The 229,788-nt window shown below is 65.6% G+C and carries 214 protein-coding genes, 1 tRNA gene, 1 other RNA gene and 1 riboswitch (1 of these 217 only partly in view); of the genes, 130 read left to right on the forward strand and 86 right to left on the reverse strand.

Annotation, left to right across the window (positions count from 1 at the left end):
- From ABC977_RS04250 to ABC977_RS04285, 8 genes are all read left to right on the forward strand, one after another.
- Positions 1–745, forward strand: a 745-nt coding sequence (locus tag ABC977_RS04250; RefSeq protein WP_369666000.1) for a lysophospholipid acyltransferase family protein, incomplete at its 5' end; no start/stop codon positions are given.
- Complete coding sequence (locus ABC977_RS04255) at positions 745–1,656, forward strand: NAD-dependent epimerase/dehydratase family protein (RefSeq protein WP_369666001.1); 912 nt, start codon at positions 745–747, stop codon at positions 1,654–1,656. The genes ABC977_RS04250 and ABC977_RS04255, both read left to right, overlap by 1 nt.
- A 127-nt stretch (positions 1,657–1,783) precedes the next feature.
- Positions 1,784–2,164, forward strand: a complete 381-nt coding sequence (locus ABC977_RS04260; protein WP_369666002.1) for a hypothetical protein — start codon at positions 1,784–1,786, stop codon at positions 2,162–2,164.
- A 259-nt stretch (positions 2,165–2,423) separates the two neighbouring features.
- Positions 2,424–3,323: a hypothetical protein gene (locus tag ABC977_RS04265; protein ID WP_369666003.1), complete on the forward strand. Its 900-nt coding sequence runs from the start codon at positions 2,424–2,426 to the stop codon at positions 3,321–3,323.
- Between the two features lie 149 nt (positions 3,324–3,472).
- Complete coding sequence (locus ABC977_RS04270; RefSeq protein ID WP_369666004.1) at positions 3,473–4,588, forward strand: FG-GAP repeat domain-containing protein; 1,116 nt, start codon at positions 3,473–3,475, stop codon at positions 4,586–4,588.
- Positions 4,585–5,517 (forward strand): peptidylprolyl isomerase, encoded by a 933-nt coding sequence (locus ABC977_RS04275; protein WP_369666005.1) that lies wholly within the window; start codon positions 4,585–4,587, stop codon positions 5,515–5,517. The genes ABC977_RS04270 and ABC977_RS04275 overlap by 4 nt, the downstream gene beginning before the upstream one ends.
- Positions 5,518–5,528: 11 nt before the next feature.
- The gene (locus tag ABC977_RS04280; RefSeq protein ID WP_369666006.1) at positions 5,529–6,140 is read left to right on the forward strand and encodes an acyltransferase; all 612 of its coding nucleotides are present in this window, start codon (positions 5,529–5,531) and stop codon (positions 6,138–6,140) included.
- A gap of 14 nt (positions 6,141–6,154) precedes the next feature.
- A complete protein-coding gene (locus ABC977_RS04285) occupies positions 6,155–7,204 on the forward strand; it encodes a methyltransferase domain-containing protein (protein WP_369666007.1) in 1,050 nt (349 codons plus the stop codon).
- 176 nt (positions 7,205–7,380) lie between these two features.
- On the opposite strand, the gene ABC977_RS04290 is transcribed toward ABC977_RS04285, so the two are convergent.
- Together ABC977_RS04290 and ABC977_RS04295 are read right to left on the reverse strand one after the other, a co-directional pair.
- The gene (locus ABC977_RS04290) at positions 7,381–7,764 is read right to left on the reverse strand and encodes a hypothetical protein (protein WP_369666008.1); all 384 of its coding nucleotides are present in this window, start codon (positions 7,762–7,764) and stop codon (positions 7,381–7,383) included.
- A 380-nt stretch (positions 7,765–8,144) separates the two neighbouring features.
- Positions 8,145–11,135, reverse strand: a complete 2,991-nt coding sequence (locus ABC977_RS04295) for a S8 family serine peptidase (RefSeq protein ID WP_369666009.1) — start codon at positions 11,133–11,135, stop codon at positions 8,145–8,147.
- A 727-nt stretch (positions 11,136–11,862) separates the two neighbouring features.
- On the opposite strand from ABC977_RS04295, the gene ubiE reads away from it, so the two are divergent.
- The 3 genes from ubiE to ubiB are packed head-to-tail and all read left to right on the forward strand — an operon-like array spanning position 11,863 to position 14,915.
- Positions 11,863–12,615, forward strand: coding sequence for a bifunctional demethylmenaquinone methyltransferase/2-methoxy-6-polyprenyl-1,4-benzoquinol methylase UbiE (gene ubiE / locus ABC977_RS04300; protein ID WP_369666010.1), 753 nt, complete (start codon positions 11,863–11,865; stop codon positions 12,613–12,615).
- Positions 12,612–13,232 carry a ubiquinone biosynthesis accessory factor UbiJ gene (locus ABC977_RS04305; protein ID WP_369666011.1) on the forward strand — a complete coding sequence of 207 codons (621 nt, stop codon included), beginning with the start codon at positions 12,612–12,614 and terminating at the stop codon, positions 13,230–13,232. Before ubiE ends, ABC977_RS04305 begins: the two co-directional genes overlap by 4 nt.
- A gap of 15 nt (positions 13,233–13,247) precedes the next feature.
- A complete protein-coding gene (ubiB, locus tag ABC977_RS04310; protein ID WP_439849158.1) occupies positions 13,248–14,915 on the forward strand; it encodes a ubiquinone biosynthesis regulatory protein kinase UbiB in 1,668 nt (555 codons plus the stop codon).
- Positions 14,916–14,992: 77 nt separating this feature from the next.
- Here the strand turns inward: ubiB and moaD are convergent, their stop codons facing one another.
- The 8 genes from moaD to gcvT form a co-directional block, all read right to left on the reverse strand.
- Complete coding sequence (gene moaD / locus ABC977_RS04315) at positions 14,993–15,250, reverse strand: molybdopterin converting factor subunit 1 (RefSeq protein WP_369666013.1); 258 nt, start codon at positions 15,248–15,250, stop codon at positions 14,993–14,995.
- Positions 15,247–16,509: a molybdopterin molybdotransferase MoeA gene (locus ABC977_RS04320; protein WP_369666014.1), complete on the reverse strand. Its 1,263-nt coding sequence runs from the start codon at positions 16,507–16,509 to the stop codon at positions 15,247–15,249. The genes moaD and ABC977_RS04320 overlap by 4 nt, the downstream gene beginning before the upstream one ends.
- Entirely contained in the window at positions 16,506–17,036 is a 531-nt protein-coding gene (gene moaB, locus ABC977_RS04325) for a molybdenum cofactor biosynthesis protein B (RefSeq protein WP_369666015.1), read from the reverse strand. Before moaB ends, ABC977_RS04320 begins: the two co-directional genes overlap by 4 nt.
- 81 nt (positions 17,037–17,117) lie before the next feature.
- Positions 17,118–17,489, reverse strand: a complete 372-nt coding sequence (locus ABC977_RS04330) for a diacylglycerol kinase (RefSeq protein WP_369666016.1) — start codon at positions 17,487–17,489, stop codon at positions 17,118–17,120.
- Positions 17,476–18,942 (reverse strand): aminomethyl-transferring glycine dehydrogenase subunit GcvPB, encoded by a 1,467-nt coding sequence (gene gcvPB, locus ABC977_RS04335; protein WP_369666017.1) that lies wholly within the window; start codon positions 18,940–18,942, stop codon positions 17,476–17,478. The genes ABC977_RS04330 and gcvPB overlap by 14 nt, the downstream gene beginning before the upstream one ends.
- 74 nt (positions 18,943–19,016) lie before the next feature.
- Positions 19,017–20,396, reverse strand: a complete 1,380-nt coding sequence (gcvPA, locus tag ABC977_RS04340; protein ID WP_369666018.1) for an aminomethyl-transferring glycine dehydrogenase subunit GcvPA — start codon at positions 20,394–20,396, stop codon at positions 19,017–19,019.
- A gap of 68 nt (positions 20,397–20,464) precedes the next feature.
- Positions 20,465–20,857: a glycine cleavage system protein GcvH gene (gcvH, locus tag ABC977_RS04345; protein WP_369666019.1), complete on the reverse strand. Its 393-nt coding sequence runs from the start codon at positions 20,855–20,857 to the stop codon at positions 20,465–20,467.
- A gap of 34 nt (positions 20,858–20,891) precedes the next feature.
- On the reverse strand, positions 20,892–21,998 hold the full coding sequence (gcvT, locus tag ABC977_RS04350) for a glycine cleavage system aminomethyltransferase GcvT (RefSeq protein WP_369666020.1): 1,107 nt from the start codon (positions 21,996–21,998) through the stop codon (positions 20,892–20,894).
- A 207-nt stretch (positions 21,999–22,205) separates the two neighbouring features.
- Positions 22,206–22,295, reverse strand: a riboswitch (glycine riboswitch).
- A gap of 259 nt (positions 22,296–22,554) precedes the next feature.
- On the opposite strand from gcvT, the gene lpdA reads away from it, so the two are divergent.
- From lpdA to rnhB, 5 genes are all read left to right on the forward strand, one after another.
- Entirely contained in the window at positions 22,555–24,276 is a 1,722-nt protein-coding gene (gene lpdA / locus ABC977_RS04355) for a dihydrolipoyl dehydrogenase (protein WP_369666021.1), read from the forward strand.
- A gap of 103 nt (positions 24,277–24,379) precedes the next feature.
- On the forward strand, positions 24,380–27,043 hold the full coding sequence (leuS, locus tag ABC977_RS04360) for a leucine--tRNA ligase (protein ID WP_369666244.1): 2,664 nt from the start codon (positions 24,380–24,382) through the stop codon (positions 27,041–27,043).
- A gap of 7 nt (positions 27,044–27,050) precedes the next feature.
- Positions 27,051–27,584, forward strand: a complete 534-nt coding sequence (locus ABC977_RS04365) for an LPS-assembly lipoprotein LptE (protein ID WP_369666022.1) — start codon at positions 27,051–27,053, stop codon at positions 27,582–27,584.
- 18 nt (positions 27,585–27,602) lie between these two features.
- Positions 27,603–28,637 carry a DNA polymerase III subunit delta gene (gene holA / locus ABC977_RS04370; RefSeq protein WP_369666023.1) on the forward strand — a complete coding sequence of 345 codons (1,035 nt, stop codon included), beginning with the start codon at positions 27,603–27,605 and terminating at the stop codon, positions 28,635–28,637.
- On the forward strand, positions 28,634–29,242 hold the full coding sequence (gene rnhB, locus ABC977_RS04375) for a ribonuclease HII (RefSeq protein WP_369666024.1): 609 nt from the start codon (positions 28,634–28,636) through the stop codon (positions 29,240–29,242). The genes holA and rnhB overlap by 4 nt, the downstream gene beginning before the upstream one ends.
- Here the strand turns inward: rnhB and lpxB are convergent.
- The 14 genes from lpxB to rpsB all read right to left on the reverse strand — a co-directional run bounded on the left by lpxB (position 29,239) and on the right by rpsB (position 43,137).
- A complete protein-coding gene (gene lpxB, locus ABC977_RS04380; RefSeq protein ID WP_369666025.1) occupies positions 29,239–30,396 on the reverse strand; it encodes a lipid-A-disaccharide synthase in 1,158 nt (385 codons plus the stop codon). The two genes, rnhB and lpxB, sit on opposite strands and share 4 nt — an antisense overlap.
- Positions 30,396–31,166, reverse strand: a complete 771-nt coding sequence (lpxA, locus tag ABC977_RS04385) for an acyl-ACP--UDP-N-acetylglucosamine O-acyltransferase (protein WP_369666026.1) — start codon at positions 31,164–31,166, stop codon at positions 30,396–30,398. Before lpxA ends, lpxB begins: the two co-directional genes overlap by 1 nt.
- A 2-nt stretch (positions 31,167–31,168) precedes the next feature.
- The gene (fabZ, locus tag ABC977_RS04390) at positions 31,169–31,603 is read right to left on the reverse strand and encodes a 3-hydroxyacyl-ACP dehydratase FabZ (RefSeq protein WP_369666245.1); all 435 of its coding nucleotides are present in this window, start codon (positions 31,601–31,603) and stop codon (positions 31,169–31,171) included.
- Positions 31,604–31,667: 64 nt separating this feature from the next.
- The gene (gene lpxD / locus ABC977_RS04395) at positions 31,668–32,690 is read right to left on the reverse strand and encodes a UDP-3-O-(3-hydroxymyristoyl)glucosamine N-acyltransferase (RefSeq protein ID WP_369666027.1); all 1,023 of its coding nucleotides are present in this window, start codon (positions 32,688–32,690) and stop codon (positions 31,668–31,670) included.
- 53 nt (positions 32,691–32,743) lie between these two features.
- Entirely contained in the window at positions 32,744–33,259 is a 516-nt protein-coding gene (locus tag ABC977_RS04400; protein WP_369666028.1) for an OmpH/Skp family outer membrane protein, read from the reverse strand.
- A gap of 18 nt (positions 33,260–33,277) precedes the next feature.
- A complete protein-coding gene (bamA, locus tag ABC977_RS04405) occupies positions 33,278–35,608 on the reverse strand; it encodes an outer membrane protein assembly factor BamA (protein ID WP_369666029.1) in 2,331 nt (776 codons plus the stop codon).
- Between the two features lie 210 nt (positions 35,609–35,818).
- Positions 35,819–37,183 (reverse strand): RIP metalloprotease RseP, encoded by a 1,365-nt coding sequence (rseP, locus tag ABC977_RS04410; protein WP_369666030.1) that lies wholly within the window; start codon positions 37,181–37,183, stop codon positions 35,819–35,821.
- Positions 37,184–37,187: 4 nt separating this feature from the next.
- A complete protein-coding gene (ispC, locus tag ABC977_RS04415; RefSeq protein WP_369666031.1) occupies positions 37,188–38,375 on the reverse strand; it encodes a 1-deoxy-D-xylulose-5-phosphate reductoisomerase in 1,188 nt (395 codons plus the stop codon).
- On the reverse strand, positions 38,372–39,211 hold the full coding sequence (locus ABC977_RS04420; protein ID WP_369666032.1) for a phosphatidate cytidylyltransferase: 840 nt from the start codon (positions 39,209–39,211) through the stop codon (positions 38,372–38,374). The genes ispC and ABC977_RS04420 overlap by 4 nt, the downstream gene beginning before the upstream one ends.
- 3 nt (positions 39,212–39,214) lie before the next feature.
- Positions 39,215–39,922, reverse strand: coding sequence for a polyprenyl diphosphate synthase (uppS, locus tag ABC977_RS04425; protein WP_439849159.1), 708 nt, complete (start codon positions 39,920–39,922; stop codon positions 39,215–39,217).
- A 104-nt stretch (positions 39,923–40,026) separates the two neighbouring features.
- The gene (gene frr, locus ABC977_RS04430) at positions 40,027–40,584 is read right to left on the reverse strand and encodes a ribosome recycling factor (protein WP_369666033.1); all 558 of its coding nucleotides are present in this window, start codon (positions 40,582–40,584) and stop codon (positions 40,027–40,029) included.
- 2 nt (positions 40,585–40,586) lie between these two features.
- Positions 40,587–41,312, reverse strand: a complete 726-nt coding sequence (gene pyrH, locus ABC977_RS04435; protein WP_369666034.1) for a UMP kinase — start codon at positions 41,310–41,312, stop codon at positions 40,587–40,589.
- Positions 41,313–41,448: 136 nt separating this feature from the next.
- On the reverse strand, positions 41,449–42,336 hold the full coding sequence (gene tsf, locus ABC977_RS04440) for a translation elongation factor Ts (protein ID WP_369666035.1): 888 nt from the start codon (positions 42,334–42,336) through the stop codon (positions 41,449–41,451).
- A 54-nt stretch (positions 42,337–42,390) separates the two neighbouring features.
- Complete coding sequence (gene rpsB, locus ABC977_RS04445; protein WP_369666247.1) at positions 42,391–43,137, reverse strand: 30S ribosomal protein S2; 747 nt, start codon at positions 43,135–43,137, stop codon at positions 42,391–42,393.
- Positions 43,138–43,453: 316 nt separating this feature from the next.
- On the opposite strand from rpsB, the gene map reads away from it, so the two are divergent.
- From map to gdhA, 3 genes are all read left to right on the forward strand, one after another.
- The gene (gene map / locus ABC977_RS04450; RefSeq protein ID WP_369666036.1) at positions 43,454–44,257 is read left to right on the forward strand and encodes a type I methionyl aminopeptidase; all 804 of its coding nucleotides are present in this window, start codon (positions 43,454–43,456) and stop codon (positions 44,255–44,257) included.
- Between the two features lie 172 nt (positions 44,258–44,429).
- A complete protein-coding gene (glnD, locus tag ABC977_RS04455) occupies positions 44,430–47,048 on the forward strand; it encodes a [protein-PII] uridylyltransferase (RefSeq protein ID WP_369666037.1) in 2,619 nt (872 codons plus the stop codon).
- Positions 47,049–47,268: 220 nt separating this feature from the next.
- The gene (gene gdhA / locus ABC977_RS04460; protein ID WP_369666038.1) at positions 47,269–48,618 is read left to right on the forward strand and encodes an NADP-specific glutamate dehydrogenase; all 1,350 of its coding nucleotides are present in this window, start codon (positions 47,269–47,271) and stop codon (positions 48,616–48,618) included.
- Between the two features lie 102 nt (positions 48,619–48,720).
- On the opposite strand, the gene ABC977_RS04465 is transcribed toward gdhA, so the two are convergent.
- Positions 48,721–51,360, reverse strand: coding sequence for a PEP/pyruvate-binding domain-containing protein (locus tag ABC977_RS04465; protein WP_369666039.1), 2,640 nt, complete (start codon positions 51,358–51,360; stop codon positions 48,721–48,723).
- Complete coding sequence (locus ABC977_RS04470; protein WP_369666040.1) at positions 51,357–52,496, reverse strand: aminotransferase class V-fold PLP-dependent enzyme; 1,140 nt, start codon at positions 52,494–52,496, stop codon at positions 51,357–51,359. Before ABC977_RS04470 ends, ABC977_RS04465 begins: the two co-directional genes overlap by 4 nt.
- A gap of 369 nt (positions 52,497–52,865) precedes the next feature.
- On the opposite strand from ABC977_RS04470, the gene ABC977_RS04475 reads away from it, so the two are divergent.
- Positions 52,866–53,624, forward strand: coding sequence for a PilZ domain-containing protein (locus tag ABC977_RS04475; protein WP_369666041.1), 759 nt, complete (start codon positions 52,866–52,868; stop codon positions 53,622–53,624).
- A gap of 30 nt (positions 53,625–53,654) precedes the next feature.
- Here ABC977_RS04475 and ABC977_RS04480 read toward each other — a convergent pair whose 3' ends face one another.
- Together ABC977_RS04480 and pta are read right to left on the reverse strand one after the other, a co-directional pair.
- The gene (locus ABC977_RS04480; RefSeq protein ID WP_369666042.1) at positions 53,655–54,854 is read right to left on the reverse strand and encodes an acetate/propionate family kinase; all 1,200 of its coding nucleotides are present in this window, start codon (positions 54,852–54,854) and stop codon (positions 53,655–53,657) included.
- Positions 54,855–54,889: 35 nt separating this feature from the next.
- On the reverse strand, positions 54,890–57,025 hold the full coding sequence (gene pta / locus ABC977_RS04485; RefSeq protein WP_369666043.1) for a phosphate acetyltransferase: 2,136 nt from the start codon (positions 57,023–57,025) through the stop codon (positions 54,890–54,892).
- Between the two features lie 339 nt (positions 57,026–57,364).
- On the opposite strand from pta, the gene ABC977_RS04490 reads away from it, so the two are divergent.
- Together ABC977_RS04490 and ABC977_RS04495 are read left to right on the forward strand one after the other, a co-directional pair.
- Complete coding sequence (locus ABC977_RS04490; RefSeq protein WP_369666044.1) at positions 57,365–59,548, forward strand: YgiQ family radical SAM protein; 2,184 nt, start codon at positions 57,365–57,367, stop codon at positions 59,546–59,548.
- Positions 59,549–59,567: 19 nt separating this feature from the next.
- Entirely contained in the window at positions 59,568–60,389 is an 822-nt protein-coding gene (locus ABC977_RS04495; protein WP_369666045.1) for a tyrosine-protein phosphatase, read from the forward strand.
- 98 nt (positions 60,390–60,487) lie between these two features.
- Here ABC977_RS04495 and rbp read toward each other — a convergent pair whose 3' ends face one another.
- From rbp to hemC, 5 genes are all read right to left on the reverse strand, one after another.
- Positions 60,488–60,754, reverse strand: coding sequence for an RNA-binding regulator (gene rbp, locus ABC977_RS04500; protein ID WP_369666046.1), 267 nt, complete (start codon positions 60,752–60,754; stop codon positions 60,488–60,490).
- A 214-nt stretch (positions 60,755–60,968) separates the two neighbouring features.
- Positions 60,969–61,196 (reverse strand): YMGG-like glycine zipper-containing protein, encoded by a 228-nt coding sequence (locus tag ABC977_RS04505; protein ID WP_369666047.1) that lies wholly within the window; start codon positions 61,194–61,196, stop codon positions 60,969–60,971.
- A gap of 184 nt (positions 61,197–61,380) precedes the next feature.
- Positions 61,381–62,280 (reverse strand): SDR family oxidoreductase, encoded by a 900-nt coding sequence (locus tag ABC977_RS04510; RefSeq protein ID WP_369666048.1) that lies wholly within the window; start codon positions 62,278–62,280, stop codon positions 61,381–61,383.
- A gap of 68 nt (positions 62,281–62,348) precedes the next feature.
- Complete coding sequence (locus ABC977_RS04515; protein WP_369666049.1) at positions 62,349–63,083, reverse strand: uroporphyrinogen-III synthase; 735 nt, start codon at positions 63,081–63,083, stop codon at positions 62,349–62,351.
- Between the two features lie 35 nt (positions 63,084–63,118).
- Positions 63,119–64,045, reverse strand: coding sequence for a hydroxymethylbilane synthase (gene hemC / locus ABC977_RS04520; protein WP_369666050.1), 927 nt, complete (start codon positions 64,043–64,045; stop codon positions 63,119–63,121).
- 403 nt (positions 64,046–64,448) lie between these two features.
- Between hemC and ccmA the strand changes: the two genes are divergently transcribed.
- The 9 genes from ccmA to ccmI are packed head-to-tail and all read left to right on the forward strand — an operon-like array spanning position 64,449 to position 71,462.
- A complete protein-coding gene (gene ccmA / locus ABC977_RS04525) occupies positions 64,449–65,072 on the forward strand; it encodes a cytochrome c biogenesis heme-transporting ATPase CcmA (protein ID WP_369666051.1) in 624 nt (207 codons plus the stop codon).
- A 2-nt stretch (positions 65,073–65,074) separates the two neighbouring features.
- Positions 65,075–65,737, forward strand: a complete 663-nt coding sequence (gene ccmB / locus ABC977_RS04530) for a heme exporter protein CcmB (RefSeq protein ID WP_369666052.1) — start codon at positions 65,075–65,077, stop codon at positions 65,735–65,737.
- A 23-nt stretch (positions 65,738–65,760) separates the two neighbouring features.
- Positions 65,761–66,519 (forward strand): cytochrome c biogenesis protein CcsA, encoded by a 759-nt coding sequence (gene ccsA / locus ABC977_RS04535; protein ID WP_369666053.1) that lies wholly within the window; start codon positions 65,761–65,763, stop codon positions 66,517–66,519.
- Positions 66,516–66,683: a heme exporter protein CcmD gene (gene ccmD, locus ABC977_RS04540; RefSeq protein ID WP_369666054.1), complete on the forward strand. Its 168-nt coding sequence runs from the start codon at positions 66,516–66,518 to the stop codon at positions 66,681–66,683. Before ccsA ends, ccmD begins: the two co-directional genes overlap by 4 nt.
- The gene (ccmE, locus tag ABC977_RS04545; protein ID WP_369666055.1) at positions 66,683–67,144 is read left to right on the forward strand and encodes a cytochrome c maturation protein CcmE; all 462 of its coding nucleotides are present in this window, start codon (positions 66,683–66,685) and stop codon (positions 67,142–67,144) included. The genes ccmD and ccmE overlap by 1 nt, the downstream gene beginning before the upstream one ends.
- Entirely contained in the window at positions 67,141–69,126 is a 1,986-nt protein-coding gene (locus ABC977_RS04550) for a heme lyase CcmF/NrfE family subunit (protein ID WP_369666056.1), read from the forward strand. The genes ccmE and ABC977_RS04550 overlap by 4 nt, the downstream gene beginning before the upstream one ends.
- Before the next feature lies 1 nt (position 69,127).
- Positions 69,128–69,679, forward strand: a complete 552-nt coding sequence (locus ABC977_RS04555; protein ID WP_369666057.1) for a DsbE family thiol:disulfide interchange protein — start codon at positions 69,128–69,130, stop codon at positions 69,677–69,679.
- The gene (locus ABC977_RS04560; RefSeq protein WP_369666058.1) at positions 69,679–70,176 is read left to right on the forward strand and encodes a cytochrome c-type biogenesis protein; all 498 of its coding nucleotides are present in this window, start codon (positions 69,679–69,681) and stop codon (positions 70,174–70,176) included. Before ABC977_RS04555 ends, ABC977_RS04560 begins: the two co-directional genes overlap by 1 nt.
- Entirely contained in the window at positions 70,173–71,462 is a 1,290-nt protein-coding gene (gene ccmI, locus ABC977_RS04565; protein ID WP_369666059.1) for a c-type cytochrome biogenesis protein CcmI, read from the forward strand. The genes ABC977_RS04560 and ccmI overlap by 4 nt, the downstream gene beginning before the upstream one ends.
- 88 nt (positions 71,463–71,550) lie before the next feature.
- On the opposite strand, the gene ABC977_RS04570 is transcribed toward ccmI, so the two are convergent.
- From ABC977_RS04570 to uvrB, 5 genes are all read right to left on the reverse strand, one after another.
- A complete protein-coding gene (locus ABC977_RS04570; RefSeq protein WP_369666060.1) occupies positions 71,551–72,030 on the reverse strand; it encodes a YbhB/YbcL family Raf kinase inhibitor-like protein in 480 nt (159 codons plus the stop codon).
- Between the two features lie 442 nt (positions 72,031–72,472).
- Positions 72,473–74,647 (reverse strand): HAD family hydrolase, encoded by a 2,175-nt coding sequence (locus ABC977_RS04575; RefSeq protein WP_369666061.1) that lies wholly within the window; start codon positions 74,645–74,647, stop codon positions 72,473–72,475.
- A 495-nt stretch (positions 74,648–75,142) separates the two neighbouring features.
- Entirely contained in the window at positions 75,143–75,874 is a 732-nt protein-coding gene (locus ABC977_RS04580) for a type III pantothenate kinase (protein WP_369666062.1), read from the reverse strand.
- An 18-nt stretch (positions 75,875–75,892) separates the two neighbouring features.
- Complete coding sequence (gene lipA, locus ABC977_RS04585) at positions 75,893–76,891, reverse strand: lipoyl synthase (protein ID WP_369666063.1); 999 nt, start codon at positions 76,889–76,891, stop codon at positions 75,893–75,895.
- A gap of 141 nt (positions 76,892–77,032) precedes the next feature.
- Positions 77,033–79,039 (reverse strand): excinuclease ABC subunit UvrB, encoded by a 2,007-nt coding sequence (gene uvrB, locus ABC977_RS04590; RefSeq protein WP_369666064.1) that lies wholly within the window; start codon positions 79,037–79,039, stop codon positions 77,033–77,035.
- Positions 79,040–79,144: 105 nt separating this feature from the next.
- Between uvrB and ABC977_RS04595 the strand changes: the two genes are divergently transcribed.
- The 17 genes from ABC977_RS04595 to ABC977_RS04675 all read left to right on the forward strand — a co-directional run bounded on the left by ABC977_RS04595 (position 79,145) and on the right by ABC977_RS04675 (position 96,027).
- Positions 79,145–80,329, forward strand: a complete 1,185-nt coding sequence (locus tag ABC977_RS04595) for a pyridoxal phosphate-dependent aminotransferase (RefSeq protein ID WP_369666065.1) — start codon at positions 79,145–79,147, stop codon at positions 80,327–80,329.
- Positions 80,330–80,508: 179 nt separating this feature from the next.
- Complete coding sequence (locus ABC977_RS04600) at positions 80,509–81,039, forward strand: GspH/FimT family pseudopilin (RefSeq protein WP_369666066.1); 531 nt, start codon at positions 80,509–80,511, stop codon at positions 81,037–81,039.
- A gap of 147 nt (positions 81,040–81,186) precedes the next feature.
- Positions 81,187–81,262: transfer RNA gene (locus ABC977_RS04605), tRNA-Asn, on the forward strand.
- Positions 81,263–81,657: 395 nt separating this feature from the next.
- The gene (locus ABC977_RS04610; protein ID WP_369666067.1) at positions 81,658–82,728 is read left to right on the forward strand and encodes a tyrosine-type recombinase/integrase; all 1,071 of its coding nucleotides are present in this window, start codon (positions 81,658–81,660) and stop codon (positions 82,726–82,728) included.
- Entirely contained in the window at positions 82,725–83,384 is a 660-nt protein-coding gene (locus ABC977_RS04615; protein WP_369666068.1) for a hypothetical protein, read from the forward strand. The genes ABC977_RS04610 and ABC977_RS04615 overlap by 4 nt, the downstream gene beginning before the upstream one ends.
- A gap of 109 nt (positions 83,385–83,493) precedes the next feature.
- A complete protein-coding gene (locus ABC977_RS04620) occupies positions 83,494–83,733 on the forward strand; it encodes a hypothetical protein (RefSeq protein ID WP_369666069.1) in 240 nt (79 codons plus the stop codon).
- 132 nt (positions 83,734–83,865) lie between these two features.
- Entirely contained in the window at positions 83,866–85,980 is a 2,115-nt protein-coding gene (locus ABC977_RS04625; RefSeq protein ID WP_369666070.1) for an AAA family ATPase, read from the forward strand.
- On the forward strand, positions 85,977–86,270 hold the full coding sequence (locus tag ABC977_RS04630) for a hypothetical protein (RefSeq protein ID WP_369666071.1): 294 nt from the start codon (positions 85,977–85,979) through the stop codon (positions 86,268–86,270). Before ABC977_RS04625 ends, ABC977_RS04630 begins: the two co-directional genes overlap by 4 nt.
- Positions 86,271–86,537: 267 nt before the next feature.
- Complete coding sequence (locus ABC977_RS04635) at positions 86,538–88,727, forward strand: type I restriction-modification system subunit M (RefSeq protein ID WP_369666072.1); 2,190 nt, start codon at positions 86,538–86,540, stop codon at positions 88,725–88,727.
- The gene (locus tag ABC977_RS04640) at positions 88,727–89,851 is read left to right on the forward strand and encodes a restriction endonuclease subunit S (protein WP_369666073.1); all 1,125 of its coding nucleotides are present in this window, start codon (positions 88,727–88,729) and stop codon (positions 89,849–89,851) included. Before ABC977_RS04635 ends, ABC977_RS04640 begins: the two co-directional genes overlap by 1 nt.
- A 180-nt stretch (positions 89,852–90,031) precedes the next feature.
- Positions 90,032–90,241, forward strand: coding sequence for a hypothetical protein (locus ABC977_RS04645; RefSeq protein WP_369666074.1), 210 nt, complete (start codon positions 90,032–90,034; stop codon positions 90,239–90,241).
- Positions 90,228–90,635: a PIN domain-containing protein gene (locus ABC977_RS04650; RefSeq protein ID WP_369666075.1), complete on the forward strand. Its 408-nt coding sequence runs from the start codon at positions 90,228–90,230 to the stop codon at positions 90,633–90,635. The genes ABC977_RS04645 and ABC977_RS04650 overlap by 14 nt, the downstream gene beginning before the upstream one ends.
- Positions 90,636–90,642: 7 nt before the next feature.
- Positions 90,643–93,699, forward strand: a complete 3,057-nt coding sequence (locus tag ABC977_RS04655) for a type I restriction endonuclease subunit R (RefSeq protein WP_369666076.1) — start codon at positions 90,643–90,645, stop codon at positions 93,697–93,699.
- Positions 93,696–94,457 (forward strand): M48 family metallopeptidase, encoded by a 762-nt coding sequence (locus tag ABC977_RS04660; RefSeq protein ID WP_369666077.1) that lies wholly within the window; start codon positions 93,696–93,698, stop codon positions 94,455–94,457. The genes ABC977_RS04655 and ABC977_RS04660 overlap by 4 nt, the downstream gene beginning before the upstream one ends.
- A gap of 203 nt (positions 94,458–94,660) precedes the next feature.
- On the forward strand, positions 94,661–94,960 hold the full coding sequence (locus ABC977_RS04665; RefSeq protein WP_369666078.1) for a ribbon-helix-helix domain-containing protein: 300 nt from the start codon (positions 94,661–94,663) through the stop codon (positions 94,958–94,960).
- Positions 94,961–94,962: 2 nt separating this feature from the next.
- Positions 94,963–95,316, forward strand: coding sequence for an HGGxSTG domain-containing protein (locus ABC977_RS04670; RefSeq protein WP_369666079.1), 354 nt, complete (start codon positions 94,963–94,965; stop codon positions 95,314–95,316).
- A 297-nt stretch (positions 95,317–95,613) separates the two neighbouring features.
- Positions 95,614–96,027 (forward strand): hypothetical protein, encoded by a 414-nt coding sequence (locus ABC977_RS04675; RefSeq protein WP_369666080.1) that lies wholly within the window; start codon positions 95,614–95,616, stop codon positions 96,025–96,027.
- A 706-nt stretch (positions 96,028–96,733) separates the two neighbouring features.
- Here the strand turns inward: ABC977_RS04675 and ABC977_RS04680 are convergent.
- The 5 genes from ABC977_RS04680 to ABC977_RS04700 form a co-directional block, all read right to left on the reverse strand.
- A complete protein-coding gene (locus ABC977_RS04680) occupies positions 96,734–96,865 on the reverse strand; it encodes a hypothetical protein (RefSeq protein ID WP_369666081.1) in 132 nt (43 codons plus the stop codon).
- Positions 96,862–97,122 (reverse strand): helix-turn-helix transcriptional regulator, encoded by a 261-nt coding sequence (locus ABC977_RS04685; protein ID WP_369666082.1) that lies wholly within the window; start codon positions 97,120–97,122, stop codon positions 96,862–96,864. The genes ABC977_RS04680 and ABC977_RS04685 overlap by 4 nt, the downstream gene beginning before the upstream one ends.
- A gap of 13 nt (positions 97,123–97,135) precedes the next feature.
- The gene (locus ABC977_RS04690; RefSeq protein ID WP_439849160.1) at positions 97,136–97,333 is read right to left on the reverse strand and encodes a type II toxin-antitoxin system RelE/ParE family toxin; all 198 of its coding nucleotides are present in this window, start codon (positions 97,331–97,333) and stop codon (positions 97,136–97,138) included.
- Positions 97,334–97,517: 184 nt separating this feature from the next.
- The gene (locus tag ABC977_RS04695; RefSeq protein WP_369666083.1) at positions 97,518–98,036 is read right to left on the reverse strand and encodes a ferritin; all 519 of its coding nucleotides are present in this window, start codon (positions 98,034–98,036) and stop codon (positions 97,518–97,520) included.
- Positions 98,037–98,680: 644 nt separating this feature from the next.
- Positions 98,681–101,047 (reverse strand): DNA internalization-related competence protein ComEC/Rec2, encoded by a 2,367-nt coding sequence (locus ABC977_RS04700; RefSeq protein ID WP_369666084.1) that lies wholly within the window; start codon positions 101,045–101,047, stop codon positions 98,681–98,683.
- Positions 101,048–101,156: 109 nt separating this feature from the next.
- On the opposite strand from ABC977_RS04700, the gene ABC977_RS04705 reads away from it, so the two are divergent.
- A complete protein-coding gene (locus tag ABC977_RS04705; RefSeq protein WP_369666085.1) occupies positions 101,157–101,711 on the forward strand; it encodes a DUF2062 domain-containing protein in 555 nt (184 codons plus the stop codon).
- Here the strand turns inward: ABC977_RS04705 and lolD are convergent.
- Together lolD and ABC977_RS04715 are read right to left on the reverse strand one after the other, a co-directional pair.
- Positions 101,657–102,361: a lipoprotein-releasing ABC transporter ATP-binding protein LolD gene (lolD, locus tag ABC977_RS04710; RefSeq protein ID WP_369666086.1), complete on the reverse strand. Its 705-nt coding sequence runs from the start codon at positions 102,359–102,361 to the stop codon at positions 101,657–101,659. The genes ABC977_RS04705 and lolD overlap by 55 nt on opposite strands.
- Positions 102,354–103,601 carry a lipoprotein-releasing ABC transporter permease subunit gene (locus tag ABC977_RS04715; RefSeq protein ID WP_369666087.1) on the reverse strand — a complete coding sequence of 416 codons (1,248 nt, stop codon included), beginning with the start codon at positions 103,599–103,601 and terminating at the stop codon, positions 102,354–102,356. Before ABC977_RS04715 ends, lolD begins: the two co-directional genes overlap by 8 nt.
- 243 nt (positions 103,602–103,844) lie before the next feature.
- Between ABC977_RS04715 and ABC977_RS04720 the strand changes: the two genes are divergently transcribed.
- Complete coding sequence (locus ABC977_RS04720; RefSeq protein ID WP_369666088.1) at positions 103,845–104,348, forward strand: hypothetical protein; 504 nt, start codon at positions 103,845–103,847, stop codon at positions 104,346–104,348.
- 80 nt (positions 104,349–104,428) lie between these two features.
- On the opposite strand, the gene ABC977_RS04725 is transcribed toward ABC977_RS04720, so the two are convergent.
- Positions 104,429–104,971 (reverse strand): DUF2076 domain-containing protein, encoded by a 543-nt coding sequence (locus ABC977_RS04725; protein WP_369666089.1) that lies wholly within the window; start codon positions 104,969–104,971, stop codon positions 104,429–104,431.
- A 130-nt stretch (positions 104,972–105,101) separates the two neighbouring features.
- Here ABC977_RS04725 and ABC977_RS04730 point away from each other — a divergent pair, with 130 nt between their 5' ends.
- The 19 genes from ABC977_RS04730 to lpxC all read left to right on the forward strand — a co-directional run bounded on the left by ABC977_RS04730 (position 105,102) and on the right by lpxC (position 125,464).
- Entirely contained in the window at positions 105,102–105,812 is a 711-nt protein-coding gene (locus tag ABC977_RS04730; protein WP_369666090.1) for an SDR family oxidoreductase, read from the forward strand.
- Positions 105,813–105,888: 76 nt separating this feature from the next.
- Positions 105,889–106,263: RNase P RNA component class A (gene rnpB / locus ABC977_RS04735), an RNA gene on the forward strand.
- A 273-nt stretch (positions 106,264–106,536) separates the two neighbouring features.
- Positions 106,537–106,992 (forward strand): division/cell wall cluster transcriptional repressor MraZ, encoded by a 456-nt coding sequence (gene mraZ, locus ABC977_RS04740; protein WP_369666091.1) that lies wholly within the window; start codon positions 106,537–106,539, stop codon positions 106,990–106,992.
- Positions 106,993–107,030: 38 nt separating this feature from the next.
- The gene (gene rsmH, locus ABC977_RS04745) at positions 107,031–107,966 is read left to right on the forward strand and encodes a 16S rRNA (cytosine(1402)-N(4))-methyltransferase RsmH (protein WP_369666092.1); all 936 of its coding nucleotides are present in this window, start codon (positions 107,031–107,033) and stop codon (positions 107,964–107,966) included.
- Positions 107,963–108,241 (forward strand): cell division protein FtsL, encoded by a 279-nt coding sequence (gene ftsL, locus ABC977_RS04750; protein ID WP_369666093.1) that lies wholly within the window; start codon positions 107,963–107,965, stop codon positions 108,239–108,241. Before rsmH ends, ftsL begins: the two co-directional genes overlap by 4 nt.
- Entirely contained in the window at positions 108,241–110,010 is a 1,770-nt protein-coding gene (locus tag ABC977_RS04755; protein ID WP_369666094.1) for a peptidoglycan D,D-transpeptidase FtsI family protein, read from the forward strand. The genes ftsL and ABC977_RS04755 overlap by 1 nt, the downstream gene beginning before the upstream one ends.
- Positions 110,007–111,545, forward strand: coding sequence for a UDP-N-acetylmuramoyl-L-alanyl-D-glutamate--2,6-diaminopimelate ligase (locus ABC977_RS04760; protein WP_369666095.1), 1,539 nt, complete (start codon positions 110,007–110,009; stop codon positions 111,543–111,545). The genes ABC977_RS04755 and ABC977_RS04760 overlap by 4 nt, the downstream gene beginning before the upstream one ends.
- Entirely contained in the window at positions 111,545–112,906 is a 1,362-nt protein-coding gene (locus tag ABC977_RS04765; protein WP_369666096.1) for a UDP-N-acetylmuramoyl-tripeptide--D-alanyl-D-alanine ligase, read from the forward strand. Before ABC977_RS04760 ends, ABC977_RS04765 begins: the two co-directional genes overlap by 1 nt.
- Before the next feature lies 1 nt (position 112,907).
- Positions 112,908–113,990 (forward strand): phospho-N-acetylmuramoyl-pentapeptide-transferase, encoded by a 1,083-nt coding sequence (mraY, locus tag ABC977_RS04770; protein WP_369666097.1) that lies wholly within the window; start codon positions 112,908–112,910, stop codon positions 113,988–113,990.
- Positions 113,987–115,351 carry a UDP-N-acetylmuramoyl-L-alanine--D-glutamate ligase gene (gene murD, locus ABC977_RS04775; protein ID WP_369666098.1) on the forward strand — a complete coding sequence of 455 codons (1,365 nt, stop codon included), beginning with the start codon at positions 113,987–113,989 and terminating at the stop codon, positions 115,349–115,351. The genes mraY and murD overlap by 4 nt, the downstream gene beginning before the upstream one ends.
- Entirely contained in the window at positions 115,348–116,538 is a 1,191-nt protein-coding gene (gene ftsW / locus ABC977_RS04780; protein ID WP_369666099.1) for a putative lipid II flippase FtsW, read from the forward strand. The genes murD and ftsW overlap by 4 nt, the downstream gene beginning before the upstream one ends.
- Positions 116,523–117,602 carry an undecaprenyldiphospho-muramoylpentapeptide beta-N-acetylglucosaminyltransferase gene (gene murG / locus ABC977_RS04785; RefSeq protein WP_369666100.1) on the forward strand — a complete coding sequence of 360 codons (1,080 nt, stop codon included), beginning with the start codon at positions 116,523–116,525 and terminating at the stop codon, positions 117,600–117,602. The genes ftsW and murG overlap by 16 nt, the downstream gene beginning before the upstream one ends.
- Complete coding sequence (gene murC, locus ABC977_RS04790) at positions 117,599–119,029, forward strand: UDP-N-acetylmuramate--L-alanine ligase (protein WP_369666101.1); 1,431 nt, start codon at positions 117,599–117,601, stop codon at positions 119,027–119,029. Before murG ends, murC begins: the two co-directional genes overlap by 4 nt.
- 148 nt (positions 119,030–119,177) lie before the next feature.
- A complete protein-coding gene (gene murB, locus ABC977_RS04795; protein ID WP_369666102.1) occupies positions 119,178–120,068 on the forward strand; it encodes a UDP-N-acetylmuramate dehydrogenase in 891 nt (296 codons plus the stop codon).
- On the forward strand, positions 120,065–121,003 hold the full coding sequence (locus ABC977_RS04800; protein WP_369666103.1) for a D-alanine--D-alanine ligase: 939 nt from the start codon (positions 120,065–120,067) through the stop codon (positions 121,001–121,003). The genes murB and ABC977_RS04800 overlap by 4 nt, the downstream gene beginning before the upstream one ends.
- Positions 120,981–121,772, forward strand: a complete 792-nt coding sequence (locus ABC977_RS04805) for a cell division protein FtsQ/DivIB (protein ID WP_369666104.1) — start codon at positions 120,981–120,983, stop codon at positions 121,770–121,772. Before ABC977_RS04800 ends, ABC977_RS04805 begins: the two co-directional genes overlap by 23 nt.
- A 5-nt stretch (positions 121,773–121,777) precedes the next feature.
- The gene (gene ftsA, locus ABC977_RS04810) at positions 121,778–123,013 is read left to right on the forward strand and encodes a cell division protein FtsA (RefSeq protein WP_369666105.1); all 1,236 of its coding nucleotides are present in this window, start codon (positions 121,778–121,780) and stop codon (positions 123,011–123,013) included.
- 126 nt (positions 123,014–123,139) lie between these two features.
- A complete protein-coding gene (gene ftsZ, locus ABC977_RS04815; RefSeq protein WP_369666106.1) occupies positions 123,140–124,318 on the forward strand; it encodes a cell division protein FtsZ in 1,179 nt (392 codons plus the stop codon).
- A 234-nt stretch (positions 124,319–124,552) separates the two neighbouring features.
- Positions 124,553–125,464 (forward strand): UDP-3-O-acyl-N-acetylglucosamine deacetylase, encoded by a 912-nt coding sequence (gene lpxC / locus ABC977_RS04820; protein WP_369666107.1) that lies wholly within the window; start codon positions 124,553–124,555, stop codon positions 125,462–125,464.
- Here lpxC and ABC977_RS04825 read toward each other — a convergent pair.
- The gene (locus ABC977_RS04825; protein ID WP_369666108.1) at positions 125,437–125,958 is read right to left on the reverse strand and encodes a DciA family protein; all 522 of its coding nucleotides are present in this window, start codon (positions 125,956–125,958) and stop codon (positions 125,437–125,439) included. The genes lpxC and ABC977_RS04825 overlap by 28 nt on opposite strands.
- Before the next feature lie 328 nt (positions 125,959–126,286).
- Between ABC977_RS04825 and ABC977_RS04830 the strand changes: the two genes are divergently transcribed.
- The 8 genes from ABC977_RS04830 to ABC977_RS04865 all read left to right on the forward strand — a co-directional run bounded on the left by ABC977_RS04830 (position 126,287) and on the right by ABC977_RS04865 (position 135,945).
- A complete protein-coding gene (locus ABC977_RS04830; RefSeq protein ID WP_369666109.1) occupies positions 126,287–127,222 on the forward strand; it encodes a M23 family metallopeptidase in 936 nt (311 codons plus the stop codon).
- Positions 127,223–127,445: 223 nt separating this feature from the next.
- Complete coding sequence (secA, locus tag ABC977_RS04835; protein ID WP_369666110.1) at positions 127,446–130,286, forward strand: preprotein translocase subunit SecA; 2,841 nt, start codon at positions 127,446–127,448, stop codon at positions 130,284–130,286.
- Positions 130,287–130,329: 43 nt separating this feature from the next.
- On the forward strand, positions 130,330–131,541 hold the full coding sequence (gene argJ, locus ABC977_RS04840; RefSeq protein WP_369666111.1) for a bifunctional glutamate N-acetyltransferase/amino-acid acetyltransferase ArgJ: 1,212 nt from the start codon (positions 130,330–130,332) through the stop codon (positions 131,539–131,541).
- A gap of 28 nt (positions 131,542–131,569) precedes the next feature.
- The gene (locus ABC977_RS04845; RefSeq protein WP_369666112.1) at positions 131,570–132,517 is read left to right on the forward strand and encodes a Nudix family hydrolase; all 948 of its coding nucleotides are present in this window, start codon (positions 131,570–131,572) and stop codon (positions 132,515–132,517) included.
- Between the two features lie 13 nt (positions 132,518–132,530).
- Complete coding sequence (locus ABC977_RS04850; RefSeq protein ID WP_369666113.1) at positions 132,531–133,076, forward strand: hypothetical protein; 546 nt, start codon at positions 132,531–132,533, stop codon at positions 133,074–133,076.
- Between the two features lie 5 nt (positions 133,077–133,081).
- Positions 133,082–134,032 (forward strand): ABC transporter ATP-binding protein, encoded by a 951-nt coding sequence (locus tag ABC977_RS04855; protein WP_369666114.1) that lies wholly within the window; start codon positions 133,082–133,084, stop codon positions 134,030–134,032.
- Positions 134,033–134,701: a hypothetical protein gene (locus ABC977_RS04860; protein WP_369666115.1), complete on the forward strand. Its 669-nt coding sequence runs from the start codon at positions 134,033–134,035 to the stop codon at positions 134,699–134,701.
- On the forward strand, positions 134,698–135,945 hold the full coding sequence (locus ABC977_RS04865) for a DUF4857 domain-containing protein (RefSeq protein ID WP_369666116.1): 1,248 nt from the start codon (positions 134,698–134,700) through the stop codon (positions 135,943–135,945). The genes ABC977_RS04860 and ABC977_RS04865 overlap by 4 nt, the downstream gene beginning before the upstream one ends.
- Positions 135,946–136,009: 64 nt before the next feature.
- On the opposite strand, the gene ABC977_RS04870 is transcribed toward ABC977_RS04865, so the two are convergent.
- Both ABC977_RS04870 and ABC977_RS04875 read right to left on the reverse strand, forming a co-directional pair.
- The gene (locus ABC977_RS04870) at positions 136,010–136,945 is read right to left on the reverse strand and encodes a GGDEF domain-containing protein (protein WP_369666117.1); all 936 of its coding nucleotides are present in this window, start codon (positions 136,943–136,945) and stop codon (positions 136,010–136,012) included.
- Complete coding sequence (locus ABC977_RS04875; RefSeq protein WP_369666118.1) at positions 136,942–137,490, reverse strand: V4R domain-containing protein; 549 nt, start codon at positions 137,488–137,490, stop codon at positions 136,942–136,944. Before ABC977_RS04875 ends, ABC977_RS04870 begins: the two co-directional genes overlap by 4 nt.
- A 135-nt stretch (positions 137,491–137,625) precedes the next feature.
- On the opposite strand from ABC977_RS04875, the gene ABC977_RS04880 reads away from it, so the two are divergent.
- Complete coding sequence (locus ABC977_RS04880; protein WP_369666119.1) at positions 137,626–138,693, forward strand: lipase family alpha/beta hydrolase; 1,068 nt, start codon at positions 137,626–137,628, stop codon at positions 138,691–138,693.
- Positions 138,694–139,078: 385 nt separating this feature from the next.
- Entirely contained in the window at positions 139,079–141,694 is a 2,616-nt protein-coding gene (locus tag ABC977_RS04885; RefSeq protein WP_369666120.1) for a mechanosensitive ion channel domain-containing protein, read from the forward strand.
- Positions 141,695–141,884: 190 nt separating this feature from the next.
- On the opposite strand, the gene phoR is transcribed toward ABC977_RS04885, so the two are convergent.
- Both phoR and phoB read right to left on the reverse strand, forming a co-directional pair.
- Positions 141,885–143,213, reverse strand: coding sequence for a phosphate regulon sensor histidine kinase PhoR (phoR, locus tag ABC977_RS04890; RefSeq protein WP_369666121.1), 1,329 nt, complete (start codon positions 143,211–143,213; stop codon positions 141,885–141,887).
- A gap of 74 nt (positions 143,214–143,287) precedes the next feature.
- Positions 143,288–143,971: a phosphate regulon transcriptional regulator PhoB gene (phoB, locus tag ABC977_RS04895; protein WP_369666122.1), complete on the reverse strand. Its 684-nt coding sequence runs from the start codon at positions 143,969–143,971 to the stop codon at positions 143,288–143,290.
- A 295-nt stretch (positions 143,972–144,266) separates the two neighbouring features.
- On the opposite strand from phoB, the gene ABC977_RS04900 reads away from it, so the two are divergent.
- Positions 144,267–145,070, forward strand: a complete 804-nt coding sequence (locus tag ABC977_RS04900) for an MBL fold metallo-hydrolase (RefSeq protein WP_369666123.1) — start codon at positions 144,267–144,269, stop codon at positions 145,068–145,070.
- 46 nt (positions 145,071–145,116) lie between these two features.
- A complete protein-coding gene (locus ABC977_RS04905; protein ID WP_369666124.1) occupies positions 145,117–145,659 on the forward strand; it encodes an NUDIX hydrolase in 543 nt (180 codons plus the stop codon).
- 47 nt (positions 145,660–145,706) lie between these two features.
- On the opposite strand, the gene ABC977_RS04910 is transcribed toward ABC977_RS04905, so the two are convergent.
- The 5 genes from ABC977_RS04910 to ABC977_RS04930 form a co-directional block, all read right to left on the reverse strand.
- Positions 145,707–146,234: a phosphatase PAP2 family protein gene (locus ABC977_RS04910; protein WP_369666125.1), complete on the reverse strand. Its 528-nt coding sequence runs from the start codon at positions 146,232–146,234 to the stop codon at positions 145,707–145,709.
- The gene (locus tag ABC977_RS04915) at positions 146,206–147,417 is read right to left on the reverse strand and encodes a glycosyltransferase family 4 protein (RefSeq protein WP_369666126.1); all 1,212 of its coding nucleotides are present in this window, start codon (positions 147,415–147,417) and stop codon (positions 146,206–146,208) included. Before ABC977_RS04915 ends, ABC977_RS04910 begins: the two co-directional genes overlap by 29 nt.
- On the reverse strand, positions 147,414–148,262 hold the full coding sequence (locus ABC977_RS04920; RefSeq protein ID WP_369666127.1) for a lysophospholipid acyltransferase family protein: 849 nt from the start codon (positions 148,260–148,262) through the stop codon (positions 147,414–147,416). Before ABC977_RS04920 ends, ABC977_RS04915 begins: the two co-directional genes overlap by 4 nt.
- Positions 148,259–149,026: a GNAT family N-acetyltransferase gene (locus tag ABC977_RS04925; RefSeq protein ID WP_369666128.1), complete on the reverse strand. Its 768-nt coding sequence runs from the start codon at positions 149,024–149,026 to the stop codon at positions 148,259–148,261. The genes ABC977_RS04920 and ABC977_RS04925 overlap by 4 nt, the downstream gene beginning before the upstream one ends.
- Before the next feature lie 180 nt (positions 149,027–149,206).
- A complete protein-coding gene (locus tag ABC977_RS04930) occupies positions 149,207–149,869 on the reverse strand; it encodes a histidinol-phosphatase (RefSeq protein ID WP_369666129.1) in 663 nt (220 codons plus the stop codon).
- 322 nt (positions 149,870–150,191) lie between these two features.
- Between ABC977_RS04930 and ABC977_RS04935 the strand changes: the two genes are divergently transcribed.
- Positions 150,192–150,731, forward strand: a complete 540-nt coding sequence (locus ABC977_RS04935; RefSeq protein ID WP_369666130.1) for an RNA pyrophosphohydrolase — start codon at positions 150,192–150,194, stop codon at positions 150,729–150,731.
- Positions 150,732–150,892: 161 nt separating this feature from the next.
- Complete coding sequence (gene ptsP / locus ABC977_RS04940; RefSeq protein WP_369666131.1) at positions 150,893–153,157, forward strand: phosphoenolpyruvate--protein phosphotransferase; 2,265 nt, start codon at positions 150,893–150,895, stop codon at positions 153,155–153,157.
- Between the two features lie 7 nt (positions 153,158–153,164).
- Here ptsP and ABC977_RS04945 read toward each other — a convergent pair whose 3' ends face one another.
- Positions 153,165–153,818 carry a BON domain-containing protein gene (locus tag ABC977_RS04945; protein WP_439849156.1) on the reverse strand — a complete coding sequence of 218 codons (654 nt, stop codon included), beginning with the start codon at positions 153,816–153,818 and terminating at the stop codon, positions 153,165–153,167.
- Positions 153,799–154,167: a YraN family protein gene (locus tag ABC977_RS04950; protein ID WP_369666133.1), complete on the reverse strand. Its 369-nt coding sequence runs from the start codon at positions 154,165–154,167 to the stop codon at positions 153,799–153,801. Before ABC977_RS04950 ends, ABC977_RS04945 begins: the two co-directional genes overlap by 20 nt.
- A gap of 56 nt (positions 154,168–154,223) precedes the next feature.
- Between ABC977_RS04950 and rsmI the strand changes: the two genes are divergently transcribed.
- The gene (gene rsmI, locus ABC977_RS04955) at positions 154,224–155,084 is read left to right on the forward strand and encodes a 16S rRNA (cytidine(1402)-2'-O)-methyltransferase (protein ID WP_369666134.1); all 861 of its coding nucleotides are present in this window, start codon (positions 154,224–154,226) and stop codon (positions 155,082–155,084) included.
- 50 nt (positions 155,085–155,134) lie between these two features.
- Here rsmI and ABC977_RS04960 read toward each other — a convergent pair whose 3' ends face one another.
- Positions 155,135–155,836: a type 1 glutamine amidotransferase gene (locus ABC977_RS04960; protein WP_369666135.1), complete on the reverse strand. Its 702-nt coding sequence runs from the start codon at positions 155,834–155,836 to the stop codon at positions 155,135–155,137.
- Positions 155,837–156,212: 376 nt separating this feature from the next.
- Here ABC977_RS04960 and ABC977_RS04965 point away from each other — a divergent pair, with 376 nt between their 5' ends.
- Entirely contained in the window at positions 156,213–157,019 is an 807-nt protein-coding gene (locus ABC977_RS04965; protein WP_369666136.1) for a dienelactone hydrolase family protein, read from the forward strand.
- Positions 157,020–157,041: 22 nt separating this feature from the next.
- On the opposite strand, the gene ABC977_RS04970 is transcribed toward ABC977_RS04965, so the two are convergent.
- Complete coding sequence (locus tag ABC977_RS04970) at positions 157,042–157,482, reverse strand: hypothetical protein (protein ID WP_369666137.1); 441 nt, start codon at positions 157,480–157,482, stop codon at positions 157,042–157,044.
- A 776-nt stretch (positions 157,483–158,258) separates the two neighbouring features.
- Here ABC977_RS04970 and ABC977_RS04975 point away from each other — a divergent pair.
- The 7 genes from ABC977_RS04975 to ABC977_RS05005 all read left to right on the forward strand — a co-directional run bounded on the left by ABC977_RS04975 (position 158,259) and on the right by ABC977_RS05005 (position 165,329).
- Positions 158,259–159,455 (forward strand): PP2C family serine/threonine-protein phosphatase, encoded by a 1,197-nt coding sequence (locus tag ABC977_RS04975; protein WP_369666138.1) that lies wholly within the window; start codon positions 158,259–158,261, stop codon positions 159,453–159,455.
- Complete coding sequence (locus ABC977_RS04980; protein ID WP_439849157.1) at positions 159,452–160,960, forward strand: helix-hairpin-helix domain-containing protein; 1,509 nt, start codon at positions 159,452–159,454, stop codon at positions 160,958–160,960. Before ABC977_RS04975 ends, ABC977_RS04980 begins: the two co-directional genes overlap by 4 nt.
- A 189-nt stretch (positions 160,961–161,149) precedes the next feature.
- On the forward strand, positions 161,150–161,728 hold the full coding sequence (locus tag ABC977_RS04985) for a TerD family protein (RefSeq protein WP_369666139.1): 579 nt from the start codon (positions 161,150–161,152) through the stop codon (positions 161,726–161,728).
- A 301-nt stretch (positions 161,729–162,029) separates the two neighbouring features.
- The gene (locus ABC977_RS04990; RefSeq protein WP_369666140.1) at positions 162,030–162,446 is read left to right on the forward strand and encodes a tellurite resistance TerB family protein; all 417 of its coding nucleotides are present in this window, start codon (positions 162,030–162,032) and stop codon (positions 162,444–162,446) included.
- A gap of 167 nt (positions 162,447–162,613) precedes the next feature.
- Positions 162,614–163,189: a TerD family protein gene (locus tag ABC977_RS04995; protein WP_369666141.1), complete on the forward strand. Its 576-nt coding sequence runs from the start codon at positions 162,614–162,616 to the stop codon at positions 163,187–163,189.
- A gap of 119 nt (positions 163,190–163,308) precedes the next feature.
- On the forward strand, positions 163,309–163,881 hold the full coding sequence (locus ABC977_RS05000) for a TerD family protein (protein ID WP_369666142.1): 573 nt from the start codon (positions 163,309–163,311) through the stop codon (positions 163,879–163,881).
- A 158-nt stretch (positions 163,882–164,039) separates the two neighbouring features.
- A complete protein-coding gene (locus tag ABC977_RS05005) occupies positions 164,040–165,329 on the forward strand; it encodes a TerD family protein (RefSeq protein WP_369666143.1) in 1,290 nt (429 codons plus the stop codon).
- Positions 165,330–165,377: 48 nt separating this feature from the next.
- Here ABC977_RS05005 and ABC977_RS05010 read toward each other — a convergent pair whose 3' ends face one another.
- From ABC977_RS05010 to ABC977_RS05040, 7 genes are all read right to left on the reverse strand, one after another.
- Complete coding sequence (locus ABC977_RS05010; RefSeq protein ID WP_369666144.1) at positions 165,378–166,703, reverse strand: hypothetical protein; 1,326 nt, start codon at positions 166,701–166,703, stop codon at positions 165,378–165,380.
- A gap of 347 nt (positions 166,704–167,050) precedes the next feature.
- Positions 167,051–168,556 (reverse strand): tetratricopeptide repeat protein, encoded by a 1,506-nt coding sequence (locus ABC977_RS05015; protein ID WP_369666145.1) that lies wholly within the window; start codon positions 168,554–168,556, stop codon positions 167,051–167,053.
- On the reverse strand, positions 168,553–169,581 hold the full coding sequence (locus tag ABC977_RS05020; RefSeq protein ID WP_369666146.1) for a vWA domain-containing protein: 1,029 nt from the start codon (positions 169,579–169,581) through the stop codon (positions 168,553–168,555). The genes ABC977_RS05015 and ABC977_RS05020 overlap by 4 nt, the downstream gene beginning before the upstream one ends.
- Positions 169,574–170,629, reverse strand: coding sequence for a VWA domain-containing protein (locus ABC977_RS05025; protein ID WP_369666147.1), 1,056 nt, complete (start codon positions 170,627–170,629; stop codon positions 169,574–169,576). Before ABC977_RS05025 ends, ABC977_RS05020 begins: the two co-directional genes overlap by 8 nt.
- Positions 170,622–171,197 (reverse strand): DUF4381 domain-containing protein, encoded by a 576-nt coding sequence (locus ABC977_RS05030; protein WP_369666148.1) that lies wholly within the window; start codon positions 171,195–171,197, stop codon positions 170,622–170,624. The genes ABC977_RS05025 and ABC977_RS05030 overlap by 8 nt, the downstream gene beginning before the upstream one ends.
- Positions 171,198–172,118 (reverse strand): DUF58 domain-containing protein, encoded by a 921-nt coding sequence (locus tag ABC977_RS05035; protein ID WP_369666149.1) that lies wholly within the window; start codon positions 172,116–172,118, stop codon positions 171,198–171,200.
- A gap of 61 nt (positions 172,119–172,179) precedes the next feature.
- Positions 172,180–173,136, reverse strand: a complete 957-nt coding sequence (locus ABC977_RS05040; RefSeq protein ID WP_369666150.1) for an AAA family ATPase — start codon at positions 173,134–173,136, stop codon at positions 172,180–172,182.
- An 892-nt stretch (positions 173,137–174,028) separates the two neighbouring features.
- Between ABC977_RS05040 and hisB the strand changes: the two genes are divergently transcribed.
- The 9 genes from hisB to ABC977_RS05085 all read left to right on the forward strand — a co-directional run bounded on the left by hisB (position 174,029) and on the right by ABC977_RS05085 (position 180,736).
- Complete coding sequence (gene hisB / locus ABC977_RS05045; protein ID WP_369666151.1) at positions 174,029–174,637, forward strand: imidazoleglycerol-phosphate dehydratase HisB; 609 nt, start codon at positions 174,029–174,031, stop codon at positions 174,635–174,637.
- Positions 174,638–174,656: 19 nt separating this feature from the next.
- Positions 174,657–175,403, forward strand: a complete 747-nt coding sequence (hisA, locus tag ABC977_RS05050) for a 1-(5-phosphoribosyl)-5-[(5-phosphoribosylamino)methylideneamino]imidazole-4-carboxamide isomerase (protein WP_369666152.1) — start codon at positions 174,657–174,659, stop codon at positions 175,401–175,403.
- Positions 175,400–175,795, forward strand: coding sequence for a phosphoribosyl-AMP cyclohydrolase (gene hisI / locus ABC977_RS05055; RefSeq protein ID WP_369666153.1), 396 nt, complete (start codon positions 175,400–175,402; stop codon positions 175,793–175,795). Before hisA ends, hisI begins: the two co-directional genes overlap by 4 nt.
- Positions 175,782–176,111, forward strand: coding sequence for a phosphoribosyl-ATP diphosphatase (locus ABC977_RS05060; RefSeq protein ID WP_369666154.1), 330 nt, complete (start codon positions 175,782–175,784; stop codon positions 176,109–176,111). Before hisI ends, ABC977_RS05060 begins: the two co-directional genes overlap by 14 nt.
- 233 nt (positions 176,112–176,344) lie before the next feature.
- Positions 176,345–176,653, forward strand: coding sequence for a Sec-independent protein translocase subunit TatA (tatA, locus tag ABC977_RS05065; RefSeq protein ID WP_369666155.1), 309 nt, complete (start codon positions 176,345–176,347; stop codon positions 176,651–176,653).
- Between the two features lie 28 nt (positions 176,654–176,681).
- Positions 176,682–177,020, forward strand: coding sequence for a Sec-independent protein translocase protein TatB (tatB, locus tag ABC977_RS05070; RefSeq protein ID WP_369666156.1), 339 nt, complete (start codon positions 176,682–176,684; stop codon positions 177,018–177,020).
- 244 nt (positions 177,021–177,264) lie between these two features.
- On the forward strand, positions 177,265–178,371 hold the full coding sequence (gene tatC / locus ABC977_RS05075; RefSeq protein ID WP_369666157.1) for a twin-arginine translocase subunit TatC: 1,107 nt from the start codon (positions 177,265–177,267) through the stop codon (positions 178,369–178,371).
- A gap of 168 nt (positions 178,372–178,539) precedes the next feature.
- Positions 178,540–179,520, forward strand: coding sequence for a LysR family transcriptional regulator (locus tag ABC977_RS05080; RefSeq protein ID WP_369666158.1), 981 nt, complete (start codon positions 178,540–178,542; stop codon positions 179,518–179,520).
- Entirely contained in the window at positions 179,501–180,736 is a 1,236-nt protein-coding gene (locus ABC977_RS05085; protein WP_369666159.1) for an exo-beta-N-acetylmuramidase NamZ family protein, read from the forward strand. Before ABC977_RS05080 ends, ABC977_RS05085 begins: the two co-directional genes overlap by 20 nt.
- A 60-nt stretch (positions 180,737–180,796) precedes the next feature.
- On the opposite strand, the gene ABC977_RS05090 is transcribed toward ABC977_RS05085, so the two are convergent.
- Entirely contained in the window at positions 180,797–181,429 is a 633-nt protein-coding gene (locus tag ABC977_RS05090; protein ID WP_369666160.1) for an MlaC/ttg2D family ABC transporter substrate-binding protein, read from the reverse strand.
- Positions 181,430–181,922: 493 nt separating this feature from the next.
- Between ABC977_RS05090 and ABC977_RS05095 the strand changes: the two genes are divergently transcribed.
- The 5 genes from ABC977_RS05095 to ABC977_RS05115 all read left to right on the forward strand — a co-directional run bounded on the left by ABC977_RS05095 (position 181,923) and on the right by ABC977_RS05115 (position 188,637).
- Positions 181,923–182,948, forward strand: a complete 1,026-nt coding sequence (locus ABC977_RS05095; RefSeq protein ID WP_369666161.1) for a helix-turn-helix domain-containing protein — start codon at positions 181,923–181,925, stop codon at positions 182,946–182,948.
- 374 nt (positions 182,949–183,322) lie between these two features.
- Entirely contained in the window at positions 183,323–184,330 is a 1,008-nt protein-coding gene (locus ABC977_RS05100) for a DmsE family decaheme c-type cytochrome (RefSeq protein WP_369666162.1), read from the forward strand.
- A gap of 68 nt (positions 184,331–184,398) precedes the next feature.
- Positions 184,399–187,080 carry an MtrB/PioB family outer membrane beta-barrel protein gene (locus ABC977_RS05105; RefSeq protein WP_369666163.1) on the forward strand — a complete coding sequence of 894 codons (2,682 nt, stop codon included), beginning with the start codon at positions 184,399–184,401 and terminating at the stop codon, positions 187,078–187,080.
- Between the two features lie 151 nt (positions 187,081–187,231).
- A complete protein-coding gene (locus tag ABC977_RS05110) occupies positions 187,232–187,897 on the forward strand; it encodes a c-type cytochrome (protein ID WP_369666164.1) in 666 nt (221 codons plus the stop codon).
- Between the two features lie 32 nt (positions 187,898–187,929).
- The gene (locus ABC977_RS05115; RefSeq protein WP_369666165.1) at positions 187,930–188,637 is read left to right on the forward strand and encodes a c-type cytochrome; all 708 of its coding nucleotides are present in this window, start codon (positions 187,930–187,932) and stop codon (positions 188,635–188,637) included.
- Between the two features lie 26 nt (positions 188,638–188,663).
- On the opposite strand, the gene ABC977_RS05120 is transcribed toward ABC977_RS05115, so the two are convergent.
- Entirely contained in the window at positions 188,664–189,377 is a 714-nt protein-coding gene (locus ABC977_RS05120) for a 4'-phosphopantetheinyl transferase family protein (protein WP_369666166.1), read from the reverse strand.
- Positions 189,378–189,586: 209 nt separating this feature from the next.
- On the opposite strand from ABC977_RS05120, the gene ABC977_RS05125 reads away from it, so the two are divergent.
- Positions 189,587–191,938: a Tex family protein gene (locus ABC977_RS05125; RefSeq protein ID WP_369666167.1), complete on the forward strand. Its 2,352-nt coding sequence runs from the start codon at positions 189,587–189,589 to the stop codon at positions 191,936–191,938.
- Positions 191,935–192,339 carry a DUF2750 domain-containing protein gene (locus ABC977_RS05130; RefSeq protein WP_369666168.1) on the forward strand — a complete coding sequence of 135 codons (405 nt, stop codon included), beginning with the start codon at positions 191,935–191,937 and terminating at the stop codon, positions 192,337–192,339. Before ABC977_RS05125 ends, ABC977_RS05130 begins: the two co-directional genes overlap by 4 nt.
- 321 nt (positions 192,340–192,660) lie before the next feature.
- Here ABC977_RS05130 and ABC977_RS05135 read toward each other — a convergent pair whose 3' ends face one another.
- The 4 genes from ABC977_RS05135 to ABC977_RS05150 all read right to left on the reverse strand — a co-directional run bounded on the left by ABC977_RS05135 (position 192,661) and on the right by ABC977_RS05150 (position 196,885).
- Positions 192,661–193,560, reverse strand: coding sequence for a metallophosphoesterase family protein (locus ABC977_RS05135; RefSeq protein WP_369666169.1), 900 nt, complete (start codon positions 193,558–193,560; stop codon positions 192,661–192,663).
- Positions 193,561–193,583: 23 nt separating this feature from the next.
- A complete protein-coding gene (locus tag ABC977_RS05140; protein ID WP_369666170.1) occupies positions 193,584–194,216 on the reverse strand; it encodes a YqiA/YcfP family alpha/beta fold hydrolase in 633 nt (210 codons plus the stop codon).
- Positions 194,188–194,694, reverse strand: coding sequence for a L,D-transpeptidase family protein (locus tag ABC977_RS05145; RefSeq protein ID WP_369666171.1), 507 nt, complete (start codon positions 194,692–194,694; stop codon positions 194,188–194,190). Before ABC977_RS05145 ends, ABC977_RS05140 begins: the two co-directional genes overlap by 29 nt.
- A gap of 208 nt (positions 194,695–194,902) precedes the next feature.
- Positions 194,903–196,885: a hydantoinase/oxoprolinase family protein gene (locus ABC977_RS05150; RefSeq protein WP_369666172.1), complete on the reverse strand. Its 1,983-nt coding sequence runs from the start codon at positions 196,883–196,885 to the stop codon at positions 194,903–194,905.
- A gap of 47 nt (positions 196,886–196,932) precedes the next feature.
- On the opposite strand from ABC977_RS05150, the gene ABC977_RS05155 reads away from it, so the two are divergent.
- On the forward strand, positions 196,933–197,862 hold the full coding sequence (locus ABC977_RS05155) for an ABC transporter ATP-binding protein (RefSeq protein WP_369666173.1): 930 nt from the start codon (positions 196,933–196,935) through the stop codon (positions 197,860–197,862).
- A gap of 204 nt (positions 197,863–198,066) precedes the next feature.
- Here ABC977_RS05155 and ABC977_RS05160 read toward each other — a convergent pair whose 3' ends face one another.
- Both ABC977_RS05160 and ABC977_RS05165 read right to left on the reverse strand, forming a co-directional pair.
- Positions 198,067–198,636: a Uma2 family endonuclease gene (locus tag ABC977_RS05160; RefSeq protein WP_369666174.1), complete on the reverse strand. Its 570-nt coding sequence runs from the start codon at positions 198,634–198,636 to the stop codon at positions 198,067–198,069.
- A 195-nt stretch (positions 198,637–198,831) separates the two neighbouring features.
- Positions 198,832–199,071, reverse strand: coding sequence for a hypothetical protein (locus tag ABC977_RS05165; RefSeq protein WP_369666175.1), 240 nt, complete (start codon positions 199,069–199,071; stop codon positions 198,832–198,834).
- A gap of 225 nt (positions 199,072–199,296) precedes the next feature.
- Here ABC977_RS05165 and ABC977_RS05170 point away from each other — a divergent pair, with 225 nt between their 5' ends.
- The 10 genes from ABC977_RS05170 to ABC977_RS05215 all read left to right on the forward strand — a co-directional run bounded on the left by ABC977_RS05170 (position 199,297) and on the right by ABC977_RS05215 (position 208,316).
- Complete coding sequence (locus tag ABC977_RS05170) at positions 199,297–199,566, forward strand: P-loop NTPase family protein (RefSeq protein WP_369666176.1); 270 nt, start codon at positions 199,297–199,299, stop codon at positions 199,564–199,566.
- 111 nt (positions 199,567–199,677) lie between these two features.
- Positions 199,678–200,256, forward strand: a complete 579-nt coding sequence (locus ABC977_RS05175) for a Uma2 family endonuclease (protein WP_369666177.1) — start codon at positions 199,678–199,680, stop codon at positions 200,254–200,256.
- 625 nt (positions 200,257–200,881) lie between these two features.
- Positions 200,882–201,682 carry an ABC transporter permease subunit gene (locus tag ABC977_RS05180; RefSeq protein WP_369666178.1) on the forward strand — a complete coding sequence of 267 codons (801 nt, stop codon included), beginning with the start codon at positions 200,882–200,884 and terminating at the stop codon, positions 201,680–201,682.
- The gene (locus tag ABC977_RS05185) at positions 201,679–203,067 is read left to right on the forward strand and encodes a GldG family protein (protein WP_369666179.1); all 1,389 of its coding nucleotides are present in this window, start codon (positions 201,679–201,681) and stop codon (positions 203,065–203,067) included. The genes ABC977_RS05180 and ABC977_RS05185 overlap by 4 nt, the downstream gene beginning before the upstream one ends.
- A 51-nt stretch (positions 203,068–203,118) precedes the next feature.
- Complete coding sequence (locus ABC977_RS05190; protein WP_369666180.1) at positions 203,119–203,916, forward strand: DUF4340 domain-containing protein; 798 nt, start codon at positions 203,119–203,121, stop codon at positions 203,914–203,916.
- Positions 203,917–204,010: 94 nt separating this feature from the next.
- Positions 204,011–205,132 carry a bifunctional 3,4-dihydroxy-2-butanone-4-phosphate synthase/GTP cyclohydrolase II gene (gene ribBA / locus ABC977_RS05195; RefSeq protein ID WP_369666181.1) on the forward strand — a complete coding sequence of 374 codons (1,122 nt, stop codon included), beginning with the start codon at positions 204,011–204,013 and terminating at the stop codon, positions 205,130–205,132.
- Positions 205,133–205,207: 75 nt separating this feature from the next.
- Complete coding sequence (ribH, locus tag ABC977_RS05200) at positions 205,208–205,678, forward strand: 6,7-dimethyl-8-ribityllumazine synthase (RefSeq protein ID WP_369666182.1); 471 nt, start codon at positions 205,208–205,210, stop codon at positions 205,676–205,678.
- Position 205,679: 1 nt separating this feature from the next.
- A complete protein-coding gene (nusB, locus tag ABC977_RS05205) occupies positions 205,680–206,168 on the forward strand; it encodes a transcription antitermination factor NusB (RefSeq protein ID WP_369666183.1) in 489 nt (162 codons plus the stop codon).
- 32 nt (positions 206,169–206,200) lie between these two features.
- The gene (gene thiL, locus ABC977_RS05210) at positions 206,201–207,160 is read left to right on the forward strand and encodes a thiamine-phosphate kinase (RefSeq protein ID WP_369666184.1); all 960 of its coding nucleotides are present in this window, start codon (positions 206,201–206,203) and stop codon (positions 207,158–207,160) included.
- Between the two features lie 169 nt (positions 207,161–207,329).
- Positions 207,330–208,316: a BatD family protein gene (locus tag ABC977_RS05215; protein ID WP_369666185.1), complete on the forward strand. Its 987-nt coding sequence runs from the start codon at positions 207,330–207,332 to the stop codon at positions 208,314–208,316.
- A 4-nt stretch (positions 208,317–208,320) separates the two neighbouring features.
- Here the strand turns inward: ABC977_RS05215 and ABC977_RS05220 are convergent, their stop codons facing one another.
- Positions 208,321–208,809, reverse strand: a complete 489-nt coding sequence (locus ABC977_RS05220) for an SRPBCC family protein (protein ID WP_369666186.1) — start codon at positions 208,807–208,809, stop codon at positions 208,321–208,323.
- Between the two features lie 119 nt (positions 208,810–208,928).
- Entirely contained in the window at positions 208,929–209,978 is a 1,050-nt protein-coding gene (locus ABC977_RS05225) for an agmatine deiminase family protein (RefSeq protein WP_369666187.1), read from the reverse strand.
- Positions 209,979–210,076: 98 nt separating this feature from the next.
- Here ABC977_RS05225 and ABC977_RS05230 point away from each other — a divergent pair, with 98 nt between their 5' ends.
- The 4 genes from ABC977_RS05230 (at position 210,077) to mutM (ending at position 213,377) form a co-directional block, all read left to right on the forward strand.
- Complete coding sequence (locus ABC977_RS05230) at positions 210,077–210,739, forward strand: sulfotransferase family 2 domain-containing protein (protein ID WP_369666188.1); 663 nt, start codon at positions 210,077–210,079, stop codon at positions 210,737–210,739.
- 53 nt (positions 210,740–210,792) lie between these two features.
- Entirely contained in the window at positions 210,793–211,764 is a 972-nt protein-coding gene (locus tag ABC977_RS05235; RefSeq protein WP_369666189.1) for an MBL fold metallo-hydrolase, read from the forward strand.
- Between the two features lie 86 nt (positions 211,765–211,850).
- Positions 211,851–212,342 (forward strand): methyltransferase family protein, encoded by a 492-nt coding sequence (locus ABC977_RS05240; RefSeq protein WP_369666190.1) that lies wholly within the window; start codon positions 211,851–211,853, stop codon positions 212,340–212,342.
- Between the two features lie 219 nt (positions 212,343–212,561).
- Positions 212,562–213,377 carry a bifunctional DNA-formamidopyrimidine glycosylase/DNA-(apurinic or apyrimidinic site) lyase gene (gene mutM / locus ABC977_RS05245; protein WP_369666191.1) on the forward strand — a complete coding sequence of 272 codons (816 nt, stop codon included), beginning with the start codon at positions 212,562–212,564 and terminating at the stop codon, positions 213,375–213,377.
- 25 nt (positions 213,378–213,402) lie between these two features.
- On the opposite strand, the gene ABC977_RS05250 is transcribed toward mutM, so the two are convergent.
- From ABC977_RS05250 to ABC977_RS05265, 4 genes are all read right to left on the reverse strand, one after another.
- Positions 213,403–213,684, reverse strand: a complete 282-nt coding sequence (locus ABC977_RS05250; RefSeq protein WP_369666192.1) for a BPTI/Kunitz-type proteinase inhibitor domain-containing protein — start codon at positions 213,682–213,684, stop codon at positions 213,403–213,405.
- Between the two features lie 235 nt (positions 213,685–213,919).
- Positions 213,920–215,260 (reverse strand): ATP-binding protein, encoded by a 1,341-nt coding sequence (locus ABC977_RS05255; RefSeq protein WP_369666193.1) that lies wholly within the window; start codon positions 215,258–215,260, stop codon positions 213,920–213,922.
- A gap of 5 nt (positions 215,261–215,265) precedes the next feature.
- Positions 215,266–215,940, reverse strand: a complete 675-nt coding sequence (locus ABC977_RS05260; RefSeq protein ID WP_369666194.1) for a response regulator transcription factor — start codon at positions 215,938–215,940, stop codon at positions 215,266–215,268.
- A gap of 15 nt (positions 215,941–215,955) precedes the next feature.
- The gene (locus tag ABC977_RS05265; RefSeq protein WP_369666195.1) at positions 215,956–216,201 is read right to left on the reverse strand and encodes a PepSY domain-containing protein; all 246 of its coding nucleotides are present in this window, start codon (positions 216,199–216,201) and stop codon (positions 215,956–215,958) included.
- A 293-nt stretch (positions 216,202–216,494) separates the two neighbouring features.
- Here ABC977_RS05265 and ABC977_RS05270 point away from each other — a divergent pair, with 293 nt between their 5' ends.
- The 5 genes from ABC977_RS05270 to ABC977_RS05290 all read left to right on the forward strand — a co-directional run bounded on the left by ABC977_RS05270 (position 216,495) and on the right by ABC977_RS05290 (position 220,594).
- Positions 216,495–217,118 carry a cell wall hydrolase gene (locus tag ABC977_RS05270; RefSeq protein ID WP_369666196.1) on the forward strand — a complete coding sequence of 208 codons (624 nt, stop codon included), beginning with the start codon at positions 216,495–216,497 and terminating at the stop codon, positions 217,116–217,118.
- Between the two features lie 273 nt (positions 217,119–217,391).
- On the forward strand, positions 217,392–217,760 hold the full coding sequence (locus tag ABC977_RS05275; RefSeq protein WP_369666197.1) for a DUF192 domain-containing protein: 369 nt from the start codon (positions 217,392–217,394) through the stop codon (positions 217,758–217,760).
- A 94-nt stretch (positions 217,761–217,854) separates the two neighbouring features.
- Positions 217,855–218,781 (forward strand): cobalamin-binding protein, encoded by a 927-nt coding sequence (locus tag ABC977_RS05280; protein ID WP_369666198.1) that lies wholly within the window; start codon positions 217,855–217,857, stop codon positions 218,779–218,781.
- A 23-nt stretch (positions 218,782–218,804) separates the two neighbouring features.
- Positions 218,805–219,755 (forward strand): FecCD family ABC transporter permease, encoded by a 951-nt coding sequence (locus ABC977_RS05285; protein ID WP_369666250.1) that lies wholly within the window; start codon positions 218,805–218,807, stop codon positions 219,753–219,755.
- A gap of 23 nt (positions 219,756–219,778) precedes the next feature.
- On the forward strand, positions 219,779–220,594 hold the full coding sequence (locus ABC977_RS05290; RefSeq protein WP_369666251.1) for an ABC transporter ATP-binding protein: 816 nt from the start codon (positions 219,779–219,781) through the stop codon (positions 220,592–220,594).
- Between the two features lie 1,006 nt (positions 220,595–221,600).
- On the opposite strand, the gene ABC977_RS05295 is transcribed toward ABC977_RS05290, so the two are convergent.
- A complete protein-coding gene (locus ABC977_RS05295) occupies positions 221,601–221,756 on the reverse strand; it encodes a hypothetical protein (protein ID WP_369666199.1) in 156 nt (51 codons plus the stop codon).
- 52 nt (positions 221,757–221,808) lie between these two features.
- Complete coding sequence (locus ABC977_RS05300; RefSeq protein ID WP_369666200.1) at positions 221,809–223,266, reverse strand: NAD(P)/FAD-dependent oxidoreductase; 1,458 nt, start codon at positions 223,264–223,266, stop codon at positions 221,809–221,811.
- Between the two features lie 361 nt (positions 223,267–223,627).
- On the opposite strand from ABC977_RS05300, the gene ABC977_RS05305 reads away from it, so the two are divergent.
- Positions 223,628–224,533, forward strand: coding sequence for a phosphate-starvation-inducible PsiE family protein (locus ABC977_RS05305; RefSeq protein WP_369666201.1), 906 nt, complete (start codon positions 223,628–223,630; stop codon positions 224,531–224,533).
- Here the strand turns inward: ABC977_RS05305 and ABC977_RS05310 are convergent.
- From ABC977_RS05310 to ABC977_RS05320, 3 genes are all read right to left on the reverse strand, one after another.
- Positions 224,509–225,192: a response regulator gene (locus ABC977_RS05310; RefSeq protein WP_369666252.1), complete on the reverse strand. Its 684-nt coding sequence runs from the start codon at positions 225,190–225,192 to the stop codon at positions 224,509–224,511. The two genes, ABC977_RS05305 and ABC977_RS05310, sit on opposite strands and share 25 nt — an antisense overlap.
- A gap of 16 nt (positions 225,193–225,208) precedes the next feature.
- Positions 225,209–226,681 (reverse strand): ATP-binding protein, encoded by a 1,473-nt coding sequence (locus tag ABC977_RS05315; RefSeq protein WP_369666202.1) that lies wholly within the window; start codon positions 226,679–226,681, stop codon positions 225,209–225,211.
- Positions 226,682–227,538: 857 nt separating this feature from the next.
- Entirely contained in the window at positions 227,539–229,143 is a 1,605-nt protein-coding gene (locus tag ABC977_RS05320) for a SulP family inorganic anion transporter (RefSeq protein WP_369666203.1), read from the reverse strand.
- 365 nt (positions 229,144–229,508) lie between these two features.
- Here ABC977_RS05320 and typA point away from each other — a divergent pair, with 365 nt between their 5' ends.
- Positions 229,509–229,788 carry the beginning of a translational GTPase TypA gene (gene typA / locus ABC977_RS05325; protein ID WP_369666204.1) on the forward strand. Its footprint extends 1,532 nt past the window's final position, so the window shows 280 of its 1,812 coding nt (coding positions 1–280); its start codon is at positions 229,509–229,511; its stop codon lies beyond the right edge, outside the window.

Here is a 229,788-nt window from a genome sequence, read left to right on the forward strand (position 1 = left end):
GTTGCGAGCCTGGCCCGAGTTGGCCGGCGATGCGCCGCGGCTCGCTGACCTCGAGCGCGCCTGGTTGGCGATGATGGCGCGCGAGGCCCTCGACGTCTTCCGTCTGCCGCGGCTGACCGGCGGGCGGATCGCCGACCTGGTCAGGATCGAGGACCCGAGTCCGCTGTTCGACGCCCGCGCAGATGGCCGCGGAGTGATCCTGACGATGGCCCACTATGGTCGGCTGATCATGCTGCTGGCCGCGCTCGGCGCGGCCGGCCTTCGGCTCAATATGCTGACGATACCGATCGATGCGCGCAATCCGGATCTGGCGCCGGCGATGCGCCGCTATCTCGGGACCAAGGTCGCGCGCCTGCGGGCCTTCATCGGCGGAGACTGGGTCGCAGTCGGCGACTCGCTAAAGCGCGTGTACGAGGGGTTGCGGCGCGGTGAGATCTGGATCATCCTGATGGATGCCCACCTCGCGCACCCGGTCACGCGCGAGCGCTACCCGTTCCTCGGCGGCGAGCTGCGGCTGGCGACCGGTATCCCGCGGCTGGCGGCGCGCACCGGCGCTCGGATCGTCTACGGCGCGGTGCACGAGGACGGTTATCGTCTGCGCGGGCGCTTGTGCGCGCTCGATGCCGATCCGTCACGCGCGATGACCGAAGCGGTCGCCGAACTGGAACGCGACGTCGTCGCCCAGCCCGAGCAATGGTGGCAATGGGCGATCTTCGACTACCTGTGGACACCGGAGGCCGTCTGATGAAACGGGCACTGGTCCTCGGCGCGAACGGCTTCATCGGCAGTGCCGTCACACGTGAACTACTTGCGGCGGGCCACGCGGTGACCGCGGCCGATTGCGTCCGGGATTTCTATGCCTTGGCGCCGCACCCACGCCTCGTCTGTCAGACGCTGGATTTCCTCGACGAGGTCGCGGTGCGGCACACACTGGCTGGCATCGACTGGGTGTTCCACCTGGTTGGTACGACCAAGCCGGCCAGCTCGAATGCGAACATGGCCTTCGATGTCCAATCGAACGTCGTGGGCAGCATCCATCTGCTCGAGGCTGCGGTCGCGCAAGGGGTCGAACGGGTCCTGTTCGCGTCGTCCGGCGGCACCGTGTATGGCCCACCGCGGGCGCTGCCGGTGCGCGAAGACCACCCCACCCATCCGATCGTCTCCTACGGCCTGACCAAACTGATGATCGAAGGCTACGCCGACCTCATCGAGCGCCAGCACGGCCTGCCGACGATCGCGCTGCGGATCGGCAACCCCTACGGCCCGCGTCACTATGACCGGGAACAGGGCGCGATCCCGGTCTTCATCCGCCAACTGCGGCGCGACCAGACGATCGAAATCTGGGGCGACGGCGAGATCGTGCGCGACTATGTCCATGTCGACGACGTCGCCCGCGCCTTCGTTGCCGCGGCCGGGTACCTGGGGCCACACCGCGTTTTCAATATCGGCTCCGGCACGGGCCACAGCCTGCGCGAGATCGTCGCGCGGCTCGAGGCGCTCGCCGGGCGCCAAGCGCGGCTTGTGTTTCGGCCGGCGCGCGGCTTCGACATCCCGGCGATCGTGCTCGATATCGAGCGCGCGCGGGCGGCGTTGGACTGGGCGCCGGCGATCGATTTCGACGATGGGCTGTCTTTGACGTGGGAAGATATGAAATAATGTTCCATTTGCCGGGGCTCGGCTGTGCCAAGCCGGTGCTCGCGGCGCGACGAGGATCGAAACTGTGATCGACAGCACACCCGCGGCTTGCGTGCATCGGTGTTTTCCCTTAGCCTGGATGACGTTCTTGCTCGGGGCATTGTCGCTCGGTGCCTGCACGCCGGCGTTGCCACCGGAGCAAGCGGCGCGTGAGCGGGCCGAGGCCTATTGGGCGGCGATGCTGGTCGGCGATTACATCACGGCCTACCGATACGAGGCCCTGTCGACCGAGTCGGCGGCGGATCTTCAGGGGTATCTGACCAGCCGCGGCGGTCTCCAATACAGCCGCGCGGAGGTCCTTGATGTGCGCTTGGTCGCCGAAGATCGGGCCGAGGTGCTGGTTGCGCTGGCCTATCGCCTGCCGATGCTGGGCACGAGGGACCCGATCGAAGCCGAGGCGTGGAGCGATTGGGTGCTGATCGATGGCGCTTGGTATCACCGGCCGCAGCGCGGGTCGTTTTGGCGGTGATCCGCTTCGGTCTCGCGAGAAATGTTGTAATCATGATGCACTGTAGCATTTTTTTTTTCACGTCCCTTGTCAAGAACGTGGAGGCCCGCTATAGTACAAGCAGCCGTGGAAGTTGCTGCTTGCCAATGGCTGAAGCAATCCCAAGTGGGGCTGTGGCGCAACAGGACTTGGTATCAGGCGTCCCCTTGGATTATCCTAGTGACCGACTCTTGATCCTGGGTTAGAACCCGTGATAATTTCGTCAACAAGGAGTTTCCCAATGAAAAAACTTGGCCTGGCAGTGGCTGTGTCCGCCGCACTCGGCGTCGGTGCAGTGCACGCTTATACGGTAGCCGTACCGGACGATGGTGTCTTGGTGCCCAACGTCATCCATAACGGCGGTGCGGACACCACCGCGATCATGCTGACCAATCACGCGCAGAGTCCTGTATGGGTCTATTGGACCTTTTTCGACGAAGACTCGGTCCACTTGGTCGATGGCCAATTCCGGATGACCGAGAACGACATGCAGCGCGTTGTTTGGTCTGAGGTGTCCGGTGTTGGGCTCGAAAACCAGCGCGGCTATCTCGTCTTCATGGTTGGTGCCAGCGCAACGGATCCAACTCCCCGTGAAGGGCAGGATCTGATCTCGGCGGCCGCCTTCCAAGCCGATGCGTTCAATAATGACGCCATCTTCATCCCGACTTTTCCGATCAACGACGCTGACCTTGAGGCAGGTGCCAATCTGACCACGCTTGACGAGGACTCGCTGGTAAGTTTGGCATCTGGCGCGCCGGCTGGCAGTACCGTCGATATGCGCTATGAGATCCCTGGCGACTTCGAGTCTTCCGTCCTTCTTTGGTCGACCGGGGGCCTCGATGACCGGTTCACCGTCAACATGTTCGACGACAACCAGAACCGCCAGTCGGTGAACTTCATCTGCGAGTTCGATGAGCTGTGCTTCGTCGACCCGCAGGACATCCTCGGTCGTCCAGCTAACTTCCTCAGCGGTTACATTCGTTTCGTTACCGCGGGGACGGACGTCGGTGATTTCGTCAGTTACACGGCCATCCGCGGTACGAGCTTCCCAGCCACGCAGACCGTGCTGAACCCGCATTACGGTGCGCAGCAGAACGGTGGGCCGACACCGCCCCCGCCGCCACCACCGCCGGCGCCTTAATCGCGATATGCTGTTCGCCCTTTGAGGGCGGGCGCGGCGTGGGGATAACGCAAAAGCACCCGGTAGGGTGCTTTTGCGCTTTGGCATCCAATGTTTACGCGGACCGAGACACCGCGCCGCGAATACTTCGGCCGTGAGCCCCGTTTTAGATGAGACACTTGATCAAGCCTCTGGCGTGGGTTGCGCCCATCGTCCTGACCCTCGCCGCGGGCTGTACCGCTGAGCGGGTGGACGACAGTGCCGAGGATCCGCCGACCAGCCTGATGTTGGCGCCGGAACTGAGCGTCTGGGGTGGTGCCCTGATCCGACGCGACGATGGCACATGGCTCGGTACCGCGCTGCATGACGTAGACGAGTTCGGAGTCTGGCGCATCGACGGCGATCGAAAAGCCACGCTGATCGGGCGCTTTCCGACCGGCTATCATCCAGATGGCGTCGCCGTTTGGGATAGCGATCGGTTTGTCGTTGCGGTCGAGGGAACCCGCATGTACCAGTTCTGGCGTATCGACGATGGCAGGATGCGCCTGGAGGGCGAGGCCGAAGGTCCGCTTCCGGCACGCGACCTCGTCGTGGCCGATTTCGATGGCGATGGCCTTCCCGACCTCGTGCTCGCACCCTATGGGGGCGAAGAACTCGCGCTGCTGTGGGGGCAAGGCGGGATCGGTCTGTCGGATGCCCAGTCCTTGCCGGCGGGCCGATCGCCGTGGCATCCGCAGATCGTCGACTGGGATGGCGATGGTCGCCCGGATCTATTGTGGGCCGAATTGGATACCGGAGTGGTACGGCTGGCACGCAACCTGGGGGCGAGGCGGTTCGAGGTCGAGGCGGTTCATGGGGTTTCCGGGGTCACGCCTCGCCATCTCGCCGCGCGCGATCTCAGTGGCGACGGGCGCCCCGATCTGGTCGCAATCGCGGTCGAAATCGGCGCGGCGGAACTGTTGACACCACGGTCGGATGGTGGGCTCGAGGTGGCGAAGCTTCCACCGGTAGGTGCCCTTGGTTACGTTGCGGCCGCGATCCTTGCCGATGGCACGATCCTGCTGGCCGAGGAAGGGCGGGTCATATTAGCTCGCGCGGTAGGGGCGGAGTGGGAGAAACGGACCTTGCCGGCCGGTAGCCTGCCCTCGCCGATCGAACTCTTCGATGTCGATGGTGACGGCGAGGAGGATTTGGTCGTCTACGGCTCGGCACGGAGCGGCGTGATCATCCACTTCGGGCCCTTGTGGGAGCGAGCTGAGCCGCTCGGTATAGTCCAGGCGCCATGACGAGCCCCCCGTTCGTTTTGGTTCGACGCGCCGCCTGGCTGATCCTGGTCGGTCTGCTGTTGTTGGCGGCTCCGTCAATCGATGCCGCGGCTGACACAGCGACGGCGGAGGATCCCACGATCGTCACGATTCTTGACGAGCCTTACCGGCTGTCCGATCTACGGGCCTTCGTCGCCGCGCGGCCCCCGTTGCGCGTGCATCTGACCACTGGCGAGGGGCTGCGTCAGTTGGTCGACGAGTTCATCGATGCGATGGTCTTTCGCCGTGAGGGCGAGCGCTTAGCGCTTCCGATGCCATCCGGCGTCGAGGCCGGCCAGGATGCGTTCTACTTCGAGTCGCGCGCGCGACTGGTGCCACGCTGTTCGCCGCCCTCCGAGGAGGAGGCGCGGGCGGCGTTCGAGGCCGATCCAGCGCGCTTCGCCACGCCGCCGTTCGTGCGGGTGTCGCGACTGCTGTGGTCGCGAGCGACACCGATCGAGGGCCGCGCTGCGAACGCGTATCTCGCCGAGGCCGCCGAGCAGATACGGCGCGGCGAGCTGGACTTCGCGATGCTCCTGGACACGCTGGTAGGAGACTCGACCGACGAGCTGCTGAGGCAGGGCGATCTCGGTTTCGTGAAGCTTGCCCCCGTCCGGCAGCGGACCGACCCGTTGGAACAAGCACTGGCCGAGGCCCCGGTCGGTGCCTTGCTCGGCCCGATCGACTCGGACGGCTATCTGTCGCTGCTCCAGGTCACGGACCGCCGAGAGCCTATCCTGCCGAGCTGGCCGGCGGCGCGGTCCGCCATAGAGCGCGAACTGCTCGCCACATGCCGCGCCCGGGCCCTGGCCGAGACCCGCTCTGAGCTGTTCGCCCGTTACCGTGTCGAGGTCAACGAGGAGACGGTCTCGGCGCTGCGGCCCGTGACCGCTCCGCCAGTTCGGCGATGACGGTGCTCGGCGTGCCCGAACCAGTTCGCGTTCACCCCGGCATCGACAAGGTCGGGGAGCGCACACGGATCGCGCCGGATGTGTCCGTGCTTCGTTTTGGGCCTGGTGGGCGCGGGATCGAGATCGGCTCGGATTGCACCTTGTATACGGCCGTGCGCCTAGTCATCGGCGACCCCGGCCAGTACCGACACACAGGCCTGGCGATCGGCGACCGCGTGCATGTCAATGTCGCGGCCTACCTGTCCGGCGAGGGCGGTCTGACGATCGGCGATGACTGCCTGATCGGCCCGCATGCCCGGCTGCTCTCCGCCGGCCATGAGATCGACGATGGCGAGCCGGTTATCGCCCGCGCCCCCTTGACCTACGGCCCGATCGCCATCGGGTGCGGCGCCTGGATCGGCGCCGGGGCGACGCTGCTGCCGGGCGTTTCGATTGGGCGCGGCGCCGTCGTCGGCGCCGGTGCCGTCGTCACCCGGTCGGTGCCCGACTTCGCGGTGTTCGCCGGGGTGCCGGCCCGGGCGATCCGCTACCGTCGCGGTTTCGAGCCGTCCGGCTTGAATGGCTTGGTCGCTTGGCTGCGCAGTCGGCGTCGCGCGGGGCAGCGGTCCGGGCCTAGCGGCTAATCCGGGGCGGGCGCATGGATCCCGACAAGTGTCCGGCTCCCGACGATCTCAATCCGCCGCGCTACAGCTACGCCTTCGACCCGGGGGAGGACACTACCGCGAGCAAGGTGCTCCGGCTGATCGGTCCAGCGCAGCGGATCCTCGAGCTCGGACCGGGTCCGGGGGTGATGACCAGAGTCTTGCACGAACGTGGCGCCGCCGTGACGGCGATCGAGTACGACCCCGGTCTTGCCGAACTGGCGCGGCCTTTCTGCGAGCGGTTGATCCTTGCCGATCTTGACCACCTCGACTTCGACGAATCACTGGGTGGGCAAAGGTTCGAAGCCGTGATCGCCGCCGATGTCCTCGAGCACCTGACGGATCCGTGGGCCTGCTTGCGCCGCGTTCGCCCCCTGATCGACGACGGCGGTGTACTGGTCGTATCGATCCCGAACGTCGCGCATGGCGCCGTCGTCGCCCAGTTGCTGCAGGGACGTTTCCCCTATACCGAGCAAGGCCTGCTGGATCGCACGCACCTGCGGTTCTTCGCGCGCCGCGATGTCGAGGATCTGCTGCTAACGACCGGCTTCGTCCCGCTGATCTGGGAGCGCAACCGGCTATCGGCAGCGGCGAGCGAGTTCGCGCACGCCTGGTATCGGTTGCCGGAGGCGGTCCGCGAGGCCTTGGCGCGGGAGCCAGACGCGCAGACCTACCAATTCATCGTTCAGGCCCAAGTCGCCGACACGGCCGGCTGGTCGAGTCGAATGCGGGCGGACCGAGAGAACCTCGAGCGGGACGTCCAGCGTCTGCGCGCTGAGCTCGACCATGCATCGGGTTACATAGAGGCCTTCCACCAAGCCCGAGACCTGATCGCCGAACGGGACCGAAGTCTCGCCGAACGGGACCGAAGCCTGGCCGATGTTCAGCGGGCGCGTGTCCAGGCCGAAGGGTTGCTCGCCGAGCGGCTTGCCGTGATCGCCGCCCAAGCGGAGATGATCGAGTCGCTCCGGTCGCAGCTCGAGGTCGCCCGGATGCGGCTGCGCGAACGCCTCGCGAGGGCGCTGCGGCGCCTATGGCCGCGTTGACCGGACACATACCGGTGGCGCGGGGTGCTGGAACACGACCGAGAAGTGCCGATGAAGCGAGCGACGATGCTGCACCCGTGACACACTGTCGCCCCGCAGGCGGCAGCTAGAGGGCGCTGTTTCTCATCCGCCGCGCAATTTCCAGCAGAGGCCGATGCCACAAATGTCACGCGCCATCAGGGACGCGAGGGGCCGTCTTCGGTGGGATGCGTTCTCGGGAGTAAAGGACTCACGTCGTCCTCGTGCACCGCGAGTACCTCCGGATAGCAGGAAAGCTCCCGAAGCTCGTCGGCGGTCACCTGGAGGGCCACCCCTGGAACGCTCAGTAGGGGTTTCGTCGCCAACTCGGCGGAGGAACTGTGGCCAAACTCGAGGAGCCTCTCGGTCACTCGCGCTACCACGCCGTCGAACAGCCCCTGTCGATCCATGTCGGTTGCGGAATCCGTCGCGCCGGGAGGCGGGGTGAAGGGTCGCAGTCGCACGATAACGGGCAGACGCCCCGCTTCTATTGCGCGTTCGATCAACTCCGGGGGGACGGTCACCTTCGATTCGCGGCTCATGGTCAAGGAGTCTGATTTGCAGGGCTCATCGGGTGTCCAGGACATAAGACTCGATGGCGCATCGAAGACATCTGGTAGCAGAGACGCAGAGAATGTTGGTGCTGCGCTTGCCCAAGAGACACCGCCAAACAAGAAGCCGGCCAAGAGCCAGGCCGCTGCTTCGTGATGCGAAACCCATCGCGAAAACACCATTCACGCTGCTCCCCGAATGGACCGCCAAAGCACACCAACCCTCGGCGAGTTGCTGCGTCCGAACGCCGCGGGGGGCGGTGTCCGGACGCGTCCTTCTGAACAGGGCTTAGTGCGCCCTCACCGCGCGACGGCGCTTTCGGTACCGGGCAAGGTTGTGCCGGCCGTTGGGCTTGCGGTGTTGTGACCGGTTAGCCGGCGGGGTTTTCGCTCAGGGTCGCCCAGTCGACGAAGAACTCGTCGCCGGTCGACTCCGGGTTTCTCGAGACCCCGACACCGACCCGGCCACTGGTCAATGAATTGTCGGACCCTTCCCAGACCTTGGTGCCATTGATGTAAAAGGCGAGCTGGTCTCCGATCGCCACGACGCGAAGGGTATTGAAGGCCTCTCCCGTGTCGATAGCCGTTGACGCCTGCAACGGGACCACGATTGTGACCTGCCCGTCGACCCGCTTCCGAACGCTGAAATTCCCGCTCCGGGTGTAACTGAAAAGGTACCCTTCGGCCGGAAGGCCGTCGCTCAGGGTGGCACCACTCGCGCGGATGATGAGGGAATTCGAAGACTCGTTGTCAGCCGAAAACCGCCGCACACGAGCCGAATAGTCCAGATCATCATACTCCGCGTTATAGGTGGATACTGCCCATTGGTTGCTAACGCCCGTGGTGTAGTAGTACTCGTTGTCAACAACCGCCCAAGTCCCCGAGTGCTGGGTCCAATTGCTCGCGTTCCCATCGTTGAACTGTTCATCGAACCCGCCCGTCGCCGCCGATACGACGAACGCCATGCCGTCACTCCAGGGTCCGAAACCGGCCGTGTTCCAGCCGAGGACCCACCAGCTCGCATTGCCAGTTGCCAGTGACACCGCCGGTGCGACCGAGCAAGTTCCGGTCCCGTTCGCGCACCCGGCCGCGCTGGCACTGAACCATTGGTTGATTCGGACGCCGGTCGCGTCTTGGACATAGAGGTAATAGTGTGTCGCGCCGCTGGCCGCGTTCCACATATAGGCCGGCTGATTCGAAGTGATCGTGCCGGTCGGGGACACCTGTACTGGCTTGTCTGGAGCAACTTGACCGCTGCTCACGGTGAATGCCATGCCGTCACTCCAGGGTCCGAAACCGGCCGTGTTCCAGCCGAGGACCCACCAGCTAGCATTGCCCGTTGCCAGCGACACCGGCGGTGTGACCGAGCAAGTTCCGGTCCCGTTCGCGCACCCGGCCGCGCTGGCACTGAACCATTGGTTGATTCGGACGCCGGTCGCGTCTTGGACATAGAGGTAGTAGTGTGCCGCGCCGCTGGCCGGGTTCCACATATAGGCCGGCCGATTCGTCGTGATCGTGCCGGTCGGGGACACCTGTACTGGCTTGTCTGGAGCAACTTGACCGCTGCTCACGGTGAAGGCCATGCCGTCACTCCAGGGTCCGAAACCGGCCGTGTTCCAGCCGAGGACCCACCAGCTAGCATTGCCCGTTGCCAGCGACACCGCCGGTGTGACCGAGCAAGTTCCGGTCCCGTTCGCGCACCCGGCCGCGCTGGCACTGAACCATTGGTTGATTCGGACGCCGGTCGCGTCTTGGACATAGAGGTAATAGTGTGTCGCGCCGCTGGCCGGGTTCCACATATAGGCCGGCCGATTCGTCGTGATCGTGCCGGTCGGGGACACCTGCGTCGGTTTGCCCGGAACTCCACCTTCGTCGAGTTGATCCACGGCATCAGCGAGTTGAATGCGTGGTTTGACCCGATTGCCGGCCCCGGAACGGGAATCAGTGATCGACTTGCCCGTTGTCTCGAGGCTGTCGAGTATCTCGGCCACGCCGGCGTCCGGGTTGACTTCCCTGAGCACGGCCCACGCACCGGCCACGTGCGGGGCCGCCATCGATGTCCCTGAAAAGACGCTGTACGTGTCTCCCGGGACTGATGAGTTGATGCTGCTTCCCGGCGCCAAAAGGTCGAGAAAGGACGCGCTATTCGAAAAGGATGACACGACATCGGTTTTGGTCGTGCTGCCGACACTGACGGCCGTCGAGACGCATGCCGGCGCGCTTAGCGCGCCTGTGAAGCCGTTGTTTCCACTCGCCACCACTGTGGCGATTCGTGCATTGCGCAGATTGTCGATGATTGGCTTATAAGGCTCGGCGTCGCACGGCGCGGTGTATTGACCGCCGCCGAGAGTCATATTGGCCGAGGCGATCTGATAGGTGTTGCGCAGCGCATAGACGCGCTCTAAACCCAGGATTATGTCACTTGTAAACGCGAACACGCACGGTGACGTGTAGCCACTATTGATGCAAGCCGAACCGCTGAACTGCGAAAAGACCTGGATGGCAATCAGATTCGCGTCGCTGGCCACGCCGGAGAAGGCCGTTCCCTTTCCGGCGGCGATGCCTGCGACGTGCGTGCCGTGACCACAGCCAGCGACGGTCGTCGGGCAATCCAGCCCGGAATCCGGAGCCGTCGAGGAGGTTGCCCCGCCCGGGCATAGAGAGGTCACGCCTTGAGCGGCCACGTTCGACGAATAACAGGCCTCGGAGACGACCTTGCCGCTCAGGAACGGGTGATTCTTCATGACGCCGGTGTCGAGGATCGCGATGGTCCACCCGGATCCGGTGCGGCCACGAAACGAGTCGTCCGCTTCCCCGCCGATCAATGGCACGCTGTCCGCGAGGGCCGGCGGATAGGCGCGGTCCTCGACGACATCCAATACCTCGGGATCCTCCAGCAGCTCGGCGATGTCCTGCGCCGTGGCCGCCATGGCAAAGGCTGGTGTCACCTCGAAGCGCTTCACGGCCACCTCTTCCGGCTCCGAGAAGGCCATCGAGGACAACCGGCCCAACACCCTATCCTGCGCCGAGGCGAGGCGCTCGCGCTGCGCGCTCACCTCGGCCGCCTCCAGTGCCCCCTCGGGCCGGGTCTCGACCTTCAGCCTGACGATGACTGGGGCGCGGCCGTGTTCGTGGGCCTGATCCAGCAACGCCTGGTGGCGCTGCGCTGCGTCGAAGTCCTCCGCGAACGCACCATCGAGCGACTCTTCGAACCATTCGAATGGCTCGGGCACATCGCCCTGATCCGGAGGGCCATCGACGGCGTGCCCGGCGAACGACATCGACAGCAACGACAACACGGCCGCCGCTGCCAGCACGCCGTGGCGCATGCGCTGCGGCCTGGTGTGGTTATCTACATGCATGGTCTAGGTTCTCCCTGTTCGACCCACGAGTTTTGGAAGTAAAACGCCCCGCTCCAGGCCTTTTTCTCGGCGCATCGAGGACGCTCCCGTCGCGTACCAGACCCGATGTCAACCGCCAAGCTGCAGAGCGTGTTCGACGACCGGAATCCGACGGGTTATCCTTTGTACCGCAAAAGTTTGGCGAAAGACGAGGTAAGGACGGTCGGCTGATCCGACGAGAGTTGCCGTTCGTCGGTAACCATTCTGGAGCGGGTCGGCCGGCGTGGATTCATGGCGAGGGCTGTCGTCGTTGCGCGAGGCAGAGTCCGTCAGAAACGGGAAGGCAGCGTTGGGGCGCCTATGTCAGTGAAGCGCGAGCCGAAGCATCCCCGGAAGGGAGAGCAATCCAGGCGCTCTGATGCCGTCCACGCCGATCGTTCAGCTGTTCGTCGTGCCGGTCGACGGATGGCTGGACAACGATGACCGCATAGGTTCGTTTCTGGATCCGTGTCACCCGGGCTTGGTGATGGCGGCAGGAATCGCCGTCGTAGGGCCGCTGGGACGTGGGCGTCGGCGGAAGGTAGGGTGAACGGAAAGATCCGTCTCGCGACTCGACGAGCGTCAGGGTGGGTTGTTCTATCTCGGACCACTTGGTGCGGGACCAGCGTTCCCCCAGGCACCAAGCCGGGGCGTCTCCTCTGGCGACGCCGATGATGTAGAATAGCGCCCTGGTCACCGGAGACGATGCATGAGCGACGAGAAAACGACGACCCATTTCGGCTATCAGCAGGTACCCGTCCACGAGAAGGCCAGCCGGGTCCGTGCCGTGTTCGACTCGGTCGCCGACCGCTATGATCTGATGAACGATCTGATGTCGCTCGGTATCCATCGGCTGTGGAAACGCCAGGCCGTCGAATTGGCCGGGCTGCGCCGCGGTCAGCGGGTGCTGGATCTGGCGGCCGGGACCGGGGATCTCTGCGAACGTTTTGCCGGGATCGTCGGCGCGGATGGCCAGGTCGTCTTCACCGATATCAATGCCGCGATGCTCGGGCGCGGGCGCGACCGACTGACTGACTCGGGGCTGGTCGGCAACCTGTACTACGCGCTGGCCAACGCCGAGACCTTGCCGTTCGTCTCCGATCACTTCGACTGCGTGACGATCGCGTTCGGGCTGCGCAACGTCACCCATAAGCAGCACGCGCTCGACGAGATGTTCCGGGTGTTGCGCCCGGGCGGGCGGGCCTTGATCCTCGAGTTTTCGCAGCCGGTGGCGGCGCCGTTGCGCCGCGTTTACGACCTGTATTCGTTCACGGTCCTGCCAGCGCTTGGCAAGTTCATCGTCAAGGACGCCGACAGCTATCGCTATCTGGCCGAGTCGATCCGCATGCACCCGGACCAGGAAACGCTGCGCGCGATGATGGAACAGAGCGGTTTCGAGCGCTGCGATTTCTTCAACCTGTCGGGCGGCATCGTCGCCATCCATCGAGGTTACAAGCTGTGACCACCGGTATCCCGATCCCGGACGCCGCGCTGGCCCTGGTCGAGCGCGCATTGAACCAGGTCATCGCGCTCGACCCCGAGGGCGCGCGCCGGCTCGCGGCGCTGCAGGGGCGCGTGATCCTGATCGAATTCAGCGGGTTCGGTACCCGCTTCTATCTGTTGCCGGGTGTCGACCGGCTGCAACTGTTCGGCGCCTACGATGCGGCACCCGATTGCACGCTGCGTGGGACGCCCTTGGCATTGGCGCGGATCGGTCTGACCGAACGACGCACGGATTCCCTTTTCACCGGCGATGTCGAGGTCGACGGCGACACGGCGCTGGCACAGCAATTCGGCCAGTTCATCGCCGAGCTCGACATCGATTGGGAGGAGCAGCTGGCGCATCTGATCGGGGATTCGCTCGCGCACCAGATCGGCGAGACCGCGCGTGCCGCCGGCGATTGGGGGCAGCGCTCCGGCGACACGCTGATCCGGGATCTGCGCGAGTATCTGCAGGAGGAGGCCCGGTTGGTACCGACCGACTACGAGGTGCGCGCCTTCATTGCCGAGGTCGATACGCTGCGTGACGATGTCGAGCGGCTCGCCGCCCGCGTCGAGCGGCTCGGCCGCGACTACTGAGGCCGACGCCCCATGATGACGCCGATCGGCCAGGCGCTGCGTCTGATCCACATCAATCGCATCCTGCTGCGGCACGGGCTCGACGAGGTGGTCCTGACGATTCCCGTCTTCCGGCCGCTGCGGTTCGTACTCTACCTATCGCCATGGTACTGGTTTCGCGGCCCGTTGCCGCCGTACCCGGAGCGGATCCGTCGCGCCCTCGAGGATCTCGGGCCCATCTTCGTCAAGTTCGGCCAGATCCTGTCGACGCGCCGCGATCTGCTGCCCGATGACCTGGCGAACGAACTCGCGCGACTCCAGGATCGGGTGCCGCCGTTCCCGGGCCGCGACGCGCGCGCGATCATCGAGCAGGCCTGGGGGCGGCCGATCGAGACGGTCCTCGACGAATTCGACGAGATCCCGCTGGCGTCGGCCTCGATCGCGCAGGTCCATACCGCCCGGCTCGAGGACGGTCGCCCGGTCGTCGTCAAGGTGCTGCGACCCGGCATCGAACGAACGATCCGCCGCGATGTGAGCCTGCTCTATGTGGTCGCCGGGCTGGCGCAGCGCTATTGGAAGGACGGGCGACGGCTGCGTCCGGTCGATGTGGTCCGCGAGTACGAACGGACCATCTTCGACGAACTGGACATGCAGCGCGAGGCGGCGAATGCGTCACTGCTGCGACGCAATTTCCTCAACAGCGAGCTGCTCTACGTCCCCGAGGTTTTCTGGGATCTGACGCGGGCCAATGTGCTGGTCATCGAACAGATCTTCGGCACCCAGGTCAGCGATGTCGCGGCGCTGAAGGCGCAGGGCGTCAGCATGCGGCTGCTCGGCGAGCGAGGGGTCGAGATCTTCTTCACGCAGGTCTTCCGCGACAACTTCTTCCACGCGGACATGCATCCGGGCAACATCTTCGTCGAGCCGTCCGGGCGCTACATCGCCGTCGACTTCGGCATCGTCGGGACGCTGAGCACCGAGGACCAGCGGTATCTCGCCGAGAACTTGCTGGCCTTCTTTCACCGCGATTACCGACGCGTTGCCGAGCTGCACGTCGAGAGCGGCTGGGTGCCGGCGCACACCCGCATCGAGGAATTCGAGTCGGCAATCCGCACCGTCAGCGAGCCGATCTTCGAGAAGCCGCTGGCCGAGATCTCGTTCGGTCATTTCCTAGTGCGCCTGTTCCAGGTCGCACGCCGCTTCGACATGGAGATCCAGCCGCAACTCGTGCTGCTCGAGAAGACGCTGCTGAACATCGAGGGTCTTGGCCGCATGCTCTATCCGCAGCTCGATCTGTGGACCACGGCCAAGCCCTTCATGGAGCGCTGGATCGAGGAACGGGTCGGCCCGAAGGCGTTCCTCGAACACAGTCGCCGCAACCTCGCGCCGTTGTCCGAGCGCCTGCCCGACGTGCCTTTGCTCGCGTACCAGGTGCTCGATGGCCTCGCCCGCGAGCGCCTCGCGGTGCAATGGCGGTCCGCCGAGATCGACCGGCTGCGCCACGAGGTCCGCGCCGGCCACGCGCGGGCCGCCGCCAATATCGGCGCCGCGAGCCTGCTGCTGTGTGGAACCCTGCTGTTGCTCCTCGGCCCCGGACCGCTGTTATCCGAGACCGTCGCGCAATTGCTCGCCGGCGCCTTTTTCGTAGCCGCGATCCTGCTCTTCGTATGGCGACCGCGCCAACCCTTGCCGAACCCGCGTTGATTGGCCAGCGCGTTGCGCCCGACGACGACAGCCGAGGTCCTTGATTTAGCGGCCGACGTGCCTAACCGGTCTCGCTGTCAGCCGCCGGTGACTGGCGGGAAGAAGGCGACCTCGTCGCCGTCGCTGATCGGGGTCGACGGGCGTGCCATGGCTTGATTGACGGCGCTCAGCGGGCGCGCGTCGGCGGCGAAGGCCTCGGCCCAGGCGCCGCCGCGGGCCGCGAGCCGGTCGGCGAGATCGGCGACCGTGAGGGAGTGGGTCGGCGTCGGGTCGAAGGTCTCGTCGGCGCAGCCGACCCGTTCGCGAAGGCTCGCGAAGTACAGGATCCGGATCATGTCAGTAGCTCGCTGAACGGCAGGTATTGCACGAGATCGCCACGCGCGAGGACGCGCCCCTCGGGGATCACCGCCAGGCCGTTGGCCCAGACCACCGATGAGAGCATCGCCGAAGACCGGTGCGGAAACAAGGTCACACGTGGCAGGCCCTCGTCGGTGTCGATGCGGGCCCGCACATACTCGCGCCGTTTCTTGTCGGGCCGCGGCCAGTCGAAATCGGCGCGACCCCACCATGTCGGCGCCGTGACCTCGCCGAGCATGCCTTGTCGGTGCAGGATGAAGGGGCGAATCAGCAGCACGAAGACGACGAACAGCGCGACCGGGTTGCCGGGGCTGCCGATCACCGGCGTGGTGCCGACCTGGCCGAACAGGAGCGGCTTGCCGGGGCGGATCGCGAGCTTCCAGAGATCGACCCGGCCGAGCCGGGCCACGGCCGGCTTCACATGGTCTTCTTCACCGACCGAGACCCCGCCGCTGGTCAGGATCAGGTCGGCGGATGCGGCCGCTTCGGCGAGCGCGGCCTCGGTCGCGGGCAAGGTGTCACCGACGACGCCGAGATCGAGGATCTCGCAGCCGAGGGTCGTCAGCAGTGCGCGCAGCAGGTGCCGGTTGGAGTTGTAGATCTGACCCGGTGCCAGCGGCTGGCCGGGCGCGGCGAGCTCATCCCCGGTGGCCAGGATCGCAACCGTGAGGCGCCGCCGCACCGCGAGTTCGGCGACGCCGACGGTCGCGGCCAGCCCCAGGTGCTGCGGGCCCAGGCGGGTGCCGGCGGTCAGGGCCGCGGCGCCGCTCTCGATCTCCTCGCCGGCGCGGCGGATGTTGTCACCGGGCTGCGGGCGGGTGTGGATCTCGACCCCATCGCCGTCGGGAACGCAGGCCTCCTGGACCACGACGGCATCGGCACCCGGCGGAACCGGAGCCCCGGTGAAGATCCGCGCGGCCGTGCCCGGTTCGAGCTCCGTGCCGACGCGCCCGGCCGGGATCCGCTGCGAGATGCGCAGGCGCGGGTTCACGTCGGTTAGGTCCGCGGTGCGCAGCGCGTAGCCGTCCATCGCGCTGTTGTCCCAACCCGGTACCCGAATCGCACTGACGACCGCCTCGGCGAGCACGCGGCCGAGCGCGTCATCGATCGGCACCCGCTCGATCTCTTGGATCGGATCGGCGGCCGCGAGCAACCTAGCCAGCGCCGCCTCGATTGGCCAGGGCGCGTCAGGGTGCGTACCGCAATCGTTCGCGTTCGTCGTCGCGCCCCCGGTCATGATTCGTGGAACCGCGGCAAGAGTTGCACGAAGTTACAGGGTCTCGTGCGGTGATCGAGTTGCGCCGCGAGGATCTGGTCCCAGGCGGTGCGGCAGGCCCCGGTCGAACCCGGCAGGCAGAAGATCAGGGTCCCATTGGCGAGGCCGCCGAGTGCGCGCGACTGGATCGTCGAGGTCCCGATCTCGGCGAACGAGACTTGCCGAAAGACCTCGCCGAACCCGTCGATCAGCTTGTCGCACAGCGGCGCGACGGCCTCGGGTGTGCTGTCGCGGCCGGTCAGGCCGGTCCCGCCGGTACTGATCACGACCTGGACACTCGAGTCGGCGATCCATTGCGAGAAGATCGCGCGCAGACGGTAGATGTCATCGGGCAGGATCGCCTTCGCGACGACCTGATGACCGGCGGCCTCGGCGCGTTCTTTGAGCAGATGCCCCGAGGTGTCCTCGGCCTCGCCGCGGCTGTCCGAGACGGTGAGGATCGCGATCTTCAGGGGGACGAAGCCGGTGTCGGCGAAATGCTCGCTCATGGTGGTGCCCTATCTTGTTATCGTCGTTCGCGGTGGCTGCTCAGATGTCGCTCGCGCCGTGGGGACGCGAGCAGCCCCCTGTCACAGCCATTTGGGAACGAGAATCAGGGCCCAGGTGACAAAAGTAAAGACCAGGCTGCTGAGAACCGCCGCGGAGGCGATGTCCTTGGCCCGCGCCGAGAGTTCATGCCGTTCATAGCCGACCCGGTCGACGTTCGCCTCGATCGCCGAGTTGAGCAGCTCGACGATCGGCACGATCAGCAGGCTGCCGACCAAAAGCGCGCGCTCGACCGGCGTCTCGCCGAGCCAGAGCGCGATCGGCACGAGCGGGATCAGCGCGATGACCTCCTGCCGGAAGGCCTCCTCGTGTCGGAAACAAGCCCGAAGCCCCTTGATCGAGAACCCGAAGGCGCGAACGATGCGGCGCCAACCGCGCGCGTTATGATTCGCCATCGTTGCTCGTCGGCCGCCAGGCCAGATCCAGCCGCCGCGCGGCGCGCACGTCGTCGAGGCGGCGCACCGGCAGACTGTGGGGGGCTTCGCGAACCAGCTCGGGCTGGGTGCGTGCCTCGTCGCGGATTTTTATCAGCGCCTCGACGAAGCCGTCGAGCTCCTCCTTGGTCTCGGTCTCGGTCGGCTCGATCAACAGGCACTCGGGGACCAGCAGCGGAAAGTAGGTCGTCGGCGCGTGGAACCCGTAATCGAGCAGCCGCTTGGCGAAATCCATCGCTGTGACACCCAATTCCTTCGCCTCGCGGCGCAGCGTCACGATGAACTCGTGACTCGCGCGCCGCCTCGGATAGGCCGCCTCGAAGCCGGCCTCGGTCAGGCGCTTGAACAGGTAGTTCGCGTTCAGCGTCGCGTACTCGGCGACCCGTGGCATCCCCTCGCGGCCGAGCATCCGGGCGTAGACATAGGCGCGCAGCAGGATCCCGATGTTGCCACCGAATGCGGTCAGCCGGCCGATGCTGGTCGGGCGCTCGCGCTCGGTCAGCCAGCGGTAGCCCTGCTCGGTCCGCTCGACGATCGGCACCGGCAGATAGGGCTCGAGGCGCCGCGACACGCCGACCGGTCCGGCCCCGGGGCCGCCGCCGCCGTGCGGTGTCGAGAAGGTCTTGTGCAGGTTCATGTGGATGACGTCGAAGCCCATGTCGCCCGGGCGGACCTTGCCGAGGATCGCATTGAGGTTCGCGCCATCGTAGTAGAGCAGGCCGCCGGCCTCGTGAACGGTCGCCGCGATCGCGTCTATGCCGCGCTCGAAGACCCCGACCGTACTCGGATTCGTCAGCATGATGCCGGCGGTCTGCGGCCCGACCCGCTCGCGCAGCGCGGCGATGTCGACGTCGCCGTCGGCACCCGTCGGGATCTCCCGGACCTCGAACCCGCACATGACAGCCGAGGCTGGATTCGTGCCATGGGCCGCGTCTGGCACCAGGATCTGGGTGCGGGCCGTGTCGCCACGCGCCTGATGGTAGGCGCGGATCATCGCGACCCCGGCGAATTCGCCTTGGGCGCCGGCGGCCGGGGCGAGCGACACCGCTGGCATCCCGGTCACCTCTTTGAAGATCTCCTGGAGTTCGTACAGGCAGGCGAGCAGGCCCTGGCCGTGCGCGTCGGGCGCGAGCGGGTGGCGCGCGAGGAAACCCGGCAGCATCGCGAGTGCATGGCAGGCGCGCGGGTTGTACTTCATCGTGCACGAGCCCAGCGGATAGAACTGGGTGTCGATCGAGAAGTTCTTCTGCGACAGCCGCGTGTAATGGCGGACCGCCTGCAGCTCGGAGACCTCGGGCAGGGCCGGTGACCGGCGGCGGCGGAACCGCTCCGGCAGGTCTGGTAGGGTGGTCGGCGGTGACGGTGACTGGGCCGCGGCCCGGCGCCCGGGGCGCGAAGCGTCTTGTATCAACATCGGATTTGGCGGTGGTGGCTGTGATCGATCGTGGTAGGGCTGTTCGCATGGCGTCGTCGCGACGCTGTTCGTTATCATGTCGGTGTGCCTCGGGCCTCGATCAGCCGGCGCAGCCGGGCGGCGTACTCGTCGATCTCATCGGCGGTCCGCACCTCGGTCGCGCAGACCAGGATCGCCGAGCCGAGCTCCGGGTACTCCAGGCCCAGGTCGTAACCGCCGAGGATCCCGTCGGCGATCAGGTCCTGCAACAAGGGTGCGGCCGGAACCGGCAGCCGCAGCGCCTGCTCGTGAAAAGTCGGCCCGTTGAACAAGGGCGCGATGCCGGGGATCTCGCCGAGTCGGTCGACGAGCCGCGCGGTGTTCGCGCGGCAGGCGTCGGCGACCCGCGCCAATCCAGCCTGGCCGAGCAAGGCGAGATGGATGGTCGCCGCGGTGACCAGCAAGCCCTGGTTCGTGCAGATGTTCGAGGTCGCCTTCGCGCGGCGGATGTGCTGTTCTCGGGCCTGCAGGGTCAAACTGAATCCGGGCCGGCCGTCGAGGTCCAGCGTGCGCCCGACGAGCCGTCCCGGCATCTGGCGCACCAAATCCTGACGGCAGCACAGGAAACCGGCATAGGGCCCGCCCGACGCGAGTGGTATGCCGAGCGGCTGTACATCGCCGCAGGCGATGTCGGCGCCGCTCGTGCCCCAGTCGCCGGGTGGCGCGAGCCGCGCCAGCGTCACCGGGTTGACGACGCCGACGACTAGCGCGCCCTGGGCCTGCGCCCAGTCGGTCAGCGCGTCGACCTCCTCGAGCACGCCGAAGAAGTTCGGCTGTGGCAGGACCAGGGCCGCGAAGGGTTCGCCGCCGGCCGCCTCCTCGACGGCCGCGAGTGGCGTCTGGCCGGTCGCCGCGTCGAACGCGATCGGGATCAGCTCGATCCCCTGGCTCGCGACCAGCGTGGTCAGGGTCCGACGGTAGGCCGGGTGCAAGGCGCGTGGCACCAGGATCCGCCGAGCGGTCACGCCGCGATTCGCACGCACCGCCATCAGCAGGGCCTCGGCCAGGCCGGATGCGCCGTCGTACAGCGAAGCGTTCGAGACCGCGAGCCCGGTCAGCGCCGTCATCATCGACTGGAATTCGAACAAGAGCTGCAAGGTGCCCTGGCTCGCCTCGGCCTGATAAGGGGTATAGGCGCTGTAGAACTCGCCCCGTGCGGCGATCTGCCAGACCGCGGCCGGGATATGGTGGTCGTAGGCGCCGGCGCCGACGAAGCAGATCGGCTGTCCGTCGGCGCGCGCGCGCGCCTGCATCAGCCGTGCGATGTCCATCTCCGGCAGCCCCGGCGGGATGCCGTCGAGCGCGCCCGCGCGCAAGCCGGCCGGGATCTCGTCGAACAGGTCATCGAGGGTCGCGACGCCTATGGTCGCGAGCATGTCGGCCGTGTCGGCCTCGGTGTGCGGAATGAAGGGCATGGTAATCGTCGGTCGGTGGCGAGTGTTGGCGGCCGCCGGGGTGGGCCGCCGGGTTTGTTCGAGACCTCTCAGGCCTCGTCGGCCAGCGTCTGCGTGTAGGCCGGCGCGTCGAGCAGGGCGTCGAGTGCCGCTCGGTCGGCGATGCGCAGCTTGAAGATCCAGCCCGCGCCGTAGGGATCCTGATTGACGGTCTCCGGGGCATCGCCGAGCACGGCGTTGGCGTCGATGACCTCGCCGGCGAGCGGGCTGTAGATGTCGGAGGCGGCCTTCACCGATTCGACGACCGCGCAGGTCTCGCCGGCCTCGACCCGCTTGCCGGCGCTCGGCAACTCGACATAGACCAGGTCGCCCAGGGCCTCTTGGGCATGATCGGTGATCCCGACGGTCAGGGTACCGTCGCCGTGATCGCGGACCCATTCGTGGCTCTTCGTATAACGAAGGTCGGCCGGCAGTTCGTTCATCGTTGGTTTCCTCGCGTGAATGATGATGGTTCGGTCAAGAATCGGAGAGATCGATCCGGCTTTGCCCGTGGCGCACGAATGGCGGTCGCACGCAGCGTACCGGTATCTGGCGGCCGCGGATCTCGACGGCCAGGCTTGCGTTTCGGCCGGCGTCGCCGGTGACGCGGGCGAGGGCGATCGAGCGCTCGAGCGTCGGCGAGAAACCGCCGGAGGTGACCTCGCCGATCGGTTCGCCGCGATTCAGCACGACCTGGTGCGGGCGCAACACACCCGGGCCGCACAGCAACAGACCGACCTGGCGTCGGCCTGTCGGTGCCGCGCGCTGCGCCTCGAGCGCGCTCCGGCCGATGAAGGCGCGGTTCGCGGGTTCCCAGGCCAGGGTCCAGGCGAGTCCGCTCTCGAGCGGTGTCGTCGTCTCGTCCATGTCCTGCCCATAGAGGTTCATGCCGGCCTCGAGGCGCAGCGTGTCGCGCGCGCCGAGCCCGCACGGCTGCGCGCCGGCGGCGAGCAGCGCGCGCCATAGCGCCACCGCGTCGTCACTCGGGATCATGATCTCGTAGCCGTCCTCGCCGGTATAGCCGGTGCGGGCAACGAACCAGCCCCCGTCCTCGGCCGAACGAAAGGGCGCGAGACCGGCGGCCGCCGCGCGCAGGTCCGCGGGCAGGATCGGACTGGCCAGCTCGCGCCCCGTCGGTCCCTGGATCGCCAGCATGGCCAGGTCGTCGCGCCGGTCGATCGCGACCGCGTGCCCAGCCGCCCGTGCGCGGATCCAGGCCTCGTCCTGATCGGCCGTCGCGGCGTTGACGACGAGCCGGTACCGGTTGGGGCCGCGGCGGTAGACGATCAGGTCATCGAGGACGCCGCCGGCGTCGTTGAGCAGACAGCCGTAGAGCGCCTGGCCAGGATCGCTCAGTCGCGCTATATCGTTGGCGAGGAGCCGGCGCAAGAAGGATTCGGCATCATCGCCGTCGAGATCGAGCGGGCGCATGTGCGACACATCGAAGACGCCGGCGGCGCGCCGCACCGCATGGTGCTCGACGAGTTGCGAGCCGTAGTGCAGCGGCATGTCCCAGCCGCCGAAAGGCACGATGCGCGCGCCAAGGCGCTGGTGTTCGGCGAACAGGGGGGTCTTGGATGCCATCGGAACTCTCCGCCTCGGCTCCCGGAGCCGTCAGCCTGTAGGGGTGCGGTCGCCAACGCACGAACAAAAGGGCGGCGGCGGGAGCGATCCCACCGCCGCCGCCCCTCTGTCCTAAACCTGAGAGTTTGCGACAGTTTGGATCTGTCGCTGCCCCATCGGTGGGCCGGTGTCCGATTCAAAGACACCAGGCCGCTCTCCAGAGTCGGTCTTGGTCCCACGGTCCTTTTGCCTGAGCGATTCCGGGCGGTGTTGCGCCTTCGGCGCCGGTCAAAGACCGGTCTCTCCCACGGGACTGGCTCCGAACCACGACTATAGCCTTACGTCGCGGCGTTGCCAACCTGGCGAACCGCTGTCGAGGGGGCGCCTGGGGCGGATGCGACAGCACGTCCCACGACCGGCACGGCTGGCCCGAGGCGGGGTCGGCGGCTGGCCGGAAGCCTTCAGCGATCACCGCAAGCGTGTAGAATAGCGAGCCATCCCAAGTCGCGCCCGACCCTTTCGGTCGTCCCGAGTGCGGCTTCCATGCTGATTCGAAATCGACGAGACACAAGCCTGCATGAACCAGACCATCGAGGTGAAGGTTCCCGCGATCGGGGACTTCAAGGACGTACCCGTGATCGAGCTGTTGGTCGCCCTCGGCGACCGGGTCGAGGTCGAGTCGTCGCTGATCACGATCGAGAGCGACAAGGCGACACTCGAGATCCCGAGCCCGGCCGCCGGTATCGTCAAATCGATCGCCGTCCAGATCGGTGATCGGGTCTCCGAGGACGACCCGATCCTGACCCTCGAGGTCGCGAACCAACCGGTCGCCGCCGCCGAAGAACCGGTCGAGCCGAAGGCCGGTGCATCGGGTGCGCCCGATGCCGAGACCTCCGAGGAGCTCGTGACCGAGGTCGTCGTGATCGGTGGCGGTCCCGGTGGCTACACCGCGGCCTTCCGGGCCGCGGACCTCGGCAAGCGGGTCATCGTGGTCGAGCGTTTCCCGACGCTCGGCGGCGTCTGCCTGAATGTCGGCTGCATCCCGTCGAAGGCGCTGCTGCATGTCGCCGCGGTCATCGAGGAGACCCGCGACATGTCGGCGATGGGCGTGACCTTCGCGCCGCCCGAGATCGACCTGGCCCAGATGCGCGCCGGCAAGGACAAGGTCGTCGCGCGCCTGACCAAAGGCCTCGCGGGGCTGGCCAAGCAGCGCAAGGTGCGGGTGGTCCAGGGCACCGGTCGCTTCGAGTCGCCGAAACGGCTGCTCGTCGAGACACCGACCGGGCGCGTGCGGATCGCCTTCGATCAGGCGGTCATCGCGTGCGGATCGCGTCCGATCGAGATCCCGGGCTTTCCGCACGGCGATCCGCGGGTCATGGACTCGACCGGTGCGCTGGCGCTCGCCGATATCCCGCGGCGGCTCCTGGTCGTCGGCGGCGGCATCATCGGCCTGGAGATGGCGTCGGTCTATCGGGCGCTCGGCGCCGAGATCGAGATCGTCGAGCTCAAGGGACAACTGATCCCCGGCTGCGATCCGGATCTGGTGCGTGCGCTGACCAAGGTCATCGGCAAGCGCTATCAGCGGATCATGCTGGGCACCAAGGTCGAGCAGATGAAGGCGACCAGTGCCGGGATCCAGGTGACCTTCGCCGGCGAGCATGCCGGCGAGGCGACCTACGACAAGGTCCTGGTCGCGGTCGGCCGGCGGCCGAACGGTGATCGGATCGCGGCCGACGCGGCCGGGGTCCGGATCGACGAGCACGGCTTCATCGCGACCGACGCCCACATGCGCACCAACGTGCCGCATATCTTCGCGATCGGCGACGTCGTCGGTGGCCCGATGCTGGCCCACAAGGCGACCCACGAAGGCAAGGTCGCGGCCGAGGTCATCGCCGGGCTGCCGGCCCTCTTCGACCCGCTGGCGATCCCGTCGGTCGCCTACACGGATCCCGAGGTCGCGTGGATGGGCCTGACCGAGACCGAGGCCAAGGCGCGCGGCATCGCGTACGAGAAGGGCGTCTACCCGTGGGCGGCCAGCGGCCGCGCGCTCGGTCTTCACCGCGACGAGGGCCTGACCAAGCTCCTGTTCGACCCCGAGACCAAGCGGCTGCTCGGCGCCGGCATCGTCGGCCCGAACGCCGGCGAGCTGATCGGCGAGACGGTGCTGGCGCTCGAACTGGGCGCCGACTACGAGGACATCGGCCTGACCGTGCATCCGCATCCGACGCTGAACGAGTCGATCGCGCTGGCCGCCGAGATGGCCCATGGCTCGATCACGGACCTGATGCCGCCACGCTGACCCCGTGCGCCAGCCCGGGGCGATCCGCCCGGGTCAGCCGCCCCAGCCGGTACCACCGATTGCGAAGCCCATGATGAACCCGAACCCTGGCCATCCCGACGCGATGCACGACGAATACGATCCCCAGGCGATCGAGACCGCGGCCCAGCGCTACTGGGACGAGCACGAGAGCTTCAAGGCGGTCGAGGATTCGACTCGCGAAAAATTCTATTGCCTGTCGATGTTTCCGTACCCGTCCGGGCGCCTGCACATGGGTCATGTGCGCAATTACACGATCGGTGATGTCATCGCCCGTTACCAGCGGATGCGCGGCAAGAACGTGTTGCAGCCGATGGGCTGGGATGCGTTCGGTCTGCCGGCCGAGAACGCCGCGATCCAGCACGGGATCCCGCCGTCGCAATGGACGCGCAGCAACATCGCGTACATGAAGGCCCAGTTGCAGCGGCTCGGCTTCGGCTACGACTGGGATCGGGAGCTCGCCACCTGTGACCCGGATTATTACCGCTGGGAGCAATGGCTCTTCACACGGCTGATCGACAAGGGCCTTGCATACCGCGCCAAGGCCGTCGTCAACTGGGACCCGGTCGACCAGACGGTGCTCGCCAACGAGCAGGTCATCGACGGCAAGGGCTGGCGCTCCGGGGCGCCGGTCGAGCGACGCGAGATCGAGCAGTGGTCGGTGCGGATCACCGACTACGCGCAGGAGCTGTTGGACGCGATCGAGACGCTGGAGGGCTGGCCCGAGCAGGTGCGCACGATGCAGCGCAACTGGATCGGGCGTTCCGAGGGCGTCTACATGGAGTTCGGTCTCGCCGGGTCGGACGCGGTGCTCGGCATCTACACGACGCGCCCGGATACACTGATGGGCGTGACCTACATGGCCGTCGCCGCCGATCACCCGCTGGCCCAGGAGGCGGCCCGAACCGACCCGACGCTGGCCGCCTTCCTCGACGAGTGCCGGCTCGGCGGGGCCTCGGAGGCGGCGCTCGAGACCATGGAAAAGAAGGGCCATCCGCTCGGACGCGACGCGCTCCACCCGATCACCGGTAAGCGGGTGCCGATCTATGCCGCGAACTTCGTGCTGATGGGCTACGGCACCGGCGCCGTGATGTCGGTGCCGGCCCACGACGAGCGCGATTTTCACTTTGCCTGCAAGTACGGCCTGCCGATCCGGCCGGTGGTCGTGCCGGCGTCCTGGCAGGGACGGGAGATCTACATCAAGACGATGACCGGCACGTCGGTGGGACATGCTCGGCTTACAGGAGAGTATCCCGTTGCCGGAGTCACGGGAGAACCCGGGTGCGATCCGTTGCAGTGGGAGACCTGGGACGAGCGGTTCGAGCAGCCCGGGATCCTCGTCGATTCCGGGCCCTTCACCGGCCTGACCAGCGCGGCGGCCTTCGACGCGATCGCGGCCTGGCTCGAGGAGCGCGGCCGCGGCCACAAGCGCGTGAACTTCCGACTGCGCGATTGGGGGGTGTCCCGTCAGCGCTACTGGGGCTGTCCGATCCCGGTCGTGCGCACCGCCGACGGGGGCTTGCGCGGCGAGACCGACCTGCCGGTCCGGCTCCCCGAGGATGTCGTCGTCGATGGCTCGGGCTCGCCGCTGAAGCGGATGCCGGCCTTCTCCGAACTGGCCAATGGCGAGACCCGCGAGACCGATACCTTCGATACCTTCTTCGAGTCGAGCTGGTACTACGCGCGCTATTGCTGCCCCGACAACGACAGGGCGATGCTCGATGAGCGGGCCAACTATTGGCTCCCGGTCGATCAGTACGTCGGCGGCATCGAGCATGCGGTGCTGCACCTGCTGTATGCGCGCTTCTTCCACAAGCTGATGCGCGACGAGGGCCTGGTCAGCTGCGACGAGCCCTTCACGCGTCTGCTGACCCAGGGCATGGTCGTCGCCGAGACCTGGTATCGCGAGGACGCCGGCGGCCGCAAGACCTGGTACAACCCGGCCGATGTCGAGGTGACCCGCGATGACAAGGGCAAGCTGATCGCCGCCGTGCTCAGGGCCGATGGGCAACCCGTGACCTTCGGCGGCGTCGAGAAGATGTCGAAGTCGAAGAACAACGGCGTCGACCCGCAGGTCCTTATCGACCGCTACGGGGCGGACACGGTGCGGCTCTACACGATGTTCACGTCGCCACCGGATCAGTCGCTCGAGTGGAGCGACGAGGGCGTCGAGGGCGCCGCGCGTTTCCTGCGCCGTTTGTGGGCGTTGGCGATCACCGAGCGTGGCGAGCGGCCGGCTGCCGCGGTCGCGCCGGGCGATGCCGAACGGGCCGCCCGGCGCGAGATCCATGCGACCTTGCGCAAGGCCCTTTACGACTACGAACGCCATCAGTTCAACACCGTCGTCTCGGGCTGTATGACGATCGTCAACACCCTCTACCGGCTCGAGGACTCACCGGCCGGTCGGTCCGTGCGCCGCGAGGGCCTCGGCCTGATCCTGCGCCTGCTCGGGCCGATCGCGCCGCATGTCGCGCACCACCTGTGGCGGGAGCTTGGTTTCGGCGACGACATCCTCGCTGCGCCCTGGCCGATGGTCGACGAGGAGGCGTTGGTTCAGGACAGCATCGAGTACGTGGTCCAGGTCAACGGCAAGGTTCGGGCCAAGGTCGAGGTGCCGGCCGATGCCGAGCGTGGGGCGATCGAACGGGCGGCGCTCGCGAACGACAATGTCCAGCGTTTCGTCGCCGATGGGACCGTGCGCAAGATCGTGCTGGTCCCGAACAAGCTTGTCAACATCGTCGTCGGTTGAACGGCCAGTGCCGGCGCCCCGACCCGACCAAGACGCCAAGCCCTGCCGTCTTCCGCGCTGGCGCCTGATGTTGGTGATCGCGACTGCGCTCGTCGTCGGCGCCTGCGGCTTTCAACTGCGCGGGACGGACATGCTGCCGCCGGAGCTGAACCCGCTGCTGATCGAGGGCGGTGGCGCGACGGCGCTCGGCCGGGCCTTGATCGCCCGGATCCCGGGCAGTCAGATTCGCTTGACCGAGGACCCGGCCGAGGCCCAGGTACGGATCCGAGTCCTCGATGAAGGCCGCGGTTCGCGCGTCGTCGCCGTCGATCGCCAGGGCAAGGTGCTGGCGTACGAACTGCGCTTTCGCGCGACCTTCGAGGCCCTGGGCGCTGACGGCCAGGTCCTGGTGCCGCCACAGTCGATCGACCTGGTTCGCACCTTCGACGATCCGGACATCGAGGTGCTCGGCAAACAGGAGGAGGCCGAGATGATCTTCGCCGACCTGCACGATGACGCCGCGGACCGCGTCTTGCTGCGGTTGCGGGCTGCGTTGCGCTGACGCGGCTCGCGGGGTCCGATGCGTCTGCGCTTCCCACAGCTGGCGGCCCATCTCGGGCGTGGTCTGGCGCCGGTCTATCTGCTGGCCGGCGACGAACCGCTGCAGCTGCGGGACGGTGCGCAGGCGATTCGTGACGCGGCGAAGGCGGCCGGCGTCAGCGAGCGCTTGGTCCTGGACCAGGACGCCGGATTCGATTGGGGCCGCTTGGCTGCGGTGGCCGAGAACCTGTCGTTGTTCGCGACCCGCCGACTGATCGAGCTGCGGATCGGAACACCGCGACTCGGCCGCGACGGCGCGGCGGCGCTGGTCGATTTCTGCGTGCGTCCGCCGACCGATGACCGGCTCTTGATCCTGGCCCCGCATCTCGAGCGCAAGGAGCAGAAGGCGGCTTGGGTCCAGGCGATCGATCGGGCGGGCGTGGTCCTGATCCTGTGGCCTTTGACTGGCCCGGCGCTCGTCGATTGGCTGGGGCGGCGCCTGCGCGAAGCCGGCTTCCAACCGGCCGCTGGTGTCGCCGAACTGCTGGCCGATCGGGCCGAGGGCAACATGCTGGCCGCTGATCAGGAGATCGCCAAGCTCGCGTTGCTGCACGAGCCGGGCCCACTCGCGGTCGCCGACCTGCTCGCTGCGATCGGCGATAGCGCGCGTTTCGATCCCTTTGCGTTGACCGCGGCGGCCGTCGCCGGCGAGCGCGAGCGGGTCCATCGGATCCTCGCGGTGCTGGCCGCCGACGGCACGGCCGAGGCGCTGATCCTGTGGGCGCTGGCACGCGAGATCCGACTATTGGCCGCGTTGGCCTTTGCGCACGAACAGCGGCGGGAGCTCGCGCCCATCTTCGCCGCGCAACGTGTCTGGGAGGCGCGCCAGGCCGAGCTGCGCCGCGCGTTGGCGCGCCTGCCGCGGGCGCATTTGCACCATCTGTTGACCCGTTGTGCGGACGCCGACGCCTGCATCAAAGGGGTGCGCGTCGGCGACCCCTGGCCGCTGCTCGCCGAGATCGCCGACGAGCTGGCGCGCGGTTTGCCCCGGCGGACCGCCGCGGTCGGACTGTGAGTGGGCCGCCTTTGGTGGCCGGGGTCGACGAGGCCGGGCGCGGGCCGTTGGCCGGGCCGGTCGTCGCGGCCGCGGTGATCCTGGACCCGGCGCGGCTGCCGCAAGGGTTGGCCGACTCCAAGCGGCTGACGGCCGCGCGCCGGGGTGCGCTCGAGCGCGTGATCCAGTCACAAGCACTGGCTTGGGGCCTGGGTCTGGCGACCGTGGCCGAGATCGACGAACACAACATCCTGAACGCGTCGCTGCTGGCGATGCAGCGGGCCGTGGCCGGTCTGTCTACGCGGCCCACCCTGGTCTTGATCGACGGCAATCGCTGTCCCGTGTTGAGCTACCCGGCCGAGGCGGTCGTCGGTGGCGACGCGCTGGTCCCGGCGATCAGTGCCGCCTCGATCCTGGCCAAGGTCGTGCGCGACCGGATCATGGAGCGCCTCGATCGGCAGCACCCCGGATACGGTTTCGCGATCCACAAGGGCTATCCGACCCGTGCCCATCGCGAGGCGTTGGCCCGGCTCGGCCCCTGCGCGATCCATCGCCGCACCTTCGGTCCGGTCCGCGAGGGCCTCGCTCGCGCGGCGTCTTCCGCTGCGACGGCCGTCCCGGGCTAGGCGTCGACCGCGCGTTCGGCGAGCAGTGCGAGCACCGCGTCGGCGGCGGTGGCCGCCGCGTCGCGCCGCAGTTCGTCATGGATCGCGGCGTAGCGCTGCTGGATTGCCGCGACCCGTCGCGGGTCGTCCAGCAGCGACAGCAGCGCCGGGCCGAGCGTCTCCGGACGACACTGGTCCTGGAGGAACTCGGGTGCTAGGGCCTCGCCGGCGAGCAGGTTGGCCATCGCGATGTGCGGCACCTTGATCAAGTGCAGTCGTTTCAGCAGCTGGTAGGTGAGTGGATGGATGCGGTAGGCAACGACCATCGGTCGCTTCAGCAGCAGGGCCTCGAGGGTCGCGGTGCCGGACGCGGTCAAGACCAGATCGCTGGCGGCCATGGCCTCGCGGCCGTGCCCGTCGATCAGCTCGATCGGCAGGTCCGGCGCCACGCGGCCCAATGTGGCCGCGAAGGCGTCGCGCACCCTGGCATTGACCAAGGGTACGACGAAGCGCAGCGTCGGGCGACGGGCCAGGCACCAGCGCGCGGTTGCGATGAAAGGTTCCGCGAGGCGCGCGACCTCGCCGCGGCGGCTGCCCGGCAGGATCGCGATCCAGGGGCCGGCGCCGCCCAAGCCGAGGGCGGTTCGGCAGGCCTCGCGGTCGCTGTGCGCGGGGATCTGGTCGGCCAGCGGATGGCCGACGTAACGCGCCGGGACCCGGTGCCGCTGCAGAAAGGTCTGCTCGAACGGAAACAGGCTCAAGACCAGGTCGGCGGCGCGGCGGATGGTCTCGACCCGCCGCGGGCGCCAGGCCCAGACCGTCGGGCAGACCATGTGCACGGTTGGCAGGCCGGCGTCGCGCAGGCGCCGCTCCAGTCCCAGGTTGAAGTCCGGGGCATCGATGCCGATGAAGAGGGCGGGCCGCTCGGTCAGGAAGTGCCGTACCAGTTCGCGCCGGATTCGCAGCAGCGCCGGCAGATGGCCGAGCACCTCGGTCAGGCCCATGACCGACAGGCGTTCGATATCGACGAGGGTCGCGCAACCGGCCTGCTGCATTCGCGGTCCGGCGACGCCGATGAAGGTCAGGTCGGGACGCCGGTCGCGCAGCGCGCGGATCAGGGCGGCGCCGAGTTGATCGCCGGATGGTTCGTTGGCGACGATCCCGATCGTCGTCATCAGCGGACGATGCTGCGTTCGCTGGCCGCGACGAAGGCCGCGAGCGGGGCCACGGCCGGGGCCTGCTGCGCCAGTGTATCGAGCGCCTCGAGCGCGCGATCGAGGCGCAGGCCCGAGAGATAGAGCAGCCGGTAGGCACGGCGGATCGCCTGGATCGCCGCGTCGTCGAAGTCGCGTCGCCGCAAGCCCTCGGCATTGATCCCACGGGGCTCGGCCGGGTGGCCACCGACGGTGATATAGGTCGGCACGTCCTTGGTGACGACCGAGCCCATCGCGCAGAAGCTGTGGGCGCCGAGCCGGCAGAATTGGTGCACGATCGTGAAACCGCCGAGGATCGCCCAGTCGGCGACCTGGACATGGCCGCCGAGTGATGCCGCATTGGCCAGGATCACATGATCGCCGACGCGGCAATCGTGGGCGACGTGAGTGTAGGCCATGAACAGGTTATCGTTGCCGATGCACGTGATCCCTTGATCCTGGATCGTGCCGCGATGCAGCGTCGCGAACTCGCGCACGACATTGCGATCGCCGAGCTCGAGCCGGGTCGGCTCGCCGCCGTACTTCTTGTCCTGCGGGGCCTCGCCGACCGACGCGAACTGAAAGATCCGATTGTCCCGTCCGATCCGCGTCGGCCCCATGATGACGGCATGAGGGCCGATCCGGGTACCGGCACCGATCTGGACCTGGTCGCCGATCACCGCAAAAGGGCCGACCTCGACGCCGTCGTCGAGGTCGGCTCCCGCATCGATGACGGCCGAGCGGTGAATCACGCTCAGAATTCCTTCGCCGTGCACATGATCTCGGCGCTCGCGACCAGCTTGCCGTCGACCTTGGCCACGCCGTCGAACTTCCAGATCCCGCGCTTGACATTGAGTACGCGAACATCGAGCGACAACTGGTCGCCGGGTTCGACCGGACGCTTGAAGCGGGCCTTGTCGATACCGACGAAATAGTACAGCGCCTTCGCCCCCACGTCCTGCGGCCGCGATTCCATCGCGAGCAGGCCGGTGGCCTGGGCGAGGGCCTCGATGATCAGCACGCCGGGCATGACCGGGCGGATCGGGAAATGACCCGCGAAAAAGGGTTCGTTGAAGGTCACGTTCTTGATGCCGATCAAGTATTCGTCATGCTTGAAATCGATGACCCTGTCGATCAGCAAGAAAGGATAGCGGTGCGGCAAGAGGCTCAGCACCTTGTGAATGTCCATCGTGCTCAAAGACTACCTCCAGGCGCACAGAGCGGGGGGCCGGGCTGGCGCTCGCGGCCGGTCTTCATTCTTCGGATTGTCGTTGATCTTCCAACCGCTTCAGCCGTCGGGCGAGCTCGTCGAGCTGGCGAAAACGGGCAACAGCCCGTCGCCAGTCCGCGCTCGACATCGCCGGGATGCCGCCGCTGTAGCTGCCTGGTTCCGGAAATGACCGCGTGACCATGGCCATGCCGGTAAATTGCACCGCATCACCGATCTCGAGGTGTCCAGCCATGCCGACCGCACCGCCGATCAGGCAGTCGCGACCAATGCGCGTCGAGCCCGAGATGCCCGAGCAGGCCGCCATCGCGGTGTTCTGGCCGATCTCGACGTTATGGGCGATCTGGACCAGGTTGTCGATCTTGACGCCATCGCCGATCAGGGTGTCGCCGAGGGTCCCGCGATCGACCGTGGTGTTGGCCCCGATCTCGACATCATCGCCGATCCGGACGTGGCCGATCTGCGGGATGCGCACCCACTGGTCGCCGTCCTTCGCGAATCCGAACCCATCGCGGCCGATCACGCAGCCGGGGTGGAGCAGCGCGCGTTGCCCGACCGAGGTGCCCGCGCACAAGGTCACACGGGCAACCAGGCGACTGTCGGCGCCGACCCGGCTACCGGCCCCGAGGATGCAACCGGGGCCGATGAAGACACCGCGCTCGACGACGACATCGGCTTCGACGACGGCCAGTGGCCCGACCCAGGCCGATGGATCGATCGCTGCGGAGTCGGCGACGATGGCGCTCGGGTGGCAGCCGCCGGTGACGGGGGGGTCCGGATGCAGCAGCCGAGCCGCCTGGGCGAAGATCAGGTACGGGTTGGTCGTGACCAGCGCCGCCACCGGGCAGGCCGGCGCATCGGCCGGGCCCAGGATGACGCCGCCGGCGCGCGTGTCGGCGAGGGACGCGGCGTAGCGCCGGTCGCCGAGGAAGGTCAGGCAGTCCGCTTCGGCCTGACGCAGATCGGCGACGCGGGCCAGGCGGACAGACCCGTCGCCGCGCAGCTCGACCTTCAGGCGCGTGGCCAGTTCTTGCAGCGTGATTGCCAAGACGTCACCGCAGGGTTATCCGGTCCGTGAAAGAGAGGGCGATACGGGTCTGTTCAGCGCGACCGAAACCGTTCCCTGAGCCGCTCGATCACCTGATCGGATAGATCGATCCGATCGCTGAAATACACGACGCCCTCGCTCAGGATCAGATCGATCTGCTCTTCGTTGGCCAGCTCGACGACCGCCTCCTGGACCTGTTTCACCAGCTTGGTCCGAAGCTCGTTCTGGCGCAGCGAGAAGTCCTCCTGAAACTCGACCTGAGCGTACTTCAGGCGCCGTTGCCGGCTGCGGATGTCATTCTGCAGCCGCTGGAGCTCGTCCTCGCTCATCAGGGGTCCGTCGCGCTCGAGGCGTTGTTGCAGCTTGGTGATCTCGTCCTGTTGGGCGCGCAGCGCGCGCTCGCGTTCGGCGACCTCTTGCTGCAATGCGGCGCCGGCGGCCTCGTACTGTGGCGACTGCTCGACGACGCGATTCGCGTCGATGACGCCGATCCGCATCTCGGCCGCGACGATCGGCGCCGATGTGGCAATCGACACGAGGAGCAGTGGCAACAGCGAGGACCTGATCATGTGCATACCATCCGGAGGCTAGAAGGCCTGGCCGAACGAGAACTGAAAGACCTGCGTCTCGTCACCAGATTTGTCGTTGAGCGGGTAGGCGAGGCTCGCCGACAAGGCGCCGACCGGGGACATCCATGACAGGGAGACGCCGGTCGAGTAGCGCAGGTCGCCGATGTCGAAACCGGTTGGCGCGATCAGGTCGGAGGCCTCGGTCGCCCAGACATTGCCAAAATCGAAGAAGGCGCCAACGCGCAGGGTGCGCTCGAAGGGACCGCCGATCGGCGGGGGCGCGAACAGCTCGAGGCCGCCGGTCAGCCGCAGGTTGCCGCCGACCGGATCCAGGTCGTTCGAGGTCTCGCGCGGGCCCAGTGTCGACTCCTTCCAACCACGGACGGTGCGCGGCCCCCCGGCGTAGAAATTCTCGAAGAACGGGAGCTCGTCGGTGTCCCCGTAACCGGCACCGTAGCCGACGTCGCCGCGCCAGGCCAACACGAAGCGCCTAGTCAAGGGCACGAAGCGGCGGTCACGATAATTGATCCGATAGTACTGCAAATCGCTGCCGGGCAGTGCGAGCTCGCCAGACAGCGATTGCAGTGTGCCGCGTGTCGGGAAGATCGCTTGATCGCGCGAGTCGCGCGTGTAACTCATGGTCAGGATGAAGTCGTGGAACTCATCGCCGTTTTGCGCTACGAAGTCTTGCGCCAGGGCCGAAGCGGGACCGGCCTTGAACTTGGTGTATTGGTAACGTAGCGCGAGCCCGGCGCGGCTGGTATCGGTGATGGGCAGGCCGAAATTGACGCCGGCCGTCCCGACGTCGGTCGCGTAGTCGGCGCCGATCAGCTCATCGAAATCGATCGCCCGGTACGACAACTCGAAGCCGCGGCTGATGCCGTCCACGGTGTAGTAGGGGTTCGTATAGGCGAGTTGATAGAGCTGGTTCGAAGAGCTGGTGTTGAACGCGAAGGACACCCGTTTGCCGGTCCCGAGGAAATTGTTCTGCGTCACGCTCGCGTTGAACAGCACCCCTTGCGACTGCGAATAACCGATGCCGGCCATCAGGTTCCCGGATGGCTTCTCGACGACCGCGACGTTGACGTCGATCTGATCGGCGGAGCCCGGCACCGCGGGGGTTTCGATCGAGACATCGTCGAAGTAGCCGAGCCGCTGCAGTCGCTCGCGGGATTGGCGAACCAGGTCGGCCGAGAACCAGGCGGTCTCGAGTTGGCGCATCTCGCGGCGCAGCACCTCGTCGCGGGTCTTGGTGTTCCCCTGCATGTTGATGCGGCGCACGTAAACACGTCGCCCGGGGTCGACGAAGAAGGTCACCGACACGGTCTGTTCCGCCGAATCGATCTCCGGGATCGTGTTGACGTTCGCGAAGGCGTACCCTTCGTCGGCCAGCAGGCGCGAGATCCGATCCGCGCTCTCGGCCGTGTGGGCGCGCGAAAAGACCTCGCCACGCCGCAGTTGGATCAATGGGAAGATCTGCTCGGATGGCAGGGTCAGGTCGCCGGCGAGGCGGATATCGCCGATCCGAAACTGGGCGCCCTCGTCGAGGACGACGGTGATGTAGATCTCGCTCTTGTCCGGGCTGATCGACACCTGGGTCGACTTGACCTCGAACTCGACATACCCGCGATCCAGGTAGAAGGACCGCAGCGCTTCGAGGTCGCCGGCCAGTTTCTCCTTCGAGTACTGATCGTTCTTCGTGTAAAACGAGTGCCAGCGGCTTGCACCGAGCGAGAATTGCCCCAGAAGTTCGCGCTCGGTGAAGGCCTCCGCGCCGATCAGGTTGATCTGCCGGATTCGTGCCGTGACCCCCTCGACGATCTCGATCCGGATCGCGACCCGATTGCGCTCCAGCGGCGAGACCGTCGATTCGATCCGCACGCCGTATTTGCCGCGGGCGAAATACTGGCGCTTGAGTTCCATCTCGATTCGGTCGAGCATCGGACGGTTGAACACCCGCCCCTCGGCGAGCCCGATGTCACTCAAGCCTTTCTTCAGATCATCGGTCTTGATGTCGCGGTTGCCGACGATGTCGATCTGGGCGATCGCCGGGCGCTCGTTGACCCAGATGACCAGGACATTGCCATCACGCTCGACGCGTATATCATCGAAGAAGCCGGTGCCATAGAGGGCGCGGATGATCGCGGCGGTCGCGCTGTCGGTGACGCGATCGCCGACCGAGACCGGAAGATAGTTGAACAGGGTGCCCGGCGCGATCCGCTGCAGTCCTTCGACGCGGATATCGGCGATCGTGAACTCGCTCGCCGACAGGGGGTGGGAAGCCAGCCACACGATGGCCAGCAAGGCGACCCGCCGAAAAAACAAGCTGCCCTTGACGGAGCCTATCATCCGCAAATCCTTAAAACCCGTGACGAAGAAAATGTGACCGAAAAGGCAATCTTGGCGACACGATTGCTCTCCGGCGGTCCCATGGTGACGACCCGGTGGTCCGCGCAGGCCGCATAGCCCGAGAATCCGAGCGGCCGCCTCGGCACGAGGGTCAGCCCGCGGCCGGCGATGCCCTCATCGTGGTCGCCAAGTATAAGGGAAAGGGGCGGGCTAGCCCAGCAGCCGCGACAGGTCGAGGTAGAAGGCGAGGGTGATCAGCATCGCGAGCAACAGGATGCCGATCTGCTGGCCGCGCAGTTGGGCGGCCTCGGACAGTGGGCTGCCCTTGATCCATTCGATCAGATAGTAGAGCAGGTGGCCGCCGTCGAGGACCGGGATCGGCAGCAGGTTCAGCACAGCCAGGCTGATGCTGACGACCGCCAGGAATTTGACGAACGACAACAAGCCGTGGCTCGCGGTCTTGCCGGCCGTCTCGGCGATCGTGATCGGACCGCTCAGGTTGTCGAGCGATGCTTGACCGGTCAACATGCGGCCGATGATCCGCAACATCAGCACCGTCATATCGGCGGTCTTCTCGACAGCCGCGCCGAGTGCCTCGACCGGGCCGAGCCGGACGACGACGCGGTACCGGTCGAAGTCGATGTCGAAATCGGCGACGACGACGCCGATTCGCCCGATCTCCTCGTTGCCTTCGCGTGCCGTCTCTGGGGTCACGGTCAGCGTGAGCTGCGCGCCATCGCGCTCGATCAGGGTCGGGATCGCGACTTCGGGACGCTCGCGAACCTGCGCGACCCAGTCGCCCCAGGACTCGATCGGCTCGCCGTCCGCGGCCAGGATTCGGTCCCCAGGCCGGAATCCGGCCCGATCCCCGGCGCCATCGGCGACGACCTCGCCGATGACCGGCGGCCAGGTCGGCCGGTCAGGGGTCAGTCCGAGGTTGACGAGGATCGCCGGGCTCTCGGCCAGCTCGGCCATCTCGACGCCGTCCAGCCAGCGCACCGTTTCGTTGCCGACGGCGTCGCGGACGCGGACCGGCAGATCCCGGCGATCCAAGGCCTCGGCCATCAACGCGAAGACCGCTGCCTCCCAGGTCGGTGTCGGCCGGTCGCCGACCTGCATCAGCTCGTCGCCGGGCGCGAAGCCGGCGACCTCGGCGACCGAGTCCGGGGCGACACTCGCGACCAGCGGCCTGGAGCCGATATCGCCGCCCACCATGATGCCCCAGTAGATCGCGATCGCGAGCAGGAAGTTGAACAAGGGCCCAGCGGCGACGATGGCCGTTCGCTTCCACAGCTCCTGGCGGTTGAAGGCGCGGTGGCGCTCGCTGTCGGGAACCTCCTCCTCGCGCTCGTCGAGCATCTTGACGTAACCGCCGAGTGGCAGCATCGCGATGACGAACTCGGTGCCATCGCGTCGCCCCACCCAGCGCACCAGCGGCCGGCCGAAACCGATCGAGAAGCGCAGGACGCGCACGCCGAGCCGGCGCGCGACCCAGAAATGACCGAACTCGTGGACCGCGATCAGGATCGCGAGTGCGACGAGGAACGACAGGATCGTGTAGAGGAGGTCGGGCATGACCTTATGCGACCGGAGAGGCGACGCTTTGTTCCGCGATCGCTCGGGCCTCGCGATCGACGGCGAGCAGGTCTGCGACGCCCTGATCCCGAATCGCCGTGGGCGGGAGCCGATCAAGCGTTCGCTCGACGGTGCGCGCGATGTCGGTGAAGCCGATGCGCCGGTCGAGGAAGGCGGCGACCGCGACCTCGTTGGCCGCGTTCAGCACCGCCGGTGCCGTGCCGCCGGCGGCCGCGGCCTCGTAGGCCAGCCGCAGACACGGGAAGCGGGTCAAGTCCGGCGGCTGGAAATCGAGCCGCCCAACGGCGAAGAGGTCGAGCGGCGCGACACCGGAGACCATGCGCTCGGGCCACGCCAGGGCATGGGCGATTGGTGTGCGCATATCGGGATTGCCGAGCTGCGCGAGCACCGAGCCGTCGATGTACTGGACCAGCGAATGGATGACGCTCTGCGGATGCACGACGACCTGGATGCGCGCCGGCGAGGTATCGAAGAGCCAACAGGCCTCGATCAGCTCGAGTCCCTTGTTCATCATGGTCGCCGAGTCGACCGAGATCTTGCGGCCCATCGACCAGTTCGGGTGAGCGCACGCCTGCTCGGGCGTGACGTCGACCAGCTCGGCGGGGGTGGCGTCGCGGAACGGCCCACCCGAGGCGGTGAGCAAAATCCGCTCGACGCCGACCGCCGCGAGGCCATCCCGATAGCGCGGGGGCAGACACTGAAAGATCGCGTTGTGTTCGCTGTCGATCGGCAGCAGCACCGCGCCATGGTCAGCGACCGCGCGCATCAGCAGGGCCCCGGCAACGACCAGCGCTTCTTTGTTCGCGAGCAGGATCCGCTTGCCGGCCGTCGCGGCCGCGAGCGTCGGCAACAGACCGGCCGCGCCGACCACCGCGGCCATCACGACATCGACGTCCGGCAGCGCCGCGACCTGTTCGAGGGCCGCGGGCCCGGCCAGCACCTCGGGTGGATTCGGCAGGTCGGCCAGGTCGTGACGCAGGCGCACGGCCGCGTCCGGGTCGACCATCACCGCATAGGTCGGACGGAAGCGCCGACACTGTTCGGCGAGGCCCGCCACATCGCGGTTTGCGGTCAACGCCACGACGCGATAGCGGTCCGCGTGACGGGCCACGACATCGAGCGTGCTGGCGCCGATCGAACCGGTGGCGCCGAGGATGGTGATACCGGTCATCGGCCTATTCCTGTCAGGATTACACCAAGCGTGAAGATGGGGGCGGCGGATGTCAGGCTGTCGATCCGGTCGAGCACGCCGCCGTGGCCAGGTAGCAACCGGCCCGAGTCCTTGAGCCCGCGGCGGCGTTTCAGCAGGCTCTCATAGAGATCCCCGACGATCGAGATGGCGACGGTCAGTCCACAGATCAAAATCGCGAGCAGGGTTTCGTGCCAATCGAGTTCGAGTGCCAAGCCCAGCGCGGCACCGCACAGGGCTGCGCCGATCAGTGCGCCGTGTACGCCGGCCCAGGTCTTTCCGGGGCTCAGGGCCGGTGCGAGCTTCGCTTTGCCCCAGCGGCGGCCGCTGAAGTATGCGGCCGAATCGGCGACCCAGATCAGTACCAGCAGGAACAACAGGAGGAGCGGGCCCGCCGGCAGCGCGCCGTGCAGATGCACCATCGCGACCCACGGACCGACGAGCACGATCAGTCCGGTGAGCAGCAGTCGGGCCGAAAGGCCGGCGGTCGGCGTCACGGTCTGGATCCGCGGCAAGGTCAGCGCGAGCCACCACCACCAGAGTGCCGCGCCGGCGAGCAGCCACAGCGACCAAGGGCCGGGCGGAACGAACCACAAGCCAAGCAATGCGGCACCGATCGTGACCAGATAGCCGACGCGGGCCGGGATGCGGGCGAGACCCGCGAGACCGGTCCATTCCCAGGCCCCGAGCAGTACGAAGGCGGCGAAGTAGAGCCCGAAAATCGACGTTGGCGACCAGAGGACGACGGTCACCGTCAACGGGATCAGCAGAGCAGCGGTCGTGGCTCGGCGACGCAGCGCGTTACTGACCGTCAGCAAGGTTCATCCCCCCACGCACCCGGCCAGCGTCGAAATCTGGTCACCGGTCAGGCCGAAGCGTCGTTGGCGTGATGCGAAGTCGGCCAGCGCGAGCCGATAGGCGTCCTCGTCGAAGTCCGGCCAGAACAGGTGCGTAAAATAGAGTTCGGCATACGCCGATTGCCACAACAGGAAATTACTCAGCCGCTTTTCGCCGCCGGTGCGCACGAACAGGTCCGGCTCCGGCAGGTCGGCTCCGGTCAGGCGTGCGCGCACCGCGTTCTCGTCGATCGCATTCGGATCGAGGCAGCCGGCGACGCAGTCGGCGGCCAGGCGCCGCGCCGCCTGCGTGATGTCCCAGCGGCCGCCGTAGTTCGCCGCGATCTGCAACTGGAGGGTCTCGTTGTTCGCGGTCAGGTCTTCGGCTTCGGCGATGCGTCGCTGAAGCACGTCGGGAAAGGCGCTGCGATCTCCGAGAACCCGCAGACGGACCCCGTTCTCGTGCAATTGCCTGACGTCGCTGCGCAGCGTCTGCAGAAAGAGTTCCATCAAGAGGCGGATCTCCGCTTGCGGGCGGCGCCAGTTCTCGCTGCTGAATGCGAACAGCGTCAGCGCCTCGATCCCCTGCCGGACACTTTCTTCGACGACCGCGCGCACGCTTTTGACGCCGGCACGATGGCCGACGGTCCTCGGCAGACGGCGCTGTTGCGCCCAGCGGCCGTTCCCGTCCATGATGATCGCGACGTGACGCGGCACCGTTCGGCCCAGCGGTGTGGCTGGTTCCGCGGCTCGGGGCGCGATCACGGTCGTTGGGATGGTCAAGAACAAGCGTCAGCTCAGATCGACAACAGGTCCGTCTCTTTCTCCGCGAGGACGCCGTCGATCTCCTTGATGTATTGGTCGGTCAGTTTCTGGATCGCCTCCTCGCCGCGCCGCTCGTCGTCCTCGGAGATCATCTTCTCCTTGACCAGTTCCTTGAGCCCGCCGTTGGCGTCCCGTCGGACGTTACGCACCGCGACCCGCGCCTGCTCGGTCTCGTGCCGGGCGACCCGGATCAGATCGCGCCGCCGTTGCTCGGTCAGCGGCGGCATCGGGACTCGGATCACGGTGCCGGCGGTGTTCGGATTGAGCCCCAGGTCGGATTGCATGATCGCCTTTTCGACGGCCTGGACCATGTTCCGCTCCCACGGCGTGACCGCGAGTGTGCGCGCGTCTTCGGCGGTCACGTTGGCCACCTGCTTGATGGGAACATCCGACCCGTAGTAGGACACCATGATGTGATCAAGCAAGGCCGGGTGGGCCCGCCCGGTGCGGATCTTCGCCAACTCGTGGCGCAGTGCCTCGACGCTCTTGGCCATGCGCTCCGCGGCATCTTTCTTCACATCGTCGATCATCGTCAATCACCACTCTCAACCAATGAGCCGATCTCCTCGCCGGCCACCAGGCGCATCAGTGCCCCCGGGGTGTGGATGTTCAGCACCCGCAGCGGCAGGCGGTTGTCGCGACACAGTACGAGCGCGGTCGCATCCATGACCCGAAGGTCCTCACGCAACGCCTGATTGTATGTCAAACGGGGATAGAACACGGCGTTTGGATCCTTGACCGGATCCGAAGAATAGACCCCGTCGACCTTCGTCGCCTTGATCAGCAGATCGGCCTCGATCTCGATCGCACGCAGGCTGGCCGCGGAGTCCGTCGTGAAGAACGGATTGCCTGTCCCCGCAGCGAAGATGGTCACGCGCCCCTTCTCGAGATGGCGGACGGCGCGCCGCCGGATATAGTCCTCGCAGACTTGATGGATGCGCAGTGCCGACATGACGCGGGTCGGGACCTCGAGCTTCTCCAGCGCATCCTGCATCGCGAGCGCGTTCATCAGGGTCGCCAGCATTCCCATCTGGTCGGCCGAGACTCGATCGAGTCCCCGTGCCGCGAGGCCGGCGCCCCGGAAGATGTTACCGCCGCCCAGGACCAGGGCAACCTGCAATCCGGCGGCGAGCAAGTCGCGAACCTCGCCGGCCAAGCGGTTCAGGACGGCCGGGTCGATGCCGTAGTCGACCTGCCCCAGCAGGGCCTCGCCGCTGAGCTTGAGGAGTATCCGTCGGTAGGGCCGATGTGCCGCCATCGTCTTGGGTCCTCGTGGTCATCGTCGCCGAGCGGCGGGGCCGTCGGCCACCGGTTCAGAGCCGGTGTCCAGGAACGGTGCCGGATCGAACAAGAGGCCGCTGGGTTCGGGCAGGCCGCTTGGACCGGCGGCGCGGTCAGGTTCCGCGAACCTGGGCCATCACCTCGTCGGCGAAGTTGTCCTGTCGTTTCTCGATGCCCTCCCCGACCTCGACGCGCAAGAATCCGGCGACCCGGGCGTTGGCCTGGGTCAGGCGCTGTTCGACGGTGGTATCGGTATCCTTGACGAACGGCTGCCAGAGCAGCGTGACCTCTTCGAGATACTTGCGTACCCGACCCTCGACGATCTTGTCGACGATCTTTTCCGGCTTGCCTTCTTCGAGGGCCTGCGCGCGGAAGATCTCGCGTTCCTTCGCGAGCAGTGCCTCATCCACCTCTTCGGCACTGACGCACAGCGGGCGGCTGGCCGCAATATGCATCGCGATGTCCTTGCCCAGCTCCGCGTCGCCGCCGACGAGGTCGACCAGGACCCCGATCCGCGTGCCATGACGGTAGCTGTGCAGCTGTCCCTCGGTCGAGGCGATCCGCGCGAGGCGGCGTACCTGGATGTTCTCGCCGACCTTCGCGATCAGCATCTCGCGGGCCTCGGCGAGGCTCTGCAGCGCGTCGGCGGTGACCGGTTGGCCGAGCAGGTCCTCGACATCGTTCGCATCGCCGTCCAGGGCGCGCGCGGCGACGGCCTCGGCGAATTCGATGAAGCCGCCGTCCTTCGCGACGAAGTCGGTCTCGCAGTTGACCTCGACCATCAGACCGCGGCGGTGGCCCTCGTCGAGCGCGATCATGACGACGCCCTCGGCGGCGGTGCGACCCGCTTTCTTCGCGGCCTTGGCTTGGCCGGTCTTGCGCATCAACTCGATCGCGGCCTCGATGTCGCCACCGGTCTCGACCAACGCCTTCTTGCATTCCATCATGCCGGAGCCCGTGCGTTCACGCAGCTCCTTCACCATTGCGGCGGAAATCGCCATGTCTCATATCCTCAACGAAATTGTGGTCTCGGTCAGCTGGCGCAACGGGTGCGCTCAGGCGAGACGGGCGTCGGACTCGGTAGCCGTCGGCGCGTCTTCGAGCAGATCATCGCGTCCGCCGGCCATCGCGACGCTGGTCTGGCGCCCGTCGAGCACGGCGTCGGCGATCCCCTCGATGTACAGTCGCACGGCGCGAATCGCGTCGTCGTTACCGGGGATCACATAGTCGATATTGCTGGGGTCGTTGTTGGTGTCCACGACACCGATCACCGGGATGCCCAGTTTGTTGGCCTCGGTCACAGCGATCTTTTCGTGGCCGACGTCGACGACGAACAAAGCATCCGGCAGGTTGTCCATGTTCTTGATGCCGCCGAGGCTTCGGTCGAGCTTCTCGCGATCGCGGCTCAGGTCCAGCGCTTCCCTCTTGTTGAAGCGCTCGATCGTGCCGTCCTCGAACATCGCCTCGAGTTCTTTGAGGCGCTTGATCGACTGGCGGATGGTCTTGAAGTTCGTCAGCATGCCGCCGAGCCATCGATGGTCGACGTAAGGCATCCCGCAGCGCTGCGCCTGTTCGCGGATGGCCTCGCGCGCGGCGCGCTTGGTGCCGACGAACAGAACGCGACCCCCGTTGGCGGTCAAGGTGCTGACGAAATTGCCCGCTTCGCGAAACAGCGGCAGCGTTTTTTCGAGGTTGACGATATGAATCTTGTTGCGGTGGCCGAAGATGAAGGTCGCCATCTTCGGGTTCCAATAGCGGGTCTGGTGGCCGAAATGCACACCGGCCTCCAGCATTTGGCGCATGGTAATCTGACTCACGGGTGATCCTCACGAGTTGGGTTGGGCCTCCACGCATCCCATCGAACAACCACCAGGTGGCACCCAGTCCGATGTGACGATACGTGTGCGGGCTGATTTTGCGGCCGAGGCGCTTGACAATCGTCAGCTCGGTCGCGACTTAAAAATAAGGCGAAAAACGGCCGTTTTTCGCCTTATCATCGAAGCGAATCGGCGTCTCGTAAACGGCCGGGTTCCGTTTGCGACAAGCCGAATCCTTTTATACCATACCCAGTTCAACCGGGCCAAGCCGCTCATGTATCGACGAGGAACCAATAGCTCAGTGGACGCCGTCTCGCGCAGCCACAGCGTTCCAATCAAGGGCCCCGAGGAAATCGCCCGGATGCGCGTCGCCGGGCGCCTCGCCGCCGAGGTCCTCGAGATGATCGGCGACCATGTTCGGCCCGGCGTCACGACCGGCGAGCTGGATCGCCTCTGCCACACCTACATCACCGAGGTGCAGGGCGCGATCCCGGCGCCGCTGGACTATCGCGGATTCCCGCGCTCGATCTGCACCTCGGTCAATCATCAGGTCTGTCACGGGATTCCCGGCATTAAAGCGCTGAAGAAAGGGGATATTCTGAACATCGACGTGACCGTGATCAAAGATGGCTACCATGGCGACACGAGCAAGATGTTCGCAGTCGGAGAGGTCTCGGTCTTGGCCCGTCGGCTGATCGAGGTGACCCGGAACGCGATGCTCGAGGGTATCGCTGCGGTCCGGCCCGGTGCGACCTTGGGCGACATCGGGTACGCGATCCAAAGCCACGCCGAAGCGCATCGCTTCTCGATCGTGCGCGAGTATTGCGGTCACGGTATCGGTCGCGAGTTCCACGAGGACCCACAGGTGCTGCATTATGGCGAGCCGAGCACCGGCCTGGTCCTGGAGCCCGGCATGTGCTTCACGATCGAGCCGATGATCAACGCCGGCAAGCGCTTCATCAAGCTGCTGCCGGATGGTTGGACGGTCGTGACCAAGGACCGAAGCCTGTCGGCGCAATGGGAACACACGATTCTCGTGACCGAGACCGGCCATGAGATCCTGACCTTGCGCGTCGAGGAGCAGGACCTGGTCGGCGCCGCGTGACACCGCAGGCCCGAATCGGCGAGGGTCGTCCGCGGCGCGTTTCCGGGCGACCTGCGCGGTCTGCACCGAGGCCTGGTCACGCGGCGCGCCCGTCCCTCGATCCCCGATTCCGGGGTCGAAAGCTCCATCCGAGCCGCCGCCGCGGTGTCCCATCGCCGTGACCGAGGGTTAGATGCGACCGGCTACCCAATCCGTGTCTTCGATCGCGCATCATCGGCAGCGTCTCCGCACCGGTGCCGCGGCCCTGTTCGAGCGTTTCGATCATGGGATCGCGGTCGCGGATCTGGTGCGCGATCACAGCCGGCTCATCGATGCGGTGCTGTGCGAGTTGTGGGACGAGCTCATCGCTGACAGCGAGGGAGCGGCCCTGGTCGCGGTCGGCGGCTACGGCCGCCAGGAGCTGCACCCGGCATCCGATGTGGACATCCTGATTCTGGTCGCGCCCGAGTCGGTCGATACGCTCGCCGACCCGATCGCGGCCTTCATCACCCATTTGTGGGATCTCGGCATCGAACCTGGGCACAGCGTGCGCACAGTTGCCGAGTGCGTCCGTGAGGCGGCCGCGGATGTCACGGTCGTGACCAATCTGATCGAATCGCGGCTGTTGACGGGCAACCCTCGCTTGTTCGCGGCGATGCGCCGGGCCACGGGGCCGGATCGGATCTGGTCGAGCGAGGCCTTCTTCTCGGCGAAGATCGCCGAGCAACAGGCGCGTTGGCACAAGTATGGCGACACGGCCTACAACCTGGAACCGAATATCAAGGAGAACCCCGGTGGCCTGCGCGACATCCAGATGATCGCGTGGGTCGCCAAGCGGCATTTCGCGGCCGAAACCCTGCATGATCTCGTCGATCACGGGTTTTTGACCGAGACCGAGCATCGGGCGCTCGTCGAGGGGCAGGCGTTGTTGTGGCGGATCCGCTTCGCGTTGCACCGGATCAACGGCCGGCGCGAGGATCGCCTGCTGTTCGATCACCAGCGGACACTGGCCCGGCAGTTCGGGTACAGCGACGGCCCGAACAACCTCGCCGTCGAGCAATTCATGCAGCAGTATTATCGTACCGTGATGGAGCTGAATCGGCTCAACGAGATGCTGTTGCAACTGTTCGAGGAGGCGATCCTGCTCCACGACCGGCTTGGGTCGCCGGTCGCGATCAATCGCCGTTTCCAGTCGCGCAGCGGCTATCTCGAGGTCACGCATGATCAGGTCTTCAAGCGTTCGCCGCGCGCGTTGCTCGAGGTCTTCCTGGTCCTGCAGACGCACCCGCACCTGCAGGGCGTGCGTGCGAGCACGATCCGGCTGATCCGCGAGCACCGCCACCTGATCGACGACGGGTTCCGCAACGACCTGCGCGCGCGCAGCCTGTTCATGGAGATCCTCCGGCAACCGGTCGGGATCAACCGGGCCCTGCGGCGAATGAACCGCTACGGGGTCCTCGCCGCCTACATCCCGGCCTTCGCGAACATCGTCGGGCGGATGCAGTACGACCTGTTTCATGTCTACACGGTCGACGAGCATACCTTGATCGTGTTGCGCAATATGCGCCGCTACACGGTCGCCGAGCTCGCCGACGAGCTGCCGTTGTGCACGGCGATCGCGCGCCGGATCCCGAAGCTCGAGCTTCTGTACCTGGCCGGGCTTTTCCACGATATCGCGAAGGGGCGCGGCGGCGATCACTCGCAGCTCGGCGCGGCCGACGCGCGCGAGTTCTGCCGTCTTCACGGACTCGGCGACTTCGACGCGAACCTCGTCGCCTGGCTCGTCGAACGCCATTTGCTGATGTCGATCACCGCGCAGCGCAAAGACATCGGCGACCCGCAGGTCGTGCAGGCCTTCGCTGCCGAGGTCGGAGATCCGACCCGGCTCGATTATCTGTACCTGTTGACGGTTGCCGATGTCCGGGGTACGAACCCGCAGCGCTGGAACGGCTGGCGCGAGGCCCTGCTGCGCGAGCTGTATCTGGCGACGCGGCGCGCCCTGCTGCGCGGCCTCGAGAATCCCCAGGCCCAGGACGAGCTGATCGAGCAGAAGCGTTTCGAGGCGCTGCGCCTGCTCGGCCGTTACGGGTGCGATGCGCCGGCGTCGATGGCCCTGTGGCAGGGCTTCAGTCGCGACTACTTCCTGCACAATGCGCCCGACGACATCGCGTGGCAGACCTGCCAGATGCTGATGACGGACCCGGCGCAGCTGCCACTGATCCGGATCCGGCCCTTGACGGCCCGCGGCGGCACCGAGATCTTCCTGTACGCGCGCGACCGCCAGGATCTCTTCGCGCGGACGACGGCGATGCTCGACCAGCTCGATCTGACGATCATGGATGCGCGGATCCTGACGACCGATGACGGCATGATGCTCAACAGCTACCAGGTGCTCGACCAAGGCGGCACGCCGGTCGAGGATGAGGAGCGGCTCGATGAAATCCGCTTCGGCCTCGGGTCCGCACTGGCCGACGACGGGACCGGCGACATCCGTGTCGCGCGCCGAATGCCGCGCCAGTACCGGCACTTTCCGATCCAGACGCAGGTCAGTTTCTCGTCCGATGAAGGGAACGAGCGAACCGTGATGCGGCTGACGACGCTCGACCGCCCCGGCCTGCTCGCCGCCGTCGGCTCGGTCTTCGAGTATTGCCACATCCGGCTGACGAACGCGAAGATTGCGACGGTCGGCGCCGAGGTCGACGATGTCTTCTTCATCACCTCGACCGACGGCACGCCGATCACCTGCGAGAATGCGCTTGCGTGCTTGCGCCAGGAGATCCATCGCCGGCTCGAGCAGGTGACGGCGCACTGACCTGGGGCGAATGCTGCCTCGACCTGGTGCGCGGAGTGGCCAGGCATGGTCGATTTGGTGCATCATTGCGTCCCGCATCGGGCCGGACGTCGGCCTGATCCGTCCGCCGCGGTGGCGGTGCCCGCTGCCGCGCCCGGGTCTTGAACCCCTTTGCCCCGAACTAACGCGCCACATCGCTTGGTTACGCGTCCCGGCGAGCCGGCGCCGGAGATGCATCGATATGGTTGCAGGTCTCGACGAGAAGCTCGAACCCATCTTTCAGGAGGTCTTGCGCCGCAACGCCGGCGAGACCGAGTTCCATCAAGCCGTCCGCGAGGTCCTCGAGACCCTCGGGCCCGTGCTCGTCAAGTATCCGGAGTTTGCCGAATACAAGGTCATCCAGCGGATCTGCGAGCCCGAGCGGCAGATCATCTTCCGTGTCCCGTGGCAGGACGACCAGGGCCGGGTCCACATCAACCGCGCGTTCCGCGTCGAGTTCAACAGCGCCCTTGGCCCGTACAAGGGCGGTATGCGGTTCCATCCGTCCGTCTATCTCGGGATCATCAAGTTCCTCGGTTTCGAGCAGATCTTCAAGAATGCGCTGACCGGACTGCCGATCGGTGGCGGGAAGGGCGGTAGCGACTTCGACCCCAAGGGCAAGTCGGATTCGGAGATCATGCGTTTCTGCCAGAGTCTGATGACCGAGCTGTACCGGCACATCGGCGAGCACACGGACGTGCCGGCCGGCGACATCGGCGTCGGACAGCGAGAGATCGGCTACCTGTTCGGTCAGTACAAGCGGATCACGAATCGCTACGAATCCGGCGTCTTCACCGGCAAGGGGCTGAACTGGGGCGGCAGCCGGGCCCGTACCGAGGCGACCGGCTATGGCACCGTGTTCTTCCTCGACGAGATGCTCAAGGTCCGTGGCGATGCGCTCGACGGCAAGACCTGCGTCGTTTCCGGCTCCGGCAATGTCGCCATCTATGCGACCGAGAAGGCGACGAGTCTGGGTGCCAAGGTCATCGCGTGCTCGGATTCCAACGGCGTCATCGTCGATCAGGACGGCATCGATCTGGACCTGCTCAAACAGATCAAGGAGATCGAGCGCCGCCGCGTCAGCGCGTACGCGCAGCAGAAGAAGGGCGCGACCTATCTCGAGGACGGCAATATCTGGACCATCCCTTGCCAGGTCGCGCTACCCTGTGCAACCCAGAACGAATTGACCGGCAAGGATGCGCAGCTGCTGGTGCAGCAGGGTTGCATCGCGGTCGCCGAGGGCGCCAACATGCCGACGACGCCCGAGGGGATCCGGGTCTTCCAGGAGGCTGGCATCGCCTATGGTCCGGGAAAGGCGGCGAATGCCGGTGGCGTCGCGACCAGTGCCCTGGAGATGCAGCAGAACGCGAGCCGCGATTCCTGGACCTTCGACTACACCGAGCAGCGGTTGCAGGAGATCATGGTCAACATCCACCGCAATTGCTACGAGACGAGTGCCGAATTCGGCGCCGAAGGCAATTATGTGGTCGGGGCGAACATCGCCGGTTTTCTCAAGGTCAGCCAGGCGATGGTCGCCCTCGGCCTGATCTGACGCGCCTTCGGCTATCCGGGGCGCTCGTGCGGGGCAGGGATGCCCCGCAAGGCGGTTTCGCGACCTCCTCCGAAGCAAGCCGGTCACCGCCGCTTGGGCCGCTCAGGCGACCCTCGAACGGCGGTCCTGGAAACAGAGCAGGCGTTGGCTGACGATGTCGGCGACGACCTTGAGTCCGAGCCCTTCGACAGCGAAGCAGCGCACGGCCGCCGCGACCGCGTCATCGGTCGAATCACCGTCGGTGAAGATCGGACGTCGGCGGCGCGCCGACAGGCCGTCAAGCCAGGCGGGCCGGTAGTCGCTGCCCGGCTGTTGCGGAAACAGGGCGACGTACGCGATCTGCGATTCGACGAGATCCTGGAAGAAATGCGACCCGAAGGACAGGTCCGGGACCAGTCCGTCGCCGAGTTCGGCGACCTCGACGATGACCGCGACCCGGCTGATGTCGCCGAAGCGGATCGGTACCCCCAGTTCCGGGCTGCTGGTGCCCCAACGCCCGGGACCGATCAGCAGTGTCGGACACTGATCGCGCGCCGAGATCCGGCGATTGAGGCGACCGATCAGCCGTGCGACGGCGAATTTCTGGGTCGTCGTCAGCGCGCTGTAGGCCGGCCCATCGACGCAGATGACCTGCGCGATCGGCTGGTCGATGTTGCCGCCCATGAAGTGGCCGTTGCTCGCGAAGAACAGCCGGCGTGGCGGCACCTGATCCGGGAGCGCGACCCGCTGGCTCAGTCCAAGCGTCTGCAGCGGCCGGCATTGAACCAGGTTGAACGACGGCTCGCCAGTGTCGCCCAGATGCACCGTGAACTCGATGTCGACCGGATAGTCGTAGGCCGTCTCGAGCGCCGCGAGCAGCCGCCGCATCAGCGGCACGAACGGCGTCGCGCCGAGCAGCGGCGCGAAGGTCAGGCGCCAGACCGGCTCGGCCTGGCCGTGCGCGCGGGCGCGCTGTGTCGCGTCGCGGTCGAGCTCGGCGCACCAGCGTAACGGCAGATCGGGGTCGTCGCGGACCAACTGGCGCAGCGGCAGCGCGCGCAGCCGGTTCTCGGCGATATCGAGGACATCCACATCGTGCTGCGAGAAGCGCCCGGCGTCGTCCTGGTCGCGAAATGGCCGTTTGTGCGGCTGGTCGAGCGCGACGACGCAGGCGTGATCGCCTTCGATCCGATCGACGGCCCGGGTGCCGAGCCCCATCACCAGGCGCACCATGCCGGCGGCCGGGTCCATCGACTCCTCCCAGACGAAGGTGTTGCGCGAGACCCCGACCCCGGCTGCATCGGGAAAGTAATAACCGCCGTGATAGCGCCCGTTGACCCTCTGCAGCAGCAAGGCCATCGGTTCTTCGAGATCGGCCAAGCCCCGTTGCTGACGGTAGACGAGTGCGTCGTCGCCCATCGTGCTCGCGAAGACGCGACAGATCGCCTCCTCGAGCTGTGCGAGCCGTTGCTCGGGGGGGCCCTGGTTGACCCGGAACAGGCTCTCGTACTTGCCGGCGAACGCGTTGCCGAAGCCGTCCTCGAGCAGGCTGCTCGAGCGAACCAGGATCGGGTACTGGCCGAAATAGTCGAGCATCCGTTCGAGGTCCAGGCGGACCTCCTCGGGCAGGCGGCCCTGGAGCATGTCCTCGCGCAGCGTCTGGGCCTCGCTGAAATAGCCGTCAGCGGTCCGTTGGCGCATGATCCGCGGCCACCAGCCGTTGTGGACCAGGTATGAATAGTAGACGTCGGAGCCGAGATAGAAGGAGTCGTGCGGGTCCAGGTGTCGACCCCACAGATCGGGTTCCTCGCGGATCAGGATTCGCCGGGCGAGCAGCATGCCGACGGCCTTGCCGCCGATGTAGCCGGTACCGATCATCCGCGCCCGGATTGCGATCAGGTCGTCGAGCGTCAGATAGCGCCGCGCCAACGCGACGATCCGCGGGTCGCGGCTGATCACGACTTGATAGAGCTGTTCGAGCACCTGCACGCGGCGTGGAGAGGCGGCCTCGTGGGTCGCCACCTCGGCTGCGTCGAGGAACAGGCGATCCCAATAGTCGAGCTGGCGTTGCGAGGTCTCGCCCTGGCGCCGCTCCAGATCCGCGTGCAGGCGCGTCGCGTCGCTGCTGTCGATCACCGGCCGGAACTGGTCGCCGTCGTGGATGTGCGGCAGGAACATCGTCGGCGACTGACGCTGCCAGACCTTGACCGGCTGGACATAGCGCTCGGCCGCCGCGCGCCGGACGTCGATCAGGACCTGCGTCGTCTCGCGGATCCGCGACATGGTCCGGTGCGAGTGGCTGGTCGGCCGCAACGCGAAATAGGCGACCGTGTCGAGCTCGTACAGATAGGGGCAGATGACCTGGAACAGGTTGCCGACCATCAGATCGGTCGCCCAGGCCGACAGCAGATCCGATAGGCAATCGAAGACGTAGAAGGCGCCGCGGCCGTGGTCGGTGATCAACTGATAGACGTGGCGCGTAAAGGCCTCGAAGCCGCGCAGGGCATCGATGTCGACGATCTGGATGCCGAGTCCGGGGGCGACCAGCGGCGCGTGGCGGCCGTAACGCAGATAGATGATCGAGCGGCCGCGGGCCGCCGCCGTCGCGACGAAGGGTGTCACGAAATGCCGGTAATCGTCGATCGACTCGACGCGCCAGACGACGTTGTCGCCGAGGCGCAGGCCATCGAGTACCGTGTCGAGCCGCGGCAGGCCGGTCGAGACCCTCTCGGGCGCGAGGTGCGGATCCAATGGGCTGATCATGCGTGACCGGCGAGCGGCCGCGCGGCGGTTGCGGCGATCAGGTCCATCGCCCGGTCGAGCATCGCGAGCGGCGTATGGAAGTGGGGCGAAAGCCGGATCCCGCCGCCGCGGTGCGCGCAGATCAGCCGTTGCGCCATCAGGTCGCGGTAGAGGTCCGCGGATGGGACGCCGGGCACGCGGAAGGTCACGATGCCGGCACGTCGTTCGGCTGCCCGCGGGCTCAACAGCTCGAAGCCGAGCCGGTCGACCTGCGCGATCAACCGGGTCGCCCGCTCCTCGATCCGGGCGGCGACCTCCGCGATGCCGACCTCCTCGAGCAGCCCAAGGCTCGCCTCGAGGCCATGGATCCCGAGCAGGTTCGGGCTGCCGCACTCAAAACGCGTCGCGTCCGCGGCCGGGACCCAGTCACGGCGCTCGTAGTCGCCGCGAGCGGCGACCATGTGCCAGCCGAACTGCGTCAGCACCAGCTCATCGCGCAGCGCCGGATCGACATACAGCAGCGCGACGCCCTCGGGGCCGAGCAGCCACTTGTGTCCGTCGGCGACGACGAATTGAGCGCCGCAGCGCCGGACATCGAAGGGCACGGCGCCGAGGCTCTGGATCGCGTCGACGCACAGCCAGATCCCGCGCTCGCGGCAGCGCGCGCCGAGCTCCTCCAGATCGAGGCGCAGACCGCGCGCATACTGGACTGAACTGACGGCGACCAGCCGGGTGCGTTGGTCGCACAGCGCGAGCAGGTCATCCTCCGGATGCGTCGCGGTGGCCAGATCCAGCGGTCGCCAGGTTACGCCGCGATCCGCGAGCGACTCCCAGACGATTCGGTTCGACGGAAACTCCTGCGCGATCCCCACGACATTGTCGCCGGCTTGCCAGGGCACGCCCTGGGCGATGATCGAGAGGGCCTCGGATGTGTTCTTGGCCAGCGCGACAGCGGCTGGCGTGGTCCCGATCAACCGCGCCAGACGCTCGCGCAGCCGGCGCTCGGCCGCGAGCCAGCGCGGGTAGCCCTCGGCGCCGGTGCGGCCGTTCTCGGCCGCGAAGGCGGTGACCGCCGCGACGGCCCGACGCGGCCAAGGTGCCACGCCGGCATGGTTCAGATAGAGGAGACCGGGCTCGAGCGGGAATTCGTCAGTCATCAGGATCGCGGGTCTGAGTTGTTCGCCGCATCCGATGCGGCCGCGGGACGGGTTTGACGCGAATTGTCCAATTGTGCCACCGAAGGGTCGTTCGGGGCACGCCGATTCGCAATCGATCCGCAATTGGACTTCATAAACAATCACATGCAATTGGCACATGTCCTGCTGTACGAAGAGCAAGGCCCCGGCGACCGCGGCGTTCCGAACCAGCACCGAGGACCGGGATGCCCCGCACCACCGTCGACGGTGCGATCAGGTAGAACTCGACTGACGAGGTGGCCCATGAACACGCAACCGGTGTACCGCGAGGCCAAACCATTCTTGCAAACGATGCTGGACCAGTGCAGCAGTCAGGTGAGGACGAGGGTCATGGCGAAAGAACCGAGCGACAAGGAACGGAAACAGGGCTCACGCGCACACCCGCGCCTCGCGATGACGATCCCGGTGCGTGTGGATTTGCCTGGCGGTCGCGAGTCCCATCTGGTTCAGAATCAGGACATCTCTTGGGGCGGCGTGAAGTTCCTGGTGCCGAAGGATGCGATCCACGGCGTCGACTCGGTGACCGTGACCTTCCCGTGGAGTAACGGGAAGAAGATCTCCGCCGACGCCGAGATCGTGCGCACGGAACAGATCGATGACCAGCACGCATTGGTCGCGGCGCGTTTCTCGAGTCTGTCGACGCGAGATCAGCAGCGTCTCGAACGGTTGTTGACGATGCTGCAGACCACGGACCAGGCCCCGGCGGAGTCGACCCCAACCGATCCGATGGTGCCGAGTCTGGAATTACTGTTCGACGACGAGGAGGAAATCCGGTTGAAGCTCGCCGAGATCGCGCGTGGGACCCTGTCGATCACGGTGTTCGAGAGTTATGAGCCGAAACAGAGCATCCGCTTCGTCCTCGGCGGTATCGGCGATATCCCGGCGCTTCGGTTGCGGGCGCGAGTCGAGGATGTCGACATATTGAATACGTCGTCGCTGAGCGGTTGGCCCATGTACCAACTGAGGCTAGGTTTCGAACATCCGCTGTCGGAACTGCGCGCGGCCGCCGAAACTTTGATCGCGGAACTTCCGAAACGGCGGTTCCGGGGGCAGGAGGAATCCGAAGGGGACCTCGAAGAAGAAGTCTAGGCCGCGCTGGCCGCCGTATGGCGCGGTCGGTCAAATCAGCGTCTCGTGGACCTGCCGGGCGATCTCCAGTTCTTCGTTGGTCGGGATCACCAGCAGTTTGACCGGACTGTCCGGGGTGCTGATCACGCGGGTGCCGTCCGCCTCGCTTCGATTCGCGGCGGGATCGATCCGCATCCCGAGATTCTCGAGTCCGGCACACGCGCGGGCTCGCACGTCGGCGTCGTTTTCGCCGATGCCGCCGGTGAAGACCAGAGCGTCGACCCGTCCCAGCAATGCGCAATAGGCGCCGATATACTTGGTGAGCCGGTGGCAGAAGACCCCGATCGCCAATTCCGCACCGTCGTCGCCATGGTCGGCGAGCCGATGGATCTCGCGCATGTCGTTGACTCCGCACAGCCCGAGCAGGCCGCTTCGCCGGTTCAGCAGATCGTCGAGCGCCTCGAGATCGAGGCCGAGTTGCTTGCTCAGATAGAAGAGGATCGCCGGGTCCAGGTCACCGCTGCGGGTGCCCATCACGAGTCCTTCCAACGGCGTCAGGCCCATCGAGGTGTCGACGCTGTGTCCGTTGCGGATGGCCGTCGCACTGGCGCCGTTGCCGAGGTGCAGCGTGATCAGGTTGCACTGCAGCAGCGGTTTTCCCAGCCAGGTCGCCGCCTGCTTCGCAACATAATGATGGGATGTGCCGTGAAAGCCATAGCGGCGGACCCGGTGCTCCTTGTACAGGTATTCGGGCAGTGCGTAGCGGTACGCGGTACGCGGCATCGTCAGGTGGAACGCGGTATCGAACACCGCGACGGAGGGGACGTCCGGACAGAGCGCGCGCGCGACGCGGATCCCCGCCAGATGCGCCGGGTTGTGCAGGGGGGCCAGCGGAACCATCGCCTCGATCACCTCGATGACCTCGTCGTCGATGATCGTCGGGCAGTGGAAGACCTCGCCGCCATGGACCACGCGGTGGCCGATCGCCCCCAGGTCGCCGAGATCGGTCAGGACCCCGCTGTCGTGGAGTGTCGCGAAGATCTGGGTGAGACCGGTGCGGTGATCGGGGATCGCCAGGTCGTCGTCGCGGCGCTGGTGATCGCCGCCGGCATCGGTCCAGCGCGCACTGATCTGTCCGGCCGGTTCGCCGATGCGCATGACCGCGCCGGCCGCGAGACAGGACCAGTCGCGGCTGCTGAACAACTGATACTTGACGGACGAACTGCCGGAGTTCAGTACCAGGATCTTCATCGGTTTGCGCACCTTCGATGGGGTTTGGCTCGGTGTCAGGCCGATATCGTGGACGCGACCCGCGTTGGCTGCTCGGAGTCGACCCGGTGTCCCTGGTGGGCCTGGATCGCCGTGATAGCCACCGTGTTGACGATGTCGGTCACCGTGCAGCCGCGGCTCAGATCGTTGACTGGCTTGTTCAGTCCCTGCAATACCGGGCCGATCGCCACGGCCCCGGCGCTGCGCTGCACGGCCTTGTAGGTGTTGTTGCCGGTATTCAGATCCGGAAAGATCAAGACCGTCGCCTGGCCCGCTACCTCGCTGTCGGGCATCTTGGTTCGTGCGACGTCCGCATCGACCGCGGCGTCGTACTGGATCGGCCCCTCGATCTTCAAGTCCGGACGGCGCTCGCGGGCGATCCGCACCGCGTCGCGGACCCGCTCGACGTCGGCGCCCTTGCCGGAGGCCCCGGTCGAATAAGATAGCATGGCCACGCGCGGCGCAATGCCGAAGTCCGCGGCGGTCGCAGCGGACGTGATCGCGATATCGGCCAGTTGCTCGGCGTTCGGATTGGGGTTCACGGCGCAATCGCCGTAGACCAGGACGCGGTCGGCGAGACACATGAAGAAGACGCTCGAGACCAGCTCGACCCCGGGGCGCGTCTTGATCATCTCGAACGCGGGGCGAATCGTGTGCTGGGTCGTGTGCATCGCGCCCGACACCATCCCGTCGGCGTGGCCGTGGTAGACCATCGCAGTACCGAAGTAACTGACGTCCGCCATCGCGTCGTGGGCCATTTGCTCGGAGATCCCCTTGTGGCGGCGCAATGCGAAATAGGTTGCCGCGTACTGGTCGCGCTCCGGCGCCGTCACGGGATCGATGATACGCACTCCGTTCATCTTGAGCCCCAGTTCGCCGATGCGGCGGGCGATCTTGTCCCGGTCGCCGAGGAGCGTCAGGTCAGCGACGTCGCGCAGCGTCAGGATCTCCGCCGCCCGCAGGATCCGTTCGTCGGTCCCTTCCGGCAGCACGATGCGTCGACGGCTGGCCTTCGCCTGCCGAATCAACTCGTACTCGAACATCAAGGGCGTCACCCGGGCGGAACGGCGTACCGAAACGCGCTCGCGCAGGTCATCGATCTCGACGTTGGCCTCGAAGAGGCCAAGCGCCGCCGCGGTCTTGCGGTCGTCTCCAGCCAGGATCGTCGATTCGAGGTGATGGACATCGAGTGCCGTCATGAAGGTATCGGTCGGTACTCGAAGGATCGCCACCTTCGCGCGACGCAGGCCTTCGATCAGACGTCGCACGGTGTCGGCCAGCGGCAGGTTGCCGGTCAGTAGAAGGCCGGCCACGCGGGGAAAGGCCGTCGAGACGTCCGCGGCCAGCGCCGCCAGGATGATATCGGAACGATCGCCGGGTGTGATGATCAGGCAGCCGTCCTCGACGTAGTTCAGGAAGTCCGGGATCTCCATCGCGGCGACCTTGTAGTTGGTCACGACCTGGATCATCGCATCGGCATCGCCGTAGAGGCACTCGGCACCGAGGACCTTCTGGATCTCGCCCATCGTCGGTGTGCTCAAGGCCGGCTGCTCCGGCAGGACGAAGACCCTTTCGCTCGCTGGCAGCGAATTGCGCGCACGCGTGCGGACCAGATCCAGGTGCTCGCGCGGCACGCCGTTGACGACCGTGGCCAACAGCTCGCCGCGCCGATTCAGCATCGACTCGTGGGCCATCTGCACCGCGTCGAGCGTTTCCTGAGGGTGCCGGTGAAACCCCTTCACGACGACGACGATCAGGCAGCCGAGGTTGTTCGCCAGGTCGGTATTGAAATCGAACTCCAACGAGGGGACGACACCGTCGAAATCGGTGCCGGCGCAGACAACGAGGTCGCACTGCTCCTCGAGCGTCTTGAACTTGTCCAGGATTCGCTTGAGGAGTTCGTCGTACTGGCCGCTGCTGACCAATTGCCGTGCGAGGTCGGCGGTACAGCCGTACAACATCTCGGGGGCGAAGGGCAGATCGTAGCGACTGCGAATCAGCGTCGTCAGATCGTCGTTCTCGACATCGGTCGGCACCACCGGCCGAAAGAAGCCGACCTGCCGACTGACCGACGACAGCATCTCCATGAACCCGAGGACCACCACGGACTTGCCGCTGCCGGCGCCGGCACCGGCGATATAAACACTCTGCATAGATTGAGCCTGTCCTGTTTGCTGGCGGTCGGGTGGTCGGATCGAGATCCCGGCAGAGCCGACCGGTCATCGAATTAGCCAATGATAGCAGAGGTTACGGGCCGTCATATTAAATGCTCGTGACGCGGGGCACACGAATCCCCGAGCCCCGGGACCGGTCTGGCTTACAATAAGGTTTTGGCTCCGCCGCCCTCCTGACGTATCGAGGGTTGCAAAAGTCACCGGAGAAGCCCCGCTGCGACACGCTGCAAGGACGTCCGTGTCAGCTCGACGGCGGGATCCCTCCCGCCGACGGTCGCCATGAGCCGCTTCCGATGACTTTTGGGACGATTGATACCCATGTCCACGTCGATCGCATTGTTCTCCTACCGCCGTCACTGGGCGCACCGCTTCGGTGTCGCACCGGTCTTGCCGATGTCGCCCGATGAGATGGATGCCTTGGGTTGGGACAGTTGCGACATCCTGCTGGTCACTGGTGATGCCTATGTCGATCACCCGTCATTCGGCATGGCCTTGATCGGGCGCCTGCTCGAGGCGCACGGGTTTCGTGTTGGCATCATCAGCCAGCCGGACTGGACGCGGGTCGACGATTTCCGTCGTCTCGGTCGACCAAATCTGTTCTTCGGTATCACCGCCGGGAACATGGATTCGATGGTCAACCGTTACACGGCCGATCGGCGCCTGCGGTCCGACGATGCCTATACGCCGGACGGCGCGGCGGGTCGGCGCCCGGATCGTTCCGTCGTCGTCTATGCGCAGCGTGCCCGCGAGGCCTTCGGCGATGTGCCGATCGTCATCGGCGGCATCGAGGCCAGTCTGCGGCGGGTCGCCCATTACGACTACTGGTCCGATAAGGTGCGACGCTCGGTGCTGGTCGACGCCAAGGCCGATCTGTTGATCTACGGCAACGGCGAGCGGGCCGTCGTCGAGATCGCGCATCGGCTGGCCCGTGGCGAGGCGATCGGTGCCATCCGCGACGTGCGGGGCACCGGATTCTTGGCCCGCGGCCTGCCCGCTGGCTGGGCAGTGATCGATTCGACCGGCCTTGATGCGCCCGGCCGGATCGAGCCGCCGTCGGACCCCTATCATCCGGAACGCGATGCCGTGGGTCCGGGTGGCTGCGGCCCGGTCGCGCGCGATGGGCGGCCCTTGGTCGTCACCGCGCAGGCCGGTGCGCAAGGTGCTCGGGCCCGTCAGCTCGTGCGTTTGCCGGCGTTCGAACAGGTTCGCACCGACCCGGTCCTATATGCCCACGCGTCGCGGGTGCTGCATCAAGAGACCAATCCCGGGAATGCCCGGGTGCTGATCCAGGACCACGGCGACCGGACCCTGTGGCTGAACCCGCCGCCGCGCCCACTGACGACCGCGGAGCTCGATCGGGTCTACGAGCTGCCCTACAGCCGCCGGCCCCATCCCGCTTACGGCGGGGCGCGGCTGCCGTCCTGGGAGATGATCCGCTTCTCGGTGAACATCGTCCGGGGCTGTTTCGGCGGATGTACCTTCTGCTCGATCACGGCCCACGAGGGGCGATTGATCCAGAGCCGGTCGACCGAGTCGGTGCTGCGCGAGGTCGCCGAGATCCGCGACCACACACCAGGCTTCACCGGGATCATCTCCGACCTCGGCGGTCCCACCGCGAACATGTGGCGGCTTGGTTGCCGCGACGCCCGGGCCGAGGCGGCATGCCGCCGCCTGTCGTGTCTGTTCCCGGCGATCTGTGCGAATCTGGACACCGACCACGGTCCGCTGATCGAGCTCTATCGCCGGGTCCGGGCGGTACCCGGGATACGGCGTGTCCTGATCGCGTCGGGTCTACGCTACGACCTGGCGCTGCGGTCGCCGGACTATGTCCGGGAATTGGCGACCCACCATGTCGGCGGCTACCTGAAGGTCGCGCCGGAGCACACGGAGCCAGGGCCGTTGGCCCTGATGATGAAACCTGGAATCGCCGCATACGATCGCTTTCAGGCCCTGTTCGAGCGCTTCTCGCGCGAGGCCGGCAAGGAGCAGTATCTGATCCCCTATTTCATCGCGGCCCACCCTGGCACGACCGATCAGGATATGCTGAAACTGGCCTTGTGGCTCAAGGGGCAGGGGCTGCGGCTCGACCAAGTGCAGGCCTTCCTGCCGGCACCGATGGCGCTGGCGACGACCATGTACCACACTAGTCGCAACCCGTTGCGGCGGATCTCGCGCGACGCCCCGCCGATCCCGATCGTGCGCCAACTCGTGCAACGCCGCTTGCACAAGGCCTTCCTGCGCTACCATGATCCGGACAACTGGCCAGCGCTCCGCGCCGCCCTGTTGGTCATGGCCCGGGCCGACCTGATCGGGCGCGGTCGGCGGCACCTGGTGCCGCCGGGTCAATCGAAGCCGGTCGCGGCGGCCGGCGAGCCGGCGCGCGGTCACCGTTCCTCTCGTCCACGGAACGATCCTGGCGAAAACCTGAGCGGAGGGCACGGACGCCCTGTCGCGACGGGGGCTGGTCGCGCGGGTGCGTTGCGTCCGCGGCGCCGAACCTGACCCATAGAGTGAGGCCCCGATGATCGACCTGCACTGCCACCTGTTGCCCGGGATCGACGATGGTCCAGCGTCGCTCGATCTGTCGCTGGAGATGGCGCGCTTGGCCGTCGCCGATGGGATTAAGATCAGCGCCTGCACGCCGCACATCTATCCAGGCGTCTACGAGAATACGCGCGATGGCATTCGGCGGTGCGTCGACGACCTGAGACGGCGGTTGCAGGACGCCGACATCCCGCTCGTCATCACCGACGGTGCCGATATCCAGATGGTGCCGGAGCTGATCCAGGGACTGCGCGCAGGCCGCTTGGCCACGTTGAGCGGGACGCGTTATTTTCTGTTCGAGCCCCCGCACTTTGCGGTGCCGTTCGGCTTCTCGCGACTGATCTTCGATGTGCTCGCCGCCGGCTATGTGCCGATCATCACGCATCCGGAACGCCTCGGGTGGCTGGATCGCGATCACTACCCGTGGTTCGTCGATGCGGTGTCGGCGGGTGCCTGGATTCAGTTGACCGCGGGGGCCGTGACCGGCCGATTTGGTCGGACCGCCCGGGATTGGTCCGAGCGCTTCCTCGGCGACGGTCTCGTTCACATCCTGGCCACCGATGCGCACGACCCGATACGCCGGCCGCCGTTGCTCGGTGAGGCTCGGGCTGCTGCCGAGAAGTGGCTCGGGCCTGTCGAGGCCGAACGGCTCGTCTCGGACCGCCCCCGCGCCGTGCTCGACGATCTGGATCCGGGATGCGTCACCCCGCCGCCGAGCCTGTCGGGCTTCTCTGACGGGTTGCCCAGAGGCGCCTCAGCTCGACGCCGCCCGGGACTGTTGGCCCGGTTGTTTGGCTGAGTTCGAGTCTTCGGGGTACGGTTGACCAATGGTTCTGTCGCGGCACCGAACCCGAAGGTTCGGCGCCGATGGGGCATGGGTGGCGCGCCCGGCGATCGTCAGAAACGTCGAGGCGGACGATCGGCTCGCGGCCGCGCCTCGTTGACGGTCATCTTCCGCCCTTGCAGTGGGGAATCGTGGAGCTCCTTGATCGCGTTCTCAGCCTCGCTCTGATTCGGCATGTCGACGAAACCAAATCCTTTCGACTGGCCAGAAAACTTGTCCTTGATGACCTCGGCGCTCGACAGCGCGCCGTACTCCGAGAACAAATTCCGCAAGTCGTCATCGGTGACACTGTATGGCAAATTGCCTACGTAGATCCTCATCACTCGCTCTCGCACAGGGGTGCGTTGCTCCGGCAGAGGCCATCGATGCGTCAACGCACCAACCGGATCGATGGCGAACGGCGGGATGACCGACCACGCAGGCAAAGCTAGACGAAGCCCGGGGCCCCGTCAACAAATGAGGAACAAATAGGCGCTGGTCCCAGTGCCGGCGCACTGGGACGGGCAGCGGCGGGTATCTAGACTTGGACGGGGCTCAGTCGATATTGCCCTTGTCGTGCTGATCGAGGAGCAGGCCTCCGAGGGCACCGGCGCCAGCGCCGATCAGGGCGCCCTTGCCGGCGTCGGCACTCAGTGAACCGATCGCGGCGCCCGTCGCGGCACCGACCGCGGCCCCGCTGGCCGTGCGGGAGGTCGTGGTGGTGCCGCATCCAGCGACGGCGATGCCGGCCAGCAGCAGGATGACAAGTGTGTAGGCTCGCATGTTGAGACTCCAGGTCACGAAAACATCAAAAAAACGCTGCGCGCTAATAGGCGGCGCTCGGGTTGCCGCCGGGTTGTCTTAAGTTTGACCCCTACGGCCGTTCGATGATTCCCTCCTGCGTTCTGCTCGACGCCACCGGGACCGAGCCCCGGCACTCCCCGGGTTGTGGTCCGCCCTCGTTGCGCTAGATCGAGGCGGCTAGTCCCTCGCGCAAGGTGGGGTAGGTCAATACGACCCCCAGTTCTTCGCGCAGCCGCCGGTTGCTGAGACGCCGCGACTCGCGCATGTAGGATCGCATTCCAGGCGACAGTTGCCCGTCCATGTCCGCGAGTGGGATCTCGGGGGGGCGCGGCAGTCCGGCCGCATCCGCGATCTGAAAAAAGTAGTCGGTCATCGTGCTCGGATGATCGTCGCAGACGTTGTAGACCCCACCATCGGTGCCGCGCGCCATCGCCGCCAGGCTGGCTTGGACCAGATCCTCGATGTGAATGCGGTTCGAGTACGGGGCCTCGGCTTCGCGCACCAGCGGCAGGCCTTGGCGGATGCGCTCGATCGGCAACCGGCCCGGGCCGTAGATCCCGGCCACGCGGAGGATCACGAGCGAGGTGCCTTGCTCGCGGCTCCAGCGCCGCAAGCTCTGCTCGGCATCCCAGCGGCGTCGGGCCCGGTCGGCCGTTGGGCGCACCGGCCAGGTCTCGTCGACCCAATCGCCAGCGCAATCGCCATAGACGCCGGTCGTGCTGAGATAGACGAGGCGCCGAGGCGGCGTGCCGCGCGAGCAGGCCGCGACCAGGCGGCGGGTGAGCCAGTCCTCGACGCCTTCCCCGGGCGGCGGCGCGAAGTGGAAGATCCAGCAATCGGAGAAGGGCAGCCGGCTCAGGTCGCCGTCGGTCAGGTCCAACGTCAGGGCCGGCACGCCGGCGGCGGTCAGGGCCTGTTGGCTCGCCTCGGTTCGCACGACGCCGAGGACCGAGTGACCTCGATCGAGGTAGTGCCGGGCGACGCGGCGGCCGGTGTCGCCGCAGCCGAGGATCAGGACCCTGGGTCGGGTCGGATCGGGGACGGATCGATGCGCATCGGACATAGCGGTTCACCAGGTGAGCGTCCGGTCATGGCGAGCGCGCCGAACGCGTGTGTCGGCCGATTCCCGGGTCAGGCCGTTTCGGCCGCGACCAGCGCCTCGCAGGCGGCGACCAGCGAGGCCTCGTCCGCGCGCGCGGCCACCGCCACATGCACGAAGCCGAGCGCGAGGGCTAACCCTCGTGTGCGCTCGGCAACGACGACCAGTGGCGTCTGGAACAGGTCATCGCCGACGACCGGGCGGGCCAGCGTGATCAGGTTGCGCAGCACCTCGTCGCTGGTCGCGATCGCGATCGCCACGTCCTGCCGCCAGTCGCTGACGACCCGCTCGACCGAGATCGCCGGGAGGATGCGCCGATAGACCTCGGCAAAGACCACCTCGGCACCTCGGGCGGCGAGCGTCTCGCCGAGCAGTGCGCGGCCGCCGTCGCCGCGCACGATGAGCACCCGCTGCCCGCGCAGGTCCGCCAAGGCCGGAAAGGCGAGCAGGGCCTCGCTGTCGTAGCGTTCGCTCGGCACCAGGTCCGGGGCGCGCCCGGCCGCGACCAAGGCCTGGGCCGTGGCCTGCCCGACGGCCACGAGCCGCGAAGCCGTCGGCAGCCGCTGATCGGGGAACAGCGGCAGCGCCTGCTCGACGGCGTTGCGGCTGACGAAGACCAGCAGATCCCAATCCTCGGCGAGCAGCGGTCGCAGGCTGGTCGGATCGGGGGCGGGCGCGATCGCGAGCACCGGTAGGCGGATCGGTCGGCCGCCAGCCGCTGCGATGCGGTCGCACAGTCCATCGGCCTGGGCGGCGGGTCGCGTCACGAGCACGCCTCGCCCGGCGAGGCCGGCCGCCTCGATCATGGTGACTGGAGCGCGGCCAGGATCTCGCCGGCGCCCTGTTCCAAAAGCCGATCGGCGAGGCCGTGACCGAGCGCCCTGGCGTCGGAACGCGGCGCGCGCGCCTCGGCGCGCAGCAGCCGAGTCCCGTCCGTCGTCCCGACCAGACCGCGGAGATGCAGGACGTCGTCGACCAGTTCCGCGTGCCCGGCGATCGGGACCTGGCAGCCGCCATGCAGGCGCTCGTTCATCGCGCGCTCGGCCCGGACCCGGTCGGCGGTGTCGGCATCGTGCAGCGGCGCGATCAGCGCCATGACCCGCTCGTCGTCGTCGCGGCACTCGATGCCGATCGCCCCTTGCCCGATCGCCGGCAGGCTGTCCTCGGTGCTGATCCGCGCGCGGATGCGGTCGGCGAAGCCCAGGCGCATGAGACCGGCGGCGGCCAGGATGATCGCGTCGTAGTCACCCGCGTCGAGCCGTGCGAGTCGCGTGTTGACATTGCCGCGCAGCGGCTCGATCACGAGATCGGGTCGCCGGCTGACGATCTGACATTGGCGGCGAAGACTGGAAGTCCCGACGCGCGCCCCGTGCGGGAGCTCGTCGAAGCGTGCGAAGCGGTTCGAAACGAAGGCATCCCGTGGATCCTCGCGTTCCAGGATCACCGGCAGGTGAAGGCCGGCGGGAAAGTCGACGGGCACGTCCTTCATCGAGTGCACCGCGATATCGGCGGTCCCGTCGAGCAGGCCCTGTTCGAGTTCCTTGACGAAGAGCCCCTTGCCGCCGACCTTCGCCAGCGGCGCGTCGAGTATCTTGTCGCCTTTCGTGGTCATGCCGATGATCTCGACGCCGAGGCCATCGTGGACCGCCCGGAGCACTGCGGCCACATGCTCGGCCTGCCAGATGGCCAACGGGGATTTGCGGGTTGCGATGCGGATGGTCTCGGGCATGGTCCCCTCCGAAAAACCCATAAAGCTACACCGGCCGGCGCCCGCGGGCAAATGGACGACGGTCGCCGCTGGGTTGGAGTCTGAATCGTAGCAGCCGGGGCGGGGCGTGCCGAGCGCGGAATCCATCTGTCCCGCTACCGGCCTCGGGTCCGGCACCAGGCCGCAGCGATCCGACCAAAGGCGCTGGCCTGCTCCGACACGAGAGGGGGAAATGCCTGACATGCGCCGCGGGCGAACCGCCTCTGGTTGTGCAAAGGGCGCGGAGCGGTTAAGGTTCCGCGATTGCGATCAACGCATCCAGGTGTCGTCGAGCCAGCAACCGGGGCCGGCGATCTTCGTCTCAGATACACTAGGTCCAGCGGTTCGGCCCGGCGGCCGCAATGGCCAGCAGCGGCTCTTCACTATGCTCGAGGTTGTCGATCTTGCGTGCCGGCGCGGTGACCGCCGACTTTTCTCCGCGGTCGGGTTCCGTCTCGAACCCGGTGTCTTGCTCCACGTCCGCGGTCGCAATGGCACCGGCAAGACGACCTTGCTGCGCGCCCTCTGCGGTCTCTTCACCCCCGAACAGGGCCGGATCCACTGGCGCGGCGAGGACATCCGCGAGCTCGGCGACGAGTATCATCGCGAACTGCTGTTCTTCGGCCACCTAAACGGGATCAAGAGTGAACTGACCGGTATCGAGAACCTGCGGATCTCGGCGACGCTGGACGGGGATGGCGTCGAGGACGCGGATTTGTGGCAGGCACTGGCCAGGATGGGTCTCGATGGTTTCGAGGACCTGCCGACCAAGATGCTGTCCCAGGGCCAGAAAAAGCGGGTGGCGCTGGCGCGCTTGGTCGTGAGCGGCGCGCCCTTGTGGGTTCTCGATGAACCTTTTACCGCGCTGGATGTCGATGCGGTTGCGCTGTTGCAGGTCCTGATCGCCGAGCATGTCGAGCGCGGCGGGCTGGCGGTGTTGACGACCCATCAAGAGGTGCCGCTGACGTCCGGGCAGGTCCAGCGCCTCGATCTGGAGTTCGGTTATTGACCATGGGGCGGGCTTTTTTCTGTTTGCTGCGCCGCGATATCACGCTGGCCATGCGCCGACGCACGGATGTGCTGACGACGCTCTTTTTCTTCATCATCGTCGTCAGCCTGTTCCCGCTCGGAGTCGGCAGCGAGCAGGAGATCCTGCGCAAGCTGGGGCCTGGCGTCGTGTGGGTGGCGGCCTTGTTGGCCTCGATGCTGGCTCTCGAACGGTTGTTCGCGGCCGATTACGAGGATGGCACCCTGGAGCAGATGCTGCTCGCCGGTCAGCCTTTGTCATGGTTGGTGTTGGCGAAGGTCTGCGCCCATTGGCTGTTGACCGGTCTGCCGCTGGTCTTGATCGCGCCCCTGATCGGCATGCAATACTACCTGTCCGAGACGGCGATCCTGGTCACGATGCTGGCCCTGCTCGTCGGGACACCGGTGCTCAGCCTGATCGGTGCCATCGGCGCGGCCTTGACGCTCGGCTTGCGCGGGGGCGGAATCCTGCTGTCGCTGCTGATCCTGCCCCTGTATGTGCCGGTTCTGATCTACGGTTCCGGTGCGGTTGCCGTGGAACTTGACGGGGTCCAGCCCTTCTTCTACCTGCTGGGCGCCTTCTTGGTATTGTCCCTGTTGTTTGCGCCCATCGCCTCGGCGGCGGCGCTGCGCATTGCGCTGGAGTAGGCCGTCTGTCCGAGGGTATGGCTATGAAAATCAATTGGTTCAAGTACGCGGCACCAGCCAGCTTCTACCCGTTGGCGGGCCGCCTCATCCCGGTCTTCGCGATCCTCGCCGCGGCGGCGATCCTGCTCGGGCTCTACTGGGGCTTCTTCCAGACCCCGGACCAACTCGGTGGCACGAACCCGCAGAAGGAGTACTACCGGATCATCTTCATCCATGTGCCGGTGGCCTGGATGTCGATGTGGCTCTACGTCGTGTTGGCCGCTTGGTGTGCGATCGGTCTGGCCTTCAATACCCGGCTCTCGTACATGATGGCCAACGCCGTCGCCCCGACCGGCGCCATCCTCACCTTCCTCGCGCTTTGGACCGGTGCCCTGTGGGGCAAGCCGAGCTGGGGCACCTACTGGGACTGGGATCCGCGATTGACGTCGGAGCTGATCCTGTTCTTTCTCTACATCGGTTACATCGCGCTGCACTCGGCGATCGACGATACGCGACGCGCCGATAAGGCGGCGGCCTTGTTGGCCATCGTCGGCCTGGTGTGCGTACCGGTGATCTTCTGGTCAGTGAATTGTCCCGATCCGAATCAGTGCGCGGCCCTGCATCAGCGTTCGTCGCTGACGCAGATGGAGCCCAACATCCTGTTCGCGATGTTGACCGTCACCTTGGGGGTCTGGATGTATTCGTTCGCGACGGCCTTGGCTCGGCTGCGCGGCATCATCCTGCTGCGCGAAGCCGAGTCGGCCTGGGTTCAGGAGCTGGTGGCAAAGGAGGCTCGGTCATGAGGGATTTTCTGTCTCAAGGCGGCTATGCCTTTTTCGTCTGGGGCTCCTACGGGATGACCCTGTTGCTGCTCGGTCTCGAGGTGGTGTTGCTGTCCCGCCAGCGTCGAACCATTTTGACGCGTCTCGGTCGATTAGTTCGGATGCGTGCTCGCGGAGGAAATTGATGAAAGCCAGAAACAAGCGTCTCCTGTTCGTCGGTCTGGCCATCGGCGGCGTCGGCGTCGCCGCGGCGATGGCGATCACCGCCCTTCAGTCCAGTGTCTCCTACTTCTTCAGCCCGTCGCAGGTCATGGCCAACGAGGCCCCGCTGGATCGCGTGTTCCGTCTCGGCGGCCTGGTGGAAGATGGCACCATCCTCCGGCAACCCGATGGTCTGACCGTTCATTTTTCGGTGACCGACCAGGCCCAGCGGGTGCTGGTAAGCTACACCGGCATTCTTCCCGATCTGTTCGGCGAGGGGCAGGGGGTCGTGACCCGCGGGCGCCTCGGCGAGGACGGTGTGTTCTACGCCGAGCAGGTCCTGGCGAAGCATGATGAATCCTATTTGGCCCCCGAGGTCGAGAAGGCGTTGAAGACAGCCCAGGCGCATGGCTATGGCGCCGACTCGATGGTCACCGACCGATGATCCCCGAACTCGGACATTTCGCGCTCATCCTGGCCTTGGTGCTCGCCCTGGTCCAGGCGACCCTGCCCCTGGTCGGCTCGTTCACCGGCAATCGCAATTGGATGAACGCCGGCCGCAGCCTGGCCTATGGCCAGCTGGTGTTCCTGACGCTTGCGATCCTGGCGTTGATTCACGCCTTCCTGGCCGATGACTTCTCGGTGCGTTATGTGGCGGCGAACTCGAACTCGCTGCTGCCCGATGTCTACAAGGTCTCGGCGGTATGGGGTGCCCACGAGGGGTCGCTGTTGCTCTGGGCCCTGATGCTCGGGGCTTGGGGGGCGGCCGTGGCTGCGCTCAGCAAGAGCCTGCCCTTGACGATGGTCGCTCGGGTGCTGGCCGTCATGGGCATGAACAGTATCGGCTTCCTGTTGTTCATGCTCTTGACATCGAACCCGTTCGAGCGGCTTTTCCCGGCCCCGCTCGATGGCCGCGACCTCAATCCCCTATTGCAGGACCCTGGGCTCGTCATCCACCCGCCGATGCTCTACATGGGCTATGTCGGCTTCTCGGTAGCCTTCGCGTTCGCGATCGCCGCGCTGATCGGCGGTAAGCTCGATTCCGCGTGGGCCCGCTGGTCGCGGCCCTGGACCACGGTTGCCTGGGGTTTCCTGACGATCGGCATCGCATTGGGCAGTTGGTGGGCCTACTACGAACTCGGTTGGGGTGGCTGGTGGTTCTGGGATCCGGTCGAGAACGCGTCGCTGTTGCCGTGGATCCTGGGTACGGCGTTGCTGCACTCGCTGGCGGTGACCGAGAAACGCGGCGCCTTCAAGAGCTGGACGGTCCTGCTCGCGCTGAGTACCTACGCGCTGGTTCTGCTCGGGGCCTTCCTGGTTCGCTCCGGCGTCCTGACCTCGGTCCATGCCTTTGCGACCGACCCGGCGCGCGGCACCTATATTCTGATGTTTCTGTGCGTCGTCGTCGGCGGTTCGCTGGCCCTGTACGCATGGCGGGCGCCGGCGGTCTCCGGTGGGGGACGTTTCACGCTGGTTTCGCGCGAGAGCTTCCTGCTCGCGAACAATCTGCTGCTCGTCTTGCTGTGCAGTCTGGTGCTGCTCGGCACGCTCGCTCCGCTGGTCTACGAGGCCTTGTCGCTCGGCAAGATCTCGGTCGGCTTCCCGTGGTTCAACAAGATGTTCGTGGCCGTGACGCCGTTCATCGCGTTGGCGCTCGGCGCCGGCGTCCTGGCCCGCTGGAAGCAGGATGACGCCTGGCGCCTAGTCCAGCAGCTGCGGGTCGCCTTGATCCTGACCGGCCTGGTCTTGGTCGCGACCATGATCCCGTTCTTCTCCCATGGGTACCTGTGGGTGCCGATCGGTATCACCCTGGCCGCTTGGGTCCTCTTCTCGCATCTGGCGAGTCTGGTCGAGCGGTGGCGCAACAAGGTCCGTCTCGGTGGCGGCATCCTCGCGGATTTCGGCAGCCATAGCCGAAGCTATTATGGCATGTGGGTCGCCCATGTCGGTGTCGCCGTCTTCATCGTGGGTATCACGATGGTGTCCCATTTCGAGGTCGAGCGGGATGTGCGCGTTTCGCCCGGCGATTATGTCGAGGTGGCCGGCTACCGCTTCCAGTTCGAGGGTTCGGGAACCGTACCGGGTCCCAATTACAGCGCCCAACAAGGTTTGGTCAACGTCTACTCCGGTGACCGACTGGTGACGGTGCTGCGTCCGGAGAAACGGACCTACTTCGTCAGTTCGCAGGTCATGACCCAGGCCGCGATCAGGCCAGGGTTGTTCCGCGATCTGTACGTCTCGCTAGGCGAGCCGCTCGGCAATGGCGACTGGAGCATGCGCGTCTATTACAAGCCCTATGTGCGCTGGATCTGGCTCGGCAGCATCCTGATGGCGCTCGGTGGCGTGATCGCAATCAGCGACCGACGCTATCGGCTCGCGACCCGGGCATTCAAGGCGCCGAAGGGTGCAGCCAACGCGAGGGCCTGATATGAACCGATTCAAGAATTGGACCTTGTTGCCGCTGGCCCTGTTCGTGGTGCTGGTCGGCTTCCTCGGCTATGGCCTGACGATGGACCCGAGCAAGGTCCCATCGCCGCTGATCGGCAAACCGGTGCCGGAATTCGAGTTGCCGGCGTTGACGAACCCGGATCGTTCGATCACGCACGAGGACCTCAAGGGTGCCATCTCGCTCGTCAATGTCTGGGCCTCCTGGTGCCCCTCGTGTCGCGCCGAGCACAAGACGCTGATGGCCTTGGCGCAGCAGGGGGCGGGCGATGGCTTCCGAGTGGTCGGCCTCAATTGGAAGGACGAGCGCGACGACGCGCTCGAGATGCTGCGGGTCTTCGGCGATCCCTACACCTGGAACGCGTTCGACCCGGACAACCGGGTCGGGCTTCACTTCGGCGTCTATGGTGCCCCAGAGACCTTCGTCATCGATCGGCAGGGCATCATTCGCTACAAGCACATCGGACCCCTGGATCCGAGAGTCTGGGAGCAGACCCTTCGGCCGCTGGTCCAGCAACTTAAGGCAGAGAGCTGATGTCTTGGCGACACACGATGATCCCGGCGGTGTTGCTGGTCGGGCTGATCCTCGGCGGCCCGACCGGAGCCTTCACGCTCGAGCAATACGAGTTCGACGACCCGGCCCGCCAGGCCGAATTCCGCAACCTGATCGGGCAGGTGCGCTGCCTGGTCTGCCAGAACGAGTCGCTGGCCGATTCGCAGGCGGGCTTGGCGGGTGACCTGCGCGACGAGATCTATCGGATGATGCTCGCCGGATCTTCCCGGGACGAGGTCGTCGACTTCCTGTTGGCCAGGTACGGCGATTTCGTGTTGTACGAACCGCCGTTTCGGCTGTCGACCTTGCCGCTCTGGCTCGGTCCGGTGCTTCTTGCCCTCATAGGGGTATTGGTCTTGAGACAGGCGCTCGCCAGCAAGCAATCGGCCCCCGAGCAGGACCTCTCGCCCGAGGATCAGGCCCGTTTACAGCAAATCCTCGCGCCGCGAGCCGAGCAGAATCAGGATCCCCGTCGATGATCGTCTTCTGGATATTTGCCGCCGGCCTCGCCGGCCTCGCCTTGGTGTTCGTGGTCCCCGCGCTCGTCAATCGTCGGCCGATTTCGGCTGGCATCGCCCAGGATGAGTTGAATCTGGCGGTATTCCGCCAGCAGCTCGGCGAACTGGATCGGGATCTTTCCGCCGGCAACCTCAGCCAGGATCAGTACGACTCGGCGCGACGCGACTTGGAGCGTGAGCTGCTGAGCGACCTCGACGCGACCGACGCGCCGGCGGTTGCGTCCTCGAACCAGCGCGGTCGCTGGATTGCCGTGGTCCTGGCGGTCGTGGTCCCGGCCGGTGCCGTCTTGCTCTATCTGCAGATCGGCGCGAACGACATCATCCCGCGTCTCGAAGCGGCGGCGCCGGGCTCCCCGGGGGCCGCATTGGCCCATGGCGGGTCTGGCGAGTCGCTGTCGCTGGAGGTGCTGGTTCAGCGATTACATAAACGCCTGGATCAGAACCCGAAGGATGTCGATGGCTGGCTGCTGTTGGGGCGGACCTATTACACGATCGATAAGCCGAACCGCGCGCTCGGGGCCTTTCAGCGCGCATTCGACTTGGCCCCGGACAACCCGGAGGTCATGCTCGCCTACGCACAGGGGTTGGCGATCGTCGGGGACGGCAACCTCGAGGGGGCTCCCGCCGAGCTGATCCGCAAGGTGCTCGCGATCGAGCCCGACAATGTCGGCGCGCGCTGGATGGAGGGCATGCTGGCCTATGAGCGGCGGCAATACAATGCGGCCGTGCTGGCCTGGGAGTGGGTGTTGGCACGCATGGATCCAGCGAGCGAGGATGCCGATGAGCTGCGCCGTTCGATCGCCGATGCGCGTCATCGGGCCGGTGGTCCCCCAGCGGTCGGACCGAGTGCGGATCAGTCGGCTGCGGCGGACGAGGTGCACAGGGCTCCGGAGGCCGCGGCGGCCGGTGTGACCGTGTCGGTCAATCTCGACGAGTCCCTGTGGTTCCATGCGGCGGCCGATGACGCCCTGTTCATCTACGCCCGGGCCGTCGATGGGCCGCCGATGCCATTGGCCGCGACCCGGGCCCGAGTCATCGACCTGCCGTTGACGATCAGGCTCGATGACAGCATGGCGATGCTGCCGGAGCGGCCGATGTCGCAATTCGACGAGGTCATGGTTGGGGCGCGCATCTCGAAATCGGGCAGCGCGACCGCACAGGCCGGCGATCTCGAGGGGGAGGTCGGGCCGATCAGGATCGGTGACGGCGAGCCGGTGACCCTGATCATCGATCGCGAACGCCGCTGAAGGTTCGCGCGCGGCCGATTCTGGCCGGCTTGGCCAAGAATCGGCATCGTTCGAATACCCCTAGGCGCCGAGGGGGCGGTGGTCGGGATCAGCCGTTCGACCGCTCGTAGGTCCCGACCAGTTCGGTCCGGGCCAGGATGTGGCCTTCGATGGCCAGCAACAACTGGTCCTTGGTCGGCTCCCCAAGTCCAGCGACGCGCATGTCCAGCGCATAGAGGCGGTGGAAGTAGCGGTGTCGCCCGATCGGTGGACAGGGGCCGCCATAGCCCGTGCGACCCCAGCTATTGACCCCTTCACCCGTCCCCGGCGGCAGGGCCGCGCGGGTCACTGCGGCCGGCAGTCCGGCGCAGTCGGGCGGCAGGTTGTACAGAAGCCAATGATCCCAGACCATCCTTGGTGCGGCCGGGTTCGGGGCATCGGGGTCATCGACGATCAAGACCAGGCTCTGCGTCCCCTCCGGGATCCCGCTCCAGGCGAGATCCGGCGATACGTCTTCCCCGTCGCAGGTGAAACGCCGCGGGATCTCTTCGCCCTCGGCAAAGGCTTGTGACGACAACACCAGGGCCATGGCCACCTCCGAACGCGAACGATGTGGACAGCCTTCGCGAGCGGTGGCCGAGGCGCCGAGAAAGCCCCGCCCACCGTCCGCGGGATCTGGGGTCGTGGCGCAGATTAGACCCAGGTCGGCCGCGAAACTCGCGGAAGGCCAAAAAATAGCCTAAAGTTTAACTAGGGTATGAGTCAGGGGGAAGGTGTCACGATGCTCTTCGTGGCCCAGGCGTTTTGGCATTCCCCGATCGAGCTGTGCGTCCTTCGGCGGTCCATGGGGCCGCCTTTTTTTGCGCAAGCCCCCCGTCGGCACGATGCCGACGCGCTCGAATTGCCGTCACGCACAGGTGTCGTCTTTGCGCACGCTGGCCCATTCGATCAAACCGCACGGCACCCTGCCAGCGAACGCTCGGCATGTATGGCGCGAGCGGGCGTCCCCCGGGTGGCCCCACGAGACGAGGTCAGGTTGGCTGACCGATGTCCTCGGCGCTGGCCGGCACGCGACAGGCGCGAAAGAAGTCATAGTGGGCGATCGCTTCGAGGATCCCAGCAGCATAAGGCCGTTCGGCGAAGTAGATGCTGTCGATGTCGGCGAGCTGCGACAACTCTTCGTGATGACGGTTCGCGACGACGACCGCGAGCGTGTTGCCGCGCATCATGTCCTCGTCGGCGCCCGAGCCGCCTGCCGCCAGGATCCGTTCCAACGAGATCCCCCACTGATCGGCGAAATACCGCAAGGCGAGCCCCTTCGATGCGCGCACGGGTACGACGTCGAGGAACTGGCCGAAGGATAAAACCAGGTTGACCGTCAGGTCGGCTTGGTGCAGCAGGCTGGAGATCTCCTCGATCGGCGGGGCCGTATTGGGGTCGATGAAATAGCCGACCTTGAAACGCCCCTGCTCGGTCTTCTGTTGCAGCGTCAGGCCCGGGATTTCGGCCAGCACCTGCTGTACCCGCTTCGGATACCACAGGTAGTCGATGTGCCGGGTCCAGGCACGGTCGAGCGTCAACTGCGGGGCGTACGCGATCTCGGTCCCGAGGCTCGTGATCAGCACGTCTGGCTGCGGGATGCCATAGCGTTTCAACATCGCGAGTGCCGAGTCCAGACGCCGTCCGGTCGCGATTCCGAAGTTCGCGCACTGGCGGTTCTCGCGCATCACGCGGATGAAATCGGCGAGCGATGCCGGGTCGCCGAGCAGATTCTGGTCGAGGTCGGTGAAGATCGCGCGGTCGTGATAGAGCACCTGTCGACGCGCGGGGACCGCACGGGGTGCTGGGGCCGTCTGCTCGATGATCGGTCGGATCGCCCCGAGATATTCCTCGGCATGGGCCTGCCACGAGTACCTGGCCTTGACCCCGGCCAGACCACTGGCGCTCAGCGCCCGCCAGCGTGTCGCGTCACAGAGGATTTGGAGCAGTGCCTTGGTCATCGCGGCCTTGTCGAGCGGGTCGATCAGCAGCCCGTTGCGGCATTGGCCGACGATATCCTGTGGACCGCCGTCCTCGGTCGCGACGATCGGCAGGCCGCTCGCGGCCGCCTCGATCAGCGTCAGACCAAAGGGCTCGGTCAGGGCCGGGTTGATGAAGACCCCGCGCGAGGCCGCCGCCAATCGATAGAGGATCGGTACCTCGTCGGCGCGGTGGTGCTTCGGGTAGGCGACCCGGCCATAAAGGTCGTACAGGTCGACCGCGAGCAGCAGGGTCGTCAGCACCGTCTGGGCGCCGGCGTCGAGGTCGTTGATGTCGTCGCGGTTGCCGGCGACGACGACCAGGTTCGCCTTGTCGCGCAGTTCGTCGGACTCGCCGTACGCCTCGACCAGGGTCGCGATGTTCTTACGCTCGTCGGGCCGCGACAGGGCCAGGATCATCGGTTTGTCCGGCTCGCGCAGGAATCGCCGCAGTTCGCGCGCGATCGGCGCCTGGGCCTCGTCACCATCCGGCGGCCGAAAGCGGGCCAGGTCGGTCCCCGGTGGGATCACGCGCATCCGTTCCGGCTGATAGTGGTCGTAGAGCCCGTATTGCTCTTCGATCTCGTTGCTGGTGCTGGTGATGATCAGGCGGGCGGCGGCGAGGGTATCCTCCTCGGCATTGATGCGCCGCGCCATGTTGTAGCGCTCCTCGATCAGGGCGCGTCCGGTCCCCGAGGCGAGTAACCGACGCCGTTTGACGCGCCCGAGCGAGTGCCCGGTGTGCACCAGCGGCAGGCCGAGTTGATGCGAGAGGCGTGCGCCGACGTAGCCGGCATCGGCGTAGTGGGAGTGAATCAGGTCCGGAAGCCGCTCGGCCGCCCTGAGATATCCGAGCGTGTTGTCGGCGAAGGTGTCCAGGTGATCCCAGAGCTGCTCCTTGCGGATGTATCCGGGCGGTCCGGCCTCGATCCGCACGATTCGCGCCTTGTCGCACAAAGGCTCTTCGAATTCGGCATAGTCCGGGCTGACGCTCGGGTCCTCGACGCGCCGCGTCAACAGATCGACCTGCGCGACGTCGGGCCGCTCCGCCAACGCGCGCGCCAGCTCGACGACATACAGGATCTGCCCGCCGGTGTCGGCATCGCGGCCGAGCTCGAGATCCTTCGCGCGGATCAGGCCGTGCAGACTGATCAGGACCAAATAGAAGGGGCGCTCGGGGTTCGGCATGAGGATCACTCCTGTCGCGACGCGGCCGGCCGAGGGGCAATTGACCCCGCGGCGGGGCTCCTGGATCAACGGACTTGGCCTCCCATCCTAACGTCGATGGCGATCAGCGTCACCCCGTCACATGGCGAACCATCGCGGACGGAGGTTAGACAAGGAAGTTGCATCGCTGTGCGACGGCGGTTGCCTGAGCGACGTTGCTGCGAAACAATCATGTGACTATCGGGTCCGGAGGCTGGGCGTCCCACCGACCAACGCCCTTAGCTCGCCGCAGCGATCCGACGGGTCAACTGGAGCCAACGATGGCAGAGCGTGCGCTGACGCGAAAGAAAGGGCTGGGCGCCTACTATACGAATCCGGCCGTTGGCGATTTCCTCGTCACCTGGGGCATCGACGCGGCGCCGGGTGTCGTCATGGACCCGGCCTGCGGCGATGGCCGTTTTCTCCGCGCCGCGGCCGGTCGGGGTGCGACATTGATGGCCGGGATCGCTCAGCGTCTCACGCGAGCCGCCGTATCCCGCGGAAGACCAGGTCCGGGACCCATCGCGCCGTAGCGGGCAGCAGCGGAAGCAGCGTCTCGGCATCGCCGCCGGTGACCAGCAGTTGCGGCGCCGGGCCGATCTCGTCGGCAAAGGCGCGCAGCAGGTAGATCGCGAGGGCCGCTGGGGCCAGCCGGATGCCGTTGTCGATTGCCGCGCCCGTGTCGGTGGCCCAGGGGCCCGGCGCGCCGGTCGTCGGTGCGCCGCGCGGGATTCGCGTTCCGCGTGACAGGCTGTCGCGCATCAGTTCGCGGCCGGGCAGGATCAGGCCGCCGAGGTGTCGTCCGTCGGCCCGAAGCCGATCGAAGGTCACCGCCGTTCCGGCATCGAGGATCAGCGTGTCCCCGGGAAAATCCGCGTGGGCGCCGATCAGCGCGAGCCAACGGTCGACGCCGAGCCGGCTGGGATCCTCGTAGGCGACCGTGACGCCGAATACCCCGTCGCTGACGCGCACGGACATCGGTGTCAGCCCCCAGCGGCTTTGACAGACGCGAGCGACCGACGCGGTCAGATCCTCGCCGGCGACGCTGGCGAGAATGATCTGATCGGGCGGGTCCAGATCGTCCCAGTCGGCATGCAGGTCGATCGGCACGCCGCCGAAGTGACGGACGGCACGGACCTCGCCGAGGCGACCGTCGCGGAGCTCAACCCAGCGCAGGCTGGTGTTGCCGACGTCCAGCAAGAGCTTCATCGCGGACTCCGGGAACGGTTAACGGCGCGGGCCGGGGGCCGCGTCGTCGAACAGCGCGGCGGCCTGTTGGTCGGCCTGATACGAGGAACGCACCATGGCACCGCTCGCGACCTGCGCGAAGCCGAGCTCCTCGCCGATCGCGCGCAGCTCGTCGAACTCCGTCGGCGTCCAATAACGCCGCACCGGCAGGTGCTCGCGCGTCGGCGCCAGGTACTGACCGAGTGTCAGCATCTCGCAGCCGTGGGCGCGCAGGTCAGTCAGTACGCCGACGACCTCGTCACGGGTCTCGCCGAGCCCGAGCATGAGCCCGGACTTGGTCGGGACCTCCGGATGACGGGCCTTGAAGTCGGCGAGCAGCCGCAGCGACCCCTGGTAATCGGCGCCCGGCCGGGCGGCGGGATACAGGCGTGGGACCGTCTCCAGGTTGTGGTTGAACACGTCCGGGAGCGCATCGTCGCGGAAGGCCGCGAGCGCATTGGCCTCGCGCCCGCGGAAATCCGGGACCAAGACCTCGAGTCGCGTCGTCGGGGTGCGCGCCCGCACCGCGCGCAGGCACGCGGCGAAGTGGCCGGCCCCACCGTCACGCAAGTCATCGCGATCGACCGAGGTGATGACGACATAGCGCAGCCCCATGGTCGCGATCGCCTCGGCCAGATGCGCCGGCTCGTCCGGATCGACCGGCTCCGGGCGCCCGTGCGCGACGTCGCAGAAGGGGCAGCGGCGGGTGCAGATGTCGCCCAGGATCAAGAAGGTCGCGGTACCGTGCTCGAAGCATTCGCCGAGGTTCGGGCACATGGCCTCCTCGCAGACCGTCGTCAGACGGCGCTCGCGCAACAAGCGCTTGATGCGGGCGACCCCGGCCCCGACCGGGGCGCGCGCGCGGATCCAATGCGGTTTGCGCAGCCGGGTGTCGGCCCGCTCGACCTTGACCGGGATCCGCGCGATCTTATCGGCCCCGCGTTGATGGGTGTCGGGATGGGCCCGGGACCGGGCCGTCAAGGGATCGAAGTCGGGCATCGTGGATCTCGGTTGGGATGGTTGGCGGCGGCTGGCTCTGACCAGCAGGCCGTGGCCCTTCGGATCGAATGGTACCATCGCACGCCGACAACGCGCCGGGCGTCGGCCGTGGGTTCCGCATCGGGCCGGCTCCCAGCCCACTCAAGGAACCAGCCCCCGGCCCTGCAAGGTCTTGATCTGGTCGCGGAGCGCGGCGGCTTTCTCGAACTCGAGGTCCTTCGCGGCTCGGTACATCTCCTTCTCGAGCGCCTTCAGACGACGGCTCATCTGCGCCGGCGTCAGGTGTGCGTACTCGATGACCTCCTCGGCGACCTTCGCATAGTCGCGGGCACGCAGCGGGGCGCCGGGGCTGGCGGTCTCCATGATGTCAGCGATCGCTTTGCGGATCGTTTGCGGCGTGATCCCGTGTGCCGCGTTGTGCGCGATCTGCTTCGCGCGGCGGCGGTCGGTCTCGTCGAGCGCGCGCCGCATCGAGCCGGTGATGGTGTCCGCATAGAGGATCGCCTTGCCGTTCGCGTTGCGCGCCGCCCGGCCGATGGTCTGGATCAGCGAGCCCTCGGAACGCAGGAAGCCTTCCTTGTCGGCGTCGAGGATCGCGACCAGCGAGACCTCGGGCATGTCGAGTCCTTCGCGCAGCAGGTTGATGCCGACCAGTACGTCGAACTCGCCCAGGCGCAGGTCGCGAATGATCTCGACGCGCTCGACCGTGTCGATGTCCGAATGCAGGTAACGCACGCGCACGCCATGATCGTTCAGGTATTCGGTGAGGTCCTCGGCCATCCGTTTGGTCAGCGTCGTCACCAGCACGCGCTCGTCGGCGGCGACGCGCAGCCGGATCTCCGAGAGCAGATCGTCGACCTGGGTCAGGGCCGGGCGCACCTCGACCTGTGGATCGACGAGGCCGGTCGGGCGCACGACCTGTTCGACGACGGCCCCCGAATGCTCGATCTCGAACGGGCGCGGCGTTGCCGAGACATAGATGGTCTGCGGTTGGCGCGCCTGGAACTCCTCGAAACGCAGCGGCCGGTTGTCGAGCGCCGACGGCAGGCGAAAACCGTACTCGACGAGATTCTCCTTGCGCGAGCGATCACCGCGATACATGCCGCCGAGTTGCGGCACCGTGACATGGCTTTCATCGATGACCAGCAGCGCCTCGGCCGGCAGGTAGTCGTACAGCGTCGGCGGCGGCTCGCCGGGGTCGCGTCCGGAGAGATAGCGGCTGTAATTCTCGATGCCGCTGCAATAGCCGACCTCGAGCATCATCTCGATATCGAACAGGGTGCGCTGTTCGAGGCGCTGGGCCTCGACCAGCTTGCCGGCCTCGCGCAGCCAGGTCAGTCGCTCCTTCAGGTCGACCTTGATCTGTTCGATCGCGCCCAGGATCGTCTCGCGCGGCGTCGCGTAATGGGTCTTCGGGAAGACCGTGTAGCGCGCGACGCGGCGCTTGATCTCGCCGGTCAGCGGGTCGAACAGCGCGAGCGACTCGATCTCGTCGTCGAACAGCTCGATCCGCAGGCCCTCGTCGTCGGACTCGGCCGGGAAGATGTCGATGACATCGCCGCGGACGCGATAGGTGCCGCGGTGCAGCTCGACCTCGTTGCGTTTGTATTGCAGGTCCGCGAGCCGCCGCAGCAGCGCGCGCTGATCGATGATCTCGCCGCGCGACAGATGCAGCACCATCTTCAGGTAGGCGTCCGGATCGCCGAGACCGTAGATCGACGACACGGTCGCGACGATGATCACGTCCGGACGTTCCAACAGCGCCTTGGTCGCGGACAGCCGCATCTGTTCGATGTGTTCGTTGATCGATGCGTCCTTCTCGATGTAGGTGTCGCTGGCCGGGACATAGGCCTCGGGTTGGTAATAGTCGTAGTAGGACACGAAGTACTCGACCGCGTTGTCCGGGAAGAAGTCGCGCATCTCGCCGTACAGCTGCGCGGCGAGCGTCTTGTTCGGTGCGAGGATCAGCGCCGGGCGTTGCACCTCGGCGATCAGGTTCGCGATCGTGAAGGTCTTGCCGGAGCCGGTCACGCCGAGCAGCGTCATGGCCGCCTCGCCGTCGCGCAAGCCGGCGACCAGCCGCCGGATGGCCTCGGGCTGGTCGCCAGCCGGCGCGAATGTCGACGCGATCCGAAAGGGTCTGTCCATGAAGCGGGGATTCTTATTGCCGAGGGGTTTGGCTATTATTGGGTGTCTTCGCGGGCGAAACCAAACCGCCCGCGCGCTGCCTTCACCACCACGAGATTCCCGACGATGAGCATCAAACTGTCCGCCCGTGTCCAAGCCGTCAAGCCGTCCGCGACCCTCGCGATCACGGCACGTGCCAAGGCGTTGCGGGCCGCGGGTCAGGACGTGATCGGCCTGGGCGCCGGCGAGCCGGATTTCGATACCCCGGACCACATCAAGGACGCGGCGATCGCCGCCATCCAGCGCGGTTTCACGAAGTACACCGCCGTCGACGGCACGCCCGAGCTGAAGCAGGCCGTGGTCGCCAAGTTCGAGCGCGAGAACGGCCTGACCTTCTCGCCGGATCAGATCCTGGTCTCGTGTGGCGGCAAGCAGAGCTTCTACAACCTGGCCCAGGCGATCCTGGACCCCGGTGACGAGGTCGTGATCCCGGCGCCCTACTGGGTCTCCTATCCGGACATGGCATTGCTCGCGGGCGGCATCCCCGTGTACGTCCATGCTGGCGCCGACCAAGGCTTCAAGATCACGCCGGCCCAGCTGCGCGGCGCCTTGACCAGCCAGACCAAGCTCGTCGTGATCAACAGCCCGTCGAACCCGACCGGCATGGCCTACACCGGCGACGAGCTCGCGGCCTTGGGCGAGGTGCTGCGCGAGTACCCGCGCTGCGTGATCGCCACCGACGACATGTACGAGCACATCCGCTGGTCGGACGAGCCCTTCGTCAACATCGTCAACGTCTGCCCGGATCTGGCCCCGCGGACCATGGTCTTGAACGGCGTGTCGAAGGCCTATTCGATGACCGGTTGGCGCATCGGGTACGCCGGTGGTCCGGAAGAGGTGATCCGGGCGATGAAGAAGGTCCAGTCACAGAGCACGTCGAACCCGACCTCGATCGCGCAGGTCGCGGCGCAGGCCGCGCTCGAAGGCCCGCAGGAGTGCATCGGCACCATGCTCACCGCGTTTCGGGAACGCCATGACTTCGTCGTCGAACGGCTCAACCAGATCCCCGGCATCGAGTGCCTGCCGACCGACGGCACCTTCTATGTCTTTCCGCGCGTCCAGGGCCTGATCGACCGGCTAGGCACGGTCAACAATGACCTGGACCTCGCCGAGTACCTGATCGAGCGTGCCGGCGTGGCGCTGGTCCCGGGCTCGGCATTCGGGCTTGCCGGCTATGTACGGATCTCGATCGCGACGAGCCGCGACAACCTGGAAAAGGCCCTCGATCGTCTCGCCGGCGTCGCTGGCTGACGCCGGCGCGGCAACCCGCCTCGCCCATGGGGCGCCGAACGGCCTGAAGCATCGTTCGGCGCCCGAGTGTTTGGCCGTTGCGTCCACCGGGCGTGACGGATGTCACGACTTGACGAACGGATTCCTCGCATCCATGCTTGGCAGACAATCTGGACGGAATCAGCCAGGACGACATGGATATGGTCGCGAAGCCTGCCCGCCGTGCGCTGCAAGGCGTTACGCTTATCGAACTCTTGGTGACGCTGTCGATCGTCGCCGTTCTGTTGACTATCGGTGTGCCGCCGATGGCCGATCTGATCGCACGCAATCGGATGGCCACATCGGTCAACGGCCTCTTGGCCCACCTGCAACTGGCCCGCTCCGAAGCCGTCAAGCGGGGTGTTCGGGTCTTCGTCTGTCCGAGCCATGATGGCCTGACCTGCACCGGTGGATACAGTTGGCACCAGGGTTATCTGGTGACGCTCGACCCCGACGATCCGGATGGGGTCCTGCGCCGGTCCAATGGCACGAACCCCGCGGCGATTCAGGTCACGACCAATCGATTACGCGTGACCTATCAGCCGGACGGTACCTCCGGCGGGTCGAACTTGACCTTCCGCTTTTGCGATCAAAGGGCCCAGGCCGCGGCCAGTGACCACCGTCGGGTCATCGTCTCCAATGTCGGCCGTCCGCGGACGCAGGTGCCAACCGGCACGAACCCGTGCGCGTGAGACCGGGTCGGTCTGCTCGGCCGGTTTCCGGGTGGCGCTCGAGCTCGAGTGATTCGGGATCGGCGCGGTCGTTCCCGGCCCGGGCGCGCGTGTTGGTGGCTCTTGACCGCAAAGGCCCGAATCGTTAAAGTTTCCAGCTCACATTGATCCCCGGTAGCTCAGTCGGTAGAGCGGGTGACTGTTAATCACTAGGTCGGCGGTTCGAGCCCGTCCCGGGGAGCCAAACAAAGCAAGGGCTTAGCTCAAAAGGCTAGGCCCTTTTTCTTTGCGTGGCGCACTGGTGGCGCACTCGCCCACAACAATCCGCCACAAAGCGCACCCTGTTTCGGCGCTGCCCTACCGCCCTTCCGGCACCCGCGCGACCCGCCCCCGATGCCCCGAAAACCACCCTTTCTTCGCCTGGCTGCGCCGTGAGTGCGCCATGTTGGCGTGGAGCACCATGTGTTGTCTTGTGCAACAGTTGCTTGCGATAGGCAAGCATGGGATTGATCATCCTATGTTGCCGTTTTTCGCCGCTTGTTGTAGCCTTCAAGGTGTCCCAGAGACGAACAGGCCCCGAGTCGGCGGCAACCGAATCGAGGCCCTGACCATCCACCGACCTGATGAGGAGGTTCGGCAGTGGCTACGATCACCTTACGCACCGCGAGCGACGGTGCCAAGTCCTACCGCGTCGAGGTCCGGCTGAAAGGCCACCCGCCCCAGCGCGCCACCTTCAACCGCCTGACTGATGCTCGGCGATGGGCGCAAGCGACTGAAGCGGCGATCCGCGAGGGCCGGCACTTCAAGACCAGCGAGGCCAAGCGTCGCACTCTAGCCGAACTGGTTGACCGCTACGTCCGCGAGGTCTGCCCGCACAAGAAGGATGGCGCGCACCAAGCCCGGCAACTGGCATGGTGGAAAGACCAGATCGGCGATTACGCCCTGGCCGACGTGACCCCGGCACTGATCGCCGAGACCCGAGACCATCTAGCCGTGCGGATCACCGCGCGCAAGAACCCCACCAGTCCCGCAACCGTGGTGCGGTATCTCGCCGCCCTGTCCCATGCCTTCAGCGTCGCGACAAAGGAATGGGGATGGATCGAGGATAACCCCTGTCGCAAGGTCACGAAGCCGAAGGAACCTCGCGGCCGGGTCCGCTTCCTCGACGACGGCGAGCGCGAGCGCTTGCTCGAAGCCTGCCAGAAGTCGGCGAGCCCCGACCTGTACCCCGCCGTCGTGCTGGCCCTCAGCACCGGCGCCCGCCAGCAGGAAGTGTTGGGCTTGCGCTGGCCCCAAGTCGACCTGGCCCGCAAGGTGGCCATCCTGCACGAGACCAAGAACGGGGAGCGGCGCGTCTTGCCGCTGGCCGGCCCTGCCCTGGAGCTGCTGAGAGCCCGTGCCAAGGTGCGGCGCCTCGATACCGACCTGGTGTTCCCAGGGCGCACCCGCCCGCCCAAGCCCGTTGATCTGCGCACCCCGTTCGAGACCGCCTTGAAGGTCGCCGCCATCGAGGACTTCCGATGGCATGACCTGCGCCACACGGCCGCCTCGTATCTCGCCATGAATGGCGCGAGCCTGGCCGAGATCGCCGAGATACTTGGCCATAAGACCTTGCAGATGGTTCGGCGATACGCGCACCTGAGCGACGCGCATGTGGCCAGTGTCGTCGAGCGCATGAATACGCGGATCTTCGGGGAGGGCGGAAAATGAGCGACGCCCTAACTCAATGGCTGCCGCTTGCATACCAGGCGGCGGACCCCGCCACGCGCGCGACGTTCGATGCGATACAGGTTCCGCCCGAAACCGTCATGGCCGAATTCGAGCGCGCATACCTTCCGGGGTATATCGCTGCCGCGACAGAACCAAGGCCAGGGAAGAAAACGCCATCGAAGCGAGCGGCGCAAGAGCTTTGCCATGCAGCCGCTTATTGCATCGAAAATGACATTGCGATGCCGCGCCAATTAAAGGAATACATCCTAAACGGCTTGCGTGCTGGCATCAAAGGTGAATCCGTTGATGCTGCGCTACGTCTTAAGCGTGGCGCGGGGCAAGCGAAAGACGATGATCCGCTGTTCGTCATGGCCCGCGAGCGGCGCGTTGCTGTTCGTATCTTCGGCATGATGACACGCGAAGGGCTTTCCGAACCGCAAGCAAAGGAACGCGCCTGTGAAGAGTTCAGCATCGACACGCGCCGCGTTGAGCAGATCTGGCAGCACCACCGCCCGCACCCGCAAGCCGAGGCCGCATGGCAAGCGTGGAATGCGCGGTTCTTCGATCTGCTGAACAGCACACCCAGACCGGCAAGGGGCGAGGCTTACGAGGCGTGGCGTCGAGACATTCAAGCCCATATCCGGCTGATCGAATAGGCGAAATGAAATAGCCGATTTCGTTTCGGGCTTTTCCACCGCGATCGCCCGATGATGGCCGCCACTAGCCGCTGCACCCCGCGACGGCGCACTGTTGGAGGTCATCCCCATGCACGCACACACCGCCGCTGTACCCGCTACTGAGCCCCGCACCGCCCGCCGCTTTATCCCGCTCACTCAGTGGAACAACTATCACCCATGGCCGCCGGCTGGGGGGATGCGTCACCTGCGTTTTCATTGCGACTCGAATGGATTCGCCAGCGCATTCGTCAAGGTCGGCAATCGCGTTCTTGTCGACGAAAACGAGTTCTTTCGCTGCGTCGATCGCGCAAATGGCCGGGCAGCGTGAGGGTAGGCAATGGACGCAACCGCAACCAGACCGCCAGACCCTGGACGCGAAAAAGCCCCGGTCGTAGACAGCGACCGGGGCGCAGGGCAGGCACAACAATCAACTGGCGACTTCGATTCTACCACGACGAGCTTGATCGAATTCACCCTATGGCCGGATTGGTTCGCAAAGGCCAGGGCGGGCATGGCCGCGGACTGGGCTGCGATCTGTGAATTGATCAAGAGCGAGCCCGTACGCCCGTCGAAGGACAAATGCCGATTGATCAAGTTGGCCACCTTCGGCGACGCCCGCACCGACAAAGGCAGCCTGAGGCACGACGCAAACGTTATCGTGGTCACGGGCATTGAAGGCGACCACGACGCCGGGGGGATGGCGCCCGAGGCCGCGATCGAGGTCCTGGAGCGGCACCACCTCCGGGCGATGATCTACACAACCTGGTCCCACACGCCGGGCGTGCCCCGCTGGCGCGTTCTGGTCCCGCTGTCACGGCCCGTCGACCCGGATGAGCGGCTGCCCCTCGCCGAGGCGCTGAACGGCCTGCTCGGTGGCTGCCTGGCGCCGGAGAGCGGCGCCCTGAGTCAGTCGTTCTACATCGGCTGGCCGGCTGGCGCTGAGCGCACGACCCTGGTCACGTTCGACGACCCGGATGAAGGGTACTGCCTCGACGAGCTGGACGTATGGCAGCAGTACCGCCGGCCGTTCGGCGCAAAAAAGCCCGATACCTACGAGCCCACAGCCGAGCGCAAGACCCAGGATGACTATCTCGCCGACCTGCTGGCCGGCGACGACGTGCATGGGGCGGCGCTGCGGGTCGTCGGGCGCATGGTGCGCGATGGACTGACCGACGCGACCATCCGCACCGTGTTCGAGGGCCTGGCGCTCAAGGTCCGCGAAACGCGCGGCGCCGAGCGTGCCGCCGAGCTGACCGGCAGCGAACTAGCCCGGATGATCGCGGGCGCGCGATCGAAAGGGTACGCCCAGCCAAATCAGGCCGAGCCAGCCGCCCGCTGGCCACTGATCTGGCTGCCGGACGCCAAACCGCACGTCAGCGACCCGGCGCTGATCCGCGGCTTCTGCAAGCCCGGGGCGATGCTCATCTGCTACGGCGAGAGCAACAGCGGGAAGAGCTTCCATGTCCTTGACCGCGACCTATGCCTTGCGGCTGGCCGCCCGTGGTATGGACGGGAGACCGCTGGCGGATTCGTGCTTTACGTCGCCGCGGAAGGTACCAGATCGATCGAGACCCGCGTCGCGGCCTATCGCGATACCTACCTTCGCGACGCTGGCGCTATCCCTTTTGCGATCTTGCCGGCGGCAATCGATCTGCGTCAGTCCAAGGCCGACACACGGCCGCTGATCGCTTTTGTCCGCCGCATCGAGGACGAGCGCGGCATCAAATGCGTCAAGGTGACTGTGGACACGCTCGCGAGGGCAATGCAGGGCGGCAATGAAAACGCCAGCGAGGACATGGGCGCGGTCATCGGGCACGCTGACCAGATCCGCGCAGAGATCGACTGCGCCTTCGAATTTGTGCATCACGCCGGCAAGGACACGGCCCGAGGTGCGCGCGGGTGGTCCGGTTTGCGGGCAGCGACGGATACGGAAATCGAGGTTGTCGCGCGTGACGGGCTGCATACCGCGACCGTCACCAAACAACGCGACTACGGTAAGGACGGTGAAATGTTCAGTTACCGACTCCGCGTCATCGAGCTGGGCATCGACCCCTATGGGCACCCTGTCACCACATGCGTACCCGAATGGGCGGACACGCCGGACAGGTCGGACCGCAAGCTGACCCGCGCCGAGTCCGCTGTGTTGGCTGCGATGCATGACGTAATGACCGCTACAAGGCGGACGCCACCGTCGTCGTGCTGGGACGCTGCCAGGCCACCGAAGCCCGGACAGTACGCTTGTCCGCTGCCCGAGTTGCGCGAGCATCTACGGCGCTCTGGAGGGGTGTCCGATTCGGCCAAGCCGGACAGCCAGGACAGAGCGATGCGTCGCGCCATTCAATCGCTGCGAGACCGCGGAATCATTGAGGTTTACGACGATTGGGCATGGCTGGCGGACAAGGCGGACAAAGGCGGACAAAACGGTAATTGTCCGCCCGCCAAACCCGGAAGGGGGGCGGACGGACACGGACACCACCCTATAGGGGTGTCCGGGCTGTCCGCCCACCCGGATGGCCACGCTTTTGGTGGAGGTGAAGAGGGTGCCGAGGACGGCATCCTGGAGGGTGCGTTGTGACTGCCAGCGCCATCCTGACCCGTGCTCGCGCTGCTGGTGTCGAACTGTTCGCCAAACCTGACGGCACGCTCGGCTATCGCGGGCCGACGCCTGCGCTGGCTCCCCTACTGCCCGAGCTGAAGGCCCACAAGCCCGACCTACTGCGCCTGCTGGCCGCCCGCCGCTCGTGGCTCATCACCGATGCCGACGGCGAGTCATGGTCCGCGTCGTACTCACCACCCGCGGCGCTGGCCACCGTCCGCGTGTTGTGGCCCGACGCCCAAGCGATCGAGCCCGAGGGCGAATCCTAGCCCGCTCCAGCGCTGGACCCGGGTGACGAGACACGCGAAACCCGCGCGACGATGCGTCCCTACCGCTATCGCCTCGCCGACAGGCCGACCGACTGGCTGGTGTTGATCGCGGCCGGCTGCGATCTCGACGAGGCACGAGAAACGCTGATTCGGCGCTTTGGCTCGGGCCGGCTCCTTGACGTCAGGCCGCAAGAAGCTGGCTAGGGCTGAGACCGCGGACGGAATATAGTAGCGCCTGGAAGCTGATCGATCGTACACGGACACCAGATGAAACTTGACGAACTACTTGACAAGCTCCAGTCTCCCATCGTCGTGCGCCCCACGCGGCGCATGACCCAGGGCGAGCTTGAGAACTACCTGGACAAAGCCGCCGACATCCTGCGCGGCAACGCCGACCACTCCGAGTTTCGCGGCTATGTCTTCGCCCTGCTGTTTTACAAGCGCATCAACGACTGTTTCGAGGAGGAGGTCCGCACTCATGCGGCGAGATTCCGAGCGGCGGGCATCCCGGCTGACCAGGCGCTGAATCTGGCGCGAGACCCAGCGAATCACCATTTCATCGTCCCCGCGGCGGCGGATTGGCAGACGGTCGCGCGCACCGCCAAGGGGCAGCTCGGCCAGGCGCTCAACGACGCGATGCTCGCTATCGAGCGCGCCAACGCCCACCGCCAAAACAACTTCGACGGCATCCTCACCGGCAAGATTGATTTCAACAAACAGGACGAGCTGCCGCGCGACAAGTTGGTCAACCTCATCAACCATATCGGCAGCCAGACCTTCGACCGCGCCCATGTCTCCGACGACCTGTTCGGCAATGCCTACGAGTACCTGATCCGCAACTTCGCCAGCAAGGCCGGCAAGTCGAGCGGCGAGTTCTACACCCCCGCCGAGGTCGGCTTTCTCATGGCCGAGATGCTGGCGCCCAAGCCCGGCATGAGCATCTGCGACTGGTCGAGCGGCTCGGGCGGCCTGCTGCTGCAATGTATCCGCTACGTGAAGAAGCATGGCGGCGACCTACGCCAGCTCTTTCTGCACGGGCAGGAATCCAACGTCGCCACCTACAACATCTCGCGTATCAATATGATCCTGCACGGTGTCCCCGCCTGGGAGCACAGGCAGGGCGACAGTCTGCGCGATCCGCGCCACCTGACCGCCGCGAACCGCCTCAAGCCGTTCGATCGCATCATCGTGAATCCCCCATTCTCGCTGGAGGACTGGGGGTACGATACCGTCGTCTCTGGCGACAAGTTCGGGCGTCTGAGCTTCGGCTTGCCGCCCGCATCCAATGGCGACTGGGCTTGGTTGCAACAGATCGCCAAGTCGCTCAAGGACTACGATCCGGCGACCAATGAGGCTGGTCAGGGCATGGTCGTCATGTCCCAGGGCGTGCTGTTTCGCGGCCAGCCGGAGCAGACCGAGGAAGAGGATGGGCAGAATCAGAAGGCCGATGCGGAATATTTGATCCGGCGCGGCTTCGTCGAGGCCGACCTGATCGAGTGCATCGTGGTGCTGCCATCCAAGCTGTTTTATGGTAATGGCGTTCCCGCCTGTCTGCTGCTGCTCAACAAGCACAAGGCCGCCGAGCGTCAGGGTAAGACCCTGATGATCTGGGCTTCGCGCCATTTCCAGAAGGCCAATCCGCAGAACCTGCTGCGCCCCTCGGATCTGATGCGCATCCTGGTTCCCTGGCGCGCTTTCGGGGATCTGAGCGCGGCCAAGCGGCTTCTGGACAGCCACGCGGCGCAACTGACCCGCGAGGTCGAGGCGCACCGCGACCAGCGGCTGGCCGACATCGAGGACGCCTACGGCCCGGTGCTTGCCCCGCTGAACGATCTGAAGGACGAACAGAGCCGAATCGATGCGCTGGACCTGAAGGTGAAGGCGGTCAACGAGGCGATCGCCCCCGACCACCCCTGGTTCCATCCGCTCGTGCCGCTCAAGGCCGAGGTCGATCGGATTCAGGCCCGGATCGATGCCGCTGGGCACGGCGAGAAGGCCGCAATGAAGGCCCGGCTCGTCCAACCGAAACGCGCGCTCGACGAAGCCCGCAAGCAACTGGTGGCTGCCATCAAAGAGCGCGGCAAGCAGGTTAGCCGAGCGGTGAAGGAGTTGAAAAAGCTAAAGGAAGAGCGCGACGCGCGCGAGCAGGAAATCCGGCTCGCCGCCGAGCGCGAGATCACCCACTTGATCGAGGCAACCGCCGATCTGCGCCGGATGCTCGATGATCCGGACGAGGCGCGGCGCTATTTCGCGGTGGTGGACAGGGCCGAGATCGAGGAGAACGAGTTCAATCTCAATTTGCCGAGGTATGTAGATACGTTTGAGCCGGAGACTGTGGTGACGCTGGATGTTGCAATGACAAATCTGGTCAATACATCGAAGTTCGCCAGCGAAACGCAACGGGCATTACAGCAAATACTCAAAAAACTGGTGTCAACATCGGTGGAGACCAACTGATGCTGACGCACCGCCATGACACCATTATTGGCGACATCCCCAAGGATTGGCAGCCAAAACCACTGAAATCGCTTCTCGAAAAGCAGTTCTCTGGCGATTGGGGTGCGGATGAAGGAGAACAGGCTGTTTCGGTGCTGCGTTCCACCAACTTTACCGACAGCGGAGCACTCGATTTTAGTGATGTTGCCACTCGTTATTTTTCTCCCGAAAAGGCCGCAACCTTTGGACTGAAAAAGGGCGACCTATTGGTTGAGCGTTCCGGCGGCGGTCCCGAACAACCGGTTGGTCGGATTGGTTTTATCACCGAAGATTTGCCAGACGGAACAGTCTCCAACTTCGTTCAGGTTCTGCGGCCTAATCCTGAAAAAGTCGATCCCGACTTTCTGGGCTGGGTGCTGTACGAGCTTCAACGCACGGGCATCATTGAGCGAGTGCAGCAGCAATCCACCCAGATGCGCAATCTCAACTGGCGTGACTATCAGCGGCTGTTGCTTCCTTGGCCAGATATCGACGAACAACGCCGCATCGCCGCCGCGCTGAAGCTGGCCGACGACGCCATCGCCAAGGCCAAGGCCGAGTTGGAGGCTACACGGGAGTTGAAGCGGTCGCTGATGCAGACGCTTTTTGTCTTCGGCATGCCTGGCAGGCATTCAGATTTTCTCGCAACCAAGATTGGCCCGGTTCCGAAAGATTGGAATATCAAGAAACTGGGTGAAATAATTGTTTCTTGTCAGTACGGTCTATCCGAAAGTATGGCTGAGAGCGGTCGTTTTCCGATCCTAAGAATGAACAATATAGATAACGGAATTGTTAATGCCAACGATGTGAAATATATTGATTTAGACGATGCCACCTTCGAGCTATTCCGATTGAGAGCCGGAGATATCCTTTTTAATCGGACAAACAGCATGGAGTACGTTGGGCGCGTTGGAGTCGTGAACGACGACATGGATGCAGTGTTTGCGTCATACCTCGTTCGCTTGGTCGCCGACACCTCTCAGATCGATCCATGGTTTTTGAACTTCTGTATGAATTCGACTCAGGTAAGAAATCGCTACAGGCGGTATGCAACGCCAGCCGTGCAACAGGCAAATATCAACCCGCGAAGCGTTTCCTTCGCTTAGAGATAGCAATGAGCAGCTTGAGATCATCCACCTATTTCGATCAGTTGACGGTTCAATCATCACTTTGAACAGGAAAGTCGAAGCCCTTCAACAGGTCAAAAAATCCCTCCTGCAAAACCTGCTCACCGGCAAGATCCGCCTTCCGCCTGATACGTCGATCTCAAACCATTGACCCGGAGCATGACCATGCAGCCCATCCGCCAGATTTTCGAAGATGCGCCTGACTTTATCCCTGTGCCCGAGGCGCTGCGACATCGTCGCGTGGAGATCATTCTGTGGCCGCTCGATCCAACGCCGAACGAAGCGGACGAGGGCTTGACCGACTATGAGCGCGTCAAGGTGGACAAGATCGAGATCCCATCAAGAGATGAACTCCATGTCCGGCGCTGAGTTCATCGACACCAACATCTGGGTCTACGCCCATCAGGAAACCCCGGACGATCCCCGTTCGGCGCTCGCTTGGGCATTCATTCATCGCGAGGCGGACATCGTCATCAGCGCCCAAGTCGTGGCCGAGTATTTCAATGTCATGCGGCGCAAAGACGAAGAGGAACGGATTGAACGCAATATCGTGCGCATGCTGAGACGCTGCCGGGTGCAGCCGCTCGACAGTGCTGTCATCCGAGGCACGCTCGCCATCCGCCAGCGTTACGGATTCTCGATCTGGGACAGCCAAATCGTCGCCGCCGCGCTGGAGGCCGGCTGCCGGACGCTCTACACCGAGGACTTGCAGCACGGCCAGGTGATCGAAACCCTTACGATCATCGATCCCTTCCAAGGATGAGCCGGACATGCCCGAAACCACCTGGAACGCGCCCCATCGTGTCGAAAAGCCCTCGACACCCTATGACGTCATCCGGCTCTTCAACGAAGAAACCACCGTCGAGCGGGAGATCATCGAGAACCTATGCGCGCCGGCACTGGGCTGGACCTACCGCTCCCGCGAGCAGTTGACGGCGCTGCGCTCGGACGAGCGCGAGGTGCTGTTGCTGCCCCTGCTGCGGGACAAGCTGATACAGCTCAATCCGACCATCCTGACCGACGCGGCACGGGCCGACGCCATCATGACGAAGCTGCGCGCCTGCCGCGACAATGCGCAATGGCTCGCCTGGCTGAAGAACGGCGTCAACTATCAGTTCGATCCGTCCGAAAAGGCCCAGGACGTGCGGCTGATCGACTTCGACGACCTCGAGGCAAACGACTGGTGCGTAACCAACCAGTTCCCGGTCGAGGGCAACTCGCCCCGCCGGCCGGACTTGGTGCTCTTCATCAACGGCATCCCCATCATCGTCATCGAGGCCAAGACCGCGAGCCGCCAACAGCCCGATTGGCGCGAAGGGGCCAAGCAGCTTGGCCTGTATGCCGACGAGATCGACCAGCTCTTCTACACCAACGCCTATGGGGTCGGCGTGAACGAGACCCGCATGATGTACGGCATCCCAGGCCGGCGCTTGCAATTCTGGCTGCAATGGCGCGATCCCTGGCCGCACGCGATCGACGAATTCGACGAGATGAAGGTCTCGCTCTACGGCTTATTCGACCGCACCAACCTGCTCGATTTCATCCGCCACTTCATCCTCTTCGTCACCAGGGACGGCCAGACCGAGAAGGTCGTGGCGCGCTATCAGCAGTATCTGGCGGCGCGGGACATCCTCGGCCGCGCCATCGCCTTGAGCTTGCCGCCCGAACAACGGCGTGGCCTGGTCTGGCACACCCAAGGGTCCGGCAAGACCTTGACCATGATCTTCGCTGCCCGCTGCCTGTGGGAAGACAAGACGCTCGGCCAGCCGACCGTGATCCTGCTGGTGGATCGCGAGCAGCTCGGCAGTCAGATGGACCGCGAGCTGATGGCCACCGGCACCGAAAACGTGCATGTCGCCGCCAGCAAGCGAGACCTGGAGGCGAAGCTCGCGGGCGACTATCGCGGCGTGATCCTCACCACGGTGCATCTGTTCGAGGGGATGCCGAAACGGATCACCAAAGGACGTCAGAACGTCATCATCATGGCCGACGAGGCGCACCGCACCCAAGAGCGGGATCTGGGCACCTATATGCGCGCCGCCGTGGAAGGCGCCGCGCTGTTCGGCTTCACCGGTACGCCGATCGAAAAGGACGACCACAACACCCCGAGGACGTGGGGCCGGATCAAGGACGACGGGACGATCGAGCGCTACATGGGACGCCCTTATACCGTGACCGACGCATTGCGCGACGAGGTGGTGAGGCCCATCCACTGGCAACCGCGCAAAACCGATTGGCAGCTCTACGGGGCCAAGCTGGATGCGGCGTTCAAGCGCGAGTTCGGCCAGCTGGACGAGGCCGAGCAGAACAAGCTGGTGAGCGGCTCATCCACTCTGGACATCCTGCTGAAACTGCCCAAGCGGATCGCGCAGATCGCCGACGACGCCGTGGAGCATTTCAACGTGCATGTCCGCCCCAACGGCTTCAAGGCCATGCTGGTCTGCAAGGACAAAGAGGCTGTCAGGCTCTATACCGAAGCCTTGCGGGCGCGACTGGGCGACGAGACAGTCATGGCCGTCATCTCCGAGCAGCCCAAAGACGACCCAGACGCGATCAAGGCGCTCTATCTTGGCGAGACCAAGCGCAAGCAGCTACTGAACGAGTTTCTGATCCCCGCCCAGTCCGAGCGACCCGAGCACCAGGATAAGCCGTATCGCCAGGTGGAGGTACTGGTCGTCTGCGACATGCTGCTGACAGGCTTCGACGCCCCCATCTTGCAAGCGCTCTATCTCGACAAGAAGTTGCGCGATCATAGCCTGCTGCAAACCATCGCGCGGGTGAATCGCCCCTATAACGAGCTGAAAGGGCATGGCCTGATCATCGACTACTACGGCATCTTCGACCACCTGAACGAGGCGCTGAACTATCGTCCGGACGAGCTGGCTGACATCGCGTTTCCCTTCGACCGCCTCCGCGAGCACTTCCGCAGCCAGTTCGAGGCCCTCTGGGCGCTCTTTCCAGTGGACAGGGTCTCGCGCGACGGCACGCATGGGGCCTTCATCGCCGCGATGCAGATCCTGCGCGACGAGGAAAGCGCGGAAAAGCAGTTCGACACCGGCTATCGCAACCTGCGCGTGCTCTATGAGGCGCTCCAACCGGACGAGCAGCTCCGGGACTACGTGCGCCCCTATGCCTGGCTGACCAAGCTCTACATGCTGTATCGCAAGAAATTCTATCCCGACCGCGCACTCGCGGTGACAGCAGAAGATGCCGCTCGCACCAGGGAGCTGATTCGCAAGCATCTCGACGTGGAAGAACTGGAACGCGACTTCCCCACCTACGCCCTGGACGAGCATTTCCTGACCAAGCTCAAGGACCAGAAACCGGAGGCCAAGGCCCTCGAGATCGAGGCCATGCTAAGCGCGGAGCTGCGCATCCGGATGGATCAGGACGAGCAATTCCGGCCGCTGTCAGAAGCCTTGCAACGCCTGATCGACCAGAAGCGCGCGGGCACGCTGGCGGGAATTGCCCTGATCGAGGAATTGGAGACCCTCGCAGAGGCCGTTCGGGCCGCCGTGGACGAGGCCAATCGACCGATCGCGCAACAGTTGGCGCTCAAGATCAAGGCCCGCAATGCCGCACTCACCGACATCCAGGCCGCCGAGGTGGCCGCCGCGGTGCTGGGCGTGGCGGACCAGCATTGTTTCGCCGGCTGGTGGAACACAAGCGCTGCCGACCCGGAGCTGTCCCAGGCGCTACTGGTCATGATCGCGCAACGCTTTGCGTCGTTGGGCCTGTTGGCGGACGGTGCGATGGGGTTCATCGGAACACTGGTGCAACTGCTCAAGCGCAAGCACTACAAGCCGGGCACTCAGGCCACCGAATGAGTCAGACCGCCTATCTCGACCTACCCGACGGGCGACGGCTCGATTACGAGATCCGTCCCTCGCCCAGGGCCAAGAACCTACGTCTGAAGATCAGCGCGCGCGATGGGCTGGTGGTGATCGCGCCCAACGGGGCGCAGCCTGAGCGCGTGATGGAGCTGGTGAAGAGCCGGACCGACTGGATCAGCGAGCGCTTGAGCCAGTTCGACAACGTGCGTCATCTGATCCATGAGGCCAAGCCGGTCCGTCCCCAGGCGTTCGACCTGCCTGCGCTCGCCGAGACCTGGCGGGTCGAGTATAAGAAGACGCGCGCCAGGACGGTTGGGGCGCGGACCGAGCGACCCGGTCGCATCCTAGTGCAAGGCGCTGTCGAAGAGACCGAGGCATGTCAGGCTGCATTGCGCCGCTGGCTGGCACGGCATGCGCGGGAAGCGTTCGAACCGTGGATTGCCGATATCGCACAACAGACGAGGCTGCGTTACACCGGCCTATCGGTCAAGAGCCAGCGCACCCGTTGGGGTAGTTGCACTTCAAAGGGTCAAGTCAGCCTGAATTGCAAACTGCTGTTCCTGCCAAGGGATCAGGTGCGCTATGTGATCATCCACGAGCTATGCCATACTCTGGAACGCAATCACTCAATCCGGTTCTGGAACCATCTTCGCCAATTCGAGCCCCAAACCGATGCGCTGCATGGCAAGATGCGGGATGCGTGGAAGCTTATCCCACCATGGGCGCGAAGAGGCGCAATGCAAGAAATCTAAATCGTGCATAACGCTTCATTTGCTGGCGACCAGGCTAAGCCGGTTTCGCCGGGTAATGTCTGTCGCCTGATCATTTCCAACTTGCCGCAATCGAACATAGAGAGACCTGCGCCGTGCGATAGTATTTCATGCAGTACACACCCACTCGATTGTCGACGCACCTGTATGTGCAGATTTTACCCTGTCCCGATGAGCGAATAATCATGACTCGCGCAGCACGACAAGCCCGATGGCGAGCGCGGGATAGCAAGCATCTCGTCCAGGTGCGACTGACGCCAGAAGCCGTTGAACGACTCGACAAGCTCGTCCAGCGCGCTGGGGTCAGCGGCCGAGCTGAGCTGATCGAACGGCTGTTGATGGCCGATGCAGGCCCGAGTCCGGGTTGGGTTCAAAACGAGTCTGTCCGATTGGCGCGAAGCTGGTTTCGCGCAACCGGCGAACGATTCTTCACGATGGGCGACGAATCGTACACCTACGAAGTCGGCGCATACCCGAGACGCTGAGCATGGCAGGACGAAGGCGCACCCGCCCACGTTGCGGCGCACGGACGCGCCGCGGGACACCCTGCCAGTGCGCAGCCCTGCCCAACGGCCGCTGCAAGTTTCACGGTGGGTTGTCCACCGGCCCGCGCACCGAGGAGGGCCGGCGCCAGTCCGCGCGGAACCTCGATCGCGCACGCGAGGCATTGGCCCGGCCCGAGCTCGCCGAGCTTCGATCCGAGGCATCGCGCAAGGGATGGGTGACGCGAAGGATCAACAAGCGGCGCGAGCAGCTGCGGCGCATGGCTGCCGCCAACGTCCCGATGGCCCGCGAACTCCTCGACCACCTCGATGCCGTGATCCCACCCGCTGCGCGTTGAGCCCATGCCGCGCGCACACACGGAACCGTAGGGTTTTCTAGCGTTTCCCAGCGCCGCCGGCGCCGCGCCGAGTGTTACGCGTAACGCGTAACGCGTCACCGAGCACGCCGAGCCTGAACTGATCGAGGCCATGGACCGCGGCGACGTGGCCATCAGCACGGCGCGAGATCCAGCGCCAACACCCGCGACACATAGGCGTATGTCTATGGAGTCGAGCCGACCCATAACCTGAACCCCTTCCCGCACCCCGTCACGTCACGCATAATCGCGGTACCCCAATTACCGTAACGTGACGCCATGACCGAGACCACCGAACCCAAGACCCGCGGGCGACCGCCGACGGGCCGAGCGGTGACCGCCGCCGAGCGACAGGCCCGCTACCGGGACCGTCAACGTGCGAAGCTCGCCCAGGCCCAGGCCCAGGCCACCGGACCCGAGGCCGACGAACTGCGCCGAGCAATTGAACTGGCCCAAGCCGAGATCGCCCGCCTGAACGCCGAGGGCGATCGCCTCGCGCTGAAGGTGGATCAGCTTCAGCGCGCCTTGGCTGCCAAGGAGAACGCCCACGCTCGCACCGCGAAGATCGCCGACAAGGTTGTCACCGAGCGCGACGCCATGCGCGACCGGATCGCCGAGCAGGACAGGCAGATTGCGGCGCTACAGGCCGAGCTGGCGCGCTACCGTCCACAGGTACACGCGACGGGACAATAGGCGAAACCTCTTGGCATGGCCTTGCATGTCGGGCATGGCGCCGATCGAGCGATAGGCGAGTGACGCACCCCGCAGGCCATGCCCGATCGTTCGATCCGATCAATCGACTGGCCCACCACGCGCCTACCCCCAGCGCCGGCGAGTGATCCGGCCGCCACCCCGGTAAGAAATTACCGCCAGCGCTGGTGCGTGATCCGCCCGCCCGCGCACAGATACCCCGAGGCCCAGACACCGCGTCGGCACCCTGCCCGTGACGCGGCCGTGACGTGACGGATCGGCGAGGCACCGGCCGGCACTCGATGACGAGTACCAAGGGCGCCCGTTCGTCGCCTCGATGGATGGGGTACCTGTGTCGCGACGAAGGCCCCCGACGCCCGCTACAGCGCCACCTGGCGGCTGTTCCCGTGGCGCACTGGTGGCGCACTCGCTCGCAAAAAAGGCCGGTTTTCCACAACAGGCCACAACACACGGATATGGCCAAGCGCTTGATTATGCTGCGATCTGGTGTTGTGGGTTGTTGCGGGGTTTTGGTTTCATGGGACTGTTAATCACTAGGTCGGCGGTTCGAGCCCGTCCCGGGGAGCCAAACAAAGCAAGGGCTTAGCTCAAAAGGCTAGGCCCTTTTTCTTTGCTCGAATGGTCGCCGCCCCCGTTTGGCGAGGGCCTACCCCAGATTGCCGCTTGGTCGTTACGGCGTCACGGCGGATCATCGGTCGCGCCGATCAGGCGCGCCCTGCGTGTTGCGGGCTTTACCGATCGCACGATAGGCTTGCCGAATCCCTTCGAGCCGCGCGGCTTGTTCCTCGGGGGTCGGGATCGCGCTCTTCCAATACTTCATGCTGCGTGTTGGGTGAAAGGCGCGATCCGGTCCAGCGCATCGCCCAGGCGCGCCCGCGCCTTTGCCACGTCACAGTCAGCCTGTAACCCGATCCAGAACCCATCGCTCATCCCGAAGAAACGCGATAGGCGCAGTCCGGTATCCGCCGTGATGGACCGTCTACCGGCCAGGATCTCCCCCGGTGGCACAGGCAACAGGTCGCCCTCGGCAACATCGGAAAAGTCGCACGCGTGCAAGGATTCAACGGCAATACTCATGGCGGTTTGCCCCTCAGTGATAGTCAAGGATCTCGACCCCCCAGGCGTGCCCGTCGCGCCATTCAAAGCACACCCGCCACTGATCATTGACGCGGATGCTGTGCTGGCCTTCCCGATCGCCGGCCAACAGCTCTAGTTCGCGCAAATCAACGAGCGGGACGGTTTCTGCGTGGTCGGTAGCCAGCCCGAACCGAACGTCCGGTGCAGCCAGGCGGGATGAGCGACAGGCAGCAGATCAGTCTTTGCGCTTGGGACAATCTTTACAGTGCTTGCCCTCTTTGTACTTCTTGCAACATTTGTCCTTCTTCTTTTTTGCCATCAGGGTGGTTTTCGCGCGGTTGGGCCGGGGTGGGTGTCGTTCATCGTGTCCGTGATGTCATCAGGCGAAGACCCGGTCAGGCGACCGCCTCCTCCTGCCCCATCGTCTTCGCAGCGGCGGCGAGCTCGTTGTCGATCATTAGCAAGGCTTCGCCGCGGTCGCCGAACAGGCGCAGCCGACCGAGGATGTCGTTGACGGTGGCCTCTTCTTCGATCTGCTCGGTGACGAACCATTGCATGACGATGTTGGTGGCATGGTCCTTTTCGCTGAGCGCGTGGTCGACGATGTCGTTGATGGCGGCGGTGACCTCCTGTTCGTGCGCCAGGGTGCGCTCGAACATGGCCAGAACTGAGCCGGCCTGTGATGGTGGTGCGCCGATCGCGCCGTGGGTGACCTTGGCGTTCTGGTCGAGCAGGTAACGCACCATCTTCAGCCCGTGGGCCATCTCCTCGTTGTGCTTCGCCAGGAACCAGGCCGCGGTGCCGCGCAGATTTGCCGCGTCGGCCTCGGTCGAGAGGGCGAGATATAGATAGGCCGAGTAGAACTCGCGGTTGATCTGGTCGCTGATCTTGGCGGCCATCGCAGTGGAAATCATAACGGAGACCTCGGAGTTGTGAAGCAGAAAGGTCTGAAAGCGATCCGGTCGGCAATCCCCGCGCCAAAGTGAGTGCAAACGACCATTGATGCCAAGGTTGAACGTTTCGGGGCCGATTACAACCCCGATCCCGTGACGGGAGCGGTCCGGCGGGTGTCGACGGGCCCCGGGGCAAGGAGCTTGGTCGCGTCGCGGGAGCTTGCCGTTGGGGACTGCAACCGACGCGGGGTGGCTGGTTTGCCTTTCGTGTTCAGTGACCGGTCGGTAGCCGTCACCGGACGTTCTGTCGGATTTGGCCGCGTCAAGTAGTCATAAGACCATTGGGGTCGTGCGGAAATCGGTCGAAAGGCCTGAAGCGTGGCACATGCAGAACCTCCCAAAAAGGCCGTCGATGCGCGAAGTCGTCTCCATCCGTTAAGCCAGTCAGCATCTTTTGCGTTACCTGGAGCGGGTCGAGCGGCCCGCCGCCATGCGCGCCGCGGTCGCGGACCTCGATTGTGGCGAACAAGTCCGTCGGGGGCAGGTCTTTTCCGACGGGGGAAAATACCAACAAAGCACCCGCACCTTACTCGGCCTGATTGATCCAGCGCTCGAGCGCGTGGTCGAGCGGATGGAGCGCTCTTGCCGAGGCTGACGGATCCTCGCTACTGGGATGCGCCCGGTCGATGGGTCCACAGGCGGGCCGAGTCGGATCGGTAGAGCCACGGGCCTTCGACTTCGCCGTTGGCACCCATGCGGAAATGGATTGCCCCGGACCGACTGGTGTCGAGCTCGGCGGCGCCGATGGCGGCGACCCGTTCGCGCACGGCGGTGGCTGGGAAACCATAGCGGTTAGCGAAACCGGTAGCGTAGAGGACATAGCGCGGCGCGACAGCGTCGAGAAAAGGGGCGGTCGAGGAGGTGTCGGAGCCGTGATGACCGGCAATCAACACCGTGCTGCGCAGGGCCTCGCCGTGGTATGCAACGAGCCTTTGCTCGGCGCGCCGCTCGATGTCGCCGGTCAGCAGCATACTGCTGGCGCCGGCCTCGATCCGCAGAACACAAGAGGCGTCGTTGGCGCGGTACTCGGGTCCCTCCGGATGCAGTATTGCAAACTGGACGCCGTCCCAATTCCAGGTCATGCCCGCCTGGCAAAGCTCGGCTGTGAGGTCTGGCAGTCGGTGGGGCTCGCCGCTCTTGACCCAGCCGATCGGCAGCGCGCCGATGAGCCCCGGCAGCCCCCCGGCGTGGTCATTGTCGCCGTGGCTGATGATCAACCCATCGATTTGCTGGACCTCGGCGTGGCGCAGATAGGGTCGAACGACCGCGGAGCCAGTGTTGAAGCCGCTCGGAAAACCGGGTCCGACATCGTAGACCAGGGTGTGCTGGTGAGTCCGCACGACGATCGCCAAGCCTTGCCCGACATCCAATAGGGTCAGCCAGACCGAACCAGGCGCCGGAGCCGGTGGCCGCACCAGCAGCAATGGCAGCAGCCATATGACACCGAGCGCCCGGCCCGGCAGCCCACGCGGGGCTAGGAGCAGGCCGACCCCAGCGCCGGCGGCCAGCCAGACCCACGTCGGGCGATGGCCGGCGGCGGTCGCGGCCCAGCGGTGCTCGGCGGCGTGTTCCAGCCAGGCAAAGCACCACCCCAATAGCTCCGCGACCCAAGTCAGTGGCCACGCCAGCGGCGGGATCAGGCTCAGTAGCGATGCGAGCAGAATCACCGGCAGCAATGCCGTGAAGATTGGCACGGCGACCAGGTTCACGGCGGGCGCGATCAAGGATGCGCGCCCGAAGAACAGCAACAAGAGCGGCAAGAGCCCCAAAGCGACCGCCCATTGTGCTTGCCCCCAGCGCTGCCAGAGTCCCCGTACACCGTGGCGCTGGCCGAGGGCGAAGAGGAGGATGGCTACCGCGACGAAGGACAACCAGAACCCGAACGAGAGTACGGCGCCGGGGTCGAGCAGCAGGACTCCGACCAAGGCCAGCGTCAAGCCGCTGAAAGGGCGCAATGTGCGTCCCAGTACCAGGGCGCCGAGCACGACGGCGAGCATGATCAGCGCCCGCTGTGTCGAGACGGCAAAGCCTGCCAGCGCGCTGTAGCCGATCCCGGCCAGCAGGGCGAAGCCGGCCGCGGCGCGAGGCGCGGCGAGCCGTTGAACAAGATAGCTGCTGCGCGACCACAGCCCGCGCCCGACGACAAAGACGAATCCGGCGACCAAGCCCACATGTAACCCGGAGATCGCGATCAGATGATTGGTTCCGGTCAGGGTCAGAACTTCCCACTGGTCATTGGTCAGTCCGCCGCGCTCGCCGATCACCAATGCCTGCACGAGGGCGCGTGTGGCGGTGTCAGGCAGTTGGCGCTCCAAGTGGTCGCGCAGTGCCTGGCGAAAGCGCGTCATCGCGAACCGCGCGCCGGCGGGGCCGAGGCGTTCGTTGGTGGCGCCGTCGCGGACGTAGCCGGTGGCCTTGATTCGCTGACTGAACAGCCAGCGTTCATAATCGAAGCCGCCGGGGTTGGCGTAGCCATGGGGTGGGGTCAGGCGCGCCTGCAGCCGCCAGCGGTCACCGGCGCGCAGCGGCGGCGCGTTGCGATACCAACTCAACCTGACCAGCCCTGTAAACTCGAGCCGGTCGAGCGTCTCGGGCGCGTCATCGACGCGGAACAAGAAACGGCGGGCGAGGTCTCTATCGGTCGGAACCGAGACGATGACCCCCTCGATGACCAAATCGGTGCGGCCGTTGTTGGGCGGTAGAGGTTGACACAGCACAGGGCAGGTGTGGAGGTAGGCGTACAGGAACCCGAGTGCGGCCAATGCCACGGGTCGCAGGACGGGCCAACGCCAGGTCGCCAGTGCGAGAAACACCGCCGCGCCGATGGCGGCAACGAGCGGGGCAAGGGTCGTCTGAAGATAGAAGAGGCAAATGCCGACGGCCCAGGCGAGGCCGTCGTGAGTCAGCGGCCGAGCCCGATCGTCCGGCGTGCCGTCAGTGCGCCGGGGGTCGGCAGGGGTTGGTGTATCCATTCAGACGGGTCCCTCCGTCCGTCACCTTCCATTGACCCCCAGATTATAAACCTATGGCCCCATCTTTGCCGTGGCGCCTACTCAGTGGCCCCCGGCTTGGAAGATACCTGTGAAACGCTGGCTCACACGCATCCTGCCCCATCCCAAGACACTTCGAGACAACAGGTATCTGCGTCTCTTCGGCAAGCTGCTGCACGACCCGAACCTGTGGCACCTGAATCGCCGTTCGGTGGCCGGCGGGGTCGCCGTGGGCGGGTTCTTCATGTTCATTCCACCGATCGGACAGATGCCGTTCGCGGCCGCGACGGCGATCCTGTTCCGCGTCAATCTTCCGATCTCGGTTGCCCTCGTGTGGCTGAGCAATCCCTTGACGATGCCGGTAATCTACTATGCCGCCTACCGAATCGGTGCGCGCTTGCTCGGCCATCCGCCGATTGGCTTTCGTGCCGAATTCTGGGCTGATTACCATAACTGGCTCGGCTTCCTGGGACCCTTGATGCTCGGCAGTCTGGTGTGCGCGGTCCTGTGCTCTGGATTGGGTTATCTGTCTGTCCAGACGATCTGGCGGTGGCACTTGCGACGCCAGATCAAGGAGCGACGGCGGCGTTTTCAGGCGCTTGCCTCGTTGCGGCTCAGAACGCCGTCCTCCAACGACAAGACCTGATCCATGCGCGCGGCGAAATGGTGGTCGTGGGTGACGATGACGAAACTGGTCCCCAGCTCGGCATTGAGTTCCAGCAGTAACTGGTAGATGACCTCAGCCGTGTGTCGGTCCAGGTTTCCCGTCGGTTCGTCGGCGAGGACACAGGCGGGGCGGGTGACCAGGGCGCGAGCAATGGCCGCGCGCTGACGCTCGCCGCCCGACAGTTCGCTGGGTTTATGCATGGCACGATGCGCGAGGCCGACCCGTTCCAACATGGCCGCGGCCTCGGCCTGCGCGGAGCGCGGCGCGCTGCCACCGATCACGAGCGGCAAGGCGACGTTCTCGAGCGCTGAGAACTCGGCCAACAGGTGATGGAACTGGTAGACGAATCCCAGGTGGCTGTTGCGCAGCCGGTCGCGCCGTGCCTCGGCCATGGTTGCGATATCACGTCCGGACCAGAGCACCTGTCCGGTCGACGGCCTTTCGAGGCCGCCCAGGCAATGCAGCAGCGTACTCTTGCCGGAACCGGATACGCCAACGATGGCGATCCGCTCCCCGGCTCGGATAGTCAGATCCACCTGCGTCAGAACTTCGACCTCGAGCGGCCCCTGACGAAAGCGCTTGCCGAGCCGTCGCGCCTCGAGCACCGGTGTCGCGCGCGGGTCAGTCATAACGCAAGGCCTCGGCTGGATCGGTGCGGGCCGCCCGCCAGGCTGGATAGATGGTCGCAACGACCGACATCAGAAAGGCGCCGCCCGCAACGAACAGAATATCCGCGAGTCGCGGATCCGACGGCAACAGGCTGATGTAATAGATCGTTGGATCGAGGAAATGCACACCGAACAACCCCTCGATCCGCGAGACGATGGCCTCGACGTTCCATGCCAATACCAGGCCGCCGATGACGCCGAGCAAGGTTCCGACGGCCCCGATCGTGGTCCCCTGGATCATGAAGATCGCCATGATCCGACCCGGCGACGCCCCGAGCGTGCGCAACACCGCGATGTCGGAACGTTTGTCGGTCACGACCATGACCAGCGTCGAGACGATGTTGAACGCGGCGACGGCGACGATCAGGAACAAAATGATCGTCATCATGCGTTTCTCGATCTGCAGGGCCGCGAAAAAGTTGCGATGCGACTGCGTCCAATCCGTGACGAGGTAGACGCCTCCGAGGTCGAGCGCGATCTGCCGCGCCAGCCTTGGTGCCTCGAACATGTCGGTCAGCTTGAGCCGAATGCCGGTGACGTCGTCGCCGAGGCGCATCAACCTGGCGCCGTCGCCGAGACTGATGAAGGCCGCGCCGCGGTCGAAGTCCCCCATGCCGACCGAGAAGAGGCCGCTGACCGTGAAGGCCTTGAGTCGCGGCATGACGCCCACTGGCGTGGGGTTCAGCTGCGGGGTCACGACCGTGACCTTATCCCCGGGACCCACGCCGAGCAGCATCGCGAGCTCCTGGCCCAGGATGATGTTGAAGGCCCCGTCGACCAGATCATCGACCGAGCCGTCGATCATGTCTCGGCGCAATTCGGCGACCTGGTCCTCGGCCTCCGGCAGAATGGCGCGGATCATCGCCCCGTTGACGCTGCCGCCATGGACCAGCATCGCCTGGATCTCGACGAAGGGTGCCGCGCCGATCACCGCTGGGTGGTCCCGAACCCGGTCCAGTAGGGCTGGCCAATCGGCCATCGAGCCGCTGGGGGCGCTCAAAGTCGCATGGGAGGCCATGCTGAGGATGCGTTCGCGGATCTCCTTGTGGAACCCGTTCATGACCGACAAGACCACGATCAGCGCGACGATGCCGAGCGTAATCCCCAGCATCGAGATCAGTGATATGAAGGAAATAAAATGGTTACGCCGCTTCGCGCGGGTGTACCGGAGGCCGATGAAGAGCGGTAGAGGACGAAACATAGCCCGCGATTAGATCATGCTGCGCCGAGTCCCCGCAACGCGGCGTTCGGTGGGATCCTCAGCGTCGGCGATGCCCCGCGACGACGGGTGCGGTCGGTTGGCTGCCCGCCGAAGCGGCGCACCGCTGGGTCGCCATTGGCGGGACCCTGTTCCGCGTGTCATCATCGCCGGGCGTTGGAGCCTGAGCGCCTGGGTGGTCACGGAGGCGGCGGGTTCGTCTCATGTAGCCTATCGAGGGACGCGATGAACAGAATCTCGCTTCTAGCCGGTGCGGCGGCCTTGGTTGCGGGCGGATGCACGACGGTCGAGCCGATCGATTACGCTAGGGCCTTGTGCGATCCATTTCCCCGTGATGAATTCAGCGCCTGTGCTAGCCGGGTCATCGACCATTACCGCGCGATGGCCATCGAGCCGGACTTGCCCTTCGGGTACAGCACGGCGGGGCCTTTTGCGCTCGCCGTGGGCGACGCGTTGTATTTGGGCAGCTATCATTCCGACCCCTTCGCCCTGTACTTCCGGGCCGAGGATGGCGCGAACGCATGTCGCGGCGCCTACGATGCCTTCGCCGGCTCGCGCTCGCCGGTCCTCGAAATCCATTGCGATGACGGTAGTCGCGGCGCTGGCGAACTGGTCCTCGACCGCAAAGGGCGCAACGGTGTCGGCGATGTGGAGTTCGACGACGGCCGGCGCGGCCGTCTGGTCTTTGGGCACGGCGCCGTCGGCGGGCTGACTGACGAGGGTCGATGACGATGACCAGCGGTTCGCGCGCGGCGCGCGCGAACCCGCAGAGCCCCGCTGCTGCGGTGCCATCGCGCGTCGGTGATCGCTCAGAAATCGTCGAGCTCGAAACCGTCGAACGGCGAGTCGTCGGTGCCCATGTCTTCCCCCGTGCTGCCGACATCGGGTTCGCCGGCCTGGGCGTCTGCGATCCCGTTACTGAAGAGCCCGGTCACGGCGTTGGCGAGCAGCACGCCACCGGCGACAGCCGCCGCTGTTTGCAGGGCCGAGCCCATGAAGCCGCCGCGAGCCTGGCCGGCGGCTGGCGCCGTGCCCCGGTTTGCGAATGGGCTCGTGCCGGCCGCCCGGCCGGGTGGGCCGCCGGTGCCGAAGAGGCCGCCGAGGAAGCCCCCGCCGCCCGAGGGTCGTTGCGCGGCTTGCTGTTCGAGCTCCTGCACCCGCTGGCCCAGGTTCTGCAGCGCCTGCTCTTGGACCAGGATCGTCTGGGCCATGTAATAGGGGGCAGCCGGTTGTCGCTGCACGGCCTCTCGGATCGCCTGCTCGGCGCCGGCGTCGCGGGGACCGGATTGTCGTTCCGCTTGGTCGAGCTTGCCGAACAGCTCACCGATCAAGGCCCGTTCATGATTGTCCACGTTGACACCTCCTCTTGTGATTCTCGAACGGTTTCTTTATAGATGGAATCCGACCTGTCGGGTTCCACGAAAGGGTGTCAACGGGTGGCCGGCTCTCGATCAGACCGGCGCAGCTGAAGGAGATCCGTCGATGAAACAACCTATTGCGTTGGTCACCGGAGCTTATCGCGGCTTGGGTTATGCGGCTTGTCAGGAATTGGCGCGGCTTGGCTATCGGGTCATCTTGACCGCGCGGCGCGATGAAGCTGGGCGCCAGGCTGCGGAGCGGTTGCGTGTGGTCGGCCATACCGTGCACCACCATCAGCTCGACGTGACCGATCCGGCATCGATCGAGCGCCTACCCGGCTTCATTCAGGAGACCTTCGGCAGGCTCGATGTGTTGATCAACAATGCCGGTGTCTTTCCGGATCCGAGCCCGGGATCCGGTGCCGAAAGCGTGTTCGCCGCCGACCCGGATACGATCAGACGCGGTTTCGAGACCAATGCGCTGGGGCCCTTGCGTCTGTGTCAGGTGCTGATACCGCTGATGGAGGGGGAAGGGCGGATCGTCAATGTCAGCTCAGGAATGGGTCAGCTCAGTGACATGAATGGCTGTTGCCCGGGTTATCGCCTATCGAAGGTCGCCCTGAATGCCGTGACCAGGATCTTCGCCGATGAACTGCGAGGGACCGGCATCAAGATCAATTCGGTCTGTCCGGGTTGGGTGCGCACCGAGATGGGGGGTGCCGAGGCCCCGTTGACCCTCGAGGACGGCGTGCGGGGCATAATTTGGGCCGCGACCCTGCCGAGTGATGGTCCCAGCGGGGGCTTTTTCCGGCACGGACAGCCAATTCCCTGGTGAAACAGGCTGAGAGCTCCGGACCTCGGGGTGGGTAGCGACTGGATTTGTGCGATGCCGAAGGTTAAACTGCCGATCGGGAGTCGGCTGGGCAGTCGCCGCCTGCTTCTTCGGTGCAGGCGGAGGAAAGTCCGGGCTCCGCAGGGCAGGGTGCCAGGTAACGCCTGGGGGGCGTGAGCCCACGGAAAGTGCCACAGAAAAGATACCGCCAAACCCCGCCATTTGGTGGGGCGGTAAGGGTGAAATGGTGCGGTAAGAGCGCACCGCGGCCCTGGTAACGGGGCCGGCACGGTAAACCCCACCCGGAGCAAGACCAAATAGGGGGGCGTGCAACCTCGGTTGCGGCGCGCGGCCCGCGCGTGTCCCCGGGTAGGTCGCTCGAGGTCCGCGGTGACGCGGACCCCAGATGAATGACTGTCCTCGACAGAACCCGGCTTACAGGCCGGCTCCTCCTCCCTTCTGCCGCGCCGCACAGGTCCCGTTCGGGGCCTGTACCCGCCCCTTTTGCTGCTGTTCGGCAACCTCGATTCAATCTGAATTTACGACGCTAACGCGCTGAAATAGGTGGCGGGCGACGACGCGAGTGCCGAGGTCGACAGATGGCTGTAAGTGTCTGAGGGAAAACCCCAAAGCGGCGAAGACAGTCCTTGACGGGCCAGAATCGTGTGTCTAACATTGGTGGTAAGTGGGGCGATGTGGGGAAGTGAGGGGCAGCGGAGGGGGCAGCTTGTTCCGAGGAACCTACAGTGTCAGCCTCGATGCCAAGGGGCGCCTTGCGATTCCCGCCCGGTTTCGCGAGCGCTTGCCCATGGCGGATGGCGCTCGTCTCGTGTTCACGCCGGACCCCGATCGTTGCCTCGCCCTCTATCCTGAGCCTGAGTGGATGCTGATCGAGCAGAAACTTCAGGGACTCCCGTCATTCAATGTCGCGGCCCGGCGTCTGAAGCGCTTGTTGATCGGAAACGCCCACGATGTCGATATCGATGCCCAAGGGCGCGTCTTGTTGCCCTCGAAGCTTCGAGATTACGCGGGCTTGCAAAAGCGTGTCGCGATGGTCGGCCAGATCAACAAGATCGAGGTTTGGGATGAGGATGTCTGGAATAGTCGTTGTGACGAATGGAAAGACAACATCGAAATCAATGATCTGGCGTCCGATGGGGATTTGGCGTCACTGATTCTTTAGGGGTTCTAGGGCCTTTCTGGTCAGGTGGGCCGCCAGTGATGAACAGCGGGAACCATCGCCCCGTCCTGTTGGAGGAAAGCGTGCAGGCCCTAGCGATACGGCCCGATGGTCGATATCTCGACGCCACCTTCGGTCGCGGTGGCCACAGTCGCGCGATCCTCGCCCGCCTCGGGCGGGGCGGGCGACTGTTCGGGCTCGATCGGGATCCGGACGCGGTCGCCGTCGGGCAGGCGCTGGCGAAACAGGACCATCGGTTCGGTATGTACCATATGCCGTTCTCACGGTTGACCGACGTGGTGCGGGAGCTGGGCTTGCTCGGTGCGATCGACGGTCTGTTGTTCGACCTCGGCGTTTCGTCGCCCCAGCTCGACGAGCCTCACCGGGGCTTCAGTTTCTCCGACGACGGTCCGCTCGACATGCGGATGGATCCGACCGCCGGCGAGCCGGCCAGTCGGTGGCTGGCCCTGGCCACGCGCGAGGAGATCGCGCGGGTGCTTCGGGAGTACGGCGAGGAGCGCTTCGCGGGCCGCATCGCAACGGCGATCGTGCGGCGCCGTGCCGCGGCCCCGCTGACCAGGACCCGTGACCTGGCGGCGCTGATCGAGGCGGCGGTCCCGACCCGGGAGCCCGGCAAGCATCCGGCGACGCGCACCTTTCAGGCGCTACGGATCCAGATCAATCTCGAGCTCGACGAGCTGGCGGCGGCCCTGACCCAGGTGCGCGATCTGCTCGCCGTCGGTGGACGCTTCGTCGTGATCAGTTTTCATTCGCTCGAGGATCGTCTCGTCAAACGTTTCGTGCGCGAGCAGGCCCGCGGCGAGCGTTTCCCGATCGGCGTCCCGGTCATCGATCGCCAGCGGGAGCCGTGGCTCGAGCCCGTCGGAAAGGCCGTTCGCCCCAGCCCCGAAGAGATCGCGGCGAATCCCCGCGCGCGCAGCGCCATCATGCGAATCGCGGAGCGGTGCCCATCATGAGACGTTTGGGTTCCTCGGTGATACTGCTGCTCGGCCTCTCGGTGATCTTGTCGGGGGTTGCCGTCGTCTATGCCAAGTACCTGACGCGAGCAGAGTTCATCGAGCTTCAGGAGCTCCGTGCCGAGCGCGATGCCTTGGCCGTCGAATGGGGCTGGCTGCGTCTGGAGGAGGCGACCCTGACGACCCACGCGCGGGTCGAAGAACTGGCGCGGCGCAATCTGGATATGTATTTACCGCACCGCCGTGATATCCGGCTGATTTGGGGTGACAACTGATGGCTGCCACTCGGCGCCAACCAAGAGTGCGGCGCCGTGCGCGCTCGCCGAAGCCGCCGCGGGTCGCCCTGCGGCGGCGATTGCTGATGGTGCTGATGGCCTCGGCGTTGGTCGCGACCGTCGGCGGTGCCTTCTATCGTCAGGTCGTCGAGAACGACTTTCTGAAGACGGAAGGCGAACGGCGTCATCTGCGCTTGAGCGAGATCCCGGCGCGTCGCGGGATGATCTTCGATCGCCATGGCGAACCGCTGGCTGTCAGTACACCGGTGACGACCTATTGGGCGGATCCGCGGGTGTTTGCCGCCCATGAGCACCAGACCGATGCCGTGGCTCGGGCCCTGAACCTGGATGCGGAGCGGTTGCGGGAGCGGTTCGAGTCGAACAGGGGCCGCGCCTTCATGTACTTGAAGCGGCGCGTGCACCCGCGTGAGGCGGAGGCGCTCGATGCCCTGATTGCGCGCGAAGGGATCCAGGGTATCGGCACCGAGACCGAGTATCGACGTTTCTACCCGAGCGCCGAAGTGTTCGGCCATGTCCTCGGTTTCACCGACATCGAGGACCAGGGGCAGGAGGGCCTGGAGCGCGCATTCGAGGCTCAGTTGAGCGCGCGTCCCGGTCTGCGGCGCGTGATCCAGGATGGCCGCCGTACGCAGGTCGCCGAGCTGGAACTGGTTCGGTTACCGCGCGATGGTCGGGATCTGACCGTGAGCCTCGATCGGCGCCTCCAATTCATCGCCTATCGCGAGCTGAAGCGCGCCGTGGCCGAACACAAGGCGCTCGGCGGTTCGGCTGTGATCCTGGATGTGCAGTCAGGCGAGATCCTGGCGATGGTCAACCAACCAGGATACAACCCCAACGCGGTCCGCGAGGGAGGGGTCGACCATCGTCGCAATCGCGCGCTGACCGACGTCTTCGAGCCTGGTTCAACGGTCAAACCCTTCATCGTGCTGGCGGCATTGGAGCTGTCGTTGGTTGGTCCACACACGACGATCGATACGCGTCCTGGGGTCATGACGGTCGGTCGCAATCGGGTGCGCGACGTCCGTGACTTCGGGGTTCTCGATACCACCGGGGTCATCACCCGCTCGAGCAACATCGGTGTCGTCAAGCTGGCCCAGCGGATGGATCGGTCCGTGATCTGGCAGGTCTACGACCGGGTCGGTTTCGGCTCCCGAACCGACAGCGGTTTCCCGGGCGAAAGCCCCGGCGTGCTGCCCCATTTCCGTCGCTGGTCCCAATTCGACCAGGCGGTCCTCTCGTTCGGCTACGGCCTGTCGACGACGGCACTGCAGCTCGCTCAGTCCTACGCGGTGCTGGCTGCCGATGGTGTCAAACGCCCGGTGACGCTGATCAAGCGCGATGGGCCGCCGCCGCCCGGGGTACGCGTACTCGGCGCCCAATCGACGCGGCAGGTCCGGGCCATGATGGAGACGGTCGTCAGTTCGCCGCAGGGGACCGCGCGGCGTGCCGCGATCGAAGGGTATCGCGTCGCTGGCAAGACCGGCACGTCGAAGAAATCGGCTGGTCGCCAAGGCTACACGGGCAACCGCTATCAGGCGGTGTTCGCGGGCATGGTTCCGGTCGACAACCCGCGGTTCGTCATGGTCGTCATGATCGATGAACCGCGCGGGGCCTCGCATTTCGGCGGCCAGGTCGCGGCTCCCGTGTTCGCGCGGGTCATGGAGAATGCTGTGCGGCTCTACAACGTCCCGCCGGATGACCCGGCCGGTTCGCTGCTGCTCGTCGGTACCGCCGAGGTCGCTCAGTGATCGCCGCTGATCGCCAACCCGCGGCCTGGGCCTTGTCGGCCCTGCTCGACGGTCTGATCCCTTGGCCCGGTGGCCCGGATCTCCGGATCACCGGTTTGACGCTCGACAGTCGTGAACTCGAGCCCGGCTGGCTGTTTCTGGCTTGCCAGGGCACCCGGGGGCACGGCCTCGCGCATGGCGAGGCCGCGAAACGCGCCGGTGCGGCGGCCATCGTCGCCGAGCCCACCGGGGAATGGGACGGCACGGCCTTGGCGCGACTGGCCGCCGACCTGTCGTTGCCGGTCATTGCCGCGCCCGGTCTCGGGTCGCTTGCGAGCGCGTTGGCCGACCGCTTCTACGGCGAGCCGAGCCGCGCGCTGGAGCTCGTCGGTGTCACCGGCACCAACGGCAAGACGAGCGTCAGCCATGTTCTGGCCCAGGCCTTGTCCGACCAGGTTCGTTGCGGATTGATCGGTACGCTGGGGTTCGGTTTCCCCGACGCGTTGCAGGCGACCTTCCACACGACCCCGGATCCCATCCGGTTGCAAGGGCACCTCGCCGCGTTGCGCTCGGCCGGTGCCCGTGCCGTCGCGATGGAGGTCTCATCGCACGCGCTGGCCCAGGAGCGCGTGGCGGCGGTTCGGTTCGGGATCGCCGTCTTCACGAACCTGACGCGCGATCATCTCGACTATCACGGCGACATGAACCGGTATGGTGCCGCCAAGCGGCGGTTGTTCGAGACGCCGGGCCTCGGGTGGGCGGTGCTCAATCGCGACGATCCCTTTACGCACAGCTTGCTGTCCAGCCTCACGCCCGGTGCGGCGCGGGCGCTCTACAGCCTGCGGTCGGATCCGCCGGCCGCCGGCGTGGCCGACCTGTGGGTTGGCGCCCGCTCGGTCGAGCCGCGGCCCCGGGGCCTGCGGCTCGTCGTTACGACCTCGCTAGGCGATGGCGAGGTCGAGGTCGGGCTGCTCGGTCGCTTCAACGCTGCCAATCTGCTCGCGGTGTTGACGGTGCTGCTGGCGCGTGGCCAAGCGCTCGAGTCGGCGCTGCGCGCGCTGGCGCGGATCCGGGGCGTGCCGGGCCGCATGGAGTGTTTCGGTGGTCCGGATACGCCGTTGGTCGTCGTCGACTACGCCCACACCCCCGACGCGCTGGAACAGGTGCTGACCCACCTCCGCGCACACGGTGGCCGCAGGGTCCTGACCGTCTTCGGCTGTGGCGGTGAACGCGATCGTGGCAAGCGCCCGTTGATGGGACGCGTGGCCGAACGCCTTAGCGATCTGGTGATCCTGACCGATGACAATCCACGCCACGAAGACGGCTCCGCGATCATCGCCGAGATCCGTGCCGGCCTCGCCGATCCGTCGAGGGTGCGTATCGAACGGCAGCGTGCGCTCGCGATCCGTCTCGCGTTGGCGCTGGCCGATCGGCGTGACATCGTGCTGGTGGCCGGCAAGGGGCATGAGACGACGCAGGATATGGGGGACCTCGAGGTCCATTTCAGCGATCGGGCGCAGGTCATGCAAGCACTGAACGAATGGGGGCAGCGGTGATGTGGCGGTTGACAGACCTGTGCGATTGCGTCGGCGGCCGGCTCGTCGGCGCCGATACCGCGATTGCTGCGGTCGGCACCGACAGCCGGCGCGATTGCGCCGGCGAGCTCTTTGTCGCGTTGCGCGGCGAGCGCTTCGATGGGCACGACTTCGTTCCCGCGGCCATTACCCGGGGTGCCGCGGCGGTGATGGTCGACCACGAATTGCCGGTGGATCGGCCGCAGTGCGTCGTTACCGATACCCGCATCGGCCTGGGGCGAGCGGCGGCGGCTTGGCGCGCGCGCTTCGCCGGCACCGTCGTTGCGATTACCGGCAGCAACGGTAAAACGACCTGCAAGGAGATGGTCGCCGCGATTCTCGCGCAGACCGGTTCCGTCCGCGCGACCCGCGGCAACCTGAACAACGATATCGGGATGCCATTGACCCTGCTCGGTGCCCGCGAGGAGCGCTTCCTCGTATTGGAAATGGGCGCCAACCGGGCCGGTGAGATTGGTTATCTGGCGGCCATCGGCCGGCCTCACGCGGCGTTGATCACGAATGCCGGCCGCGCCCATCTCGAGGGATTCGGCAGCGTGGAGGGCGTCGCGCGGGCGAAGGGCGAGATCGCGTCGGGCTTGCCGTCGGACGGCGTCTTCGTGGTGCCGGCCGAGTCGCCTTATGTGCCCCTATGGCGCGTGCTGGCCTCGGGTCGGCAGGTCTTGACCTTCGGCCTCAACCCATCGGCCGATGTCTCGGCGGATCCCGAGCGAATTCACGTGACTTGGGAGGCCGATGGCTTTCGCACCAGCTTCGAGGTACGCCATGGCGCCGAACATTGGCCAGTCGCACTGCGGCTCGCTGGCCAGCACAACGTCCTCAATGCCCTCGCCGCGATGGCCCTGACCCGCGCTGTCGGCGCGCCGATCGAGGCCATTCAGGCGGGTCTCGCAAGCGTGAGGCCAGTTGCCGGTCGTCTGAACCCGCGACCGGGGGTGGCCGGGTGCCGGCTGATCGACGACAGTTACAACGCGAATCCGGATTCGGTCGCCGCCGCCATCTCGGTGCTCGAAGGCTGGCCGGGACGCCGCCACCTGGTACTCGGGGATCTCGGTGAGTTGGGTCCCGATGCCGAGCGCCTGCACGGCGAGATCGGCGCCGCGGCGAAGGCGGCCGGTATCACGGCCCTGCATGCGGTAGGCTGCCTCAGCGCGGCGGCGGCGGTCGCCTTCGGTGCTGGGGCCCACCACCATTCCGATCAGGCGGGCTTGATCACGGCCCTGCGGTCGGTGCTTGGCGCTGACGATCTGGTCCTGGTCAAGGGATCACGGCTTGCGGGCATGGAGCGTGTGGTCCAGGCCCTGTCCGCCACGGAGGGGGTCTGAGGTGCTGCTCTATCTGACCGATTGGCTCGCGCAGCATTTCAGCGCGTTCTCGGTGTTCCGCTATCTGACGCTGCGCGCGATCCTTGGCGTCCTGACCGCACTGGTGATCTCGTTTGTCGTCGGTCCGCCGATGATCCGGCGGCTGACCGCGTACAAGATCGGGCAGACGGTGCGTCAGGACGGCCCGCAGAGCCACCTGTCGAAGGCCGGTACCCCGACGATGGGCGGCGCCCTGATCCTGGTCGCGATCGGGGTCGCCACGCTGCTGTGGGCCGATCTGACCAATCATTACGTGTGGATCGTCCTGTTGACGACGCTCGCCTTCGGTGCGGTTGGTCTGGTCGATGATTACCGGAAGCTGGTCCTCAAGGATCCGCGGGGCTTGGCGTCGCGTTACAAGTATCTGTGGCAGAGTCTGTTCGGTCTGATCGCGGCCGTGGTTCTGTACCTGGTCGCCTCGACGCCGGCCGAAACCGCCTTGTTGGTGCCGTACCTGAAGGATGTCTCGATCCAGCTCGGTCCCTGGTTCATTCTGCTCGCCTATCTCGTCATCGTCGGCTCCAGCAACGCGGTGAACCTGACCGATGGCCTCGACGGCCTTGCGATCATGCCGACGGTCTTGGTCGGTGGGGCGCTCGGGATCTTCGTCTATGCAACCGGGCATGTGGACTTCGCGAACTATTTGCGGATCCCCTATATCCCGGGGGTCGGCGAGGTCGTGATCTTCTGCGGCGCGTTGGTCGGGGCGGGCCTTGGTTTCCTGTGGTTCAATGCCTACCCCGCCCAGGTCTTCATGGGCGACGTCGGTGCGTTGGCACTCGGCGCGGCGCTTGGCGTGATCGCGGTCCTGTCGCGCCAGGAACTCGTGCTCTTCATCATGGGTGGCATCTTCGTCGCCGAGACCCTGTCGGTGATGCTCCAGGTCGCTTCGTTCAAGCTGATGCGCCGGCGTATCTTCCGGATGGCCCCACTGCATCATCATTTCGAACTGAAGGGATGGCCGGAGCCGCGGGTCATCGTGCGCTTCTGGATCATGACGGTGATCCTGGTCCTGATCGGTCTCGCGAGCCTGAAGATCCGATGATGGCCGGGACCTGGCACAAGAGCCCACTGGCGCGAACCCTGGTTGTTGGACTCGGGCGCACGGGTTTGTCGTGCGCGCGCTTTCTGCGGGCGCAGGGCGTGCCGGTGGCCGTGACCGACTCGCGTGCGGTACCACCCGGCCTCGACCAACTACGTGCGGAATTGCCCGATGTGGCCCTGTTTCTCGATGGCTTCCGCGAGGAGGTCTTCGCCGTCGCCGACGGATTGGTCGTCAGCCCCGGTGTGCCGGTCGCCGAACCCCTGATCCAGGCGGCGATGGCCCGCGGTGTTCCCGTCGTCGGTGACATCGAGCTCTTCGCGTTGGCCGCTCGCGCGCCGGTCGTGGCGATCACCGGCTCCAATGGCAAGAGCACGGTGACGACCCTCGTGGGACAGATGGCCGCGCGGGCCGGCGTGCGGGTCGCGGTCGGCGGGAATCTCGGGGAGCCGGCACTGGACCTGCTCGACGATCGCGTCGAGCTCTATGTCCTGGAACTGTCGAGCTTTCAGCTGGAGACTACCTACTCGCTGCGCGCGCGTGCGGCGGTCGTCTTGAACCTGTCGTCGGATCACATGGACCGGTATCCGGATCTGGCGGCTTACGGAGCGGCCAAGGCGCGGATCTTCCACGGGGCCGAGATCGCGATCATCAACCTCGATGATCCGCTGGTGCGGGTCATGCCGACCGGCTCGGCCGAGCGCCGCGGTTTCACGATGGGGGTGCCGGATCCAGACGCCTTCGGCCTGCTCGATCAGGGCGGGGAGACCTGGCTGGCTCGCGGCGGGATGCCCTGGCTGCGAGCCGACGAACTGCGGATCCCGGGTCGCCACAATCAGGCCAATGCGTTGGCCGCGCTGGCCTTGGGGCAGGCGGCCGGCCTACCGCGCGAGGCGATGTGCGAGGCGCTGCGTCATTTCGGTGGCCTGCCGCATCGCAGTGCATTGGTCGCCGAACGGGCCGGGTGCCGCTGGTATGACGATTCGAAGGGCACGAACCCGGGCGCGACCGTTGCCGCGCTCGAGGGACTGGTCCCACCTGGTAGCCGCCACCGTGCCGTGCTGATCGCCGGCGGCGATGGCAAGGGGGCCGATTTTGGTCCGTTGGCAGCGGCCATCGTGCGGACCTCCCGCGCGGTGGTGCTGCTCGGCCGCGACGCGCCGCGGATCGCCGCGGCGCTGAACGGGAGCCTGCCCGTCGGCCAGGCTGGCGACATGGACGACGCCGTGCGTCAGGCGGCGGCATTTGCCCAACCCGACGATTGCGTCTTGCTGTCGCCGGCGTGCGCGAGCCTGGATATGTTCGAGAACTACGAACACCGCGGTCGCGTGTTCGCCGAGGCGGTGCGGAGGTTGCCACGATGAGCCTCGCAGTGGCCGCAGGGCGCCGTCGACTCGGCGCAAGGGCACCGATCGACTTTGCGCTGCTGCTCTGCGTTCTGGGTTTGATCGGCCTCGGGCTGGTGATGGTCGCGTCGGCGTCGATGCCATTGGCCGATCGGACCTTCGGCGACCCCTTCTTCTACCTGACGCGCCAGGCGATCGCGCTGGGTCTGGCCCTGGCGGCGGGGATCCTGGCCTTCGCGTTGCCGTTGAGCTGGTGGCAGCGCAGTGGCGGGATCCTGTTCCTGGTCGGCCTGGCGTTGCTGGTCCTGGTGCTGGTTCCCGGCGTCGGGCATACGGTCAATGGTGCGACGCGCTGGATCCCGCTCGGTCCCTTCAACCTGCAAAGCGCCGAGTTCATGAAGCTGTTCGCGATCGTCTATATCTCGGGATATCTGGTGCGCCACCGCGAGGCGGTCTTGAACAGCGTCCATGGCTTCGTGCGACCGATGTTGCTGATGGTGCTGGCGGGTACGCTGATCATGATCCAACCGGACTTCGGTACCGTGGCTGTGATGATGGCTGTGGTCCTCGGGCTGATGTTCCTCAGCGGTGTCCAGGCGAGGTATTTCCTCCTCTTGGTCGTCCTGGTCGGCATCGCCTTCGTTGCGCTGATCATTCTGGAGCCGTACCGCGTCGAGCGGGTGCTGTACTTCCGCAACCCATTCGAGCACGCGTTCGACGGCGGCTACCAGCTGACTCAGGCCCTGATCGCGTTCGGACGCGGCGAATGGTTCGGCGTCGGGCTCGGTAACGGGATTCAGAAACAGTTTTTCCTGCCGGAGCCTCACACGGATTTCATTGCCGCCGTCATCGGCGAAGAGCTGGGCTTGGCCGGAATCCTGGTACTCATCGGTGCCTTCGCCTTCGTCACATGGCGCGCTTTTGCCATCGGCGCGCGCGCGATCGCCGAGGATGAATGGTTCGCGGCCTATCTAGCGCATGGTATCGGGTTGAGCATAGGACTACAGGCCTTCGTCAATCTCGGTGTCAGTCTCGGTCTGCTGCCGACGAAGGGTCTGACGTTGCCCTTCATCAGCTACGGCAGCAACAGCCTGATCGTCAGCGCGATGGCCGTCGGATTGCTGCTCAGCATCGATCGCGGGCAGCGGCAGCGCGCCGCTTTGGAGGCCGGTTCAGGCAAGAGGCAGCGATGGGTCCGCGTTTGATGATCCTGGCAGGAGGCACCGGCGGGCACGTGTTCCCGGCGTTGGCGGTCGCGCATCTTGCGTGCGATCGCGGTTGGTCGGTGTCCTGGCTCGGTACGCGAGCCGGCCTCGAAGCACGGATCGTCCCGCAGCAGGGCTATCCGTTGGATGTCATGACCGTATCCGGGCTGCGCGGGAAGCATGTGACCGAGCTGCTCGCGGCACCACCGCGGCTAGCCCGAGCGGTGTGGCAGGCCGGCCGTGTTCTGCGCAGACGGCGACCGGATGTCGTGTTGGGCATGGGTGGGTTCGTCGCAGGTCCAGCGGCGGTGATGGCGGTGCTGCATCGAGTGCCTTTGGTGATTCATGAGCAGAACCGGGTCCCGGGGTTGACCAATCGATGGCTCGCCAGGATTGCCGATCAAGTCTTCGAGGCCTTCCCCGAGAGCTTTCCGGCGGCCCGTCGGGCCCGAGTCTGTGGCAATCCGGTGCGTGCGGACATCGTCGCGTTGCCGCCGCCCGCGCAGCGCTTCGCCGATCGCCGTGGGCCGCCGCGTTTGCTGGTTCTTGGCGGGTCGCTCGGGGCCAAGGCGCTGAACGAGGCGGTTCCGGCCGCATTGGCCCGGATGCCCGTCAGTGAACGGCCCGAGGTTCGCCATCAATGCGGCGATCGGACCATCGATCTCGCCCGCCGGGCCTACGAGGCCGTCGGCGTGAAGGCCGACCTGGTGTCGTTCATCGATGACATGGCGCAGGCCTATGAGTGGGCCGATCTGGTGATCGGCCGCGCCGGTGCGCTGACCGTGTCCGAACTCGCGGCGGCCGGGGTCGGGGCGATCCTGGTGCCCTATCCATTCGCGGTCGACGATCATCAGGCCGCGAATGCGCAGTTCCTGGCTGAGGCCGGTGCGGCACGGATGGTGCGCCAATCCGATCTCACCGTCGCCGGTTTGGCAGAACTGTTGACCCTTCTGCTGGCTGACCGCCAGGCTCTGTTGACGATGGCCGAGGCGGCCCGCGCGCGCGCCGAGCCGAATGCAGCGCGACGGATCCTCGATGCCTGCGGCGAGGTGAGGAGGCGATGAATCCGCACTGCCAGCACGATGCGTCGCGCATGGGCCGGATCCGACGGTTGCACTTCATCGGCGTCGGCGGTTCCGGCATGAGCGGCATTGCGGAACTGATGGCGAATCTGGGCTATGAGGTTTCCGGTTCCGACCTCCGCGCCGGTGAGGCGACCCGGCGACTCGTCGAACGCGGTGTGTCGGTTCAGCTGGGACACCGCGCCGAGCATGTCCTCGACGCGGATGCGGTCGTCGTGTCATCGGCCATCGACGAGACCAACCCGGAAGTCTGCGCCGCGCGTGCCGCGCGGATCCCGGTCGTGCGCCGTGCCGAGATGCTCGCTGAACTGATGCGCTTCTATTACGGCGTCGCGGTCGCTGGCACACACGGCAAGACGACAACGACCAGCCTGGTCGCGAGCATCCTGGCCGAGGGTGGGCTCGATCCTACCTTCGTCATCGGTGGGCGTCTCAACAGTGCCGGGGCCAATGCACGCCTTGGAACAACCAAATATCTGATTGCCGAGGCCGACGAATCCGATGCCTCGTTTCTGTACCTGCAGCCGACGGTGGCGATCGTGACCAATATCGATGCCGACCACATGTCGACTTATGGTAATGATTTCAATGTCTTGAGGAGAACTTTCGGGGAGTTCCTGCACCATCTGCCCTTCTACGGGCTCGCCGTGTTGTGCGCCGACGACGAGGAGACGCGCGCCTTGGCGTCGCTCGTGTCGCGACCGGTTCGGACCTATGGCACGGGACCGGACGCGGACGTGCGGGCCGTGGCGATTCGCCAGCAGGGCCTGCGCATGCACTTCGAGGTCCAGGCCGCCGAACTCGATGCCCCGTTGCCGATCGATCTGAATCTGCCCGGGCGACATAACGTGTTGAACGCCCTGGCGGCGGTGACGGTGGCGCTGGAACTGGGCGTCGACGAGGAGGCGATACGTCGGGCCTTGGACGGCTTCGAAGGGATCGGGCGCCGTTTCGTGACCCGCTCATGGTTCGATCGGCGCCATCGTGACCTGATCCTCGTCGACGACTATGGCCACCACCCGCGGGAGATTGCCGCGACGGTCGCTGCTGCGCGCGGCGGCTGGCCCGACCGTCGACTGGTGTTGGTCTTTCAACCCCATCGCTATACCCGCACCCGTGACCTGTTCGAGGATTTCGTGCAGGTCCTCTCCAGCGTCGACCGACTCGTTCTTTGCGACGTGTATGCGGCTGGCGAGTCGCCGATCCCGGGGGCCGATGGCCGCACGCTCAGCCGGGCGATCCGGACGCGCGGTGATCTGGATCCGGTCTTCGCGCAGGACCCCGACGAGGCCGCGAGGATTCTCGACACCCTGTTGTTGGACGGCGACCTGGTGTTGATCATGGGGGCCGGCGACATCGGCGGTCTCGCGGATTCCCTGACCAGGTATCTGGGCGAGGGGATCGCCTGATGACATCGATGAAGCCATCACGATTGCGGATGGGCTGCGGAGAGCCCTTGAATCGCGCTTGTCAGCGCCGCCGACCGGCCCAGAACCGGTCGCGGTCGGTGCCGCCGACAACGGTATGCCGGGTCCCTCCGGGACCAGCGAAAAAAGGATGAATGAGCAAGGGCTTCGCGGGGAGCTGCGCAAGGACGAGCCGCTCGCCGGCCATACGAGTTGGCGGGTTGGTGGCCCGGCTCGGTATTTCTACCGACCCGCGGATGCGGCGGATCTGGTCGCCTTTCTTCGCCGCGTGGAACCATCGGAACCGCTGCTGTGGATTGGTTTGGGCAGCAACCTACTGGTCGCTGATGACGGCTTTCCGGGCACCGTCATTCAGACGGTTGGGAGGCTGAACGTGCTGAAACGGACCGGGGATACCCGATTGTACGCCGAGGCCGGGGTCAGCTCGGCACGACTCGCGCGCTTTGCCGTGCGACAGGGTTTGGTCGGAGTCGAGTTCCTGGCCGGTATTCCGGGCACTGTGGGCGGGGCGCTGGCAATGAATGCTGGGGCCTGGGGCGGCGAGACCTGGACCCATGTGGTTCGGGTGCGAACCGTCGATCGGTGGGGCCAGGTCCGGGAGCGGACCCCGGATGACTTCGACGTCGGGTACCGCGCGGTCCACGGCCCTCAAGGCGAATGGTTCCTGGCCGTCGAGGTGGATCTGACGCCGGGTGATGGCGAGGCTGCGCAGCGGCGAATCCGTGACCTGCTCGCGGCTCGTGCCAGGGCTCAGCCGGTTGGTTTACCGAGCTGCGGTTCGGTCTTTCGCAACCCACCCGGTGATCATGCCGCGCGGCTGATCGAGGCCGCCGGCCTCAAGGGGCGGCGGATCGGCGGTGCCCAGGTATCGCCGAAGCACGCGAACTTCATCATCAACACAGGCACGGCCAGCGCTTCGGATATTCAACGATTGATGGCCTTGGTTCAAACGGAGGTCGAGCGGAGTGCGGGGGTGTGTTTAGTGCCCGAAGTCAAACAGATAGGGGGTGCATGGCGATGAGGCGGGATCCGCAGGTGTTCGGTAAGGTCGCGGTGCTCTTCGGTGGTCGCTCGGCCGAGCGCGCGGTGTCGCTGAAGAGTGGTCAGGCGGTTCTGACGGCGCTCGTCAACCTCGGTGTCGACGCGCATCCGCTGGACCCGGGCCCGGATATCCTCGAAAGGTTGCGGGCCGGGGGGTTCGCGCGCGCCTTCATCGTGCTCCATGGCCGTGGCGGGGAGGACGGTCAGATTCAGGGGGCGCTCGAGACCTTGGGTCTGCCTTACACGGGTTCAAGTGTGCTCGGATCGGCGCTCGGTATGGACAAGTACCGATGCAAACTCGCCTGGCAGGGGGCTGGTCTTCCCACTGCGGATTTTGTGTTGCTGCGCGCCGAGGGTGACTTGGATGCCGCCGCTGCCCTGGGTTTTCCGTTGATGGTCAAGCCGGTGCGAGAAGGCTCCAGCATCGGTATGGCCAAGGTCACCGACCCGGTGGCCCTCGCCGAGGCCTGGCGTGCGGCCGCCGAATACGATTCGCTGGTGATCGCCGAGCGCTGGATCGATGGAGCGGAGTACACCTGCGCGATCCTCGGGCGCGAGGCGCTCCCGATGATCCGCCTCGAAACGCCGCGCGCCTTCTATGACTACGAGGCCAAGTACTCGGCCGAGACGACACGTTACCTGTGCCCATGCGGCTTGGACCCCGATGTGGAGCAAGCCTTTCAGCGACTCGCGATGGATGCCTTCGAGGCGGTTGGAGCCAGCGGTTGGGGGCGTGTCGATCTGATGGTCGACGCCGCCGGACAGCCGTACCTGCTGGAGATCAATACCGTGCCGGGCATGACCGATCACAGTCTGGTGCCCATGGCGGCGCGCGCGCGCGCGATGAGCTTCGAAGACCTGGTCTGGGGCATCTTGATGACGAGTTTCGCGGATGACCAGTGCGATGTCGAATAGCGGCAGCGTTCCCATCACGCGCGGTCAGACGATCCTGCGCTGGGTCTTCGTCGTCGTTTTGATCGGTGTGATGGTGCAGGGCGTGGCCCTACTGCACCGCCTGGAGCCGAACCGGTTGCCGGTGCGCGTGATCGCGATCGATGGCGAGGTTCACCGTCACTCGTTGCCGGTGCTGCAGGAGACGGTCGCCGACCGGCTCGATGGAGGGCTCGTGATGGTCGACCTGCGCGGCATCAAGGCGGCCGTCGAGGACTTGCCCTGGGTGGCCGCTGTCAGCCTGCGCCGGGTCTGGCCCGAGCGTCTGGAGTTGACGGTGATCGAACACCGGCCGATCGCGCGTTGGGGTGACGACGGGCTGGTCACAGCAGACGGCGTGGTGTTCAGACCGGACCCGGCCACGATTCCGCCTGGCCTGCCGCGTTTAGCCGGCGACGAGCGCGCGGCGCCGCACGTGGTCGCCCGCTACCGCGAGTGGCGTGACCGATTGGCACCGCTGGGGTTGGTCGTCACGGCAGTGGAACAGGATGCGCGTGATGCGTGGCGTTTGCGTTTGCGGGATGGCGCCGAACTGGTGCTCGGTACCCGGTACCTCGACGAGCGGATCGCGCGCTTCATTCAGGCCTACCCGTCGCTGCGCCTCGTCGGGCATGCGCGGGTCGTGGATCTGCGTTACTCGAATGGTTTGGCCGTCCGATGGGCCGAGGGGTCGGGCACCAGCAGGCCCGCGGCGGTCTCGGTCGAGCATGGATACATCAAGGGTCGGAGTTGAGTCTGATGCCCAAAAAGAATGACAAGAACCTTCTGGTCGGCCTGGATATCGGCACCTCGAAGGTCGCTGCATTGGTTGGCGAACTGAAAGCGGACGACCAGATCGAGATCATCGGGGTGGGAACCCATCCATCCCGCGGCTTGAAGAGAGGGGTCGTCGTGGACATCGAGTCCACGTACCAGTCGATCCAGCGGGCCATCGAGGAGGCCGAGCTGATGGCGGGTTGCGAGATCCATTCGGTGCACGCCGGGATCGCCGGAAGTCACATCCGCAGCCTGAACTCTCACGGTATTACGGCGATCAAGGACCGCGAGGTTACCCAGGCCGATGTCGATCGCTGTATCGATGCGGCGCGGGCCGTTGCCATACCTGCGGATCAGAAGGTCCTGCACATCCTGCCGCAGGAATTCATCATCGATGATCAGGAAGGGATTCGCGAACCGATCGGCATGTGTGGTGTGCGGCTCGAGGCCCGCGTGCACCTGATCACAGGCGCCGTCAGTGCCGCGCAAAACATCGTCAAGTGTATTCGCCGCTGCGGTCTCGAGGTCGATGATCTGGTCCTGCAACAGTTGAGTTCGAGTTACTCGGTGTTGACGCAGGACGAAAAGGAACTCGGCGTGTGTCTCGTCGATATCGGTGGCGGAACGACCGATATGGCGGTGTTCACCAACGGCGCGATCCGTCATACCGCCGTGATCCCGATCGCCGGCGACCAGGTCACGAACGATATCGCTGTGGCATTGCGCACGCCGACCCAGTACGCCGAGGCGATCAAGGTCGAACATGCCCGGGCCTTGTCGCGGCTTGCCGAAGGTGGTGACTACATCGAGGTGCCGAGTATCGGCGAACGGCCCCCGCGGCGTTTGTCGCGCCAGACCCTGGCCGAGGTCGTCGAACCCCGCTACGAGGAGTTGTTGTCGCTGCTCCAGGGCGAACTGCGACGCAGCGGCTTCGAGGATCTGGTGGCCGGCGGCGTGGTGTTGACGGGCGGCAGTGCCAAGATGCTCGGCCTCGTCGAGTTGGCCGAGGAGGTCTTTGAAATGCCCGTGCGGCTCGGTGTGCCGCAGCATTACGTCGGGATGCAGGAGGTCGTCAGTGATCCACGCTTCGCGACCGGGGTGGGTCTGCTGATGTATGCCCGCCAGCACCGCTTCGTCCTTGGGTCGGAGATGGGGCCACCGGTGGGGCTCAGGGGGATCTGGGCACGGATGCGCAGTTGGTTTCAAGGGCATTTTTAGGTCGGTGTCGAGGTGCGGCGATCGTCCCGGTGGTGCGGACGATCGGGCGTGGTTGCTGATGCGGGGATCTTTGCCGGTGGTCCGGCAACGAAGCGAGTCAATGCGAGCAAAGCGAGGAACACGATTATGTTTGAGCTGATGGATACCCATAGTCAGAATGCAGTGATCAAGGTTGTCGGTGTCGGTGGTGGCGGTGGCAATGCGATCAATCACATGGTCGAGGCCTCGATCGACGGTGTGGATTTCATCTGCGCCAATACCGATGCCCAGGCCCTGCGCGGCTGCAATGTCAAGACCCTGCTGCAGCTCGGGGCCAGTATCACGAAGGGGCTCGGCGCCGGCGCCGATCCGGAGATCGGCAAGCAGGCCGCGATCGAGGATCGGGAGCGGATTCGTGATGCCCTGGATGGAGCCGATATGGTCTTCATCACCGCCGGGATGGGCGGCGGAACCGGAACCGGGGCGGCCCCGGTGGTCGCCGAGGTCGCGAAGGAGCTTGGTATTCTGACCGTAGCCGTCGTCACCAAGCCCTTTCCGTTCGAGGGTGGCCGGCGGCGCAAAGTCGCCGATGCCGGGATCCAGGATCTGGCATCCTATGTCGATTCCCTGATCGTGATTCCGAACGAAAAGCTTTTGGCTGTGCTCGGCAAGGAGGTCAGTCTGCTCAACGCCTTCAAGTCCGCGAACGACATCCTGCTCAATGCGACACAGGGCATCGCCGAGTTGATCACCCGCCCGGGCTTGATCAACGTCGACTTCGCCGATGTCAAGACCGTGATGGCGGAGATGGGGCAAGCCATGATGGGGATCGGCTCCGCGTCAGGTGAGGACCGTGCGAGATTGGCCGCCGAGGCAGCGATCAGCAGCCCGCTGCTCGAGGATATCGACCTGTCGGGTGCTCGGGGTATCCTCGTCAACATCACCGCAGGAACGAATCTGTCGATCGGCGAGTTCGACGAGGTGGGCAACACGGTCCGCGATTTCGCCGATGACGAGGCCAATGTCGTCGTCGGGACCGTCATCGACCCGTCGCTCGACGGGGAGTTGCGGGTCACCGTGGTCGCGACGGGTCTCGGGCGCGAGCGCGTCGCTTCGCGGCGGGCTCCGGCACAGGGGAATCGAACGATGCGCTTGGTATCGCGGGACGCTGGGGCCGGTACCGGTGCTGATTATCGTGACATGGATCGGCCGGCGGTATATCGGCGAGGCCAAATCGCCGGCGCTCATCGGGTCGCGGAGGCGAACGAGGATTCGGATCTCGATTATCTGGACATCCCCGCCTTCCTGCGCCGCCAGGCCGATTAACGGGGAATTCCCTCTAACTAGACTGCGAGGTTTTTCAGCCGATTTGCTTGCAATCGCTCTTCGTTCCTGATAAAAATGCGGGAAAACCCTAATGCGCGGCGACCTTCGCCGTTCGCAACCGGGGAGACGACCAAGCCGACCCGGGCAGAGCAGCCGTTTCTAGGGCTGCTCTGCCTCGCGTGGGGCTTGGTGAACAGTGTCGGTATACCGCGGTAGCGACGGGAGAGGAGCGCGATGATCAGGCAACGAACGCTGAAAAATGTGATTCGGGCAACCGGGGTTGGGTTGCACACCGGGGGCAAGGTCGACCTGACGTTGCGGCCGGCGCCTCCGGATACGGGTATCCTCTTTCGGCGTGTGGATCTGAACCCGCCGGCCTTGATCGCGGCCTGCCCGAAGAATGTCTGCGATACCCGTCTGTCAACGACGCTTGGCTGTGGCGCGGCCCGCATCTCGACTGTTGAACACATCCTGTCGGCGTTGGCCGGATTGGGCATCGATAATGCCTGCATCGATGTCAATGCGCCGGAGGTTCCGATCATGGATGGCAGTGCCGGACCCTTCGTATTCCTGGTCCAATCGGCTGGAATCGAGGAGCAGAACCGGCCGAAGCGCTTCGTCCGGATCAGGCGGCCGGTGCGCATCGAGGACGGCGATAAATATGCGGCCTTCGAGCCGCTGGACGGCTTTCGCGTCGATCTGTCGATCGACTTCGATCACCCGGTCTTCGCGTCGCGTGGGCAAAGCGCCTGTTTCGATTTTACGACCACCTCTTTCATCAAAGAGGTGAGCCGAGCCCGCACCTTCGGCTTCTTGCGCGACATCGAGGCGCTGCGGCAACAGAACCTGGCTCTCGGTGGGAGCCTGGACAATGCGGTGGTCGTCGATGATTACCGGATCCTGAACGAAGATGGCCTGCGCTATCATAACGAGTTCGTTCGTCACAAGGTCCTCGATGCGATCGGCGACCTGTACTTGCTCGGCCGTCCATTGATCGGGGCGTTCCGTGGTCACAAGTCGGGCCACGCACTGAACAACCAGCTTTTGCGATCCCTGCTCGCGGACCGTTCGGCCTGGGAGGAGGTCGTGTTCGACGAAGCGGCACGGGTGCCTGCGGCTTACCGGCCGCCTGTCCCGGTCGGCTGACTTCCCTCCGGCGACCTCGGTTCGTTTTCCAGCACTCGGTCCGCTGTCGGCGGAGGCTGAATCTCGGCCGAAGCGGCGAGACGGTGGAAGGCCGCCGCCAGACCGGGGTCGGTCATGCTTTGCGCCGCTGCGATGAGGTGGCCAGCTGCGTGCGAGGATAGCCGTCGGCGGCGAGGCTCTCGATGTGTCTCGCGCTCATTGTCCGCTTGCGGCCGCACGCGCACCTGGCAAGACTGGATATCGGGTTTCAAGGTGCCGACCGCGCGCACGATCTCGGGCGCCAGGAAACGCAAGGGCGTCGCCCAGACTGCCGAGTTCGTGTACAAGACGACCTTGTCGGGCTTGATCACGACACGTTGGCAATGCGCCCGGAGTGGTTGCGGCAGGACCTTCAGGACCTTTGTCAGGACCGCCTGATCGCGACGGGAAGCGTCCATTCCGGCCTCGATCGCGGCGTTGCTTTGCAGGAAGCCGAACACCTGACGCATCGTCATTTTGGCTCCATTCTTCAGGCTCTCGGTCCTGGGTTCGATCTGTCCGGGCGCTGTCTGGCTAGGTTGCATTCGTGCCGGCAGGGGGCGCGCCGCCGGGCCGTGAGCCCGTCCCCGTTGGCCCGTCGACGAACGCCCGCTGGCCATGTTCACGCCAGCCCAGTTTGGTGCTGGATGAGTCCGAATGATACCCTGAATAGACATTGAGGGTCGCTTATCACGCTGGAGCCCGGGGTTTCGGGGCAGCGTGGGGCTGTCTGCGTCGCGGTCGCGGTTGCGTCTCGTCGATGCAGAGCGGGTGGCCTCGGGCAACGGCAAGGGTACAGTGAAGATGCATTTGGTCAACGGGATGCGAGGGCAAGCCGCTGCTGCGTTCCTCGCGCTGCTGATCGTGTCCACCGTGTTCGGTGGTGTCGGGTACTGGCTCGGTCGAGCGGGGGGCGGCGTTGGCGGGTCGTTGGATGACGTGGCTGGTTTGGCCACCGCGCAGGTCAGGGCCCATCTGATGGAACAAGTGCTCGCGGCGGAACGCCGCGAGCTGCAATCCCACATCGACGCCATCGCAGGACGGGTCGGCGAGATGCAGGCAGACATCCTGCGGCTCAATGCCCTGGGTCAGCGTTTGGTCCAGATGGCCGGGTTGGCCCCGGACGAATTCGATTTCGTCAATCCTCCGTCGCTCGGCGGGATCGACCAGCCGGCGTCGGGAAAGACCAGGATTCAGGATTTGACGCGGTCTCTGCTCGAGATCGAGGACATGCTCGAGGATCGTCAGCGCAAGTTGGGGCTGCTCGAAGAATCGATCATGGAGCAGGATTTGATCGACTACGCATTGCCGGCCGGTTGGCCGGTGCGGAGCGGTTATATCTCGTCCTTGTACGGGTATCGCCATCATCCGATCCATCGCAAGCGGAGCTTTCACAGCGGCGTCGATTTTGCCAGCAAAGCCGGCGAGCCCGTCGTCGCGGTGGCCGATGGCGTCGTGGTCTTCGCTGGGACCCGTGGTGGCTACGGGCGGGTCGTCGATATTCGACATCTGGACGGCCTGGTCACGCGTTACGCGCACAACTCGCGAAACCTGGTCGAGGTCGGTCAACTCGTCGCGCGTGGCGACGTGATCGCCAAGGTCGGATCGTCCGGCGTCGCGACAGGGCCTCATGTCCACTTCGAAGTGCTCCGCGAGGGGCAGGCGATCGACCCGATGGAGTACCTCGAGCGATCGCCGCCGGCCGCGGTGGCGGCGATCGATCCCGATTCCCCCGGTTGATGTCGCAAGAGCCCGGGTATGGCGCGATTCGTGTTCATGGCAGGGATGCCCGCTTCGGCCTGAGCCTGTCGCCAGCGGAGCCTCGACGCACTTCCCCGCGATGATCCGGTCCCCGCGATGATCCGGGGATCGCCAGGGGCGATACGAGACTGCGGTGGGCACCGTTTTCGGTTATCCTCGCGCGAGTTTTTCCCAATCCAACGCATCAACGACGTATCGACGGATGGTCAAGACCCTTTTTCACAAAGTCTTCGGGAGTCGCAACGAGCGACTTGTCAAACGGCTGCTGAAGACGGTGGCCGGCATCAACGAGTTCGAACCGCAGCTCGAGCGGCTCTCCGATCAGGCCTTGCGGGCCAAGACCGAAGAGTTTCGGGCTCGTTTGGCCAAGGGCGCGGCGCTCGCCGAACTCCTGCCCGAGGCCTTCGCGGTCGTCCGCGAGGCGAGCCGACGTACGCTTGGCTTGCGCCACTTCGATGTGCAGATGGTCGGCGGCATGGTGCTCGACAGCGGCAAGATCGCCGAGATGCGCACCGGTGAGGGCAAGACCCTGGTCGCGACGCTCGCCGCCTATCTGAACGCCCTGCCTGGCAAAGGCGTCCATGTGGTGACGGTCAACGACTATCTGGCGCGGCGCGATGCGGTCTGGATGGGGCGCATCTATGATTTTCTGGGCCTCACGGTCGGCGTCATCAATAGTTCGAACCGTCAGAGTCCCGATGCCGGCTCGTATCTGTTCGACGCCGGGCACGAGCCGGACAACTCGGATGGCGAGGGCCATCGTCATCTGCGCCCGGTCAAGCGCCGCGAAGCCTACCAGGCCGATATCACCTACGGCACGAACAATGAATTCGGTTTCGACTACCTGCGCGACAACATGGCCTTCGCGGTCGAGGAGCGGGTACAGCGGGAGCCGAATTTCGCGATCATCGACGAGGTCGACTCGATCCTGATCGACGAGGCGCGCACGCCCTTGATCATCTCGGGACCGTCCGAAGGCAGTGTCGAACTCTATCAGCAAATCGATCAGATCATCCCGCACCTGAGCCGTCAGGCACCGATCACGAACGACGAAGGCAAGCCGGATTTCGGTCCGGGTGACTACTCGATCGACGAGAAGGCGCGCCAGGCCTACCTGAGCGAAGATGGCCATCAAAAGGTCGAGGAGAAGCTGACCGAGCTCGGACTCTTGGGCGAGGGCGAGAGCCTGTACGACCCGGCGAACATCGTGCTGATGCACCATGTCTACGCGGCGCTGCGGGCGCACGCGCTGTTTCAGAAGAACGTCGATTACATCGTCCGCGATGGCCAAATCATCATCGTCGACGAGTTCACCGGCCGCACGATGCCCGGCCGGCGCTGGTCGGAAGGCCTGCATCAGGCCGTCGAGGCCAAAGAACGGGTCGCGGTCCAGCCCGAATACCAGACGATGGCCTCGATCACCTTCCAGAACCTGTTTCGGCTCTACCCGAAACTCGCAGGCATGACCGGCACCGCGGACACCGAGGCCTTCGAATTCCAGCAGATCTACGGCCTCGAGGTGGTCGTGATCCCGACCAACGTGCCGATGATCCGCGACGATCGCGGCGACCTGATCTATCTGACGCAAAAGGAAAAGTACCAGGCAATCGTCGCCGATGCCAAAGACTGCGTCGCGCGCGGTCAGCCGGTGCTGATCGGCACCGCGTCGATCGAGGCCTCGGAACTGGTCGACAAGCTTCTCGATGAGGCACAGATCCCGCATCAGGTTCTGAACGCGAAGCAGCATGAGCGCGAGGCCGGGATCATCGCCCAGGCTGGTCGCCCCGGTGCCGTGACCATCGCGACCAACATGGCCGGTCGCGGGACCGATATCGTCCTCGGTGGTAGTCTCGACGCCGAACTCGATGATGCGGGCCCAGACGCCGACCACGACCGGATCCGCGCCGATTGGCAGCAGCGTCACCAGCAGGTGGTGGCCGCCGGCGGCTTGCATGTGATCGGCACCGAACGCCACGAGTCGCGCCGCATCGATAACCAGTTGCGCGGCCGTTCCGGACGTCAGGGTGATCCGGGCTCGAGCCGTTTCTATCTGTCGCTCGAGGACAATCTGATGCGGATCTTCGCATCGGAGAAGGTCTCGTCGTTGATGCAGAAGCTCGGCATGGCCGAGGGCGAATCGATCGAGCACCCGTGGGTCACCAAGGCGATCGAAAACGCCCAGCGCAAGGTCGAGGGACGCAACTTCGATCTGCGCAAGCAATTGCTCGAATACGACGATGTCGCCAACGACCAGCGCAAGGTCATCTATCAGCGGCGGCGCGAATTGATGGACGAGGGCGATGTCTCCGGGACCATCACCGCGATGCGCGAGGATGTGCTGAACCGTCTGATCGATCGCTACATCCCGCCGAACAGCCTCGACGAGCAATGGGACATCCCCGGTCTGACCGAGGCGCTGACCGAGACCTTCGGCGGCGACTGGCCGATTCAGCCGTGGCTCGACGACGAGGACGACCTGTACGAGGATACGCTTCGTCAGCGTATCGCCGACCGGTTGGCGGAGCAGTACAAGGAAAAGGAGCAGACCATCGGTGCGCAACGGATGCGTCAGGTCGAGAAAGGGGTCATGCTGCAAACGCTGGACACCCATTGGAAGGACCACCTGGCGGCGATGGATTACCTGCGTCAGGGGATTCACCTGCGGGGCTACGCGGCCAAGAACCCGAAGCAGGAATACAAGCGCGAGGCCTTCGCGATGTTCTCGGCGTTGCTCGAGACGATCAAGCAAGAGGTCACGACGACGCTGCTCAGGCTCCAGATTCAGGCACCGGAACAGATCGGGCAGCTGACCACGTCACCGACGCCGCCACAGAAGTTCCAGTTCACGCACGAGGAATTCCGCGGTCTCGAGCCCGAAGGCGGTGAACCACCGCCGGCCGCCCCGGCTAAGTCGGGTGCGTCGCCCGCGGGGGAACCAGCGGCGCAGCCGTTCATCCGCGAAGGACGCAAGGTCGGCCGCAACGAGCCCTGCCCTTGTGGCTCCGGCAAGAAGTACAAGCAATGCCACGGCAAGGTGGACTGACCCGCGTCGCCGCCCGACCCCCGACTGCGCTGGTAAAGCGTCGATGAGCGATTCGGCCCTCATGTTCGATCCGGTCCCTGGACTGCGGTTGGCGACGGCTGCGGCCGGCATCCGCTATACCCACCGCGACGATCTGGCGTTGTTCGAGTTCGTCGACGGGACCCAGTGTGCCGCGGTCTTCACGCGCAATGCCTTTCGCGCGGCGCCGGTGATGGTTGCCGAGCGTCACCTCGCGGCCCGTGCGCCGCGCTTTCTGCTGATCAATGCCGGTAACGCGAATGCCGGGACCGGTACCCGCGGTCTGGCCGATGCCGAGGCGGCCTGTGCCGCCTTGGCCGAGCTCGCCGGTGAGGATCCGCGCGCCGTCTTGCCGTTTTCGACCGGTGTCATCGGCGAGCCGCTGCCGGTCGCGCGGATCAGGGCAGCGCTGCCCGGGCTCCTGGCCGGACTCGACGAGCGGGCCTGGCCCGCCGCGGCACGGGCGATTCTGACAACCGACACCCGGGCGAAATTGGTCTCGCGTCGCTTCCAGGTCGCCGGACGGACCGCGGCGCTGACCGGGATCGCGAAGGGCTCCGGGATGATCCGCCCGGACATGGCGACGATGCTCGCCTTCCTCGCCACCGACGCGGCCGTGGAGCCGTCGCTGCTCCGGCGCTGTCTGGCCGAGGCCGTCGATCGGTCCTTCAATGCGATCACCGTCGATGGCGACACCTCGACCAATGATGCCTGCGTGCTGGCGGCGACCGGGCGGTTGGGCGGTCCGGCGATTGCCGACCCGGGAAGCGCCGACTACCGTGCGTTGGCCGATGCCGTGACCGAGGTCTGCGAAGCGTTGGCCGAGGCGATCATCCGCGATGGCGAAGGGGCGACCAAGCTGGTGACCCTGGTCATCGAGGAGGCGGCCGACCAGGACGAGGCGCGTCGCGTCGCCGATGCGATCGCCCACTCGCCGCTGGTCAAGACCGCGTTGTTCGCATCGGATCCGAACTGGGGTCGCATCCTCGCCGCGGTCGGCCGCGCCGGTCTGTCGGGGCTCGCGATCGCGGCGGTGCGCATCTGGCTCGGCGAGGTTCTGATCGTCACCGATGGCGGGCGGGCACCGGATTACACGGAGGAGGCTGGCCGGGCTGTGATGGCTGCTCCAGAGATCCTGATCCGGGTCGCATTGGGACGCGGTAGGGTCACCACGCGGGTGCTGACCTGCGATCTGTCCTACGATTACGTGCGCATCAACGCCGAATACCGTTCCTGACGGTGGTCCGGCGCCTGCGCTCGAGGCCATGTCCAAACCGGTGATCGAGGTCGTGGCCGGGGCCATCCGTGATGATCAGGGCCGGGTCCTGATCGCGCGCCGTCCCGACCACGCTCACCAGGGCGGGCTCTGGGAATTCCCGGGGGGCAAGCTCGAGCCCGGGGAGTCGCCGCTCACGGGCCTGCGCCGGGAGCTCGACGAGGAACTGGGGATCCAGGTCTTGGCGTCCCGGCCGCTGATCTGCATCCATCATGATTACGGCGATCGCGTCGTGCGCCTCGACGTCCATCGGGTCGAGCGCTACGCCGGTCGGCCGGTCGGCCGCGAGGGCCAGCCGCTGGCGTGGCAGCACCCCGATGACCTGGGCGCGCGTCGGTTCCCGGCCGCCGACCGCCCGGTGCTGACCGCGCTGCGTCTCCCAGATCGGCTGTTGATCACGGGTCCGGACCCGCTGGATCCGGTCGCCTTCGTCGCGCGGCTCGAGCGCGCCCTGGCGGGCGGGATCCGGTTGGTCCAATTGCGTGCGCCGGGTCTCGACGCGCGTGCCTACGCGGATCTCGCCGACGTTGCCTATCGCCGCTGCCGCGATCATGGCGCCACCTTGGTGCTGAACGCGCCGCCAGATCTCGCCGGGTCGCTGCCGGGCGATGGTCTGCACCTCTCGGCGCATTGGCTGCGGAAGGTGACCTCGCGTCCCGCGGCGCATCCTTGGGTCGGTGCCTCCTGTCACGGGCCGGACGAGCTCGCGCGAGCCGAGGCCCTGGACCTCGACTATGTGCTGCTCTCGCCGGTCAAACCGACCGCGACCCACCCGGGCGCGACGCCGCTCGGCTGGTCGGCCTTCGCGGCCTTGATCAAGCCTGTCAATCGCCCTGTCTATGCACTGGGTGGCCTCGGGCCAAACGACCTGGCGGCGGCCTGGCAGGCCGGCGCCCAGGGGATCGCCGCGATCCGCGGCCTGTGGTCGTTCGACTGATCCGAGCCGCGCGGTGCACTGGCGCGAATCCGCCAGCTTCTCGGGCAGACGCCCGAACACCTCGCCGACCTTCGGCCATTCCGCACACAGACCGCTTGGCCTCCGGGGCCGCGCGCGACGCCCCGAAAGGGCGGTCCTGCCGCTTCCTCCGGCGGTTCACCCGGACCCTGTTGGCCTGGCAGATGGAAATGTTTATTATCTGCGTTATCCTGATGATTCGAGTTTTGTGCGACCACTCTGGGATCTCGTCATGAAACCTCTTTCGGCCGTATTGGGCTCGCTTCTGCTCATCAGCGCCACCGCTCTCGCGCATACCCCGATCGTGGCCTGTTACGATCGGGGCGACGGCACGGTGCTGTGCGAAGGTGGGTTTTCCGATGGTTCCTCCGCCGCCGGTGTCCGGATGCTGGTCAGGGACAAAGGAGGTCGCGTGTTGATGGAGGCGTCGCTGAACGAACACAGCGAGTTCGTATTCGACCGGCCGCGCGGTCTGTTCAGCGTCCAGTTCGATGCCGGCGAGCGGCATCGCGTCGAGATCAGCGGCGACGACATCAACTGAAGCGTATGACGAGCGCCGAGACCGGCGACGCTGGATCCGAGCCGCGTGTCTCGGCCGCCGTCGCGCCCGCCGCGGTTGCTGTCGAGGGTTTGACGCACCGGTATGGCCCCCGGATCATCCACGAGGATCTCTCTTTCACGGTCGGGACCGGCCGCATCCTCGGACTTCTGGGCAAGAACGGGGTCGGCAAGACCACGCTGATCAAGATCCTGATGGGTTTTCTTGCCCCGAACGCCGGCCGGTGCCGCGTGCTCGGCGAGCCGTCGCACCGACTGAGCCCGGCGACGAAGCGGCGAATCGGTCTCGTCTTCGAAGGGCACCTCGCCTATGACTTCCTCTCCATCGCCGAGACCGAGCGTTTCTTTGCCGCCTGGTATCCCCGGTGGCGGCGGGATCTGTTCTACGATCTGGTCGATCGGCTCGACCTGCCACGCACCCATCGCGTCGGCCACCTGTCGGAGGGGCAGCGCAGCCAGGTCGTATTGGCCACGGTGATGGCACAGGATCCCGATTTGCTGATCCTCGACGACTACACGATGGGCCTCGACGCCGGTTATCGCCGCCTGTTTCTCGACTTCCTGGTCCACTTCGCTCGGGCCGACGGCAAGACCCTGTTGGTGACGAGTCATGTCGTGCAAGACATGGAGCGACTCGTTGATGATGTGCTCATCCTGCGCCGCGGTTCTCCGCCGCTCCAGACGACGCTCGATGACTTCCTGGGGCGTTTCCGGCGCTACCGCTTGCCCGCCGAGGCCGTGCCCGCCGCGCTGCCCCCATCGTGCGAGACGCTACACGCCCTGCAGCCTGAGGTCGACGGGTCCCTATCGGTTTTTGCCTTCGCCGAACCAGCAGCGGTTTCTGCGGCATTGGCTGGGCACGGCCTGAATGCCGGGATGCTGATCGAGACCCCGATGACGCTCGAGGACGCCTTCGTCGGCTATACGGGGACCTACTGAATGCGCGCGCTCCTGTTCAAGGAATGGATCAAGCTGCGGCCGTGGCTTGCGCTGCTCGTCGTCGGCCATCTGACCTTCGCCGTCTGGTTCTTTCTCTCGATGCGCCAGGAGTTTCGGGTCGAGCATGCGGAGATCATCTTCCATCAGGCGAGCCGGATCGGGCGCCTCTTTTACGACGATCTGCGCTATGTGCCGCTCGTGACCGGGGCGCTGCTCGGCGTCGCGCAGTTCCTGCCCGAAGTGAGCCGCGGACGGCTGCGGCTCGCGATGCATCTGCCCGTCCCGCTCGGCGCGCTGATGGCCGGCCATCTCGCGCTCGGGCTCGCGGCGCTGCTCGTGCTGTTGGCCTTCGATCTCGGTGCTCTGGCGGTCACGGTCGGGGTGTTCTTTCCCGCGCCCTTCGTCGCGAGCGCCGTGGCCACCGCGCTGCCCTGGATGCTGGCCGGCGTCGCCGCCTATCTCGGCGCGGCGCTGGTCCTGTTGGAGCCGGTTCGTTGGCGACAGGCACTGAATCTCGTCGTCGTCGGTGGGGTGATCTGGCTTTGCCATCTCTCGAATGCCTATGGCGCCTACGATCTGGCGCTGCCGGGCCTGGTTCTGCTGACGGTGCTGATCGCCCCAGCGGCCTTGTTGGCCGCTGCGCGCTTCCGCGACGGAGCCGTCTCGTGACCCGGGCGCTCGGCTGGCTGGCCATGGTCTTGCTGCTGACGGTGCTGTCGGCGATCGTGCTGCCGAGACTCTATGAGATGGCCTTCGCCCGCGACATCGCGCCGACCTATCTCTTCTTCAGTCCGGTTGCGAAGACCTTCATCTTCCGCGAGCACCGCGGCGACCACGACTTCAGCTATGCAAGCGCCGACGGCGAGACGTATGACCGGCGCGGCTTCGAGCAGTTGTTGCCCTTCATGTACCACCGGAACATGGAGCTTTGGGGCCTGCTGCCCGTCGAGATCGATGGTCAGCTCTTCGACCGCGATGCGATGCGCGACTCGCTCCAGGTGTTCGAGCTGAAGGCGCGCGAGATCACCGACCGCCGTCCCGATATCCCCGTCTACGCGCTGCTCGACGCCGCCCCTGGGCGGGCCGGCCTGAGCTTTCCCGAGGACGTGTTCCGCATGACCCGATCGCGGATCGAGTTCATCGACGTCGACGTCAACCGGCTCGACGAGCCGTTGACGGAGCGCTTCACGAGGGCCTTGCGCGAGGCGGGGTTCGTGTTTCCGGCGCGGCTCGTCGCTGGCCGGCAGACCATCCTCAAGCCCTTCGACGCCGGCGTATTCTTGGTGGACGCCGACGGGTCGGTCTTTCACCTGCGCCGCGAGGGCGACGCGCCGCGGGTGACCCGCACGCCGATCCCGCGCAACCTCGGCATCCGCCACATCAAGATCGTCGAGAACGCGCGGCCTGACCTCCTCGGACTGATCCTTGCCGACTCGGGCCGCCTGTTTCTGCTCACGATGCCGGACTATCAGCTCGTGGCGCTGCCGACCCAGGGCTATGATCCGGACCGGATGGACTATCGTCTCGTCGTGAATCCAGTCAACCCGACGGCGACCTTCGGCCACGCCATCGTGCATGGTGTGGCGATGACGCCCGATTTCGAACCGATCGCAGACTATGCGCGCGCCGCGCCAGACGCAACGACCACGCGCCAAGCTCGGATCGCCGGGGCCTTGTTCCCCTTCGTCCTCGCGCTCGACGACGAAGCCGGCCCCTATCTGCGTTGGCGGATCCTCTGGAACGGCTGGCCGGCGTTGATCGGCATCGCGTTGTCGCTCGCGGCCTTCGCACTCGTCAGCCGCCTGCGCGGTGCGTCACTGCGCGATGCGCTGCCGGGTGTGGTCATCGTCGCCGTGACGGGCGTGTTCGGCCTGATCGCGGTGTTGGCCAGCCCCTGGCTCCGGTCGCGGTGACAAGGCCGCTTTCCGATCGCCGGGGAACCCGCTGGGCCACGCGACGATAGGCCCTCCGCTCGAATCAGTGCCGGCCTTCGGTCGGTTGGCCGGGTGTCCCGGCGCTTGGCCGAGGCTCGGTATGGGACGGCCGGTCGCGCCCTTTGCGGTTGCACTTGTCCTGGTACATCGCCTGATCGGCTTGCCGGAGCGCCGCCTCGAGGCTTGCCGGACCCTCTGCGGTGGCGGCGCCGATCGACAGGGACACGGCCAGCATCGGATTGCGCCGGTTGTGGGCGACGAGCGTCGCACGCAAGCGCTGGACGATGGTCTCGGCTTCGCTCTGCCCAATACCATAGAGCAGGACCGCGAACTCGTCACCGCCGAGCCGGACTACCGCGTCCTCGGTCCGCACACCATGCTCGATCAGCCGGGCGGCCCTTTGGATCAGCAGGTCTCCCGTTTGGTGTCCTCGGGTGTCGTTTACCCGCTTCAGGTCGTCGAGGTCGGTGACCAGGATGGTGATCGGGAACTCATCCGATGTCGCGAGCCGCTCCATCTCCTGATTGAAGAAAAGGCGGTTGTACAGCCCCGTCAGTGCGTCGTGCAGGCTCAGGTGGCGGATCTGGTCATCAGCCGCGCGCTTGTCGCGCAGTCCCTGGATCATCTGATTGAAGGCGATCGAGAACTCGCCGAGAAAATCGACGCACTGATCGAGATCCCCGGCGGCGACCTGTTGGGTCTGCCAGGTCAGATGGCGCAGGCTGGCCTGCAGATGTTTCAGCGGATCGAGCAGGTGCTGCCGGGCCGGTGCCTCGTAGCTCAGATCGCCGTGCGCCAGCGTCACGGCAAACTGACGGAAGACCGCGAGCTGTTCGAGCAGGCGATCGAAGGCCTCGGCGAAGCCCTGCAATTCCGCGGACAGCCCGCTTGGGCTGATCGGATCCACGCCGCGCGCGTGTAACAGCCGGTCGATCCGAGCCGTTGCCGCGGCCAGGTACTGCCGGTCGGCGTCGTTCACTTGGCGGCCGGATGCGGATGCGGATCCGGAGCGACTTCGAAGCGGCAGGTGCGATCGCCGGTGGCCCAGCAGTCGACCTCCCTGGCGGAGAAGGACCTGCCGGTGAAGGCGTGAAACAGCCCGGCGATGAAGCCCTCGTCGTAATCGCAGACCGTCGTGCCGGTCACGGGCAGGCCAGAGCAGTCCAGATCCTCGGAAACGGTCAGCGTGAAGACCAGCCTGTCCAGATCGGCCTGTTCGACGCGCAGCACGCCGATGCCGAGGTCCTTGAGCTTGGCCTGCAATTGGGCGATAAAGGGATTGAGGGGCTGATCCCGATCGAGGACATTCAGGCAGAACTCCCTGCCCGCGATCCAGCCGGCCTCGCGTAACAGATCACCGGCCCGCTCAGCGCCGAAGTGCTGCGCCAATGTCTCGCGCATCGTGTACTGGGCCAGACGGTAAACGGCCACGGGGAGCTGCTGGCCCAGATTCGGACGCCCGAGCTCGATGTCGCCGAGGTCATGCCAATGGAAGCGATAGTTCTCACCGAAATGAGGGATCATGGCACCTTGTCTCACAGGCTTCGCATCCCGGTGGGACCGGTTCTCGATCGGGGCCGAGGCGTCCGGGGGCCAATCTGGCCCGTTCCGGTCTCACTGAGGATCGATGGGACGTCAACACGGAACGATCACGGTCGAATGATAACAAGAACCCTGGATAGGCGCTTGCGGCGGAGCGGCGGATCAGCCGTCTTCCCGATCCTGCTTGCGTTGGTGCTGATGATGGCTGCTTGGATCTGGTGGGCGGAGGGGCACCCGCACGCAGAAAGACGTCTCCGGGTCTTGGTGCAAGATCAGCTCGAGCATTGGTTTCCCGAGACGATGGCGCCGCTCGACGGCTGGCATGGACTCGTGCTCCGCGTTCCGGGTGTCGCCGAAGGCGACAGCGCCGCTCGGCCGAGGGTCCTGCTGGTGCATGGCCTCGATGAGCCCGGCGGCATTTGGGACGATCTCGTCTTCGTACTCGGCGCGGCCGACTTCGAGGTCTGGGAGCTGCGTTACCCCAATGACCAGGGGATCGACCGAAGCACCGACCTTCTCGCTGAGCTCTGGTCCGGCATGCCGGCGGACCGCCCGGTCGTTCTGGTCGGGCACAGTATGGGCGGGCTGGTCGTCCGCGACTTCGTGACGCGATGGCGACATCCGGTGGATGCCGCGGCCAAGGTCGAGGGCGCCAGCGTGCGAGCTGTCATCCTGGTCGGCACACCCAACCAGGGCTCCGAATGGGCTCGACTGCGCGTCTGGCTCGAGCTTCGCGATCACTTTGCGGCCGATTCGGAACGCCGTTTCTCGCTCTTCGCCGGGCTGCGCGATGGGACCGGCGCGGCCAAGGTCGATCTGCGTCCGGGCAGCGATTTCCTGCGGGATCTCAACGCGCGACCGTGGCCTGACTCGGTCCCGATCCGGCTTATCGGTGGTCTGTTGACCGAGCCTCCCGAAGCGATGACGGCGAGCCTTGAGGCGATCTCCACAGACATCGAAGCGGCCAAATTGACCGAAGCGCTCCACGACTGGTGGTCAAGCCTCGGCGAGGGCCTCGGGGATGGCGTTGTCCCTCTCGCCTCGCTCGAGATCCCCGGTGCCCCCAAACCGTTACTGGTCCGCGCGTCGCATCGCGGGATGCTCGCAAGACTTCGGCCTGGTGACCCGGAGCCGGTCGCGATCCCTCATATCGTCGCGACCCTGGAGAAGTGGGCCGACCCCTGATCTGGCCGCCCGCTTGGCTTTTGTTTCTCGGATGGATTCCGGTCCAATCCGGCTGTTCGGGCCGACACCCTGGCGAATCATCAGCCTGCCGCATCCACTCCGACCCAGGTCGAGAACGGGTCCCGTTCGGCTTGACTCGGACGCACCTGCCGCCGCGAGTGGTTGGTCTCGCATCAACCCCGCGGCGAGCCGGCCGAGCAGGAAGCGCTTCAGGGTTGCGATGCGCCCGGCACGAAATCAGTGGGACCCGTCTGAACGAGTTTTCGCCGTCGAAGGGGTTGGCCGTCGCGGGCGGACCGCGGTAGGGTAAAAAAACACGTAGGGCGTCTGTCTGGTCCACCGCCGATGCGATCGGCGCCAGCCAGCGAGCGCATGTCCCGCTCGGATGAACGGTATCTCGCTGCGGGCGCTCGCGCTTTCCCGCCTTCCTGACCATGCCGAGCGATTGGGTGAACCATTGAAGATCCTGATTCCGACCCTCCCTGTCCTGATCGGTGCCCTGTGGTTCGGGCAGGTGCCCCTCTCCAGCGCACAGTCGACACCCGATGCGGGGTCGCCGATGGACGCGCAGGTGACTGAGGCCGCGCAGCGGGTCGCCTTCGATCCGGCGGGGGTCGGCCTGCCCGGCTTCCTGGATCCGCGTTCGAGCGGCGACGATTTCAACCGCGCACTCGCGCTGATCGACGAGCGATTGGCCGAGCTCGAGACACCTCTGTCCGACTTGGATCAGGGTGAGTCGGAAAACTTCGACGACCCACGGATCGCGCGGCTCGAGGAACTGCATGCGGCCGTCCAGCGCGGATCGGTCGTGGCCGCGCGGATCCGCGCATTCGACGAATCCGTCGCGCTGTCCATAGCGGAGATTGCGAATGGTGCGCTGGTGGATGTCGACCCTCCTTTCAATCTGGCCCTGTTGGATCGATTGCACGCCGAGAAGCATCTGGCCGAGGTTGCCCACGAGGATAAGTCGCGGCTGCGTCGCCAAGCCGAGCGCCGCCTGGAGGCCATCGAGCCCGCTTATCTCGATGCGGACCGTGAACGACGACAGGCGCGCGACCGGCTGGCCCAGAGCGAGGAGCCGGGCGAGCGGGTCACCCTTGCTCGAGCGCTGGAACAGGCCCAGCTCGCGGTGCTGGTTGCGTTCGAGGCGCGTCAGACCGCGCAATATGGCGTCAGCTTGGCACAACGCGAAGAGTCCTTGGCGGCGGCCGTGGTGGCGCAGCTCGCGGCGACAATCGCACGGGTCGCGCCGGATGTCGTCTTTACCCGCGAGGAACTCGACGAACGCCTCGCCGAGGTGCAGGCGCGCGAGCAGGCGCTCCGAGCCCGCATTCAAGCCCTGATCGAGGCCGGGGACGCCGCTGAGCTGGCCTGGTTCGAGACCCGCCAGCGGTGGGAGTCGGCGACCGACGAGGCAATGCGCCTGCGCCTCGAGGCCGAGACCCGCGCGCGCGAGGCCGAGTTGACGGCCGCGCGCCAGGGTGTCGAGTACCTGCATCAGACGGTCGGGCTCGCCGGATCGGTGAGCCAGTTGCTCGAGCGCCGCCACGCTCTCTTTGTCGGTGCCGAGACGGAACAATGGTCGGTGTGGCTGCGCGAGGTCCAGGACCTGGTTGCACAGATCGATAGGGAGCAGTCCTTTGCGCAGACCGAACTCGACGCGCTGCGCATGACCCAACTCGGCCTCGAACGGCGATTGACGCTTCCGGATCTGGGCGAGGAGCTCCTCGCGGCGACCACGGCGCAGATTCGCGCGCTCGAGCAGCAGGAGCGCGACGCGCGCGAACGGCTGGCGGCATTGGACCAGACGCTGGCGCTGGCCGAGCCTGTTCGCAACCAGCTCCAGATCTCGGTGCGTGAGCGCTCGCTCGCGCAGCACTTTGCCGAGGCGCGCACTCAACTCGATGAACTGTGGGACCGAGAAGTGTTCGTTTTCCAGGATCACGGCATCGATACCCGGGATCTGGTCATGGGCCTTGTGGCCTTCGCGTTGGTGTTGATGCTCGTGTCATCGTTGCGCTTTGCGCTGCGGCGCGTGCTGTTGCCGAAGTTGACCAATGGGGCCGACCCGGAGCGGCGCACCTACCGCGCGGGCGTTCTGGCTCTGATCCGCAACACGCATCCAGTGTTCGTGCTGATCGTGGCCTTCTACGCCGCGATGAAGGTCTCCGGCCTGGTCCAGGGCCAGGTCCAGGTGTGGCTGTGGACGCTGCTGGTGATCGCCTTCTATCTCCAGCTCGGGATCTGGGCGACGGCGGCGCTGGTCGACTTCGTGCAGCGCCAACGCAGCCGCAAGGAGCGACTCGACCCGTCGGCCGTCACCGGCTACGGCTTGCTGCTCTTCTTCCTGCGCGTCGGCGTCTGGATCGTCGTCGCGGTCTCGGTGCTCGCGCATTTCAAGTATCCGATCGCGGGCCTGATCGGGGCGCTCGGTGTGGGCGGTATCGCGGTGGCCTTCGCGGTGCAGAACATCCTGTCGGACATCTTCCATTCGATGGCGATCATCCTCGATAAGCCGTTCAAGGTCGGCGACTTCGTCGTTGCCGGCGAGATCGCCGGCGTCATCGACAACATCGGTGTCAAGACGACCCGTATCCGCAGTCTGTCGGGCGAGATGGTGGTCATGTCCAACACCCAGTTGCTGGGCAGCACGATCCGCAATTTCAAACCCATGCGCGAGCGTCGGGTGGTGTTCAAACTCGGCGTGATCTACCAGACGTCGGCCGAGCAGCTCGAACGCCTGCCAAAGATGATCGAGGAGATCGTCCGCGCGCAACGGCTGACCCGCTTCGATCGCGCCCATTTCATGGCCTATGGGGATTTTGCGCTCGAGTTCGAGGTCGTCTATTACGTGATCGGGGCCGACTATGGCCTGTACATGGATATCCAGCAGGCCATCAACCTGGCCCTGTACCGGCGCTTCCAGCAGGAGGGCATCCAGTTCGCCTATCCCACCCAGGAGGTCATCGTGCGTCGCTCGCCCGTGCCCGTACCGGGGTGATGGGTCGCTGTCCCGCTTCGACGCCGACTGCATCGAGCGGGCTGACCAATTTCTGGTCGATCTGATCGGATGGCCTGATCCGCCCAGGGGTTGGCCTTTCGGTACAGGCGTTATCCACAGAAGTAATCACAGCGATTGGGGAGAAGTTTCGGCGCGGTAGGGGCCGGTGAATCAGCGGGTAGCGGTCCGCTCATTCGGCCCGCAGGGGTGTGGCGGGCGCCTGGTACAAGGCCCGCTCGGCTGGAAAGCGACAGGTGAAGGTGCTGCCCTGGCCGATCTCGCTAGCGATCAGGAGTCGGGCCTGGTGTCGGTTCAGCACATGTTTGACGATTGCAAGGCCGAGCCCCGTGCCGCCGGAGAGGCGAGAGCGCGCCTTGTCGACGCGGTAGAAACGCTCGGTCAGTCGTGGCAGGTGCTCCGGTTCGATGCCGTCGCCATCGTCGGAGACCGCGAAATAGGGACCCTCGGCGTCGACGCGCCAAACGATTCCGATGTGGCTTCCGGGCGGTGTATGTTTGATCGCATTGAATACCAGATTCGAGAAGGCGCTGCGTAATTCGATCTGGTGGCCGGCGATCAGGAGGTCCCGGTCGATATCCAGGGTGAATCGGTGGCGGCCTTCGCTCAGGGCCCGCGCCTCGTGCAACAGATGATCGAGTTCGGTCCCGACGTCGACCGGCTGCACGGCATCGGTCTGGTCCTCCATCTCCAGCCTCGACAGCGTTAGCAGGTCTTCGATGATCGAGCGCATCCGCTCGGATTGATTGCGCATCAGGTGCAAGGGCCGCCGATGGTTCTCCGGCGTTTGCGGCGAGTCGGCGAGGTTTTCGAGGAATCCGGCAATGACGGTCAACGGGGTCCGCAGCTCATGCGAGGCATTGGCGACGAAATCCCGCCGGATCATGTTCAGGTGGTAGATCTTCGTGATGTCGCGCGCAACGAGCAGGCGTTGCCGCTTGCGTTCGCCGAATGGGGTGATGCGCAGCGACAGCATGATCGCGCGGTTGTGTTTCGGCGCCATCTCCAATGGCTGCATGTACTCGCCGGCGTCGATGATGGCGCCGAGCTCCGGGCGATCCAGGACCTCGGTCAGTGCCCGTCCCTCATCACGCGGCCAGTGTACATCCATCAGCGGGGCGGCGGCCGGGTTGGCCCACTCGATACGCCGATGCTTGTCGAGGATCACCAGCGCATCCGGTACCGAGTTGGCGGCCTCGCGAAAACGCCGCCCGAACCGCACCTGGCGCTTTCGCCGTTTGCGCCGCCGTTGCTGGTACTGGGCAATCGTGCGGTAGATCTCGCCCCAGAGGCCGAGCGGAAACGGCGGGGCCAAGCGATGGTGCCGCTTGGTCAGAATGGCGAGGCGACCCACGTGATACAGATGCCAGCCGAGATACGGCAGCAGTATCACGGGCCAGACCCATAGCCAGTCGACGCCGATCAGGGCGAGCGCCAGGCCGGCGAATAGGCTGCCGCCAAACAGCGCGATCTCGAACTCGAGCGGTTCGATCAGGCCCATCACGGCGCGACGAGGCTGGGCGGCGCGCCGCTGGCGGCCGGATGAGGTTGGTCGAGGGGCCTGATCCTGATCGCTCATTTCTCGGAGAAGCGGTAGCCGACGCCGCGAACGGTCTGCAGTAATCGGTCATGGCCGGATGCCTCGAGGGCCTTGCGCAGGCGCCGGACGTGGACGTCGACGGTGCGTTCTTCGACATAGACCTGGTCGCCCCAGACCTGGTCGAGCAGTTGGGACCGACTGAAGGCACGATCGGCATGCGTCATGAAGAAGTGCAGGAGCCGATACTCGGTCGGTGCGATCTCGATCGGTTGGCCATTGGCGCTGACCCGGTGGCTGACATGATCGATCTTAAGCCCAGCGATCTCGACGTCGTCCTCGATATTGTCGGTTCGGGCGCGGCGCAGCACGGCGTTGATTCGGGCAACGAGTTCGCGCGGTGAGAAGGGCTTGGTCACGTAGTCGTCGGCCCCCGTGTCGAGCCCGCGAACCCGGTCCTCTTCCTCGCCGCGGGCACTGACCATGATCACCGGCAGATTGCGGGTCTTCGGATTCTGTTTGAGTTGCTGGGCCAGTTCGAGGCCCGAACGGCCGGGCAACATCCAGTCGAGCAGCAGCAGGTCGGCGCTGCCGGTTTTCAGGCGTTTGCGCGCCTCGTCGGCGTGGGCCGCCTCGATGACCTCGAAACCCGCCTCCTCCAGCGTGAAGCGAATCACCTCGCGAATGTCGGGTTCGTCGTCGACGATCAATATCCTGGTCATGGTGGGGCCACGGTGTTTCTATCGATGGATGGATGCCTTGCGCCGGGATTTTATTGCCAGCGGGTTACGATCCGGTTAAGGCGCACCGCAAGGCGGTCAAAGTACGGCAATCGGTTCCTGTTACTCTTGCTCTCGCGCACCGGTGACGAGTGGCCCTTGGAGGTCGAGGGACGGGTCCCGACGCCGGTTGGAAGGTCGCCGTGCGTTGCGTCCTGGCAGGCGAAAAAACCACGCAAGACTCCACCTAGGGTGGTCACTGAAGCCTCTTTGTGCATTTGGGTTGAGCAGGAGCCTGATGGCGATGTCTACTTTCGGTTTGCGGTTTCTCGGCGTTGGCAATGCGCAGGCGCCGGATCTCGGTTCGTCGTCGGCGGTCCTGGAGGTCGATGGTCGGCCCAGCTTGCTGGTCGATTGCGGTCCGGACACCATCGATACCTTCCTCGGGATCTACGCCGGCTTGCCATCCGCACTGTTCATCACGCACGCGCACATGGATCATATCGGCGGACTCGAGGGGCTTTTCTATCGAGTGGCCACCGCGGCGGCGGCGCTGAGGCCGCCCAAGGTCTATTGCCCGGTGCCTTTGCTCCAGGTGATGCAGAGTCGGTTGGCCGATTATCCGAATATCTTGGCCGAAGGCGGCAGCAATTTTTGGGATGCGTTTCAGCTGATCCCTGTGTCCGACCGGTTCTGGCACGAAAGTCTGCTCTTTAGCGTATTCCCGGTTCGTCATCACGAGTACCTGTCGGCATTCGGGTTAGCGTTGGCAGGGCGTTTTCTCTATACCGGCGACACGCGACCCATCCCGGAGGTGCTGAGCCGCTACGCGGCCCGGGGCGAACTCATCTTTCACGATTGCGCCAGTCGCGCGAATCCATCTCACACCGGTGTCGAAGATATCGCCCGCGAGTACCAGCCGGAGCAATGGCAACGCATGGTCCTCTATCATTACGAATCACCGGAGGCCGGTCAGGCGATCGAGGAGCGGGGTTACCGGATTGCGCGCCGTGGTGAACGTTACGACCTGCTCTGCCCGAGCCAATCGGCGCATCACATACCGGGGCTCTCGCTGTCGGAGATCCTCGATCCGGTCCCGTGACGGGGATATCATGAGCAGGTCGACTCGAAGGGGTTTGGAGGGGCGGATGGATCAGGCTGAAACCGAAAACCGGCGTTCGGTCTTTCGTGGCCGCGTCGTCGACGTCGGTGTCGAGACGGTCAGGCTGCCCAACGGCCAGTCGGTCTCGCTCGAGATCATTCGCCACCCCGGCGGTGCCGCCGTGGTCGCGCTCGATGGCGAACAGCGGGTCTGCCTATTGCGCCAGTATCGGCATGCCGCTGGCGGGTGGTTGTGGGAATTGCCGGCGGGGCAGATCGATCCAGGCGAACGACCGCGGGCAACAGCGCAGCGGGAATTGGCGGAGGAAGCGGGCCTGGTCGCCCGGGACTGGACCGAGCTCGGCCCGGTGCATAGCTCGCCCGGTGTCTTCACCGAGATCATCCACCTGTATCTGGCACGGGATCTGCGCGAGCTGCCGGTCGCGCATGGCGCTGATGAGGTGATCGAGGTTCATTGGTATCCGTTTGCCGAGGTGCTCGAATGGTGCGTCACGAGCGTGATCACCGACGCGAAGACCGCGATCGGCCTCATGCGCGCCGCGGCCAGGGTCGGGATCGGGTATCGTTGATCGGAGACACACATCCGAACGCCAGCGAGCGGCCCCGGTCATGTGAGTCAGAACAATGTGATGCTGGCGTAGCCGAGCGTGAAGCCGACGATCGTAGCCACGAGCACGTCGCTCGGGTAGTGCAAACCCAACACGATACGCGAGCTGGCCACCAGCAGTGTAAAGGGAACCAGCAGCAGGGCGAGATCCGGGTAGTAGTGCAACGCCACGGTCGTGAAGGCGACTGCGTGGAGCGTGTGACCCGATGGAAAGCTGTAACGATCCAACGGCGGGACGCCTGGCACGATCCCGGTGGCGTAATGGCACGGGCGCTCGCGCCGCGTGCTGCCTTTCAGCGATTTGTACAGGAGCAAGGCGACCAGGCCCGTTGCCAGCATGTGCAAGCCGGCGGTCAGACCATCACGGCCGCCGACGACGACCAGGATCGCGATCAAACTGTACCAGAAGACACCGTCGCCGAGACGGCTGATTATCGCGAAGGGTCGATGGACCCAGCGCCGTTGCATCGAACGGCTCCAAGCCGCCCGACACAGGGGTATCTCGATCTCATTGAGTTGTTGCAGCCACAGTCTCACGAGGGTTCTCCAATCCGCGCCGTTCGCGGATGACGTGCAGAAGCAGTTTCTCGATCCCGCGGATGACGCGATCCCAATCGAGGGTTTCGGCTGTGGCGCGGGCTTGTTGGCCGATCTTGCGCAGGCGGGTCGGATCGGCCGTCAGCGCGAGTGCCTCGGTGACGAAGGCCTGCGCGTCGCCGGTCGGCACCGTTACCCCGTTGCACCAAGGTTGGATATACCGATGGGCGGCGGCGTAGTCGAAAGCGACGACGGCCAAACCGCTGGCCATGGCCTCCGGAACCACGTTGCCGAAGGTCTCGGTGAGGCTCGGAAAGACGAACAGGTCGCCGCTGGCGTAATGTTCGGCCAGCTCCTCGCCGGTCTTTGGCCCGGTAAAGCAGAAATCGGGGAAGTCGCGTTGCAGCCGTTCCAGTTCCGGGCCGTCGCCGACCAGCACGAACCGCGTGCGCGGTGCGCGGGCCGCGATCGCGCGAAAACAGGTCAGGGCCAGGTCGAGGTTCTTCTCGGCGGCGAGACGACCGACATAGAGGGCAACGAGGCTGTCCTCGTGGCAACCCCAAGCGGCCCGCAATGGCCGGCGCCGGCGCGTCGGCGAGAAGAGGTGGGTGTCGACGCCGCGACCGAACAGATGCACGTTGGTGAAACCCTCTTGGGCGAGTTGCTCTCGAAGCTCCACCGTCGGGACCAGGGTCGCATCCGACCGGTTGTGGAAGTGCTTCAGCGTTTGGCCGATCTGTTGGGTCAGGAGTCCGAGCCCGTAGTGCCGGCTGTACTGACCGAACTGGGTGTGAAAACCGGTTACGGCCGGGATATCGAGCGCAATCGCGGCCTTCAGCGCCGCGTGTCCCAAGGGGCCCTGCGTCGCGATATAGACAGCGTCCGGTCGCGGCTGGTTCCAGATCCTGCGCAACCGCCAATAGACAGGTAAGCCGATGCGCAGTCCGCGATAACCGGGCAGTGGCACGCCTGGCACCAAGGTTTCGGTCGCGATCTCTCGTAGGCCGGAGGACGCCGTCCGATCCGGTCGTTGTCGGGGGCGGACCAGATGGACCAAGTGGCCGCGACGACCCAAGCCGACCACCAGGTGCCGCATCGTATTGGCGACACCGTTGATCTCGGGTGGATAGGTTTCGGTGACCACCGCGACGCGCAATGCCGACGATTGGCCGGATTCGTTCATTCGAGCACTGCCTTCTGGTGCGATATCGGACCGAGCGGGGGCGGGACAGCGGTAGGCCCGGAGGGTTGCGCGGGGCGTCTTGGGCGCGGCTTGACGGCGGCGTCGAGGCCCAGTGCCCAAGCGATGGCGGTGCGCGCTCGCTCGGCAACCTGTCGCCGGTCCACCTGGTCGGTTTCGATGGGTGGCAGAAAATGCACCGTAACCGAGAGCCCGGTGTGGCGCAGGACGCGCCCCAGGTGGGCGGCCAGCGACTCGTCGCCGATGAAGGGCGCGATCGGATCCGGGGCCGCCGGGGGGCCGTAGCGCAGCGCGACGGGCTGGACCAAGGTGCCCGATTCCTGGCCGATCGCGAATAGACGCGGATGGAAGCGCAGCAGTTCGGTGCCATCGCTGGTGGTCCCTTCCGGAAAGACGACGACCGGCCGGCCGGCCTGAATCTGCTCTTGGATCTGGGTCGTGATCCGTGCGGTCTCGTTCCCGCCGCGGGCGATGAACAGGGTCCCGGCGACCGCGGCCATCCAGCCGATGACCGGCCACTGCCGGACCTCGGCCTTCGATAAGAACCCGATCTCGCCCTGGGCGCCGAGGACCGGGACATCGAGCCATGAGATATGGTTGGCGACCAGCAGGGCGTTCGGTACCGGTTTCCCGGTGACATGGATGTCCAGATCGAGGGCCCGGCAGACGCGCTGGTGCCACCAACGGACGACGCGTGGTGTCCAGCGCGGGGGGCGGCCGACTCGATCCGCGAGGCGGATGGCGACGATCGCGACCAGGCCGCCGGCCATGGCCAGCAGCGCCCGCATGGCCCGCAGCAGTGTCCGATGCCCTGGGCTGCGCTTCACCGGCCACCCGTCCGTGCAAGAAAATGTCGTGAATAGGTCGGGTGCAATTCGTCGATGTTCAGCAGCATGAGCACGTCGGCGACGCCGAAGTCTGGATCGCGGCAGGGCTCGCCGCATGCCTTGGCGCCAAGCCGCGTGTAGGCGCGCAACAGCGTCGGCAGCGGCGCATCCAGCACCTCGTCGACGACCGTTGGCGTCATCAATGGAACGCGCGGCGTCACGCGTAGATGCGACGATGTCATCGCCTGACGCCGTAACCGATTCATGATGGCCGCCGCCTGAATGTCGCCGTCGCCAAGCGGCATGCTCGCGCACCCGAACAGGTAGTCGAAGCGATGCAGATTGATGTATCCCGCCAAGCCCGACCAGAGCACGGCGATCGCCGGGCCGTGGCGAAACTCCGGCGAGATGCAGGTCCGTCCGATCTCGAGCAATCGACCCGGTAGCGACGGGATCGGCCCCAGATCGAACTCGCTCTCCGAGTAATAGCGCCCGAGGCGCTGCGCGTTTTGGTCGGTCAGGATCCGTGTGCAGCCGACGACGCGCCCCGACCGGGCATCGCGGACCAACAGATGCTGGCAGAAAGGATCGAACTCGTCACGATCGAGGGCCTCGCCGTGGTCACGGAGCTTGGCCCCCAACTCTTCGCCGAACACCCGGTAGCGCAGGGCTTGGGCCTCGCGCACCTCGTCGTCGGTCGCCGCCAGTTCGACGAACAGGCGTTCGCCGCGCTTGACGGATAGCGCCGTTGCGAACCCGGCCATATCTCACCCTCGGTCAAGGCACATGTCGATGACCGATACTAACCGGACGGGGTTGCGGTTTGATGTTGGGTTGGTGACGACCCGATGACGGTGCTCGCCGGAGCGACGACGAAGGCGGGTCTCTACCGCGGGTGTTCCAGTCCTCCGCGAGGGCTCGTGGCGGTCGTCACGCCGTGGCGGTCAAACCTCGTCACGCAATGACAGGATTCGCCAACCGCGGGATTCGGCGCAGGCGCGCAGCCTTGGGTCCGGGTCGACGGCTACCGGATGGGTGACCCGTTCGAGGAGCGGCAGGTCATTGTGGGAATCACTGTAGAAGGTGCTGTCGGCAAGATCGTATCCGGTGTCCGTCATCCACTCCTCGAGTCGGCTTACCTTGCCTTCGCGGAACGCCGGCACCCCGGCCACTTCGCCGGTGAAGCGATCCTCGCGTCGTTCCGGCACGGTCGCGATCAGGTCGGAAATGCCGAAACGTTCGGCGATCGGGCCGGTGACGAACTCGTTGGTCGCGGTGATGATCAGCAATCGATCGCCACGCTGGCGATGGTGCTCGACCAGGGCCAACGCCCGAGGCAGGACGACCGGTTCGATCATCTCGCACAGGAACCGAGATCGCCACAGGAGCAAGTCGGGCAACGGGTGGTCGCGCAACGGGGCCAATGCGAAACCCAAGAAGGCGCGGATATCGAGGCGGCCCTCGCGGTAGTCGCGATAGAAGCGATCGTTCAGCTCTTCGTATTGGTCGCGATCGACGACCCCTTGGGCGATCAGATAACGGCCCCAAAGGTAGTCGGAGTCTCCAGCGATCAGTGTATTGTCTAGGTCGAAGATGGCCAGGGGCACGGGTTGGTTCCTCGTCGAGGGTCGGGTTTCGCCGCAATCGAGGTGGCCACTTGGGCCTTGATCACGACTGTGACGGCTGTACGAGTAGCTGCGCCTGATCGTCAGCGCGGATGCATGCGGAGGTTGTGGGCCAGGTCGTGCTGTCGCCATCCGTGTCCATCGGTGCCGGTCCGTGGCTGAGGTCAAAGGCCGATCGAGACCTTGCGGCCAGGCGGAAAAAATACTCGGAATCTGGTGGGCACGCAAAGGGCATGCCTCGCGAGTTGCCCCGTCTATAGAGATTATGGAAAAATGACGACGCTAATCAGCAGGGTGCGCGGCCTTGATCGATCCGGACGGTTTCAGACCCAATGTGGGCATCATCATCTGTAACGACCAGCGGCGCCTGTTCTGGGGGCGGCGGGTCGGTCAGAATGCGTGGCAGTTCCCGCAGGGCGGCATCCACGAGGACGAGGCCCCGATCGAGGCGATGTACCGGGAACTGGAGGAAGAGGTCGGCCTGCGACCCTGTCAGGTCGAGCTGCTCGGGTGCACGCGCCGCTGGTTGCGATACCGATTGCCGAAACGCTTCATACGCCGCCATTGCGGCCCGGTCTGCATCGGGCAGAAGCAAATCTGGTACATGTTGCGCGTCAATTGCGAGGAGCAGGCCTTCTGCCTCGACAGCAGTGAAAAGCCCGAGTTCGATGCATGGCGGTGGGTCAAGTATTGGCAACCGCTGCGCGAAGTGGTCTATTTCAAGCGCCAGGTCTATCTGAGGGCCCTCGAGGAGCTTGCGCCGCTGCTCTACCCGGAAGGTCCGCCCGTGCGCCAGGAGGTCTTGTCCGATCCTCCGCGTTGCTTGCATCAAGGGCGCCGATGAGGGTCGGCCCGCGTTGCGCGCATCTAGAAGCTCGGCGCCCGGTGCGATGTGTTCCCTCGGCGTGACGGGTCGCCTCTTGTCGCCGTCCGCCACCGAACGGCCAACAGAACGGGCCGTCGCTCCCTGTCTCTTTGATTCGAGAACCCAAGTCCTAATAGGCCATGCTTGAGCCACTGCGCCGCATCGTTCAGAAAGTCAATCAGGCCCCGGATCTGGAGCAGGCGCTGAGGGTCATCGTCCAGAGCGTCAAGCAGGTCGTTGGGGCTGACGTTTGCTCCGTTTACCTCACCGACTTCGATTCGCGCGAGCACGTCTTGCAGGCCACCGACGGCCTGGCAGCGGGGGCGGTCGGCCGCGTTCGCCTGCCGCTGCATCGCGGTCTGATCGGGCTGGTCTGCGAGCGGGCCGAACCCCTGAACCTCGACGATGCCCCCGCGCATCGGCGTTACCTGTTCATCAAGGAAACCGGAGAACAGGAATACCGCGGTTTTCTCGGCGCGCCGATCATCCAAAACCGCAAGGTCCTCGGCGTGCTCGTGTTGCGCCAGCGCGAGCAGCGCCGGTTCGGTGACGATGAGGTCAATTTCGTCGTCACCCTGGCCTCGCAACTCGCCGGTGCCATCACCTTCGCGCGGATCAGCGGTGAGCTGGCGCGATTGCAGGATCCGATGGCGTTGCCGAACCGGTACCTGCAAGGTCTGCCGGCCTCGCCGGGGATCGCGATCGGGATCGCGGTCGTGGTCTACCCGCTCGCGGATCTGGAGGCTGTGCCGGACAATCCCGCCGCCGAGCCGGAGGCGGAGGTCGAGCGCTTTTTGAGCGCCATCGCCGACGTGGCCGAAGAGCTGGAGCAGGTGGCCAGCCAGTTTGCCGGAACCCTGAGCCCCGAGGATCGGGCGTTGTTCGACGCCTGGCGGCTGATGCTCGAGAGCGACCTGCTTCTCGATGGGACCCTGGCCCGGATCCGGGCCGGAAACTGGGCGCCCGGCGCCCTGCGGGCCACGATCGCCGAACATGTGCAGGTGTTCGACCGCATGGAAGACGGCTATCTGCGCGAGCGCGGCACCGATGTCTGCGATCTCGGGCGGCGGATCCTGATGCACCTGCAGAAGATCAAGCCGCCGCCGATCGACTATCCGCCGTCGACGATTCTGGTCGGCGAAGAATTGAGTGCGATGCAGATCGCCGATGTTCCGCGCGAACGCCTCGCCGGCATCGTCTCGACGACCGGCTCGGGCTCTTCGCATGTCGCGATCCTCGCGCGCGGGATCGGCGTGCCGGCGGTCATGGGTGTCGGAGAGCTGCCGGTTGGGCGCATCGATGGACGCGAGGCCGTCGTCAATGGGTATCATGGCCGGATCTACGTCGCGCCAGGCGCCTCGGTCAAGGCCGAGTACCAGCGGCTGATCGAAGAGGATCGCGCCCTGAGCACGGAGCTCGAGAGTCTGCGCCATCTGCCCGCCGAGTCGACCGACGGCTTTCTGCTGCCGTTATACCTGAATACCGGGCTGGTCTCGGAGTCGCGGCCGATCGGTATCGAGGAGTCGGCCGGTGTCGGTCTCTACCGGACCGAGCTGCCGTTCCTCGTTCGGGACAGTTTTCCCGGCGAGGAGGTGCAGATGGCCAACTATCGGAAGGTTTTGACGACCTTCGCGCCGCGTCCGGTGACGATCCGAACGCTCGACATCGGCGGGGACAAGCCCTTGCCGTATTTCCCGGTCGTCGAGTCCAACCCGTTTCTCGGCTGGCGCGGGATTCGCGTCACGCTGGATCATCCGGAGATCTTCTTGACCCAGGTCCGGGCCATGCTGCAGGCCGCGATCGGCCTCGAGAATCTGCGGATCCTGTTGCCGATGATCGGCAGCGTCACCGAACTCGACGACGCGCTCCGCCTGATTCAGCGTGCCCACGACGAACTCCATGACGAGGGGCTGTCGGTCATGCGGCCGCCGGTGGGGATCATGATCGAGGTGCCGGCCGCTGTCTACCAGATCGAATCGCTGGCGCGGCGCGTCGATTTCCTGTCGGTCGGTACCAACGACCTGACGCAGTACCTGTTGGCCGTCGATCGCAACAACAGTCATGTCGCCGAGCTTTACGACGAGTTGCATCCAGCGGTGCTGCGCGCGCTGATGCAGGTGGTCAGCGGGGCGCGCAGCCAGGAGGTCGAGGTCAGTATCTGCGGGGAGATGGCCGGCGATCCGTTGGCGGTGGTTCTGTTGCTCGGAATGGGTGTGGACAGTCTCAGCATGAGTGGCGGGAGCCTGCCGCGCGTGAAGGCCGTGATCCGCAGCTTGAGTCGGGCGCGGGCGAGGGAATTGCTGAAGTGCGCGCTGCAATTCGAGGATGCCGCGGCGGTGCGGCGGCTCCTGATGAACACGATCGAGGAGCTCGGCCTCGGCGGTCTGGTGCGGCCCGGCCGCTGACGGACGGTCAGGCCCGGTTGGGGCGATACGGCTCGAAGAGGCGAACGACCTGAACCACGCCGGGGACATGGCGTACGCGTTCGATCACCGCCTGCTCCTCGTCGGGTGTAAGGAGTCCCATCAGATGGACGGTCCCCGATTCGGTGATGACCTTGACCCTGGTCAGGTCGAAATCGGGGCGATCGACGCTCGCCAGCGCAAGTCGGACGCGTGATGCGAGCAGCGCGTCCTCGCCCTGGCGTTGCAGCGTCGCGTTGGGGCCGATCGTGACCTGATCGACGACCTTGACCACGCCGGGCAACCGGCTGACCATGTCGGCGTAGCGATCGCGGATATCGCGGCGCGCCGCCTGGCCGGTGAGTAGGACGACCTGATTGTAGCTGGTGGCCATGATCCGGCTGTTTTGGGCGATCTCGGGCTCCTTGCGATGGCGGTCGCTGGCCATCAGCTCGATGCGCCGGTCCTCGACGACGACTCCGGCGGGGCGCCGGTCATGCAGCAACGAAGCACCGGCGACCGTACCGCCGACGAGCATCGGTCCGCAGCCTGACACGAGCCCGCCGATCGGCATGGTCAGGCCGAGCGCCAGGATCAAGGCCAAGCCGGGATACCGGCCGATCGTTGGTTGGGCATGGACTAGGTTATTCGACACGGAAGGCATCCTCGATCCAATCGATCTCGTTTGCGCGGCCGATCGCCAGGACATCGAAACGGCACGGTAGGTTCGTAGGGTATTGCAGCAGGTAACGCTTGGCGGCGCTGATCAGCCGTCGTTGTTTGCGCGTGTCGACCGATGCGACGGCCCCGCCGCAACGATCCGAGCGGCGAAAGCGCACCTCGATGAAGACGAGCACCCCCTTGTCCTGCATGATCAGGTCGATCTCGCCCATTCGGCAGCGGTAGTTCTGGTCCAGAAAGCGCAGGCCTCGGCCCTCGAGGAAACGTCGAGCGAGCCCTTCCTTTTCGGCCCCGACCGCCTGGGTGTCGGAAAGGGTACGACGCCCTCTCATCTGGAAGTAACGGCCCGCCTGGCCATCGTGATGCCTCGAAATCCTGGAGCCACAGCTTGATTCCTGATACCGGTAAACTATACGTGGTGGCGACGCCGATCGGCAATCTCGGTGATCTGAGTCCCCGTGCGCTCGATGTGTTGCGCGCTGTCGCGGCGGTCGCCGCCGAGGATACTCGCCACAGCCGGCAGTTGCTCGCGCACCATGGCGTGGCGACGACGCTGATCGCCTATCACGAACACAACGAACGCGAGGTTACCCCGCGTTTGATCGCCCGCCTGAAGGGCGGCGAGGATCTGGCACTGGTCAGCGACGCCGGCACGCCGCTGATCAGCGATCCCGGCTTCGTGTTGGTTCGCGAGGCGCACGCGCAAGGTATCCGGGTCGTGCCGATACCCGGTCCGAGTGCGGCGGTCACGGCCCTGTCGGCGGCTGGGTTACCGAGCGACCGGTTCCTGTTCGTCGGCTTTCCGCCGCGGACCTCGGCCAAATGCCGTGCCTGGCTTGCCGGGCTCAGCCGCGAACCCGGCACACTGATTCTGTACGAGACGGGGCCGCGGGTGGTCCGGACCCTCGAGGATCTGGCCGCTGTGCTCGGCGGGACGCGCCGCGCGGTCGTCGCCCGGGAGCTGACCAAACGCTTCGAGACGCTTCGATGCGGGACGCTTGTCGAGCTGGCCGGGTGGCTCGATGCGGATCCCGAGCAACGACTGGGCGAGTTGGTCATCCTGGTCGCGGGCGCGCCGGATCAGGATGACGCCACGGCCCACGAAGAGCGACTCCGGGTGTTGCGGATCCTCGCCGAGGCCCTGCCATTGAAGCAGGCCGCCAGCTTGGCGGCACGCATCACCGGCGGGCGGCGCAACGACCTGTATGCGATGGCACTTCGAGAACTCGGGCCAGGCGAAAGGCCCTGACCGGGCATCGCTCGACGGCCACCGACGTGCCGCTGCCCGGTTGGGGTCGGCTAGGGCTCGACCAGATGATCGAGAAGTCGGTCCAGCAGTGCGTTCGCTGCGGCGTAATCGGCCGGCGCCGCGGCACGGATCGCGGCCTCGGATTGGATCCAGCGGCCCGAACGCAAGTCCCCCCGGCAATGTTCGACCAAGGTCACGGCATCCTCCGGGGTCGTCTCCAGATGGCATTGGAGGCCGATCACGCGGCGTTCGACCTGGAACGCTTGGTGCTCGCAAGCGGAACTGCGCGCGAGGTGCGCGGCATTGGGGGGCAGATCGAAGGTCTCACCGTGCCAATGGAAGGCGTTGATCGTCGGTGGAAAGCGGAACGCCTGGTTGCGCCCGTCCTGGTCCGGCGGGAGCCCTTCGATCGGGTACCAGCCGATCTCGGCTTCGGGGTTCGCGTAAACCCGCGAACCCAGCGCGCTGGCGATCAGTTGTGCGCCGAGACAGACCCCGAGGACGGATGTGCCCTTGGCGACGGCTTCCCGCAAGAATGCCTTCTCGCCCCGCAACCACGGGTAGCGCGCCTCGTCGTTGACGCTCATCGGACCACCCATCGCAATCACGAGATCGATGCCGTCGAGCGGGGGCGGTTGTTGGCCGTCGAAGAACCGCGTGTAGCGCAGCTCCGCGCCGCGTGCCCGTAGCCAGGCTGCCATCGAACCGACACCCTCGAAGGGCACGTGCTGCAGAATCTGTACTCTCTTCACCCGCCGCCTCGTTGTGTCGTCGTCACCGCGCCAAGGCTACCACCGACCCGATGTCGAGGTGGCTGATTTGTTCGTGTCGCCCGCGCGTGCGGTCCCGTCCCGGCGAGCGGGGAAGCCGGATGTCGCTCGGCCCTCGTGGCCACCAGGTGGCGTCGAGGGAGCGCGAGGTGCCGCCACCGCCACCTTTCCTCGCTCGGCGAACTTGTGGTGGGGCCGGTGTGACGCCAACTCTCGGGCAACCGGGGGCGCGCGACCGGCCGAGTTGACCGCGTTGACACAGGCTGGCGTTTGTCTCCAGCCAGCCTGTGGGGCGAAGTGCGGCAACCCGATCGTGACCCCTTCATCAATGATCCATCCATTTTGCCGTGAGCCGTCAATGTTAGCTCGGGTCCTGTGCGCGGTCGCGTTGTGCCTGGTGTTGGTCAGTTGCGCGAGAGGCCTGGTCGGAGATCGCATCGTACCTGGCAGCGCGATCCCGGAAAGGTACGCTGCGAGCGCATCGAGATCGATTCAGGTCGATCTCGGAGACATCCGGTCGATAACCGGATGCCGCGTCGAATATCTGTCGTATCGGCCGTTGTCGGCCGCGGTCGACAGCGACCCGCTCGTCGTGCTGGCGCACGGCTTTCTGCGCAGCCATGAGCACATGGACGGCTTGGCACAGCGGATCGCGGCGGCTGGATACCGCACCGCTTCGGTGCGCTTCTGCAACTCTCGGATCTGGGCGGGACGGCACCGCGAGAATGGTCAGGACCTGGTGCGTGTCGCCGACGTGCTCGCAGCGCAGGAGGTCGTCTACGTCGGGTTCTCGGCTGGCGGTCTCTCCGCGCTGGTCGCAGGCCGTCAAGATCCACGCACCCGCGGCATCGTCGCGTTGGATCTGGTCGATCGCGATGGTCTTGGTTTCGCGGTGGCATCGGACCTCGAGCCACCGGTGGTCGGGTTGTTTGGCGATCCGTCGCCATGCAACGCCGAGAATAATGGTTTGGCCGTGCTGGAATCCCATCCCGGGGCCAGGGTCCAGCGGATACCCGGCGCGTCGCACTGCGACTTTGAAACGCCGTCCGATTGGCTCTGCCGGTTGGTATGTGGCAAGGATGTCGGCAGTGGGCAGCGCCGTCAGACCATCATCGCGGCGACCACGGACGCCGTGGCCGCGCTGCTGGCGCATCGAGGCGACTGAGCGACCGCGCCCTCGTCGATGGTCAGCGTGCCTGCCAGTAGAAGGAGTGGGCGGCGACGCCGGTAGCCGGAACTTGGATGCGTTTGGTCTGACTCTCGCCGCCGCGCTCCGCGGTGATTCGGTATTCCCCAGGAGCAAGGCGCGCATAGAAATAGGGGCCTTCCGAGGTGGCCTCGAGCAGCGTCAAGCCGGAGCCGTCCTCGATCTGGACGGGGATACCGGCAAGGAACTCGCCACTTCCAGCGACCGCGAACAGCAGGTGGACATTGTATTGCGCCTTCCGTTGTGCGAGTTCCTCGCGCTCCGATGCGCCGACGCCGCCGCTGATGTAAGGGATTGCCGGCATCGCGGCGCCTGCGGTGGGATCCGGGTAGTCGGGGGCCAGCGCCGTTTGCGGCTGTGCGTGGACCGGCAGTGCGAGAGACGCCGCCATCGCTAGTGCTATCAGGTACGTAAGTGACATGAATCGAGTCATGAAATCGCCTCCGTTGCATCATTGGCTTGAAGGGGTTGGTCGTAACGATGACCACCCTTCATCTTACGGTGGAAATCCAGCAAGACGTTTTCAAGTTACGGCCGGCGCGGCGGATGACAAGGGCGGGCGAACGCTTTACCCTTGCCGGCAGACGGATTCCATTTGCCAGAGTCGCCGGTCGGTCCAATCGCACACCAATCCGGATCGAGCGACCCTCATCAGCGGGAACCGATATGGACCAAGCCCAGCACCAGGTCCTTGTTCAGGCCCTGATCGATGACGCGGCGCGGCGCCTGAGCGAGGCGGGGGTCACGGAGGCCGGCCGGTTGGATGCAGAACGTCTTCCGGTCGACAGCCCGTTGTGGTGGGCCGCCGAAGCCTTGCTGCGCGAAACCAGGGCGGCATTAGACGAGGTGGTTTCGGTTCCCGACGCGAGTCGGCTCTGTCGGACCGATTCCACGCCTGGGCTCCCACACGATGACGTGATGTCGGTCAATCCTCCTCCCCGCACCGATTCAACGCGGTCGGAGTCGCTGCCAATGGATCATGACGAATCGCCCTCGACCCCGCCAGTCCTCGACTTGGATGCCGAGTCGGCGGGTGAGCCCCCAACGGCTCGTTCCAGACCGCACGGCGCCGAACAGGAGCCAGATGGCAGGCGCGGGTCGGAACCCGATTCGGTCGGAACCGAAAGCGACCGGCCACCGTCCCCAGCGACTGCGGCGCCCGAAGATGACGCCGAGTCGGTCCGGGATGGGGCGCCTTTGGCGTCCCCAAAGCTCGCCTTCGCGATCAGCGCGAATGCCCGGGTTGACGAGCCCTTCTCGGCTCGACTCATCGTCCGAGGCGGTGATCCGGATGCCACCGAGATCATCGAGTGTACGATCCCGGACGGGCTCGGACTGACCTATCGGGCCGCGGATCGCTCGGTTCATGGCACGCCGACCCGTTCCGGTGACTTCTCATTGACGGTTAGGTATCGCTTCCATGGTACGTCGGAGGATCGTCCCCAGATGACGGCCAACGTGCCGCTGACCGTCAATCCGGACCCACGGACCCTGTGGCAGGATCGCCCGTCGGATCGCAACGCACCCGGCTGGAAGCCGGATGCCGACGGCTGTTTGATCCCGGCGGGAGCGGGACGGCGTATCCTGGCTGCGAGCAAACGCGGCCGGTCACATGCGCATTTCGGTGGTTTTCGTGATGACGATTTTTGCGTTCGGGTCCGCGATGACAGTCCGTGGAGCCTGATCGCGGTGACCGATGGTGCCGGTAGCGCCGAGCAGGCGCGGACCGGGTCACGGATCGTGGCGAATGTCGCCGCCGATTTTGCGGCCGAGCGTTTGGCCGGAGAGCTGGGTGACGCCTTGACGCTGGCCGCGAAAGGCATACCGGAAGCCGACCCGGTCGCGACGCGGCAGATGCGGACCAAGGCCTACGAGGTCTTGGGCGGAGCGGCGCTGGCCGCCGTCAAAGCGATCGAAGAGACTGCCGATCGTCAGGGGTTGTCGCCGCGGGATTACGCGACGACGCTGCTCTTGGCCGCCCACCGCATGTTGGGCGATGAACACATCGTCATCACCTTCTGGGCCGGCGACGGCGCGATGGTGGTCTTGGAGGAGGCGGGTGCCACCCTGCTTGGGGAGCCCGACGGCGGTGCGTTCGCGGGTCAAACCCGGTTCCTGGATCGCTCGATCGTTGGTGATGCGAACGAGATCATGACCCGAATACACGTTCTGCGCGTCTCTGATCTGCTCGGTCTGTTAGTGATGACGGATGGCGTAAGCGACGCGCATTTCGCATCGGATCAGGCACTGGCCGAGAAGGCCGCGTGGGACGCCTTCTGGGGTCAGGTGCAACCGATCCTCGAGGCCGAGGACCCGGTCGCCGACCTGCTCCGGTGGCTCGATTTCTGGAGCCCCGGAAACCATGACGATCGGACGATCGCCATCTTCTGGTGAACGACACCATGGGCCAAGTCATCCGCCTCACCACCCTCGAAGGCCAACGGGTGGAGCTCGTCGACAAGATGATCGGCTCCGGGGCCATGAAGGACGTCTATTTCTCCCCGGATCGTTCGTATGTCGTGGCCCTGTTTCGCGACCCGCAGGACGCGCAGGCCCGGGAGCGCCTGATGATGATCGCCGGTTCGTATCGCGACGGCATCTTCGGTCAAGTGGGCGGCGACTACTGGAACGAGGTCTTCTGTTGGCCGACCGGGGTCGTCGAACACGAGGGAAAGGTCGGTGTCGTCGTGCCAGCCTATCGGAAGCCCTTCTTCTTCGAATTCGGCTCCAAGAACGACGACATGCTCGGGATCCGCGGCCGCGAAAAGGAGGGCAAATGGTTCGCGAGCGCCCACAACCAGTCACGCTTCCTCGATCAGCGTGAACGTGGCAACTGGCTGAACTATCTGCGCATCGGCATCCGCTTGGCGCGAGCGGCCCGGCGTCTGCACGCCGCTGGGCTGGCCCACAGCGATTTATCCTACAAGAATGCGCTGATCGATCCGCGCACCGGCGATGCCTGTCTGATCGACCTCGACGGGCTGGTCGTCCCGGGCAAATTCCCGCCCGACGTGGTCGGAACACCGGATTTCATCGCGCCCGAGGTCGTGATGACCAGTCATCTGGACCGGCATGATCCGGGACGCCACTTGCCCAGCATCGCGACCGATCGCCACGCGTTGGCCGTGCTGATCTACATGTACCTGCTCTACCGTCACCCGCTGCGCGGCGACAAGGTTCATGATCCGGATCCGCAACGCGACGAGGCGCTCGCGATGGGGGAGCGGGCGCTGTTCATCGAGCATCCGCTCGATCTATCCAATCGAATCCGTGCCGATCTGGCCCGGGACTCGGAATTGCCATGGAAGGATACCCGTAAGATTCCCTATCGGGTGACCGGGCCCTATCTGACCCCGTTGTTCGACCGGGCCTTCATAGATGGTCTGCACCAGCCTGGCGCGCGCCCCACCGCCGATGATTGGGAGCACGCCCTGGTCAAGACGGCGGATCTACTGCAACCCTGCGTGAATCCAACGTGCGACCAAGGCTGGTACGTCTTCGACAATACCTACTCGCCGGCCTGCCCCTTTTGCGGCACCCCCTTTGTCGGTAAGTTGCCGGTTCTGAATTTCTATTCGTCCCGGCGCGGCGGACAGTTCACCCTCGATGATCACCGCCTGATGGTGTACACGGACCAATCCCTGTTTCGGTGGCATGTTCGACGCAACCTGTCGCCGAACGAACGCCTCTCCGCGGAGGATCGCCGGCGGGTCGGTTATTTCGTGCTGCATAATCAGGTCTGGTGGTTCGTCAATGAGAGGTTGCCTGACTTGTTCGACCTCGACCGCAACAGCGCCATTCCGATCGGTGGTCGGGTGGCCCTGAAGGATGGGATACGCTTGCTTTTTTCCCGGGAACCGGACGGCCGGTTGGCAATCGTTCAGATGGTCGATGCCTGAACTCGGTTGGGAGGATAGCCGGTCACTCGGGCCAGGGCTCGGCGAGCGACGGGACGACCCCATCTCAGCGCCAACCGGGGTGGCTTCATCAGAAATAAGGAATACGGCGGGTGTCGGAGTCTCGTGCGCATCTGGGTGCTGGGTCCGGTTGCGAAGGTGCGGTCAAATGTAACGACAGGAGAACGCAAGATGGCGATCAATCTGGAAAAGGGTCAACGTATCTCGTTGGAGAAGAACGGTGCTGGTCTGTCGGATGTCTCGATGGGACTTGGATGGGGGCGGCGCAAGCGCAAAGGCCTGTTGCGCACGACCGAGGTCGATGTCGATCTGGACGCATCCTGCTTGTTGTTCGATGAGCAGCGCGAGCTCCAAGATCAGGTCTGGTTTCGGCAGTTGACGAGCCGGTGTGGCAGTATCCGGCATACGGGCGACGATCGAGCCGGCGGCGGGGGCGGCGAGAACGAACGGATCGACCTGCAACTCGACCAGGTGCCCGCGAACATCGTCGCGCTGGTCTTCACCGTCAACTCGTTCCTCAACGATTCCTTCTCCGGCATACCCAGCGCCTTCTGCCGGCTCGTCGACCGCCGCAGCGGAGAGGAGATCGCGCGTTACGATATCAGCCTCGATGGCGGCGACCACACGGGCCTGGTCGTCGCCGTGATTGACCGGCAGGAGGGTCAGTGGCGCATGCGGGCTGTTGGTGACAAGGGCTATGGCCGTACCTTCAAGGACATGATGCCGTTGATCTCGGCCAGTCTTCCTTGATGTCGCTGGCCGCCGGACGCTCAGGGGATTGCTGGGATCTCGTGCGCGCCGCTCGCTCGTTTTTCCGCCCGCCTCTCGGGTTGCGCCAGCAACGGTCGGCGCGTATCGAATGCAAGCGACGATCCCGCGCGATCCGGTACAGGGTTCTTCGACAATCGCCCAAATGTGAACCTTCGGTCAGGGTTCTGGTCAATGAGGCCGTCCATCCAAAGCTTTGCCGACTTGGGCTCTGGAGGCGGTTTGGCATCAATGTGAGCGAGATACGATAATGCTCGATCTTTTTCGCCAAAGATTCACTGACATGACGCGTGGTCTCAAAGAGGAAGTCGCGCGCGTGCGCAACCGCGATTTCCTCGAGGCCTGCGTCGCCGGTTGCGCCTTGGTCGCGAATGCGGACGGCGTGGTCAAGCCCGACGAAAAACAGAAGATGATGGGCTTCATGCAGACCTCGGAAGTTCTGTCCTTATACAATGCAAGCGAGGTCATCGCGCTTTTCAACAAGTACACCAGTCACTTCGAATTCGATTTCGGGATCGGCGAGGCCCAGGCCTTGAAAACCATCGGCAAGCTCGGCCGAAAGCCCGACGAGGCACGACTATTGGTGCGCGCCTGCTGCGTCATCGGTGCCGCCGACGGTCATTTCGACGACAAGGAGCGGGCCGTCGTCCGCCGCATGTGCCTGGAATTGGGACTGGATCCGAACGATTTCGGTCTCTAGGGCGGTCGGTCGGCCCCCCGCCGCCGGGTCGGATCAGGTCGCGGCCCGAAGGGTACGGCCTCGAGAAACCTGTCGATCGGTGGCTGCCCAGTACAGGGTGGTCGTCAACCTGCCGATCGGCGCAACGGGAGTGTCGTCACTCCAACAGCGATAGGAGACTCATCACCATGGGAGTATCACTTCAAAAGGGTGGTCGCGTATCACTTGATAAGGAGGCCCCCGGCCTGCGTGTCGTCCACGTCGGGCTCGGGTGGGATCCCCGCGTCACCGATGGCGCGGATTTCGACTTGGATGCGTCCGCTTTCCTGCTTGGCGCCAATGGCAAGGTCTCGTCGGATCAGGACTTCATTTTCTACAACAACCTGCAGTCGACGGATGGATCGGTGACCCACACGGGCGACAATCTGACCGGTGAGGGCGAAGGAGATGACGAAGTCATCATGGTCGACTTGCCGGCGGTCCCGCCGCAGGTCGAGAAGATCGCGTTCACGGTCACGATCCACGATGCCCCGGAGCGCCGCCAGAATTTCGGTCAGGTCGGCAACGCCTATATCCGCTTGGTCGATCAGAGCAACGGTGTCGAGATCGTGCGCTTCGACCTCGGTGAAGATTACTCTACCGAGACCGCAATGGTGTTCGCTGAGCTCTATCGCCATAGCGGTGAATGGCGGTTCAACGCGATCGGCCAGGGCTATGCCGGTGGCCTGCGAGCCATGTGTCAGCAGTACGGCGTCCGGGTCTAGCCCGGCCGCGCGTCTTCGCGTAGTCTTCGGTCCGCGCGGCGGCGACCCAGAAAGGTCGCCGCCCGCGGCGTTCCAGAATCTCTTTGTTGTCAACGCATCCGTTTTCGGAGATCACAAGTATGGCAGTCTCGCTGACCAAGGGCGGCAATGTCTCGTTGACGAAGGAAGCGCCTGGGCTCAGTCGCCTCCATTTCGGCCTCGGCTGGGATGCACGGAGCACCGATGGCGCACCATTCGATCTGGATGCCTCGGCACTGATTGTCGGTGACGACGGCAAGGCCCTGTCACCACAACACTTCGTTTTCTTCAATAACCTCAAGGATCCGGACGGGGCGGTCACCCACCAGGGGGACAACCTGACCGGCGAGGGGGAGGGCGACGACGAGGTAATCAAGGTCGATTTGGCCCGTGTGCCGGCCGCGGCGAAGAAGGTCGTCTTCGTGGCGACCATCTACGACGCGGACGCGCGCCGCCAGAACTTTGGTCAGGTCACCAATGCCTTCATCCGCGGCGTCAATGATGCCGATCAGAAGGAGATCGTCCGTTTCGACCTGTCCGAGGACTTCTCGCTCGAGACCGCTGTGATCTTCGGCGAACTCTATCGTCACGGCGACGAATGGAAGTTCAAGGCCGTCGGTCAAGGCTACGCCGGCGGTCTGGCGGCCGTCGCCCGCGATTTCGGCATCCAGTAGTAATCCGCCGCGGACCTATCGATCCAGCCCGGCGGCCAACCGCCGGGGCTGGCCCGAATCGTCTGCATGATCCCCGTGCCGGGCGCGAGTGCCTCCGGATTCCGTCATCGCCCGGAAGGCGATCCTTCGAACTTTCCTCGAGACCAACAGGAGTGGCCATGGCCAGCACACATCTCCAGCCCGGTGCCAACACCTCCCTATCGGGTGCCTCGACCCGGCCGTCACGCGTCACCTTGGCCGTCGGGTGGTCGCCGCCGAATGTAGCTGGACTGGAGATCGATGCCAGCGCCTTCCTGCTCGCGGCGGACGGCCAGGTTCGCAGCGATGACGACATGGTCTTCTACAACAATCCGAGAACCGGCGACGGTGCCGTGGCGTTGGCCTCGGCGTCGGCGAGCGAGCGACAGGCCTTCACGGTCGAGCTGAATCGTCTTCCGGCCGCGATCGACAAGGTGGCCTTCTGTGTCACGATCCATGATGGCGAGACGCGCCGTCAGACCTTCGGCTCGCTCCAATCCGCTTGGGTTCGGGCGCTCGATGCCGACACCGGTCAGGAGATTGCCCGGTTCGATGTGCCGCTCGCGGGTCGTTCCGAGGTCGCGATGGTCTTCTGCGAGATCTACCGCCGCCAGCAGGAGTGGAAACTACGCGCCGTCGGCCAGGGCTTCAACGGCGGTTTGGCGCCGCTGGCCGCACACTTCGGCGTGGTCGTGGCCAGCCCCGCGCCGCCGCCAGCTCCATCATCCGCGCCCAAGCCGCTCGCGGCACCGCCGCCACCCAAACCTGCCGCGGCGCCACCGCCGCCACCAGCGGCTCCACCACCGAAGCCGGTGCGCCTGGAGAAGATCACGCTCGAAAAACGCGCGCCGATCTCGCTCGAAAAAGGCGGGCGCGGCTTCGGAGAGATCGTGATCAATCTCAATTGGAACCAGAACCCGAGCGGTGGTGGTGGTGGCGGCTTCTTTGCACGCCTGATGGGACCCTCCGGCATCGACCTGGATCTCGGATGCCTTTACAAGCTCCGTACCGGCCAGGCCGGTGCCGTGCAGGCGCTCGGCAATGCGTTCGGAAGCCTCCAGCAACCGCCTTATGTCCAGTTGATGGGTGACGACCGGACCGGGGCCGATACCCAAGGGGAGTTTTTGCACATCAATGGTCGCCAGTGGGATGCACTGGACCGGGTGTTGATCTATGCCTTCATCTACCAGGGTGTGCCGAATTGGGCGGCGACCGATGCCGTCATCACCATTCGTACCCCCGATCAGCCGACGTTGGAGATCCGCCTCGACAGCCATCGCAACGATCAGAACATGTGTGCTCTCGCGCTGCTCGAAAACGACCGCGGCAACATCCGGGTCACCAAGCTGGTGGAGTATTACCGGGACCACCAAGTCATGGATCAGGCCCATGGTTTCGGGCTGCGCTGGGTTGCCGGTCGCAAGGACTGAGACCGAGCGAACGGGCACGAGGGCGGCTCGCCGCCGGCGGACGTTCGATCAACGCGGGTTTAGGGGCGGTAACTCGGGTCGCTGCAACCAGCTAGAGCGGTACGATCGCCAAAACCGGTTGACGAAGGAGATCTCCCGGCCCAGCTGGCCTTTCCAGCGGGGAAGGTCGAGTTCCTGTCCGGCATAGATCGCCCCGTCGAGTTGCCGTTCCAGGATTTCGATGCGCTCCCGGTTCGCAGCAGGATAAGAGCGCAGCACCTGCTCGGTCAGTCGGCCGGTCGACGCGCCGAGCGCGGGTCCGTGCCAGCTTGCCCGCTGCTGGAAGCGCGTGAGCCATTCCGCTGGTGTCGTCGCCCGGTTCGCGAACCGGATTCTCCGGCGCAGCCGCGTCGCGGGCGGCAATGCCCGAAGGAGCCGATCCAGAACCCACCGCGCCTGGCGGCGCGGGATGAGCACACGCGACCGGTCACGGAAGAAGGCGGAAGCAGCGACGAAGGGTGACGGCGTAGCGCGCGGGTGGCGCCGTCGCGACGAGGCCAATTGGCGCAACCCGACCCCCACCCAATAGCCGATCAGCAGCAAAGTCAAGACGATCAAGGGCAGCCACAGTGGATCCCAGATGCGCCAATCGGCGCTTGGTCGAGACAGATTGAAGCCGCTCGCAGCAGCGGGGCCGAGGGTTTGGATCGGCAAGGCTGCGACCTCCCGGGCGCCCGTTTCGGTGTTCCACCAAGCGACTCGAAGTTCTGGCAGACGCAGGTGTCGGCCGGCTTCCGGAACCAAGGTGTAATACTCGGTCCGCTGTCCTACCAGGCGGCCGTCCGACGACAGGTGGGCCGCGGCTGAGGTGCGCTCGCGGTACAGCCGCAAGTCGCTCGCGCGGAGCTGCGTTTCGAGACTCGGCAGTTGATCGCCGGTCGCGCCGACCGCCTCGAGCTGCAACGCGAGCCGGACGGGCCGCCCCGGTTCGATCCGGTCCCGATCATCGAGATCGGCCTTCAGCGTGAGTCCTTGCAGCGGGAGCCAGGGCGTGACGCCGGGCTCGGCCGGCTGGACCTGCAGGTGAACCGGCTGACTGATGGCCTCGTAGCGGGGCCCATCCTGGCCGTGGGGCCTGATTTCGCGACCACTCACGACGATCGGTGGAACCTCGAGGTGACCGGCGCGCAGCGGCCGCAGGATGTAGACGTATTCATTGACGATCTCGCTGCGGCCCTGGCTGACCCTCGGATAGGTCGTGGGTCCGGCCAGCCGTTGCCAGAGCGCGTCGTCGGTCGCGAGTGCCTCGGGATTCGCGGTGGCCAGGTTCGCATCGCTGACGAGACGCACGCGAACCAGGACATTCTCGAGTTGATAGGGACGGCTTTCGGTCACCTCGAGCTCGATCCTCGGTGCCCGCTCCGTTCTCGCAGGCGCAGCCGGTGCTTGCGGGCGCGGAGCTGGCATCAGGCCGGGTGGCGGCATCGGCCGCAGGCCAGGTCCGGGGGGCCAACCGGGATAGCCATATCCGAAGCCCGGGTGAGTGGGGTAGCCCGGGTATTGGCTGCGGGTCTGGTCCGGCGGGAGGGGACGGTATGCCCAGTTCCGGGGTGGCTCGGTACCGGCCGCGGATGCCGCGACGCAGGGGCCTTGCACCGCGAGTGACACTAGCAACAGCGACAGGAAGACGGCGGCGAGGATCGGTCTGATCCGTCGCGAGCGGCGGCCATCCGTGCGCGAACTCACCAGGGTCGGCTCTCGTGCACGGGGCCTTCGACCTGCTGAAGGCGCAACTCCTCGAGCCGGAACTGGTTGCGCAGCAGTTCGGCCGGGTCGCCGCCAACGAGATCGAGCCGTTCTTCGAGGATCATGATCTCGAGCGGGGTCAGGTCTGGACCGATCGTCGGGTCACCGGCGAGCGCACTGGCCGGGTCGTCGGCTTCGCGGCCTTCGCGCGGCTGATCGCCGAGCGCCTCATCCGGATCCAGCGCTTCGGTCGGCCCGCCTGCGGCGGCATCGTCCGGTAACTCGGTCGGGGCGTCGGCGGAACGATGGTCCGCATCGGCCCCGGTAGCGCTGTCGTCGTGAAGCTCGCCCTCTACATCCGGTGAGGCGCCGGGTCTCGGCGTATCCTCGTCCCGTGCGCCGTGCGTGTCCTCGGGACCTTCATCGATCGGCTCAGACGTCATCTCTTCGGAATCCTCGCTGTCGGCCGCGGCACCCTGCTTTGGCTCACGCGTGTCGTCGGCATCGGCGCCGGCGTCATCGACGACCTCTTCGCGCGGTTCCCGATCGAGCCCATCCTCAGGCTCGACCCCGCGGTCGTCATCGCGCCCCTCATCGGCATCGGCGGCTTCCTGTTCGGCATCGCGGCTCCGGGTCTGATCCTCGTCGGTCTCTCGATCCTCGCTCTGCGTCCGATCGTCGTCGGTGTCCTGATCTCCGTTCTGCGTTTGATCGTCCTCGGTCCCTCGATCCCCGCTCTGGGTCTGGTCGTCCTGGGTCGCCTGATCGCCGTCCTGGGTCTGATCGTCCTCGGCCTCTTGGTCGCCGCTCTGGGTCTGGTCGTCCTGGGTCTCCTGATCGCCGTCTTGGGTCTGATCATCCTCGGCCTCTTGGTCGCCGCTCTGGGTCTGGTCGTCCTGGGTCTCCTGATCGCCGTCCTGGGTCCGATCGTCCTCGGTCTCTTGGTCGCCGCTCTGCGTTTGATCGTCCTCGCTCGCTTGATCGTCGTCGGTCTCCTGATCCTCCCCGGGCTGCATCTGGTCGGGATCCTGCTCTTCATCGCCGGCTTGCGGCTCCTGTCGATCGGAGGCTTCCGGTTCGGCGGGGTCTTGGTCGGCCGGCTCCTCGTCCGGATAGCCGAGCATGGCCCGGGCCAGACTCAGATTGTGGTGGGCGTCGTCATGGGTCGGATCCAGTCGCAGGACCTCTTCATAGGCGTCGATCGCGCCAACGAAGTCACCGAGCTGGAAGCGGGAGTTGCCGAGGTTGTAGCGGGCCTCCTCGTGAACCGCCGGACGCTCGACCTGCTCGAATGCCCGCGCGGCTTCCTCGAAGCGCCCGGCGCGGTACAGGGCCACGCCACGGCGGAAGTCATCGGCGAAGCCAGCGGCGGCTTCATCATAGTCACCATCGCGAAAAGCGGCGAACGCCTCCTGCTCGCGGTTCTGGAACCACCCGGCGTTGGCTGTCGTGGTCAGGACCAGGGCGAGCACCACGACGATCAAGGGTCTCGTCCGGATCATTCGCGGGTCCTCCGCTGGCGCGGTGGCCATGGCAAGAACCGGAAAAGTAACAGGGTCATGACCAGTAGGACCGGGACATAGTAGCGCTCGTTCCAAATCAGGGCACGGTCATCGGAGATCCGGGTGGCGCTAGGGCTTGCGGTCGCGGCCTTGAGGATCGCGCGCGTGTCCTCGTCACCCCGACTGGCCTGACGGTAGACGCCACCTCCGGCCGTGCTCAGGTCGCGCATCAGCGCCTCGTTGAGGACCGACCTTACCGGTTGTCCACGATGATCGATCACCGAGCCGCCCTGCGGTCCGGGAACCCGTCCGCCGTCGGCGGTACCGACGCCGAGGGCATGCACACGGATCCCGCGAGCGGCTAATTCGGCGACGCGCTCGGCGAGTCCCGGCTCGTCGAAGTCGCCATCGGAGATCAGAAGGATCGCGCGACTTGCCTCGTCCGGCAGGCTCGCGAGCAGGCGTTCGGCCCGGTCCAGCGCCGGAAGCAACCGCGTTCCCTGCAGGCGCACCATGTCCGTCGTCAGCACCGGCAGGCTCGCGCGGATCACGGCGGTATCGTCGCTGACCGGCGAGATCAGGTGCGGAACCGAGGCGAAGGCGATCAGCCCAAGACGGAGATCCTGACCCAGCCTCAGCAGGTCCTCGATCTCGTGGCGCGCCCGAATCAGTCGATTCGGGGCGACATCCTCGACGAGCATCGATCGGGAGATGTCCAGCAGGATCAACAGGTGGCGGCCGGGGTCGCGCAGCGGGCGGTCTTCGTAATCCCAACGCGGCCCGGCCATCGCCGCGACCAGCAGCGTCCAAAGCAGTGACCAGTACAGGAAGCGGCCCCAGCGTTCGCGCGCCTTTGGTTCGCGGGTGCCTGTCAGGTGCGGCATCAGATGCGGGTCGGCGTACCGGTGGATGGGGCCGCGGGCCGCGCGCGCGGCACTGCGCCAGAGCCACCAGGCGACCGGGATCAGCGTCAGGAGCAGCCAGAACCAGAGGGGTTGCGCGAAATGGAAGCCGCCCTCAGGCATTGGCTGGGCTCCGTAAGACGCGTCGTCGCCCGCCGGGGAAGAGGCCCAGCACCAACAGGATCAGCAGCGCGACCCCGAGCGGCCAGCGGTATAGCGGGCGCGGTAACAGCACGGTGCGGGCCTCGGCCTGGGTCTTTTCCAGCCGGTCGATCTCCCGCGAGATCGCTTCGAGTCCGGCGGTATCGGTCGCGCGAAAGTAGGCCCCTCCCGTGGTCTCGACGATCCGTTTCAGCACCGTCTCGTCCATGGCTAGATCGTCGCGGTAACGCAGCCGGCCCCCCTCGATGATCGGGATCTGCTCGGCCACGGTGCCGACCCCGATCACGTAGACCCGGACACCTTCGTGTTGGGCCAACGAGGCGGCTTCCCCGGGCGAAAACTGTCCGGCATTGTTGTCACCATCGGCGATCACGATCATGACGCGCGAGCCCTCGGGGCGGTCGCGCAAGGCGCGAACGCCCAACGCGATCCCATCGCCGAGCGCGGTCGCGGGTCCTGCGATGCTCGGTTCGATGCCGTCGAGGATCAGGCGCACCGCCGCACGATCAAGACTGAGCGGTGACAGCAAGAAGGCCTGCGTGCCGAAAACGATCAGGCCGATCCGGTCGCCCTCGCGTTGCTCGATGAAGCGACCCATCACGCCCTTGACGACGGCCATCCGTGTCACTTGGCGCTCGTCGATCGAGAAATCGATCGCATTCATCGAGTGCGATGCATCGACTGAGAGCATCAGATCGTAGCCCGGGCGGCTGACCTCGGTGTGAGACTCGAGCCACTGTGGCCGCATCAGGACCAAAACCAAGGCCAACCACAGCAAGCCCAACAGCACCGGATAGAGGCGACTGGCGAGTGGCCGACCGGGTGTGCGTGCCTGGTAGGTGCGACTGAGATCGGCCAAACGTGGGTGGCGCAGCGTCACGCGCTGCTCCTCGAGGGGTGCCGGCGGCGGGGTGGCCGGGCTCACGGCGCGGAAGCGGCGCGATGCGATCCGCAGCAACCAGGGCAAGGGCGCGAGCACGGCCGCCCATGGCCAGTGGAACTCAAACATCGGCGGTCTCTCGGCCGCCCGATCGGTCCGAGCCCCCCCTCGCCGGCGCGCCGAGCCAAGCCTCGGTCGCGTCGATCAGGGTCGTTAGGATCGTCCGGGTTGTGGCCTCGAGCTCGGCCTCCGGCGGTGCATAGGGGGCCTCGAGCAAGACAGTGCCGTGATGGGTCCAGTCGAAGCCCCGCGGGTCGTTCGCGGCGAGCCAGAGCAGCCAGCGATGGCCAGTCAAACCGGCACAGGCAGCCCGTCCGAGTCTCGCCATCGCGATCCGCCGCAGCAATTCGGAGAGCTCGCCGGCGGTGTCCTTCGCGGGCTGCCCGGGCGCCCGTCGCCTCAGATCGGAGAGAGCGCGCGCTGCGGCCCGCCGCCAGTCGCCGATCGTCAGGCCCCGCCAGGACCAACGCTGGGACATGAGGACGCGCCGCCGCATCAGCCAGCGCAGCACCAGGAAGCCCAGGATCGCCGTCGCGGCGAGCCACCACCAGCCGGGACCAGGGGGCCACCAGGGGACGCCATCGAAGACGTGGATGTCGCGCAATTGGTCGGCGTTCGGGATCAGCGGCGGATCCATTCAGAAGGCCCTCGACCGGGCTCGCTGTTCGAGTTCCCGGAGTAACGACAGGTGGATCTCCTGGTCGGTTCGGATCGGCAACACCATGATCCGCAGCCGGCGGGCCATCGCCATGAGTTGGCAGCGGCGGGCCGTCCAGAGATCCAGATAGAGCTGGCGTGCGCGTGGGTCATCGGTGTCGACCTCGAGCAGTTGGCCGTCAGCACCGGTGAAGTTCACGACGCCCATCGCCGGAATCGACCAATCGGCGGGATCATCGACCGGCAGCAGGACGACCGAATGCCGATGAATCAGGTTGCCGAGCGGACGTTCCAGGTCGATCAGATCACGATTGAGGTCGGCAAACACGAACAGTAGCGAGCCGGTCGGGAGGCCACGGCTCGCCCGTTTCAGCGCACCAGGTAACTCGACGTGGATAGCCGGTGCCGACGGCGCCGATTCCTCGCTCAGGGTGCGCAGCAATTGCCACAAGGCGCGGCGCCCGCGGGCCGGTCGCAGGTGCCGCAGGCCGGCGGCCGCACCGCCGAAAACCAGACCGCCGACCCGGTCATTGAGGCGACTGGCTGCCCAGCCGATCAGGGCCGCCGCCCGTGCGGCCTGCACCGACTTGAAGGTGCCGCGGGTACCGAAATCCATCTGCGGTCCTTTGTCGACGCACAGCAGGACGCTGCGCTCCCGTTCCTCGCGAAAGATCTTCATGTGCGGCTCGTCGGTCCGCGCCGTGACCTTCCAATCCATGTAACGAATGTCGTCGCCCTCGCGGTATTCCCGCACCTCTTCGAAATTGATACCGGCCCCGCGAAACACCGACGCATAGAGCCCGGAAAAAGACGAATTGACCAGGTGGCGCGAGGCCAGGCCCAGCGTGTGCGCCTGGTGGCGCAGCTCGAGCAGATCGTCCAGACGCGGATGGATACTCATGTCGGGCTCGGGCCTTCCGCATCGCCATTGGGGTGTCCGAACGGCACGGGCTCGGCTCCCGTCAAGGGATCGCGACCAGGTTCAGCAGGCGGTTGATGAAGATATCCGTCGTCACACCCTCGGCCTCGGCTTCGAACGTCAACAGCAGGCGGTGGCGCAGGATTTCCGGCGCGACGGACTGGATGTGGTGCGGCGCGACGAACGGATCGCCGTCGAGCCAAGCTCGAGCGCGGGCGCAGCGGGCCAGCGCGATACTGGCACGGGGCGAGGCGCCGAAGCGGCACCAGCGGTCGAGATCCGCGTCGTAGGCCCTGGGTATCCGCGTCGCCTGGACCAGGTCGACGATGTAGTGATGCAGGCGCGGATCCAGATAGAGGTTGGCGACGTCGCGACGCATCGCGAACAGTTCCGCCTGCGATAGGCGCGTCGTCGTGGAGGGTGTTTGTCCCTTCCGTTGTTGGCTGTCGAGTTCCAGGATGCGCAATTCTTCATCACGGGTGGGATAGGTCACCACGGCCTGCATCAGGAAGCGATCGAGCTGTGCCTCGGGCAGGTGATAGGTCCCTTCCTGTTCGATCGGGTTCTGCGTCGCGAGCACCATGAAGAACCCAGGTAGCGGATAGGTTCGTTGGCCTACGGTGATCTGCCGCTCGGCCATGGCCTCGAGCAGGGCCGACTGCACCTTGGCCGGGGCCCGGTTGACCTCGTCGGCCAGCAGTACATTGTGGAACAAGGGGCCGGCGCGGAACTCGAACTCGCCCTTCTCGTGGCGATAGATGTCGGTACCGATCAGGTCCGACGGCAGCAGGTCCGGCGTGAACTGGATGCGATGAAAGTCCCCTTCCAGCGCTTCGGCCAACGCCTTGACGGCGGTCGTCTTGGCCAGGCCGGGAAGCCCTTCGACCAGCAGATGCCCATCGCTCAACAGGCAGACCAGCATGCTGTCGACGAATTTCTGCTGCCCGATGATCCGGGAAGCAATCTGGTCGCGGACGGGGTTGAGGTCGGCAGGTGTCATGGTCGACTTCCGCGGCAACTGCTTTAGAGGGGTGGCTGACGTTCGGCGCCTTGGCCTTGTGATCCGTTGGGTGCGCGGGTGGTGACGGCCGACCCAGCCGGGTCGTCGTGCCTGGCCCCACGACAAGGCTCTCGAGACCGGTCCAATCGTGCCTGATCCGTGGCGCTGACGGCGCTATCCTGAGGTCTTTGGCGTCGGAACGCAACTGCTGCATTGGCGCCGTCTATGCTCACTATCGACCGTTGGCGGTGCTCGAGCGGCGCCGTCATGACAGAAGCGCGGCCAACAGGCCGGGCCCCTGCGACCACTACGGCGCCGCGGGAACCTGGCGCCGACCATGGTTGCGCTGCGAACCCGATGGCCCCCTCGGTCGCGGCCGGTCGCGGGGTCGCAGGTGCGCACGAATACCCACAGTCGGGCGCCGGTCGCCGAGGCGGCGGCTGCCTCGCCGTCGCTGGCTGGCGGCCTCTCGGTCATGCTTCTCAAGATTTTGTTTGTAAATGTAATTTTAGGCTGCTGGAAAACTGGTCAATCTGTTGCTGGCCCTTGTCCGGCGGGCGGTTGGCGTCATAGCGCAGGGTTTGTTCACAGAGTTATCCACAGCGTCTGTTGGTATCCAGGATTTTGGCTTAACCGGACGATCTTTACTGTTTCGTTTCCACTGCTAGCGCAAAGTGTCGCCCTTATGTGATTGATCTCGTGATCCGGGTGCCGAGAGTGGCTGGCTGTTGCGCCGACCTTCATCCGACCCGGCGGCCTTCGGGTGCTGAACACGAATCACGGGGGGACGAAGCAAGAAGGAAGGCTCCCGCGCCGCTTGACCTTGCGCTGTTGTGATCTATTTGGTTCTAATAGCTGGCTCGTAAAGTCGGGCCCTCGGCCCTGGAGTCCCATGACCGCGGAAACATCCTGTCAGCGCACGGCTCAGGTCGAGCGCGCGACACTGGAGACCCGGATTCGGGTCGTCCTCGATCTGGACGGCACCGGTCGTTCAAGGTTCGCGACTGGCGTGCCTTTTCTCGAACACATGCTCGATCAGGTCGCGCGCCATGGCTTGATCGACCTGGAGATCGAGGCCGCCGGTGACCTGCACATCGATGCCCATCACACCGTCGAGGATTTGGGTATTACGTTCGGTCAGGCGTTGTCGCGGGCGCTCGGCGACAAGCGCGGTATCCGCCGCTACGGTCACGCCTATGTGCCGCTCGATGAGGCGCTGTCGCGCGTGGTCATCGATCTGTCCGGCCGTCCTGGGCTGGTCTTTCAGGTTCCGTTCGTGCGCGACCGGATCGGCGCATTCGAGGTCGACTTGGTCCGCGAGTTCTTCCAGGGCTTCGTCAATCATGCGGCGGTCACTTTGCACATCGACAATCTGCGCGGTGAAAACGCCCACCATCAGGCCGAGACGCTGTTCAAGGCCTTCGGTCGGGCGCTGCGGATGGCGGTGGAACCAGATCCGCGTATGGCGGGCTTGACCCCGTCGACCAAGGGCGCGCTCTGAGCACCGAGGACAGGTCCCCATGCTGCTGATCCCCGCGATCGATTTGAAGGATGGCCGTTGTGTGCGCTTGCGCCAGGGCCGGATGGACGACGAGACCATCTTCTCCGACGACCCGGTCGAGATGGCCGGACGCTGGGTCGCGGCTGGCGCGCGCCGGCTGCACCTGGTAGACCTGAACGGGGCCTTCGCCGGCACCCCGGTCAATGGTGATGCCATCCGGGCGATCGCCGCGGCCTTCCCGGACCTGCCGATCCAAGTCGGCGGCGGCATCCGCGACGAGGCGACGATCGCCGCCTATCTGGAAGCCGGTGTACGCTACTGTATCCTGGGAACCCAGGCGGTGCGTGAGCCGGCATTCGTCGCCCGGGCCTGCGCCCTGTTCCCCGGCCAGATCTTGGTCGGTCTCGATGCCCGCGATGGTCAGGTCGCGATCAAGGGGTGGGCCGAGCTCACCGAGCACCGGGTCGACGAATTGGCGCGGCGCTTCGAGGATGATGGCGTCGGTGCGATCATCTACACCGACATCGGGCGCGATGGCATGTTGAGCGGCCCGAATCTGGAAGCCACGCGGGCACTGGCCAACGCGATCCGCATCCCGGTCATCGCGTCGGGCGGCATCACGGATCTCGACGATATCCGCGCGCTGGCCGAGGCCTCCCTAGGGGCCGGGATCCAGGGCGCCATCACCGGACGCGCCATCTATGAAGGCACGCTCGACTTCGCAGCCGGCCAACGGCTCGCCGATTCCGTGACGGGGATCCGATGAACGAACAATGGCTCGATCAGATCAAGTGGGATGCGCAGGGGCTGGTCCCGGCGATCGCGCAGGAGACCGGAACCGGGCGCATCCTGATGATGGCCTGGATGAACCGCGAGTCCCTGCGGTTGACCCGCGAAACCGGTCATGCGGTCTACTGGTCACGCTCGCGGGGCCGCCTGTGGCATAAGGGCGAGGAATCCGGACACCAGCAGCTGGTCCACGCGATCCGCCTCGATTGCGACGCGGACGTTGTCCTGATCGAGGTTGAACAGAAGGGCGGCATGGCTTGTCATACTGGTCGTCATAACTGTTTCTTCCGCGAGCTCGACGCGACCGGCAATTGGGTCGAGATCGCGCCTGTGATCAAGGATCCAAGGGCCATCTATGGCCACGCCTGACACCGAGGTCCTAGCCCGTCTCGCCGCGGTCCTGGAGGCGCGCAAAGGCGCCGACCCGGATGTCTCGTATGTCGCGAAGCTTTACGGAAAGGGGCTCGATGCGATCCTGAAAAAGGTCGGCGAGGAAGCGACCGAGACGGTCATGGCGGCGAAGGACGGCGAGCCCGAACGGCTCGTCCACGAGATCGCGGATCTGTGGTTCCACTGTCTCGTCTTGTTGGCCCACCAAGGGCTCGGGCCGCAGCCGGTCTTGGATGAGCTGGACCGTCGCTTTGGCCTATCGGGGCTCGAAGAGCATGCGCGACGCGCCGGTTGAACCGGTCCTCGCGCGCCCAGATCGGGCGGCCCGCCCGGCGCGGGAAGGCCCCGTGTCGGTTCTCCGACTGTTCTGCTCTTTCGTGCGCCTTGGGATATGATGGGGCGGCTGTTGGTGGCGGGGCGTTGTTCGAGGCCGGGATGGATCGGCCTACCCAACCCCGGCTGCCGTTCAACCTTGTCTACTAAATGAACGCGTAAAGGCTTCCCGCAGAGGAAGGTCTGGAGGAGAACATGGGAGTCGGTGGTATCAGTATCTGGCAGCTCTTGATCATCCTCTTGATTGTGCTGCTGTTGTTCGGGACCAAGCGGCTTAAGAACATCGGTACCGATCTCGGTAACGCCGTCAAGGGCTTCCGCGGTGCGCTGTCGGACGCGGAAAAGCGCGACGAGGAGGCCGAGAAGCGTGAGGCCGAGCGGGCTGGCGAGACCGCCGACGTTGAGGCGACGGTCCAGCAGCGCACTGGCGAAGCCCCGTCGGGGACTGATCAGAGCGTCAAGCAGGGCGCTGACCGGGGCAAGGAACCGGCGCCCAAGGTCTGAGGCCGGACCACGGCGGCGAGCCTCGTCTATGTTCGACATCAGTTTCTTCGAACTCTTGATCATCATGGTCGTGGCCTTGATCGTGATCGGTCCCGAGCGTCTGCCGCGCGTTGCCCGGCACGCGGGGCGTTGGGTCGGCCGGGCGCGCCGGTCCCTGACGCGGATCAAGGAGGAGATCGATCGGGAATTGCGTGCCGAGGAGCTCAAGGAGATCCTGCGCAAGCAGGGCGACGCGAAGGCGCTCGAACGGCTCCTCGACCCGCCGGCGAAACCAGGGCAGACGGAGGCACGAGAGCGCACCGCGGGAGGGGGCGATGCGGCGCTGCCGAAGGATGATACCGGTCGGGATCGGCGCGGCGATTCTTGATGCTCGATCACGGCGCCGGCGATTGAACCGGCGCGGTTCCGGACCGGGTGATCGCGAGGACGAGGCGATGGAATGCGACTCTGGCAGCCTACCAGTTCGCGGGTGTCACCACGAATTCCGCGCAACCCGTTTCCAGCCCTGACGCTATTCGAGAACACCAGGACACCCATGACCCGGACCGGAGACGCGTCCGGTCAGGGTTTCCACATCAGAATGATCCGAACTGGAGCCTGAGCGACGCGCGATGTCCTCGCCAACGAATCCGAACGATCCCGGGGCCGAGCAGCCATTCATTTCTCACCTGATCGAGATGCGCGATCGCCTGATTCGCATGGTGATCGCGGTCGTTGTGGTGTTCTTGCTCCTGTTCCCCTTCGCGAACGACATTTATGGGTTCGTGTCGGCCCCGATCATCGCGAAACTCCCGGACGGGGCGAGCATGATCGCCACCCAGGTCGCGTCCCCTTTCCTGACCCCGTTCAAGCTGGCCTTGGTCTCGGCGATCTTCGTCGCGATGCCCTACCTGCTCTATCAGCTGTGGGCCTTTGTCGCGCCAGGCCTCTACCAGCACGAGAGACGGTTGGCCATTCCGCTGTTGATCAGCAGCATCCTCTTGTTTTATCTGGGTATGCTCTTTGCCTATTTTGTGGTCTTCCCGCTGATCTTCGCCTTCTTCGCGGCCGTGACGCCGACCGGCGTCACCCAGATGCCGGACATCGCCTTCTACCTGGATTTCGTTCTCAAGCTCTTTTTTGCCTTCGGCTTCGCGTTCGAGATTCCGATCGCGACGATCCTGCTGGTCGCCATCGGCGCCACGACGCCGGAGCAGCTCGTACGGTACCGACCCTACGTCATCGTCGGTGCCTTCGTCATCGGCATGCTGTTGACGCCGCCTGATGTCATCTCCCAGACCCTGCTGGCGATCCCAGTTTGGCTTCTTTACGAATTGGGCATCATCTTTTCGCGTTTCGTCCGCCGGCACCGCAATGTCTCGGAGGTCGATGGGGATCCGGAGCCGGCATCGCCTGAGGTCATGGCGCGCGGCGCATCGGCCGCGAGCGAAACAGTCGTTGGGCGGGAGCTTGCCGGTAGCGAGTTCCACGCGCCTGGTCGTTTCGAGCCCATGACCGATGAGCAGATGGAGGCCGAGCTCGACGCGATCGAGGCCGAAGAGCTGGCACGCAAGCGGGCGGAAAAGGTCGCCGGTAAGTTGCGCGAGGTCCAGGATCTGCGCCTCTCGGGTGGAGACCGGCGGCAGATCCGGACCTTGCTCTACGAAGTTCTGATCGACGGCGATGCCGACCAGCGCCGGGTCGCGCAGAATATCCTCGACCAACTCGATCGTCTTTGACTGGGAGTCAGCCGGGGGTGGCTTGCCGTCGATCGCGAGGGTCGAGTCCGCTGGCCTCGACACGCAGCCCGGATTGGCTGCGTCGGATGGCGCTGTCCAGCACCAAAGCGGACACGGGTCATGCTTTTGGATTATTATTGGCGCGATCAATCCAGAAGGCGGACAGATATGGCCCCAGCGAGCCTCCAGATTCACTATAAGCAAAACCGGCTCAAGCAGTTGCGAGCCTTCTGTCATGCGGCCCGCACCGGCAGCGTGAGCGCAGCGGCCGAGAAGATCTTCCTCAGTCAGCCAACGGTGTCCTTGCAGATCCAGGCCCTGGAGCGCGAGTTCGACACCATCCTGTTCGAGCGCCGTGGCCCCAAGATCAAGCTGACGCCCGAGGGGGACCTCTTGTTTCAGCTTGCCGAGCCGTTGGTCGAAGGGATGGACAAGCTCCATGAGACTTTTGCGACCCAGTGCGGGCGGGTCGATCAGGGTGTGCTCAACGTCGCGGCCGGGGAGTCGACGATCCTCTATGTGCTTCCGGGTCCGGTGCAGCAGTTCGCCGAGCAATATCCCGGGATCGATCTGAAGCTGCATAACGTGACGGGTCGCGACGGGCTCGCGATGCTGCGTGCCGACACCGTCGACTTGGCCGTCGGATCGATGCTCGAGGTGCCCGACGACATCACCTACCGGCCGGTCGTGACCTTTCGACCGACGCTGATCACGCCGCTGGGACATCCGTTGGCCGAGAAGGAAGAGGTCAGCCTCGAGGACATCGCGCCATACGGCCTGATTCTGCCACCGCGGCACCTCAGCACCTGGCGGATCGTGGACCTGGTCTTCAAACAGCACAACCTCGGCTATCGCGTCACGCTCGAGGCCGGTGGCTGGGAGGTCATCAAGAAGTACGTCGAATTGGGATTGGGTATCTCGATCGTCACCGACGTCTGTCTGACCGGCGAAGAGTCCCTCGCGCGGATCCCTCTCGACCGTTACTTCCCGAAACGCAGCTACGGCATCGTGCTGCGCCGCGGCAAATTCCTGTCTCCGCAGGCCAAGAGCTTTCTCAAGGTCCTCGAGGCCAATTTTCCGGAGCGTGACCCCGAGCCACAGAGGCCGTCGGTCGGCGACGCCGACTGGGATGACACGCAGCTTGGCTGACCCGGCGCCGATTCGACTCGGGATCGATCGCCTGCTGGGCGAGGCCGATCTGCAGCGCCCCTTGCGCGGTCGGCGCCTGGCGTTGCTTGGCCATCCGGCGTCCCTGACCGGGGCCGGTCGTCACAGCCTGGACGCGCTGCACGATGGTCCGGACCTCGAAGTGTTCGCGGCCTTCGGCCCGCAACACGGAATGCGCGGCGACAAGCAAGACAATATGATCGAGACGGCCGATTATCTGGATCCGCGCTACCGGATCCCGGTTTTCAGCCTCTATGGCGAGGTGCGTTACCCAACGGCCGAGATGCTGGCCAGCTTCGATGTGTTGCTGGTCGACCTCCAGGACATCGGTACCCGGATCTATACCTACCTGACGACCCTGACCTATCTGCTGACAGCCTGCGCCGCGGCCGGGCGCAGCCTGTGGGTGCTGGACCGGCCGAATCCCGCCGGGCGCCCGATCGAGGGGAGCCTGCTCGAGCCGGGATGGGAGAGTTTCGTCGGTGCCGGACCGCTGCCGATGCGCCATGGGCTGACGCTTGGCGAGATCGCCCGCTGGTTCGTCGCCGAGCGTCGCCTGGACCTGGATCTGCGTGTAATCGAGATGGGCGGCTACCAGCCCGACCAACCGCCGGGTTGGGGTTGGCCGGTCGGCGAATTGTCCTGGATCAACCCGAGCCCGAACGCAGCGACGCCGAACATGGCGCGCTGTTTCCCCGGGACCGTGTTGCTCGAGGGCACGACTCTGTCCGAAGGGCGGGGCACCACGCGGCCTTTGGAGTTGTTCGGCGCGCCGGATCTGGCGATCGAACCCCTTCTGAGCCGCATGCATTCGCTTGCGCCGAACTGGTTGGAGGGCGCCTCGCTCAGGCCGTGCTGGTTCGAGCCGACCTTTCACAAGCACGCAGGGCACCTGTGCGCCGGTCTACAGATCCACACCGATAATCGTTATTACGAGCACCACCGGTTCCGTCCCTATCGGCTGATGGCCCTGTTCTTGAAAGCGGTTCGCTGCGAGCACCCCGATTATCCGCTATGGCGTCACTTCCCCTACGAATACGAGACCGAGCGTCTGGCGATCGATCTGCTCGCCGGAGGGCCTTTCCTGCGCGAGTGGATCGAGGATGCACACGCCGCGCCCGATGACCTCGAGCGTCGGCTCGCCCCCGACGAGGCTCGTTGGCGCGAGATCACGGATGAATTCCGGCTCTATCGCTGACGGGTGGCGGCGTCGGGGTACCGCGGCGAGGCTCGGGCCCGGTCGCCGTTCTCGTCGGGCTCACGAGCCTTGCCGCTCCAGGTTGCGATCGGCGAGGTCTGCGATCAGGCCATCGATACCGCGCTCGCGTGCCAGGCGCACGAAGCTCGAGCGGTAGTTTGCGAGCAGGCTGACCCCTTCGATCGATACATCATAGGCCAGCCAGCGTTCACCGCGCCGCACCATCCGGTAATCAACGGCCGTCGGCTGGCCACCGCGGCGCAGGATGCGGGTGCGCACGATGGCATTGCGCGCGTCGGGATCGAGGCTCATCGGCAGGTACTGGATCTCCCACTCGCTGAGCTCATTGACCGCGGCGGCATAGCTGCGGATCAGCATGTGCTTGAATTCCTCGCCGAACGCCTCGCGTTGCGCGGGACTGGCCTCGCGCCAGACGGGGCCGAGCACGAGCGCCGATACCCGTTCGAAGTCGACATGCGGCAGAAAGCGTTCGTCGACGAGGCGGTAGACGTATTCCGGGTCGCGCTCGATGAGTTGGCGGTCTTCGCGCAGTACGCGCATCAGTTCGTCCGAGACCTTCTCGACGACCTGTTGCGGTGCGGTCAGTGGCTGCGTTGCTGCGGGCCCCGGAAGCCAAATCAAGGCCAGCAATATCAGTAGCGGAATCGATCGGCGGGACGTTGGGCTTGTCATCAGTGTAGGTGTCTCCAGGGTGGTGTTTGTCCCCAAAGGAGGTGGGGACCTGTAGAAGCCGTTCCAAAGTTCGGCATGCCGGTGGTGATTGAATCACTTCGCTTGGCCATGGGTCGACCCCCGTGGTCGTGCTCCAACCTCTCCGTCGGCGCGATCGGGCCGACCAGTCTCAGCCGCTGTCTCGTTGCTGCGGGCACCAGGTTCCCTTTTTCGTGGAATGGATCGAGCGAGCGGCAACGAGACGATCAGCGAACCGCACGACGACTAGCCCCTTTCGAGTTGCGCATTCACCTGGCCAGCGTTGACAAATGTCATTGACGACCGCGTTGTCCATCGGGGTTGACAGGGTCGACTATTCACACAATCATAAAAAGGCTTCAACAATCAAACGCACACCGCAAAAGGGGGGATAGCCGTGCTGTCATCGCTTGCCAGTCCCCTGACGTGGGACGCGTTTAACAGAAACGACCCGATTACGGCCGAAGGTCAATCGTTGGTCGACGCCCTGGACCGATCGATCCAGGGTTCCGGGGTTCTTGGGGTCGCGAGCGATTTCGATCCCAGCCTGACGAGCCAAGAGATCGGCCGGGTCGAGGTCGTCTGGTTCCGAGGTGGTCCACAGGCGGCCCGATGTCGGGCCGCCGGGGGCACAGCCGAATTGACCGCCGTGGTCTTGCTCGCGGGGCGCGCGCGCCTGACTCAGGCCGATCGCGTGGCCGAGTTGGAGGAGGGCGATCTTTGTCTGATTCGGACCCACCGTCCACTCGAGTTGTCGTGGTCCAGTGGGGCCGAGATGGCGCTGGTCAAGGTTCCGGAGCAGGAGTTTGCCGACAGCTTTCCATCCTGGCGGCTTGCGGTCGGGCGACGGATCGCGTCCGATGGCGGGGTCCCCGCGGTTTTTCTCGACGCGGTCCGCTCACTGCAGCGCTGGCGCGAGACCTTGGATGCCCCCAGCGTCGAGGGCTTGGCCAATGCATTGATCGATCTGCTCGGCGCCGTGATCTGCTTTGCGGTGCCGGCGAGTTCCGATTGCGTCGTTCGGTCGCTGTACCACCGCGAACGCGTCAAGCGGTTCGCGCGGATGCATCTGCGCAATCCCGAGCTCGACGTGGAGCTGATCGCGAACGGGGTCAATCTCTCCTCCCGGCAGATCCATCGCCTGTTCGCGAATGAACCCATGTCGCTGATGCGTTGGATCTGGGTTCAACGCCTGGAGAGCTGTCACCGCGAATTGCGCGACGCGGCGTCGGCAAGACGTTCGATCAGCGAGATCGCGTACGCCTGGGGCTTCAATAACCATGCGCACTTCAGCCGGGCCTTTCGCCGACACTTCGGGATCTCGCCCCGCGAGGCTCGCGGGCAAGGTCGGGGCGACGGCTCATGCGCGGTAATGGCTGATGCAGCCGCCTGCGGAGCGCCAGTAGGCTGGGCCGAGGGATCAACCTCGGCATCGAGAGCCGAACCATCCACCGCGATGTCGCTGTCAGGCAATACACCCGTCACGCAAAGACAATACTGAAGCGGCCATCTTTGGCACACTGACAGCGTGCTTGAAGCCGTGTCCGATGGGCCGGGTCAAGGTCACGATCAGGGCCGCGGCGGTTCGACGTCTGCCGGGCGAGAACAACAAAGACAACAAACAAGAAAGATAACCAAAGGGGGACTGCTCGCCGTGCGTGAGCTCGGCGGGTGTCTGGTCGAGGGTTTGGGCCTTGCGCGACCCGTGTCGGGTCGCCGGGTCATTTGTCTCCGGCCGCCTGTCTTTTTTCAAGGCTTTTCGATGAATCGCTGGGCAGTTGCCGGCGACGGGGCTTGTCCCTGTGTCGCGATTGGGCTGTCTGTTGTTAGGTCAACCAACCTCCAAGGGGGGATCGCTAGCCAATGACAAGCCAGATGAAAGCCGCCGGTGCCTACCGCGGTCCTTGGATTCTGTTCATCCTTGCCCTCGCGGCGATCGTCACGGTGTCCTGCACGCCCGACAACCAGCAGCGGGCCTCGGTGGCGGCTGCCGATGGCACGCCGACGAGCGTGGCCGATTATCGGCCGGCCACCTATATTGGCGAGCAGGCCTGCCTCGAGTGCCACGAGCATGCTGGGGAGCATTACTCCTATACGCTGCATTCGCGGACCTTCAAGCTGAATCCGCGCAACCAGGTCGAGGCCGCGGTCTGCGAGGCCTGCCACGGTCCGGGATCTCTGCACGCCGAGGAGACCTGGGACAGGGATCTGATCATCGGCTACACGCGTCACTGGGATACGCCGGTCGCGAAGCAGAACGCCCAGTGTTTGAGTTGCCATCAGGGCGGGGAACGTCTGCACTGGGTCAGCTCGACCCATGACAATAACCAGATCGCGTGCAGCGATTGCCACAACCCGATGTCGAAGTTCGCGCTTGCGGGGGGGGACCTGAAGAAGCGGGGCATCAGCGAAACCTGCTATACCTGCCACACGCAGCAGCGCGCCGAGTTCATGCGGCGTTCGCACATGCCATTGCCCGAGGGCAAGATGAGCTGCGTCGACTGCCACAACCCGCATGGTTCGACGACTCAGCCGCTGCTCAAGGCCGATAGCGTCAACGAGGTCTGCTACGCCTGTCACGCCGAGAAGCGCGGCCCCTTCCTATGGGAGCATGCGCCGGTCCGCGAAAGCTGCACGAATTGCCATCAGCCGCACGGTTCGAATCACGACAAGCTGCTCGTCACCGCTCGGCCCTTCCTGTGCCAGCAATGCCACAATTCCGGCGGCCATCCGGCGAACCTGTATCGCGCCAACCAGACGGCGGCGGCGGGCCTGTTGCCCGGTGGCCAGCCGGCCCGGCAGGTCATAGGACGTTCGTGCCAGAACTGCCACACGCAGGTTCACGGTAGCAACCATCCAGCCGGTGCGAGGTGGCAGCGATGAGCCCTGTTTGCGATGAACCCAACCGTTTCACGGGTCGATTCCCCGTGTCGCCGTCGAGGTCTGCCGCGATGACCACTACCTTTCGACTGACGCTCCTGAGCTGTTGCGTTGGGGCGGCATTGGCCCCCACTTCATCGGTGTCGGCCAGCACAGCACTGGGTGTCGACTCGGTGCTCGGCAATGCGCTGAACCCGGGTTACCTCAATACGCTGCGCGCACGCGACCCCGAGGGTCTCGACGCGCTACGTTACCAGCGCACCCCGACCGGCCAGCTCTACGATTGGCCCTACCTGCCGCCAGAGCAGACCGAGGCCGCCGGCTGGGTCTACTCCGGCCACATCGAGCTCGGCGGAACGGCGGTCACGGGGTCCGACAACAGTGCCTGGTTCAAGAAGTACAAGGATCTGGATTCGGGGCTGTATCTGAACAACTTTCGGGTCGATGCCCTGAGGCCCGACAGCGCCACCTTCGTCGAGGCGCAGGGCGGTGCGTTCGGGTACCGAGACCAATTCTTCGGCGTTCAGTTTGGCCGCTACAACGATTGGCGCGGCCAGGTCTTCTACAACGAGACGCCACACGTTTTCACGACCACCTACCGCTCACTGTGGAGCAGCACCGACGACAGTTACCTTCCGCTGATCAATCTGACGCCGGGCGGCAGCACTGATGCCGCGACGACCAACGCCAACATCGTCAATGAACTCATGACGGCCGATTTCGTCGAGCTTGGCATCGTTCGTCGCAAGGGCGGTCTGCGTTTCGACAAGTACCTGACCGACAATTGGCAATTGCTCGGCAGCTACTCGAAGGAAGAGCGCAAGGGGTCCCGGCCTTTCGGTGCGATCTTCGGCGCAACGCCGGGCGGGCCGAGTGTGGAGATCCCGGAGGCGATCGACTACGACACCCATGATCTGATGGCGGCGCTTCGCTATGACGACGGGCTCAACAACCTGAATCTGACCGCAACCGCCTCGCTTTTCCGCAACAACATCTCGACCCTGACCGTCGAGAATCCACTCTTCGCGCAGGTCAATACCGGGGTGCCGCCGACGACCTTTACGAGGGGCGTATATGACCTGTATCCGGATAATGATTATTACAACGTCAAAGGAGAATACGCCCGTTCGCTGCCGGATTTCTACAGCGGGCGTTTCACCGCGGTGGCCTCGTTCAGCCGGATGAGCCAGGACGACAGTTTGCTCCCACCGACCAGTTTCGATCTCGTCGGCGGCGCGATCAACGGGATCCCAACGGACAACGTTTGGAACACGCCAGCCGCGTTGACCCGACAATCCGCCGACGCCCAGATCGATACCATGCTGTTCGACGTCGGGTTGGTGCTGAAGCCAATCGACAAGCTCGATGTCAGGGGCCGGATCCGTTACTACGAGACCGACAACTCGACCGAGTATTGGGCCTGCAACCCATTGACCGGTCAGTGGGGCCGGCTGACCAACGATGGTGCTGGAAACAGCTTCGTCAGCAATCCGGAATTCCTTTCGGTTGGCTGCAACATCGCGGCGGCCCGGGCGCTGGGCATCGTGCCGAACAGCGGTGCCATCCCGATCCGCAACACACCATTCGACTATAGCCAGCTCAACTATGTCCTGGGCGGTGATTACCAGTTGACGCGGGCCTCGAGCATCAATGCGACATTGGAGCGCGAGGAGTACCGACGGGATCATCGCGAGCGTGACAAGACCTGGGAGAACATGCTGAAGCTCGGTTACGTCAATCGAGGTTTCGAGTTTGGCACCCTGCGCCTGTCCGCCGAGTACGGCGAGCGACGTGGCGATCGCTATAACGTCATTGATCTCACCGAATCGGTCAGCGCCAGCATGGGGCCGGAGCCCGTGACCGGGAACGTCAACAACTGGCTGCACAGTGGCAACGATCTGCGCAAGTACGACATCGCTGATCGCAACCAACTCGTCCTCAATGGGCGCCTGAACCTGATCGCGGCCGAGGCCTTGGATATCGGTCTGGGACTGCAATACAAAGACAGCGAGTACCCGGATTCCCCGATCGGCCGCACCGACAACCGTCGTTTGGCCAGTGCCAACCTGGACGTCAATTATCAGCCGACGCACCGGCTCGGTCTCTACGGCTTCTATGCCTACCAAGAGGGGCGTTTGCAGCAGGTCGGACGGAACGGCGGGGCCTGTGTCATCGGCCAAACCTACTATTTCTTCAGTAATGGGGTCGTCAATACGACCGGAGAGGCGCCGGCTGGGACCACCCTGCTGTCGGCGGTACCGGTCGGCGCCACCAATTGGCGTGACCTGTGTGCGAACGGTCAGGATAACCCGCGTTGGCCGATCGGCAACCAGTGGGAAGTCGAATCGAAGGATACCAACCACGTGATAGGGGTTGGGGGCCAATACGATCTCGGTTGGGCGCGGTTGCAGATGGATTACTCGTATGCGACCGGCGTGACCAAGATCAACCAGCAGTTCAATCCGAATACCACCGGGGCAAACTTCACGGCTGATCAGCTCGCGTTGATCGGCACTGGGATGCCGGACATGGAAGCGAATCAGCACTTCCTCGATCTCAGCCTGCTGGTGCCGGTCTCGAAGACGGTAGCGATCCGGGCGCTGTACCGCTACGAGCAAGGGACGATCAAGGATTGGCACTATGATGGCGTGTACGATAATCCCGTTCCAGCTGCCCAGCACGTCTATTTGGATAGCGGGACCCAAAACTATCACAACAATGTGGTCGGTCTCTTCGTGAACGTGGCCTTCTAGGCCATGCGAGGGTCGTTCCTGGCGACCGGTGCGTGAACACCGGTTGTCGGGTCCGGCGGGATTGGCACCGGCTGGCCGACGCCATGGGGCCAAGCCGAACGCCCTTCCGGTGACTGGGCCGATCAATACCCGAGTTTGGAGGATAGAAAGCGTGCAAACCCTTGCTCATTCCGGGAGTGGGCGCGCGATCGCCGCGCGACCCGCTCCGCATCGCCCCCGCGCCCAGGTCGTCGTCGGCGCGCTGTTGGTCGCGATCGCAATGCTGGCGCCGCCGCCGACGCTGGCTCGCGACGCGGTCGAGATCATCAATAGCCTCTGCGTCGCCTGTCATGGTCTCGACGGGAATCCGCCGGCGACGGCCTTCCCGAGATTGGGCGGTCTCCAGGCGGAGTATATCGAGAAGCAATTGCTGGAATATGCACGGGGCGAGCGCCAGAACCCCAGTATGCAACCGTTCGCCGAAGGCCTGTCGCGCATCGAGATGCGCGCCCTCGCAGCCCATTACAGCACGCAACGGCCGGGCCCCGGGGTCGTCACCAACCCGCAGCTCGTGGAAAGGGGCCGTCAGGTCTACCATGAAGGCAACCGAGAGACCGGCCTGCCGGCGTGCGCCGGATGTCATAGGCCGGATGGCACCGGCACTCCTCGCTCGGTGTTTCTCGCTGGTCAGAACGCGCCCTATGTGTTCGACCAGATGAGATTGTTCGCAAACGAGGAACGCACGAACGATCGAGGTCGGTTGATGCGCACGGTCGCGGCGCGCATGACCGAGGAGGAGATGCGGGCAGTAGCCGAATACATCGCCAGTATGCGTTGATCGGCTCGACCGTTAAGCGGAGCACACAAGAGATGATTCAAGTCTACAAGAAGCAATTGTTGTGGTTGGCGGTTCTCGTGCCGATGGTCATGACCACGCTGGCCGTTGCGGAGCGGCCGAAGCAGCCGCGCGCGCCTGGCATCGAGTCACCGGACTACGTCTGGAACGAAATGCGCGGTGAGATGCTGCAAGCGCTCAGGGCGACCGGTGACCCGATTCGCGGAGAGATCTCGTTCGATGTCTGTGCCGGCTGCCACGGCTTCGGTGCCGAAGGCGAGGATGACGGGTCCTATCCCCGGCTGGCCGGACAACACGCGTCGGTGCTGATCAAGCAGATGACCGACGTGCGGGCCGGGCGGCGCGACAATCCAAAGATGTATCCGTTCGCCGCGGACCATGTGATCACGACACAGGAGGTCGCGGACATCGCGGTCTTCCTCGCGGCCTTGCCGGTCACGCCGGACAATGGCAAGGGTCCTGGTTCGGATCTCGCGCGCGGCGAGGAACTGTACCGGCAGGACTGCGAGAGCTGTCACGGGGCCATCGGCCAGGGAAGCGGGGCGAAGTTCTATCCGCGGGTCTCGGGACAGCACTACGAGTACTTGCTGCGCGAGGCCAGGATGATCCGCGACGGTGAACGGCGCAACGCCAACCCGGAGATGGTCGAGGTGATCGAGGACTATTCGGACGCGGATCTGGCCATCGTCTCGGACTTCATGTCGCGCCTGCCGCTCGAATGAGCTAACGCGGCACCCGCCCGCACGGGTTAACCCTCTGTGCCCTCGGCGTCATCCCGGAGCATCAGGGTCAGCCAGGCTCGTCGCGGTGGTAATCCGATCCGCGCCACCGCGGCGACATAGCCGGCAGCCGGGATCAGATGACGGATCGTCGGGGCCGGCGCCGTCGCCGGCCGGGAGCGGAAGAGACCGCGCCCGTCGGCCTTGACGTCGGCCTCGAGCGCGGTCCAGGCCAGGTGGAAGAGCTGGATTCGCTCATCCGGGCCGGCGGCTTCGATCGCGGCGGCAATCGACGGCTCGAACAGGCGTCGGGCGATGGCATCGAGTGTGGTTCGCGTCCGCAACCGTTCGCAATCGACACCGAGCGGTTCGTGCCGGCCAACGCCGATCAGCGTTAGGCCCTCGGTCGTCGACAGATTGAATTCGAGTCCGCCGGGTTGGTCCGCGACGAAAGGCTTGCCATTGTTCGCGCGGGCGATGACGAGATCGCGCGGATGATGCCCGAGATAGCCGGACAGGATGCGCCTCAACCCGATCTGGGTGTGCAGATAGCGGTTGCGAACCTCGGGGTTGCGCATCGCGTCGGCCCGCTGCCGCTGCTCCGGGCTCAGCCAGTCCAGGCCGCGACGGGGTGCGGCGTCGCCTCGATCGGTGGCCAGATACCACAGGTGCAGCCCGTCGGCGGCCAGCGCCGGCGGCTCGCTCACGGTCTGCCAGGTCACCACCGTCGGTGTCGGGTACATCTCTGATCCCCCTCTGATCCCTTGTGCATGGCGCCGACCGGCGCGCCTCACCCAGGCCGCTGGCCACGCTCGTGGCCCCTCCTCGGGGCAATGGAGCACGGAGAACCGCGTCGCGGCCCTCCCGACCCAGGCCCGCCGCTTGTCGCCTCCAGTGGTCGCCAATACACTGTCGCGGTCCCTTTCTCCCATCCAAGACGACTCAGGATCCGATGATCAGCATCACCGAAACCATCAGCCGCGAACTCGCGGTCCGCGCCGCGCAGGTCGACGCGGCGATTCGGCTGCTCGACGAGGGGGCGACCGTGCCCTTTATCGCACGTTACCGCAAGGAGGTCACCGATGGGCTCGATGACGCGCAGCTGCGGCACCTCGACGAGCGGCTCGGCTATCTGCGCGAATTGGCGGAGCGGCGCGCGACGGTGCTCAAGAGTATCGCCGAACAGGGGCGGCTGACCGATTCGCTGCGCGCCGAGATCGAGGCTGCCGAGTCCAAGCAGCGGCTCGAGGACCTCTATCTCCCGTACAAGCCGAAGCGCCGGACCAAGGCCCAGATCGCCCGCGAGGCCGGCCTGGAACCCTTGGCCAGCATGCTGCTCGGGGATCCGGCCCGCGATCCCGAGGGTGCCGCCGGCGGGTTCGTCGATCCCGCGAAGGGCGTGCCCGATGTCGCCGCCGCGCTCGAGGGCGCGCGTCAGATCCTGATGGAGCGCTTCGCCGAGGATCCGGAGCTGACCGGTCGGCTGCGCGAGTACCTGTGGGAACAGGGGCGCTTGGTTGCCGCCGTGGTCCCGGGCAAGGAGCAGGAAGGGGCCAAGTTCTCGGACTACTTCGATTACCGTGAAGCGATCGCGCGGATCCCGTCGCACCGGGCGTTGGCGCTGTTTCGCGGGCGCAACCTGGGGGTGTTGACGCTGGAGCTGATCGCCGGCGACGGGGATGACCCGGAGGCGGTCTGCCGCCAGATGATCGCGACCCATTTCGGCGTTGCCCAGCGCGGCCGCCCGGCTGATGCCTGGCTCGCCGAGACGGTACGCAAGGCCTGGCGCGTCAAACTGCTGACCCGCCTCGACTTGGATCTGAAGGGCCGTCTGCTCGAGGCCGCCGAGGACGAGGCGATCCGCGTCTTCGGCCGCAACCTGAAGGCCCTGCTGTTGGCGGCGCCGGCCGGCCGGTTGCCGACGATCGGGCTCGATCCGGCCCTGCGTACCGGGGTCAAGGTCGCCGTTGTCGATGGCACCGGCCGGGTCGCGGCGACCGCGACCCTCTATCCCCATGCGCCGAGGAACCAATGGGACGCGGCGATCGCGGCATTGGCCGAGCTCGCCCGGACCCACGGCGTCAAGCTGATCAGCATCGGCAACGGCACGGCGTCGCGCGAGACCGACCGTCTGGTCCGCGACCTGATCCGCCGGCACCCGGAGTTGGGTCTGCGGTCGCTGATCGTCAACGAAGCCGGTGCCTCCGTCTATTCGGCCTCGGCGCTGGCCTCGCACGAGCTGCCGGAGCTCGATGTGTCGCTGCGTGGTGCCGTGTCGATCGCCCGCCGGCTCCAGGATCCGCTCGCCGAACTGGTCAAGATCGAGCCCAAGGCGATCGGCGTCGGCCAGTACCAGCACGACGTGAACCAGTCGCAGCTCGCGCGCACGCTCGATGCCGTCGTCGAGGATTGCGTCAACGCCGTCGGTGTCGATCTGAACACCGCCTCGGTGCCCTTGCTGAGCCAGGTGTCGGGATTGAACAGGACGATCGCCGAGAACATCGTCCGCCGCCGCGAGGAGCAGGGCGCCTTCGCGAATCGCGCGGCACTGAAGGGGGTGCCGCGGCTCGGTGACAAGACCTTCCAGCTGTGTGCCGGGTTCCTCCGCGTCCCGGATGGCGACGAGCCACTCGACGCCTCCGCCGTGCACCCGGAGGCCTATCCGGTCGTGCGGCGGATCCTCGCAACGACGAACAAGGGGCTCCGCGAGCTGATCGGCGACAGCGCGACGCTCCGGCGGCTCGATCCGGCCGCGTTCACCGACGACCGGTTCGGCCTGCCGACGGTGCGCGACATTCTCGCCGAGCTCGAAAAACCCGGCCGCGATCCGCGCCCCGAGTTCAAGACCGCGGCCTTTCTCGACGGCGTCGAGACGCTGGCCGACCTGAAGCCCGGCATGGTCCTCGAAGGGACCGTGACCAATGTGACGAACTTCGGCGCCTTCGTCGATGTCGGCGTCCACCAGGACGGGCTCGTTCACATCTCGGCGCTCGCCGAGCGCTTCGTCAAGGATCCGCACGAGGTCGTCAAGTCCGGCGATCTGGTCCGGGTCAAGGTGCTCGAAGTCGATCAGGCGCGACGGCGCATCGCGCTGACGATGCGGCTCGCCGATCGTCCGGAACCGGCCCAGCCGGAGCGACCCGGCGAACCGGGCCAGGCCGCACCGCGGCGCGGTCAGAGGCCGGACCAGCCCCAGGCCGCCGCGCCCCGAGCCGGGCGGAACGACCGGCGCGCCCAGACTCCATCCCCATCCCCGGCGGCCGGCACGATGGCGGCGGCCTTCGCCAAGGCGCGCAAGACATGAGCTATCCTCTCGACGACGCGGAACGCTTGCGGGTCCTGGCCCTGTCCGCGGACGGCCAGTATCAGGATTTCATCGAACGTGCGCTGGCCAATGGCGAGGTCTGGACCCTGAAAGGACCCGGCGGCTTCGTCGCCTACCGGGGCGACGACGGCGAGCCCTGCTTTCCCTTCTGGCCGCATCCGGATTACGCGCGGGCGCTGGCCACCGACGATTGGTCCGATTGCGTACCCGAGCCGCTGTCGCTCGACCTCTTCATGGGCCGCTGGTTGCCGGGCATGGAACGCGACGGGCGCAAGGTCGCCGTCTTTCCGACCCCCGTCGGCCAGGGACTGATCGCCGAGCCACGGGACCTGCTGAACGACCTGATCGCGGCCCGTGGTCGACCGGATCTCGCCGTTTAGGCAACTCCCGCGAGATAAAACACCATCTTGGTCAACTGATGCGCGGCGATCTTGGTTAACTGGTGCGCGGTGTAGGTGCGGCTTCAGCCGCAACCCGATCCAGCCAGACGGCCACGGCTGTGGCCTTCGTGCGGCCGAAGCCACCCCCAGCGTGCCCGACATGGGCATGGACTTGTTACCCAGGGAACCGTCGGGTTAGCGCAGCGTACCCCCGACATCGGGAGTGCGAGTCGTACCGCTCATTTGTGAACCGTTCTCCGCGTCGAAACAAAGCCACGGATGCACACGGCGGAAGGACCAAATGACCGATAAATCGACACATTAGCCCAGGGATAGGCCTTTGGAGAACTCGTCGGTGCGCCCATGGCGGGAACTCAGATCGGTACGCGGGACCTGGTCGACCGGAGCGACCGGTTCGTCCGGCTGGCGCGGGGGCGTTGCGTCCTCGGGTATGTCGTCGATCATCATGTCTTGCGTATCGTGACCCTCGAGGTTGCGCACACGAACTGCGAGATGTTTGCCGTCCCAGCGCAGCTCGTTGAAGCTCGGAGGTGTCGAGCGCAGGCGCCGGGACAAGGTCCCGGCGCCAATCATGCGGACCGGCCCGTGCACCGTTTCCTGCGTGAGGTCGAAGGCGTCGTGGACATGGCCCGAGAGCACGGCGAGCACGTTCCGCTTGGCCAATTCCGCCATGGCTTTCTCGCCGTGCTTGGTCAGCGCCGTGCCCCGCGTGCCCGCTTCTCGCAGGGGATGGTGGGCCGCCACCAGCGCGCGTGTGCCGTCCGGCAGCGCATCGAGCGCGGCGAGGCATTGCTCCAGCGCGGCATGGGTCACCCAGCCCTTCGACCAGTTCAGGCGCGGCTGCCAGCGGGCCACGGTCTTGAGCGGCACGATGGCAAGCCCGGGTAACTCGATCTCCACCTCGACCTTGTCCTCGATGGCCCGTATCCGCTTGTAAGGATCGAAAAAGCGCTCGACCGGGTTGAAATAGGGCAAGTCGTGATTGCCCACCTCGACCGTGATCGGGACATCCAGCAAGCGGATCCAGGCGCATGCGGCATCGAATTCGTGGTGCCTCGCGCGCATCGTGAGATCGCCCGTGATCGCCACGGCGTCGGGACGCTTGTCGGCAATTTCTTGCTTCACCCAGTCGAGCGCACGACGGTCCTCGAGCCCGAAATGGATATCGCTCAGGTGAAAAAGCAGGTAGGGATCATGCATCGGCAGGCCTCGCGGCTGGCGGTTCATGAACGGGTCTGTTCGGCCATCACCGCGATGGCTTCATCGAGATGCTGGAAGGCGTGGTCGCCGCCGTCGAAGATCATCAGACGTGCGCAACCTCGGTAGAGGTCCCGCGCGATCCGGTAGTCGATGAGCTCGTCGCCGCGATCCAGAAACAGGGTCGTCGGTGTGCGAGGTCCGCGGCACGGGTCGGGCAGACCGTAGCGGCGGGTGGCCTCGATCATCGCCGGCGTGATCGCGTAGGTGTCGCCGTCCGCCGTCGTCAGAACCGTGCCCTGGACATCGGCGAGCAGGTCCCATGGCGTCAAGGCCGGGTTGATCAGGAACAGGTGCGCGATGCGGTATCGAGTGGCTAGGAACTGGCCGTAGAAGCCGCCCATCGAGCTACCGACCAGGATGAAGGATGCCGGATCCGTGTGTTCTGACAGTTTGTCGAGATAGCCGCTCAAGAGCCGGATCGCCTCGTCCGGCCGATGGGCCGGATAGTCTGGGGCCAGGACCGGAATCGGCGCGAGCCGCTCGCGCAATCGCGTCGCCTTCTGCGACCGACCGGAGCTGTTCAAGCCGTGCAGATACAGGAAGGTCGCGTGCCCGTCGGCGGTCGGTTCAGGGTCGGATCTCGATCGGTGTGCCATTGCGGGTCGCCTTCCAAATCTCGTCGATCGCCGAATCCGACACCGCGATACAGCCGCGCGTCCAATCCTCGCTGCGCAGGATCTCTTGCAGTTCGCGGTGCGCATTGGAACGCGGCTGCCCATGAATCATGATCATGCCGCCTGGGTCGTTGCCCTCCCGCGCCGCGTTCAGCCGGTCCTCTTCGTTCGGATAGCTTATGTGGATCGAGCGGTAGAAGTTGTTCGAATACTGCCGCCAGTTCAGATAATACCGGCCCTCCGGCGTGCGGCCGTCACCCTTTTGCTCTTTGTGCCCCTCGGGTGCGAAACCGAGCGATATCGGATAGGACCGGAACGGCCGGTCGTCCTTGAGCAGATAAAGGCGCCGTTTCGATTTCTCGACGACGACCAGATCCGCCATCAGGCGTTCGTAGGCCGACGCGAGCACCAGCATCTGTTCGAGATCCGGTTCCGGCTCGGGCATCGGCTCTTTGGCCATCCTGGGAAACACTGACATGGCCGAACTTGATGACGGCAGGAGTAGGGCCAATAGGAGCAGGGATATCAGTACGCGAACGGACATGAACTCATCGCCTTAGTGGGCGGTAAATGAAGCATATTCTAGCGAACGGGGAGGGTTCGGGCCACTCGCTCCAAGCGATGGGGTGAATCCCGTCGCAGACCCCGTCGTCAGCGGCTGCTCGCCGTCAGGAGCTGGTTGCCCGCTCCAGGTGCAGGTTCCCGATCGGGTCGCGCCAGGCGGTCCAGCCCGGGGCCAGCCAGGTGGTCGCATGCGTGTCGACGATGATCGCGGGGCCGGGCAGGCGGCTGCCGCCCTCGCCGACCTGGAGGCGTTCGAGGACAGGCACGGGCCGGGCGAACCCTGGGATCCGCGCCAATTCGAAGGAGGCGCCCGAACGGAGGGTCGGCATGCTCGGTGCGGAACCGGTCAGGTCAAGCCCTTGTCCAGGGGCCATCACGCGTACCCGCAGATCGACCAGTTCGACGGGCAGGTCCAGCCGGTGCCCATAGCGGGCCTCGTGCGCGTCGTGGAAGGCCGCCGCCGTGGCCGTGCGCCCCTGCCATGCGAGGGCGAGCGTATAGGATTGGCCGCGATACCTCAGCTCGACGCCCCGCGCAACCGTCAGCGCCGACCGCGGTTGCCCTTCGGCCTCCAATGCGGCGATCCCGTCGGCGGCGAGCGCGGCGAACTGCGCTCCGATCTCGTCGTCGGTGCGCGCCATCAGGTCGCCGAGCGAGGTTCGCGACAAGACACGTCCGGGGCGGGCAACCAGCATCCCAAGGGCAGATAGCACGCCAGCTTGCACCGGCACCAGCGCGCGGGTCATGCCTAGCGCATCGGCCAAAGCGCAGACGTGCAGCCCACCGGCGCCGCCGAAGCAGGTCAGCGTGAAGTCTCGGGGGTCCCGGCCGCGCTGCACCGAGATCACGCGCAGCGCGCGGGCCATGTGCTCGTTGGCGACCGCGATGATGCCCGCAGCCGTCTCCTCCAACGACAGCCCCATCGCCGTGGCGAGCCGGCCGACGGCGGCCCGCGCGGCGTCGGTCGCGAGTCGCATCCGGCCGCCGAGGAAGGCCTCAGGCCGCAGCCGGCCGAGCACCAGATTGGCGTCCGTGACGGTCGGTTCGCGGCCACCGCGGCCATAGCAGGCCGGCCCGGGATCCGCGCCGGCCGATTCGGGGCCGACCAGCAGCGCACCGCCGGCATCGAGCCGCGCGATCGAGCCGCCGCCGGCACCGATCGTGTGCATGTCGACCATCGGCACCGCGACCGGATAGCCGCCAATGCGCCCGAGTCGTGTCAAGGGGGGCTCGCCGTCGATCAAGGCGACATCGGTCGAGGTACCGCCCATGTCGAAGGTCAGGAGCCGGTCGCAACCGGCCAGCCGGCCGACGAAACCAGCACCGACGAGACCGCCGGCCGGCCCCGACAGCAGCAGGCGCACGGTTTGGTGCGCGGTCTGATCGGCCGCGACCAGATCCCCGCTGCTCTGCATGACGGCGATCCGCGTCCCCGGCAGGGCCTGCCCGAGCCGCCCCAGATAGCGGCCGACCAGCGGTCCGACCCAGGCATTGAGCCAGGTGGCCAGGCCCCGCTCGTATTCGCCGCAGACCGGTAGAACCTCGGCCGAACGGGACACGAAGAGTCCGGCCGGCAAGGCCGCCGCGATCGCCCGCTCGGCGCGGTCGTCGAGATAGGAGAAGAGCAGATTGATCGCGACCGCCTCGGGGGCGAGCCGTTCGACGGCGACGACGAGCGCGCGGATATCCGCGTCGGTCAGGGGCTCGATCCAGCGGCCGTCCGCGGCGAGCCGGCCGCCGGTCTCGAGGCACAGATCGGCCGGCACCGGCGCTTGTCGGGGCAGCGGTTGCAGCTCGTAAAGATCGGTGCGTGCCTGGCGGCCGATCGTCAACAGATCGCCGAACCCTCGGTTGGTCACGAACGCCGTGCGCACCCCTTTGCCTTCGAGGACCGCATTGGTCGCGACCGTCGACCCATGGACGATGCGCAGCCCGGCCGGATCGAGTCCCAGCTCGGCGAGCCCCTCGAGGATCGCCCGTTCTGGAGCCGCCGGTGTCGAGAGCACCTTGTGCACGCGCACCTGCCCGTCCCGCCAGAGCACGAAATCGGTGAAGGTGCCCCCGGTATCGATGCCGATCACTGCCACCTTTTGCCCTCGTCGCCAAACCCAGGCGTATATTGTATCGTCCGCCCATGATGGATGAAGTCATCCGTGTCGAACAGCTGGCCCGCGACTATCGTGGGCGACCGGCCTTGGCCGATGTCTCCTTCGCGCTGGCACGCGGCGTCGTGTTGGGCCTGCTCGGTGCGAACGGGGCCGGCAAGACCACCTGCTTGCAGATCTTAAGCGGCAACCTGGCGCCGAGCGCGGGCCGCGTGACGATCCTCGGCCAGGATCTGTTGCGCGCGCCGCTGGCCGCGCGGCGCCACATCGGCTATCTGCCGGAACGGCCGCCGCTGCATCTGGACATGCGCGTCGATGAGTACCTGACCTACTGCGCGCGGCTGCGCCGCATGCCGCGGGCCGCGGTGGCGCCAGCGCTGGCGCGGGTCAAGCGCCGCTGCGGGTTGGAGGGCGTCGGCGGGCGCCTGCTCGGGCGTCTGTCGAAAGGCTACCGACAGCGCACCGGTCTGGCGCAGGCCATCCTGCACGAGCCAGCGCTCGTGCTGCTCGACGAACCCACCGATGGGTTGGATCCAGTTCAGATCCGCGAGGTCCGCGATCTGATTCGCGATCTCGGCGCGAACCACACGCTGGTGCTCTCGAGCCACCAGCTCCCGGAGGTGCAGGCCGTCTGCGATCAGGTCCTGATCCTGAAGCAGGGTCGCGTGGTCCATGCGGGACGGCTCGGAGACACGGCGCCGGACGGACGCTGGTACCGGGTCGGCGTGGCGCCGGACCCCGGCGGCTCAGCGCTCGAACCCCTGCCGGCGGTCGCTTGCGCCGAGCTGGATCCCGCCGGCGGCTACCGGGTCCGGCTCCAGACCGGCGTCGAGCCGGCCGAACTGGTGCGCCAAATCGTCGGCGCCGGCTGGGGCCTTCACGAGCTGACGCCGGAACGCACCGACCTCGAGCAGGTCTTCCTCGCCAGCATGGGTCGCGAGGCGGGCGATCAAGCCTGATCCGTATCGATCGGCTCCGACGCCGAGTGTCAGGCTGTCGCCGAAGGCCAGGATCACGGCTTCGTCAGAGAGAGGCGCGAGCATCGGCCGCGAGCAAGCGGCCAGCAGCAGACACAACAGCACCGTGCCGACGGCCGAGCCTCGCCGACGCGCGCGCGACGCCGCGTGGTTGCGGCTGGCGGTCAAGTGAATCAAGTTCAAGTTTCAGTCCTCGAACACGACGTCCTCGTAGAGATCGGCGAGCGTCAGCGCCACATCGAGGTCGCCGCAGACGATCTGCAAGCCGCCGTCCTCGATGATCTCGTGGGTCCAGTGGCCCGCCGCGTCGCGGTAATAACGCTCGACGCGGCGGCTGTCCTGCGAGATCAACAGATAGTCGCGCAGTGACGGCAGCGTCCGGTACGCGATCAGCTTCTCGCGCCGGTCGATGATCTCGGTCGCGGGTGAAAGCACCTCGGCGATCAGACAGGGTGTCGTCTTGTTGAGCGATTCACGGTCGCTCGGATCGCAGGTCACGAGCACGTCTGGATAATAGAAGGAGTCGTGCGCGGTGATCCGCACCTTCATGTCGCTGACGAAGACGCCACACGGCGTACCGCGGATCGCTCCACGCAGGTGGAAGAACAGATTACCGGCGATCCGGCTGTGCCTCTCGCCGGCGCCGGCCATCATGAAGGTCTGGCCGGCGACGTATTCGTGGCGACTCTCACTGCCGAGCTCGCCTTGCAGGTAGGTATCGATTCTGACGGGAAAGACGGTCGCGGTCTGGCTCATCCGGGTCAGGCTCCACTGGGGCTTCGCGGAACGCTCCACCAGCCTACAGGCTCGACAGCGTCGTGCAAGAGGCGAAAGGCCAGGGTCAACGCGCGAACCTCCGGCCTGGAGGCAGGCAGGAAGCGCCCACTTCCTCGGCCCGCGCATCCGCGACGGCATACCGCACCGAGCGTCCGATGACGCCGCAGATCGCCGCTACGTCGCGGCCGATACCTTCGCCGGAGACTTGCGCGCCGTCGATGTCGGATAGACCGAGACCGCCCGAGAGCGCCCGCCGCGGTTCAGGTACCCCATCAGCGCCAACAGGCAGGTGGCTTTGCCGGTCTGGCGCGGGGCATGCCGCAGGAAGTAATCCTGACGCGCGATCCGCAACAGCCGTTCGTCGAGATCCCAGCGCCCGAGCGGCGGTACCAGAGAGTGCAGGTCGGCACGCACAGGTCCTCCGGGGGTGGCGCGGCTCGGGTGTCCGCCTAGCACCGACCGGGGCCGGGTCAGGCCGAGGGTGTGCCGGCCCCGGGCCGTGACGGCCGACCGCGGGAATCATCTTTGATCGAGGATCCGACGTCATCCCTGCACGTCATCGATCAAGCCTCTATCGGTACCAGGATGGGAGCGCTATCCGCCAAACGCACCTGAGCATCCAGTGAAGACGCTGACCGCTTGGGCAAGACCCGGCGGCAGGTACCTTATCTGATCCAAAACGGCCAACTCACGGCGCGCAAGGTGAGCGGGCTTTGGGTTATCGACAGCGCCGACCTGCCGCTCAGCGACGGCCAGCGCCAGGCGCTCGCGCGCGACGCAGCCATTCAGGCGGTGTGCAAACTGCTGCTGACGCCGACCCCTGCGGAACGTCTGGCAGAGCCGGGCACAGACCGACCCGGCATTGTCTCGGAGAAGCGAAATGCCACAAGGCCAGACCCGACCCCATAGTCTCGCATCAGCCGCACCGTTCGCGCGGTCGTCAGACCTGACACCAGCTTCCCCTTTCACCGTCTAGCGGAAACGTTAGAATGCAGGCAAACCCTTGTCAGGAGCAATCCGATGCAAAGCGCCGCCCAGCGCATGACCCGTGAGGAATATCTGGCCTTTGAAGAGACCTCGGAGATCAAGCACGAATTCTTCAATGGCGAGATCTTTGCCATGACCGGCGGAACATTTGAGCACTCCGCCATAGCAGTGCAGATTGCATCGCTTCTGAATGCCCGCCCGAGCACCAAGGGCTGCCGCCCCATGAACAGTGATATGCGCGTTCGTACGCCGTCTGGACTGGATACCTATCCCGATATATCTGTGTATTGCGGCGAGCCTCATCTGACAGATAACCGACTGACGCTGCTCAACCCGGTTCTGATCATCGAAGTCATCTCGCCAAACACTAGCAGCTATGATCGTGGCGACAAGTTCAAGCTCTATCGCAGCATCCCCACACTGAAGGATTATTTACTCGTCGACTCGCAGCAGATGTTGGTCGAGCACTTTCGCCGCACGGCCAATGAAGAATGGATTTTGCACGTCTATCAGAAACCGGAAGAGACGGTAGCGCTGGGCTCGATCGACGATTCGTTGGCGTTAGCCGACATCTATCACGGCATTCAGTTTGCCGTACCCGACGAATTTTAAGGGAGTTACGGTGATAGTGCGGCCTGGCAAGGCCGCGTGTTCTAGCGGGTGGAAGGCCCGCCTGGGTCATCGTGAGCCGCGAGCCGAGTATTGAGCCTTGTCGTGTCAAGTTAAAACCAGATCCTTGGAATCGGAACGGAGAGTAACTGTTCAGACCCCCCCCCTCGCTAGCTGTAATCTCAGTGGGTTACGGATGCAAGAACTTATGAGGTAGATGGTTTCTGCGCTCGTATCCCATTGATTTATGGTATCTGGCTGTTGCTAGCCACCGAGCCCGCCGAAAGTCGACCGAAAATAAATTCTAATAAAACAAGTAGATGCAGCCTCGAAGGGGGTCTGAACGGTTACCTATCACCACTACGCACCGGATGAGTGGTTCGAGACGGTGGTTAAGCCACGGATGAAGGTGACTCGGAACCCGCCGTCGGCAAGCATAACCGAAGCCGGGATCTGGTTGGGATCGGCGCGCGAGCCCGCGGGCCAAGTGGCGAAGCCGAGCCGTTCGGACAAGGGCGGCGTCTCGCGGACGCGGAGTGCTCGGGCAAGCAGGCCGGATCCGTGAAAAAGGGCAGGAGGATTTGGTTATCATGGCCCTTTTCCATGGCTTGGGCGGCAAGGTGACTCGATGATGACCGAACCCGGGCCGCGTTTCGAAGCGGCGGGCGCGATCGCGCGGGTCGGCTTCGGGCCGCTCGGCGCGATCGCGTGGCGCGACCTGCGCGCGGCCTTGCAGGGTCCGGCCCTGTGGATCCTGCTCGGCCTTCACCAGTTCATCCTGGGTTGGGTCCTGCTCCAGGTCCTCGAACGCTTTACCGGGATCGAGGCGACCGCGCGCGTCACCGGGCTCAGTCTCGAACTCAGCCTGAACCTGTTCTCGGTGGCGGCCCTGCTCGCGCTGTTCACGGCGCCACTGCTTGCGATGCGCAGCCTAAGCGGCGAGCGTCGCGATGGAACCTATGCGCTGCTGGCCTCGGCACCGGTGCCACTGGTCACGATCCTGCTCGGCAAGTATCTGGCGCTGTCGGCGATGATGAGCCTTCAGTTGCTGCCGCCGCTGATCCTGATCGGGCTCGTCGCGATGGTCGCCGAGTTGGACGCCGGTCTGTTGGCGGCGGGCATGCTGGGTCTGTGGCTGACACTGCTCTCGTTCGCGGCGATCGGGCTGTTCGCGTCGAGCCTGAGCCATCAGCCGGTCGCGACCGCCGTCGCCGGTTATGGGGTCTTGTTGACGCTGTCGGTGATCGGGCGGGCGCGCGGGATCGAGCCCGGCGAGGTCTCATTGTTCGAGTGGCTGTCCTGGAACGAGCACCTCTTCTGGTTCCTGAGCGGTGTCGTGCGCGTCAGCGATCTCGTCTACTTCGTGTTGCTGAGCGCCTTCTTCCTGGCGCTGGCCCACCGCCGCCTGGCGAACATGAGGCTCGCATGAGCCCCCGGCAGCTAGCTTGGCGCTCGCGCGCGGCGCGTCTGTCCCAGTCGCTCGCTGATCTGGTGTTCGTTGTGCTGTTGGCGATCGCGGTGGTCCTCGCCGGATGGCTCGTCGCGCGTCACGACCAGGCCTGGGATCTGAGCGGTGCCGGGCTCAATCGGTTGAGCGAGGAAAGCGAAGCGGTCCTCGCCCAGGTCACCGGCCCGCTGCGGATTCAGGTCTTCGTCGATCCTGGACGTCCGTTGGCTCGGTCCGTCGCGCGCCACCTGGCGCCCTTTCGCCAGGCCTTGCCGGACCTGATCCTCGAGTATCGTGATCCGCGACTGTTTCCCGAGGAGGCGCGCGCCGCGGGGGTCACGCGCATCGGCGAGATGCGCGTCGAGTACCAGGGGCGCGGCGAGACGGTCACCGAGCTGAGCGAGGCTGCCGTGACCGCCGCGATCCGGCAACTGGTCGGCGGTTCTCTCGATGCGCCACGCTGGATCGCCGTGATCGAGGGGCATGGCGAGCGGTCGCTCGCCGGCGGTGAGGGTCGCGACCTCGATCGCTTCGCGCGGGCGCTGCGCGAGCGCGGCTACCGGCTGCGTCCGCTCGATCTCGCGCTCGAGGGCGCGGTGCCAGAGAATGCCGATCTGGTGCTGTTGACGGCGCCGGCGATCGCGCCCTTCCCGGGCGAGGTCGCGCACCTGATCGACTACCTGGATCGAGGGGGCCGACTGCTCTGGCTGATGGACCCCGATCAGGCCACCGGCTTGGAACCCTTGGCCGGATACCTCGGGATCGCGACCCGACCCGGGGTCATCGTCGATGTCGCGGCCGAGGAGTTGGGCCTCGCGGGGCCTGGCGTCGCCGTGATCGCTGACTATCCCGATCATCCTCTGACGGTCGGTCTCACGCGCGCGAGCTGGATGCCGGGCGCGCTTGCGTTGAAGACCGATGTCGGGCCGGACTGGACGTTGGAGACGGCCTTGACCACGGGCCCGAACAGTTGGAACGAAACGGGGCCGTTGCGCGGCGTGCTGACGCCGGACGCGGCCCTCGGCGAGCAACGCGGTCCGCTCCCGGTCCTGCTCGCGCTGTCGCGACCGGATCCCGTGGGCGGGGCCGACCGGCAGCGCGTCGTCGTTGCCGGTGACGGCGATTTCTTGAGCAACGTGCATCTGGACGCTGGTCACCATCGTGACCTCGGGATCCGGATCGTCCACTGGCTGACGGCTCAGGATGGGCGGGTCGCGGTCGCCCGAGCGGCGCCGACGGGCCCGGCGATCGATCTGTCGACGCGCGAGCGACTTCTGATCGGTGTCGGTGCCCTGGCGGGAGCCCCGGCCCTGTTCCTGTTCGTGGGGCTGGTGGTACGTTGGCAGCGCGGACGCGACGACCCGTAGGGCGCTCGAAGGGTCGATGTCGAGTGTTCATCTTTAAGATCGGATGCGGTCATGATCAGGCACCGTTGGCTGGGCAATCTGGGACTGCTGCTGCTGGTCTTGGCGTTGGCAGTCCTGGTGCACCGGGAGCTGGCCCATGAGCCCATTGGCCGGCCCTTGACGGCGCTGGTGCCGTCGCAGATCCATTCGGTCCAGCTCGAGCGCAACGGCGAACGGCTCCTGTTCGTTCGCGATCAGGCCGATTGGTGGATGACCGTGCCCTACGAGGTCGCCGCCGACCGCGGTCGTGTTACGCGGCTGCTGACGCTCGCCGAGGCCCAGGTGCGGGATGTCCTGCCGGTCGATGCGGCGGGCATGAGACGCCTCGGGCTCGAACCTCCGCGGGTCGCCCTGATCCTGGACGATACGCGCCTGCGTCTCGGTGTCACGGACCCGGTCACGGGTTGGCGTTACGTGGGCGTCGGCGAACGGGTCTATCTGATCGAGGATCGCTTCGACCCCTGGTTGAACGCCTCGGCCCTGGAGTACCTGGATCGGCGCTTGTGGCCGCCAGACTTCACGCCGGCACACGGCACCTTCAATGGCGAGCCGTTGACCTTGGCCGCCGTTCGCGCCCTCGGGGATCGCCCGGCGCGCTCGATCGTGCCGCTCGATTCATCGTCGCTCGCCGGCGATCGGGTCGAAGTCCAGCCGACAGAGGGCGCGCCGCTGCGCTTCCTGGTCAGTCGCGATGGTCGCCAGTGGGATCGCGTCGATCTCAGGCTGCGTTATCTGTTCGACGAAAGCCCGCTGCCACCGGCCCTGATCGATGCGCGGCCGCCGTCGCCGGACGAGGATCCGTGGCCTTGAACAGGCGCGGTCTTCGTGGGTATGACGAACAAGTGTCGGGTCTGCTAATCTAATTGGTTTCCCGCGCTAATCCGAGCGATCTGTCGCCTTTGTCATGTCCCTGAATTCGACTGAAGAGATCATCGAGGATCTGCGTGCCGGCCGGATGGTCATCATCATGGACGACGAGGACCGCGAGAACGAGGGCGACCTGGTGCTCGCCGCGGACCGGGTGACGCCCGAGGCGATCAACTTCATGGCCAAGTACGGGCGGGGGCTCATCTGTCTGACCCTGACCAAGGAGCGCTGCGAGCGCCTGCGTCTGCCGCTGATGGTCACCGACAACAACGCCCCGCGTTCGACGGCTTTCACCTTGTCGATCGAGGCGGCGGTCGGCGTCACGACCGGCATCTCGGCGGCCGACCGCGCGACGACGATCCGCGCCGCGGTGGCCCCGGGCGCGGTGCCGCAGGATCTGGTCCAGCCGGGGCACGTGTTTCCGCTGATGGCCCAACCCGGCGGGGTGCTGGTGCGGGCCGGCCACACCGAGGCCGGCTGCGATCTCGCGCGCCTCGCGGGTCTGTCGCCGGCGTCCGTGATCGTCGAGATCCTCAATGAGGACGGCACCATGGCGCGGCGGCCGGACCTCGAGGTCTTTGCCGCGACCCATGGCCTGAAGATCGGCACCATCGCGGACTTGATCCACTATCGCGTCAGCAACGAAAAAACGGTCCATTGCGAGGGCGAGTGCGATCTGCCGACCGAATACGGCACCTTCCGGGCCGTCGCCTATCGCGACACGATCGACAACCAGATCCATCTGGCCTTGACGCTTGGCGAGATCGCCGCGGATCGCCCGACGCTGGTGCGCGTGCACCTGCAGAATGCGTTGTGCGACCTGTTCGACACGGTACACTCGGCGTGCGGCTGGCCGCTGCGCGATGCACTGCGCCAGATCGCCGATCAGGGCGAGGGGGTCATCGTGGTGTTGCGCAATCGCGATAGCGCGGCGGATCTGCTTGCGCGGCTGCGCGATTTTCAGTACCACGACCAGGACGACCGTGTGCCGCCGCGTCGCCAGGATCGCCATGCGCTGCGCACCTATGGGATTGGCGCCCAGATCCTCGCCGACCTCGGCGTCGGCAAGATGCGGGTCATGAGCGCGCCGAAGGCGATGCACGGCATCTCCGGATTCGATCTGGAGGTCGTCGAGTACCTGGGCGGGGATCCGCACTGAGGGCGCACTGAGGGGTCACGGCGCGACCTGGGTCCTTGCCACCTTGAGCCAGACGATAACCGGAGGTTTCATTTGATGTCCATCGCCACCCTCGAGGGCCAGTTGCGGGTCGATCAGGCCCGTTTCTGCCTGGTCGTGTCGCGTTTCAACAGCTTCGTCGTCGAGCCGCTGCTCGCTGGGGCCCTCGATGCGCTGCGCCGTCACGGGGCCGCCGATGCGGACCTGACGATCGTGCGGGTGCCGGGCGCCTTCGAGATGCCGGTGGTCGTCGAACGCATCGCGGCGCAGGCCCGCTATGATGCGATCATCGCCCTCGGTGCCGTGATCCGTGGCGGGACGCCGCATTTCGAGTATGTCGCCGGTGAATGCGTCAAGGGTTTGGCGCATGTCAGCCTGAAGCATGGCGTCCCGGTTTCCTTCGGTGTGCTGACCGTCGACACCATCGAGCAGGCGATCGAGCGGGCCGGCACCAAGGCCGGTAACAAGGGCGCCGAAGCGGCGCTCTCCGCGATCGAGATGGTCGATCTGCTGCGGACGCTCGGCTGAGATGGTCAGTCCCCGCCGCCTCGCGCGCCGCTATGCGGTGCTCGCACTCTACCAATGGCAGGTCACGGGTCAGGGTCCGTCGGAGATCGCCCGTCACTTCGCCGACGACCCGGAGTGGCTGACCGAGGTCGCCAGGTCGTTGCGCGATGACGCCGATGCCGAAGTCGAGAGCGGGTCTGTCGCCCGCGACCGCTACGACACGGCGCTCTTCGAACGCCTGATCGGTGGTGTGCCGCGCGAGCAGCCGACCCTCGATGAGGAGCTGGCCAAGGCCCTCGATCGACCGCTCAGCCAGGTGGATCCGGTCGAGCGCGCGATCCTGCGGCTCGGTGCGTTCGAACTCTTGTTCTGTCCCGACGTGCCCTATCAAGTCGCGATCAACGAGGCGATCGATCTAGCGAAGCTGTTCGGTGCCGAGCAGGGCCATCGTTACGTCAACGGCGTGCTCGACCGGCTCGCACGGGCCGCGCGCGCGCCCGGGACCGGTTGACCCAGCGGGTGACGGCGAGTCGGGGAGGTGCTGTGTCCGAATTCGATCTGATCCGCACCTATTTCGCCGGGCTCGGCGCGCGTCGGACCGATGTCGTGCTCGGGGTCGGCGACGATTGTGCCCTGCTCGACCTTGGCGCGGACCAGTGGCTCGCCGTCAGTCTCGATACGCTGGTGGCCGGGGTGCACTTCCTCGCCGATTGCGACCCGGAGGCGCTGGGTCATAAGGCGCTCGCGGTCGGCCTGAGCGATCTGGCCGCGATGGGCGCGCGACCGGCCTGGGCTACCCTCGCGCTGACCCTACCGGGGGCGGACCCGGCCTGGGTTGCGGCCTTCGCGCACGGTCTCGGTCGTCTGGCCAAGGCCCACGGCGTGGCGCTGGTCGGCGGGGATACCACCCGCGGACCGCTGGCCATCACGGTCCAGGTCCATGGGCTGGTCGCGCCCGGACAGGCGATCAGGAGGGCCGGTGCTCGCCCGGGCGACCAGGTTTGGGTGTCCGGTCACCTCGGTGATGCGGGGCTCGCGTTGCGCCGGATCCAGGCCGGTGCACCGGTCTCGGAGCCGCTGCGTCGTCGGCTCGAGCGCCCCGACCCGCGGGTCGCGATCGGGCTTCGGTTGCGCGGCCTTGCGCACGCGATGATCGATGTATCCGATGGGCTCGCCGCGGACCTCGGCCATATCCTCGAGGCCAGTGGCGTTGGGGCGTCGGTCGAGCTCGCCGCGCTGCCGCTGAGCCCCGACGTGGCCGAGGCACTTGCCAATGGCGCGGGCTGGGATCTGCCGCTCGCGGCGGGCGATGACTACGAACTCTGTTTCACGGCGCCGGCTGCCCACAGCGGGCGCATCGAGGCCGTCGCGCTCGAAGCGCGGTGTCCCCTGACCCGTATCGGGTGCGTCACCTCCGAGCCGGGATTGCGGGCGTCGCAGCCGGACGGCGCCCTCTGGCCTATCGCGAGGAGCGGCTATGACCATTTCCGAGACGAGGCGTGAGATACGCGTCCGCACATGTTTCGATTGGCTTCGCCCACCGTACTGGCTGGCCTGCGCGGGCGGCACCGACTGTTCAGGGTCGACATTTCGGTAATCACCGGCGGTGCCTCGCCACAAGCCCATGGGGTCGTTCCCGGCATGACGCGATCGATTCACGCGCGTGCAAGTCATGACGACTGCTGATGGCCTGTTCGGTGCGAACAGCGGCCTGAGGCGGGCCGCGCGCGCCTCGCTCATCGTCGTGGCGGGCTGGGCGGCAGCCGCGGCGGCCGACGTCGATGTCTGGTTGTCGGCGACGACGACCCCTCGCGATCGCCCGGTCGAACTGATCCTCGAGATCAAAGGCGAGCTTGCCGGGCGGCCCGATCTGACCGTGCTCGACGAGGATTTCGTGATCATCGATCGGCGCCAGGAGAGCTCGATCTCCGTCATCGATGGGCAGCGCCAAACCCGCTATCGGCTATCGCTGAGGCTGTTGCCGCGGCAGACTGGTGAGATCGAGATCCCGCCGATCCCGGTCGGTGCATCCGTGACACGGCCGCTTCGGCTCAGGGTCACCGAGGCCGTCGATCCCAGGGCGCCAACCGCGGCGGACCCCTGGGTCGGCCCGCCGGTTCCGCCCCGGCCGGTCCCGGCGCTGCCCGGGTCCGGTTGGCTTGGTCCGCCGCCGGTCGAACCGATACCCAGATGGCCGGATCGGGATGGGTCGTCTGTTGCCGGCGCCGAGTCCCCGACGGGTGACGGGGGGCGGCTGCCAGGCGCCTGGATTTGGTACAGTGCCCTGCTGGCATTGGCCTGGGCCGTCACTTTGTTTTTGTGGTGGCGCGGTCGCCGGCCGCCAGTCGCGCCGGCCGCCATGGTCGCCGACCTGCGGCCGTCGGCGCCCGCCGATCCCTGGTCGAAGGCGATCGATGCGGTCCGCATAGCTTACCAGGCCGGGGATGCGCCGGCCGCACGCGAGGCCTTGCTGGCTTGGTCGCGTCTGCGTTGGCCGCACGACCCGCCCGGCAACATCGCCCGCCTGGTGTTGCGTTGCCAGGAGCCGCTCAAGGGACAGATCGCGTTACTGGAAAAGGCCCTCTACAGTCCCGAACCGCTGTCCTGGAATCGGGAACTGGTGTGGGAGACGCTCGCGGCGGAGCAGCGGGTCGGCTGACGGATCAAACGATCGGTGGCCGCGCTGCCGCCTGCCGTTCATCCGGCGTTGCCGCGATCTCGGCTTCGACGACCTGCTTGAGATTGCGGACCAGGGATTCGGCCCCGTCCCGAACGGCCATCCGGATCACTCGTTCGAAGGGGCGCCACATCAGATCGAGCCGCTGTAGCTCGAATCGGAACTCGACTCGCGTGTGGACGTGGATCGGCGCAAAGCGGTACTCGACGAAGAAGGGTTTGTCGATCCCCTGAAACGCGAGCCGCTCGCCAGCCTGGTAATGGCTGACGCGAAACCGGGCGCTCGTGCGCCGGCCCTTGTCGACGCGCACCTGTCGCGCTATCCAGCCGGGTCGGATCGGACCATCGGAAAGCACCTCGAATTCCACGACCTCCGGTGACCAGTGGCGGTAGTTCCGGTGGAAGTTGTCGGCGACGAACTCGAAGACCTGGTCGGTCGGGCGGCGAATCAGGGTGCTGGCTTGCGCCTGAACCATTCGTGGGTGACCTCCTCGATAGGTGTGGGCCGGGCGGGCTGTGAAAGGCAGGGCCTTCGAACGACAGCGACTCGCGGATGCCCAAGCCGCGCGACGGCTTTCGGGGCGATCACTAGCCGTCACGCGCGATGCGTTCCCGGTAGGCGCACGGCGGTCGGCAGCTGCATCGTCGCGCAGTGTAGACTGCCGCCCTGTTCGATCAAGCGGCGGCAGTCCAAAGGCCGGACCTCGCGTCCGGGGAACAGGTCTGCGATCCGTGCAAGCGCCGTCTGATCGGCCGGATCCCGATAGACCGGGACCAAGACAGCCCCGTTGATGATCAAAAAGTTGGCGTAGCTGGCGGCTAGCCGCTGGCCGTCCTGACCCAGCACGGGCGCCGGGCAGGGCAAGGGGACCAGCCGATACGGGGCGCCGCTGGCTTGGCGGAGCCCTTGCAGTTCCCGCTCCATCGCGGCCAGGCCCGGGAAATCCGTGTCGTTCGGATCCTGGCACTGCACGTAGGCGATCGTGTCCGGGGCGCAGAACCGGGCCAGCGTGTCGATGTGGCCGTCGGTGTCGTCGCCGCTGAGCTGGCCCTCCTCGATCCACAGGACCCGCCGCGTGCCGAGCAGTTCCGCGAGACGCGCCTCGATCGCGGCGCGGGTCAGGTGCGGGTTGCGTTTCGGATCCACGAGGGTGCGGGTCATCGCGAGCAGGGTTCCGTCGCCGTCCGTGTCGATGGCGCCCCCTTCGAGAACCAGGTCCTGCTGCCTCAGCGGGATGTCGCCGAAGACCCCGGCCTGGTGAAGGACCTGCGTGATCCGATCGTCGAGCCCGGCCGGGAACTTGGCGCCCCAGCCGTTGAACCGGCAATCGAGCAGCAAGGGCCGGTCCCCGTCGAGGACCGTCAGCGGACCGTGGTCACGCGTCCAGGTGTCATTGCTCGGGGCCAATGCGAGATGACGCTGCCGGGACGGGATGTCGGCCGCGTCGAGACGCGCCGCGATCTGCTCGCGATGGGCGGCGTCGCGGCAGACGATCAGCACCGGCTCGTATGCCGCGATCGCCGCCGCGAGTTCCGTGTAGAGCCCCTCGATCTGCGCGAGTTGCGGACGCCAGGCCGTCTCGTCGTGCGGCCAGGTGAGCATGACGGCGCTGTGCGGTTCCCATTCAGCGGGCAGGCGGGGCATCCAGATGGTCCTCGAGGTCGAGAAAACGGCCTTTTCGTTATCCTAGCCGGAAAGGGGATTGGGGCCAACCGACCGCGCTACTGATAGAATGCCGCGCCATGCTGCTCTCGGTTCGACACAGGTTCCTATTCGTCCACATCGCCAAGACCGGCGGAACGAGCGTGCGCGCGGCCCTCGAGGGCCGGCGCTGGCGCGACCCCTGGTACCCGGCCCAGTTTCTGTGCAGCCGCCTCAGTCACCTGAGCGGCCATCGCCTCGCGATCAAGCTGCCGCGCCATGCCAAGGTGATCGCCGCCAAGGAGCTGTTGCCGCGAGAGTTTTTCGATTCATTGTTCAAGTTCGCGTTCGTTCGCAACCCCTGGGACCTGCAGGTCAGCTCCTTCCATCACATCCGCCGCGAGCGGCCGCAGTTCCTGGGCGGGCATCAGGATTTCGCCGACTTCCTGCGCTGGAAGCTCGATCCAGAGCGGCCTTATCAGTATCACCTGGATACCTCGATCGAACGCCAGAGCGACTATCTGATCGACCTCGATGGCCGGACCCTCGTCGACTTCGTTGGCCGTTACGAGCGTCTCGCCGAGGATTTCAGGATCGCCTGCGACCGGATCGGGATCCCGACGCCGAGCTTGCCGCATCGTCGCCGAGCGGCGGACCGAACCACCGATTATCGGTCCTATTACGACGATGACACGGCCGCGTTGATCGCTCGTCACTTCGCGCGCGACATCGCGCTGCTCGGCTACCGTTTCGATCCGGATTGACCATCGTGACGCAGCGCCCATCTATCTGAATATCGAATGAGACGGAGACGACGATGAAGTTGCCACCCTTCCAGCAGGTCGCCGATGGGATCTACTGCGTCGAGACCGGCCTGTACCGTCATGGTTTGGCCGCCTGTTATCTGGTTCGCGAGGGCGATCGGCTGGCGTTCGTCGATACCGGGACCGCGCGCACGGCGCCGGCGTTGCTGGCGCTGATCGGCGAGCTCGGGCTCGACCCCTCGGCGGTCGACTATGTGATTCCGACTCACGTGCATCTCGATCACGCCGGTGGGTCCGGCCAGTTGATGCAAGCCTGTCCGAATGCGCGGCTCGTGATTCACCCCAAAGGCGCGCCGCACATGATCGATCCGGCCAAGCTCATGGCCGGGGCCATGCAGGTCTACGGCGAGGAGGCCTTCGCGCGCGACTTCGGCGAACTGGTCCCGGTCCCGGAGGAACGGGTCTGGGTCGCTGACGACGGGATGGCGATCGACCTCGCCGGTCGCACCTTGACCTTCATCGACACACCGGGCCACGCGAATCACCATGGCTGCCTGTTCGACGCGACGACGCAGGGCCTGTTCACCGGTGACACCTTCGGGATCTCGTACCGGGAGTTCGATACGGACCAGGGCCCCTTGCTGTTCGCCCCGACGACGCCGGTGGCCTTCGACCCCGAGGTCTGGCTCGAAAGCCTCGATCGGATCATGGCCCTGTCGCCGCGCGAGGTCTATTTGACCCATTATGGCCGGATCGAGGATCCTGCGGGCCTGGTCGACGGCCTGCGTCAGAATATCCGCGATCTCGCGGCGCTGGCGCTGGCCGAAGAGGGGCGCGCCGATGCCGCCCGTCAGTCCCGCCTGGAGCAGGCCGTGACCGCGAATCTGTTCGGCCGGGCGCGCGATCACGGCGTCACCCTGAGCGACGAGGAGCTGCTCAGGTTGTTCAGTGTCGATATTGCCTTGAACGCCCAGGGTCTCGAGGTCTGGTTGCGGCGCCGCGAAAGGCGCGCCACCTCAGCCTGACTCGGTGACCCCGCGATGACCGGTGCACCGCGACGCGGTTCGCGATGTCCGACCCCGTTACAGCGAAGACCATGAAGGATTCAAACGTGCAAGACCCCAAACCCTGGTACGGCCGCCGCGGCGAAGTTCTGGTCGTGATCCAGTTCGCGCTGCTGTTCGGCTTCATCCTGACGCCGGTGTGGAATCCGCTGGCCAGCGCGGACCTGTATGCGGCCCTGGAGCCCGTGCGCTGGGCCGTGCTGATCGTCACCTGGGTGATCGCGCTGATTCTCGGCAGCCTGGGCTCGATGCATCTACGTGAGTACATCACGCCGCTGCCGTATCCGGTCGACCACAGCCGCCTGGTCCAGCGCGGCATCTATGGGATCGTGCGTCACCCCTTGTACAGCAGCCAACTCTTCGCCGCCCTCGGCTGGGTCGTCGTCAACCTGAGCCTGTCGCATCTGGCGGTCCTGGTCGTCGGCTTCCTGTTCTTCAACTACAAGGCCTCGCGCGAGGAGCGTTGGCTGACCGAGCGTCATCCAGAGTATCCCGGATATGCGCGCCGCGTGCGCAAATTCATCCCCTGGGTCTACTGATCCCCGATCGCCGAACGGGTGCGTGCGGTGGCCCTTTCCGGGCGGATGTCGATCCTGACCAGGCCCGGTTCCGAGCATCGATGGTTGTCTCGGTGCCCGCATTGCCTCGTCGCGACAAGCCCTGAATACACGGCGATTCAGTCGACGACGGGGTGCCGCTGGTCGACCGTCGCGCCGGCACTCCGCGACGGCGTCCAACAGGACCGATAGGGCCTGACGATGCCGGAGCTGCCCGAGGTCGAGACGGCCTGCCGAGGCCTGCGGCCGCACCTGACGGGCGCGCGGATCCTGGCCCTGTCGGTCCGCGATCGCCGACTACGCTATCCGATCCCGGATCACACCGAGAGGATGGTCGCGGGCCAAGGCATCCTCGCGGTGCGCCGTCGCGCCAAGTACCTGCTGTTCGAGCTGGAGCAGGGGACACTGTTGGTGCATCTGGGGATGTCCGGCAGCCTGCGTTTGGTCCCGGCGTCGATGCCACCGGGGTCGCACGATCACCTCGACTTGCGGCTCGATACGGGTCAGACCTTGCGGTTTCATGACCCACGTCGCTTTGGGCTGCTGTTGTGGACGCCAGAGCCGCCGGAGCGGCACCCGCTGCTGCGTGACCTGGGACCCGAGCCGTTGGATCCGGGCTTCGCCGGGGATCACCTCTACCGGGTGGCGCGCGGCCGGCGTCTCGCGGTCAAGCCCTTCATCATGGATGCGCGGATCCTGGTGGGGGTCGGCAACATCTATGCGAATGAAGCCCTCTATCAATCGGGGATTCATCCGGCCCGTCCGGCCGGGCGGATCGCGCTCGCGCGCTACCGGCGACTTGCCGACGCGATCGTCTCGGTGCTCGGTGCTGCAATCGCGCAGGGCGGCACCAGCCTGCGGGATTTCGTCCAGGAGGACGGTCGCCCTGGCTACTTCGCCGTGTCGCTGAAGGTCTACGGCCGTGATGGCCAGGCGTGTCCGGGTTGCGGTCGGACCATCATGCAGCGCCGGATCGGGCAGCGCTCGAGCTTCTTCTGTTCCCGTTGCCAGCGGTGACGTGACGCGAGCCGAGGCTGGCCGATCAACCTCTGTCCGGGGGCGCGACGCAGGTCTTGTCGCAGTCGGCCAGTGTCGCGAAGGGAACCTGAAGCGGACAGTTTCCATAATGAAAGGGCCGACAGCGATTCTCCCAGTAATCGTAGTAATAGCCGACTCGGTTGCCCGAACAGAGATCCAGATCCGGTACATCGAGGCAGCGCACCGGGAGCAGGTCCGGATCCTTCGTCGGGGTGCTCACACAGCTGGTGACGAGGAAGATGACAAGGATGGCGGTCGTGACGGGCGCGCGACGGGTTGCAGGCATGACTCTGGCTGGATGAACGGGGATCGTGGTCAGCGTGGCGGCGGGTGTGTGGCCGTGATGCCGCCGAGAGCGAGGCGCGACACCACCCAGTGACATCATTGTGTCATCTTGTCTCGGCACTGGGCAACGGCTACCGCACACGGCCGATGGCCTTCTCTGGGCCGAGGAGTTCGATGAGAATCGCACCGAACGGCGAGTCGTGACGTCCCCGAGGGTGTGCCGCGCGGGCTGTCGTTTAGCGCGCGAACCGAGCCTCGAACAGGGCGCCGCCGAGTGGGCTGGAGGCGATCCGCACCTCGCCGCCATAGGCCGTGCAGATCTCTCGCGCGACCGCAAGGCCGATGCCGTGACCGGGCATCAACTCATCGGCCCGCACCCCGCGCTCCAGCAGCCGAACGCGCTGCGCCGCCGGTATGCCAGGGCCGTCGTCTTCGATTCGAATGCGCAATCCACGCTCGTCGATCACCCGGACCCGGATCGCTGCACGACACCACTTGAAGGCGTTGTCGAGCAGGTTGCCGACCACCTCCATCAGATCGCCCTCGGGGCCGCGAAAGACGAGCCGTTGGTCGCATTCGATCGCCACCCGAACGGATTTGTCGCGGTGGACCTTGACGAGCACCCTGGCCAGGCGTTCGATGACTTGATGAACCGCGATCGGCGCCGCGAGCCCGGCCGCGGCGCCCGCCCCGGAGCGCGCGCGCTGAAGCTGATAATCGATCAGACGTTCGATCTGTTGGAATTGCGCACGCCAGATCGCCGCGGTTTGTGGCGCCGTGTCGCTGTCGGAGAGCGTCGCGTTGAGGACGGCCAGCGGGGTCTTGAGGCTGTGAGCGAGATCGGCGAGCGCCCGGTCGAGCCGAAGCTGTTGCGCGCGTTCATGGGCGAGCAAGGCGTTCAGGTTGTCGGTAAGGCGCTGGAGCTCGGAGGGATACGGACCTTGCAGCCGCGATTGGTTACCCGCTTCGATCGCGCTGATCTCGGCGGCGACCCGGCGCAGCGGATCCAGTCCCCAGCGCATGACGATGACCAAGGCCGCTAGCAGCAGCAGCGCCATGGTTCCAAGCCAGGTCGCGAGGCTGGTCCGGAAACGGGTCAGCTCCGCATTGAAGGCCGCCAGATCCTCGGCGACGGCGAAGGTCAGCGATTGCGGGACCGGACCGATGGCCCAGACGACCCCGAAACTCTTCATCAGGTAACCATTGTCCGAATCATTGCGGTGCCGGTGCGCGCGCTGTTCGCCGGGTCCGAGCGAGAGATTCGACCAGTCCAGGGACTCGCCGATCACCGACGCGGATTCCCACAGCAGCTGGCCGTCGGGGCCGAGCACCGCCGCGTAAAGCCCCGATCCTGGTCGTTGGAGTCGCGGCTCGGTCGACAGATCAGAGAACTCCAGGACTTCGTCGTCGAATTCGGCGGCCGCCATCAGCAGATAGATCTGGCCCAGCAACCGTTCCTCGCGGGCGGCCTGGGCTGTGTCGCGAAACGCCCGTTCCAGGGCCAGACTGGTCAGGATCAGAAACAAGATCAAGACCGCGCTCGCCGCGACGAGGATTCGGTTGCGCAGCGAGCCCACCGGGCTCAGGTCCCTAGCGTCAGCCGGTACCCGCGACCGCGCAGGGTCTCGATCGGATGCAATGCGCCGGTCGGGTCGAGTTTGCGCCGCAGACGCCCGACCAACACCTCGAGGACGTTGCTGTCTCGATCCTGGTCGTGCGGATACAGGTGATCGGCGAGCTCTTGTTTGGACAAGACCCGCCCTCGCTGGCTCGCCAACCGCTCGAGCAGACGGTACTCGTAGGCCGTCAGGGTCAATTCACGCTCGTCGACCCACACCCGCTGGGCCTTCAGGTCGAGCCGGAGCGGACCGCAGGCAAGCTCGTGGACGGCGCTGGCCAAGGCGCGCCGGAGCAAGGCGCGAAGCCGAGCTTCGAGTTCTTCGATTTGGAACGGCTTGGTCAGGTAGTCGTCAGCGCCGGCCTCGAGCCCCTCGACCTTGTCCTGCCATCGATCACGGGCCGTGAGGACCAGGATCGGTAGCAAGTTGCCAGCTGCGCGCACGCGCTTGATCAAGGTGAGGCCCGAGAGATTCGGCAGCCCCAGGTCGATGATCGCCGCGTCGAAGGGATACTCGGTCGCGAGATACAGCCCTTCGGCCCCGTCGCCGGTCTCCTGGGTCTGGAAGCCGGCCGTGGCCAGTCGGCGACAGACTTGGTGGCGCAGGACCACCTGATCCTCGACGACTAAGATTCGCATGATCTCCGTCTCTGGTCAGCGCCCCGAATCGGGCACGACGATTTCGCGAACCTCGCCATCCCGGGTCAGCACCCGGACCCGATAACCGTTGGACGCGGGCTTCACCGACAAAACCTGGCCGCCGGTTTGTCGCTGCGCCGCTTCGGCGGCCTGGCGTTCGGTCAAGCCACCCCGGTTATTCCCGCCGTCTCGGCGCGCTTCGACGACCTGGCCGAGCAGCGTAAGGGTAACGACGAGGAGCAAGACGGTCAGGCGTTTCATTGTGAGCAGTGCCGATCGAGTCGTGACAGCTGGGCGGTGAGCAAGCCTATGATCGAAAGAATCTACCATACCGGGCGTCAAGGTTGACACGATCGAGCGACGCCTTCGTCGTCCAGGTGGGGCGACGTTGCTCCGCCAGGATCGACACGATTCTAGACGGCTCTTCCTGAACCTATGCTGAACCACAACGAAAAACGGCCGCCGACGGCAAGTATTGGTTCCCTTGCATGGTTCGCCGAGATCAATGACTTTATCATAGCGCTATTGGGAGTAACCCTTATCGGATTAGATCCATGTCAATTGTCTTGCGTTCGGTCGCCATCGCGGCGGCCCTGACGGTCTTGGTCGGCGATATCACCTCGCCTGATGCGGACATCGTGACCGGGGCGGCTGTGGCCGAGATCGAGGTCGCCATGCTCGAGTCGCCTCGAGCCTCGGTCGAGCCGGCGCCTCAGCCGGAGCCGCCTTCGATCCCGAAGAGGGAGTTGGAATGTCTGGCGCTCAACATCTACCACGAGGCCCGTTCCGAGCCGAAGACCGGTCAGATCGCGGTCGCTGCCGTCACCTTGAATCGGGTCCAATCAACGATCTTTCCGGATTCCGTCTGCGCCGTAGTGAAACAGGGCGGGCCGCGGCTCCACCGTTGCCAGTTCTCCTGGTACTGCGATGGCAAGAGCGATGAGCCAACCGAGCGGCGCGCGTGGGACAAGGCTCGCGATCTTGCGTACCGCAGTCTCCTCGGAGCCTTCGATGACCCGACCGGCGGGGCCACGCACTACCATGCCAATTATGTCGATCCGCACTGGGCAGCCGTCTACGAGCCGACGGTACAGCTCGGACGACACCACTTTTACCGCAGTACCGCGTTGCCGAGCCTGCAAGTGGCGCTCGCCGAGTCGACGAGTTCCGTCAATTAGTCGTCGATGCCGGTCGCCGGTGTCGGCCACTGCGAACCCTGGATCGGTCACACCATCTCCGTCCGGCGCGCATTTTGAGGGATAATGAGCACCGTTGGTTCCGACGGTGCGGTCCATGCCCTGGTTCGAGATCGGGCCAGTGCGGTGTACCGAGGAGGTAATCGACAACCGGCGAAGGAGAGAGTCATTGCGATGCCCCAATTGTCCAGGCGCCTAATGCGGTTCTTGGTGCTGTTCTGCCTAATGCCGGCCTCGGTGGCGGCCGAGCCGCGCGTGGCGGAGATTTCGGTCGGCGCCGTTGCACTCGCCGTCGAGCTCGCTTACGACGAATCCAGTCGGCAGCTTGGACTGATGCATCGGGAATTCTTGCCGGCCGATCGCGGCATGCTCTTCATTTTCCCGCTCGAGCGTCGGCATTGTATGTGGATGCGCAACACCTGGATTCCGCTGTCGGTCGCCTTCGTCTCATCATCGGGCCGGGTCCTCAACATCGCTGACATGACGCCCCTGAGCGATGCCACTCACTGTGCTGCTGCGCCGGCGCGTTATGCGCTGGAGGTCAACCAGGGGTGGTTCGATGGACATGGGATCGCGCCCGGTCAACTGATCGAGGGCTTGGAGTCGTTACCGGTTGCTCGCTGACGGGGTTCGGTGTGGGTGTCCGCCTCTGGTGCCGTCTCTGGCTCTGTGCATTGCGCGCGCTGTCTTCATCCGGTTGGTCGCTCCCGTGACAGCCATGTCGAGGAGCCCAAGCGGTCTTCGGAACGGAGGCTCATTCCTCCTGCTGGTGGCGCTGCTGTTGGCCCCGATGGCCCGCTCGGCGACGTCGCCCCTCACGGTGACCGATGATTTGGACCGGATCGTCACGCTGTCGACACCGGCCGAGCGGATCGTCAGCCTCGCCCCGCACGTCACCGAGAACCTGTTCGAGATCGGCGTCGGCGAACGGATCGTCGGGACCGTCAGCTTCAGCGATCATCCGCCGAGCGCGCTGTCGATTCCACGGATCGGCGGTTATCATCAGCTCGATCTGGAGCGGATCATCGCGTTGCGGCCGGATCTGGTCGTCGCCTGGCACAGCGGAAACCCCCGCGCGCAGACCGAGCGCCTCGAACATCTCGGGTTGACGCTCTACTACAGCGAACCCCGCGCGCTGGAGGACCTCGCTAGCAGCCTGGAGCGTTTGGCCGTCCTTGCCGGGCGGCCTGAGCAGGGCCGGGTTCGGGCACAGGAAGTGCGTGCCGGCTTCGATCGGTTGCGCGAACGTCACGCCGCGCGGCCTCCGGTTCGGGTCTTCTACCAGGTGTGGGACGAGCCCTTGATGAGTGTGAATGAGACCCACCTGATCGATGCCGTGATTCGGCTGTGTGGCGGCAGGAATATCGTTGGGCATCTCGAGAGTCTGGCCCCGCGCCTCGATTTGGAGGCGGTTCTGGCGGCTGATCCCGAGGTGATCGTCAGCGGTGGCATGGGTGAGGACAGGCCGGATTGGCTGAATGACTGGCGCCGCTGGACCGGATTGACCGCGGTGCGCCGCGACAACCTGTTCTTCATTGCGCCGTCGCTGCTGCAGAGGCCAACGCCGAGGATCCTGCTTGGTGCGCAACAGGTTTGTGACCACCTGGAAACGGCCCGGGCACGGCGCGCCGAGGACAGCTGGTGATCGCTCCGGTGTCGGCCGGCCGGATCCTGATCTGGCTGATACCGGCCTCGTTGGCCAGTCTGATCGCGGCGGTTGCGATCGGCAGCGTACCGATCACCCCGTCCGATCTGGCGGCGGTGCTGCTCGGCGGAGGGGATCCGCTTCACCAGGTCCTGGTATGGCAACTGCGTCTGCCGCGCGCCTTGGCCGCGTTCGCCACCGGTGGGCTGTTGGCACTGGCCGGGGCCTTGATGCAGGTGCTGTTGCGCAACCCGCTGGCCGATCCCTATGTCCTGGGTCTATCCGGCGGGGCGGCCGTCGGCGCCCTGCTCGCGATGCTCGCTGGCCTCGGCCTCGCGATCGTGTCGGGTGCGGCATTCGTCGGCGCTTTGACCTCGACGCTGCTGGTCTTCGGGCTGGCCCATGGCACCGGCAGTTGGACGCCCGCGCGTCTGTTGTTGACCGGTGTCGTGGTGGCCGCCGGGTGGGGGGCCGTGATCAGCTTTCTGTTGGCGGTCAGCCCGAACAGCGAACTGCCCGGCATGCTCTATTGGTTGATGGGCGACCTGTCCCACGCGCGGGATCCGCGTCTCGCTTGGCTGGTGCTGATCCTGGTCCTGTTGGCGGCCTGGCCCATGGGGCGGACCTTGAACGTATTGGCCCGCGGACCCTTGCAGGCGGCCGCATTGGGGGTCGCGGTGCGGCCGTTGGAATGGAGCCTCTACCTGTCCGCGTCGCTGGTCACGGCGGTCGCCGTGACCCTGGCCGGCACGGTCGGCTTCGTCGGACTGATCGTGCCGCACCTGCTGCGCCTGGTGATCGGCAACGATCAAAGGCTGATCTTGCCAGCTGCGGCGTTGGCCGGCGGAACCCTGCTGACCCTTGCCGACACCATGGCCAGGACCCTGCTGGCGCCCGAGCAACTGCCGGTCGGTGTCATCACTGCGCTGCTTGGTGTGCCGGTGTTCCTGTATCTGCTGCACCGGAGCCGCTGATGGATGTAGCGTGGGGGCCGACGATGCGCGTCGCGCCGACCGGGTCCATCGGGTTGACCGCCGGGTCTGCGCTGCTCGAAGCCCGTGATCTCGTCATCGATATCCCCGAGCGTGGCGATGGCGCGCCCTTGAACCTGCCCATTCGCGCCGGTTCCTGTTGGGGGGTGCTTGGCCCTAACGGGGTGGGCAAGACGACGTTGCTGCATACCTTGGCCGGACTACGACCCGCCCGGCGTGGCCAGTTGTGGCTCGATGGCGAACCCATGACGGAGATGCCCCGGCGGGTCGTCGCCCAGCGCCTGGCACTGGTCTTCCAGGATCGCCATGATGGCTTTCCGGCGACGGTTCTCGAAACGGCCTTGATCGGTCGTCATCCCTACCTCCGCCCATGGCAGATGGAGACCGCGGCCGACTATGCCGCGGCGCGCTCGGCCCTGATCCGGGTCGGTCTCGGGGGATTCGAGCGTCGCGCGCTCGACACCCTGTCCGGCGGCGAGCGTCAGCGGCTGGCCATTGCGACGGCCTTGACCCAGGATCCGGCGCTGTTCCTGTTCGATGAGCCGACCAACCATCTGGATCTTCACCATCAGGTCGCGGTCCTGGATCTGGTCCGCGGGCTGGTCCAGACAGGTCGCGCCGCGGTGATGTCGCTGCATGATCTGAATCTAGCCGCTCGCTACTGCGACCATCTGCTGTTCCTCTATCCCGATGGCGCGGCCTGTTGGGGGGCGGCCCGGGCCATGCTGGTCCCGACGGCCTTGGAGCGGCTTTTCGGTCAGACTCTGGTGGCCGGCGAGGTCGACGGCCAGCCGGTGTTCCTGCCGGCGCGTCGAGCTTGAGAGACAGTCCGGCCGGGACGAGACAGCGGATGCGCTCGGCCTCGGACGCACGGGCCAGCCGGTTCCCGCCGTCTCGCGGGGATCCGCAAGCGTGGGCGCGAGCGGCCCCGGCCACTCTGGCCGGGGCCGCTCGCAAAGGCTCGTTGGGGTGAGCGCGGCTCGTCAGCGTGTCTCGGTCGCTGACGACTGGGCACCTGGAATCCACTCATCCGACCAGCCGCTGAAAAACACGACGGCGAATACCACCCAGGCTGCGCACAACAGGACTAAAAGCTTCGTATCCATAACTGTCACCTTCTTCGTTGGTTTGGCGAAATGCGGACGGTCCAGCAACGGGAGCGGTCCGGCCGATACCAGGCATCGGCGCTACGCGTCCGGGATAGGGGTGATATCGATCGTCCCGACGCTCTTCACATGGGGTTGGTGCGACCGTCGGCGAGAGGGATCTCGCCGCCGAGCCTACAAGGATCTATTCACGACATGTCGCGACAAGGCCATGCGAGGATTGATGCGAGCATCGATACGAATGAGGAAGGCGTTTGAACGGTCGAACCCTTGCATCGGCATGGGCCCGACATCCCCTCTAGGAAAGCGGCCAGGACCCCGATCAGGGATCGCGCAGGGACCGCATCCGGCTGGATGACCAGAACCCCCGCCACATCGGCGAAGGCTACGCGCATGCTACGCCCGGCCTGCGCCCTTTGCAATCGCCGCTTCAGGGCACCTTGAAAAATTCGAGGTGCCCGCGCGGGGCAAGGATGCCCCGCCATTTTCAGTCGCCTAAGCGACTGAAAATGAAGCGAAGCGGAAATCGCATTTTCGCTTCGCGTCTTGAAAAATTGCCCGGATGGCAATTTTTCAAGGTCCCCTTCAGAGGGCCAGCCCTGGGCAGCGAAGCCGCGTTGGCTGACGGATCTCGCCGGCCGCGGTGCCATGGGTCCTCATCTCGAGGCGGCAGGTCCCCTGACCGGGTCGCCGTGCCGTCGATCCGATCCTTGCGTTGGTCCTAATGGCTGCGGCGCATCAGCTTCAAGATCTTGAGGTTGATCACGATGAAGCGAACGAACTGCCAGATGACGGAGGTTCGCATGTACTTGGTGAACCGCGTGGGGACGGGCGGATAGTAGGCCTGCTGATAGGGCTCTCGATTCTTGACGGCCATGGATGTCTCGCGCAAAAGTCGATGGAAAGGAGCGAAAAGCCCGGCGTGATCGTCAATCGGGCAAGACCGACCAGCCGGGTCGCAGCTTGGCCTGATAGATGAAGACATGATGCAGGATGTACTTCATCCAGTGCCCGGCCAACCCGACCTCACCGAAGGTCAGGTCCATGTCGCGGCCGTAATCCGGGTATTTCTCGTAGTCGGGCACCACCGGGAAGACCGTCATCGTGGCCGCGGTGCCCTTGAAGATGTGCGAGCCCGTCGATGCGACGCAGGCCGCCCCGATCTCGGCCATCGATGCCGTGTGCGTCGGTTCCGCGGCGCCGTTCAGCATGTCTCGAATGCTTGCGGCGACGGCCTTGCCCATGCTGGCCGAGGGCATGCCGGTGCGAGGCGGTGTCGGGTTGATCGGCGTGCCGTTCGCGCTCTTCATCGGCTTGCTGATCAGATGCGGCGGCGCGAACGCGATGCCGACCGCGAAGATGTTCTTGTACTCGGGTGTCTGATAGGTTCTCGGCCAGTCGTCCTTGCTCCACTCCTCATAAGGCTTGATCCGATAGTCGGCGTCGACCTTCATGAAACCGTTGGGGGCGAACAGGCGTTCGGTGATCTCATTACCGGCCTTGTCGAAGGCCTCGAGCGGAACCCCGGCGAAGGGCGGGATCAGCATCGCGAAATCGTATTCGATCTCGTGCATGGTCCCGTCGAGCAGCTCGTAATGGATTCGGTCGGGTTCGATCCGGGTGACGTGGGCGCGGGTGATCCACTCCATGCCGCGTTCGACCATCAGGGACTCGGCGAAGATCTTGCCGTTCGTGATGTAGCCGCCGCGTTTGATATGGACGCCACCCATGCCGAAGTCGCCCAGCTCGTATTCGTTGCTGAGCCAGACGATGCGCGCCTTGTCACGAACCCTCGCCTCGCGCAAGGCGTGATCGATGTTGTAAATGTATTCGAAGGCCGCTCCCTGGCATGTACAAAGGCCATGGCCGGTACCGACGACCAGGGTCTTACGCTGTCCGGCCTGCATTGCCTTGATCGCCGCCTGCAGGCGCTCATTCGCGTCCTTGGCATGATCCGGCGTACAGACCGAAGTCGTGTAACCCTTTTCCGGTCCCAGGCCCGGTGTCGCATCGAAGTTGAGTCTGGGGCCCGTCGCATTGACCAGATAGTCGTAGCCGATGCGAGCCGTCTCCCCCACCTTCTGTGGATCCGTGTACTCGATGGTTACGTACGGGGTGTTGCTGTCCGGTCCCCCTTCCGGATGGATCGACAGGGCGCGGGCCAGGTGAAACTCGACGCCGATCTTGCGGTAGATCGGTGCCAAATCGAAGGTGACTTGGCGTTCGGTCATCTCGCCAACGCCGACCCAGATGTTCGATGGAATCCAATTCCACTTGGGTTTCGGGGAGGCCACGATGATTTGGTGTTCCTTTCCAGCCCATTTATTGAGGTAGCGGGCCACCGTGTGACCGGCGATGCCGGCACCCAGTATCAGTATTCGCGCCATACGGGACTCCGTGGTGAGACGACCTGGCAGCCAAGCGGCGGTTACCGCTTGGCTTTGGCGCCAGGAAAGTGGTGCGTGTCAAGGATCATGGGCCTGGCGGACGGTTCCAAGCACAGGCACGTGCGGGGCGCGTCGCGCATCGGTCTCGTCATTGACTACTCCCGATTCGATGCATCGGCTTGCGATCGGTTCACTCGCCCGCCCGCGGTGAGGGCGATGGACCGTGCGCGTGCGGGTCCTGGATCGCCCCTATCATAGCACCAGAGCCAGCGCCACCCGTGCAGGCCAGGCTGCACTCGTGGTCCCGGGGGCGGCGGGTGGCGACGCAGCAACGACGTGATGACCTTCATCGGGAGAGACCATGATCCAGATCCTTTACATCAGCTCCGCGACGCAGCCCATGTCGACGCAGGACCTGTTGGGACTTCTCGGGGAATGTCGCGAGAAGAACGCCGGGGTCGGTGTCACCGGCATGCTGCTCTACGGCAACGGGACCTTCCTGCAGGTGCTCGAAGGCGACGAGACGGTCGTCGACGATCTGTATGACCGGATTCGTCGGGATCCGCGTCACACTGACCTGCAGATCCTGCATCGCCGAGTGATCGAGCGACGCCAATACTCGGATTGGAGCATGGGTTTCAAGCGGCTCTCCGACCGCGAGCTGAAGGGGGTCGAGGGTCTGCGGGATTTTCACGAGAGCGACTTCACGCCGGCCTATCTACTTCAACACAGCGATGTCGTCGACAGCCTGATGGAGCATTTCCGCCGCGAGCGCGTCAAGTCGATCGGCCAGGGCGAACTCGGGGTCAACGAAGACGACCCGATGATCAACATTCTCCACCGGATCATTCGCGGGGCCGTCCGAGTCCTCGCGGTCCTGATGGTCGTGACCATCCTGTGGGGTGTCGTCGATGTCGTTTATGTCCTGTACACGAAAGTGCTGGGGCCATCCTTCATGGATTGGCAGGCGCGCGACATCATCGTGACCTTCGGCGCCTTTCTCGCGGTGCTGATCGCGATCGAGATCTTCATGAACATCACGCTCTATCTGCGCGATGATGTCATCCATGTCCGGTTGGTCATCGCGACGGCACTGATGGCGATCGCACGAAAGGTCATCATCTTCGACTTCGAGAAGATCGAGCCCATGTACATCCTCGCGACGGCCGCCGTGGTCCTGGCGCTCGGCATCGTCTACTGGTTGATGGACAACCGAACGATCGGGTTCGGTGGAGGCGCCCGTCACGGCGGCGGGCGTACCTCGTAACGGTAGCCGACACCGTAGACCGAGTGGATCAGTTCCTCGCCGGGCCGCAACTCGGCGAGCTTGCGCCGCAGCTTCTTGACATGGCTGTCGATGGTCCGGTCGGAGACGATGCGTTGGTCGCGATAGATCCGATCCATCAGGTGGTCGCGGCTGAAAACCCGGCCGGGCACCCGATGAAGGGTCGCGAGCAATGCGAACTCGACCGCGGTCAATTCGATCTCGCGGCCTGCGGCACGCACGCGCAGTTGGGCCTCGTCGAGTTCGATCGGGTCGTCGCCGTCCGGTGGCCCAGCGGCCGTGGCCCGGCGCAGCACGGCCTTGACGCGGGCGACGACCTCGCGCGGACTGTAGGGTTTGCAGATGTAGTCGTCGGCCCCGAGTTCGAGGCCGAGCAACCGGTCGATCTCCTCGACCCGCGCCGTCGTCATGATGATCGGCACCTGGCTGAAGCGGCGGATTTCGCGACACAGGCTCAGGCCATCCTGGCCCGGCAACATCAGGTCGAGCAGGATCAATGCGGGCGCCTGTTCGCGGACCCAGGCCACAACCTCCCGGCCGTCGCCGATCTGGTGGGTATGGAAACCGGCCGCCTCCAGATAATCGGCCAGCAGGCGGGCGAGGCGCGCCTCGTCTTCGACGATCAGCAGTGTGTCCATCATCATCGACCGCCCCTCCTCAGCGACGAATCGTCGGAAACTCGAGTCGGATCGCGAGTCCGCCGCTCGCCGCAGCGGCGGCGCTGATCCGGCCATCGTGGGCCGCAACGATGTTCCGGCAGATGGCCAGCCCCAGCCCGGCCCCGCCGCTGTCGCGGTTGCGCGAGGACTCGGCACGGTAGAGCCGATCGAACAGGTGCTCGAGGGCGGCGGCCGGCACGCCCGGCCCGGTATCTTCGAATAGGATGCTCAGCATCGCGCCCTCGCTGCATGCCGTCACCGTCAGGTGGCCGCCGGGATCCGTGTATTGAAGGCTGTTCTGCAGCAGGTTTCGAAAGAGCTGTGATAGCCGTTGTGCATCGCCCAGTATCCGGGTCGGCTCGGTCGAATCGGGCCGAAATCGGATCGTCAGCCCAGCCGCGGCGAAGCGCGCGGCGAAGGCCTCGCAATCGGCCGCGAGGATCGCGAGTGGATCGACCGGCTCCTTACGATAGCTCAAGGCCCCGAGATCCGTCATCGACAACTCGTAGAGATCCTCGACGAGGCGGCCGAGGCGCAGCGTGTCGGCATGCAGTGCCGCGATGGCCTCTTGATCGAGCAAGCGGACCCCGTCTTGCAGGGCCTCGATTTCAGCACGCAGCAGCGCGAGAGGCGTGCGCAGCTCATGCGAGATGTCGGCGACCCATTGGCGGCGAGCCTGTTCATGACGTTCGAGGGCCTGAGCCAGCGCGTTCAGGTCCTGGCCGAGGCGGCCCAGCTCATCGCCGCCATGCGTCACGGCGCGAGCCTGATAGTCACCCGCGGCCAGACGCCGCGTCGTCGCCTGAAAGCCGCTCAGTGGTTGCGCGAGGCGCCGTGCCAGCAACCACGCGAGCAGCCCGGAGAGCCCGATCATGCCGAGCGCGACGACGACCAGGGCCATCGTCTGGCGCTCGAGAAAGCGCAGCTCATCGACCTCCGTGATTACGGGCCCAGGCACCAGGGCCAGGCTTCCGACCGGGCGCCCGTCGACCGCCACGGGATAGCGTCGTGCGTTCGGCAGTAACGCCTCCCGGCCGTAGAGGATGGCCCCGTCGCCATCGAGGAGCATCAGACGCAGTCCGACCGGGGTCGGTTGGCCCCTGGCGTAGCGCTGCTCCAGCACATTTTCCGGGGGCCAGAGGCTGGTTTGTCGGTCGGTTCCCAGCCATTGGCGATGGCCTGGTTCCCCCGCCGAACGCCGGTAACGCCCATGGAGGCCGAGACCGCGCCCCGTCAGTGCACCAATCCACAGCGCGCGGTTGGTCGCCAGCTCCGACCAGCCATCGTCGCGCCTGTAGATCTCGGCGAGGCGTTGCGTCACCTGGTCGATGTAGTCCGCCTGCCGGGTCTCGGCCAGTTCGATGAGCCCCTGGCGAAAGGACCAGTGCGTGAACACGAGCATGGTCGTCGCGACCAGCAGGCTGGTCAGCAGCAGCGTCAGAAAGAGTTTGGTCCGGATCGAGAGGGTCACGGGTCAGCTCCGACGTACTGGTCTGATCTGTCCTTCTGCTTTCGACCACCGATGTTGGCGTGCGAGCCCGGCGCATCTCACCCCGCTGATCGCCGGACCTCGTTCGGGCGCCAGCAGGCGTCCGGCATCAGGTGCAGCGATCGATACCGGCCGCGTCGCCCGGTGCGCCCCGCGCTCCTGCCGAGTCCGCCCGTGAGCATGGCTAGCCGCGCGGTCCTCGGCGCACACGGATACCCACAGTTGTGCACATGCCGCGGAAACAGCCGCGAGACCGCGGTCCGCGGCCCGCGGTCTTTGGGTGTGGTTTTCCATAGCCATGTTTTTCAAGAAATTTCAAGATTGAAGGAAAACTGGTCAATCTGTTCGCGGCCCTTTTCCGACGGGCGGTTGCCGTCATTGGACAAGGCTTGTTCACAGAGTTATCCACAGCCTCTGTTGGTATCCCGGATTTTGGCTTAACCGGATTCTCTTTGCCGTTTCGTTTCTACTTTTTGCATAAAATATCATTTCTACGCATATGATATATATGCGTATACTGAGGAAAGGCGCCTGCTGACATGGCGGCCTGTCGCAAAAAACCCTGAGATGTCAGTGGATCGCGCTCAGACGCTCCCGAGGGAAGCATCTGAACGATTCGGCGCCTCCCGTGCAGGGCTGGAGCACCGCCGGGTTCCTGCGCGATGCGTATCGGTTCAGCAAGAATCGGTGCATTCGTAGGTCCGGTTAGCGTCGCATTACCCGACTTCGTGGGCTGGCAGGTGGCCCCGGATGCAACCGGTAGGGGCTTCCGGGTGCCCAGCCCAAGGTGTCGCCGAGCGCCCTCGCCCATGAGGAAATGGCACCAAACAGAATGCAGCTCATCGCCCATCCTCGGCTTTCAGAAGTCTCTCGGCTACCGCGATCGCCTCTTCTACCGAGTCGCAGATCTCCTCCTTCCTCAGGTGCTCTGTGACGCCGACGGCGTCGAGGGTCTTGCGGGTGTCCCCCGTCGCTCCGGCGAGCAGGATGCGCACCCTCTGTGCCTCGGCGCCGGTGATGACTTCGTCGATGGCCATGGCGGCTGTGACATCGATCCTCGAGGCGGCTTGCAGGTCGAGGATCAGGATCTCGCTGCCTGGGGACATCATGCCGATCTGACGAGTCAACCCGCGTGCCGACGCGTAGGAGTAGCGGCCTTCCAGGTGAATGACGAAGGCGCGCGGTTCCAGCGCGGCGAGGCGAAGGACCAGATCGGGGGCCAGACGGCCATGGTCGGCATGGACGCCCTTGAGCTCCTCGCGGCTCATCCAGTCGGCGGTCACGAGCGCGGCGACGATCAGGCCGACGGCCACGGCGGTAATCAGATCCACGAAAACGGTGAGACTCAGTGTGATGAGCATCACCGCCACCTTGTCGCGCGGCACCCGGCCGATGCGTTTGAGAAAGCCCCAGTCGATGATGTCCCAGCCGACCTTGAGCAGGATACCGGCCAGGACGGCCAGCGGGATGCGCTCGGCCAGCGGCGCCAGACCGAGCACCAACGACAGCAGGATCAGCGAATGCAGCATCCCCGAGCGTCGGCTGTGGCCCCCGGCGCGCACGTTGACCACGGTGCGCATGGTGGCGCCGGCGCCGGGCAGGGCGCCGACCAAGCCGGCGGCCATGTTGCCGATGCCCTGGCCCATCAGTTCGCGGCTCGGGTCATGACGGGTTCGGGTGATCGAGTCGGTCACCAGCGAAGTCAGCAGGCTGTCGATGCAACCGAGCAGCGCCAGCACGAGGGCCGGCTGCAGGATGCGGGCTAGGTCATCGAGTGCCACCACCGGCAGGGTCAGCGTCGGGAGTCCGGTCGGCACTTCGCCGATGACCGGCACCGTCCCGAACCAGAACAACGCCAGAAGGGTCCCGGCGATCAAGGCGGCCAGCGGCGCTGGGAACAGGCGGTTCAACGCCGGGGGCCAGAGCACCATGATGGCCAGTGCCACGAAGCCGACGACCAGCGCCTGGACATTGATGTTGGCCATCGCATCGGGCAGAAGACGCAATGCGGCCACTGGTCCGCCGGCACCATCGGCGCCGAGCAACGGCAGCAGCTGCAGCACGATGATGATGATGCCGATGCCGGACATGAAGCCGGAGATCACCGAATAGGGCGTGTAGGCGATGTAGCGCCCGACCCGGATCACACCGAGAAGGAACTGAATGGCACCGCCGAGGAATACGATGGCGAAGGCCGTGGCCAGGCTGTCGGCGTATTGCGCCACCACGGCGGCCATCACGACGGTCATCGGCCCGGTCGGTCCGGACACCTGGGCCGGGGTACCGCCGAACAGCGACGCAAAGAAGCCGACGGCGATTGCGCTGTATAGACCCGCCATGGGGCCGAGTCCGGATGCGACGCCGAAGGCGAGCGCGAGTGGCAGCGCGATCACGGCCGCCGTGATGCCACCGAAGACATCGCCACGCAGGGTCTTGTGTTGCATACAGGTAGTGGGAAGGGTAAACCCTTAATGCTACGCTTCGCCCGAGGTTTTGTCCGGTCCCGTATGCAAGCGTCCTTTGACCTGGTCGAGAACCATCCGGGTTGCCATGTGGCGCGCGGCTTGCGGACGCTGGCTCCCACCGCGGTACCCTGGGCACGGCGCGGCACGACGACCCGGCGCGGATTCGCGGTTCCCCGATATCGATGGCGCCCGGCGTCGAGTTTTCCCGTTGGGCGGGCCGGATCGGCTATAATCGCGCTCCCATTGGCTCCGACGATCTCCCTTTCGCGGCTCGGGGATACCCCGGTCAGCGGACCTTTCGGCCCAGCCCCTTCATCCAGCCCGCGCCTTGGAGCGCCCCGCGCGTGATCGAGCAGCTTCGAAATATCGCCATCATCGCCCACGTCGATCATGGTAAAACCACCCTTGTCGATCAGTTGTTGCAGCAGTCGGGGACACTCGGCGAGCGTTTCGGGCCGGTCGAGCGCGTGATGGACTCCAATGATCTGGAGCGTGAGCGCGGCATCACGATCCTGTCGAAGAACACAGCGCTTCGCTGGCGCGACTACCGCATCAATATCGTGGATACACCGGGCCACGCGGATTTCGGCGGCGAGGTCGAACGGGTCCTGTCGATGGTCGATT

It is taken from the genome of Thioalkalicoccus limnaeus, from assembly GCF_041197575.1.
Classification (GTDB): domain Bacteria; phylum Pseudomonadota; class Gammaproteobacteria; order Chromatiales; family Chromatiaceae; genus Thioalkalicoccus; species Thioalkalicoccus limnaeus.

Coding starts and splice junctions, on each gene's coding strand:
- ABC977_RS04255 (WP_369666001.1), top strand. CDS start 745: ATGAAACGGGCACTGGTCCTCGGCGCGAACGGCTTCATCGGCAGTGCC.
- ABC977_RS04265 (WP_369666003.1), top strand. CDS start 2,424: ATGAAAAAACTTGGCCTGGCAGTGGCTGTGTCCGCCGCACTCGGCGTC.
- ABC977_RS04270 (WP_369666004.1), top strand. CDS start 3,473: ATGAGACACTTGATCAAGCCTCTGGCGTGGGTTGCGCCCATCGTCCTG.
- ABC977_RS04275 (WP_369666005.1), top strand. CDS start 4,585: ATGACGAGCCCCCCGTTCGTTTTGGTTCGACGCGCCGCCTGGCTGATC.
- ABC977_RS04285 (WP_369666007.1), top strand. CDS start 6,155: ATGGATCCCGACAAGTGTCCGGCTCCCGACGATCTCAATCCGCCGCGC.
- ABC977_RS04290 (WP_369666008.1), bottom strand. CDS start 7,764: ATGAGCCGCGAATCGAAGGTGACCGTCCCCCCGGAGTTGATCGAACGC.
- ABC977_RS04295 (WP_369666009.1), bottom strand. CDS start 11,135: ATGCATGTAGATAACCACACCAGGCCGCAGCGCATGCGCCACGGCGTG.
- ubiE (WP_369666010.1), top strand. CDS start 11,863: ATGAGCGACGAGAAAACGACGACCCATTTCGGCTATCAGCAGGTACCC.
- ubiB (WP_439849158.1), top strand. CDS start 13,248: ATGACGCCGATCGGCCAGGCGCTGCGTCTGATCCACATCAATCGCATC.
- moaD (WP_369666013.1), bottom strand. CDS start 15,250: ATGATCCGGATCCTGTACTTCGCGAGCCTTCGCGAACGGGTCGGCTGC.
- ABC977_RS04320 (WP_369666014.1), bottom strand. CDS start 16,509: ATGACCGGGGGCGCGACGACGAACGCGAACGATTGCGGTACGCACCCT.
- moaB (WP_369666015.1), bottom strand. CDS start 17,036: ATGAGCGAGCATTTCGCCGACACCGGCTTCGTCCCCCTGAAGATCGCG.
- ABC977_RS04330 (WP_369666016.1), bottom strand. CDS start 17,489: ATGGCGAATCATAACGCGCGCGGTTGGCGCCGCATCGTTCGCGCCTTC.
- gcvPB (WP_369666017.1), bottom strand. CDS start 18,942: ATGTTGATACAAGACGCTTCGCGCCCCGGGCGCCGGGCCGCGGCCCAG.
- gcvPA (WP_369666018.1), bottom strand. CDS start 20,396: ATGCCCTTCATTCCGCACACCGAGGCCGACACGGCCGACATGCTCGCG.
- gcvH (WP_369666019.1), bottom strand. CDS start 20,857: ATGAACGAACTGCCGGCCGACCTTCGTTATACGAAGAGCCACGAATGG.
- gcvT (WP_369666020.1), bottom strand. CDS start 21,998: ATGGCATCCAAGACCCCCCTGTTCGCCGAACACCAGCGCCTTGGCGCG.
- lpdA (WP_369666021.1), top strand. CDS start 22,555: ATGAACCAGACCATCGAGGTGAAGGTTCCCGCGATCGGGGACTTCAAG.
- leuS (WP_369666244.1), top strand. CDS start 24,380: ATGCACGACGAATACGATCCCCAGGCGATCGAGACCGCGGCCCAGCGC.
- holA (WP_369666023.1), top strand. CDS start 27,603: ATGCGTCTGCGCTTCCCACAGCTGGCGGCCCATCTCGGGCGTGGTCTG.
- lpxB (WP_369666025.1), bottom strand. CDS start 30,396: ATGACGACGATCGGGATCGTCGCCAACGAACCATCCGGCGATCAACTC.
- fabZ (WP_369666245.1), bottom strand. CDS start 31,603: ATGGACATTCACAAGGTGCTGAGCCTCTTGCCGCACCGCTATCCTTTC.
- ABC977_RS04400 (WP_369666028.1), bottom strand. CDS start 33,259: ATGATCAGGTCCTCGCTGTTGCCACTGCTCCTCGTGTCGATTGCCACA.
- bamA (WP_369666029.1), bottom strand. CDS start 35,608: ATGATAGGCTCCGTCAAGGGCAGCTTGTTTTTTCGGCGGGTCGCCTTG.
- rseP (WP_369666030.1), bottom strand. CDS start 37,183: ATGCCCGACCTCCTCTACACGATCCTGTCGTTCCTCGTCGCACTCGCG.
- ispC (WP_369666031.1), bottom strand. CDS start 38,375: ATGACCGGTATCACCATCCTCGGCGCCACCGGTTCGATCGGCGCCAGC.
- uppS (WP_439849159.1), bottom strand. CDS start 39,922: ATGGACGGGAACGGCCGCTGGGCGCAACAGCGCCGTCTGCCGAGGACC.
- frr (WP_369666033.1), bottom strand. CDS start 40,584: ATGATCGACGATGTGAAGAAAGATGCCGCGGAGCGCATGGCCAAGAGC.
- pyrH (WP_369666034.1), bottom strand. CDS start 41,312: ATGGCGGCACATCGGCCCTACCGACGGATACTCCTCAAGCTCAGCGGC.
- tsf (WP_369666035.1), bottom strand. CDS start 42,336: ATGGCGATTTCCGCCGCAATGGTGAAGGAGCTGCGTGAACGCACGGGC.
- rpsB (WP_369666247.1), bottom strand. CDS start 43,137: ATGCGCCAAATGCTGGAGGCCGGTGTGCATTTCGGCCACCAGACCCGC.
- glnD (WP_369666037.1), top strand. CDS start 44,430: ATGCGACCGGCTACCCAATCCGTGTCTTCGATCGCGCATCATCGGCAG.
- gdhA (WP_369666038.1), top strand. CDS start 47,269: ATGGTTGCAGGTCTCGACGAGAAGCTCGAACCCATCTTTCAGGAGGTC.
- ABC977_RS04465 (WP_369666039.1), bottom strand. CDS start 51,360: ATGATCAGCCCATTGGATCCGCACCTCGCGCCCGAGAGGGTCTCGACC.
- ABC977_RS04470 (WP_369666040.1), bottom strand. CDS start 52,496: ATGACTGACGAATTCCCGCTCGAGCCCGGTCTCCTCTATCTGAACCAT.
- ABC977_RS04475 (WP_369666041.1), top strand. CDS start 52,866: ATGGCGAAAGAACCGAGCGACAAGGAACGGAAACAGGGCTCACGCGCA.
- ABC977_RS04480 (WP_369666042.1), bottom strand. CDS start 54,854: ATGAAGATCCTGGTACTGAACTCCGGCAGTTCGTCCGTCAAGTATCAG.
- pta (WP_369666043.1), bottom strand. CDS start 57,025: ATGCAGAGTGTTTATATCGCCGGTGCCGGCGCCGGCAGCGGCAAGTCC.
- ABC977_RS04490 (WP_369666044.1), top strand. CDS start 57,365: ATGTCCACGTCGATCGCATTGTTCTCCTACCGCCGTCACTGGGCGCAC.
- ABC977_RS04495 (WP_369666045.1), top strand. CDS start 59,568: ATGATCGACCTGCACTGCCACCTGTTGCCCGGGATCGACGATGGTCCA.
- rbp (WP_369666046.1), bottom strand. CDS start 60,754: ATGAGGATCTACGTAGGCAATTTGCCATACAGTGTCACCGATGACGAC.
- ABC977_RS04505 (WP_369666047.1), bottom strand. CDS start 61,196: ATGCGAGCCTACACACTTGTCATCCTGCTGCTGGCCGGCATCGCCGTC.
- ABC977_RS04510 (WP_369666048.1), bottom strand. CDS start 62,280: ATGTCCGATGCGCATCGATCCGTCCCCGATCCGACCCGACCCAGGGTC.
- hemC (WP_369666050.1), bottom strand. CDS start 64,045: ATGCCCGAGACCATCCGCATCGCAACCCGCAAATCCCCGTTGGCCATC.
- ccmA (WP_369666051.1), top strand. CDS start 64,449: ATGCTCGAGGTTGTCGATCTTGCGTGCCGGCGCGGTGACCGCCGACTT.
- ccmB (WP_369666052.1), top strand. CDS start 65,075: ATGGGGCGGGCTTTTTTCTGTTTGCTGCGCCGCGATATCACGCTGGCC.
- ccsA (WP_369666053.1), top strand. CDS start 65,761: ATGAAAATCAATTGGTTCAAGTACGCGGCACCAGCCAGCTTCTACCCG.
- ccmD (WP_369666054.1), top strand. CDS start 66,516: ATGAGGGATTTTCTGTCTCAAGGCGGCTATGCCTTTTTCGTCTGGGGC.
- ccmE (WP_369666055.1), top strand. CDS start 66,683: ATGAAAGCCAGAAACAAGCGTCTCCTGTTCGTCGGTCTGGCCATCGGC.
- ABC977_RS04550 (WP_369666056.1), top strand. CDS start 67,141: ATGATCCCCGAACTCGGACATTTCGCGCTCATCCTGGCCTTGGTGCTC.
- ABC977_RS04555 (WP_369666057.1), top strand. CDS start 69,128: ATGAACCGATTCAAGAATTGGACCTTGTTGCCGCTGGCCCTGTTCGTG.
- ABC977_RS04560 (WP_369666058.1), top strand. CDS start 69,679: ATGTCTTGGCGACACACGATGATCCCGGCGGTGTTGCTGGTCGGGCTG.
- ccmI (WP_369666059.1), top strand. CDS start 70,173: ATGATCGTCTTCTGGATATTTGCCGCCGGCCTCGCCGGCCTCGCCTTG.
- ABC977_RS04570 (WP_369666060.1), bottom strand. CDS start 72,030: ATGGCCCTGGTGTTGTCGTCACAAGCCTTTGCCGAGGGCGAAGAGATC.
- ABC977_RS04575 (WP_369666061.1), bottom strand. CDS start 74,647: ATGCCGAACCCCGAGCGCCCCTTCTATTTGGTCCTGATCAGTCTGCAC.
- ABC977_RS04580 (WP_369666062.1), bottom strand. CDS start 75,874: ATGAAGCTCTTGCTGGACGTCGGCAACACCAGCCTGCGCTGGGTTGAG.
- lipA (WP_369666063.1), bottom strand. CDS start 76,891: ATGCCCGACTTCGATCCCTTGACGGCCCGGTCCCGGGCCCATCCCGAC.
- uvrB (WP_369666064.1), bottom strand. CDS start 79,039: ATGGACAGACCCTTTCGGATCGCGTCGACATTCGCGCCGGCTGGCGAC.
- ABC977_RS04595 (WP_369666065.1), top strand. CDS start 79,145: ATGAGCATCAAACTGTCCGCCCGTGTCCAAGCCGTCAAGCCGTCCGCG.
- ABC977_RS04600 (WP_369666066.1), top strand. CDS start 80,509: ATGGTCGCGAAGCCTGCCCGCCGTGCGCTGCAAGGCGTTACGCTTATC.
- ABC977_RS04615 (WP_369666068.1), top strand. CDS start 82,725: ATGAGCGACGCCCTAACTCAATGGCTGCCGCTTGCATACCAGGCGGCG.
- ABC977_RS04620 (WP_369666069.1), top strand. CDS start 83,494: ATGCACGCACACACCGCCGCTGTACCCGCTACTGAGCCCCGCACCGCC.
- ABC977_RS04635 (WP_369666072.1), top strand. CDS start 86,538: ATGAAACTTGACGAACTACTTGACAAGCTCCAGTCTCCCATCGTCGTG.
- ABC977_RS04640 (WP_369666073.1), top strand. CDS start 88,727: ATGCTGACGCACCGCCATGACACCATTATTGGCGACATCCCCAAGGAT.
- ABC977_RS04645 (WP_369666074.1), top strand. CDS start 90,032: ATGACCATGCAGCCCATCCGCCAGATTTTCGAAGATGCGCCTGACTTT.
- ABC977_RS04650 (WP_369666075.1), top strand. CDS start 90,228: ATGTCCGGCGCTGAGTTCATCGACACCAACATCTGGGTCTACGCCCAT.
- ABC977_RS04655 (WP_369666076.1), top strand. CDS start 90,643: ATGCCCGAAACCACCTGGAACGCGCCCCATCGTGTCGAAAAGCCCTCG.
- ABC977_RS04660 (WP_369666077.1), top strand. CDS start 93,696: ATGAGTCAGACCGCCTATCTCGACCTACCCGACGGGCGACGGCTCGAT.
- ABC977_RS04665 (WP_369666078.1), top strand. CDS start 94,661: ATGACTCGCGCAGCACGACAAGCCCGATGGCGAGCGCGGGATAGCAAG.
- ABC977_RS04670 (WP_369666079.1), top strand. CDS start 94,963: ATGGCAGGACGAAGGCGCACCCGCCCACGTTGCGGCGCACGGACGCGC.
- ABC977_RS04675 (WP_369666080.1), top strand. CDS start 95,614: ATGACCGAGACCACCGAACCCAAGACCCGCGGGCGACCGCCGACGGGC.
- ABC977_RS04680 (WP_369666081.1), bottom strand. CDS start 96,865: ATGAAGTATTGGAAGAGCGCGATCCCGACCCCCGAGGAACAAGCCGCG.
- ABC977_RS04685 (WP_369666082.1), bottom strand. CDS start 97,122: ATGAGTATTGCCGTTGAATCCTTGCACGCGTGCGACTTTTCCGATGTT.
- ABC977_RS04695 (WP_369666083.1), bottom strand. CDS start 98,036: ATGATTTCCACTGCGATGGCCGCCAAGATCAGCGACCAGATCAACCGC.
- ABC977_RS04700 (WP_369666084.1), bottom strand. CDS start 101,047: ATGGATACACCAACCCCTGCCGACCCCCGGCGCACTGACGGCACGCCG.
- lolD (WP_369666086.1), bottom strand. CDS start 102,361: ATGACTGACCCGCGCGCGACACCGGTGCTCGAGGCGCGACGGCTCGGC.
- ABC977_RS04715 (WP_369666087.1), bottom strand. CDS start 103,601: ATGTTTCGTCCTCTACCGCTCTTCATCGGCCTCCGGTACACCCGCGCG.
- ABC977_RS04720 (WP_369666088.1), top strand. CDS start 103,845: ATGAACAGAATCTCGCTTCTAGCCGGTGCGGCGGCCTTGGTTGCGGGC.
- ABC977_RS04730 (WP_369666090.1), top strand. CDS start 105,102: ATGAAACAACCTATTGCGTTGGTCACCGGAGCTTATCGCGGCTTGGGT.
- rsmH (WP_369666092.1), top strand. CDS start 107,031: ATGAACAGCGGGAACCATCGCCCCGTCCTGTTGGAGGAAAGCGTGCAG.
- ftsL (WP_369666093.1), top strand. CDS start 107,963: ATGAGACGTTTGGGTTCCTCGGTGATACTGCTGCTCGGCCTCTCGGTG.
- ABC977_RS04755 (WP_369666094.1), top strand. CDS start 108,241: ATGGCTGCCACTCGGCGCCAACCAAGAGTGCGGCGCCGTGCGCGCTCG.
- ABC977_RS04765 (WP_369666096.1), top strand. CDS start 111,545: ATGTGGCGGTTGACAGACCTGTGCGATTGCGTCGGCGGCCGGCTCGTC.
- murD (WP_369666098.1), top strand. CDS start 113,987: ATGATGGCCGGGACCTGGCACAAGAGCCCACTGGCGCGAACCCTGGTT.
- ftsW (WP_369666099.1), top strand. CDS start 115,348: ATGAGCCTCGCAGTGGCCGCAGGGCGCCGTCGACTCGGCGCAAGGGCA.
- murG (WP_369666100.1), top strand. CDS start 116,523: ATGGGTCCGCGTTTGATGATCCTGGCAGGAGGCACCGGCGGGCACGTG.
- murC (WP_369666101.1), top strand. CDS start 117,599: ATGAATCCGCACTGCCAGCACGATGCGTCGCGCATGGGCCGGATCCGA.
- murB (WP_369666102.1), top strand. CDS start 119,178: ATGAATGAGCAAGGGCTTCGCGGGGAGCTGCGCAAGGACGAGCCGCTC.
- ABC977_RS04800 (WP_369666103.1), top strand. CDS start 120,065: ATGAGGCGGGATCCGCAGGTGTTCGGTAAGGTCGCGGTGCTCTTCGGT.
- ABC977_RS04805 (WP_369666104.1), top strand. CDS start 120,981: ATGACCAGTGCGATGTCGAATAGCGGCAGCGTTCCCATCACGCGCGGT.
- ftsA (WP_369666105.1), top strand. CDS start 121,778: ATGCCCAAAAAGAATGACAAGAACCTTCTGGTCGGCCTGGATATCGGC.
- ftsZ (WP_369666106.1), top strand. CDS start 123,140: ATGTTTGAGCTGATGGATACCCATAGTCAGAATGCAGTGATCAAGGTT.
- lpxC (WP_369666107.1), top strand. CDS start 124,553: ATGATCAGGCAACGAACGCTGAAAAATGTGATTCGGGCAACCGGGGTT.
- ABC977_RS04825 (WP_369666108.1), bottom strand. CDS start 125,958: ATGACGATGCGTCAGGTGTTCGGCTTCCTGCAAAGCAACGCCGCGATC.
- ABC977_RS04830 (WP_369666109.1), top strand. CDS start 126,287: ATGCATTTGGTCAACGGGATGCGAGGGCAAGCCGCTGCTGCGTTCCTC.
- secA (WP_369666110.1), top strand. CDS start 127,446: ATGGTCAAGACCCTTTTTCACAAAGTCTTCGGGAGTCGCAACGAGCGA.
- argJ (WP_369666111.1), top strand. CDS start 130,330: ATGAGCGATTCGGCCCTCATGTTCGATCCGGTCCCTGGACTGCGGTTG.
- ABC977_RS04845 (WP_369666112.1), top strand. CDS start 131,570: ATGTCCAAACCGGTGATCGAGGTCGTGGCCGGGGCCATCCGTGATGAT.
- ABC977_RS04855 (WP_369666114.1), top strand. CDS start 133,082: ATGACGAGCGCCGAGACCGGCGACGCTGGATCCGAGCCGCGTGTCTCG.
- ABC977_RS04860 (WP_369666115.1), top strand. CDS start 134,033: ATGCGCGCGCTCCTGTTCAAGGAATGGATCAAGCTGCGGCCGTGGCTT.
- ABC977_RS04875 (WP_369666118.1), bottom strand. CDS start 137,490: ATGATCCCTCATTTCGGTGAGAACTATCGCTTCCATTGGCATGACCTC.
- ABC977_RS04880 (WP_369666119.1), top strand. CDS start 137,626: ATGATAACAAGAACCCTGGATAGGCGCTTGCGGCGGAGCGGCGGATCA.
- ABC977_RS04885 (WP_369666120.1), top strand. CDS start 139,079: ATGAACGGTATCTCGCTGCGGGCGCTCGCGCTTTCCCGCCTTCCTGAC.
- phoR (WP_369666121.1), bottom strand. CDS start 143,213: ATGGGCCTGATCGAACCGCTCGAGTTCGAGATCGCGCTGTTTGGCGGC.
- phoB (WP_369666122.1), bottom strand. CDS start 143,971: ATGACCAGGATATTGATCGTCGACGACGAACCCGACATTCGCGAGGTG.
- ABC977_RS04900 (WP_369666123.1), top strand. CDS start 144,267: ATGGCGATGTCTACTTTCGGTTTGCGGTTTCTCGGCGTTGGCAATGCG.
- ABC977_RS04905 (WP_369666124.1), top strand. CDS start 145,117: ATGGATCAGGCTGAAACCGAAAACCGGCGTTCGGTCTTTCGTGGCCGC.
- ABC977_RS04915 (WP_369666126.1), bottom strand. CDS start 147,417: ATGAACGAATCCGGCCAATCGTCGGCATTGCGCGTCGCGGTGGTCACC.
- ABC977_RS04925 (WP_369666128.1), bottom strand. CDS start 149,026: ATGGCCGGGTTCGCAACGGCGCTATCCGTCAAGCGCGGCGAACGCCTG.
- ptsP (WP_369666131.1), top strand. CDS start 150,893: ATGCTTGAGCCACTGCGCCGCATCGTTCAGAAAGTCAATCAGGCCCCG.
- ABC977_RS04945 (WP_439849156.1), bottom strand. CDS start 153,818: ATGCCTTCCGTGTCGAATAACCTAGTCCATGCCCAACCAACGATCGGC.
- ABC977_RS04950 (WP_369666133.1), bottom strand. CDS start 154,167: ATGAGAGGGCGTCGTACCCTTTCCGACACCCAGGCGGTCGGGGCCGAA.
- ABC977_RS04965 (WP_369666136.1), top strand. CDS start 156,213: ATGTTAGCTCGGGTCCTGTGCGCGGTCGCGTTGTGCCTGGTGTTGGTC.
- ABC977_RS04970 (WP_369666137.1), bottom strand. CDS start 157,482: ATGTCACTTACGTACCTGATAGCACTAGCGATGGCGGCGTCTCTCGCA.
- ABC977_RS04985 (WP_369666139.1), top strand. CDS start 161,150: ATGGCGATCAATCTGGAAAAGGGTCAACGTATCTCGTTGGAGAAGAAC.
- ABC977_RS04990 (WP_369666140.1), top strand. CDS start 162,030: ATGACGCGTGGTCTCAAAGAGGAAGTCGCGCGCGTGCGCAACCGCGAT.
- ABC977_RS04995 (WP_369666141.1), top strand. CDS start 162,614: ATGGGAGTATCACTTCAAAAGGGTGGTCGCGTATCACTTGATAAGGAG.
- ABC977_RS05000 (WP_369666142.1), top strand. CDS start 163,309: ATGGCAGTCTCGCTGACCAAGGGCGGCAATGTCTCGTTGACGAAGGAA.
- ABC977_RS05005 (WP_369666143.1), top strand. CDS start 164,040: ATGGCCAGCACACATCTCCAGCCCGGTGCCAACACCTCCCTATCGGGT.
- ABC977_RS05015 (WP_369666145.1), bottom strand. CDS start 168,556: ATGATCCGGACGAGACCCTTGATCGTCGTGGTGCTCGCCCTGGTCCTG.
- ABC977_RS05020 (WP_369666146.1), bottom strand. CDS start 169,581: ATGCCTGAGGGCGGCTTCCATTTCGCGCAACCCCTCTGGTTCTGGCTG.
- ABC977_RS05025 (WP_369666147.1), bottom strand. CDS start 170,629: ATGTTTGAGTTCCACTGGCCATGGGCGGCCGTGCTCGCGCCCTTGCCC.
- ABC977_RS05030 (WP_369666148.1), bottom strand. CDS start 171,197: ATGGATCCGCCGCTGATCCCGAACGCCGACCAATTGCGCGACATCCAC.
- ABC977_RS05035 (WP_369666149.1), bottom strand. CDS start 172,118: ATGAGTATCCATCCGCGTCTGGACGATCTGCTCGAGCTGCGCCACCAG.
- ABC977_RS05040 (WP_369666150.1), bottom strand. CDS start 173,136: ATGACACCTGCCGACCTCAACCCCGTCCGCGACCAGATTGCTTCCCGG.
- hisB (WP_369666151.1), top strand. CDS start 174,029: ATGACCGCGGAAACATCCTGTCAGCGCACGGCTCAGGTCGAGCGCGCG.
- hisA (WP_369666152.1), top strand. CDS start 174,657: ATGCTGCTGATCCCCGCGATCGATTTGAAGGATGGCCGTTGTGTGCGC.
- hisI (WP_369666153.1), top strand. CDS start 175,400: ATGAACGAACAATGGCTCGATCAGATCAAGTGGGATGCGCAGGGGCTG.
- ABC977_RS05060 (WP_369666154.1), top strand. CDS start 175,782: ATGGCCACGCCTGACACCGAGGTCCTAGCCCGTCTCGCCGCGGTCCTG.
- tatA (WP_369666155.1), top strand. CDS start 176,345: ATGGGAGTCGGTGGTATCAGTATCTGGCAGCTCTTGATCATCCTCTTG.
- tatB (WP_369666156.1), top strand. CDS start 176,682: ATGTTCGACATCAGTTTCTTCGAACTCTTGATCATCATGGTCGTGGCC.
- tatC (WP_369666157.1), top strand. CDS start 177,265: ATGTCCTCGCCAACGAATCCGAACGATCCCGGGGCCGAGCAGCCATTC.
- ABC977_RS05080 (WP_369666158.1), top strand. CDS start 178,540: ATGGCCCCAGCGAGCCTCCAGATTCACTATAAGCAAAACCGGCTCAAG.
- ABC977_RS05085 (WP_369666159.1), top strand. CDS start 179,501: ATGACACGCAGCTTGGCTGACCCGGCGCCGATTCGACTCGGGATCGAT.
- ABC977_RS05090 (WP_369666160.1), bottom strand. CDS start 181,429: ATGACAAGCCCAACGTCCCGCCGATCGATTCCGCTACTGATATTGCTG.
- ABC977_RS05100 (WP_369666162.1), top strand. CDS start 183,323: ATGAAAGCCGCCGGTGCCTACCGCGGTCCTTGGATTCTGTTCATCCTT.
- ABC977_RS05105 (WP_369666163.1), top strand. CDS start 184,399: ATGACCACTACCTTTCGACTGACGCTCCTGAGCTGTTGCGTTGGGGCG.
- ABC977_RS05115 (WP_369666165.1), top strand. CDS start 187,930: ATGATTCAAGTCTACAAGAAGCAATTGTTGTGGTTGGCGGTTCTCGTG.
- ABC977_RS05120 (WP_369666166.1), bottom strand. CDS start 189,377: ATGTACCCGACACCGACGGTGGTGACCTGGCAGACCGTGAGCGAGCCG.
- ABC977_RS05125 (WP_369666167.1), top strand. CDS start 189,587: ATGATCAGCATCACCGAAACCATCAGCCGCGAACTCGCGGTCCGCGCC.
- ABC977_RS05130 (WP_369666168.1), top strand. CDS start 191,935: ATGAGCTATCCTCTCGACGACGCGGAACGCTTGCGGGTCCTGGCCCTG.
- ABC977_RS05135 (WP_369666169.1), bottom strand. CDS start 193,560: ATGCATGATCCCTACCTGCTTTTTCACCTGAGCGATATCCATTTCGGG.
- ABC977_RS05140 (WP_369666170.1), bottom strand. CDS start 194,216: ATGGCACACCGATCGAGATCCGACCCTGAACCGACCGCCGACGGGCAC.
- ABC977_RS05145 (WP_369666171.1), bottom strand. CDS start 194,694: ATGGCCAAAGAGCCGATGCCCGAGCCGGAACCGGATCTCGAACAGATG.
- ABC977_RS05155 (WP_369666173.1), top strand. CDS start 196,933: ATGATGGATGAAGTCATCCGTGTCGAACAGCTGGCCCGCGACTATCGT.
- ABC977_RS05160 (WP_369666174.1), bottom strand. CDS start 198,636: ATGAGCCAGACCGCGACCGTCTTTCCCGTCAGAATCGATACCTACCTG.
- ABC977_RS05175 (WP_369666177.1), top strand. CDS start 199,678: ATGCAAAGCGCCGCCCAGCGCATGACCCGTGAGGAATATCTGGCCTTT.
- ABC977_RS05180 (WP_369666178.1), top strand. CDS start 200,882: ATGATGACCGAACCCGGGCCGCGTTTCGAAGCGGCGGGCGCGATCGCG.
- ABC977_RS05185 (WP_369666179.1), top strand. CDS start 201,679: ATGAGCCCCCGGCAGCTAGCTTGGCGCTCGCGCGCGGCGCGTCTGTCC.
- ABC977_RS05190 (WP_369666180.1), top strand. CDS start 203,119: ATGATCAGGCACCGTTGGCTGGGCAATCTGGGACTGCTGCTGCTGGTC.
- ribBA (WP_369666181.1), top strand. CDS start 204,011: ATGTCCCTGAATTCGACTGAAGAGATCATCGAGGATCTGCGTGCCGGC.
- ribH (WP_369666182.1), top strand. CDS start 205,208: ATGTCCATCGCCACCCTCGAGGGCCAGTTGCGGGTCGATCAGGCCCGT.
- nusB (WP_369666183.1), top strand. CDS start 205,680: ATGGTCAGTCCCCGCCGCCTCGCGCGCCGCTATGCGGTGCTCGCACTC.
- ABC977_RS05215 (WP_369666185.1), top strand. CDS start 207,330: ATGACGACTGCTGATGGCCTGTTCGGTGCGAACAGCGGCCTGAGGCGG.
- ABC977_RS05220 (WP_369666186.1), bottom strand. CDS start 208,809: ATGGTTCAGGCGCAAGCCAGCACCCTGATTCGCCGCCCGACCGACCAG.
- ABC977_RS05225 (WP_369666187.1), bottom strand. CDS start 209,978: ATGCCCCGCCTGCCCGCTGAATGGGAACCGCACAGCGCCGTCATGCTC.
- ABC977_RS05230 (WP_369666188.1), top strand. CDS start 210,077: ATGCTGCTCTCGGTTCGACACAGGTTCCTATTCGTCCACATCGCCAAG.
- ABC977_RS05235 (WP_369666189.1), top strand. CDS start 210,793: ATGAAGTTGCCACCCTTCCAGCAGGTCGCCGATGGGATCTACTGCGTC.
- mutM (WP_369666191.1), top strand. CDS start 212,562: ATGCCGGAGCTGCCCGAGGTCGAGACGGCCTGCCGAGGCCTGCGGCCG.
- ABC977_RS05250 (WP_369666192.1), bottom strand. CDS start 213,684: ATGCCTGCAACCCGTCGCGCGCCCGTCACGACCGCCATCCTTGTCATC.
- ABC977_RS05260 (WP_369666194.1), bottom strand. CDS start 215,940: ATGCGAATCTTAGTCGTCGAGGATCAGGTGGTCCTGCGCCACCAAGTC.
- ABC977_RS05265 (WP_369666195.1), bottom strand. CDS start 216,201: ATGAAACGCCTGACCGTCTTGCTCCTCGTCGTTACCCTTACGCTGCTC.
- ABC977_RS05270 (WP_369666196.1), top strand. CDS start 216,495: ATGTCAATTGTCTTGCGTTCGGTCGCCATCGCGGCGGCCCTGACGGTC.
- ABC977_RS05280 (WP_369666198.1), top strand. CDS start 217,855: ATGTCGAGGAGCCCAAGCGGTCTTCGGAACGGAGGCTCATTCCTCCTG.
- ABC977_RS05290 (WP_369666251.1), top strand. CDS start 219,779: ATGCGCGTCGCGCCGACCGGGTCCATCGGGTTGACCGCCGGGTCTGCG.
- ABC977_RS05295 (WP_369666199.1), bottom strand. CDS start 221,756: ATGGCCGTCAAGAATCGAGAGCCCTATCAGCAGGCCTACTATCCGCCC.
- ABC977_RS05300 (WP_369666200.1), bottom strand. CDS start 223,266: ATGGCGCGAATACTGATACTGGGTGCCGGCATCGCCGGTCACACGGTG.
- ABC977_RS05305 (WP_369666201.1), top strand. CDS start 223,628: ATGATCCAGATCCTTTACATCAGCTCCGCGACGCAGCCCATGTCGACG.
- ABC977_RS05310 (WP_369666252.1), bottom strand. CDS start 225,192: ATGATGGACACACTGCTGATCGTCGAAGACGAGGCGCGCCTCGCCCGC.
- ABC977_RS05320 (WP_369666203.1), bottom strand. CDS start 229,143: ATGCAACACAAGACCCTGCGTGGCGATGTCTTCGGTGGCATCACGGCG.